At 68.9% G+C, this 230,686-nt stretch carries 114 protein-coding genes and 2 pseudogenes (1 of these 116 cut by a window edge); 63 read left to right on the forward strand and 53 right to left on the reverse strand.

Translation table 11 applies throughout. The features are described 5' to 3' along the window. The 3 genes and pseudogenes from A5780_RS32230 to A5780_RS32240 form a co-directional block, all read left to right on the forward strand. Positions 1–527 (forward strand): annotated as a pseudogene (locus A5780_RS32230) (DNA-directed RNA polymerase subunit beta); the annotation flags it as partial. A 128-nt stretch (positions 528–655) separates the two neighbouring features. Further along, positions 656–4,609, forward strand: coding sequence for a DNA-directed RNA polymerase subunit beta' (locus A5780_RS32235; protein ID WP_063013685.1), 3,954 nt, complete (start codon positions 656–658; stop codon positions 4,607–4,609). Between the two features lie 158 nt (positions 4,610–4,767). Then, complete coding sequence (locus tag A5780_RS32240; protein ID WP_063013683.1) at positions 4,768–5,370, forward strand: Uma2 family endonuclease; 603 nt, start codon at positions 4,768–4,770, stop codon at positions 5,368–5,370. 37 nt (positions 5,371–5,407) lie between these two features. On the opposite strand, the gene A5780_RS32245 is transcribed toward A5780_RS32240, so the two are convergent. Further along, complete coding sequence (locus tag A5780_RS32245; protein WP_063013681.1) at positions 5,408–6,031, reverse strand: TetR/AcrR family transcriptional regulator; 624 nt, start codon at positions 6,029–6,031, stop codon at positions 5,408–5,410. Positions 6,032–6,111: 80 nt separating this feature from the next. Here A5780_RS32245 and A5780_RS32250 point away from each other — a divergent pair, with 80 nt between their 5' ends. Further along, on the forward strand, positions 6,112–6,954 hold the full coding sequence (locus A5780_RS32250; RefSeq protein WP_082976848.1) for an SDR family oxidoreductase: 843 nt from the start codon (positions 6,112–6,114) through the stop codon (positions 6,952–6,954). A 152-nt stretch (positions 6,955–7,106) separates the two neighbouring features. Here A5780_RS32250 and A5780_RS32255 read toward each other — a convergent pair whose 3' ends face one another. The 4 genes and pseudogenes from A5780_RS32255 to A5780_RS32270 form a co-directional block, all read right to left on the reverse strand. Further along, positions 7,107–9,482 carry an excinuclease ABC subunit UvrA gene (locus A5780_RS32255; RefSeq protein ID WP_064910941.1) on the reverse strand — a complete coding sequence of 792 codons (2,376 nt, stop codon included), beginning with the start codon at positions 9,480–9,482 and terminating at the stop codon, positions 7,107–7,109. A 62-nt stretch (positions 9,483–9,544) separates the two neighbouring features. Next, positions 9,545–9,955, reverse strand: a complete 411-nt coding sequence (locus A5780_RS32260; protein WP_030517086.1) for a VOC family protein — start codon at positions 9,953–9,955, stop codon at positions 9,545–9,547. Positions 9,956–9,972: 17 nt separating this feature from the next. Next, positions 9,973–10,409: pseudogene (locus A5780_RS32265) on the reverse strand (helix-turn-helix transcriptional regulator). Positions 10,410–10,488: 79 nt separating this feature from the next. Next, positions 10,489–11,166, reverse strand: a complete 678-nt coding sequence (locus tag A5780_RS32270) for a hypothetical protein (RefSeq protein ID WP_063013675.1) — start codon at positions 11,164–11,166, stop codon at positions 10,489–10,491. 136 nt (positions 11,167–11,302) lie between these two features. On the opposite strand from A5780_RS32270, the gene A5780_RS41485 reads away from it, so the two are divergent. The 3 genes from A5780_RS41485 to A5780_RS32285 all read left to right on the forward strand — a co-directional run bounded on the left by A5780_RS41485 (position 11,303) and on the right by A5780_RS32285 (position 15,780). Further along, positions 11,303–13,288 (forward strand): serine/threonine-protein kinase, encoded by a 1,986-nt coding sequence (locus A5780_RS41485; protein ID WP_064910943.1) that lies wholly within the window; start codon positions 11,303–11,305, stop codon positions 13,286–13,288. Between the two features lie 113 nt (positions 13,289–13,401). Next, positions 13,402–14,571, forward strand: coding sequence for a diguanylate cyclase (locus A5780_RS32280; protein ID WP_082976849.1), 1,170 nt, complete (start codon positions 13,402–13,404; stop codon positions 14,569–14,571). Positions 14,572–14,649: 78 nt separating this feature from the next. After that, positions 14,650–15,780, forward strand: a complete 1,131-nt coding sequence (locus A5780_RS32285) for an alkaline phosphatase family protein (RefSeq protein ID WP_064911028.1) — start codon at positions 14,650–14,652, stop codon at positions 15,778–15,780. A 24-nt stretch (positions 15,781–15,804) separates the two neighbouring features. On the opposite strand, the gene A5780_RS32290 is transcribed toward A5780_RS32285, so the two are convergent. From A5780_RS32290 to A5780_RS32305, 4 genes are all read right to left on the reverse strand, one after another. Beyond that, positions 15,805–16,308, reverse strand: coding sequence for a hypothetical protein (locus tag A5780_RS32290; protein WP_064910946.1), 504 nt, complete (start codon positions 16,306–16,308; stop codon positions 15,805–15,807). Continuing rightward, entirely contained in the window at positions 16,305–17,378 is a 1,074-nt protein-coding gene (locus A5780_RS32295) for a MerR family transcriptional regulator (RefSeq protein WP_104364588.1), read from the reverse strand. Before A5780_RS32295 ends, A5780_RS32290 begins: the two co-directional genes overlap by 4 nt. 69 nt (positions 17,379–17,447) lie before the next feature. Continuing rightward, a complete protein-coding gene (locus A5780_RS32300) occupies positions 17,448–18,002 on the reverse strand; it encodes a hypothetical protein (protein ID WP_146098790.1) in 555 nt (184 codons plus the stop codon). Positions 18,003–18,015: 13 nt separating this feature from the next. After that, positions 18,016–18,570: a cupin domain-containing protein gene (locus A5780_RS32305; RefSeq protein ID WP_169812407.1), complete on the reverse strand. Its 555-nt coding sequence runs from the start codon at positions 18,568–18,570 to the stop codon at positions 18,016–18,018. 182 nt (positions 18,571–18,752) lie between these two features. Here A5780_RS32305 and A5780_RS32310 point away from each other — a divergent pair, with 182 nt between their 5' ends. Beyond that, entirely contained in the window at positions 18,753–19,685 is a 933-nt protein-coding gene (locus A5780_RS32310; protein WP_063013664.1) for an AraC family transcriptional regulator, read from the forward strand. An 81-nt stretch (positions 19,686–19,766) separates the two neighbouring features. On the opposite strand, the gene A5780_RS40445 is transcribed toward A5780_RS32310, so the two are convergent. Further along, positions 19,767–19,904 (reverse strand): hypothetical protein, encoded by a 138-nt coding sequence (locus A5780_RS40445; protein ID WP_156055745.1) that lies wholly within the window; start codon positions 19,902–19,904, stop codon positions 19,767–19,769. Positions 19,905–20,131: 227 nt separating this feature from the next. Between A5780_RS40445 and A5780_RS32320 the strand changes: the two genes are divergently transcribed. Next, the gene (locus tag A5780_RS32320) at positions 20,132–20,602 is read left to right on the forward strand and encodes a PaaI family thioesterase (protein WP_063013662.1); all 471 of its coding nucleotides are present in this window, start codon (positions 20,132–20,134) and stop codon (positions 20,600–20,602) included. A 33-nt stretch (positions 20,603–20,635) separates the two neighbouring features. Here A5780_RS32320 and A5780_RS32325 read toward each other — a convergent pair whose 3' ends face one another. Then, positions 20,636–21,637 carry an aldo/keto reductase gene (locus tag A5780_RS32325; RefSeq protein ID WP_064910948.1) on the reverse strand — a complete coding sequence of 334 codons (1,002 nt, stop codon included), beginning with the start codon at positions 21,635–21,637 and terminating at the stop codon, positions 20,636–20,638. A 101-nt stretch (positions 21,638–21,738) separates the two neighbouring features. Here A5780_RS32325 and A5780_RS32330 point away from each other — a divergent pair, with 101 nt between their 5' ends. Next, positions 21,739–22,614 carry a helix-turn-helix transcriptional regulator gene (locus A5780_RS32330; protein ID WP_063013660.1) on the forward strand — a complete coding sequence of 292 codons (876 nt, stop codon included), beginning with the start codon at positions 21,739–21,741 and terminating at the stop codon, positions 22,612–22,614. Here A5780_RS32330 and A5780_RS32335 read toward each other — a convergent pair whose 3' ends face one another. The 5 genes from A5780_RS32335 to A5780_RS32355 form a co-directional block, all read right to left on the reverse strand. Next, the gene (locus A5780_RS32335; protein WP_064910950.1) at positions 22,615–23,598 is read right to left on the reverse strand and encodes a pirin family protein; all 984 of its coding nucleotides are present in this window, start codon (positions 23,596–23,598) and stop codon (positions 22,615–22,617) included. Between the two features lie 42 nt (positions 23,599–23,640). Next, positions 23,641–23,952 (reverse strand): GNAT family N-acetyltransferase, encoded by a 312-nt coding sequence (locus A5780_RS32340; protein WP_063013658.1) that lies wholly within the window; start codon positions 23,950–23,952, stop codon positions 23,641–23,643. 4 nt (positions 23,953–23,956) lie between these two features. Then, positions 23,957–24,433: a carboxymuconolactone decarboxylase family protein gene (locus tag A5780_RS32345; RefSeq protein ID WP_063029230.1), complete on the reverse strand. Its 477-nt coding sequence runs from the start codon at positions 24,431–24,433 to the stop codon at positions 23,957–23,959. Positions 24,434–24,497: 64 nt separating this feature from the next. After that, entirely contained in the window at positions 24,498–24,923 is a 426-nt protein-coding gene (locus tag A5780_RS32350) for a MerR family transcriptional regulator (RefSeq protein WP_030517103.1), read from the reverse strand. A 139-nt stretch (positions 24,924–25,062) separates the two neighbouring features. After that, positions 25,063–25,431, reverse strand: coding sequence for a VOC family protein (locus A5780_RS32355; protein WP_063013654.1), 369 nt, complete (start codon positions 25,429–25,431; stop codon positions 25,063–25,065). Between the two features lie 84 nt (positions 25,432–25,515). On the opposite strand from A5780_RS32355, the gene A5780_RS32360 reads away from it, so the two are divergent. Then, on the forward strand, positions 25,516–25,716 hold the full coding sequence (locus A5780_RS32360; RefSeq protein ID WP_030517105.1) for a hypothetical protein: 201 nt from the start codon (positions 25,516–25,518) through the stop codon (positions 25,714–25,716). Positions 25,717–25,739: 23 nt separating this feature from the next. On the opposite strand, the gene A5780_RS32365 is transcribed toward A5780_RS32360, so the two are convergent. Beyond that, positions 25,740–26,231, reverse strand: coding sequence for a histidine phosphatase family protein (locus tag A5780_RS32365; protein WP_064906694.1), 492 nt, complete (start codon positions 26,229–26,231; stop codon positions 25,740–25,742). A gap of 187 nt (positions 26,232–26,418) precedes the next feature. On the opposite strand from A5780_RS32365, the gene A5780_RS32370 reads away from it, so the two are divergent. Further along, positions 26,419–28,086: an FAD-dependent oxidoreductase gene (locus A5780_RS32370; RefSeq protein WP_064910951.1), complete on the forward strand. Its 1,668-nt coding sequence runs from the start codon at positions 26,419–26,421 to the stop codon at positions 28,084–28,086. An 80-nt stretch (positions 28,087–28,166) separates the two neighbouring features. On the opposite strand, the gene A5780_RS32375 is transcribed toward A5780_RS32370, so the two are convergent. The 3 genes from A5780_RS32375 to A5780_RS32385 all read right to left on the reverse strand — a co-directional run bounded on the left by A5780_RS32375 (position 28,167) and on the right by A5780_RS32385 (position 30,615). Beyond that, a complete protein-coding gene (locus A5780_RS32375) occupies positions 28,167–28,940 on the reverse strand; it encodes an acyl-[acyl-carrier-protein] thioesterase (protein WP_181064150.1) in 774 nt (257 codons plus the stop codon). Positions 28,941–29,098: 158 nt separating this feature from the next. Next, on the reverse strand, positions 29,099–30,298 hold the full coding sequence (locus A5780_RS32380; RefSeq protein ID WP_064910953.1) for a transglycosylase SLT domain-containing protein: 1,200 nt from the start codon (positions 30,296–30,298) through the stop codon (positions 29,099–29,101). Further along, a complete protein-coding gene (locus A5780_RS32385) occupies positions 30,295–30,615 on the reverse strand; it encodes a hypothetical protein (RefSeq protein WP_051756726.1) in 321 nt (106 codons plus the stop codon). Before A5780_RS32385 ends, A5780_RS32380 begins: the two co-directional genes overlap by 4 nt. Positions 30,616–30,738: 123 nt before the next feature. Between A5780_RS32385 and A5780_RS32390 the strand changes: the two genes are divergently transcribed. Beyond that, positions 30,739–31,713 (forward strand): NADPH:quinone oxidoreductase family protein, encoded by a 975-nt coding sequence (locus A5780_RS32390; protein ID WP_063013642.1) that lies wholly within the window; start codon positions 30,739–30,741, stop codon positions 31,711–31,713. A gap of 58 nt (positions 31,714–31,771) precedes the next feature. Next, on the forward strand, positions 31,772–32,890 hold the full coding sequence (locus A5780_RS32395; RefSeq protein WP_082976860.1) for a winged helix DNA-binding domain-containing protein: 1,119 nt from the start codon (positions 31,772–31,774) through the stop codon (positions 32,888–32,890). Between the two features lie 8 nt (positions 32,891–32,898). On the opposite strand, the gene A5780_RS32400 is transcribed toward A5780_RS32395, so the two are convergent. Next, positions 32,899–33,420, reverse strand: a complete 522-nt coding sequence (locus A5780_RS32400; protein ID WP_030517113.1) for an Lrp/AsnC family transcriptional regulator — start codon at positions 33,418–33,420, stop codon at positions 32,899–32,901. Between the two features lie 165 nt (positions 33,421–33,585). On the opposite strand from A5780_RS32400, the gene hppD reads away from it, so the two are divergent. Then, positions 33,586–34,779, forward strand: a complete 1,194-nt coding sequence (hppD, locus tag A5780_RS32405; RefSeq protein ID WP_064910957.1) for a 4-hydroxyphenylpyruvate dioxygenase — start codon at positions 33,586–33,588, stop codon at positions 34,777–34,779. Positions 34,780–34,793: 14 nt separating this feature from the next. Here the strand turns inward: hppD and A5780_RS32410 are convergent, their stop codons facing one another. Beyond that, positions 34,794–35,471 (reverse strand): VC0807 family protein, encoded by a 678-nt coding sequence (locus A5780_RS32410; RefSeq protein ID WP_063013636.1) that lies wholly within the window; start codon positions 35,469–35,471, stop codon positions 34,794–34,796. Positions 35,472–35,677: 206 nt separating this feature from the next. Between A5780_RS32410 and A5780_RS32415 the strand changes: the two genes are divergently transcribed. The 8 genes from A5780_RS32415 to tuf all read left to right on the forward strand — a co-directional run bounded on the left by A5780_RS32415 (position 35,678) and on the right by tuf (position 43,588). Continuing rightward, entirely contained in the window at positions 35,678–36,838 is a 1,161-nt protein-coding gene (locus A5780_RS32415; protein ID WP_063013634.1) for a sensor histidine kinase, read from the forward strand. Then, positions 36,808–37,527 carry a response regulator transcription factor gene (locus tag A5780_RS32420; protein WP_064910959.1) on the forward strand — a complete coding sequence of 240 codons (720 nt, stop codon included), beginning with the start codon at positions 36,808–36,810 and terminating at the stop codon, positions 37,525–37,527. Before A5780_RS32415 ends, A5780_RS32420 begins: the two co-directional genes overlap by 31 nt. Positions 37,528–37,590: 63 nt before the next feature. Next, the gene (locus A5780_RS32425; protein ID WP_063013630.1) at positions 37,591–38,121 is read left to right on the forward strand and encodes a DUF3558 domain-containing protein; all 531 of its coding nucleotides are present in this window, start codon (positions 37,591–37,593) and stop codon (positions 38,119–38,121) included. An 11-nt stretch (positions 38,122–38,132) separates the two neighbouring features. Next, the gene (locus A5780_RS32430; protein WP_231983173.1) at positions 38,133–38,705 is read left to right on the forward strand and encodes a DUF3558 domain-containing protein; all 573 of its coding nucleotides are present in this window, start codon (positions 38,133–38,135) and stop codon (positions 38,703–38,705) included. A gap of 422 nt (positions 38,706–39,127) precedes the next feature. After that, complete coding sequence (gene rpsL, locus A5780_RS32435; RefSeq protein WP_014353064.1) at positions 39,128–39,502, forward strand: 30S ribosomal protein S12; 375 nt, start codon at positions 39,128–39,130, stop codon at positions 39,500–39,502. Position 39,503: 1 nt separating this feature from the next. Next, positions 39,504–39,974, forward strand: coding sequence for a 30S ribosomal protein S7 (gene rpsG / locus A5780_RS32440; protein ID WP_030517120.1), 471 nt, complete (start codon positions 39,504–39,506; stop codon positions 39,972–39,974). Positions 39,975–40,179: 205 nt separating this feature from the next. Continuing rightward, the gene (gene fusA / locus A5780_RS32445; protein WP_064910961.1) at positions 40,180–42,282 is read left to right on the forward strand and encodes an elongation factor G; all 2,103 of its coding nucleotides are present in this window, start codon (positions 40,180–40,182) and stop codon (positions 42,280–42,282) included. 115 nt (positions 42,283–42,397) lie between these two features. After that, positions 42,398–43,588 carry an elongation factor Tu gene (tuf, locus tag A5780_RS32450; protein WP_063013626.1) on the forward strand — a complete coding sequence of 397 codons (1,191 nt, stop codon included), beginning with the start codon at positions 42,398–42,400 and terminating at the stop codon, positions 43,586–43,588. Positions 43,589–43,669: 81 nt separating this feature from the next. On the opposite strand, the gene A5780_RS32455 is transcribed toward tuf, so the two are convergent. Together A5780_RS32455 and A5780_RS32460 are read right to left on the reverse strand one after the other, a co-directional pair. Further along, positions 43,670–45,868 (reverse strand): hypothetical protein, encoded by a 2,199-nt coding sequence (locus A5780_RS32455; RefSeq protein ID WP_064910964.1) that lies wholly within the window; start codon positions 45,866–45,868, stop codon positions 43,670–43,672. An 81-nt stretch (positions 45,869–45,949) separates the two neighbouring features. Continuing rightward, complete coding sequence (locus tag A5780_RS32460; protein ID WP_231983174.1) at positions 45,950–46,393, reverse strand: cupin domain-containing protein; 444 nt, start codon at positions 46,391–46,393, stop codon at positions 45,950–45,952. Between the two features lie 69 nt (positions 46,394–46,462). Here A5780_RS32460 and A5780_RS32465 point away from each other — a divergent pair, with 69 nt between their 5' ends. After that, positions 46,463–47,107 carry a TetR/AcrR family transcriptional regulator gene (locus A5780_RS32465; RefSeq protein WP_104365766.1) on the forward strand — a complete coding sequence of 215 codons (645 nt, stop codon included), beginning with the start codon at positions 46,463–46,465 and terminating at the stop codon, positions 47,105–47,107. A gap of 15 nt (positions 47,108–47,122) precedes the next feature. On the opposite strand, the gene A5780_RS32470 is transcribed toward A5780_RS32465, so the two are convergent. Together A5780_RS32470 and A5780_RS32475 are read right to left on the reverse strand one after the other, a co-directional pair. Then, positions 47,123–47,752: a TetR/AcrR family transcriptional regulator gene (locus A5780_RS32470; RefSeq protein ID WP_104364590.1), complete on the reverse strand. Its 630-nt coding sequence runs from the start codon at positions 47,750–47,752 to the stop codon at positions 47,123–47,125. After that, the gene (locus A5780_RS32475; protein ID WP_064910966.1) at positions 47,752–48,099 is read right to left on the reverse strand and encodes an SPW repeat protein; all 348 of its coding nucleotides are present in this window, start codon (positions 48,097–48,099) and stop codon (positions 47,752–47,754) included. Before A5780_RS32475 ends, A5780_RS32470 begins: the two co-directional genes overlap by 1 nt. A gap of 199 nt (positions 48,100–48,298) precedes the next feature. Here A5780_RS32475 and A5780_RS32480 point away from each other — a divergent pair, with 199 nt between their 5' ends. The 4 genes from A5780_RS32480 to A5780_RS32495 all read left to right on the forward strand — a co-directional run bounded on the left by A5780_RS32480 (position 48,299) and on the right by A5780_RS32495 (position 52,902). Then, entirely contained in the window at positions 48,299–49,486 is a 1,188-nt protein-coding gene (locus A5780_RS32480) for an NAD(P)/FAD-dependent oxidoreductase (RefSeq protein ID WP_064910968.1), read from the forward strand. 126 nt (positions 49,487–49,612) lie between these two features. After that, complete coding sequence (locus A5780_RS32485; protein WP_064906676.1) at positions 49,613–50,392, forward strand: glutamate racemase; 780 nt, start codon at positions 49,613–49,615, stop codon at positions 50,390–50,392. Positions 50,393–50,840: 448 nt separating this feature from the next. Further along, the gene (locus A5780_RS32490; protein WP_156769733.1) at positions 50,841–52,007 is read left to right on the forward strand and encodes a hypothetical protein; all 1,167 of its coding nucleotides are present in this window, start codon (positions 50,841–50,843) and stop codon (positions 52,005–52,007) included. Between the two features lie 145 nt (positions 52,008–52,152). Beyond that, positions 52,153–52,902, forward strand: coding sequence for a DNA alkylation repair protein (locus A5780_RS32495; protein ID WP_063013614.1), 750 nt, complete (start codon positions 52,153–52,155; stop codon positions 52,900–52,902). A gap of 112 nt (positions 52,903–53,014) precedes the next feature. On the opposite strand, the gene A5780_RS32500 is transcribed toward A5780_RS32495, so the two are convergent. Both A5780_RS32500 and mftR2 read right to left on the reverse strand, forming a co-directional pair. After that, positions 53,015–54,076, reverse strand: coding sequence for a ferredoxin--NADP reductase (locus A5780_RS32500; protein WP_064910971.1), 1,062 nt, complete (start codon positions 54,074–54,076; stop codon positions 53,015–53,017). A 53-nt stretch (positions 54,077–54,129) separates the two neighbouring features. After that, positions 54,130–54,753 (reverse strand): mycofactocin system transcriptional regulator MftR2, encoded by a 624-nt coding sequence (gene mftR2 / locus A5780_RS32505; protein WP_030517131.1) that lies wholly within the window; start codon positions 54,751–54,753, stop codon positions 54,130–54,132. Between the two features lie 373 nt (positions 54,754–55,126). On the opposite strand from mftR2, the gene mftF reads away from it, so the two are divergent. The 7 genes from mftF (at position 55,127) to A5780_RS32540 (ending at position 109,721) form a co-directional block, all read left to right on the forward strand. Next, complete coding sequence (gene mftF, locus A5780_RS32510; protein WP_063013608.1) at positions 55,127–56,524, forward strand: mycofactocin biosynthesis glycosyltransferase MftF; 1,398 nt, start codon at positions 55,127–55,129, stop codon at positions 56,522–56,524. Between the two features lie 147 nt (positions 56,525–56,671). Further along, complete coding sequence (locus A5780_RS32515; RefSeq protein WP_063013607.1) at positions 56,672–58,045, forward strand: GAF domain-containing protein; 1,374 nt, start codon at positions 56,672–56,674, stop codon at positions 58,043–58,045. Positions 58,046–58,496: 451 nt separating this feature from the next. Then, on the forward strand, positions 58,497–76,154 hold the full coding sequence (locus A5780_RS32520; protein WP_064910973.1) for a non-ribosomal peptide synthetase: 17,658 nt from the start codon (positions 58,497–58,499) through the stop codon (positions 76,152–76,154). Then, positions 76,154–107,899, forward strand: a complete 31,746-nt coding sequence (locus A5780_RS32525) for a non-ribosomal peptide synthetase (protein WP_064910975.1) — start codon at positions 76,154–76,156, stop codon at positions 107,897–107,899. The genes A5780_RS32520 and A5780_RS32525 overlap by 1 nt, the downstream gene beginning before the upstream one ends. 416 nt (positions 107,900–108,315) lie before the next feature. Next, positions 108,316–108,534, forward strand: a complete 219-nt coding sequence (locus tag A5780_RS32530; protein WP_030517136.1) for an MbtH family protein — start codon at positions 108,316–108,318, stop codon at positions 108,532–108,534. A 126-nt stretch (positions 108,535–108,660) separates the two neighbouring features. Further along, a complete protein-coding gene (locus A5780_RS32535; protein WP_064910976.1) occupies positions 108,661–109,320 on the forward strand; it encodes an SRPBCC family protein in 660 nt (219 codons plus the stop codon). Then, positions 109,317–109,721 carry a helix-turn-helix transcriptional regulator gene (locus A5780_RS32540; RefSeq protein ID WP_064906737.1) on the forward strand — a complete coding sequence of 135 codons (405 nt, stop codon included), beginning with the start codon at positions 109,317–109,319 and terminating at the stop codon, positions 109,719–109,721. The genes A5780_RS32535 and A5780_RS32540 overlap by 4 nt, the downstream gene beginning before the upstream one ends. 1 nt (position 109,722) lies before the next feature. On the opposite strand, the gene A5780_RS32545 is transcribed toward A5780_RS32540, so the two are convergent. Next, positions 109,723–113,022, reverse strand: coding sequence for a BTAD domain-containing putative transcriptional regulator (locus A5780_RS32545; RefSeq protein WP_197521931.1), 3,300 nt, complete (start codon positions 113,020–113,022; stop codon positions 109,723–109,725). A 525-nt stretch (positions 113,023–113,547) separates the two neighbouring features. Between A5780_RS32545 and A5780_RS32550 the strand changes: the two genes are divergently transcribed. From A5780_RS32550 to A5780_RS32560, 3 genes are read left to right on the forward strand one after another with little or no spacing between them, the layout of a single operon-like run. After that, positions 113,548–113,985, forward strand: coding sequence for a hypothetical protein (locus A5780_RS32550; protein ID WP_063015709.1), 438 nt, complete (start codon positions 113,548–113,550; stop codon positions 113,983–113,985). Between the two features lie 51 nt (positions 113,986–114,036). After that, positions 114,037–114,747: an NUDIX domain-containing protein gene (locus A5780_RS32555; RefSeq protein ID WP_036505725.1), complete on the forward strand. Its 711-nt coding sequence runs from the start codon at positions 114,037–114,039 to the stop codon at positions 114,745–114,747. Positions 114,748–114,794: 47 nt separating this feature from the next. Then, positions 114,795–115,454: a hypothetical protein gene (locus A5780_RS32560; protein WP_030517142.1), complete on the forward strand. Its 660-nt coding sequence runs from the start codon at positions 114,795–114,797 to the stop codon at positions 115,452–115,454. Between the two features lie 4 nt (positions 115,455–115,458). On the opposite strand, the gene A5780_RS32565 is transcribed toward A5780_RS32560, so the two are convergent. Further along, positions 115,459–116,712, reverse strand: a complete 1,254-nt coding sequence (locus A5780_RS32565) for a helix-turn-helix domain-containing protein (RefSeq protein WP_063015718.1) — start codon at positions 116,710–116,712, stop codon at positions 115,459–115,461. Positions 116,713–117,154: 442 nt separating this feature from the next. Here A5780_RS32565 and A5780_RS32570 point away from each other — a divergent pair, with 442 nt between their 5' ends. Beyond that, the gene (locus A5780_RS32570; RefSeq protein WP_063015717.1) at positions 117,155–117,598 is read left to right on the forward strand and encodes an SRPBCC family protein; all 444 of its coding nucleotides are present in this window, start codon (positions 117,155–117,157) and stop codon (positions 117,596–117,598) included. 25 nt (positions 117,599–117,623) lie between these two features. Here A5780_RS32570 and A5780_RS32575 read toward each other — a convergent pair whose 3' ends face one another. Then, on the reverse strand, positions 117,624–118,217 hold the full coding sequence (locus A5780_RS32575) for a TetR/AcrR family transcriptional regulator (protein ID WP_030517145.1): 594 nt from the start codon (positions 118,215–118,217) through the stop codon (positions 117,624–117,626). A gap of 127 nt (positions 118,218–118,344) precedes the next feature. Here A5780_RS32575 and A5780_RS32580 point away from each other — a divergent pair, with 127 nt between their 5' ends. From A5780_RS32580 to A5780_RS32605, 6 genes are read left to right on the forward strand one after another with little or no spacing between them, the layout of a single operon-like run. After that, positions 118,345–119,922: a carboxyl transferase domain-containing protein gene (locus A5780_RS32580; protein WP_064903708.1), complete on the forward strand. Its 1,578-nt coding sequence runs from the start codon at positions 118,345–118,347 to the stop codon at positions 119,920–119,922. A 5-nt stretch (positions 119,923–119,927) separates the two neighbouring features. After that, positions 119,928–121,985 (forward strand): acetyl/propionyl/methylcrotonyl-CoA carboxylase subunit alpha, encoded by a 2,058-nt coding sequence (locus A5780_RS32585; RefSeq protein ID WP_064911030.1) that lies wholly within the window; start codon positions 119,928–119,930, stop codon positions 121,983–121,985. Then, a complete protein-coding gene (locus tag A5780_RS32590; RefSeq protein WP_036505721.1) occupies positions 121,982–123,142 on the forward strand; it encodes an acyl-CoA dehydrogenase family protein in 1,161 nt (386 codons plus the stop codon). Before A5780_RS32585 ends, A5780_RS32590 begins: the two co-directional genes overlap by 4 nt. A gap of 8 nt (positions 123,143–123,150) precedes the next feature. Continuing rightward, on the forward strand, positions 123,151–123,636 hold the full coding sequence (locus tag A5780_RS32595) for a MaoC family dehydratase (RefSeq protein ID WP_063031832.1): 486 nt from the start codon (positions 123,151–123,153) through the stop codon (positions 123,634–123,636). 8 nt (positions 123,637–123,644) lie between these two features. Continuing rightward, entirely contained in the window at positions 123,645–124,457 is an 813-nt protein-coding gene (locus tag A5780_RS32600; RefSeq protein ID WP_030517150.1) for a CoA ester lyase, read from the forward strand. 13 nt (positions 124,458–124,470) lie between these two features. Beyond that, complete coding sequence (locus A5780_RS32605) at positions 124,471–126,417, forward strand: acetoacetate--CoA ligase (RefSeq protein ID WP_064910978.1); 1,947 nt, start codon at positions 124,471–124,473, stop codon at positions 126,415–126,417. A gap of 78 nt (positions 126,418–126,495) precedes the next feature. On the opposite strand, the gene A5780_RS32610 is transcribed toward A5780_RS32605, so the two are convergent. Beyond that, a complete protein-coding gene (locus tag A5780_RS32610) occupies positions 126,496–127,224 on the reverse strand; it encodes an ABC transporter ATP-binding protein (protein ID WP_063015705.1) in 729 nt (242 codons plus the stop codon). Between the two features lie 25 nt (positions 127,225–127,249). Beyond that, positions 127,250–128,299, reverse strand: a complete 1,050-nt coding sequence (locus A5780_RS32615; protein WP_064910979.1) for an ABC transporter permease — start codon at positions 128,297–128,299, stop codon at positions 127,250–127,252. 129 nt (positions 128,300–128,428) lie between these two features. Between A5780_RS32615 and A5780_RS32620 the strand changes: the two genes are divergently transcribed. The 3 genes from A5780_RS32620 to A5780_RS32630 all read left to right on the forward strand — a co-directional run bounded on the left by A5780_RS32620 (position 128,429) and on the right by A5780_RS32630 (position 130,753). Next, complete coding sequence (locus A5780_RS32620) at positions 128,429–129,628, forward strand: sensor histidine kinase (protein ID WP_064910980.1); 1,200 nt, start codon at positions 128,429–128,431, stop codon at positions 129,626–129,628. After that, on the forward strand, positions 129,625–130,242 hold the full coding sequence (locus A5780_RS32625; protein WP_030517155.1) for a response regulator transcription factor: 618 nt from the start codon (positions 129,625–129,627) through the stop codon (positions 130,240–130,242). Before A5780_RS32620 ends, A5780_RS32625 begins: the two co-directional genes overlap by 4 nt. Positions 130,243–130,327: 85 nt before the next feature. Further along, a complete protein-coding gene (locus A5780_RS32630) occupies positions 130,328–130,753 on the forward strand; it encodes a PPOX class F420-dependent oxidoreductase (protein WP_030517156.1) in 426 nt (141 codons plus the stop codon). 21 nt (positions 130,754–130,774) lie between these two features. On the opposite strand, the gene A5780_RS42295 is transcribed toward A5780_RS32630, so the two are convergent. Continuing rightward, positions 130,775–131,446, reverse strand: a complete 672-nt coding sequence (locus A5780_RS42295; RefSeq protein WP_231983175.1) for a cupin domain-containing protein — start codon at positions 131,444–131,446, stop codon at positions 130,775–130,777. A 292-nt stretch (positions 131,447–131,738) separates the two neighbouring features. On the opposite strand from A5780_RS42295, the gene cobM reads away from it, so the two are divergent. The 6 genes from cobM to A5780_RS32665 all read left to right on the forward strand — a co-directional run bounded on the left by cobM (position 131,739) and on the right by A5780_RS32665 (position 181,665). Then, the gene (gene cobM / locus A5780_RS32640) at positions 131,739–132,506 is read left to right on the forward strand and encodes a precorrin-4 C(11)-methyltransferase (RefSeq protein ID WP_064910981.1); all 768 of its coding nucleotides are present in this window, start codon (positions 131,739–131,741) and stop codon (positions 132,504–132,506) included. Between the two features lie 392 nt (positions 132,507–132,898). Further along, on the forward strand, positions 132,899–176,944 hold the full coding sequence (locus A5780_RS32645; RefSeq protein ID WP_064911031.1) for a non-ribosomal peptide synthetase: 44,046 nt from the start codon (positions 132,899–132,901) through the stop codon (positions 176,942–176,944). Positions 176,945–177,171: 227 nt separating this feature from the next. Next, the gene (locus A5780_RS32650; protein ID WP_030517160.1) at positions 177,172–177,939 is read left to right on the forward strand and encodes an ABC transporter ATP-binding protein; all 768 of its coding nucleotides are present in this window, start codon (positions 177,172–177,174) and stop codon (positions 177,937–177,939) included. Continuing rightward, positions 177,924–179,501 carry a hypothetical protein gene (locus A5780_RS32655; protein WP_063014204.1) on the forward strand — a complete coding sequence of 526 codons (1,578 nt, stop codon included), beginning with the start codon at positions 177,924–177,926 and terminating at the stop codon, positions 179,499–179,501. Before A5780_RS32650 ends, A5780_RS32655 begins: the two co-directional genes overlap by 16 nt. Positions 179,502–179,647: 146 nt before the next feature. Then, a complete protein-coding gene (locus A5780_RS32660) occupies positions 179,648–180,730 on the forward strand; it encodes an alpha/beta fold hydrolase (protein WP_082976863.1) in 1,083 nt (360 codons plus the stop codon). Beyond that, positions 180,673–181,665 carry a GlxA family transcriptional regulator gene (locus A5780_RS32665; RefSeq protein WP_082976852.1) on the forward strand — a complete coding sequence of 331 codons (993 nt, stop codon included), beginning with the start codon at positions 180,673–180,675 and terminating at the stop codon, positions 181,663–181,665. Before A5780_RS32660 ends, A5780_RS32665 begins: the two co-directional genes overlap by 58 nt. On the opposite strand, the gene A5780_RS32670 is transcribed toward A5780_RS32665, so the two are convergent. Continuing rightward, entirely contained in the window at positions 181,628–182,743 is a 1,116-nt protein-coding gene (locus A5780_RS32670) for a GDSL-type esterase/lipase family protein (RefSeq protein ID WP_064910983.1), read from the reverse strand. The two genes, A5780_RS32665 and A5780_RS32670, sit on opposite strands and share 38 nt — an antisense overlap. 104 nt (positions 182,744–182,847) lie before the next feature. On the opposite strand from A5780_RS32670, the gene A5780_RS32675 reads away from it, so the two are divergent. Together A5780_RS32675 and A5780_RS32680 are read left to right on the forward strand one after the other, a co-directional pair. Next, the gene (locus A5780_RS32675) at positions 182,848–183,330 is read left to right on the forward strand and encodes a MarR family winged helix-turn-helix transcriptional regulator (RefSeq protein WP_231983177.1); all 483 of its coding nucleotides are present in this window, start codon (positions 182,848–182,850) and stop codon (positions 183,328–183,330) included. A 183-nt stretch (positions 183,331–183,513) separates the two neighbouring features. Beyond that, positions 183,514–185,277 carry an MFS transporter gene (locus A5780_RS32680; RefSeq protein ID WP_082976853.1) on the forward strand — a complete coding sequence of 588 codons (1,764 nt, stop codon included), beginning with the start codon at positions 183,514–183,516 and terminating at the stop codon, positions 185,275–185,277. A gap of 28 nt (positions 185,278–185,305) precedes the next feature. Here the strand turns inward: A5780_RS32680 and A5780_RS32685 are convergent, their stop codons facing one another. From A5780_RS32685 to A5780_RS32715, 7 genes are all read right to left on the reverse strand, one after another. Continuing rightward, on the reverse strand, positions 185,306–185,704 hold the full coding sequence (locus A5780_RS32685) for an NUDIX domain-containing protein (RefSeq protein ID WP_064910985.1): 399 nt from the start codon (positions 185,702–185,704) through the stop codon (positions 185,306–185,308). A 40-nt stretch (positions 185,705–185,744) separates the two neighbouring features. Continuing rightward, the gene (locus A5780_RS32690; protein WP_104363677.1) at positions 185,745–186,335 is read right to left on the reverse strand and encodes a hypothetical protein; all 591 of its coding nucleotides are present in this window, start codon (positions 186,333–186,335) and stop codon (positions 185,745–185,747) included. 31 nt (positions 186,336–186,366) lie between these two features. Then, positions 186,367–187,167 (reverse strand): family 1 encapsulin nanocompartment shell protein, encoded by an 801-nt coding sequence (locus tag A5780_RS32695; protein WP_063014212.1) that lies wholly within the window; start codon positions 187,165–187,167, stop codon positions 186,367–186,369. Beyond that, the gene (locus tag A5780_RS32700; protein WP_063014213.1) at positions 187,164–188,216 is read right to left on the reverse strand and encodes a Dyp-type peroxidase; all 1,053 of its coding nucleotides are present in this window, start codon (positions 188,214–188,216) and stop codon (positions 187,164–187,166) included. Before A5780_RS32700 ends, A5780_RS32695 begins: the two co-directional genes overlap by 4 nt. Positions 188,217–188,280: 64 nt before the next feature. Beyond that, positions 188,281–188,607, reverse strand: coding sequence for a cupin domain-containing protein (locus A5780_RS32705; protein ID WP_030517171.1), 327 nt, complete (start codon positions 188,605–188,607; stop codon positions 188,281–188,283). Between the two features lie 133 nt (positions 188,608–188,740). Beyond that, positions 188,741–189,247: a dihydrofolate reductase gene (locus A5780_RS32710; protein ID WP_064903686.1), complete on the reverse strand. Its 507-nt coding sequence runs from the start codon at positions 189,245–189,247 to the stop codon at positions 188,741–188,743. Beyond that, positions 189,244–190,056 carry a thymidylate synthase gene (locus A5780_RS32715; protein ID WP_063014215.1) on the reverse strand — a complete coding sequence of 271 codons (813 nt, stop codon included), beginning with the start codon at positions 190,054–190,056 and terminating at the stop codon, positions 189,244–189,246. Before A5780_RS32715 ends, A5780_RS32710 begins: the two co-directional genes overlap by 4 nt. Before the next feature lie 71 nt (positions 190,057–190,127). Here A5780_RS32715 and cobF point away from each other — a divergent pair, with 71 nt between their 5' ends. From cobF to A5780_RS32730, 3 genes are all read left to right on the forward strand, one after another. Then, entirely contained in the window at positions 190,128–190,880 is a 753-nt protein-coding gene (gene cobF, locus A5780_RS32720; protein ID WP_064911033.1) for a precorrin-6A synthase (deacetylating), read from the forward strand. 131 nt (positions 190,881–191,011) lie between these two features. Beyond that, complete coding sequence (locus tag A5780_RS32725) at positions 191,012–191,974, forward strand: DUF456 domain-containing protein (protein WP_064910986.1); 963 nt, start codon at positions 191,012–191,014, stop codon at positions 191,972–191,974. Between the two features lie 149 nt (positions 191,975–192,123). Next, positions 192,124–192,990, forward strand: coding sequence for an Fpg/Nei family DNA glycosylase (locus A5780_RS32730; protein ID WP_064910987.1), 867 nt, complete (start codon positions 192,124–192,126; stop codon positions 192,988–192,990). Between the two features lies 1 nt (position 192,991). Here A5780_RS32730 and A5780_RS32735 read toward each other — a convergent pair whose 3' ends face one another. The 6 genes from A5780_RS32735 to A5780_RS32760 all read right to left on the reverse strand — a co-directional run bounded on the left by A5780_RS32735 (position 192,992) and on the right by A5780_RS32760 (position 220,999). Next, positions 192,992–194,497, reverse strand: coding sequence for a carboxylesterase/lipase family protein (locus A5780_RS32735; protein WP_063014219.1), 1,506 nt, complete (start codon positions 194,495–194,497; stop codon positions 192,992–192,994). A 16-nt stretch (positions 194,498–194,513) separates the two neighbouring features. Next, positions 194,514–194,759 carry a DUF2630 family protein gene (locus A5780_RS32740; RefSeq protein WP_030517178.1) on the reverse strand — a complete coding sequence of 82 codons (246 nt, stop codon included), beginning with the start codon at positions 194,757–194,759 and terminating at the stop codon, positions 194,514–194,516. A gap of 126 nt (positions 194,760–194,885) precedes the next feature. Beyond that, positions 194,886–216,407: a LuxR C-terminal-related transcriptional regulator gene (locus tag A5780_RS32745; RefSeq protein WP_156769734.1), complete on the reverse strand. Its 21,522-nt coding sequence runs from the start codon at positions 216,405–216,407 to the stop codon at positions 194,886–194,888. A gap of 9 nt (positions 216,408–216,416) precedes the next feature. Continuing rightward, positions 216,417–218,021 carry a hypothetical protein gene (locus tag A5780_RS32750; protein ID WP_064910989.1) on the reverse strand — a complete coding sequence of 535 codons (1,605 nt, stop codon included), beginning with the start codon at positions 218,019–218,021 and terminating at the stop codon, positions 216,417–216,419. A 16-nt stretch (positions 218,022–218,037) separates the two neighbouring features. Further along, the gene (locus A5780_RS32755; protein ID WP_156769735.1) at positions 218,038–219,423 is read right to left on the reverse strand and encodes a hypothetical protein; all 1,386 of its coding nucleotides are present in this window, start codon (positions 219,421–219,423) and stop codon (positions 218,038–218,040) included. A gap of 169 nt (positions 219,424–219,592) precedes the next feature. Further along, the gene (locus A5780_RS32760) at positions 219,593–220,999 is read right to left on the reverse strand and encodes a PLP-dependent aminotransferase family protein (protein WP_227463084.1); all 1,407 of its coding nucleotides are present in this window, start codon (positions 220,997–220,999) and stop codon (positions 219,593–219,595) included. A gap of 121 nt (positions 221,000–221,120) precedes the next feature. Between A5780_RS32760 and A5780_RS32765 the strand changes: the two genes are divergently transcribed. After that, a complete protein-coding gene (locus tag A5780_RS32765; RefSeq protein WP_063014226.1) occupies positions 221,121–221,795 on the forward strand; it encodes a pyridoxamine 5'-phosphate oxidase family protein in 675 nt (224 codons plus the stop codon). On the opposite strand, the gene A5780_RS32770 is transcribed toward A5780_RS32765, so the two are convergent. Together A5780_RS32770 and A5780_RS32775 are read right to left on the reverse strand one after the other, a co-directional pair. Continuing rightward, complete coding sequence (locus A5780_RS32770) at positions 221,782–223,008, reverse strand: hypothetical protein (protein WP_064910990.1); 1,227 nt, start codon at positions 223,006–223,008, stop codon at positions 221,782–221,784. The genes A5780_RS32765 and A5780_RS32770 overlap by 14 nt on opposite strands. A gap of 6 nt (positions 223,009–223,014) precedes the next feature. Continuing rightward, positions 223,015–223,788: a crotonase/enoyl-CoA hydratase family protein gene (locus A5780_RS32775; protein ID WP_036524266.1), complete on the reverse strand. Its 774-nt coding sequence runs from the start codon at positions 223,786–223,788 to the stop codon at positions 223,015–223,017. A 53-nt stretch (positions 223,789–223,841) separates the two neighbouring features. Here A5780_RS32775 and A5780_RS32780 point away from each other — a divergent pair, with 53 nt between their 5' ends. Together A5780_RS32780 and A5780_RS32785 are read left to right on the forward strand one after the other, a co-directional pair. After that, positions 223,842–224,438: a TetR/AcrR family transcriptional regulator gene (locus A5780_RS32780; protein ID WP_063014230.1), complete on the forward strand. Its 597-nt coding sequence runs from the start codon at positions 223,842–223,844 to the stop codon at positions 224,436–224,438. Positions 224,439–224,448: 10 nt separating this feature from the next. After that, positions 224,449–226,068, forward strand: a complete 1,620-nt coding sequence (locus tag A5780_RS32785) for an acyl-CoA dehydrogenase family protein (protein WP_063014232.1) — start codon at positions 224,449–224,451, stop codon at positions 226,066–226,068. 36 nt (positions 226,069–226,104) lie between these two features. On the opposite strand, the gene A5780_RS32790 is transcribed toward A5780_RS32785, so the two are convergent. From A5780_RS32790 to pgi, 3 genes are all read right to left on the reverse strand, one after another. Next, entirely contained in the window at positions 226,105–226,875 is a 771-nt protein-coding gene (locus tag A5780_RS32790; RefSeq protein ID WP_197521936.1) for a metalloregulator ArsR/SmtB family transcription factor, read from the reverse strand. Between the two features lie 114 nt (positions 226,876–226,989). Continuing rightward, positions 226,990–227,415 (reverse strand): hypothetical protein, encoded by a 426-nt coding sequence (locus A5780_RS32795; protein ID WP_063014237.1) that lies wholly within the window; start codon positions 227,413–227,415, stop codon positions 226,990–226,992. Between the two features lie 105 nt (positions 227,416–227,520). After that, complete coding sequence (gene pgi, locus A5780_RS32800; protein ID WP_030515071.1) at positions 227,521–229,173, reverse strand: glucose-6-phosphate isomerase; 1,653 nt, start codon at positions 229,171–229,173, stop codon at positions 227,521–227,523. A 124-nt stretch (positions 229,174–229,297) separates the two neighbouring features. Here pgi and A5780_RS32805 point away from each other — a divergent pair, with 124 nt between their 5' ends. After that, positions 229,298–230,686, forward strand: the 5' portion of a protein-coding gene (locus tag A5780_RS32805; RefSeq protein ID WP_064910992.1) for an NAD-dependent succinate-semialdehyde dehydrogenase. Its footprint extends 63 nt past the window's final position; the window shows 1,389 of its 1,452 coding nt (coding positions 1–1,389); it begins with the start codon at positions 229,298–229,300; the stop codon falls past the right edge of the window.

Raw genomic sequence — 230,686 nt, forward strand, 5'->3', positions numbered from 1 at the left:
ACGGTAAGTCGGTGTTGTTCGATGGTCGTTCGGGTGAGCCGTTCCCGTATCCGGTGGCGGTGGGTTACATGTACATCCTGAAGCTGCATCACTTGGTGGACGACAAGATTCACGCGCGGTCGACGGGTCCGTACTCGATGATCACTCAGCAGCCGCTCGGTGGTAAGGCGCAGTTCGGTGGTCAGCGTTTCGGTGAGATGGAGTGCTGGGCCATGCAGGCCTACGGCGCTGCCTACACGCTGCAGGAGCTGCTGACGATCAAGTCCGACGACGTGGTCGGTCGTGTGAAGGTGTACGAGGCGATCGTCAAGGGCGAGAACATTCCCGAGCCGGGTATCCCGGAATCGTTCAAGGTTCTGCTCAAGGAACTGCAGTCGCTGTGCCTCAACGTCGAAGTACTGTCCTCCGACGGCGCGGCGATCGAGATGCGCGACGGTGACGACGAGGACCTCGAGCGTGCCGCGGCCAACCTCGGCATCAACCTGTCCCGCAACGAAGCTGCGACGGTCGACGACCTCGCGCAGTAGCCGATCGGTCCCGGCGCCCGCATTGGGCGCCGGGGCATAGTTTCCCGCTCCGCGGAAGTGGTCCGCCACGGCGGACGAACTAGCGAACTTTGCTCGATACTGAACCCGAACAGGGGAAAGGAAGTTACGTGCTAGACGTCAACTTCTTCGATGAACTCCGGATCGGCCTGGCGACCGCCGAAGACATTCGCAACTGGTCCTACGGTGAGGTCAAGAAGCCGGAGACCATCAACTACCGCACGCTCAAGCCGGAGAAGGACGGCTTGTTCTGCGAGAAGATCTTCGGTCCCACCCGGGACTGGGAATGCTACTGCGGCAAGTACAAGCGCGTCCGCTTCAAGGGCATCATCTGTGAGCGCTGTGGCGTCGAGGTGACTCGCGCCAAGGTGCGTCGTGAGCGGATGGGCCACATCGAGCTGGCCGCGCCGGTCACCCACATCTGGTACTTCAAGGGTGTGCCGAGCCGCCTCGGTTACCTGCTGGACCTGGCGCCGAAGGATCTCGAGAAGATCATCTACTTCGCCGCCTACGTCATCACCACCGTCGACGAGGATCTGCGCCACAACGAGCTGTCCACGCTCGAGGCGGAGATGGAGGTCGAGAAGAAGGCGATCGCCGACCAGCGCGATGCCGACCTGGAGGCCCGCGCCCAGAAGCTCGAGGCCGACCTGGCCGAGCTCGAGGCCGAGGGTGCCAAGTCCGACGTCCGCCGCAAGGTCAAGGACGGCGGCGAGCGCGAGATGCGCCAGCTGCGCGACCGCGCCCAGCGCGAGCTGGACCGGCTCGACGAGATCTGGACCACCTTCACCAAGCTGGCTCCCAAGCAGCTGATCGTGGACGAGGTCCTCTACCGCGAGCTGCAGGACCGCTACGGCGAGTACTTCACCGGCGCGATGGGTGCCGAAGCCATCCAGAAGCTGATGGAGAACTTCGACATCGACGCCGAGGCCGAGAACCTGCGCGAAACCATTCGCACCGGTAAGGGCCAGAAGAAGCTGCGCGCGCTCAAGCGCCTGAAGGTCGTCGCGGCCTTCCAGTCCAACGGCAACTCGCCGATGGGCATGGTCCTCGACGCCGTTCCGGTGATCCCGCCGGAGCTGCGCCCGATGGTTCAGCTCGACGGTGGCCGCTTCGCCACCTCCGACCTGAACGACCTGTACCGCCGCGTGATCAACCGCAACAACCGCCTCAAGCGACTGATCGACCTCGGCGCCCCCGAGATCATCGTCAACAACGAGAAGCGGATGCTGCAGGAGTCCGTGGACGCGCTGTTCGACAACGGCCGTCGCGGTCGCCCGGTGACCGGCCCCGGTAACCGCCCGCTGAAGTCCCTGAGCGATCTGCTCAAGGGTAAGCAGGGTCGTTTCCGTCAGAACCTGCTCGGTAAGCGCGTCGACTACTCCGGCCGTTCGGTCATCGTCGTCGGTCCGCAGCTGAAGCTGCACCAGTGTGGTCTGCCCAAGCTGATGGCGCTGGAGCTGTTCAAGCCGTTCGTGATGAAGCGTCTGGTCGACCTGAACCACGCGCAGAACATCAAGTCCGCCAAGCGGATGGTCGAGCGGCAGCGTGCCCAGGTGTGGGACGTCCTCGAAGAGGTCATCGCCGAGCACCCGGTCATGCTGAACCGTGCGCCCACGCTGCACCGCCTGGGTATCCAGGCCTTCGAGCCGCTGCTGGTCGAAGGTAAGGCCATCCAGCTGCACCCGTTGGTCTGTGAGGCCTTCAACGCCGACTTCGACGGTGACCAGATGGCCGTGCACCTGCCGCTGTCGGCGGAGGCGCAGGCCGAGGCCCGCATCCTGATGCTGTCGTCGAACAACATCCTGTCCCCGGCGTCCGGCCGCCCGCTGGCCATGCCGCGTCTGGACATGGTGACCGGTCTGTACTACCTGACCCGCCTGGAAGAGGGCGCCAAGGGCGAGTACCGGCCTGCCACCGCGGATGCTCCCGAGCAGGGCGTCTACGCGTCGCCGGCCGAGGCCCAGATGGCCGTCGACCGCGGCGAGCTGACGGTTCGTTCGCTGATCAAGGTGCGCCTGACCGATCAGCGCCCGCCGAAGGACATCGAGGCTGAGCTGTTCCCCGAGGGCTGGCAGCGCGGCGACGCGTGGCTGTGCGAGACCACCCTGGGCCGGGTCATCTTCAACGAGCTGCTGCCCGCGGACTATGCGTTCATCAACGAGCAGATGCCGAAGAAGCGGCAGGCGACGATCATCAACGATCTCGCCGAGCGCTACCCGATGATCGTGGTCGCGCAGACCGTCGACAAGCTCAAGGACGCCGGCTTCTATTGGGCCACGCGTTCGGGTGTCACCGTCTCCATGTCGGACGTTCTCGTTCCGCCGGAGAAGGCCGAGATCATGGAGCGCTACGAGGCGCAGTCCGACCAGATCGAGAAGAAGTACCAGCGTGGTGCTCTCGACCACCAGGAGCGCAACAACGCCCTGGTCAAGATCTGGCAGGAAGCGACCGAAGAGGTCGGTAAGGCGCTGCGTGCGCACTACCCGGCCGACAACCCGATCATCACGATCGTCGATTCGGGCGCCACGGGTAACTTCACCCAGACTCGTACCCTCGCGGGCATGAAGGGTCTGGTGACCAACCCGAAGGGTGAGTTCATTCCGCGGCCGATCAAGTCCTCGTTCCGTGAGGGCCTGACCGTTCTGGAGTACTTCATCAACACCCACGGTGCGCGAAAGGGTCTGGCCGACACCGCGCTTCGTACCGCCGACTCGGGTTACCTGACCCGTCGTCTGGTGGACGTGTCGCAGGACGTCATCGTGCGCGAGACGGACTGTGGCACCGAGCGCGGCATCCTCGTCGCGATCGCCGAGAAGCAGCCCGACGGCCTGCTCATCCGCGATCCGCACGTGGAGACCAGCACCTACGCCCGGACGCTGGCCGCCGACGCGGTCGACGCAGGCGGCAACGTCATCGTGGAGAAGGGTCACGACCTCGGCGACCCCGCCATCGAGGCGCTGCTCGAGGCCGGCATCACCGACGTCAAGGTCCGCTCGGTGCTCACCTGCACCACCGGCACCGGCGTGTGTGCGACCTGCTACGGCCGCTCGATGGCGACCGGCAAGCTGGTCGACATCGGTGAGGCCGTCGGTATCGTCGCCGCCCAGTCCATCGGTGAGCCCGGTACCCAGCTGACCATGCGTACCTTCCACCAGGGTGGTGTCGCGGGTGACGACATCACCGGCGGTCTGCCCCGCGTGCAGGAGCTCTTCGAGGCTCGTGTGCCCAAGGGCAAGGCGCCGATCGCGGAGGTCTCGGGCCGGGTGCGGCTCGAGGACGACGACCGCTTCTACAAGATCACGATCATTCCGGACGACGGTTCGGACGAGGTGGTCTACGACAAGCTGTCGAAGCGTCAGCGTCTGCGGGTGTTCAAGCACGAGGACGGCTCCGAGCGTCTGCTCGCCGACGGCGACCACGTCGAGGTCGGCCAGCAGCTGCTGGAGGGCTCGGCCGATCCGCACGAGGTGCTGCGTGTGATGGGCCCGCGTCAGGTGCAGATCCACCTGGTCCACGAGGTCCAGGAGGTCTACCGGTCGCAGGGTGTGTCCATCCACGACAAGCACATCGAGGTCATCGTTCGCCAGATGCTGCGCCGCGTGACCATCATCGACTCGGGTGCGACGGAGTTCCTGCCCGGTTCGCTGGTGGAGCGTTCGGAGTTCGAGGCGTCCAACCGCCGCGTCGTCGCCGAGGGTGGCGAGCCCGCGTCGGGTCGCCCGGTGCTGATGGGTATCACCAAGGCGTCGCTGGCCACCGATTCGTGGCTGTCGGCGGCCTCCTTCCAGGAAACGACTCGTGTCTTGACGGACGCGGCGATCAACTGCCGCTCCGACAAGCTGATCGGCCTGAAGGAGAACGTGATCATCGGTAAGTTGATCCCGGCCGGTACCGGTATCAACCGCTACCGCAACATCCAGGTGCAGCCGACCGAAGAGGCCCGTGCCGCGGCGTACGCGGTGCCGTCCTACGACGACACCTACTACAGCCCGGAGGGCTTCGGCACCACCACCGGTGCCGCGGTCCCGCTGGACGACTACGGTTTCAGCGACTACCGGTAATCCGGTAGAGGACAACCACATTCGGCCCCCGTTCCGAACGGAACGGGGGCCGAATCGTATTCACGGTTCGCTCGGTGCGAGCGCCTTCGGGTGGAACCGAGTCGAATGAGCGAGGAAACGGACCCGATCACGATCGATCCAGCGGGTAGCCTTCAGGTATGACCGTCGCCCACCATCACCACGACGAACCGATCCGCGGTCGGATGGTGCTGTTGCCGACGCCGCCACCCGGCGGGTTCACCGCCGAAGATCTACCTCGCTTGATGGAAGTAGTCGATGGCAACTTCGAGCTGCTGGACGGTGAAGTCGTGATGATGGCCCCTGCTGATCCCTGGCACGACGAGGTCCGGGACACGCTGAAGGCCGCGTTACGACCGATCCTGCCGACGGAGATGGTCGTGATCTCCGAGAAGGGCATCGACCTGGGCCATTCCGTGCCGGAGCCGGATGTTCTGATCGTGTCGCGGGCCGCGTTCGGGCCGCATACGTCGGTCTACCAGTCGGGGGACGTGCATCTCGCCGTAGAGATCGTCTCGCCCAGCACGAAGACCAAGGATCGCAAACTTCGTCCCGCGCAGTATGCCGAGGCAGGCATCAAGTGCTTCTGGCGCGTCGAGAACGAGGATGACGCGATGGTCGTTTACACGTTCGAGCTGCTGCCCGAGGGCGGTTGCTACGCGCCCAGTGGCGTCTTCCGCAAACAGTTGCGCATCGAGAAGCCTTTCCCGATCGACGTGGAACTGCCCGAAATAACCTGGTAGGCGGCCTCGGAAACCCGCCGGCGGGTCGGTCCGCCGATCAGGCTTCCGCTTCGAGGGTGTGGCGGGCGGCGATGAACAGGGTGGTGCAGACGTCGGTGAGTGCGGCGGGGGTGTGGGGTGTGCCGCTCATCAGCCAGTCGACCAGTAGGTGGTTGACGCCGCCGACGAGGGCGACCGCGGCCGCATGTTGTTTGGCCGACAGGGGTTCGGAGCGGGCGGCGGCCCAGGTGGTGGTGACGATCTCGGCGAATTCGCGCAGTACCTCGTGGCGGCGTTCCTCCATGGTGGAGGACACGCCGACGGCCTCGATCAGGGCCACTCTGGCAAGTCGCCGATCCTCGGTCAGATATTCGATGAACGTCTGTATTCCGGCACGGGTTCGGTCGTCGATGTCGTCGCCCGCCGATATCATCGCGGCCGTGGTGGCGGCGCGCACCTGGTCCACGACCTCGGAATACAGGGCGGCCAGGCAACTTTCGCGGTCGGCGAAGGATTCGTAGAAATACCGTTCGGTGAGCCGCGCGACCCGGCAGATCTGTTTGACCGAACTGCCCGCATACCCGGTGGTGCCGAAAACCTCCAGCGCGGCGTCCAGGATCGCCGCGCGCCGCTGCACGCGACGCTCGTCCGGCATCAGTCCCTGATACTTCCGTCCCGACATGCCCCTGTCCTTACGTCCCGGCCTATGGCACACTAGAGCATCGTTGCTGACACGCAGGCATGTCAGAATGGAGAACATCCATGACCTCACCGATTGCCGGTCGTGTCGTCGCGGTGACCGGCGGGGCGCGGGGCATAGGCCGGGAGATCGCGCGCGTGCTCGCCGAGGCCGGTGCCCGGGTTGCCATCGGCGACCGGGACGAACCGGCGGCTATCGCCACCGCGGCCGAATTGTCCGGTACCGTGCGCGGTTTCGCGCTCGACGTCACCGACACGGACTCTTTCCGCGGCTTCGTCACCGCCGTGGAATCGCTGTGGGGTCCGATCGACGTGCTGGTCAACAATGCCGGGGTGATGTGGGTGGGCCCGTTCGACGCGGAGCCCGAGGTCGCGACCGCGCGCATGCTGGAGGTCAATCTGCACGGCGTCATCCGCGGCGTGCGGCTGGTCGCACCGGGCATGCGGGCGCGGGGGCAGGGCCATATCGTCACGATCGCCTCGGCCGCCGCGCGATTGTCCCCGCCCGGCGAATCGACCTACGCCGCGACCAAACACGGGGTGCTCGGCTATCTGACCGGCGTGCGCGAGGAACTGCGCGGCAGCGGCGTGCGGATCTCGGTGATCATGCCGGGGGTGGTCGCGACCGAACTGGCCGCGGGAACCGCCACCGGCGCCGCGAAACTGCTCCAGCCCGCCGATGTCGCCCGCGCGGTGCTGCGGACCCTCGAACACCCTCGTTTCGAGGTCACCGTGCCGCGATACATCGGTCCTCTCGTCCGGCTCGCCGAACTGCTCCCGCAGCGCCTGCGCGACCTGACCTTCCGGCGCATGGTTCCCGATCAGGTCGCCGCGACCCGCGGTTCCACCACCCGCGCGGCCTACGAACGCGGCCTGGCCGATCCCACCGGTGGGGACACCGCATGACGCCCTACCCGCCCGCTCGCTGATTCGGGCGACCACAGACCGCGTCGGCGCAGCATTGAGCCGCCCGCGCCGACGCACCCGGCCTGCCGGTTCCGGTCGACCGGAACCGGCAGGCGCTCGGAGAAGCGATCGCTGTCGCGGGGGGTCGCGAATTACCCGCCGACGTAGGCGGCGAGGTGTTCGCCGGTGAGCGTCGAGCGATCGGCGACCAGATCGGCCGGCGTTCCCTCGAAGACGATGCGCCCGCCGTCGTGGCCGGCCCCGGGACCGAGGTCGACGATCCAGTCGGCATGCGCCATGACCGCCTGGTGGTGTTCGATGACGATCACCGATTTGCCCGAGTCCACGAGGCGGTCGAGCAGGCCGAGCAGGTTCTCCACATCGGCGAGATGCAGGCCCGTGGTCGGCTCGTCGAGAACGTAGATCCCGCCCTTCTCGCCCATGTGGGTGGCGAGTTTGATGCGCTGGCGCTCACCACCCGACAGCGTGGTGAGGGGCTGACCCAGTTTCAGATAGCCGAGTCCCACATCGCCGAGGCGTTGCAGAATCTTGTGTGCCGCCGGGAGTTTCGCCTCACCCGCGCCGAAGAACTCCTCGGCTTCCGCCACCGACATCTCCAGCACCTCGCTGATGTTGCGCCCGCCGAGGTGATAGTCCAGAACCGCCGCCTGGAAGCGTTTACCGTCGCATTCCTCGCAGGTGGTCGCGACGCCGGCCATCATCGCCAGATCGGTGTAGATCACGCCGGCGCCGTTGCAGGTGGGGCACGCGCCCTCGGAATTCGCGCTGAACAGCGCCGGCTTGACGCCGTTGGCCTTGGCGAATGTCTTGCGGATCGGCTCGAGCAGTCCGGTGTAGGTGGCCGGATTACTACGCCGGGAGCCGCGAATCGCGCCCTGGTCGACCACCACGACATCGTCGCGGTCGGCGACCGACCCGTGGATGAGCGAACTCTTACCGGATCCGGCCACGCCGGTGATCACACACAGCACCCCGAGCGGGATGTCGACGTCGACATCCTTCAGGTTGTGGGTGGAGGCGCCGCGAATCTCCAACGCGCCGGCCGACTTCCGGGGCGCGTCCTTCAGTTTCGCCCGATCGTCGAGATGGCGGCCGGTGATCGTGTCGCTGGCGCGCAGCCCCTCGATATCGCCCTCGAAACAGACTGTGCCGCCTTGGCTTCCGGCCCCCGGACCCAGATCGACGATATGGTCGGCGATCGCGATCGCTTCCGGCTTGTGCTCCACCACCAGCACCGTGTTGCCCTTGTCGCGCAACTGCAACAGCAGGTTGTTCATTCGCTCGATATCGTGCGGATGCAGGCCGATGGTGGGTTCGTCGAAGACGTAGGTGACATCGGTCAGGGACGAGCCGAGGTGGCGAATCATCTTGGTGCGCTGGGCTTCACCGCCGGAGAGCGTGCCCGCCGGCCGATCCAGTGACAGATAGCCGAGGCCGATCTCGGTGAACGAGTCGAGCAGGTGCTGCAGACCTTTCAGCAGCGGTGCGACCGACGGCTCGTCGAGAGCGCGCACCCATTCGGCGAGATCGCTGATCTGCATCCGGCAGACGTCGGCGATGCTCTTGTCGCCGATCTTCGAGGACCGGGCCTCGGCGCTGAGCCGGGTGCCCTCACATTCCGGGCAGGTCGTGAAGGTCACCGCACGCTCGACGAACGCACGGATATGCGGCTGCAGCGAATCGACATCCTTGGACAGCATCGACTTCTGGATCTTCGGGACCAGCCCCTCGTAGGTGAGGTTGATGCCCTCGACCTTGATCTTGGTCGGCTCCTTGTAGAGCAGGTCGTGCAGTTCCCGCTTGTTGTACTTGCGGATCGGCTTGTCGGGGTCGAACAGCCCGCAACCGCGGTAGATGCGGCCGAACCAGCCGTCCATGCTGTAGCCGGGGATGGTGAGCGCACCCTCGTTGAGCGACAGGCTCTCGTCGTAGAGGGCGGTCAGGTCGAAATCGGTGACCGAGCCCATGCCCTCACAGCGCGGGCACATACCGCCGAGCCGGTGGAAGGTCGCCTTCTCGGCCTTGGTCTTACCGCCGCGCTCGACGGTGATCGCACCGCTGGCGGTCACCGAGGGCACATTGAACGAATAGGCGTTCGGCGAGCCGATCTGCGGCTGGGCGAGGCGGCTGAACAGGATGCGCAACATCGCGTTGGCGTCGGTGGCGGTGCCGACCGTGGAGCGGGGGTTGGCGCCCATTCGCTCCTGGTCGACCGAGATCGCGGTGGTGAGGCCGTCCAGGAAGTCGACCTCCGGCCGCGACAACGTCGGCATGAAGCCCTGGACGAAGGCGCTGTAGGTCTCGTTGATCATCCGCTGCGATTCCGCGGCGATGGTGCCGAAGACCAGCGAACTCTTCCCCGATCCCGAGACGCCGGTGAAGACGGTCAGGCGACGCTTGGGAATTTCGACGCTGATGTCTTTGAGATTGTTGACCCGCGCACCGTGTACGCGGATCAGGTCGTGGGTGTCGGCAACGTGCCGGTCCGGCGTCGAGGCCTTGCTCATGGTTTCTCCAATTCAGGGTGGGCGGCCTGGTCCGCCGGGCCGGCTCGGTTGTCGGGGTCGGCTCAGGAGGCCTGTTGGATCCGCAGCAGATTGCCCGAGGGATCGCGGAACGCGCAGTCGCGCAGTCCGTAGGGCTGGTCGGTCGGCTCCTGCACGACCTCGGCCCCGTTCGCCTGCAGCCGCTCGAACACCTCGTCGACGTTCTTGGTCGCCAGGTTGAGGCTGGCGAAGGTGCCCTTGGCCATCATCTCGGAGATGGTGCGCTGCTCTTCTTCCGTGACACCGGGGGTGGCGTTCGGCGGGTAGAGCACGATCGAGATGTCCGGCTGTCCGGCGGGGCCGACCGTGATCCAGTGCATGCCCTTGAAGCCGACGTCGTTGCGCACCTCGAAGCCGAGGGTGTCGCGGTAGAACGTCAGCGCGGCCTCCGGATCGTCTTGCGGGAGGAAGGTGTCGTGAATGGTGATGTCCATGTCGCTCACGCTAATTCCTACTCGGTAACCTGCGCTTCTCGATTCCTGATCGGTCTGGTCACCTGTTTCGCGACACCGACGGCATGCCCAGAGTGGCGTCGGCGGCCTCGCGCCGGTAGACGCTCGGCGGCACTCCGACCAGTTCGGTGAAGCGGGTACTGAAGGTGCCCAGCGATTGGCAGCCGACCTCGAAGCAGACCTCCGTCACGCTGAGATCACCCCGGCGCAGCAGCGCCATCGCGCGTTCGATTCGCCGCGTCATGAGATATCCGTACGGCGATTCCCCGTAGGCGAGGCGGAACTGCCGGCTCAGATGCCCCGCGGACATGTGCACATCGCGCGCGAGGGCCTCCACATCCAGGGGTTTCGCATATTCCCGGTCGATGCGGTCGCGGACCTTGCGCAGCCGGGCGAGATCGCGCAGGCGCGGGTCGGGGGCAGGTGTGCTGCTCACAACGCGATGGTGCCACGCGGCGCCGACATTGCCCAGCAACCCTCACCACGAGCGGGACGAGGGGTGGCGGCGGACGAGGTCAGCGCTCTCGGACCGGTGGGCATTTCTTCCCCGCGAGATGGCATTTGTCCTCGAAACCCGCGGGTAGCCAATTTCCGGACAGCAGCAGCGGATGATTCGGAAAGTGCAGATGGGCGGCGACGACGAATATCAGTACGGCCCAAGGTGTTCGGACCTGCCACTGGTGGAAGGTCCGATTGCGGTCGACGTAGCGCGCGACCACCTGATCGGCGGCGGTCAGGTCGATCGTCTCCAGCGATGCCCACCGGATCCGGAAGGAGTAGTCGGGGTTGGTGAGGTGGATGCGGCGGTCGGAGATCATCACCGAACCGGGGCGTTCGGCGATCCAGCGCGGTTGCGACGCGGCCTCCGCACGCTGGCGCCGGGCCTGATTCACCAGCGCGTTCCCCAGTTGCGCGGCCGCGACGAAGGAGGCGCTGCCCGCGACGTAGATGTTGTTGCGGGTCCAGCTGCCGTCCCCGGGCGCCCGCCAGAACGACCAGGTCGCCGGGCCTTCCGCGATACAGACCTCGCCCGGGTCGATCCGGATCCGGGTGGACTTGACGGGCATCCGCGCCAACTCCTCGCGACGCAGCAGATCGAGCACCCCGCAGGTGTACAGCAGGTGGTCGTCGAACCACGTCCATCCGGCCCGGTCGGCGAGGGCCCGGTCGATATCGGCCAACGGGTCGAACACTGCGATCTCACCACCTTCATCGACATACGCGACGCTGGATATCCACGGTATCGGAGGAGGCCACCGCCCGGCGAGGGCCGGCGGATCCGCCCGGTAAGCTGCTGACGCCTCGGTGGGTTCGACCAGAAGGGGGACCGTGGCCGCACTCGCGATCGGCGAGACGTTCGCCGGTTACCTCATCGAGGGCGTCCTCGGCCGTGGCGGAATGGGAACGGTCTATCTCGCCCGCCACCCGCGGCTGCCGCGCCGAGTGGCACTGAAGCTGCTCGACCGCGAGGTCTCCGCCGATCACGAGCGCCGCCGCCGGTTCGATCAGGAAGCCGATATCGTTGCCCGCCTGGAACATCCGGGCATCGTGCGGATCTACGACCGCGGCGCCGATGCCGGACACCTGTGGATATCCATGCAGTATGTGCACGGTACCGATGCGGCGCGGCTGGACCGGCGGGCTCTCACCACCGAGCGGGTGTTGCGCATCGTCACCGAAACCGCTGCGGCACTGGACTACGCGCACAGCAAGGCGGTATTGCACCGCGACATCAAACCGGCGAACATCCTGCTCGAGACACCCGACGCCGGTCGCGCCGAACGGGCGGTCCTCACCGATTTCGGCATCGCCCGATTACAGGACGCCGATACCGAACTCACGGTGACCGGCACCCTCACCGCCACTCTCGCCTACGCCTCCCCGGAACAGCTCTCCGGTGAACCGCTCGACCATCGGTGCGACCAGTATTCCCTGGCCTGCACCCTGTTCACCCTGTTGTGCGGCCGGCCGCCCTATGCCGGAACCAATCCCGGGCAGGTGGTCGCCGGGCACGTCACCAAACCGATTCCCCGGCTGACCGCGGTGCGATCGGATCTGCCGCCGGCGCTCGACGCGGTGCTCGTGCGGGGGATGGCGAAACACCCGGGCGAGCGGTACGGCAGCTGTGGGGAATTCGCCGCCGATCTACGAAATGCCTTCCACGGCCGAGGATCTGGTTCGGTACGCGATGTGTATTACGCCCCGGACCGTGCCGAGGAGGAAGGGGCGGTGGCAGTCACGCAGGCGGGATTTCCGGTGCGGCAGGCATTCGACGTGCCGGGGCGGGGGCATCGACCGACGCCGGGCGAGCCGTCGATCGCTTCGCCGGCGGTTCGCGTCGGGGCGCGGCCGAGGAGGTGGATCCGGCGAGGCGCGGCCGTCGCCGCAGTCGTGGTCCTCGTGGCCGGAGCGGGGCTGGCGATCGGGGAACTGTCGGGCCGGGGTTCGGCTCCTGTCGGCTGGGATGCGAAACATCGGCTGATCGTGGACAGTTTCCCGCAGCTGTTGTCCGATCGGCCCGGGGAGACGGGGTGGTCGGGGACGCGGTGCGCGGTCGATGCGACGGCGGGAGAGCGAGCGGCCGTCGCCTGCGAGAATCCGGATCGGGATCTGCGCGTGGAGATCGTCGATCTCGAAAACAGCGATGCCGCAATTGAATTCGCCGCAGACGCCAGTAGACACAGTGGGGACCTGCTGGCGAAGCATCCAGGTTTCGCGGATCCGCTGGATGTGGTGTTGCCGACGCCGGACTCGACCGGGACGCAGGACCTGTACACATTGTTCCCCCGGGACGCGCAGCGTTCCCGATTCGTCCTCGGCCTGCGCTGGACCAAACATGCGGCGCTGGAGATCTACGATCGCTGGTGGCCGCAGCTGCCGATGGGTGTCGCCGCGCCGGATGCGACAGCCACCCCCGATGCGAAAGCCGCGGCGCCCGACAGCGTTCCGTGGTGCTACGCCACCCGGACCGCGACCGACGTCAACGACGACGCGCCCGGCGGCACCGCATCCGGCCCGGACGCCGTGCTGGGCTACGAATACGCGCGGTACGACACCCGAAGCGGTTCGGCGGCCCGGGAATACGTCGCTCCGGAATCGACCGCCGTCCCCTCCGCCGAAACCCTGCAGAGGCAGATCGACCAGGTCCCCGTCGGCACCCAGCACTGCGTGCACGTGACCGGTGGAGATGTCCCGGACCGCTACCGGGTGCAGGTGTTCGAGCGCCGCCCCGACCGCGGTTTCCTCTATCGCGCCTACACCGCCATCACCACCACCCGTGACGGCCGGGTGTTCATCCGGGAAATCAGGAACTGACCCCGGCACCGAGCCGGCTCGTTCGAGGTTTGGGCGGAGGAGGGCATAACGGCCATCGATCGCTGGTCCTGCGGCACTTCACAGGGCGTCCGACGCGGTCCTAACGTTGTCGGATGGCTGCACCCGAGCCGGTCGGCGTCGAGCCTCGCCGCAGCAGGGGCGTGTCCGCGCGGACACGTGTCGCCGACGCGCTGAACTCCGGCGGACTGCGCGCCGTGCGGATGTGGTGGCGAGAACCCATCGACTATCGCTGGCTGCTGAGCACGCTCCGGAACCAGGGGGCGCTCGGCCTGCTGAAATTCTCGATCGGCACATCCGGGCTGGGCCTGTGCTTCGTCGCCCTCATGCTCCTGCTGTCGCCCGAAGGCCCGCAGAGCGCGTTCGGCCGGGCGGTGATCGGCCTGTTCGCCGTTGTGGCGCTGTTGGCGGCCCTGCGCTGGTATCTACTGCCCTGGCCGACTGCTTCGGTTTCCCTGGCGTTGATAGCAGTCGCGGATATCGCCATCACGATCTGCAGCCTGCTGGTCTCCGGCCGCGTGGCGATGATCAACGCGACCACCCTCATCCTGACCGGCGGCTACCTCGCGCTCTTCCACAGCGCCAAGGCTCTCGCCGTGCACGCGGGGTGGTCGCTGTTCTCGGTGCTGCTGGTCACGGGACGAATGATGATCTCTTCCGACTCCGATCGCGACGTCCCCCTTGCGATGGCCACCGCGCTGATCATGGTCCTCGCCGTCGTTTTCGTGCTCCCCACGCTGCAGTTCTTCTATTGGGTGCTGCGCACTAACGCGTTGTCGGATCCGCTGACAACCCTGCTGAACCGGCGCGGCCTCGATTACCACCTACCGAGAGTGTTCGCCCCCGGCGCGCCGCTCTGCGCGATGGTCATCGACCTGGATCGATTCAAGCAGGTCAACGACACCTTCGGGCATCAGGAGGGCGACCGGGTGCTGGCCAGAATCGCGGCACGGTTGCGCGACACCGCCGACCCCACTGCCACCATCGCGCGCACCGGTGGTGAGGAGTTCACGATCGTCGGTCCGCTGGACGCCGGAGCCGCTCGGGCGATGGCCGAGCGGCTGCGGCGGGCGGTCGAGAATTCGAGCGATGGGGCCGCGGTCACCGCCAGCATCGGCGTGGTGGTCGTCGACCTCGGTGCGGCGACCGATGACGGTGTCTCGCCCGAGCGGCTTCTCGGCTTCGCGGACACCGCCATGTATCGGGCGAAACAACGGGGCGGCAATGCCATCGTCGTCCGGGAACTGCGCGAACCTCTCGCTTGAGCGGGAAACCGGAGCCGCCGCGGGTCGGCTCGGAAATCGGCTCGTCGCAGCGGAATCGATGCGGCACCATGGGCGATGATGCGTTACTCACTCCCCGACCTCCTGCCCTCGGTGGCCGCCGCCCTGGGGATGGATGTGCACAATCCGCTGGGCCTGAGGCCGAACCGCGAAGCCGTGGTGCTGCTGGTCGACGGGTTGGGCGCCGAACTGCTCGCCCGCCACCGCGACACCGCGCCGACGCTGGCCGCACATGTGGCAACCACCGTGGCCACCGGATTCCCGGCCACGACCGCGGTCGGCCTGGCGAGCCTTGCGGTCGGCGCACCGTGCGCGACCCACGGCATCATCGGCTACAGCTTCGCCGTGCCCGCCGATGCGGGGCCGCGACTGCTCAACGCGCTGCGCTGGCGTCTGGACAGTGCGACCGGTCCGGATGCCCGCGAGCAGTACCCGCCCGAGCAGATACAGCCGGCTCGCAGCCGGGTTCAGGACCTCGCCGCGCACGGCGTCGAGGTGCACTACGTCGTTCCCGGATATCAGGGCGGATCCGGTCTGACGCGCGCCGTCTTCCGCGCCCCGGGCACGCTGCACCCGGCCGAAGACCTGGACGGCGTCCGGGACGGAATCCTTTCCGTCGCGGCCGGTTCCGGCTCCGGGTCCCGATTCGCCTACGCCTACTATCCGGAGCTGGACGCGAACGGACATCTGTACGGTCCGGGATCGGCGCAATGGCTGGCGGAACTGGCTCGGATCGATGCGCTCGTGGCGGATCTGCTGACCGAACTGCCCGCGACGTGCACGCTGATCGTCACCGGAGATCACGGCATGATTCGCGCGGGCGAGGTCGTCGATCTGGACGCACGCGCCGACCTGCATCGCGAGGTGCGATTGATCGGCGGGGAGGCCCGGGCGCGGCACGTCTACCTGGAACGTCCCGGCGCGCTGCCCGATGTGCTGGCCGCGTGGGCCGAGGAACTGGCCGGGCACGCACGTGTGGTGAGTCGCGACCAGGCGCTGGCCGAGCACTGGTTCGGGCCCACCCCGCCCGGTCCGGCGATCGCCGAACGGATCGGCGACATCATCGCCGTGGCACGCGACCGCAGCGTGCTCGTCTGCCCCGGTCGCGAACCTGTCGAATCGACACTGCTCGGCCACCACGGCGCGTGGACCGACGACGAACAACTGGTACCGGTGGTCGTCGGCGGATAGTGGCTCCGGCCCCGCGGCTTTCGGTCACGACGGCGACGGCGCGGAATCGCGGCGCCGGGTCGATCGTCGATCGATCGCCGCGCCGACCTCGTCGATCGCCGTGCGGATGAGCCGGCCGTAGCCGTCCTCGGCCAGCGCGCCGGCACGGTCGCGCGCCGCGGCGATGTGCTCCGCGGCGGCGTCGAACGAACCCAGCAGCCGGTAGTTGTCGGCGAGGTTCAGATGCAGCGAGGGGTAGAACCCGGCGATGTGCAGACTCGAGTGATGGCTCTGCACCCGCGCCTCGGTGAGGGCGTCGGCCGCGTCGAGGGCCCGTATGTCCCACACGAGTGCCCGGGCCGGATCGGTGTGGAGGTCGGCCAGGTAGTGGGCGAGGGTGCAGCGGTGCAGCGGATCGCCCACCGGTCCGATCGTTTCCCACAGTTCGGCGAGTTGCCCTCGGGCGGAGTCGGTTTCGCCCTGCCGGCCGCGTTCCACGGCCGCGCCGATGGCCGCCATGGTGGGGTCGTGGGCAACGGTGTCGGTCATGATTCCTCGAACTGGGCGGGGGCGACGGGCATCGCCAGGGTGGTGAGGTCGCCGTCGTCCGCGGATCGGATGACGACGGGCTGCTTCGGACCGGCGATGTCGATCATCACGTCCGGGCCGATGGCCGCGCCGATCGCCGGGTAGAGGGTGGTGATGTCGAAGGTGAGCTCGACATCCGGTCCGGTGACCGCGGCCGAAACCTGTTCGGCCGCATCGGAACCGGCCCCGGCGAGTGCGATCGCCCCGGTGCGGACGCACAGCCGGATATGGCGTGCGCGTAGCGATTCCACCGCCCGGACGAGTGCGTCCCTCGGCGTCACGACGCGCGTGCGGGCGGTGTCGATGGAACCCAGCAGCATGCGGTGGTCGGGAAACGGTCCCGGCAGGATGCGGCACGTACCGGCCGGCGACTCACCGGCCCGGAACCGGACCGAATGCGGTCCGGCATCCAGCCGGACCTGGTGGTGGCGGCGGATCCGCGGCACGGCCAGCCGCAGATCGTCACCGTCGACGGTCGCGGCCCACTCGGTCGAACTCGGCCGCTCGGGGACGAGGGTGCGGGTGGCGAGCCGGTAGCGATCGGTGGCCGTGAGCGTCAGCGCCTCCGCCGAGACCTCGACGTGGACACCGCTCAAGACGGGATGCTCCGGCTCGTGCACGGTCGCGGCGAGTATCTGCTCGACCGCCGTCGCGAAGACGGGACCACTGACCGTCGCGACCGCCCACCCGCGCCCGGTGCCGAGCGTCGCCTTGATCTCGGCTGCCCTTCCCCGAGCGCGGCGCACCTGCTGTTCCAGCCCGGCGACGTGCTCGTCGATGAGCTGTCCCGCGCTCTCGTCCCCGGCCGCCAGCACCGCCGCGATGGTGTCCAGCGGCATGCCGATCTCGCGCAAACCGCGGATCGCCACCGCCCGTTCCAGTTGGTCGTCGGCGTAGTACCGATATCCCGACACCGGATCCACGATCGCGGGCGGTAGCAGTCCGGAGTCTGCGTAGAACCGCAGTGCGCTCGCCGTGAGCCCGCTGGCCCGCGCGAACGCCCCGATCGTCACCATTCCGGATTCCGCCACCGCCCCATCATGAAGCTTCAGCCGACCTGAAGGTCAAGAGCGGTGAATTTCACGAGCGGTGGCTCGACCTCACCGCCGGAAGGTGCGCGAATGCGCCGACACGAGGGCGTGCGGGCAATGCGGACGGCCGCGGGGTGCGGGTGCGAATCCGTCGAAGCGCAGCGGCGGGGCCGGTGCGCGCAGCGTCAGCGTCGACGTCCACGGCCGCGCCGGCATCTCCATCCGGCACGCGACGTTCCAGCCGAACGGAATCGCGTGGGCGCGTTCGCCGTGTTCCTCCAGGCGATCGGCGAACTCGGCCAGCACGTCCAGGGTGTCGGCGAGATGGGTCAGTACGTCGGCCTGACCGGAGGCGAAGGTGAAACGACTGCCGCCCGCCACGCAGAACGGACTGCCGGCGAGGACGACGAAGGATGCGTCGCTGTCGGCGCACAGTTGCCGGACCGCGCGCACGGCGTCACCACTGATGGGGCAGTCCCCGGGTTCGACGACGATGCGCACCAGCAGGCAGTCGAAGAATCGCCGCGGTACGCCCACGGCGGCGGAGGGCAGTTCCACCGCGCACGGACCGGCGTCGACGGGCGTGTATTCGAAGCTGCGCCAACGACTTCCGGAAATTCTCATCGTCGCGCTCGCCTCACGGTGCGGCCGGCGTGGTCCGCTCGACGCCGCAGAGGGTGTAGCAGAACACGAACGGCTCGGTGCCGTCGTTGAACCAGGCATGCGGGGCGCCGTGCTGCACAACACAATCGCCCGGTCGCAGTGCCACATCCTCACCGTCGCCGATCCGCAGGCGGCCCTCTCCGCTGAGCACCACCACGAAGTCGACGCTCTCGGTGGCGTGCACGCCGGGACGAGCCGGGTCGAAGGCCGCCATCATGCCCGGCAGCTTCTGCTCCGCCTCGGCCGCCACCGCCGCCATCTCGGCCTCGGACAGCTCGGCGTCGGGCTCGTAACTCAAACCCGGTGGGACGGAGATGAATCCGAAGCGCACTCCGCCGGGGCCGGGAAAGTAGCTGGTGTCGGCATCGGACGGCATCCGGTCGACGGGAAGTGTGGGCAGCTCGTCGACCTCCCACATCCGATGCAGTTGCGCCCCCGGCAACAATGCCAGCGTCAGCGGCTCGACCTTCTCGTCGGAAAGTACTGTGCCCTGTCCGGCGCCGTCGTCCCCGACCACGATCCTGCGCATGAAAACCTCCTGATCCTCATCCATTCCGCGCTGATCCGGACCCGTATTCCGCCGTTGTACAGCCCGTTTCCGGATATCAGCTCTCCGGCACGGTAGCGAGCGCCGGGGCGTGCCCACGTGTCCTGAAACGCACGGCCATTGTTCGCGTGCGCAGAATCGGAAAACCGGCGATGATATCCACGATGACCACTGCCGAATCGGAGACGACGAGTGCGATCGAGCCGCACGAGCGGGTCGATTACTGGGCTCATCTGATCAGCTCGTACCAGTGCGCGCTGGGCTACCGGTTCCCGACTTCCGCGGACTTTCACGGCCGGACCTCGCTGCGCCGTACCGAGTCGTATCAACTCGTCGGCTGGGAATCCGATGCCGTCACCTATTTCCGGAGTGCGCGGCTCATTCGCACCGACCCCGACCACGATTATCGTCTGCTCGTACCGATCACCGGGACCCTGGCCTTCCGCCACGGCGACGACACCGGTTCCCTGCCGCCCGGCAGCGCGTGCCTGGTCTCCACCGACGAACCCTTCGAGATGTCGATGTGTGAGGGCTCGCACGGGCTCATCGTCACGATCGCGCGCGAGGACATCCGGCATCGTCTGAACCGCCGGGAGCCACCGCCGCGGCCGCTCGATCTCAGCACCGGGATCGGCGGCGTCGCCGGGGCGGTGGCCGGCACCCTGTACACCGAGCGCGCAGCGCTCACCGACCACCAATTCGACACGGTCGCGGAACAATTGGTGGATCTGCTGTGTATGCAGATTCTCGGGGAACCGCCGAGTGCGCCCGCCCAGCTGGCGCAGGTGGAGGTGAGTGCCCGGCGCTACATCCGCACGCATGCGGGCGATCCGGAGCTCACCGGCGCGCGCGTCGCGGCGGCCCTCGGCTGGTCGCTGCGCCAGCTGCAACTCGCCTTCAGTCAGGCCGGCACCACGCCGAGCGAGGTCATCCGGGAGCAGCGGCTGCAGATCGCCCGCGACCGCCTGCGGAATCCGGCCTACCGGCAGCGCAGCGTCGCCGATATCGGCGCGGATCTGGGATTCGGTTCGGCCAGTAGTTTCACCAAGGCGTTCCGCCGCCGCTTCCACACCACTCCCGGTCAGCTGCGCGCCTGAACATCCCGGTCGTCCGCCGGAATGCCGACGGCCCGCCTCCGTGCATGGGGTCGGGGGCGGGCCGAGGTTGCGGAGCGCGGCTCAGTTGAAGATGCCGCCGCCCTGGGTGGCGGACCCCGCCGACCCCGTCACGAACAGGTTCATGATGTTGGTGAAGACGCTGTTCGAGTTCACTGTGCCGGCGGAGTTGGAGTCGATCAGGGCGATAAAGGCGTTCATGAACTGCTTCCTCGTGCATCATGGGTCCGCGGACCCGGTTGGTTGTCCTGCCGTGCTCAGCGCAGTGGAATGAAGCTTAACCAAAATCCGCCGAATCTGAACAACCTTCTTTTCGGATTTTTCGGGCACTCCTGTCGGATCGGTGTGGCGGCGTGCTGTGGACAGGTTTCCTCGTACAGAGTAAAAAAGTGGAACACGTTTCAATTTTGGGTGCGACGGGAGACGCAATGGACCACGCTGCCATGGGCGAGCTGGTGATGGCCGGATTTCAGAAGCTGGGATTCATCCAGTTCGCGGGGGTGGAAGGGGTGGAATATCTGCCCGGCCGCAATGTGGTGAGCATGGCGCCGAAGCCGGAACACCTCAATCACAACGGCGACGTGCACGCCGCGATCCTGTTCGGCCTCGCGGAGACGGCCGCGATGGGCGCCTCCATTTCCGGCATCGTCGACCTGATGGGCGAGACGTTCATCGTCGCGCGCGACGGCCGGATCGAATATCTGGCCCGGGCCAAGGGCGAGGCGGGCCCGTTCCGCGCCACCTCGGAGTTGACCGCGGCGGAACTGGAACAGGCCCGCGCCGATATCGCCGCGCAGCAGCCGGTGGAACTGGCGATGCCGGTCGACATCACCGACAGCACCGGCAAGTCGGTCGCCGCGGCCACGTTCACCGCGGTGATCCGGCCGCGCCGCAAGTAGCCGCGCCGCGAATACGCGGGCGGTGAAGGAGATTCAGCGCTCGCTGTCCAGCATGGCCATCTGCGGGGCGGCGTAGCGGTCACCGGCGACCGCCTCGGCGGGCGCCGCCGCCTCGATCGCGGCGAGCTCCGACTCGGAGAGCCGAATATCCAGTGCGGCAACCGCTTCGGTCCAGCGGTCGACCCGGCGCGCGCCGATCAGCGGGACGATATCGGCGCCTCGGGTCAGGACCCAGGCGATCGCCAGCTGTGCCACGCTCACGCCGTGCCGGTCGCCGATCTCCGCCAGCGCGGAGACCAGCCGGAGATTGGTGGTGAGGTTCTCGCCCTGGAATCGCGGGCTGTGGGCGCGGAAATCATCGGGGGCGAAGGTCTGGTTCGCGCGCAGGGAGTCGCTCAGCAAGCCGCGCGAGAGCACACCGTAGGCGGTGATCCCGATGCCGAGTTCCCGTGCCGTGGGCAGGATTTCGCGCTCGATGCCCCGGGTGATGAGGGCGTACTCGATCTGCAGATCGACGATCGGTGCCACTGCCGCCGCACGCCGCAGGGTCTGCGCGCCGACCTCGGACAGTCCGATGTGGCGCACATGGCCGGCCTGCACCATCTCCGCGATCGCGCCCACGGTGTCCTCGATCGGAACCGCCGGATCCAGCCGTGCGGGGCGGTAGATGTCGACGTAGTCCACTCCCAGCCGCTGCAGCGAATAGTGCAGGAAGTTGCGCATCGCCTCGGGGCGCGTGTCGACGCCGCCGAAGCTGCCGTCCGGACCGCGCAGGGCGCCGAATTTCACGCTCAGCTGGTAGTCCTCGCGCGGGCGCTGGGCGAGGGCCCGGTGGATCAGCATTTCGTTGTGTCCGGCGCCGTAGAAATCGCCGGTGTCGACGAGGGTGGCGCCGGAGTCGAGGGCGGCGTGGATGGTGGCGATGGATTCGGTCTCGTCGGATTTCCCGTAGGCGCCCGACATCCCCATCGCGCCGAGACCGATGCGTCCGACCTTCGGGCCCGTCGCGCCCAGTTGTGTCTGCTCGATAGTCATGCTCGAATCCTGCGCCTCGATCCGCCGCCTTCGGCAGAGATCGTTTATCGGGGGATCGGCGATCCCTGGCTGCGGCCGCCGCGCCGGGGCACAGTGGAGTGATGGATCGCGATGAACTGGCCGATTTCCTGCGGCGCCGGCGCGAACAGCTACAGCCCGCCGATGTGGGACTGCTGCCCGGTACCCGCCGCCGGACTCCCGGCCTGCGTCGCGACGAGGTCGCCCTGCTCGCCGGGATGTCCACCGACTACTACACCCGTCTCGAGCAGTCACGGGGCCCGCGGCCCTCGGTGCAGGTTCTCGGCGCACTCGCCCGCGCGCTGCGGCTCACCGACGACGAGCGCGATCATCTCTACCACCTGTGCGGCCATGCGGCGCCCCATCGTGGCGGCGGCGACCGGCACGTCGGACCCGGGCTGCTCTACCTGCTGGACAAGCTGGAGGACACGCCCGCGTGCGTGGTGTCGGATCTCGGCGAGATCCTCGCGCAGAACCGCATGCACATCAACATGATGGGTGACCACACCCGCTTCACCGGCATGGATCGCTACCTGCTGTGGCGCTGGTTCACCGATACGGCCGGCCGGGAGACGTTCCCCGACGCAGACTGGGACCGGCTGACCCGCCGGCACGTCGCCGATCTGCGGGCGACCGCCGCGCGGCGGGCGGGCGACCCCGACGTGACGGAACTGGTGACCAAGCTGCGGGCGGTCAGTCCCGAATTCGAACGGCTGTGGTCGGCGCACGAGGTGGCGGTCCGGATCAGCGATGCCAAGCGGATCCGGCATCCGCAGGTAGGGCTGCTCGACCTGGTCTGCGAAACGCTGGTGACGCCGAATGCCGCCCAGCATCTGCTGGTCTACTATCCGCGCCCCGGTACCGACGCCAAGGAGCGGCTGGAACTGTTGCGCGTCATCGGAACCCAGACCATGACCGACGAGACCGATTCGGGCAGCACGGTTTTCGATCGGGGCTGATCAGCGGGGCGGGAATGTGCGGCGGGTGCGCGGTCGCAACCGCAGGTTGGGCAGCGGCGGCGCCGGAATGCGTTGCTGCGGAGTATGTCCCGCGACGTCGCCGAAGCGTTCGGTGTCGTGCTTCTCCCATGCGGTGCGGGCGGCGTCGATCTCGTCGTGGCTGCGGCCGACGAAATTCCACCACATCACCAGATCCTCGCCGAAGGGCTGGCCGCCGATCAGCACCACCCGCGCACCGGATGCGCTGCGCAGCCGCAGTTCGGCGCGGTCGCTGCCCAGATACAGCAGCGGACCGGGTTCGGCGAGTACGTCGTCGATGCGCACCTCACCCGACATCACCAGTACCGCATGCTCGAATTCGGGTGCCAGCGGCAGATGTGCGTCCGCGCCCGGGCCGACGGTGATGTCCGCGCCGACGATCGGGGAGTAGGTGATCGCCGGGGAGCGCACATCCCCGAGCGAGCCGATCAGCACGGTCGCCCGCAGTCCCGGGCGGGCCAGCACGGGCAGCTCGCGATGCTGCTCGAAGTGCGGGGCGATATCGCGGTGCGCGTCCGGCAGGGCGGTCCAGAACTGCAGCCCCTGCCCGGCGGGCGCACCGGGCACGGTGTACTCCGAATGCGCGATACCGCGTCCGGAGGTCATCAGATTCAGCTGGCCGGGTTCGATCTCCACATCGGATCCGACGCTGTCGCGATGCCGGATCCGGCCGTCGAACGGCCAGGTCACCGTCTGCAATCCGATATGCGGATGGGGATCGATATCCGGCGGCAGCCGATGCGAGGTCTCGGTCGAACCGAAGTGGTCGAGGAAACACCAGGCCCCGACCGTCGGCAGATCGCGCTGGGGCAGCACCCGCATCACCGTGACGCCGCGCACGCCGCCCAGTGGCACCTCCCGCGCCGGATAGAAATCCGCCCGCGGGCCGGGCGCCGGCGACGATTCGCACAGCGCCTCGGCGGGATTCGCCTCGAGATCGCTCATCGGCCACCTCCGGTCCGGGGTCACCGCTGATGCCGGGCGCGGTTACCGCTGAATGCCTTTGCCCACTACGTGAGCATCGTAGTCCGGGTGCTTGTCGAGCCAGCTCTTGATGAACGAGCAGCGGGGCACGATCGCACGGCCGCGGTCGATCGTGTCCACGATCGCGTGCTGCGCCAGCGTGCCGGCCAGGCCCTTCCCGCTGAACTCCGAATCCACCTCGGTGTGGATGAAGGTGGTGTCCTCGCCGTTGTCGCGATATTCGGCGAATCCGGCGAGTTTGTCGCCGTACCACACCTCGTAGCGGTGCTGCGCGTCGTTGCGGACGACTGCTGCGGTCGCGGCCTGATCGATCATCGGGTTACTCCTTCCGTTCCCGCACCGGATGCCTGCTCATGATCGACACGCGATTGAACGCGCCGATGGTCGTCGCGACCCAGACGATCACCGAAACCTGTTCGTCCGAGAGCTGTTGCCGCGCATGGGCGTACACACGTTGCAGGGTGTCCTCATCGGGCAACGTGGTGGTCGTCTCGGCGAGTGCGAGGGCGGCGCATTCGGACGGGGTGAACAACTCGGTACGCCGCCAGGCCGGCAACACGTCGAGTTGCTGTCGGGTCACGCCTGCCTTCAGCGCTGCCTGGGAGTGCAGATCCAGGCAGTACGCGCATCCGTTGATCTGCGAGACGCGCACGTTGACCAGCTCGACCAGGGAGCGGTCGAGACCGGCGGCCGCGGCGGCGTTGCGGACGGCCAGTGCGACGCTGTTGAGCGCGCGGAAGGGCTCGGGACTCTGTTTGTCGATCCAGATGCGGGCATCGGCGGCGGGGGTTTGCATAGCGGAGGCATCCTAACCGTGCGCTGCGTCACCTTGCGCGGGATGTATGCGACGTCACGCGGGTTCAGATGTCTTGCATGGCAGCCACTCTGCCCTCGTAGAGGCCGATCTTGCGGTCCAGCACGGCGAGTGTGCTGTGCAGGTCCTCGATCTGGGCGAGCACGCCCTCTCGGGTCTTGCGGAACATCTCCAGCCGCTCCGGAGTGGTCTCGTCGCCGGCGCGCACCAGCTCGGCGTAGTGGACCATATCGGCGACCGACATCCCGGTGGTGCGCAGACAGCCGATCAGGTGCAGCCAGCTCAGGTCCCGATCGCTGAACCGGCGCTTGCCGCTGGAATCGCGGCCGATGTAGTCCATCAGGCCGATTCGCTCGTACCAGCGCAGCGTGTCGCGGGTGAGGCCGGACCGCTCCGCGACATCGCCGATCGAATACTTCGGGCGCTCGTAATCCTCGGTGTGCTCGAGCGGATTCGCCGTGGTTGCCGTCATCGCCCCTCGCCTTCCTGAGCCGCTTGCCGACCCGCACCGGCTGCGCCGGATCTGCGCTTCGACAGTACCCACCTGGAGTGCACTCCATGCAAGCCCGAGCGCATCGGAACGCACCGCCCGGGCTCGACTCGGCGGCGGCTCAACCCCGCTGCGGCAATTCCTGCACGGCCCACTTGTTGCCGTCGGGATCGGCGAAATAGGTGAACAGGCCCCAGCCCTCGTCCTTGACCGGCGTGGCCTCCACGCCGGCGGCCACCAGTTGTCGATAGGCATCCTCGGCGCTGGACACCACCATCTGCATACCGACCACGCTGCCCGGCGCGGCGTCGGTGATGCCCTTGCCGATGCAGATCGAACACCCCGAACCCGGCGGAGTCAGCTGCACGAACCGGATGTCCTCGGTCGGGCTGGCGTCGTGGTCGGCGTTGAATCCGATGCTCGTGTAGAAGTCCTTCGCCCGGTCGACGTCGGTGACCGGGATGGCGACGAGTTCGATTTTCCAATCCATGTGAGGAGCATCTCATCGACCACCGACAATCCGGGTTGCCGGACAATTCGGGCGCAACCAGCGCCGAGCACCTACTCTGAGTACATGGCCAAGGAAATCGATCGGGTCCGGGCGCGGTCGGCGCTGGAAACGGTCAAGGAAAGCCCGTTCATCGCCCTCGTCGCGGCGGTCCCGGTGATCGTCGTACTGGGCGTCGTCTGGGCGCTGACGAACTGGTTCGTCGCGTTGCTGGTGCTCGTGCTGCTCGGCGCGGTCGTCGTCGTGCGCGGCAAATTCCTACGCTGACAAGCCTTTTCGACACCAGCGCGTCAGCGCGGCACGTGGAACCGGACCAATTCGCCGGTGCCCGGGTCCGCGCGTGACCACGGCCGGTCGAATTCCAGCACGGCCAGTGCGGAGGTCGGGAATTTGCGGCTGAGCTCCTCCGCCGGCAGCGAGGCGCGATTGGCCGCCAGCTCCCACGCCGTCCACGGCATCCCCGGCGAGTGGCCGATCAGCAGCAGCGTCTCCACCTCGTCGCCGGTCAACTGGATCAATTCGATCAGCGTGTGCGGCGTGGCCTCGTAGATCGAATGCTCGTAGACGACCGGCGCGTCGATGCCGGTCGCGTCGAGCGTTTCGCGGGTCCGGACCGCGTCCGAACAGCACACCGCGTCGATCGCCGGCTGGGTCTCGCGCAGCCAGGTGCCGGCCAGCGCGGCCTCGCGCCGCCCCCGGGGCGCCAGCGGCCGATCGTGGTCGTCGACACCCGGCGGATATGCGGATTTGCCGTGTCGCATCAGGATCAGCGTCCGCGCCATGAGCAATACCGTAGCGCCGTAGAAAGTAAACGGTGTTATCTAAATCGCTACCTGATGAGAGATGTAACTCACTCTTGAGGCACACTGAAGGTAGTGTCACAGCGGGGGCCGAAGGCAACCGGTGCGATGCACGCCCTGTCCAAACCCGGGTGGGGACGTCCCATGATGTTTCGAGGATCTGCGAGATATGGCCTACGTGATCACGCAGCGTTGTTGCAACGACGCCAGCTGCGTTCCCGAGTGCCCGGTCGATTGCATTCGTCCCACTCCGGAGCAACCCGAGTTCGCGACGACCGAGCAGCTGTACATCGACCCCGACACCTGTATCGACTGTGGTGCGTGTGTGGATGCCTGCCCGGTGGAGGCCATCTTCTCCGAGGACGATCTGACGGCGTCGCTGGCTCGTTTCCGCGATATCAACGCCGCCTACTTCCAGCGCCACCCGCTGGAGTCGAATTTCGACCCACTGGTGACCCCGGCACGCCCGCCCAAGGAGCTGGGCACGCTGCGGGTGGCGATCGTGGGCGCCGGTCCGGCGGCCTGCTACGCCGCCGACGAGCTGCTGCGCCGCGCCGATGTCGAGGTCGAGATGTTCGACCGGCTGCCCACCCCGTGGGGTCTGGTGCGCGCCGGTGTGGCCCCGGATCATCCGGGGACCAAGTCGGTGTCTGCCATGTTCGAGAGCGCGTTCCGGCGTGACACCCTGCAGTACCGGCTCAATGTCGAGGTGGGCAAACACATCTCGCACGAGGAACTGGCCGCCCATCACCACGCGGTGATCTACGCCGTGGGCGCCTCCACCGACCGCCGCCTGGACGTGCCCGGTGAGGATCTGCCCGGCAGCCATTCGGCGACCGAATTCGTGGCCTGGTACAACGGCCACCCCGACTACGCCGAGCGCAGCTTCGACCTGTCCGGTGAACGCGTGGTGATCGTCGGTAACGGCAACGTCGCCCTCGACGTCGCACGCGTGCTGACGCTGTCGCCCGACGAGCTGGCCAAGACCGATATCGCCGACCACGCCCTGGACGCGCTGCGCTCGAGCAATATCCGTGAGGTCGTGGTGCTGGGCCGGCGCGGTCCGCTGCAGGCCGCCTACACCTCGGCGGAGTTCCTGGCGCTGGGACATCTGAAGGGCGTCGATGTGATCATCGACCCCGCCGAGCTGGAGCTGGATCCCGCCAGCCAGGCGCTGCTCGACGATCCCGATATCGAGCCCTCGCTGCGCCTGAAGTACGAACTGGCGCAGGAGTACGCGGCCAAGGCCCCGAACCCGGACAACAAGCGCATCGTGTTCCGCTACCTGGCGTCACCGACCGAGATCCGCGGCGAGGGTCACGTCGCCGAGCTCGAGTTCGTGCACAACGAACTCGTCAGCGAGGACGGCCGCGTCGTGGCGCGGGCGTCGGATCGCACCGAGACGCTGCCGGCGTCGATGGTGTTGCGCTCGATCGGCTATCGCGGTGTTCCCATCGCCGATCTGCCGTTCGACGAGCGCGCCGGGATCGTGCCCAACGAGCACGGCCGCGTCGTCGCCGACGGCGCTCACGTCACCGGCGTCTACGTCTCGGGCTGGATCAAGCGCGGTCCGCGCGGCGTGATCGGTTCCAACCGCGTGGATGCCACCGAAACCGTGGAACAGCTGCTCGAGGATTTCACCTCCGGCAAACTGGCTGCCCCGCAAGGTGATCGGGCCGCGCTCGAGGCCCTGCTCGCGCAGCGCCAGCCCGACGCCGTCGGCCGAGAGGGCTGGAAGGCCATCGACGCGGCCGAGAAGAGCGCCGGCAAGTCCGGCGGCCGCCCGCGGGTCAAGTTCACCACCATCGAAGATCTGCTCAAAGCCGCGCGCGGCTGAACACCGGTGCGTCCGGACCTCCCCGCGGGGAGGGTCCGGACCTCGGCGGGGCTCCTTCGCGAACTCTCCGCTATCCACACTCAGGTCGGTAACGCGCCGATCCGCACGGTGGTGGTGATGGTGCCACCGACCATGAACCACAGCCGCAGCACCGGCTGGCCGTTGCGGTCACCGGGCTCGTAGCGGCTGCGCACGCTGATGTGCTGACGGGCCAGCACCGGCGCCACATATTCGATCACCGCGCGATGCGGCCCGGCCACCAGCTTCGGATAGTCCACCAGGAAGTGCTCGACCGCCTGCCAGTACATGGCGTTGTTGACGTGGTTGAACTGGTCGATATCGGTCGCGCGCACCGGGAACGTCAGATCGGTATCCGACTCCGGCGGCACCGCATCGGTCAGCCACGGCCGCCAGCGCAGCCGATGTTCGTCGGTGGTGCGGGCCAGATGCGCCAATCCCTGGTCGCTGATCCGGGTCGGCATATTCGTCGACTCGTTGATATTGATCCAGAAGCCCTCGGTCTCGATCAGGCCGCCGCTGTCGCTGGTGATCCGCACCCGCATATTCGTCCAGCGGGTCGACATCGCCGAACACCAGCGTCGCAACTGCACCCGATCCGGCCAGACGATCGGACGCACCACGTCGATGACGGTGCGGCGCACGATCCATGCCGGGTCGGTGCGGTGGAAGAACGTGCTGTGCAACTCTTCCCACGCGATGTCTTGCAAATATCGAGCCACGGCGTCGAGCCGCAGCCGGCTGTAGGGATCTACATCGCCAGCCCGGATGGGCCACGCCGAGGCGAAGCCCATGCCCTCCTGGGGAAGCGGGGCGAGTGGCTGATCGAGTGACACTGGTGCTCCTCGCGCTGCACGGTGTGCCGCGTACTTCATGCGGTGCTTCTTGTGACATGACTTTACGGGGCGCAGGTCACACTGTTACGTCGAGATGGCTCTACTCACACGTAGCAAATGTCCAGTTGTGTCGCGGCCACCGGCGTTCCGGCCGCCGATCAGTAGCCGACGTAGCCGCCACCACCGGAGACCGCGGAAACTCCCGGCACATTGTCGAGCGACCCGTAGCGATCGATCGAGTAGCGTGTGGCGGCCACGATGTTGTCGACCGGATTCCAGATGTCGGTGTGGCCCGGGGCCGCGTGGGCGTTGAAGGTGCTGTCGATGCACTGCATCAGACCCTTCGACGGATGACCGGCCGCCGCATTGCTGTCCCAGTTGTTGATCGCGTTGGGATCGCCGCCGGATTCGTGCTCGATGATGAGCGCGATGGCGTTCTCGTCGATCGATTCCGGGGGATAGCCCATCTCGATCAGGACCTGCTTGGCCTGGGCGATCCACTGCTGCACATCACCGGACGGATGGGCGGTCGGCGGCGGACCGCTGGTCGGGCCGTTGTAGCTGCCGCCGCCGTAGCTGCCGCCGCTGTAGGAGCTGGTGCCGCCGCCGTGGTGGGAGTTGCCCATCAGGCTGGAGGACGCCGGGGTGCCCGAATGGCTCACGACCGGTGTGGCGGCCGGGGCGGCGGGCGGCGCCGCCGCGGCGGGTGCGGTGGGAGCGGGTGGCGCCGGAGGTGCGGCGCCCGCGCCGGTGACCGGGTCGCCGAGCCCCGCGAACGCGGCATCCACCGGAGCCTTGGCGCCGTTGAGGGCGGTAATCGCCGAATCCGCCACTGTCTGCGCATTTTTCAGCGCGTTGACGATCGCCCACTCGTGCGTGGCGGCGTCGGTCTTGATCTCGGTGGTCTTCGCCGTGTACTCGATGTCGTTGAGTTTGTCGCGGTGCTGGTCGAGCCAGTCGAGCCGCTTCTGCGGGTTCACCGTGCCGTCGGGATTGACTTCGAATGCGGGCATGAGGCTGGGGGCGGGCACGAAGGTCGCCTGGTCGCGCATTTGGAGCACGGCGATCTTGGCGTTCTTCAGGTTCTCCACCTGTTGGTTCAGCGCCGTCTGCAAGCCCAGGATCGCCTGGCTCACGGTCGAGGCGCGGCCCTTCTCCACCTGCATCCGGCCGTCCGCGGCCTGCGCGGCGCCGCCGCCCCATTTCTGGTCCTGACCCAGCTTCTGCGTGCTGTTCACGGCGGTGATGACGGCCTGATCGAGGTCACCGGAGAGCTTGCCGACGGCGGTCGCGGCGGTGTTCAGCTTGTCGGGGTCCCATTTTTCGACATCGCCGATGGTCAATGCCGCGCCGCTCATGCGCGAATGCCGATCTTGTTCAGATCGTCGCGCAACTGCTGGTCGGTATCGATGATGACCTTGCCGGCCTGTTCGACGGTGTCGGCGATATGCGTTACGCGCGAACCGATTCGCTTCAACGCGTTCTCGACCGAATCCTTGGCGCCGGTGCAGGCCGCGTCCCAGCCGGTGCCCGGGAGCGCGCCGGCCGCGTCGGCCAGTCCGGAGTCGAGTTTGCCGATGGCATCGGACTCGTCGCGCAGGGTCTTCGCGAAACTTTGCAGGGCCGCGGGATCGATCTTCATCGCGTTCGCGGGTGGATCGTTGGGACCGGCCATGAGAAATCCCCCTCTTCGCTCAGTTCAGCGGGCCCAAGCGTAGCAAATCGGGGACCTGTGGACAGGGGTGCGCGAAGACCGGTTAACTTGTTGGAAAGCAGCCGCGGACAGAGAGGTCGTTTCATGCGCGCAGCCCAGGTGAGCAAGCTCGAGGGGCCCGAATCCATCGAGGTCGTGGACATCCCCGAACCGGCGGAATTCCCCGGTGGCGTGGTAATCGACGTCCATGCCGCGGGGGTGGCGTTCCCGGATGTGCTGATGACCCGGGGGCTCTACCAGATGAAACCCGAACTGCCGTTCGTGGTCGGCGGCGAGGTGGCCGGAATCGTGCGCTCGGCCCCCGAGGACGCGCGCGTGAAGGCGGGCGACCGGGTGGTGGCGCTGACCATGCTGGGGAACGCGGTCGCCGAAACCGCGGTGACCGCGAAGGAAATGGTGTTCCGGCTGCCGGACAACATTTCCCTCGAAGCGGGTGCGGGAATTCTGTTCAACGATCTGACCGTGCACTTCTGCCTGCGCAACCGGGGCCGGCTGGCCGAGGGCGAGACCGTGCTCGTACACGGTGCGGCCGGTGGCATCGGCACCTCCACGCTGCGCATGGCCGAGGCGCTGGGCGCGAGCCGGGTGATCGCCGTGGTGAGTACCGAGGAGAAGGCCGAGGTCGCGCGGGCCAACGGCGCATCCGATGTGGTGCTGACCGACGGCTGGCTGGCTGCGGTGAAGGAATTGACCGGCGGACGCGGCGTCGACATCGTGCTGGACCCGGTCGGCGGCGACCGGTTCACCGACAGCATTCGCTCGCTGGCCCCGGCCGGCCGGTTGCTCGTGGTCGGCTTCACCGCGGGCGAGATCCCCACCGTGAAGGTGAATCGCCTGCTGCTCAAGAACGTCGAGGTGGTCGGCGCCGCCTGGGGCGAATGGGTGATGACCCATCCGGGGTATCTGCAGGAGCAGTGGGACGAGGTGGCGCCGCTGCTGGAATCGGGCAAGATCGCGGCCCCGCAGCCCGTGCTGTATCCGCTGACGGAGACGGCGGCCGCGGTGGCCGCGCTCGACAACCGTTCGGCGAAGGGCAAAGTCGTCGTCACCGTCCGCTGAGCGGGCCTTCGTTCGGCACCCGCCGGATGTCGGTGCCGGGCCGTAGGGTGTGCGCATCATGGAACTGTCCGACCGGATTCTGAATCGCACCCTGCTGGCCCGGCAGCACCTGCTCGAGCGGTCCCCGGTGCCGGTCTCGCAGCTGTGTGAACATCTGGTCGGGCTGCAGGCCCAGGATGTGACGCCGCCCTACGTCGGATTGTGGAGCCGGATCGGCGATTTCGATCCGGCGACGGTCTCGGTCGGCCTCGAGAACCGTTCGCTGGTGCGAATCACCCTGATGCGCGCCACGATTCACCTGGTGACGGCGGCCGATGCGGTGCGCATCGCGCCGCACATCCAGCCGGAGCTGGAGAAGATCCCGTTTCGCAAGGGCTTCTTCTACGGCGCGATGGTCGGGCTGGATCCGGAGGAGGTTCGCGCCCGGGGCGAGAAGGTGCTGGGAGCGGAGCCGATGTCGTCGGCGGATCTGCGGGCCCGTGCCGTCGAGAATTATCCCGACCGCGACCCCACGGCCGTGACCCAGACCTGGCTCTACCAGCTCCCGGTGCTGCAGACCCCGCCGCGCGGCCTGTGGCGGAACAACAGCCGGCCGGTGTGGTCGCGCATCGAACCGTGGCTGGACGTGCCGCTCGATGACGCATATCCGGTGCAGGAGTTGGTCCTTCGCTATCTGCGTGCCTTCGGTCCCGCGACCACGATGGATGTGCAGACCTGGTCGCGGCTGCTCGGAATCGGGGAAATACTGGCCGGGCTGGGCGAGCGCGTGCGCACCTACACCGACGAGCGCGGCCGCGTTCTCTACGACGCCGCCGACGCCGAACTCGCCGATCCCGATCTGCCCGCACCCGTCCGGCTGCTGGGGTGGTACGACAATGTGCTGCTGTCGCATCGGGATCGCAGCCGGATCATTCCCGGGAATGCCCCACTGCCCCTGCAACATATGGCCGCCCAGGTGTGTCCGGTGCTCATCGACGGGTTTCTGGCCGGCATCTACAAAATATTCGCCGACAAGTCGGCGGCGCGGTTGCGCATCGCACCGAGCCGGGAATGGTCGGCGCGGGAAGCGTCCGAGGTCGAAGCGGAGGCCCGGAATCTGCTGGGCTTTCTGGAACCGAACCTGCGGCCGGAGGTCGAAATCCTCGCACCCGGAGCGAATCTCAGAACCGGGAAGTAGGCGCGCGCTCAGGGCGTCGAATTCCGGTATGCCGGAGCCTTGCTCGTCCCCGCCGGAGTGAGCGTGCGCAGCAGCGGCAGCGTCCGATGTGCGACCACCGTGGACAGCACGATCACGCTGTGCGAGCGCACCACCGCGGCGCTGCGGTCGATACTCAGCAGCACCGCCTGCAGGCCCGAATGCGAATCGGCGCCGATGCGGCACAGGACATCGCTGGAACCGGTGGTCGCGTAGGCCTCGAGCACGCCGGGGATGGCGTCCAGATCGGTGGTCACCGCGTCCAGTGCGCCCTGCGCGATCTCCAGACTCACGAAGGCCTGCACATCGAATCCGGCGGCGGTGACGTCGACCCGCGGATCGTAGGAGGCGATGACCCCGGCCTCCTCCATGCGCGCGATGCGCGACTGGACGGTCGCCCGCGCCACCCGGGTGCGTCGCGACAGCTCGAGTACGCCCGCCTTCTGGTACTCGTGCATGGCGGTGAGGATCGCCAGATCCAGTTCGTCCAGTTTGGCGGGGGTGCGCGTCATCGTCGTCTCCTGTATTCGGTCCGGCGCCGCGCCACCGGACGAGGACCGGGTGCAGCTATTCAAATTGTCCAGCACTCGGCGGCATATGGTGACCAATTACGCCAGGGTGTCTACTCGAAATCCTCGATATTGCCCAGCACCACGGCTCGGAGATTATCTGGATGCATGACGATCGAGGACATCTCCCGCGACACCCGGCCCGCGGTGGCGAGCGATGCGGAGCTGCGCCGGCTCGTCGGTCTGGTCGACCACGATCCCGGTGCGGATCCGTTTCCCGTCCTCGGCTGGGACGCGCTGGTGTGGGTGGTCGGCAACGCGACCCAGTTCACGCACTACCTGCAGGCCTTCGGGATGGCGCTGGAGGCCTATTCCGGACCGGAGACCGGCAACCGCGATCACAAGTCCTACGTCTTGCGCAGCGGCAGTGCGCGATTCGTGGTGTGCGGGGCGGTGGATCCGGCCAGTCCGCTGGTCGCCCACCACGACCGGCACGGTGACGGCATCGTCGATATCGCGCTCGAGGTGCCCGATGTGGACCGCTGCATCGCGCACGCCCGGCGGCAGGGCGCGCGGATCCTGGTCGAGCCGCACGACGAGTCCGACGAATTCGGCACGGTCCGTATCGCTGCTCTGGCCACCTACGGCGAAACCCGCCACACCCTCGTCGACCGGTCGCGCTATCACGGTCCGTATCTGCCGGGATATATCGCGCGCCGTTCGAATTATCAGCCGCGGGCGCCGCATCGGCTGTTCCTGGCCGTGGATCACGTCGTGGGCAATGTGGAGCTCGGGCGGATGGACGAATGGGTGGAGTTCTATCGGCGCGTCATGGGCTTCACCGATATGGCCGAATTCGTCGGCGACGATATCGCCACCGAATACTCGGCCTTGATGAGCAAGGTCGTGGCCAACGGCAACCACCGGGTGAAATTCCCGTTGAACGAACCGGCCGCCGGGCGCAAACGCTCACAGATCGACGAATATCTGGAGTTCTACGGCGGCCCGGGCGTCCAGCACATCGCGCTGGCCACCGGCGACATCTCGAGCACCGTCGACGCCCTGCGCCGGGAGGGCATCGAATTCCTCGACACCCCGGACGCCTATTACGACGATCCCGATCTGCGCGCCCGCATCGGCCACGTCCGCGTCCCCGTACGACAACTGCGATCGCGCGGCATCCTGGTCGACCGCGACGAGGACGGATACCTGCTCCAGATCTTCTGCAAGCCCCTCACCGACCGCCCCACCGTGTTCTTCGAATTGATCGAGCGGCACGGCTCGCTGGGCTTCGGAAAGGGCAACTTCAAGGCCCTGTTCCAGGCGATCGAGCGGGAACAGCACGCGCGCGGGAATCTGTGACCGGGCGCGCGTCCTCACCCGGCGCCGGGCAGTGCGCGCAGGCGCGCCTTGATGTCGAGGCGCCGTCGTGACCGCACGGTGTAGACGGCCAGCGCGGCGATGATCGTCCACTGCACCGGGTTCATCAGCGCGACCGCCGCCGGCACCGGCAGGCAATAGATCACCAGGAGGCGCACCACCGCATCGACCGCGAGTCCGGCGCTCCACACCGCCGTGGCGATCGTGAACGCGCGGCGCACGACGGAGTCGTTGTGCCACAACGTCTCCCAGTGCACGGCGGAATCCGGCCCGAGCGCGTGCATGCGCTGCGAGATCGCGAACATCGCCGGTCGGCCCAGCAGGCAGCTGCCCGCCAGCAGCACACTGATCACAGCGGAGGTGATCGGGTCCTTGGCCAGCATCATTCGCTCGTCACCGCCGAGTACGGCCAGGACGAGGCCCAGTGCGTTGAGCAGGAAGACGAACACGGCGATGCCGTCGGCCTTGCGGCGCGCCGCCGCGACACCGAGCGCCCACCCGCCCGCGACGATCGTCGAACCCACCAGCGCTCGATAGCTGGTGAACCCGGCCGCGAGCAGCAGATAGTAGGTCGCGGGCGACAGGCCGATATCGGCCGCGAATCCGAGCACCCGCCACAGCCGGCGTGGTTCGCTCCCGGTGTCGGCGGCGGTGAATGTGGCGGTGTCGGTCATCGGAATCTCCCCTGTGAGTACTGGCGCTATGTCGTTGACACGCTAGGGATTTCGCGCATGTGTGCGCCTCGGCCGGGAGATGGACCACGGGATCTCCACCCACGGGTGGAGCCTGCGCGGCCGAATCTCGGCCCGACGGTCGTTCCGGCAACGATTCGACCGCGCCTACCGTCGTGGTACCGGCACGACATGCCACCAGGAGGGTTATGCGAGAGGGGCTGCGGGAGTTCGGGCGAAGGCTGATCGGCAACGATCCCGACGCCAGCCCGTTGATGCGTTCGATCGGCGCGACGCTGCTCGCGGCCAATCTGGTGTTCAACCACCGGGGAGCGCCGGCGGCGTGGCTGTGGGCGGTGCTGGCGGCCGCCTATGCCGGGTGGCTCGTGTTCGCGGTGGTCGAATCCCGGTATCCCCGGGTGGCCACCCTGGCGTTGACCTGGTGCGCCTTGTCGAGTGCGGCGGTCGTCGGAGCGGCCCCGGACATCTCCGCGTTCATCATGCTGTGCGCGGCGGCCAGTGTGCTCGCCCAGCAGTTCCGGTCCGCTACGCGAATCATCCTGCTCGGCTTCGCGGCACAGGTCGCGGTTCTGATTGTCGGCTGTGCGGCGGCCGGGAAGAGCCTCGGTGACCTGCTGACCTACGTCGGCGTGCTCGTCATACTGCTGCTGCTCGGTTTGTATCGCCGACAGCATCGACTGCGCGTACGCCAGACCCAGCTGCTGCTCGAACAGACGCGGCGCGCACAGGACGAACAGGCTCGGGCGGCCGCGCTGGACGAACGTGCCCGGATCGCGCGGGAATTGCACGATGTACTGGCACATTCGCTGGGAGCGCTGAGTATGCAGTTGGAGGTCGCGGAGCTGCTGCTCGACGAAAGGGGCGATATACCGGGCGCATTGGCGCATGTGCGGCGCTCGCACCGGCTGGCCCGCGACGGATTGATCGAGGCGCGCGGTGCGGTGGCCGCGCTGCGCGGCGACGTGCCACCGCTGCCCGATGCCGTGCGTGAACTGGTCGAGAGTTATCGGCGCGATCACCGGATGACGGTGGAACTGCGCTGCGACGGCCCCGCCCGGCCGATGGATTCCGGTGCCGCGGTATCGCTGCTGCGCACCCTGCGCGAGGCGCTGACGAATGCCGCCAAGCACGCACCGGGCCGGCCGGTGCATGTCGCGCTCGAGTTCGCGGCCGGCGAGGTGCGACTGTCGGTGCGAAACGCGTTCGCGGAGCAGAAGAATCGCGAGCCGCTGCCCGGCGGCGGGTACGGTCTGACGGGGATGCGTGAGCGGATCGCATTGGCCGGGGGCACGCTGTCGTCCGGTGCGGCCGACGGCGAATGGGTTGTGACAGCGGAGGTTCCGATTTGAGTGAGGGACAGGAACCGCTCCGGGTGCTGGTGGTCGACGACCAGCAGGTGATGCGTGAGGGTCTGGTCGCACTGCTGGGCCTGGTCGACGAGGTGCGTGTGGTCGGCGCCGCCGGTGACGGTGAACAGGCGCTGCGGGCGGTGGCCGAGACCGGCCCGGATGTGGTGCTCATGGATCTGCGGATGCCCGTACTCGACGGCGTCGAGGCGACCCGCCGGATCGCGGCCGACCATCCCGGCACCGCGGTACTGGTACTGACCACCTACGCCGACGACGCCTCGATCGTGAGCGCGCTGCGCGCGGGCGCGCGCGGCTACCTCACCAAGGACGCCCGCCGGGCGGAGATCGTCGCCGCCATCCGTGCCGCGGCGGCCGGGCAGTCCACCTTCGACGCCACGGTGTCCCAGCGGCTGGTGGACGCCCTGATCGGAGCACGGGACCGGCCGGCGCCGAGTGCCCCTGCCGCCGGTACGCCGAATCCCGACGGCCTCACCGCTCGCGAGGCGGAGGTGGTCGCGCTGATCACGCGCGGACTGAGCAATGCCGAAATAGCCGCCCACCTGTTCGTCTCGCCGGCGACGGTGAAAACTCACATCAACAACGCCTTCGCCAAGATCGGCGCCCGCAACCGCGCCGACGCCGTCCGCTACGGCTACCGCCACGGCCTGGCCGACCCGACCGCTGACTGAGGTGGTGGCCCTGTGCTACGCGACACCCGGGCCCAGGACGCCGAAACCAGTAGAGTGCCCATCATGCGATTGACGGCGGCGATTGTCACCGGGACGGCTCTCGCGGCACTGCTGGCGGGCTGCGGTTCGGGCGACAAGTCCGACAGTGATTCCCCGTCGGTTCGTCCGCCCGCGAAGGTGGCGGCGCTGGGCCCGTTCGTGGGGGAGTGCGGGCATGTCACCGATGACGAGGTCCGGAATCTCGGTGGGCTCGGTCAGATCTCGCAGGTGTTCAAGAATTCGGTCGGCTGCAATTGGCAGGCCGGCGGAATCGGCGGTCCCAGCGTGACGTTCGCGTCGTATCGGGGCAGTCCGATCGGGCGGGAGAAGGCGTGGGTCACCGCGCAGGGCCGCAATCCGGAGTCGATCGAGGTCGGCGGGCATCAGGGTTTCCAGGATGCGAGCCCGGACGGCACCATCTGTGACTTCGCGGTGCAGCTGGGCGACGACTTCTTCGAATGGTCGACCTCGGCCGGCGCATTCGGGCAGGTGTCGACGACACCGTGCGACAAGAACCGCAAACTGGCCGAACTGACCGTGCAGCGGCTGAAGTGAGGGCGGCTGAAATGAGCGACGCCATGCGTGATCAGGGCCGCGCCCGGCGCGGCGTGCGGGCGGGCGGGATCGCGGTCCTCGCACTCGCGGTCGGGCTGACGGTAGGCGGCTGTGGTCGCACGGTCTCGGGAACCGCATTGCCGGCGGGTAGCGGCGGCGGCGTGAACATGAACTTCGACAAGTTGCTGCGCGAATGCGAGGTCGTCAAACAGGAGGACATCGCCAAGGCGACCGGTGCTCAGGACGCGCAGGGTTCGTTCAACGGCGCGGTGTGCATGTGGGATCTGTCGGGTACGCCCGGCGGCGACGGTATGGCCACGCTGAACTGGTACGAGATGGGTTCGCTGCCGAACGAGAAGGCCAACAACGATCGGCTCGGCTACACCACCACCGATGTGAACGTGCAGGGCCGGCGCTCGCTGCAGGTGCAGCGGCCGGGCGATCCGGATTCGTGCGGTGTGATGGCGCCGGCCGCGGACACCGGGATCATCGGCTGGTGGGTGAACTACCGGCCGGGTGGTCATCCGGATCCGTGTGCCGGGGCGAAGAAGCTGGCGGAGTTGACCTTGAACCTGGCGCGGTAATTTCGGCCTCCGCTTCGCTCCGGCAGGGTAGATGTATTGCCTCGGGTGCCCGCGTGTGGGGCGGGGGAGCGCTCGAGAGATAGTTGTTGTGCATCGTGAGTGGTGAAGCGTGCTTGCCGGACCCCACTTTTGCCCCCCGCCGCGCCGACGGGTATCGTGGATCGCTGTGCCCGGAAGCGTGCGGGCAGGTTTGTGCGTAGAACGTAAGCCAGCGAGAGCGGCCGACCGTTTCAGCGTGCCCGGAAAAGTAGGCATGTACTGCGCGCGACACGCCCGACCTCGGGACGCGTGGAAACGCGATCCGGGCAAGTGGTGACAGCTCTATGACGTCGGTGTGAACTCCGGGGAATCGGGCAGCACCGCCGACAAACAGACATCGAAGAGTTCCAGACACCTGGTTACTGAATAAGGAAAGCCGGTATATGCCAACCATCAACCAGCTGGTCCGCAAGGGTCGTCGCGACAAGGTCGCCAAGACCAAGACTGCGGCCCTGAAGGGGAGCCCGCAGCGTCGTGGCGTGTGCACCCGCGTGTACACCACGACCCCGAAGAAGCCGAACTCCGCGCTGCGTAAGGTCGCGCGTGTTCGCCTGACCAGCGCGGTCGAGGTCACGGCTTACATCCCGGGCGAGGGCCACAACCTGCAGGAGCACTCGATGGTGCTCGTTCGCGGTGGTCGTGTGAAGGACCTCCCCGGTGTGCGCTACAAGATCATCCGCGGCTCGCTCGACACCCAGGGTGTGAAGAACCGCAAGCAGGCCCGCAGCCGCTACGGCGCCAAGAAGGAGAAGAGCTGATATGCCACGCAAGGGCCCCGCACCCAAGCGTCCGCTGATCAACGATCCGGTCTACGGATCGCCGCTGGTCACTCAGCTGGTCAACAAGATCCTGCTGGACGGCAAGAAGTCGACCGCCGAGCGCATCGTCTACGGTGCCCTCGAGCAGGCGCGCGAGAAGACCGGCACCGATCCGGTCGTGACCCTCAAGCGTGCGCTCGACAACGTGAAGCCCGCCCTCGAGGTGAAGCCGCGTCGTGTCGGTGGCGCCACCTACCAGGTCCCGGTCGAGGTTCGTCCGGGTCGCGCCAACACCCTGGCGCTGCGCTGGCTGGTCAACTACTCGCGCGCGCGTCGTGAGAAGACCATGATCGAGCGTCTGGCCAACGAGCTGCTGGATGCGAGCAACGGTCTGGGCGCTTCGGTGAAGCGTCGCGAGGACACCCACAAGATGGCCGAGTCCAACCGGGCGTTCGCGCACTACCGCTGGTGATTGGTCACCCGGTCCGCCGGTGAAGGAACGGCGCCGGGAGGCGAGTCACAGTCGGGTGCGGCACGTGCTCAGCAGGGCACCAATCAGCCGCACCCGACGTTGACATAGTGATGGCCAGGGGCCCGCATCGAAGCGGAACCGCCCGGGCCGTTCCCGAAAATCCCAACTAGCTGATCGCTAACAGAGCAGAGCGGGGAAGATTTCCGTGGCACAGGACGTGCTCACCGACCTCAACAAGGTCCGCAACATCGGCATCATGGCTCACATCGATGCCGGCAAGACGACCACTACCGAACGAATCCTGTTCTACACCGGTGTGAACTACAAGATCGGTGAGACCCACGACGGTGCGTCGACCACCGACTGGATGGAGCAGGAGCAGGAACGCGGCATCACCATCACCTCGGCGGCGGTGACGTGTTTCTGGAACCAGAACCAGATCAACATCATCGACACCCCCGGCCACGTCGACTTCACCGTCGAGGTGGAGCGTTCGCTGCGTGTGCTCGACGGCGCCGTCGCGGTGTTCGACGGTAAAGAGGGCGTCGAGCCGCAGTCGGAGCAGGTGTGGCGTCAGGCCGACAAGTACGACGTGCCGCGAATCTGCTTCGTCAACAAGATGGACAAGCTGGGCGCGGACTTCTACTTCACCGTCCAGACCATCAAGGACCGCCTGGGCGCGAAGCCACTGGTCATCCAGCTGCCGATCGGCGCGGAGGACTCCTTCGAGGGCATCGTCGACCTGGTCGAGATGAACGCCAAGGTGTGGACCGGCGAGACCAAGCTCGGTGAGAAGTACGAGGTCACCGAGATCCCGGCCGATCTGAAGGAGAAGGCCGAGCAGTACCGCCAGGAGCTGCTCGAGACCGTCGCCGAGTCGGACGAGGCGCTGCTGGAGAAGTTCTTCGGCGGCGAGGAGCTCACGATCGACGAGATCAAGGGCGCCATCCGTAAGCTGACCGTCGCCTCGGAGCTCTACCCGGTGCTGTGTGGTTCGGCGTTCAAGAACAAGGGCGTGCAGCCCATGCTCGACGCCGTCGTGGACTACCTGCCCTCGCCGCTGGACGTCGAGAACGTGGAAGGCCACGTCCCCGGCAAGGAGGACGAGGTCATCACCCGTCGGCCGAGCGCTGACGAGCCGTTCGCGGCGCTGGCGTTCAAGATCGCGGTGCACCCGTTCTTCGGCAAGCTGACCTACGTCCGCGTGTACTCGGGCAAGGTCGACTCCGGCGCCCAGGTCATCAACTCGACCAAGGGCAAGAAGGAGCGTCTGGGCAAGCTGTTCCAGATGCACTCCAACAAGGAGAACCCGGTTCCCTCGGCGTCCGCCGGCCACATCTACGCGGTCATCGGCCTGAAGGACACCACCACGGGTGACACCCTGTGCGATCCGCAGAACCAGATCGTGCTGGAGTCCATGACCTTCCCGGACCCGGTCATCGAGGTCTCGATCGAGCCCAAGACCAAGTCCGACCAGGAGAAGCTGGGCACCGCGATCCAGAAGCTCGCCGAAGAGGATCCGACCTTCTCGGTGAAGCTGGATCAGGAGACCGGCCAGACCGTCATCGGCGGTATGGGCGAGCTGCACCTCGACATCCTGGTCGACCGGATGAAGCGCGAATTCAAGGTCGAGGCGAATGTCGGTAAGCCGCAGGTGGCCTACCGCGAGACCATCACCAAGAAGGTAGAGAAGCTCGAGTACACCCACAAGAAGCAGACCGGTGGTTCGGGTCAGTTCGCCCGCGTCATCATCGGCCTGGAGCCCTTCACCGGCGAGGACGGCGCGACCTACGAGTTCGAGAACAAGGTCACCGGTGGCCGCGTTCCGCGCGAGTACATCCCGTCGGTGGACGCCGGCATCCAGGACTCCATGCAGTACGGTGTCCTCGCCGGTTACCCGCTGGTCAACCTGAAGGCCATCCTGCTCGACGGCGCCTACCACGAGGTCGACTCCTCGGAAATGGCGTTCAAGATCGCGGGTTCGATGGCTCTGAAGGAAGCGGCCCGCAAGGCCGGTCCGGTGATCCTCGAGCCGCTCATGGCTGTCGAGGTCATCACGCCCGAGGATTACATGGGCGATGTGATCGGCGACCTGAACTCCCGCCGTGGCCAGATCCAGGCCATGGAGGAACGCAGTGGTGCCCGTGTCGTCAAGGCGCTGGTTCCGCTCTCGGAGATGTTCGGTTACATCGGTGACCTGCGGTCGAAGACCCAGGGCCGGGCGAACTACTCCATGGTGTTCGATTCGTACGCGGAGGTTCCGGCCAACGTGGCGAAGGAGATCATCGCCAAGGCGACCGGCGAGTAATCGCAGTCGGGGCGGATTTGCGAGAATCCGCCCCGTTCGGTCGCGTACGACCCCCTGTAAATACAAACCGCACTGCTGCACAAAAGCACGCACTAACTAGTCCAGGAGGACAACAGTGGCGAAGGCGAAGTTCGAGCGGACGAAGCCCCACGTCAACATCGGCACCATCGGTCACGTCGACCACGGCAAGACCACGTTGACTGCCGCCATCACCAAGGTGCTGGCCGACAAGTACCCGGACCTGAACCAGAGCTTCGCGTTCGACCAGATCGACAAGGCTCCGGAGGAGAAGGCTCGTGGTATCACGATCAACATCTCCCACGTCGAGTACCAGACCGAGAAGCGTCACTACGCGCACGTCGACGCCCCCGGTCACGCCGACTACATCAAGAACATGATCACCGGTGCGGCCCAGATGGACGGCGCCATCCTGGTCGTGGCCGCCACCGACGGCCCGATGCCGCAGACCCGTGAGCACGTGCTGCTCGCCCGTCAGGTCGGCGTGCCCTACATCCTGGTCGCGCTGAACAAGTCGGACATGGTCGACGACGAGGAGATCCTCGAGCTCGTCGAGATGGAGGTCCGCGAGCTGCTGGCCGCCCAGGAGTTCGACGAGGAGGCTCCGGTCGTCCGCGTCTCCGGCCTGAAGGCCCTCGAGGGTGACGAGAAGTGGGTCGAGTCGATCGTCGAGCTGATGAACGCCGTCGACGAGTCCATCCCGGACCCGGTCCGTGAGACCGACAAGCCGTTCCTGATGCCGATCGAGGACGTCTTCACCATCACCGGTCGTGGCACCGTGGTCACCGGTCGTGTCGAGCGTGGCGTGATCAACGTCAACGAAGAGGTCGAGATCGTGGGTATCCGCGAGAAGACCACCAAGACCACCATCACCGGCATCGAGATGTTCCGCAAGCTGCTGGACCAGGGCCAGGCCGGTGACAACGTCGGTCTGCTGGTGCGTGGTATCAAGCGCGAAGATGTCGAGCGTGGTCAGGTCGTCATCAAGCCGGGCACCACCACCCCGCACACCGAGTTCGAGGGCCAGGCGTACATCCTGTCGAAGGACGAGGGCGGCCGCCACACCCCGTTCTTCAACAACTACCGCCCGCAGTTCTACTTCCGCACCACCGACGTGACCGGCGTCGTGACCCTCCCCGAGGGCACCGAGATGGTCATGCCGGGCGACAACACCGAGATGAGCGTCAAGCTGATCCAGCCGGTCGCCATGGAAGAGGGCCTGCGCTTCGCGATCCGCGAGGGTGGCCGCACCGTCGGCGCCGGCCGCGTCACCAAGGTCATCAAGTGACTTTGTGATCGGCCGTCACGACATGTGACAGCATGAAAAGGGCCGTTCCCCTCGGGGAGCGGCCCTTTTCGCGTCGCTGGCTCAGTTCTCGGTCGCCGCCAGGAGAGCTTCGGCGAATTCGCGCATCTGGTCGGCGCCGCCGAACCAGGTGGTGACGAGTTCGACTGCGGCGGTGCGGGTTCGGTGGGCGGCGGTGATGAGGCCGTTGAGGTCGACGTCGCCGGCTTCGGCGTTGCGAGCCACATTTTCCAATGTGTGGCTGGCCAGCAGTAACTGCATCACCAGGCCGACGTCGATGGCCGGGGGTTCGCCGGTGGTCTCGGCCCGGCGGCGGGCCGCGCGGCGGGAGGTGGGGGGCAGGCCGGTGCGCGAAGCGATGTCGTCCGGTGTGTCACCGGAGTGCTGATCCCCGGTGGCGCGACGATTTCGGCGACCGCCGGTACCCGCGGCACTGGTGGACGATTCGATGTGGGCGGCACCGATCGCCGAATCCGGCTGTGTCGCACCGTCTTCCGGGGCCTCGGTCGTCGAGTCGTCGGCTCGGGTTTCCGCTGCGAGCGACCGGTGCCGGCTGGTCGGAACGGACTCCGCCACCCGGGCTTCCGCGGCGCGTCGTCGCAGGACGTCGGTATCGGACTGTTCGGCGAGGGTACTCGTCGGGGCCGAGCGCAGGCCGACCGTCGCCCCGTTGCGGGAGGGAAGCTGGTGGGAAGCGGCGTGGGCGTTGTCCGCGCGGCTGCGGATCGCCGGGAGCATGTCGGTGTTCTGCCACGATTGCGGATCTCCGGAGCCGGCTTCGTCCGTTCGGTCGGCCGGATCGGAGTGGGCCGGGGGCGTCGACTCCGCGCGGTGGGAGTGTGCCGGCTCGTTCGAATGCCGGTGCGGCAGCCGCGCCGCGGGGGTCGCCGGCTCACCCTTGTCGTCCTCCGCTGCGCCCGTATTCGCCTCGGCGACGGTGTGTTCGGCGGCCTGGGCGCTCTCGGCGACGGATTCGGCCCGCGTAATGGGGCGTGGTGTGTGCTCGCTCCCGGCTGCCGATTCGGTGGTCGCGGTGGGTCGGAGGGCTTCGTCGGGCGACCGGTCGGTCAGTGGGGTCGCGGCGAGCCGTGCGGGATCGGCGTCGCCGCCGGCCGATGTCGCGTGACCGATCGCCGTGCGGTTCACACCTTCCGCTGTCGCGGGGCGGGATTCACTCTCGCTCCCGGAGGCGGCTGCGGGCGGCTCGTTGCCGGCGGATGCCGGTTCGGTCACCGCGGTGGTGTGCTGCTCACCGGTTGCCGATTCGGTTGCCGCGATGTCGCCGGGCAGCCGGGCCGCGGCGGTGTTCGCGGCGTGCTGCTCGTCGCCGCGTGCCCGCCGAGCCGCACGGGGAATGGGCCGGCGGGGCGTGTCCGGGCGCGGGTCGGTGCTCGCCGGTGTCGCGTCGGCGGCGAGACCCGTTCCGGCACCGGCCGGTTCGGTCCGGACGATGCCGTGGGCGGGAGTGGGAAGCCGCATCGGGAGTTTCGGCGGAGCCGGGACGGATGCGGTCGACGGGGCACCGGATTCGGCCGGATCGGATCGCCGCGGTTCCGGCGGCTCGGCGGACGCCTCGGCGGGCTCGGTTTCGGCGGTACGGGAGCGACTCTGCCGCCCGGGGTCGATGCCCAGGCTCTCCGCGATGCGGCGGACGGTGTCCTCCGGATCCTGGGCTCCGGCATCGAGTTCGGTTTCCCAGGTTGCCTTCTCCGGCGTCGGGTTCTCGTTGTCGCCGGGAGCCGTGGACGATCCCAGGACACCCGATCTCGGATCCACCGGCGGCGTCTCCGCCGCGCTCACCGCGAAACTGGAGGTGGGAGCGGATTCGTCGTCGGCCGCAGGATTGTTCCGCGACCGCGCCGCACCCTGCTCGTAATCCGCATCGAACGGTGAGGCGAACATGCTGCGCTGCGCGGGTTCTCGGGTGGCCAGCGGCGGGATGTTCGTGCGGGCCGATGTGTCGCGGACCGGCAGCGGCGGTGCGGCGGGAGGTGCCGGAACCGCGGTGCCGGCGAGGTAGTCGGGTGAAAAGGACGGGACATCGGTGGGCGAGGCGACCGGGGGCGGGCCGAAAACGCTCTCACCCGATCCGGACTCACCGAATTCGGCGCTGTCCCAGCGCAGTCCGAACTTCTCGGCACCGCCGTGCGCGGGACCGCCGCCACCCGTCTGCTGGCCCGGCTCCTCCTCGGAGCGGGTCAGTCGGTGCCCCTCTCGTGCAGTATGGGGTTCTCCGAAACGGGCATTGGCGGGATCCGTCATACACTCCATTCTTATCGCTCACGTTTCGGGGTGCGAGTTCGCGGGGGTGTGCGACGGTTCCCGCCGCCCTTGCGCCGCAGCTCAATCCGTCCGTTTTGCGAGTTCGGTACCGTGGCGCAGGGTGAGCGACATCAGTTCACTCGGCTCGTCCACCTCAATCCGATGCCAACACCCCCGCGGCACGATGAACGCCTGTCCGGCGCGCAGCGATACCGGTCCCGCCGCGTCGCCGGGCTCACGCAGATACATCCGGATTCCGCCCGAGAGCACCGCCACCAACTCCTCTCCGCTCGGATGCATTTCCCAGTGGTCGCCGTGGACGTCGGCGTCGGTGGCCACCCGGAAAGTCGCCAGCGTCCACCCCTCCATATCTCCGGACATACGGCGTTGTTCGTCGAAAACCCGGCCGTCGGGCAGCATTCGGATGCCGCGGGCGAACAGGTCGACAGGTGAGAGGTGCATGGTGGTGCCCTTCATCCGGCCGCGAGTGGCGTGATCGCTGCCGGAGCGGAGCCCGGTGCGCATTTTCTATACATGTATAAAAAGTAACCGACCGCGATGCTCGCTGTCGAGACCTCGTGTCAAGATGGCCGGGTGAGCACCCGAACCGGACGTCCGCCGCGGTTGTCCCGCGCGCAGATCGTGGCCGCCGCGCGCGAGCTGATCGAGACCCACGGCGTGCAGGCGCTGACCATGCGGCGCCTGGCCACCGAACTCGGCGCGACGCCGATGGCGCTCTATCACCACGTACCGGACAAGGACGCGCTGCTGCTGCTTCTGCTCGACGACGTGGCGACGGGTGCGGTCCATCCGCCACTGCCGGACGACCCCGGAGAACGCCTGATCGTCGCGGCCCGCGCGATGCACGACATCCTGGCCCCGGTTCCGTGGATCACCGAGGTGCTCACCGCCGACGACCTGCTCTCACCGGCCGCGCTCTGGTATCCAGAGACGATTCTGGACGCGGCGATGGACGCCGGACTGGATGCCGAGCGGGCGGTGCACGCCTATCGGACGATCTGGTACTACACCGCCGGGGAAATTCTGATTCGGGCCGCGGCTCGCCGGCGTCGCGACGACGACCGGCCGGTGTTCCGGGAGCGCGTCTTCGCCGATATCGATGCCGGCGAACTTCCGCGCCTGGCGGCCGTGGCCGACCGGTGGGGCGCGCTCACCGCGGCCGACACCTACGAGGAGGGATTGCGCGCGTTGGTCGATGGTCTGCTGCCGGCTCGCTGAACCGGCGGCGCCGGCTCAGCCCAGGCCGGTCATGCCGGCCGCGACGACCCGGGAGAGGTTCGTGATCTCCTCGGCGCCGGCGAGTGTCAATCCGTCCAGTGCGTGCAACCGGTCGGTGCTCGCGATGGTGAGCATGGCCGACACCCAGGCGGCTGCGCAGGCCCGCAGGGTTCCGGGTTGTACCTGCCCGGGCGCACTCGCCTGCAATACCCGGGCGGTGACGTCGAGCAGCTGATCGCGCATGCGGCGCACCTGTTTTCGCACATCCGGATGCGTATCGGCCTCGCGCCACATGATCACGCGCAGCACCGAGGAATGGTGGTCGCGCAGATTCAGCGCCGCGTCGAGGTTCACCAGGCTGGTCGCCGGATCGCCGGGCCGGACCACCGTGGCGATGTCGTCGATCGGATGCGCGGGAACTCGCTCGGCCATCAGCGCCGAGAGGATCGAGTCCTTGGTGGGGAAGTAATAGAAGACCAGCCCCTTCGGAACGCCGGCCGCGGCGGCTATCGCAGCCGTCGCGGTCGCGTCGAATCCGTGTGCCGCGAACAGGCTTTCGGCGGCATCCAGAATCAGGGCGCGGGCGTCGCCGTCGACCTTGCTGCTGCGGCGACGCCCCGCTCGACGGGGTTTGGGCATCTGCATCAGTGAGCAGTATGCATCCGTGCCGATACCTGCGGAAGGGCGGCCAGGGCGACCACGACGGTCAGTGCGCCGACGATCCACGCGGTCCACGACGCCGCGCTGAAGGAGCTGAAGTTCATCACCCACGGCGAGATGAACAGCAGGACGCCGAACAGGCCCATCGCGTAATCGGTTCCGGCGATGCCCGGACGGGTGAACTGGACCAGGCCGGCCAGGGCGATCAGCACGCCGAGCACGATCAGGGTCCACATGGCGCGGTTGCTGTGGTCGGTCCAGATGGGGGACAGGGCGGTATAGACGCCCAGTGCCACGGCCACGGAACTCAGGGTGCGGTTTTCGGTGAGCATGGGTGCCTCCTCGGGGGCGGAATTATGTTCTGATCTCGGTATAACTCTGATTGACCGCCCGATCAATACTTGTTCCGGAAAATTCCTGCACTCGCGTCGGATATGGCGCCCGTCACCGCATTCTAGAACGTGTTCTAGTTTATGGTGGACTGGTGCAGCAATACGTGCCAGCAGTGGGAACCGAGCCAGGAGCGCAGCGATGACAGCCCCGATCGTGATCGTCGGCGCCGGTCTGGCCGGCCTGCGTACCGCGGAGGAATTGCGCCGCGCCGGATACGAGGGCGGAGTGATCCTCGTCGGTGACGAACAGCGCCTGCCCTACGATCGGCCGCCGTTGTCCAAGCAGTTCGTGCGCGGCGAGACCGCGGATACGACGCTGCGCCCCGCCGAATTCTTCGCCGAGAAGAACATCGAGCTGCGACTGGGCCTGGCCGCGACCGGAGTCGACACCGCGGCGCGCACCGTGACCTTCGACGACGGCTCCGTGCTCGAGTACCGACAGCTGATCATCGCAACAGGCCTGCGCCCCAAGCGGATTCCGGGTCTGCCCGAGGCCGCCGGTGTCCACGTCCTGCGGCGGCACGAGGATGCGGCCGCGCTGCGCGACGGACTGGCCACCGCGCGCCGGGCGCTGGTGGTCGGCGCCGGATTCATCGGCTGCGAGCTGGCGGCGAGCTTCCGTTCCCGCGGCGTCGACGTGGTGCTGGTGGAACCACAGCCCACTCCGCTGGCCGCCGCGCTGGGCGAGGCGGTCGGCCGCCTGGTCGGGCGCATGCACCGCGACGAAGGGGTGGACCTGCGCTGCGGCGTCGGACTGAGCTCGTTGCAGGTCGAAGACGGCGCGGTCACCGGGGCCACCCTCACCGACGGCACTACGGTCACCGCCGATCTGGTGGTCATCGGTGTCGGCTCCGCGCCGATCACCGAATGGCTGGCCGGATCCGGCATCCCGCTGGCGGAACCGCAGGCGGGCGGGGGTGTCCTCGCCGACGAGGTGGGCCGCACCTCGGTCGAGGGGGTGTGGGCGGTCGGCGATGTCGCCGCGTGGCGCCACGACAACGGCCGGCACAAGCGGGTGGAGCACTGGACCAACGCCGGCGAGCAGGCACGGCTGCTGGTGACCGCGCTGCTCGGCGGCGACGTTCCCACGGCCGCCCGGGTGCCGTACGTGTGGAGTGACCAGTACGACCTGAAGATCCAGGTCCTCGGCACCCCGGCGGGCGCCGACGAGATCCGGATCGTCGAGGACGACGGCCGCAAATTCCTGGCGCACTACTTCGACGGCGGAGTCCTGACCGCCGTGGTCGGCGGCGGTCGCACCGCGCAGGTGATGAAGATGCGCGCCGAACTCGCAGCCAACACCAGGTCCGCCGCACCCGCGAGCTGAACGCCCGCAACGGGCCGTGCCGCCCGGATCGGTCGGTGCGACGGCACGCCAGCGCCGCGCGGAACAGGTCCGGTCGATACCCCGGTCGGGCGTAAGGGTTCGTGGCGACGCTAATACAGTGGCTGGGTGATCGTTGCGCTCATCGATTCGGGACTGGGGTTGTTGCCGACGGGGGCGTGGCTGCGCAAGTTGCGTCCCGACCTCGATCTGCTGCTGCAACTGGATCCCGATGGTGCGCCGTGGGGGCCCAAACCCGAGCAGTGGGTGATCGATCGGGTGCTGGATGCGGCCCGCCGATCGTTGCGGCTCGGCGCGGAGGCCATTGTGCTGCCGTGCAATACCGCCAGCGTCACCGCACTCGAACAGGTGCGGGCCGAGGTCGGGCCCGAGGTGCCGGTGATCGGCACCGTCCCCGCGATCAAACCGGCGGCCGCCGCGTGTGCCTCGGTCGCGGTGTGGGCGACCGCGGCCACGACCGCGAGCCGCTACCAGGCCGATCTCATCGCTCGCTTCGGCGGTGACGCCGATGTGACCGGTGTGGCGTGCCACGGCCTCGCCGACGCGATCGACCGCGGAGATCTCCAGGCCGTCGAGCACGCCATCGCCCGCGCCGCCGAGCAGACTCCCGCCGGCACCGAGGCGGTCGTCCTCGGCTGCACCCACTACCCGCTGGTCCTCGATTCCATCGTGGCCGCGCTGCCCTCGGGCGTCCGGCTGTTCGACAGCGCGGAAGCTGTTGCGGGCCAGACACTTCGGCGCATCGACGCCCTGGGCCGGCCGACCGCCGGCGCCGGCACGGTGACGGTCTACAACAGCGGTCGCGCCGGTGAACTGCCCGCGAGTGCGGCGGCCTTCGAATCCGGCCGTGTGCTCGGAGCGGTCGACACCGCGTGCCCGACCGCCTAGCTTCGCGGGGCACTCGGCGTAGCCGGTGTCGACCCGGTCACGTTCGCGCCCGCGCTTCCCGCCGGCCGGGCACTACCGGCGCCGGTGCCGACGATCGAAACATGTTCCGGGACAACTTCTTTCACCATATCTCGCCGGTGCTCCGGAAAAGGGCTGTGACCTGCGCCCCAGTCAGCCGTGGGAGGTCTGGTGGCCCGTACTCGGACGCGGTTCTACCGTGATTTTTCGCAGACGTACAGCGCGGTCGTCGACGCATTTCCGCACCCACCCCTACCGGGCCGGCCGCCACGAGGCCGGCGCATCGGTAACAGACAGACCCGGAGTTATGGCTACCCGAACGCCTTGGAGCGATGTTCATCCCGGAACCGGCGACCTCGAATCGTCCGGCTCACTACCGACGCCACCGGGTGGTCGCCGTCCGAGCTGGGGATACCTGTGCGGGGCCGTGTTGAGCGCCGCGACTCTCGTCCTGTTGTTCCAGCCCTGGTTGTCGGCCTCCGGACCGGGCGGCGCGATCCGGTCGGATGCCTTCGGCAGGCTGACCGGTACCACCGTGTCCCAGCAGGACTGGGCGGGTGCCGGGCTGCGCGACACCGATATCAGCGGCACGTGGGCGGTGCTGACCTGTGTCGCGGTGCTCGCGACGATCTTCGCCGCGGTGGCCTATCTGCGCACCCGCGCGTCGATATTCTCCGCCGCGGCCGCGGTGGCGGGGACCGGTGTGGCGGTGTTCGTCCTCGCGGATGTGCTGTACCTCGACAACAAGGAATCCGAGATGCGCGCGGCGGTCGCGGACGACAGCAGTTTCTCCGGCATCCTCCGCGGTCTCTTCGGTGGGGCACATGCCGCGCATCAACTGGCGGGGGCCCATCTCGATTTCGCCGCGATGCTCGCCGGAATCACGGCTTTCGGCGCCGCGGCCTGTGTGCTGACGAATCATCTGCGCGACAATCCGATTGTGCGCACCGCTGCCCGGCCGACGACGCGATCGGTCGCAGTCGCACACCCCTCGACACCGACCGCACGGCCGCAGACACCGACCACACCTCGTCCGGTACCGGCAGCCCTGCAACTGGTGTCGCCCGCAGCAACCGCACCGCAGCTCGTGCCGCCGGCATCTCCGTCGGCGCCGACCGCACCTCAGGTGGCGCCGGCCGCGCTGTATCCGGCGTCGATCGCATCCCAGCCGGTGCCGACCGCCCCCAATCCGATGGCACCGCACCCGGCTCCGGCCGCATCCCCGCTGGCTCCGGTGGCAACGCAGCTTGTTCCGGCCGCATCCCATTTGACATCGGCCGCATCGCAGGTGGTCCAGGCCGCACCCACTCCGGCGCCGGCGGGACCGCAGCCGGTGCCGACGGCTCCCGATCCGGTGCCGGCGGCAACGCACCCGGCTCCGACAGCACCCAATCCGGCGCCGCCCGCACCGGCGACACCCCCAGCGCCCGTTGTCGAATTCGGGGATATCACCGCGGAGCGGCACGAGCCCGCACCGAGCGCCGCCGAACTTCCGCCGTTTCCGGTTCGGAAACAACCGAGCTGGCGCATCGTCATTCCCGCGGGAGCGGTGTCCGCGCACGCTCCGGCGCGGGGGGAGCGCACCTTCGCCAATTAGATCCGCAACGGCACGTGTCCGGCCGCGGCCGGACACGTTGTCGTCGGGAATCGGGTGAAGAGTGAGTGATACTGCCGTACATGATCGTTGCGCATCATCCGGAGGATCGGCATTCGGCGTCGGGCGGTGTCGGCGGAGTGCGGGCATGAACTCCGCGCCGACCGCCGCCGATGTCGCCCGTGCCATGGACGAGCTGGGAGATCCCGGCCGCGCCCTCGAGTTGCGGCGGTTCTTCAAAACCGGGCCCGGGGACTACGGCGAGGGCGACGCCTTCCTCGGAGTCCCTGTGCCGCAGACCCGCAAGGTCGCGAAACAATTTTCCGCACTGCCCGTTTCGGAGATAGCTGAGCTTTTGCGGAGTCCGGTGCACGAACATCGGCTCGCGGCGTTGGTGATCGCGAACAATGCCATGGCGAAGGCGGGGAAACCGCGCACGTACGACGTTGCCGCGCAACAGGAAATCGTGGAGATGTATCTGGCGGCGGTGCGCGGCGGGCGCGTGAACAATTGGGATCTGGTCGACGTGTCGGCCGAGAACATCCTCGGCCCGTGGTTACTGGAACGGCCGCGCGATCTGCTCGACGAACTGGCGCGGTCGGAATCGCTGTGGGAACGACGGGTCGCATTGCTGACGACCTTCGCATTCATCAAGGCCGGCGACGCCTCGACCACGTTCGCACTGTGCGAACGGCTGCTCGACGATCGGCGCGACCTGATTCAGAAGGCGGTCGGATGGATGCTGCGGGAAGTCGGCAAACGGGTGGACCGCGCCCTGCTCACCGAATTCCTGGACCGCCGTGCCCACGATATGGGCCGCACGGCATTGAGTTACGCCACCGAACATCTGGAACCCGAGACGCGCGCGGCCTATCGGGCGCAACGGCAGGCGCCGTAAGCCGGCCCGCCGACTACGCGGTGTCCGCCGCGGTGCCGATACGGCGCCCATGCACCGCGGCGGATTCCCCTGCCGCGCACGGCCCAGCGGTCGGCTGCGGCAGCGGCGGTCCTCAGAACTGGATCTTCAGATGATCGGTGACCGGATGCGCCTGGCACCCGAGGATGTACCCGGCTTCGATGTCCTCCGGATCGAGAATCTCCGAATTGTCCATCTCCACTTTGCCTTCCAGCACGGTGCAGGCGCAGGAGCCGCATTCGCCTTCCTGACAGGAGTACGGCACGTCCAGGCCCTTGGCGAGCATGATGTCGACCAGGGTCTGACGCCGCGGCCACTGCATGGAATGGGTCTGGCCGTCGAGTTCGACCTCCACGGTGGCCGCGTCGGCGGCGTCCTCCTCGCTGACCTCGACGGGGGCGCCGGCGGCGAACGGATCGCCGGACAGCGAATTGAAGACCTCGGCGTGGGTGCGGTTGCGCGGCACCTCCAGCTGGGCCAGTGCGTCGTGCACCCGGTCCATGAACGCCTTCGGCCCGCACATGAAGGCGCGGAAACCGGTGTACGGGGCGCACAGCGCGGCCAGTCCGTCGGCGGTGGGCAGGCCCTGCAGCGTCTCCAGCCAGTGCACCACCACGAGCCGCTGCGGATTCTTGTCGGCGAGTTCGCGCAGTTCGTCGGCGAAGATGACCGATTCCGGATCGCGGTTGGCGTAGACCAGCACGATCCGGCCGGTGCCGCGGGCGAGCGCCGATTTCAGGATCGACATCACCGGGGTGACACCGCTGCCGGCGGCGAACAGCAGCAGATCCTCGTCCAGATCCTTCGGCGTGAAGACGCCGGAAGGCGGCAGCACCTCGATCTCGTCACCGGCTCGGACGTTGTCGCACACCCAGTTCGACGCGTATCCGTCGACCGTGCGCTTCACGGTGACCTTCGGTTGCACATCGGTGTGCGGTGAGCTGGCCAGCGAATAGCAGCGCGCGACCGAACCGGTGCGCTCGCTCGGGATGCGCAGCGTCAGGAACTGGCCGGGCTGGTAGGCGAAGCGCTCGCGCAGTTCTTCGGGCACGTCGAAGACCAGCGAACAGGCGTCGGCCGTCTCGTTGACGACAGCGGCGACCCGCAGCACGGCCGATCGTGAGCTGTGCGGTACGACGGGATCGGCGGTGGTCATGGTGTCCTCTCGGGGCCGGGCGCTGGAGCAGGTAAACTAGAACGTGTTCTAATTTATGATACGTGGCCGTCCCGCTGCCGGACAAGCTGGGCCTCGAGCCCCGCGATCAGCACATCCATACCGAAGTCGTAGGAGTATTTGCCGCGCAGATCGCCCATGTGCTTGACGGCCCGCTCGACGGCTTCGGGAAGCGGCATGTCGACCAGCGCGGATCGGTCCCGTGGATTGACCCGGGCGCGGCCGAACAGATACGTGTGAATGGTGGCATAGGCGGCGAGCACATTGCGATCGTCGAAGCCCGCATCGGACAGGATTTCCATCACAGCGGCGATCAGATCGAGCTGTTTGCCCAGCGTCTGTTCGATCAGCACATCGCCGAGGCCCGGATGTTTGCGCAGCTTCTCGTCGATCTGATCGATGAGTTCGCGCAGGCGCTGCTGCCAGGTGCCGAATTCCGGCGGTGGGGTCCGCACGCCGGTCAGGGCCGCGCTGGCCACCAGATCGAGCAATTCGCGCTTGTCGGCGACGTAGTAGTAGGGCGCCATCGGCGAGACGCCCAGTTCGCGGGAGAGCCGGCGCATCGACAGCTTCTCCACGCCGTCGGCGCGCACCACACGCAATGCGGCCTCGACTATCTCGGCTTCCGAGAGTGTGTTGCCGCCCCCGCTCGTCTGCATCCGTCCGACTCCCATGCCACCTCTAGACCTGCGCAGCCCGCCCGACGGCCACCCGTCATCTGCTGTTCAACGTGCTTGCCTTCCGCAGTCTAGAGTGCGCGTTCGTGGTCGCGGCCCGGTACGTGGAGGAGATCGGCGCACACGGCGACGCCGCATCTCACGCGGTAGTAGCCGGAGATGAACTATCGCGTCCCACGCGGAATCTCGTTGATCATGAAGCGAATGTTGCCGTGCGATAGCCAGATAGCGTCGATGGTCATTGACACCCACGCAACGCCGGAGCCGGTGGGTTGCCGCCGGATTCGTATCGAATTCGGTCCGTTTTTTTCGACACGGGATGCCCGGAGGGCGGTTAGCGCATAGCATTCTTGGAATGCGCCATGATCGACTGCCCAACGGGTTCGGGGTGCGAATCGATCCTCGGGTGCGCACCTATTCCGGTGGACGGCTCTTGGTCGGTGGCTCGCCGACGAGGTTGCTGAAACTTGCTCCGGAAGCGGCCGCCCTGATCGGTGACGGGTATCTCGAAGTGACGGATCCCCAGTCCGCGGTGGTTGCCAGACGGCTGCTCGACTCCGGGGTGGCCAACCCGCGTCCGCGCCTGCTTCCTTCCCCGGAAGAGGTCACGGTCGTGGTGCCGCATTGCAACGACGCCGCCGGATTGCAGCGGCTGCTCTCTGCCCTGCGCGGGCACAGCGTGGTGGTCGTGGACGACGGTTCGGACCGGCCGGTTCGGATCCCGCGTACCGGTGGCCGTTGCCGCGTCACGGTGCTCCGCCACGATGCACGCCAGGGCGTGGTCGCCGCGCGCAATGCCGGACTGCGGGCGGCGACAACGGAATTCGTCGCATTCCTGGATTCCGATGTGGTCCCCCGCGCGGGCTGGCTGGAGGTCATGCTCGGCCATTTCAGCGATCCCGAGGTCGCGTTGGTCGCGCCCCGCATCGTCGCGCGCGAGCCGGATGCCAGTGTGCTGGGCCGCTACGAGAGCGCGCGGTCGTCGCTGGATTTCGGCCGCCGGGAAACCGCGGTCAGTTCGCGCGGCTCGGTGTCGTACGCGCCGGGCGCGGCCCTGCTGGTGCGGCGGCACGCCCTGCTGGCCGAGGGCGGATTCGACGAGCAGATGCGCTCGGCCGCCGATATCGATCTGTGCTGGCGACTCGAGCGCGCCGGCTGGCGGTTGCGCTACGAGCCCGCCGCGCACGTCGCCTGCGATCAACCGGCCTCGTTCGGTAAGTGGTTCGGGCGCAAGGTTTCTCACGGCGCCGCCGCGGCGCCGCTGGCCCGGCGCCACGCCGGGATGGTCGCCCCGCTGTCGGTGCCGTTCTGGACCGTCGCCGCGACCGCGCTGCTGGCCACCGCCTCGCGGGCCGGAATCCTGGGCGGGCTCGCCACGCTGCTCGCCGCGCTGATCCGGCTGCGGCGGGTGTTCGCCGAACTCGACAATCCGACGCGGGTGGCGGCCATCCATCTGGCCCGCGGATTCTCCGCTGGGGTGTGGCGGATCGTCTCGGCGCTGTGCCGGCACTACTGGCCGGTGACCGTGCTGGCGATGATCGCCTCCCGGCGCATCCGCCGGCTGGCGGTCGCGCTGGCGATCGCCGACGGACTGGCCGACTGGTTCACCCACCGCGATGCCGGCGGCCTGGATCCGGTGCGGTATCTGATGTGCAAGCGGCTCGACGACCTCGCCTACGGGACCGGCCTCTGGTCGGGTGCGCTGCGTGCTCGCAACGTGGCCGCGCTGCGCCCGGCCGTTCCGCGGCATTGATGGCCGGGGTCACAGTTGGCCCCGATATGCCGTCTACCTCACATTTCGCCGCGCTCCGATGCTGGTGTGACCTGTCGGACAAACCGTATGCTTCGCCCATGCCCTTCCTGACCCGCCGGTACAGTGTGGGACGGGAAAGAAAGGCAAATGGTCAGCAATCTCACAGGCGATAACCGTCCCGAGGGCAGGGTCGAGCCCGGGACACAGCTCGGTGCGCTGGAAGCCTATGCCGCTCAGGCCCACGGTTACCTCAGCGTCGGGGGTGATCAGCTCAATCAGCTGCCCGGATTGCTGCGTCCGCTGGTTCTGGAGTCCTGGCTGCGCAGTCTGCGCGGCGGGGTCGACCCCATGGACGTACTCGACGGCCGCGGTCTGCGCGGTGCCGATCTGCAGCGCTACCGCGACAACCATCCGATTGCCGCGGTGATGCCACTGGTCGACAAGCTGCTGCTGCAGGACGCCACCGGCATCGGCCTGATCGTGGTCGTCGCCGACCAGTTCGGCCGGGTGCTGTCGGTGCACGGCAATCCCGACCGGGTCGAGGCCGCCGCCGAGGTCGGCCTGCGCGAGGGCGACGATCTGTCCGAACGCCGCATCGGCACGAACGCGGTCGGACTGGTGGTCCGCACCGGGCGCGCCACCTGGATCCACGGCCCTGAACACTTTCTGCACCGGATGCATCAGCTCACCGGGGCGGCCGCGCCCGTCCACGATCCGGACGGCCGGTTGGTCGGCGTGCTGATGATCGCCGGCGGCGTGCGCGTCGCGCGCCCGGAGATTCTGGCATTGGTGAAGGCGGCCGCGACCGCGGCGGAAATGGATCTGGTCCTCGCGGCCGTGCGCACCGAACAACGAGGCGCGGATCGCCGTGCGTCCGTGGGGCATTCGACGCCGCCGCGGACCGCCGGCCGGCTGGCGCTGGAGGTGCTGGGGCTGGGCCAGCCGCAGTTGTCGGTCGACGGCGAGCGCATCGCGTTGTCGCAGCGGCATGCCGAGATCCTGCTGCTGCTGGCCGAACACGCCGAAGGTCTGTCCGCCGATCATCTGGCGTTGCTGCTCGACGACACCGACCTCGACAACGCCACCATCCGCGCCGCCATGTCGCGGCTGCGCTCGGTGGTCGGCCCGGACGTCTTCGGCTCGCGGCCGTATCGGTTGCGGGTGCCGGTGTCCACGGATGTGGAGGCGCTGCGCGCGGCACTGGACTCCGGTGATGTGCACAGTGCGGTCCGCCATTACACCGGACCGGTGCTGCCCCGTTCGACCGCTCCCGGAGTTATAGACATTCGCGATGAATTGCGGGTGCGGCTGCGAACCGCAGTGTTACGTTCCGGTGACGCGACCGTGCTGAGCCGTTGGACCTCGGGAGCCGAGGGGCGTGACGATGCCGCCGCATGGGTGGCCTATCGAGCCACCGCCGATCGCGATTCCGCCCTGTATGCCCAGATCGAGGCCAAAATTCGGGTGCTCGACCGGCGGATGGGCGCCGATGCAACGCAGATGCAACGTTTCGGCTCGTAGGCTCCGCGTCTGAAAGTGTCCTGACTCACACAAACAGGTCACAGTGTGGTTTCGGGCACATCTCTGCCCCGAGATCGACCGAATTGGACGCTAGTCCGAGTTTTTTTGAAGGAACTGATTCCTTTTTATTAGTCTTCGGCCTAGTGTTCGCTGCATGAACGGTGGCGCGGGTCGCCACCGGCCGATGCAGGAGATGAGGCCGCGGGAGCTCGGGGCCGCGATGTTGGAGGAAGTCGAGTTCGAGGATGAGTTGGTGACCGCACCGGTTCACCGAAATTACTGAGACACAAACCATTTCGCTCTTTCACACCTTCGCGATCGCGTGAGGTGTATTCGCCGAACCATCCGTGGCAAAGCCAGGGTCCGCGCCGTCGCGCGGGGCCCGGGGCTTATTTCGTGCTGCCCGAAAAGCGTTCGGTCGCTGGGTATTTCGTCAAACGAGGAGGCTCTGGTGCAGAGTTCGGAGTTGAGCGGTTTCGGTCCGGGTGAAGGTCACGGCGCCGAGATCACATCGGATCCGTCGCCGTTCCCGTTGACGCCGGCGCAGCTCGGCGTCTGGTACGCCCAGCTGCTCGATCCGCGGACTCCGATCAACATCGCCCAGTACGTCGACGTGCACGGAGACCTCGATGTCGAAGTGCTGCAAAAGGTCTCGGTCGAGGCGGCCCGGGAGTTCGGGTCCACGGTGGTGCGGCTCGGCGAAGTCGACGGCGAGCCGTATCAGTGCGTGGACCCGCGGCTACCCGTCGACATCGTGCCGGTCGATCTGCGCGACGCCCCCGATCCGGTCGCGGCGGCCCACGACTGGATGCGCGCGGACTACACGCGGCCGGTGGATCTGCTGACGGACCGGCTGTTCGCCGGCGCCGTGCTGCGGGTCGGTGAACGGCGCTGGTTCTGGTATCTGCGCGCCCACCACATCGTTCTCGACGGATTCGGCGCCCTGACCAACACCATGCGCGTCGCCGAGCGCTACACCGCCGAGCTGCGCGGCATCGAACCCGAACCCGCCAAGGCCGGCAGCCTCGAATCGCTGGTCGAGGGTGAACGCGGCTACCGCGACAGCACCCGGTTCGGCTCCGATCGCGGGTACTGGGGCGAGCGGGTCCGCGATCTGGACGGCGCGACCACGCTCAACGGCCGCAGCGCACCCCGCGCGGCCGGAAACCTGGTCTACGGCCGCCGGCTGCCGGACAAGATCGCCACCCGAATGAACGACCTTGCGACAGCGCATGATTCGACTGCGGCCGTGGTGTTGCTCGCGGCCTTCGCGGCCTATCTGGCCCGGCTGACCGGACGCGACGAGGCGGTGCTGAGCCTGCCGGTGACCGCCCGCACGACGGCCGTCATGCGGCGCTCGGCCGGCATGCTCTCCAATATCGTCCCGCTGCGGTTGCAGGTCGGGCAGGCCACCTGGGCGCAGCTGTTGCAGCAGACCCGGGTCGAGGTGGCCGGGGCCCTGCGGCATCAGCGCTACCGGCACGAGGACATCCGCCGCGACGCCGGCATGGAAGGCCTGGCCACCCGCCGCGCGCTGTTCGGGCCACTGGCCAACATCATGCTGTTCCGCAGTGACCTGACCCTGGGCGATACCACCGGCCGCTACCACGTGCTCTCGACCGGGCCGGTCGAGGATATGAGCCTCAACGTCTACTACGGCGACAGCGACCGGGTGCACGTCGACTTCGAGGCCAACCCGAATCTGTACCGCGCCGACGACATCGCCCGCCATCACGCCCGCTTCGTGCGGTTCCTGGAGCGGCTGGTCGACCTCGATCCCGAGCGGCCGCTGTCGTCGGTCGCGGTCACGACCGATCTGGAGCGTGAGGTCAGCCTCCGGATCTGGAATGCCACCGAGGTGGATATCGCCGCCCTTGCGGGTGCGGACGCGACCCTGGTGTCGATGTTCGAGCGCCAGGCGGCGCGGACCCCGGAGGCCGTCGCGCTGCGCGGATCGCGGACCCTCGGCTACGCCGGGTTCGCGGCCGAGGTCAACCGGCTCGCGCGCTGTCTGATCGCGCGCGGCGCCGGACCGGAAACCACGGTGGCGCTGCATATTCGGCGTTCCCCGGAGCTCGTGGTCGCGATGTACGCGGTACTGGCGGCGGGTGCGGCGTATGTGCCGCTGGACCCCGACCATCCCGCCGAACGCATCGGCTACGTGCTCGAGACCGCGAAGCCGGTCTGCGTGCTGACCACCGCCGGCGATCACGGCGACGGTGACACCCGGTGGATCGACATCGACGAACTGGACCTGTCGGCGCTGTCCGCGGGGCCGGTGACCGACGCCGAGCGGATCTCGCCGCTGCGGCCGCAGCATCCCGCGTACGTCATCTTCACCTCCGGCTCCACCGGGCGGCCGAAGGGCGTCGCGGTCACCCATGCCGCGATCGTCAACCGGCTGGTCTGGATGCAGAGCGCCTACCGGCTCACCGCCGCGGACGTCGTCCTGCAGAAGACCCCCGCCACGTTCGACGTGTCGGTGTGGGAGTTCTTCTGGCCGTTGCAGGTCGGCGCGAGCCTGGTGCTGGCGACGCCCGACGGGCATCGCGACCCGGCCTACCTGCGCGCGGTGATCGCCGAATTCGGTGTCACCATCGCGCATTTCGTGCCTTCGATGCTGGCGGCCTTCCTCGGCGGCGTGGTCGACGCCTCCGAATTGAGTTCGCTGCGTGCGGTGTTCGCGTCCGGTGAGGCGTTGCCCGGACCGCTGGCGCAGCGACTGCGGGCCGCGGCGCCCCGCGCGCGGCTGCACAATCTGTACGGACCCACCGAGGCAGCGGTCGATGTCACCGCGCATCAGGTGGGCCCGCTCGATACCACCGGTGTGCCGATCGGCGCACCGGTTTTCAACACCCGGCTGTACGTGCTCGACGCACGGTTGCAGCCGGTGCCCGTCGGCGTTCCGGGTGAGCTGTATCTGTCGGGGGTTCAGCTCGCCCGGGGCTACGTCGGGAGGCCGGAGCTGACCGCCGAACGGTTCGTCGCCGATCCGTTCGCGGACAGTGAGACGGAGGCCGGCCCCGGGGCGCGGATGTATCGCACCGGGGATCTGGTCCGCTGGACGGCCGACGGTGAGCTCGAGTATCTGGGCCGCACCGATTTTCAGGTCAAACTGCGCGGGCTGCGGATCGAACTCGGCGAGATCGAAGCGGTGCTCGGCGCGGTGCCCGGGGTCGCGCGCGCGGTGGTCGTGGTGCGCGACGATGCCGGCACCGGTGCGCAACTGGTGGCCTATCTGGTCGAGACCACCGCCGGCGCGGTCGACGTGGCGCGCGTGCGCGGCGCGGCCGCGCGCGAGTTGCCCGGCTATATGGTGCCGGCGGCATATGTGATGCTGGCATCGCTGCCGGTCAACGCCTCCGGCAAACTCGATCGGGCCGCGCTTCCCGCGCCCGAGCGGACGGCCGGACAGTACCGCCGCCCGCAGTCGGTCTCGGAGCGGGCGGTCGCCGAGGTGTTCGGTGAGGTGCTCGGCCGTGAGCGCCTCGGACTCGACGACGACTTCTTCGCCCTGGGCGGTAATTCGCTGGTCGCGACGCAGGTGGCGGCACGATTGAACGCCGACCTCGGCTGCGCGCTGACCGTGCGGGAACTGTTCGAGGCCACCACGGTCGAGGCGCTGGCCGAGCTGATCGACCGCGCCTTCGAAACCGAGGACATGCACGAGAGCGCCGGGCCGGTCGCCGGGCCGCGACCGCAGGTGCTGCCGCTCTCGCCCGCGCAGCAGCGCATCTGGTTCCTCAACCGGTTCGAGGAGGACAGCGCCGGCTACAACATGCCGTTCGTGGTCCGGATGACCGGCGCGGTGGACACCGAGGCCCTGCGAGCGGCCCTGGCCGATGTGGTGGCCCGCCACGAGGTGTTGCGCACCGTCTTTCCGGCGGACGACGAGCTCGTGGCCCGGCAGCATATTCTCCCCGCCGGGCAGGTCGGGCCGGAGTCCTTCGCGGTGGAAACCGTTGCGGCGGAGGGCCTCGATGCGGAGTTGACGCGCCTGGCGGCACGCGGGTTCGATCTGACCGCCGAAATCCCGTTGCGAGCGACGATTTTCGAACTCGCCGCCGATGATGTCGCGCTGGCGATCGTGCTGCACCACATCGCCGCGGACGGACTCTCGCTGCCGGTGCTGGCGCGGGATGTGGCCGCGGCCTATACCCGCCGCCGGTCGGGTATCGACGCCCCCGAGGCGCTGCCGGCGGTGCAGTACGCCGATTACGCGCTGTGGCAACGGGATCGGCTCGGTATCTCCGAAGATCCCGAATCCCTGGCCGCCCAGCAGCTCGGCTACTGGGCGCACACGCTGGCGGGTATTCCCGACCAGCTGGACCTGCCCGCCGATCGGCCGCGGCCCGCGGTGGCCGCCGGCCGGGGCGCCACCTATCGCTTCGACCTACCCGCGGACCTGCACGCGGCGATCTCCGAACTCGCCCGTGCCCAAGGTGTTTCGACCTTCATGGTGCTGCACGGCGCGCTGGCCGCGCTGCTCGCGCGGATCTCGGGCGGCGACGACATCGTGATCGGCACTCCGGTGGCCGGGCGTGGTCACCGCGAACTCGACGATCTGATCGGCATGTTCGTCAACACGCTGGTGCTGCGCACCCGAGTGGCGGCCGACGAACCGTTCACCGCTCTGCTGCAACGGGTCCGGGCGGTGGACCTGGGCGCCTTCGCGCACGCCGATCTGCCGTTCGAACAGTTGGTGGAGGCGCTGAACCCGGTCCGTTCGCAGGCCCGCCACCCGTTGTTCCAGGTGATGCTGGGTGTGGCCGACACTCAGGACATCGCCGTCGAGTTACCCGGATTGTCCGTGCGGACGAGTACCCTGGACACGGCGGTGACCAAGTTCGACCTTCAACTGACGGTCACCGAAAGCTTCGCCGGTGCCGGTCCCGGGGAAGGTCCGGCACCGGCGGGGATCACGGCGGAGTTCACCTACGCCACAGATCTTTTCGAGTCGGACACCATCGCGGCGTATGCGCGGTGGTGGCGGCAACTGCTCGTCCAGGTGGTCGCCGAGCCCACTCGTGTGGTGGGCCGGCTGCCGCTGCTCGACGCCGCCGAGTTGCGGCGCACGATCGACGCCGGCCGCCGCGGCGCGGGGGAAACGGCTCCCGACGTGCTCACCGCGTTCGAGCGGCAGGCCCTCCTGCGGCCCGATGCGGTGGCCGTGGTCGACGGCGAGCGGCAATACACGTACGCCGAACTGTCGGCGCGGATCAACCGCCTGGCCCGCCATCTCGTCGGCGCGGGCGTCGGCCCGGAGTCGCTGGTCGTCCTGGGGATGCGCCGGTCGGCCGAGTTGGTGATCGCCGCCTACGCCGTGCTGGCCGCCGGCGGGGCGTACGTACCGGTCGACCCGGATCAGCCGACGGCCCGGTTGCGGCAGATGGCCGAGACCGCCGCGCCGGTATGCATGCTGACCGCCGGGGATGCGCCCGATCTGGACATTCCGCGAATCGCGATCGATGCGCTCGAGCTCGACGGCCTGTCCGATCGCCCGCTCACCGACGCCGACCGGATCGCCCCGGTGCGGTCGGCCGACACCGCATACGTCATCTTCACCTCCGGCTCCACCGGAACGCCGAAAGGCGTTGCCGTCCAGCGCGGTTCGCTCGACAACCAGATCGCCTGGATCGCCGCTGAATACGGGATCGGTGAGCGGGACGTGGTGCTGTTCAAGACCCCGGCGACCTTCGACGTTTCGGTATGGGAGCTGTTCGCGCCGCTCGGCAGCGGAGCGCGGCTGGTGGTCGCCGCACCCGACGGGCATCGCGACACCGCGTATCTGGCCGCGACCATCGCCCGGCACGCCGTGACCATGATCTCGTTCGTACCGTCGCTGCTGGCGACTTTCGCGAACACCGTGACACCGGCCGATATCCGCACGCTGCGGTGTGTTCTCGTCGCCGGCGAGGCCCTCAACGGAGAGGCCGTGCGGGCGTTCGCCGCGGTGAGCGATGCCGCCGTGCACAATCTGTACGGGCCCACGGAATTCACCGTGCACGCCACCCACGCGCCGGTTGCGCCGGACCGCATCGGTCCCGCGCCGATCGGTAAGCCGGTGCGCGACAGCCACATTCTGGTGCTCGACCGGCAGCTGCGGCCCGTCCCCGATCTGGTGATCGGCGAGCTGTACCTGTCCGGTGCGCAGGTCGCCCGGGGGTACCACCGCCGGACCGGTGCGACCGCCCAGCGATTCGTGGCCGATCCGTTCGGCCCCGCGGGTGCTCGCATGTACCGCACCGGCGACCTGGTGCGCCGCCTCCGCAACGGGGATCTGGAATATCTGGGGCGCAGCGACTTCCAGGTGAAGGTGCGGGGCCAGCGCATCGAATTGGGCGAGATCGAGGCGGCGCTGCTGGCCACGCCCGGCATCGACGCGGCAGCGGTGCGGGTGTACCGGCATCGGGCCGGCGATCTGCTGGTGGCCTATGCGGTGTGCGACGGCGATCCGCGGACCCTCGCCGAAAGCAGGCTGCGGGATCGGCTGCCGTCGTACACGGTGCCCAGCGCCTACGTCGCGCTGGCGGCCATGCCGCTGACGGCCTCCGGCAAACTCGATCGCGCCGCCCTTCCCGATCCGGTACTGGCCACCGAACGGTTCCGTGCGCCGGAGAGCGCCGAGGAGAAGGCCGTGGCGGCGGTCTTCGCCGCTGTGCTGGGCGCCGAACAGGTCGGGCTCGACGACGACTTCTTCGCCCTCGGCGGCAATTCGCTGGTGGCGACCCAGGTGTCGGCCCGGCTGGCCGAGGCGCTGGACCGCGAGGTCGCGGTGCGCCTGCTGTTCGAGCACCCGGTGGTCGCGAATCTTGCCCGGCGACTGCGGGATTCGTCTCCCCGCCGGCATCGCGCGTTGACCGCCGGACCACGGCCGGAGCGGCTGCCGCTGTCCTACGCGCAGCAGCGGATGTGGTTCCTCAACCAGTTCGACACCGAATCGGCGGTCGACAATCTGACCACCGCCATCCGGCTGCGGGGCGAGCTGGATGTCACCGCCCTCGCCGCGGCGGTGCGCGATGTGCTGGCGCGGCACGAGGCCCTGCGTACCCGGTATCCCGCCGTCGACGGCGTGCCCTTCCAGCAGGTACTCGACCCGGCGGACGTGGTGGTCGACCTGGCGCCGCAGCCGGTGTCCGAGGACGAGTTGGCGCAGCGCCTGCGGGCCGAGGCGGCCGTCGCCTTCGCGGTGCGCGACCAGGCGCCGATCCGGACGGCACTGCTGCGTAGCGCCGCCGATGTGCACGTGCTCGTCGTCTCCATTCACCACATCGCTGCGGACGGCTGGTCGATCGCGCCGCTGACGCGGGATCTGATGCAGGCCTATGCCGCGCGCACGGCCGGCCGGGCGCCGCAGTGGCTGCCGCTGCCCGTGCAGTACGCCGACTTCGCGCTCTGGCAGCGGGCCGTGCTCGGCTCCGAGGACGATCCGAATTCACCCATCGCCGAGCAGATCCGGTTCTGGGCAGGCGAACTGGCGGGCCTGCCCGACGTGCTGGCCCTGCCGGGCGATCGGCCGCGGCCGGCGACGGCGACGGGCCGCGGCGCCCGATACCGCTTCGCGGTGCCCGCCGAGACCGTCTCCGCGCTGCGTGAGCGGGCCGAGCGGACCGGCGCCACCTTCTTCATGGCGCTGCACGCCGCCTTCGCGGTGGTGCTGGCGAAACTGTCCGGGCAGCGCGATATCGCGATCGGCACGCCGATCGCCGGCCGGGGTGAGGCCTCGCTCGACGATCTGGTCGGCATGTTCGTCAATACGCTGGTGCTGCGCGCCGACGTCGCGCCCGAGTCCTCGTTCACCGCACTGCTCGACGCCGTGCGCGAGGGCGACCTGCGCGCCTTCGCCCACCGCGACGTTCCGTTCGAGCGTCTGGTCGAGGTGCTGAATCCGATGCGCTCGGCGGCCCGGCACCCGCTGTTCCAGGTGATGCTGGATCTGCGCCAGGCCGCCGCCGGCGAACCGCGACTGCCGGGGCTGCGCGCGACGACGCTCGAACTCGATTCCGGCACCGCCAAATTCGACCTGCACCTGACGGCCGAGGAAGCGGCCGACGGCAGCCTGGCGGCGGTCTTCGAATATGCGACGGACCTGTTCGACGAGCCGACCGTCGCGGGATTCGCGCGCCGGTTCCGCCTGGTACTGGAAGCCCTCCTCGCACAGCCGGAACGGCCCATCGGCGATATCGAACCGATGTCGGCCGCCGAACGCGAAGAAATCCTCGGCGCATGGAACGACACCGCCCACGAGGTGCCGGCGACCACACTGGCCGACCTGTTCGCCGAGCAGGCGCGGCGCAGCCCGAATGCCGTCGCCCTGCGCTTCGAGGGCGCCGAATGGACCTATGCCGGCTTCTCGGCGCGGGTGAATCGACTGGCGCGGCTGCTGGTTTCGATCGGCGTCGGCCCCGGCCGCACGGTGGCCCTGGGCATCCGCCGCAGCGACGATCTGGTGGTCGCCATGTACGCGGTGGTCGCCGCGGGCGCCGCCTACGTACCGCTCGACCCCGACCATCCCGCCCGGCGCATCGGTGACGTACTGCGCACCGCGCGGCCGGTGTGCGTGCTGACCCGCTCCACCGATGGGCTCGATCTCGATACGAGCGGTCTGGTCAGTCACTGCGCGGTCCTCGATATCGACCTGTTCGACACCGGCGACTACTCGTCGGCGCCGCTCACCGACGCCGACCGGCTGCGACCGCTGCGGCCGGGCCATCCCGCCTATGTCATCTTCACCTCGGGCTCGACGGGCAAACCCAAGGGTGTGGCGGTGAGCCACCGGGCGATCGTGAACCGGCTGGTGTGGATGCAGGCCGAGTACGAACTGGCCGCCGCCGACGTCGTACTGCAGAAGACTCCGGCGACCTTCGACGTGTCGGTGTGGGAGTTCTTCTGGCCGTTGCAGGTCGGCGCCCGGCTCGTGGTGGCCCGGCCCGACGGCCATCGCGACCCCGCCTACCTCGCCGAACTGATTCGCGCCGAACACGTTTCGGTGGCGCATTTCGTGCCCTCGATGCTCGCGGTGTTCCTCGCGCACGCGCGGTCGGGTTCGCTGCGGACGGTGTTCGCCTCCGGTGAGGCGCTACCCGCGGAGGTCGCGCAGCGCCTGCGGGCGGTCACCGGTGCGCGACTGCACAACCTCTACGGGCCGACCGAGGCCGCGGTCGACGTCACTGGCCACGAGGTCGTCGACACCGACACCGCGACCGTGCCGATCGGCCGCCCGGTGTTCAACACCCGGCTGTACGTGCTGGACGCGCGGCTGCGGCCGGTGCCGGTGGGCGTCGCCGGTGAGCTGTACCTGGCCGGCACGCAACTGGCCGAAGGGTACGTCGGCCGCCCCGACATCACCGCCGAACGGTTCGTGGCCGATCCGTTCGGTACCGGAGAGCGGCTCTACCGCACCGGCGATCTGGTGGCGTGGAATCCGCGTGGTGAACTGAAGTATCTGGGCCGCACCGACTTTCAGGTCAAGGTGCGCGGCCTGCGCATCGAATTGGGCGAGATCGAAGCGGCGCTCACCGCCGTGCCCGAGATCGCACAGGCCGTGGTGATCGTTCGCCACGATCCGCAGACCGGTGACCGGCTGGTCGCGTATCTGCTGCCCGCCGACGGCGCAGGCATCGATATCGACGCGGTGAAAGCCACACTGGCGCAGCGACTACCGGCCTACATGCTCCCCGCGGCCTACGTCGTACTCGACGCGTTCCCGCTCAACGGCTCGGGCAAGCTGGACCGCGGCGCCCTGCCCGATCCGGTCTGGCAGGCGCGCGAATATCACGCGCCGGCGACGGCGGCCGAAGCCGTGGTCGCCGAGGTCTTCGCGGAGGTGCTGGGCGCCGAGCGCGTAGGGCGCGACGACGATTTCTTCGACCTCGGCGGCAATTCGCTGCTCGCCACCCAGGTGCTGGCCCGCATCGGCGCCGCTCTGGACACGCAGCTGCCGGTTCGCCTGCTGTTCGAGGCCACCACGGTGACCGAGCTGGCGGCGCGGGCCGAGCTGCTGGCCGGCACCGGTGCGCGCGCGCCGCTGACCGCGCGCACGCTGCCGGAGCAGGTGCCGCTCTCGGCGGCACAGCGGCGGATCTGGTTCCTCAACCGCTTCCGCGCCGACGAGCGGGCGGCCGCCGCGGTCGACGTCATCCCGCTGGCGCTGCGATTGCGCGGAGCACTGGATATCGACGCCCTGCGCGCGGCCCTGGCCGATGTGGTGGAGCGGCACGAGACGTTGCGCACCCGCTACCCCGATACCGCGGACGGGCCGGTGCAGGTCGTCGAGCCCGCCGCGGCGCACATCCCGGCGTTGCGCGTGGCCGCGGTGAGCGAGCAGACGCTGGCCGAGCGCATCGCCGGGATCTGCGCCACCGAATTCGACCTCACCGTCGAAACCGGCTTGCGCGCCGAGCTTTTCGCGCTGTCCGCTGATCATCACGTACTGCTGCTGGTCCTGCATCACATCTGCGCGGACGGCCTTTCCCTGGGCCCCTTGGCCGCGGATGTGACGGCCGCGTACGCCGCGCGCCGCGACGGACGCGCGCCCGGCTGGCAGGACCTGCCGGTGCGCTACCGCGACTACACGCTGTGGCAGGCGGAAGTCCTCGGCGATCCGGCCGATCCGGAATCCGAACTGTCCCGCCAGCGCGAATTCTGGCGCACCCGCCTGGCCGGGCTGCCGGAACAGCTGGAACTGCCCACCGATCGGCCGCGTCCCGCGACACCGTCGTACCGCGGTGGCAGCCACCGCTTCCAGATCGACTCCGATCTGCACAGCGAACTGGGCGAACTGGCCCGCAAACACGAGACCACCCTGTTCAGCACGGTGCATGCCGCGCTGGCGGTGCTGCTGTCGCGCATGTCGGGCACCTCCGATATCGCGATCGGCACCCCGGTGGCCGGGCGCGGCGAGGCCGCGCTGGACCCGATGGTCGGCATGTTCGTCAACACCATCGTGTTGCGCAGCGAGATCGACAGTCGTGAGCACTTCCACACCGTGCTCGATACCGTTCGCGCGCAGGATATTTCGGCCCTGTCGCAGGTGGACGTGCCGTTCGAGCAGGTGGTGGAGATGCTGGCGCCGGCCCGCACGGCGAGCCGTCATCCGCTGTTCCAGGTGGCGCTGACCTTCCAGAACTTCACCCTGCCCGAGGTCGAGTTGGCGGGGCTGCACGTCACGCCCGAGGCGGTCGACGCGGCCGCCGTCGCGTTCGACCTCCAGTTCACGCTGGTCGAGTCCATCGACGACGACGGTCGTGCGGGCGGGATGTCGGTCGAGATCACCTATGCCGCCGATCTTTTCGATGCGTCGACGATCGCGGAGCTGGCCCGGCGCTTCGAGCAGGTGCTGGCCGCGGTCAGCCACGACCACACCGTCGTGGTCGGCGACATCCAGTTGCTCAGCGCCGAGGAACAGCATCGCGCGCTGTACGAATGGTCCGTCAGCGGCGACGATCGTTCCGAAACGACCACCATCGCAGCGCGTTTCGCGGCGGCCGCGCGGGCGGACCGAACGGCCGTCGCGGTGCGGGCCGGCGACGCGGCCCTCACCTACGGCGAACTCGAGGACCGTGCCCACGGCCTCGCCCGGCGCCTGATCGCGGCCGGCGCCGGTCCGGAAACACTGGTCGCCGTGGCGCTGCCACGCTCGGCCGACCTGATCGTCGCACTGCTCGCGGTCGTCGAATCCGGCGCCGGTTATCTGCCGATCGATCCGGACTACCCCGGCGACCGGATCGAATACATCCTCGCCGACGCCCGGCCGGTGTGCGCGATCACCGGTACGGACGGCCCGGCCCGCGGCTGGTTCGACGGCCCGGTAATCGACCTGGACACCGTGTCCTGGCAGGAGCTGGACACCGCGCCGATCACCGATGCCGACCGCCGCTCGCCGCTGCGCCCGGACAACACCGCCTACGTCATCTACACCTCCGGTTCCACCGGCCGACCCAAGGGTGTGCAGATTCCGCACGCCAATGTGATTCGGCTGCTGGACAATTCCCGCGAGCGATTCGGTTTCGACCACTCCGATGTGTGGACGCTGTTCCACTCCTACGCCTTCGACTTTTCGGTGTGGGAACTGTGGGGTGCGCTGCTGCACGGCGGCCGGATCGTGGTCGTCGACTACTTCACCTCCCGGTCGCCGCAGCAATTCCGGGAGCTGCTGATCGATGAGGGCGTGACGGTCCTCAACCAGACGCCCTCGGCGTTCTACCAGCTGATGAGCGCGGACCTGGCCGACGCTCCGGCCGACTACCGGCTGCGCTGTGTGATCTTCGGCGGCGAAGCGCTGGAGCCGGCGCGGCTGCGGGACTGGTTGGCGCGGTATCCGCACACACCGCGGCTGATCAATATGTACGGCATCACCGAGACGACGGTGCACGTGTCGTTCCGGCCGATCGACGCGCGCACCGGTGCGGCCGGGGTGATCGGAGGCGCCCTGCCGGGTCTGACCGTGCGGTTGCTCGATTCGCGGCTGCGGCCGGTGCCGGTGGGTGTGCCGGGCGAAATCTACGTCTCCGGCGGACAACTCGCCCGCGGATATCTGGGGCGGCCCGCCTTGACCGCGGGGCGCTTCGTGGCCGACCCCTACGGGACGGCGGGTTCACTCGCCTACCGCTCCGGTGACCTCGCGCGGTGGACCGCGACCGGTGACCTCGAATATCTGGGACGCGCCGACCACCAGGTCAACCTGCGCGGCTTCCGGGTGGAACTCGGCGAGATCGAGGCCGCGCTGATGGCGGTGGACGCGGTGGCACAGGCCGCGGTCGTGGTCCGCGCGGACGACGGAGCCGAGGCCCGGATCGTCGGATATGCGGTGGGCGCCGACCTCGACGTGGCGTCGGTGCGCCGCGCGGTCGCCGAGCGGCTGCCCGAGCACATGGTTCCGGCCGCCGTGGTCGCGGTCGACCGAATTCCGTTGACCGTCAACGGAAAGCTCGACGTGCGCGCCCTTCCGGCGCCGGTGTTCGAGACGGTCGGTTACCGCCGGCCGGCGACCGCCGCCGAGCAGATCGTGGCCGATGTGTTCACCGAGGTGCTCGGCGAACTCGGCACCGACCGGGCGGTGGGCGCCGACGACGACTTCTTCGCCCTCGGCGGCAGCTCGCTCTCGGCGGCCAAGGCCGTCGCCCGCATCGGCGCGGCCCTGGGTGTGAGCGTCCCGGTGCGCACGCTGTTCGAGAATCCGCGGGTCGCCGATCTCGCGGTGGCGGCACTGACGGGCGGTGACCGGCCGGCCCTGGTCGCCGGTGCGCGCCCGGCCCGGCTGCCGCTCTCGCCGGCGCAGCAGCGGATGTGGTTCCTCAACCGGTTCGACCGCGCCTCGGCCGCCTACAACATTCCGCTCGCGCTGCGCCTGTCCGGCGACCTGGACGAGCAGGCCCTCGCCGCGGCACTGCGTGATGTCGTGGCGCGGCACGAATCGCTGCGTACCGTCTACCCCGAGATCGGCGGCGAACCGGCGCAGGTGATCTTGCCGGTCGAGCGGGTCCACATCGACACGACGGCCGTGCCGGTCGCCGAAGACGCACTGCCGCAACGAATCCGGGAGTTGTTCGGCACCGGATTCGACGTCACCACCGACGTGCCCGTGCGGGTGCGGGTGTTCGAACTCGCCCCCGACGAGCATGTGCTCGCGGCGGTGCTGCATCACATCTGCGCCGACGGATCCTCGATCGTGCCGTTCGTCGCCGATCTGATGCGCGCCTACGAGGCACGGGTCCGGTCCGACGGGCCCGGCTGGTCGCCGCTGCCGATCCAGTACGCCGACTACGCGCTGTGGCAGAAGCGTCTGCTGGGCGCCGAGGACGACGCGGAATCGGTGGCCGCCCGGCAGATCGCGTTCTGGCGCGAGACGCTGGCCGGGCTGCCGGATCAGCTCGACCTGCCGACCGACCGGCCTCGCCCGGCCCGGCAGAGCCTGCACGGCCGCCGCGTCGAATTCGCCGTCGACGCCGCGGTGCACCGGCGGCTGGCCGGCGTGGGCCGCGGCGCCGGCGCCACGGTGTTCATGGTCGTGCACGCGGCGTTCGCGGCGGTGCTGGCCCGGCTCTGCGATACCGGCGACATCGCGGTGGGCACGCCCGTCGCGGGGCGTAACGACGCCGCGCTGGACGAGGTCATCGGCATGTTCGTCAACACCGTGGTGTTGCGGACCGCGGTCGATGTGGACGCGCGCTTCGACACGCTGCTCGACGGCGTGCGCGCCACCGATATCGCCGCGCTCTCGCATACCGATGTGCCGTTCGAACGCCTCGTCGAGGTGTTGAATCCGCGCCGCTCGACCGCTCGGCATCCGCTGGTGCAGGTGGGTCTGTCGTTCCAGAACCACGATCGCGCCACCCTGCGACTACCCGGCCTGACCGTCACCGAGGTCGAATCCGACAGCACGACAGCGCAATTCGATCTGCATCTGTTCGCCGTCGACCACCACACCGAGTCCGGAGTCCCGGCCGGCATCGAGCTGGCTCTCGGCTATGCGACCGATCTGTTCACCGCCGAGACCGCCGAGCGGATCGCCGCGCAGGTGAACCGCGTCCTACATGCGGTGGCCGCCGCGCCCGCGACCCGGATTCGCGATCTCGACCTGCTCGGTGAGCAGCAGTACCGGTTCGTGATCGAGGACGGCAATCGGACCGCGCGGGAGGTTCCCGAGGCGACGCTGGTGGATCTGTTCGATGCCCGGGTCGCCGCGAATCCCGCGGCGGTGGCGCTGATCGACGCGGCCGGCGCCGAATTGAGCTATCGCGACTTCGACGTCCGGGTCAACCGCCTGGCCCGTCACCTCATCGGCCTCGGCGTGCGCCCGGAGACGACTGTGGTGCTGGCGCTGCGCCGTTCGGTCGATCTGGTGATCGCCATGTTCGCGGTGGCCAAGGCCGGCGGCGCCTATGTGCCGATCGATCCCGACCATCCGGCCGATCGGATCGCGCAGATCGTCGAGACCGCGCGGCCGGTGTGCGTCCTGGGCGGCGGTGCGGTGCCGGGCGTGGGTGACGACATCGCGACGGTGGATCCCGGTACGGATCTGTCCGCGTATCCGGGCACGCCGATCACCGCCGCCGATCGGCTCGCGCCGCTGCGGCCGTCGAATACCGCCTACGTCGTGTTCACCTCCGGCTCCACCGGACGCCCCAAGGGCGTGGCGATCTCGCACGGCGCGATCGTCAACCAATTGCTGTGGCTGCGTAGCGAATTCGGCATCGACAGTGCCGACCGCGCGCTGCTCAAGACGCCCGCGACCTTCGACCTGTCGGTATGGGAGTTCTGGTCGCTGCTGGTCAGCGGCGGAGCCCTGGTGATCAGCGAGCCGGGCAGCGAACGCGATCCCGACCACCTGCGCGAGCTCATGCGGCGGCACCGGGTGAGCATCCTGTTCACGGTGCCCTCGCTGCTGGGCATGCTGCTGGCCGACGAGATCGGCTTGCCGCAGACGGTGCGGGCCGTCCTCGCGATCGGTGAGGCGCTGCCGCAGTCGACGGCGCGCCAGTTCGGAACCCGCTGCGACGCAACGCTGTTCAACCTCTACGGTCCCACCGAAACCGCCGTCTCGATCACCTCGCACCGGGTCGGCGCCGATCCGGAGCCGGTGGTGCCGATCGGCGCGCCGGTGTGGAACAGCCGGACCTATGTGCTCGATCGGCGGCTGCGGCCGGTGCCGCCGGGCGTGCCCGGCGAGCTGTATCTGGCCGGCGACCAGCTGGCCCGCGGTTATGCGGAACAACCGGCGCTCACGGCGGGCCGTTTCGTCGCCGATCCCTTCCACGGCGGCCGCATGTACCGCACGGGCGATATCGTGCGCCGCCGCGCCGACGGGCTGCTCGAGTATCTGGAGCGGGCCGACTTCCAGGTCAAGATCGGTGGTTTCCGGATCGAACTCGGCGACGTGGAGGCGGCCCTGCTGCGCCGGCCCGGCGTCGAGGCCGCGGTCGCGGTGGCCCGCACCGACGGCAACGCGGGACCGCGCCTGATCGCCTACGCGGCGGTGCCCGGCGCCGATGTCGACGCGGGCACGCTGCGCGCGGCGCTCGGCAGCGAACTGCCGAAATACATGGTGCCCGCGGCCGTGGTGGTGCTGGACGCGCTGCCGCTCAACGCCAACGGCAAGGTCGACCGCGACCGGCTGCCCGCCCCGGTGCTGTCCGAGGCCGAGTTCCGGGCGCCCGATACCGAGACCGAACGCCTGGTGGCGGCGGAATTCGCCGATATCGTCGGGCGGTCCGCCGACGGCGAGTCGCCCATCGGCGCCGACACCGACTTCTTCGAACTCGGCGGCAACTCGCTCGCGGCCGCCCGCCTGGCCGCGCGGCTGGGTGCGGCCTCGGGCGTGCGGGTGCCGGTCGCCGCGGTCTTCACCGCGCCGACCGTCGCGGCGCTGGCCGCCTGGATCGATGCGGCCGAGCGGGATGTCCGTCCACCGCTGCGGCCGCGGACCACCGGCGTGCCGGTACCGCTGTCGCTCGCCCAGCAGCGGATGTGGGTGCTGAACCGGCTCGCCCCGGATTCGGCCGCCTATCACGTGCCGGTCGCGTTGCGCCTGACCGGGACGCTGGAACTCGACGCCCTCCGGGCCGCGCTCGCGGATCTGGTGCAGCGCCACGACATCCTGCGCACCCGGTATCCGGAAGCCCGCACCACCTCCGGCGAACCGGAACCGGTGCAGGAGGTGCTGCCCGCCACGCCGGTCGGCCTCGAGCCGATGCCGGTGCGGCGCGACGAGATCGACGAGCGCATCGCCGAGATCGTCGCCGTCGGCTTCGACGTCACGGCCGCCCCACCGGTGCGGGTGCGTCTGCTGCGGGTGGCCGACGACGAGCACATCCTCGTCGTGGTGGTCCACCACATCAGTGCCGACGGCTATTCGATGGCCCCGCTGACCCGCGATCTGATCGCGGCCTACACCAGCCGGTTGGCCGGAACCGCGCCCCAGTGGAGTCCGCTGCCGATCCAGTACGCCGACTACAGCGAATGGATGCGGACCGTACTCGGCGCCGAGACCGACCCGGACAGCGTGCTGTCCGAACAGCTCGGCTACTGGCGCGACCGCCTGGCCGGCGCGCCCGAGCAGCTGGCGCTGCCCACCGACCGGCCGCGTCCCGCCCGCCGCGAGATGCGCGGTGCGACGGTCGACTTCGCCTTCGATCAGCCGCTGGTCGCGCAGCTGGCCGGTGTCGCGCGAGCACACGGGACGACCCTGTTCTCCACGATGCACGCCGCCTTCGCGGTGCTGCTGGCGAAGCTGTCCGGACAGTCCGACATCGTCGTCGGCGCGCCGGTGGCCGGGCGCGGGGAACGTGAACTCGACGATCTGGTCGGCATGTTCGTCAACACGGTGGCGTTGCGCACCGAGATCGACGCCCGAACGAGTTTCGCCGAGCTGCTGCGGAGTGTGCGGGAAGCCGACCTGGCGGCGCTCGGCCGCACCGAGTTGCCGTTCGAACGGGTGGTGGAGGCGCTGGGCCGCACCCGCACCAGCGCTTACACGCCGATCTTCCAGGTGCTGTTCACCTTCCAGAACCTGCCGGCCACGGCGGTCACACTGCCCGGTCTGCGGGTCGAGACGCTCGAACCGGCGCTGCCGGAGGCGAAATTCGATCTGCAGCTCACCGCGCTGGAGGAATTCGGCGCCGACGGTGAACTGCAGCGGCTGCGGATGCAATTCTGCTATCCCACCGACATCTTCGACGAGCGCACGGTGCGATTGTTCGCCGAACGACTACAGCTGATCGTGCGGGCGGTGGCGGCGGATCCGTCGATCACCGTGCGCGCGATCGACATTCGCACCGCCGAGGAGCGCAACCGCCGCACCGGCCGCGCGGCAACCACCCGGCTGCCCGATGATCTGGTCGATCTCATCGCCGCCGCGGCCGGAACGGCGCCCGATTCGCTGGCCGTCGAATTCGGCGGGCGCGGAATCGGATTCGCGGAACTGCACCACAAACTGGTCACCGTCGGCCGGGCCATGGGCGCGAACGCAACTCCCGACGCGCTGGTCAACGTCGCGCTGGCCGGCCTGCTGCCCGGCGTTCTCGCCGCCGGCGCCGGCGGACTCACCACCATGCTCGAGGCCCTGCATCTGCGCGCACAGGGCGTGATCACCACGGAAGGAACCCACTGATGACGCATGCAGAGTCGGTTACACCCGTCCGGTCCACCGAGCACCCCGCGCTGCGCGGCGCCTACGGCATCGCGGATCTGCCGTACCTGATCGAGGTCGTCGCCGACCTGGAACCGCAGCGCGTCGCGGTGCGGCACGCGGACGTCGCGATCACCTATGCCGAGCTGGGCGCGGAGCTGACCACGCTGGCCGCGGCGATGGGTGATGCGCTGACCCCCGATGCGCTCGTGCAGGTGGTGATCTCGGGCCGGCTGCCGGCACTGCTGGAATCGGGGGAGGGCGCACTGGCCGCCGCCGTCTCCGATCTGCTCGACGACGCGCTCACCGCGGCCGCGGATGTGCTCGATCCCGGCCTGGCTCCCGCCGACACGCTCGCCACGCTGTTCGCCGAGCAGGTGCGTCGCACGCCCGGTCTGGTCGCGGTGGAATTCGACGGCAGCACCCTCACCTACGCCGAACTCGACGCCCGGGCGAACGCGCTGGCCTGGCAGCTGGTCCGGCTGGGAGTGGGCCCGGATGCGCGGGTGGGCGTGTCCATGCACCGGTCGCTGGAACTGGTGATCGGTATGTACGCCATCCACAAGGCCGGTGGCGCCTACGTGCCGATCGACCCGGAACATCCCGCCGATCGAATCGCGTACGTGCTGGAGATCGCCGCGCCCGTCGTGGTCCTCACCCATGCCGGCAGTCCCTCGTTCGACGGTGTGCCCGTGCTGCGGGTGGACGAATTCGACTGGGAGACAGAGGCTTCGATCTCGGTGCTGGAGTCCGGTGAGGTGGTGCCGGCACGCCCGGACAACACCGCCTACGTCATCTTCACCTCGGGTTCGACCGGCCGGCCCAAGGGGGTCGCGGTCTCGCACCGCGCCATCGTGGCGAATCTGCGCTGGCGGCAGCGGTGCTACCGCATGCACGCCGCGGATGTGGTGCTGCAGAAGACCCCGTTCACCTTCGACGTGTCGGTGTGGGAGTTCTTCTGGCCCCTGCAGGTCGGTGCCCGGCTGGTGATCGCCGCGCCGGACGGCCATCGCGATCCGGCGTATCTGATCCGGACCATCGCCGGCAAGCACATCACCATCGCGCATTTCGTGCCGTCCATGCTGGCGGTGTTCGCCGCCGCGGTCGCGGATGCCGAGGCGATGAGCGATATCGACTCCCTGCGTGCGGTTTTCGCCTCCGGTGAGGCGCTGCCCGCCGCGACCGGCGCCGCCTTCCGTGACGTGAGCGGGGCGAGCCTGCACAATCTGTACGGGCCTACCGAGGCCGCGGTCGACGTGACCGCCCACGAGGTGACCGCGGCCGATACGGTCTCGGTCCCGATCGGCGCCGCGGCCGACGACACCGATCTGCACGTCCTCGACGACAATCTGCAACCCGTCCCCGACGGTGTGGTGGGCGAGCTGTACTTGTCCGGTGTGCAGCTGGCCCGCGGCTACCTCGGCCGCGCGGGGCTGACCGCCGAGAGGTTCGTCGCCAACCCGCACGGCGCGCCCGGTGACCGCATGTACCGCACCGGCGACCTGGTGCGCTGGAACAGCGGTATCGACGGCGGCCCGCGCGAATTGGAATACTTGGGCCGCAGCGACTTCCAGGTGAAGCTGCGCGGTCTGCGGATCGAACTGGGTGAGGTCGAGGCGGCGCTGCTGGCGCACGAATCGGTGGCACAGGCCGCGGTGGTGCTGTACCGGCACAGCACGGGCGACCACCTGATCGGCTACGCCGTGGCGGCCGGCGGATGCGAACTCGATTCCGGCGTGATTCTCGGCGACGCCGCGCGGCGACTGCCGGAATACATGGTGCCGTCCTTGCTCGTCGCCATGGACCGCATGCCGGTCAACGCCAACGGCAAACTGGATCGCAAGGCGCTGCCGGAACCCGAATTCGGCGACACCGCAGGCGAATTCCGCGAACCGGCGACCCCGGGCGAGCGGGCGGTGGCGGAGATCTTCGCCGAACTGCTCGGCATCGACGCAGTGGGCGCCGACGACGACTTCTTCGCCCGCGGCGGCAATTCGCTGCTGGCCACCCGCGCGATCGCGCGCATCTCGGCCGCTCTCGACATCGCGGTCGACGTGCGGGACTTCTTCGACCGTCCCACCCCGGCCGGGCTCGCCGCCCTGGCCACCACCGCGCGCATGCGGCCGCCGCTGGTCGCCGGCCCGCGCCCGGATACCGTCCCGCTCTCGGCGGCGCAGCGCCGGATGTGGTTCCTCAACCGCCTGGCCAACAGTGACGCCACCGGCAACGCCGCGGCCGCGGTGGACAACATTCCGGTCGCGCTGCGCCTGCGGGGCCGGCTCGACACCGCGGCATTGCGTGCGGCCGTCGCCGACGTGACCGCGCGTCACGAGGTGCTGCGCACGGTGTATCCCCAGACCGCCGCGGGGGCCGTGCAGGTCGTGCGGCCCGTCGCCGAGCCGCAGCTGGCGCCGGTCGAGGTCGCCGAGGCCGATCTGGTCGCGGCGGTGCGAGAGGTGGCCGCCACCGGCTTCGACGTCGCCGCCGAGATTCCGGTGCGGGTGCGGTTGCTGCGTACGGGCGCCGACGATCACACCCTGGCGCTGGTGGTCCACCACATCGCCGCCGACGGCGTGTCGATGGGACCGCTGCTGCGCGACCTGATCCAGGCCTACACCGCGCGCAGCCGCGGCACCGCCCCGCAATGGTCGCCGCTGCCGCTGCAGTACGCCGACTACACGCTGTGGCAGCAGCGAGTACTCGGCGACGACACCGATCCGGACTCCGAGGCGGCCCGCCAGCTCACGTTCTGGCAGCACGAATTGGCCGAGCTCCCGGCGCAATTGGATCTGCCCGCCGATCGGCCGCGCCCGGCCGCGGCCTCGTATCGGGGCGCGACCGTCGAATTCGCCATCGACGCCGGTCTGCGCGCCGCCATCGACGAACTGGCCGAACAACTGCGGGCCACGCCGTTCATGGTGCTGCACGCGGCCCTGTCGCTGCTGCTCGCCCGGTTGTCCGGGACGAGCGATATCGCGATCGGCACCCCCGTCGCGGGCCGGGGCGAGCGCGCACTCGACGATCTGGTCGGCATGTTCGTCAACACGCTCGTCCTTCGGACCCGGGTGGCGGGCGACGCCGATTTCGCCGAACTGGTCCGCCGCACCCGCGCCGTCGATCTCGATGCCTTCGCTCATGCCGAGATTCCGTTCGAACGCCTGGTGGAGGTGTTGAATCCGGCGCGGTCGCAGGCGCGGCATCCGCTGTTTCAGGTCGGCCTGTTCATGCAGAACATCGGGGTCGGCACGCCGGAACTGCCGGGCCTCGAGACCGAGCTCGTGGATTTCGATCCCGGCTTCGCGAAATTCGACCTCCAGCTCACCGTTTCCACACCGCCCGAGGGCGGATACCGCGCCGAATTCACCTATGCCACCGATCTTTTCGATGCGCCGACGGTCGAGGAATTCGCCGCCAAATTCCTGCGCCTGCTCGGCGGCGCCACGGCCGACCCGCACCTGCCGGTCGGCGATCTGGAACTGCTCGACGCCGGCGAACTCGACTATGTGACCTCCAGCTGGAATGCCAGCGGCCACAAGGTGGCCGACCACTTCCTGCACGAGGGGTTCGACCGGCAGTCGCGCCGCACGCCGAACAATCGCGCGCTCGTCTTCGAGGACGCCGAACTGACCTACGGCGAGATGTCGGACCGGGTGAACCGCCTCGCCCGCAAGCTGATCGAATCCGGCGTCGGTCCGGAGACGCTGGTCGTGCTGGCCATGCCGAGGTCGATCGAACTGGTGCTCGGCATGTACGCGGTGCTGCACGCGGGCGGCGCCTACGTTCCGGTGGACCCGTCCCATCCGATCGAACGCATCGGCCACATCCTCGCCACCGCGCGGCCGCATACGGTGCTGACCACGCGGGCCGCCGGCTTCGAACTGCCGCCGACGGCCTCCGATACGGCGGTGGTTCACCTCGACGAACTGGACCTCTCCGAGTACTCCGCCGCCAAGATCGGCGATCGGGAGCGCCGCGGCACGCTGCATCCGGACCACCCGGCCTATGTGCTGTTCACCTCCGGCTCGACCGGGCGGCCCAAGGGAGTCGCGGTCAGCCATCGCGCCATCGCCAACCAGCTCGAATGGATGCACGCCGAGTACGGGGTGCGGGCCGGCGACATCTACCTGCAGAAGACCGCGACCACCTTCGACGTGTCGCTGTGGGGCTATTTCCTTCCGCTGCGGGCCGGCGCCGCCCTGATCCTGGCCACCCCCGACGGCCACCGCGACGCCCGCTATCTCGCCGAAACCATTGCCGCGCAGCGGGTTACGCTGACCGACTTCGTGCCGTCGATGCTCACCGTCTTCCTCAACCATGCCGAGGCGCGGGAGCTGGCCACCCTGCGGGCCGCCTTCGTCGTCGGTGAGGCGCTGCCCGCCGAAACCGCGGCGCTGTTCGCCGAGAAGTGCGACGGCGCCCTGCACAATCTGTACGGCCCGACCGAGGCGGCGGTGTCGATCACCTGCCACGAGGTCACCCCGGACGACGTGCGCAGCGTGCCGATCGGCGAGCCGGAATGGAATTCGCAGGTCTTCGTGCTGGACGCCCGGCTGCATCCGGTGCCGATCGGTGTGCCGGGCGAGTTGTACCTGGCCGGCACCCAGCTCGCGCGCGGCTACTGCGGACGCGCCGATCTGACCGCGGACCGGTTCGTCGCCAATCCCTTCGCTGTGTCCAAAAGGGGCGCTCCCGGGGGCCCTGCGGGGTCACGCTCCGCTACCGCCTCCGGGCCCGCCGGTCGTGCCCCGGGCGGCGAACGGATGTATCGCACCGGTGATCTGGTGCGCTGGACCCCCGAGGGCGAGCTCGACTATTTGGGCCGCATCGACTTCCAGGTGAAGTTCCGCGGCCAGCGCATCGAACTGCCGGAGATCGAAACCGCCCTGCTGGCCGCACCGGGTGTCGGCCAGGCCGCGGTGCGCCTGATCACCGGCGAGAGCGGCGACTACCTCGCCGGATACGTGATCCGCACGCCGGGTGCCGAACTCGATGTGCAGGCCGTGCGGGACGGTCTCGGCGCGGTGCTGCCCGCCTACATGATTCCCACCGCCGTCGTCGAACTGACCGAATTCCCGCTCAACAGCAGCGGCAAATTGGACCGCGCGGCGTTACCGCTACCGGTGCTGGCGGCCGCCGAATTCCACGCCCCGCGCACCCCCCTCGAGGAGCGGGTGGCCGCGGTGTTCGCCGACGTGCTCGGGCTGGAGCGGGTCGGCCGCGACGACGACTTCTTCGCCCTCGGCGGTAGTTCGCTCGACGCCACCCAGGTCAGTGCCCGCGTCGGCCGGATCGTGGATGCCCGGGTACCGGTGCGCACCCTGTTCGAGGCCTCGACCGTCGCCGCGTTCGCGGCCGCCGTCGGCGGTGACGTGGCCGAGCGGGCCCGGCCCGCGCTGGTGAAACAGCAACGGCCGCAGCGCATTCCGCTTTCGCCGGCGCAGCAGCGGATGTGGTTCCTCAACCGGTTCGATCCCGAGTCCGGTGTCCACAACATTCCGGTCGCGGTCCGGCTGACCGGCGCCCTGGATGTCGCGGCGCTGGCCGCCGCCGTCGCGGATGTGCTGGAACGCCACGAGACCCTGCGCACGCGCTATCCCGAACACGAGGACGGCCCCGCCCAGGAGGTGCTGCCCGCCGCCGATGTGCGCGTGGACCTGACACCGGTCGATGTGCCGGCGGCGGAGATCGCGGGCCGCATCGCCGCGCTCACCGCGCGGGGATTCGACGTCACCGCCGAACCGCCACTGCGCATCGCGTTGCTGCGCAGCCGCGCCGACGACGGCAGCGACATCAGCGCCGCCGGCCCGGACGGCGCGGAGCCCGAGCACATCCTCGTCTTCGTGGCCCACCACATCGCGGCCGACGGCTGGTCGATCGCCCCGCTGACCCGCGACCTCATGACCACCTACGGCCACCGCGTGGCCGGGACCGCACCGCAGTGGGAACCGCTGCCCGTGCAGTACGCGGATTTCAGCATCTGGCAGCACGCGGTGCTGGGTTCGGAATCGGATCCCGACAGTGTCCTGGCCGCCCAGGCGGCCTACTGGCGGGCGACGCTCGCCGGGCTGGCCGACGAGCTGAATCTGCCCACCGACCGGCCGCGCCCGATGCGCCCCTCCTACGCCGGTGGCCGGGTGCGATTCGATATCGGCGGCGACATCCGCGACGGCCTGCGCGAACTCGCCCAGCGGCGGCAGGCCACCACCTTCATGGCCGTGCACACCGCGCTGGCGATCTTCCTGGCCCGCATGGCCGGTACCGACGACGTGGCGATCGGGTCGCCGATCGCCGGGCGCGGCGAGCGCGAACTCGACGATCTGATCGGCATGTTCGTCAACACCGTCGTGTTGCGGACCCCGGTGCCCGGCGGCGCGAGCTTCACCGAACTGCTCGACCGCACCCGCGAGGCCGACCTGCGTGCCTTCGCACACGCCGACCTGCCGTTCGAGCGACTGGTGGAACTGCTCGATCCGGAACGGTCCACCGCGCGGCATCCGTTGTTCCAGGTGGCGCTGGCCTTCGAGAATCTGCCCACCGGTGAGCTGGAGCTGCCGGGGCTGCGGGTCGGCACGGTCGAGCCGGACGCCGGAACCGCGAAATTCGATCTGGCCCTGAACATCCGGGAGACGGCCGACGGGATGGCCGCGGAATTCGCCTATGCCCGCGACCTTTTCGACCACGCCACGATCGAGGGCTTCGCGAGCCGCTTCCTCGGTCTGCTGCGGCAGCTGGTCGCCGATCCGGAGGCCGCGGTCGGTGATACGTCGCTGCTCAGTGCCGACGAATACGTCCGGTTGACCCGGGTGCGGCCCGACGAGGTGATGGCGACCGCGCTGCTGCCGGAACTGCTCACCGCCGGGCTGAGTCTGGGGCGCGACCGGATCGCGGTGCGTTACGAGGGCCGTTCGATCACCTACGGCGACCTCGACGACTACTCCTCCCGGCTGGCCCGCCGGTTGATCGCAGCGGGCGTCGGCCCGGAACAGCTGGTGGCCGTGGCGCTTCCGCGGTCCTTCGAGATGGTCGCCGCGGCCGTGGCGGTGGTCAAGGCCGGCGGCGCACACGTGCCGGTCGACCCCACCTATCCCGCGGAGCGGGTGCGCTACATGGTCACCGACTCGGCGGCGCGGGTCGGCATCACGGTCGCCGCGTACGCCGACGCACTGCCCGAGGGCGTGCGCTGGCTGGTCCTCGACGCACCGGCGACGGAGGCCGAGCTCGCCGCCCTGCCCGCCGGGCCGATCGGCGACGCCGAACGGATCGCCACGCTGCGGATGTCCCATCCGGCGTATGTGATCTACACGTCGGGCTCGACGGGTATGCCCAAGGGCGTCACCGTGACGCACGCCGGCCTGGGCGGGCTGGCCCAGTACGCGATCGAGCGGTACGGGTTGCGGCCCGAACATCGCATGCTGCACATCTGCTCGCCGAGCTTCGACCCCTCGGTCCTGGAATGGATCTGCGCCTTCGCCACCGGCGCGACGCTGGTGATCGTGCCGGCGCGCGTCATCGGCGGCCCCGAGCTGGGCGCGTTGCTGCGCACGGAGGTGGTGACGCACGCGATCATCACGCCCGCCGTGCTGGGCACCCTGGATGCCGCGGAACAGCCGCAGCTGCAGGTACTTTCGGTCGGCGGCGATGTCACCACCGACGAACTGCTGGCGACCTGGGAGCCCGGCCGCCGCTATTTCAACGGCTACGGTCCGACCGAAACCACCATCATCTCCTCCTACGCGCGCCTGACCGCCGGTCGGCCGGTCACCATCGGAACTCCGGTGCACGGCATGTCGGCGCTCGTGCTGGACCGGCGGCTGCGGCCCGTGGCGCCCGGAGTGGCCGGTGAGTTGTACCTGGCGGGTGGTGGCCTGGCGCGGGGATACCGCAACCGATCGGGAGGCACCGCCGAGCGGTTCGTGCCCAACCCCTGGGGTGCGCCGGGCAGCCGGATGTATCGCACCGGCGACGTCGTGCGCTGGCGGGCGCCCGCGCCGACCGTGCGGCAGGCACAGCCGGAATGGGAGCTGGAGTACGTCGGGCGCTCGGATTTCCAGGTGAAGATCCGCGGCTTCCGGGTCGAACTCGGCGAGATCGACGCGGTGCTCGGCGCCCACCCCGACGTCGATTACGCGACCACCCTGGGCCGCGACCACGACACCCGCGGCACCATGCTGGTGTCCTACGTCCTGCCGAAGCCGGGACGCGCGATCGACCCCGCCGGCCTCACCGATTTCGCGGCCCGCCGGTTGCCCTCGCATATGGTGCCGGCCGCACTGGTCGTCCTGGACAAGATTCCGCTGACCCCGGTGGGCAAGGTGGACCGCAAGGCGCTGCCCGAACCGGTGCTGGCGCCGGCGCGGTTCCGGGCGCCGGTCGGCGCCGCCGAGGTGCTGGTCGCGAACACCTTCGCCGCCCTGCTCGGCGTCGAACAGGTGGGTGCGGACGACGACTTCTTCGCCCTGGGCGGCAACTCGCTCGTCGCCACGCAGCTCGCCGCACGCCTGAACAAGGCGACCGGGGACACGGTGCCGGTGCGCGCGGTCTTCGACGCGCCGACCGTACGGGCGCTGGCGGCACGGATCACACTGTCGGACAACGGTTCCCGTGACACCGGGCCGAGTGCCGTGGTCCCGCGCCCGGAGATCGTGCCGCTGTCGATCGCTCAGCAGCGCATGTGGATGCTCAACCGCCTGGACACCGGCGGCGGCAGCTACAACATCGCGTTCGCGCTGCGGCTGACCGGCAATCTGCACATCGCCGCCCTGCGCGCCGCGATCGCCGATGTGATCGAGCGGCACGAAACCCTGCGTACCCGCTACCCCGAGCGGGACGGGGCGGCGACCCAATGCGTTCTACCCGCCGCCGTCCCGGATCTCGCGGTCACCGATATCGATGCCACCGAGGTCGCCGCCATGGCGGAAACCCTGGCGCACAGTCGTTTCGACGTGGCGGACGAGGTGCCCGTGCGGATCCGGCTGTTGCGGGTGCGCCGCGCCCCCGACGCCGATCGCGCCGCGCAGACCCACGTGCTGCTGTTCGTCGTCCACCACATCGCGGCCGACGGCTGGTCCTTCGCCCCGCTGACCAGAGACCTCGCCGTCGCCTACCAGGCCCGCACCGCGGGCGCTGCGCCGCAGTGGTCGCCGCTGCCGATCCAGTACGCCGATTACGCGCTGTGGCAGCAGCGCACGTTCGGGTCGATCGCCGATCCGGACTCGGAATCGGCTCGGCAGCTGGAATTCTGGCGTACGCAACTGTCCGGGGCGCCGGAGCTGTCGGCGCTGCCGACCGACCGTCCGCGCCCCGCGATCGCCTCCCAGCGGGGCGGTGCCCGCACCGCGCGGCTGAGTCCCGCCCTGCACCAGCGCATTCACGATCTCGCGGCCGCGCATCGGGTGACACCGTTCATGGTGCTGCACGCCGCGCTGTCGGTGCTGCTGTCCCGATTCGGAGGCAGCGACGACATCGTGATCGGCGCCCCGGTCGCCGGGCGCGGTGATCAGGCGCTCGACGATCTGGTCGGCATGTTCGTCAACACCCTGGTGCTGCGGACGCCGGTGCACGGCGGGGACAGTCTCGCCGAACATCTCGACCACGTGCGGGCCGTCGACCTCGCGGCGTTCGACCATGCCGCGGTGCCGTTCGAACAGCTCGTCGACGTCCTGAATCCGGCTCGCTCCCGGGCACATTCGCCGCTGTACCAGGTGTCGTTGACGCTGCAGAACCAGACCCGCGCGCAGTTGCGGCTCGACGGGCTGGAGATCGCCGCGGTCGAACCCGCGGCGGCGCCGATCCAGGTCGACCAGCACTGGACCGCGAACGAGACCTACGCGCCGGACGGTACGGCCGCGGGTATCGACCTGCACGTGCACTATGCCGCCGACCTGTTCGATCCGGAGACCGTCGCGGCGCTGCTGGACGGGTTCGAGCGGATCGTGGCGGCGATGGCGGCCGACGGGACCACCCGGGTCGCCGACGTCGAGCTGATGTCGCCGGCCGAACGCGAGCGGCTGATCGGCGGGCACAATGCCACCGCCTACCCGGTCGGCCCCCGTACCCTGCCCGAACTTCTCGCCGCCCGGCCGCAGCGCCCGGCCGCGCAGGCGGTGACCTTCGAGGGCACCAGTCTGTCCTATCGCGAATTCGACCGGCGGGTGCACCGGCTCGCGCGCTATCTGATCGCCCGCGGCGTGGGACCGGATACCGCTGTGGCCGTGCGCATTCCGCGCTCGCTGGAGTTGGTCGTCGCCATCCACGCGATCGTCACCGCCGGGGCGGCCTACGTACCGCTGGACCCCGACCACCCCGCCGATCGGGTGCGCCACGTCCTCGACACCGCGCGACCCGCGTGTGTGCTGACCACCACCGACGCACCCGAATTACCGGCCGGTGTGGACGCGGTGCGGCTGGACCGGCTGGATTTGTCCGGCTGTGCCGACGACGCGGTGACCGATGCCGACCGGGTGTCGCCACTGCGGCCGGAGCATGTGGCGTATGTGATTTTCACGTCGGGGTCGACGGGTCGTCCCAAGGGTGTGGCGGTGAGTCACGGGGCGATCGTGAATCGTCTGGTGTGGATGCAGTCGGAGTATCGCCTCGGTGCGGATGATGCGGTGTTGCAGAAGACTCCGGCGACCTTCGATGTGTCGGTGTGGGAGTTCTTCTGGCCGTTGCAGGTGGGTGCGCGGCTGGTGGTGGCGCGCCCCGACGGGCACCGCGATCCGGCGTATCTCGCGCGGTCGATGGACGAGGAGGCCGTGACCACGGCGCACTTCGTCCCCTCGATGCTGGCCGTATTCGTCAGCTCGGTGGCGGCGGCCCCGGCGTCGTTGCGTCGCGTGTTCACCTCGGGTGAGGCGTTGCCCGCGGATACGGCCGCGCGCTGGCGTGAGCTCGGTGGTGCGCCGCTGCACAATTTGTACGGTCCGACCGAGGCCGCGGTCGATGTCACCTTCCACGAGGTGACCGAGGCGGACGCGGTGACCGTGCCGATCGGCCGTCCGGTGGCCAATACCCGTGTCTACGTGCTGGATTCGACGCTGCGTCCCGTCCCCGTCGGTGTCACCGGCGAGCTGTACCTTGCGGGCGATCAGCTTGCGCGCGGGTACGTCGGCCGGCCCGACCTGACCTCCGATCGCTTCGTCGCCGACCCGTTCGACGCCGGAGCACGGATGTACCGCACCGGCGATCTGGTCCGATGGAACCGCAACGGTGAACTGGAATACTTGGGCCGCAACGACTTCCAGGTGAAGTTGCGCGGACTGCGCATCGAACTCGGCGAGATCGAGGCCGCGCTGACCGGCCGGGTCGGCGTCGCCCAGGCGGCGGTGGTGGTGACGGGAGCGGGCGAGCGGGCCCGGCTGCACGCCTACGTGGTGCCGGCGGCGGGTGCCTCCGTCGATTCCGCTGCCGTCCTGGCCGCCGCGGGCCGCGCCCTGCCGGCGTACATGGTCCCGGCCGGGGTCACGGTGCTGGCGCAACTACCGGTGAACAGCTCCGGAAAGCTCGACCGCGCCGCACTGCCGGCCGTGGACCCGGGGGAGAAGTCCGTCTACCGCGCCCCGGCCGAAGGGGCCGAGGCCGTGGTCGCCGCCGTGATGGCCGAACTGCTGGGCCTCGACCCGGCCGGTGCCGATCGCTTCGGTGCCGACGACGACTTCTTCGCCGCGGGCGGTAACTCCCTGCTCGCCATGCGGGTGGTCGCCCGGGTCAACGAGGCGCTGGGCTGCGATCTCAACGTCGCCGAGATCTTCGGCGCACCCACCGCCGCTCTGCTCGCCCGCCTCGTCGACGACGCACCGGGCGCGACCGTCCCGCCGCTGATCGCCGGGCCGCGTCCCGACCGAATTCCGTTGTCGCTCGCCCAAACTCGCATCTGGCTGCTGAACCGCATCGAGCCGGATTCGGCGATGTACAACATCCCGTTCGCCCTGCGCCTGCGCGGCGATCTGGACGAATTCGCCCTCTCCGAGGCGGTCACCGATGTCCTGGCTCGGCACGAGTCGCTGCGCACGGTCTTCCCCGAGGATGCCGAAGGCCCGCGCCAGGACATTCGCGCCGTCGAGGACTGCGCCGCCACGGCCCTCACGCTACATACCGTGAATGCCGGCGACGTGGATGCCGAACTCGCCGCCGCGGCGGCGCGCGGCTTCGATCTGCGGCACGACATTCCGTTGCGGATCAGCGCTTTCCGGGTAGCGCCCGACGAACACATCCTGCTGGTGGTCGTGCACCACATCGCGGCCGACGGCGTGTCCACCGCGCCGCTGGCTCGCGATCTGGTGACCGCTTACGCCGCCCGCAGGGCCGCGGCGGTACCCGACTGGCAGCCGCTGCCGGTGCAGTACGCCGATTTCGCGCTGTGGCAGCACGCGGTCCTGGGTCGCGCCGACGACCCCGAATCCCGCCTGGCCCGCCACCTAGAATTCTGGCGCGCCGAGCTGGCCGACCTGCCCGCGGTCGTCGACCTGCCGGGCGACCGGCCGCGGCCGGCGGTGGCGTCGGGCGCGGGCGCGGCGATCGAATTCCGCATTCCGGCCGAGCTGACCGCCGCCGTCGAGACCCTGGCCCGGCGCGCGGGCGTGTCCACCTTCATGGTGCTGCACGCCGCCTACGCCACCCTGCTCGCCAAGCTGTCCGGTACCGGGGACCTGGCCGTCGGCACACCGATCGCGGGCCGATCGGCGCAGGCGCTGGACGACCTGGTCGGCATGTTCGTCAACACGCTGGTCCTGCGCACCCGGATCGGCGCGCACGAACGGTTCGGTGAGCTGCTCGCCCAGGTTCGCGACGCCGACGTGCGGGCCTTCGCCCACGCCGACCTGCCGTTCGACCGGCTGGTCGAGGAGGTGAATCCCGAACGCTCCCAGGCCTATGCGCCGATCGTGCAGGTGCTGCTGTCGTTCGAGCAGCGCTCCGGCACCGACCTGCGGCTACCCGGGCTGGAGGTGACCGATTACCCGCTCGCCAATCCCGTGGCGCAATTCGATCTCGCGCTGTCGCTGGCCGAGGTCGACGGCGCGCAGGGCCGCGAACTCCAGGCGGTGCTGCGGTATGCCACCGATCTGTTCGACGCGTCGACGGTGACCGCACTCGGTCGCCGGCTGCTGCGGGTGCTCACCGCGGTGACGGCGGACCCCGACGTCCGCATCCGCGACATCGACCTGCTGGAACTGTCCGAACGGTTGCAGGTCCTCGACATCTGGAATGCGACCGCTGCCGAAATCGACCGCACCGCAACACTTCCCGTGCTGTTCGATGTGCAGGCCGCGCGCACGCCCAAGGCGCCCGCGCTCACCTACGCGGAGACGACGCTGACCTACGCCGAATTCGGCGCCCGCGTGAACCGGCTCGCCCGCCACCTGATCGCGCAGGGCGTGGGCCCCGGATCGCTGGTGGCGCTGCATATGCGCCGATCGCTGGAACTCGTGGTCGGCATGTACGCGACCGTCGCCGCGGGGGCCGGCTATGTGCCGCTGGACCCCGACCATCCCGCCGAACGCATCCGGTACGTCCTCGACACCGCGCGTCCGGCCTGTGTACTCGCGACCACGGATGCGCCGGTACGCGCGGAGTCGGCGCCGCCGGTGCTCGACCTCGATCGGCTGGACGTGTCCGGCTACGCCGACGGTCCGCTGACCGATGTGGATCGGCTGGGCAAGCTGCGGCCGGAGCATGTGGCGTATGTGATTTTCACGTCGGGGTCGACGGGTCGTCCCAAGGGTGTGGCGGTGAGTCACGGGGCGATCGTGAATCGTCTGGTGTGGATGCAGTCGGAGTATCGCCTCGGTGCGGATGATGCGGTGTTGCAGAAGACTCCGGCGACCTTCGATGTGTCGGTGTGGGAGTTCTTCTGGCCGTTGCAGGTGGGTGCGCGGCTGGTGGTGGCGCGCCCCGACGGGCACCGCGATCCGGCGTATCTCGCGCGGTCGATGGACGAGGAGGCCGTGACCACGGCGCACTTCGTCCCCTCGATGCTGGCCGTATTCGTCAGCTCGGTGGCGGCGGCCCCGGCGTCGTTGCGTCGCGTGTTCACCTCGGGTGAGGCGTTGCCCGCGGATACGGCCGCGCGCTGGCGTGAGCTCGGTGGTGCGCCGCTGCACAATTTGTACGGTCCGACCGAGGCCGCGGTCGATGTCACCTTCCACGAGGTGACCGATGCCGACACCGTGACCGTGCCGATCGGCCGTCCGGTGGCCAATACCCGTGTCTACGTGCTGGATTCGGCTCTGCGTCCCGTCCCCGCCGGTGTGGCGGGCGAGTTGTACCTCGCCGGAGCACAATTGGCCGAGGGGTATGTCGCCCGGCCCGACCTGACCGCGGACCGCTTCGTGGCCGATCCGTTCCGCGCCGGTGAACGCATGTATCGCACCGGCGATATCGCACGCTGGCAGGCCACGGGCGAACTGGAATACGTGGGCCGCGCCGATTTCCAGGTGAAGGTGCGCGGCCTGCGCATCGAACTCGGTGAGATCGAGGCCGCCCTGCGCGAATCCGAGGGCGTCGCCCAAGCCGTGGCCGTGGTGCGCGACGACCGCGACACCGGCGATCGGATCGTCGCCTACGTGGTCGCCGCGTCCGGCCGTGACCTGGATGCCGAGCGGGTGCGCGCCGACTGTGCCCGGCGGCTGCCCGAATACATGGTCCCCGCGGTGCTCATGACCATGGACGCCCTGCCCCTCAACGCGTCGGGCAAACTGGACCGGAAAGCCCTGCCGGAGCCGGCTTTCCGGGCACGCGCCTACCGCGCTCCCGGCACGCGGGCCGAACTCGCCGTCGCCGCCGTCTACGCGGAGCTGCTGGGTCTGGACCGGGTCGGACTGGACGACGACTTCTTCGCCCTCGGCGGCAATTCGCTGACCGCCACCCGTGTGGCCGCCCGGCTGGGCGCCGAACTCGACGCCGAACTACCGGTACGCCTGATCTTCGATGCGCCGGCCGCCGGCGCCTTGGCCGCCCGCGCCGCGGAATTCGCGGGCCGCGGCGCCGCCGTGCCGCTGATCGCGCGCCCGCGCCCGGACCTGGTGCCGCTCTCGCCGGCGCAGCAGCGGATGTGGTTCCTCAACCGGTTCGACCCCGGGCAGAGCGTGCACAACATCCCCGTCGCGCTGCGCCTCACCGGTGCGCTGGATACGGCGGCGCTGGAATCCGCACTCGCCGATATCGTCGCGCGCCACGAGACGCTGCGCACGGTGTACCCGGATATCGGCGGCATCGGCTACCAGCAGATTCGGCCCGCCGACCACGTACCGGTGTTGTCGCGGCTGCACGGCGACGACATCGCCGCGGTCGTCGGCGCATTCGTCGCCGAACCCTTCGATGTGACCACCGAGGTTCCGCTGCGCGTGGCCCTGTTGCCGGTTCGATCGGAAAGCGCTGCGCCCGAACATATTCTGGTTCTCGTCGTTCACCACATCGCCGCGGACGGCTTCTCGATGGGACCGCTCGCGCGCGATATCGCCACGGCCTACGCGGCCCGCAGTGCCGGGACCGCGCCGCAGTGGCACGAGCTGGCGATCCAGTACGCCGACTACGCGCTGTGGCAGCGCGAAGTACTCGGCGCGGAATCCGATCCCGAGTCCTCGGCCGCGCGCCAACTGGAGTTCTGGCGCGACCGGTTGCGCGGACTTCCGGCCCGGCTGGACCTGCCCACCGACCGGCCACGCCCGGCGGTGGCCGATCACGCGGCGGCCACGATCACCGTCGACTTCGACGCGCGGCTGCGCGCCGGCCTGGACGACCTGGCCGGACGCTACGAGAGCACGCCCTTCATGGTGGTGCACGCCGCGCTCGCGGTACTGCTCGCCCGGATGTCGGGTACGGCCGACATCGCCATCGGCGCACCGGTCGCCGGACGTGGTGCGGCGGTGCTCGACGATCTGGTCGGCATGTTCGTCAACACCCTCGTGCTGCGCTCCGATATTCAGGCGGCGCAGCCGTTCTCGGCCGTGCTGCGGCAGGTGCGCGAGAGTGATCTCGCCGCCTTCGCCCACGCCGACATCCCCTTCGAGCGGCTGGTGGAGGTGCTCGACCCGCCTCGATCGCAAGCCCACCACCCGCTGTTCCAGGTGGCCTTGTTCTTCCAGAACCTGAATCCGGTGACGGTCGAACTGGGTGAGCTGACCGTCGGCGAGGTGCGCCTCGACACCGCGGTGAATCCGTTCGACCTGCAGGTCACCGTCACCGATCGCGAGATCGGGTTCACCTATGCGACAGCACTTTTCGACGCGGCGACGGTCGAGGGGCTGGCCGCGCGGTTCCTGCGGGTGCTCGAGTCGGTCATCGACGAGCCGCAGCGCGTCGTCGGCGATATCGACCTGTTCGCCGCCGGTGAGCGCGAGCGCGTCCTCACCGAGTGGAACGATTCGGCGCATATCGGTTTCGGCGCGGAACTGCTGCTCGACGAATTCGAAGCCCAGGCCGCGACCGCGCCGCAACTGCCCGCGGTGCGCTACATCCCGGACGACGGGTCGGCGCCGACCGTCCTCACCTACGGCGAGCTGGACAGCCGCAGCAACCGGCTCGCCCGCCACCTCATCGCCGCCGGGGCGGGCCCGGAATCGCTCGTCGCCCTGTCGATTCGGCGTTCGCCGGCGTTGGTGGTGGCGATGTACGCCGTGCTCAAGGCCGGCGGGGCCTACGTTCCCATCGATCCCGACCATCCGGCCCAGCGCATCGCCCACATCCTGGAGACGGCCCGGCCCGCGGTCCTGCTCACCACCGCCGGTGCCGAGGTGGACTTCGACGGCCCGACCGTCGCGGTCGACTCCGTCGCCCTCGACGCCTACCGCGACGACCCGATCGCGGTGAACGAACGCCACAGCCCGATGTACGCGAACCATCCGGCCTACGTGATCTTCACCTCCGGTTCGACCGGAAAGCCCAAGGGCGTCACCGTCACTCACGCGGCGATCGTCAATCAGATGACGTGGATGCAGGCCGAATACCGGCTCACCGCCGCCGATGTGTACCTGCAGAAGACCGCGACCACCTTCGACGTCTCGCTGTGGGGCTACTTCCTGCCGTTGCGGATCGGCGCCACCCTGGTGCTGGCCGCTCCGGACGGCCACCGCGATCCGGGCTACCTCGCCGAGACCATCGCCGAATACGGCGTCACCGTCACCGATTTCGTGCCCTCGATGCTCAGTGTCTTCGCCGCGCAGGTCGGCTCGGCGCAGGTGCGGTCGCTGCGACAGGTGTTCGTGATCGGTGAGGCGCTGCCCGCCGAGACGGTGCGGGCGTTCGGCGCGATCAGCTCGGCGCGGCTGCACAACCTGTACGGGCCCACCGAGGCGGCAGTCTCGATCACCTACCGGGATGTCACCGGGGTGACCGACCGCCCGGCCCTGCCGATCGGCCGGCCCGAATGGAACAGCCGCGTCTACGTGCTGGATTCGCGGCTGCGGCCGACCCCGCCGGGTGTCGCGGGGGAGTTGTATCTGGCCGGCGCCCAACTGGCGCGCGGTTACTACGGCCGCGCCGACCTCACCGCCGACCGGTTCGTCGCCGATCCGTTCGCGGTGTCGAACGGCGCCGGCGAACCCGGCTCCCGGATGTATCGCACCGGTGATCTGGTGCGCTGGGACGTCGGCGGCGGCGCACCGGAACTGATCTACCTCGGCCGCACCGACTTCCAGGTGAAGTTCCGGGGTCAGCGCATCGAACTCGGCGAGATCGAGGCGGTGCTCGCGGCGGTGCCCGGTGTCGCCGCGGCGGCCGTGCGAACCGTGACGGCTCCGGGTGGCGATCACCTCATCGGTTTCGTCACCCCGGCCGGCGACGGCTCTGTCGCACCCGGCCTCGGCGAGCGGGCGCGCGACGCCGCCGTCGCGCAACTGCCCGGGTACATGGTCCCGTCGGCCGTGGTCGTCCTGGACGCGTTCCCGCTCAATGCTTCCGGCAAGCTCGATCGCACTGCGCTGCCCGATGCCGGTGATCCGCGGGTCGCGGCGGTCTTCGGCGGTGGCGAGTACCGGGAGCCGAGCACACCGGCTCAACGCCTGGTCGCCGAAACCTTCGCACAGGTACTCGGCATCGAACGGGTCGGCGCCGACGACGACTTCTTCGCCCTCGGCGGTAATTCGCTGGTCGCCACGCGGGTACTGGCCCGGCTCGGCGAGCGCCACGGCCGTCGCGTTCCGGTGCGCCTGCTGTTCGAACACCCGACCGTCGCCGGTCTGGCCGCCGCCATGAGCGACATCGACGGCAGTGCAACGGATCTGCCCGGGCCCGTCGCCGCCGAACGGCCCGAGGTCGTTCCGCTGGCGCCGGTGCAGCAGGGCATGTGGTTCCTCAACCGCCTGGCTCCGGATTCGGCGGCCGACAATATCGCGGTCGCGGTGCGCATCCTCGGCGATCTGGACGAGGCGACCATGTACGGCGCCTTCACCGATGTGGTCGCCCGCCACGAGGCGCTGCGCACCTACTATCCGCTCGATGCCGAGGGCGAGGGCTGCCAGGCAGTGCTGCCTCCGGAACAGGCGCATATCGAGTTCGAGAGCCGAACGGGCGCCGCGGCGCAGCCGATCGCCGACTTCGCCGGACGCGGTTTCGACGTCACCGCCGCACCGCCGGTACGGGCCCTGCTCATCCGCGAATCCGACACCAGCCACGTCTTCGTCGTGGTCGTCCACCACATCGCCGCGGACGGCTATTCGCTGAATCCGCTGCTGCGGGATCTGATCGCCGCCTATCTGGCCCGTCGGACGCGGACCGCGCCGAACTGGCCCGCGCTGCCCGTGCAGTATGCGGATTACGCACTGTGGCAACGACAGTCGCTGGCTGCCGCCGAGGCCGAACATCTGGACTTCTGGACCCGGACGCTGGCGGATCTGCCCGGCGAACTCGCCCTGCCCGCCGACCGGCCGCGCCCCGCCGTGGCCTCGCGCCGGGGTGCGGTCGTGCGCGGTCGTATCGACGGCGCCGTCGCCGGTGCGGTCCACCGCCTCGCCAAGGCGCACGGCGCGACCCCGTTCATGGTCTGGCATGCCGCCCTGACCGTGCTGCTGGGCCGGCTGTCCGGCGGTGACGACATCGCGATCGGCACCCCTGTCGCCGGACGCGGCGCCAGTGCACTCGACGAGCTGATCGGCATGTTCGTCAACACCCTGACGCTGCGGACGAGACCTCGGATCGGCGACAGTTTCGATGCGGTGCTCGCGCACACCCGCGCCGTCGACCTGGCCGCATTCGCTCATGCGGCACTGCCTTTCGATCGCGTGGTCGACGCCCTGGGCGTGGCACGCACCGCGGATCGCAACCCACTGTTCACGGTATCGCTGAGCTATCTCAACCTCGGCTCGCACACCCACGCCGTGCCGGGGCTGATCCTCGAACCGGTCGAATTCGACAATCCCGTGGCCAAATTCGACCTGCAGTTCACCGTGTCGGACGAACTGGACGCCGACGGGCACTTGCCGCTCGAACTCACCTATGCCACCGACCTGTACGACCCGGCCACCGCGGCGGGACTGCTGCGGCGGCTGGGCCGGGTGATCGGTGCCGCCGTCGCCGAACCGCGGCGCGCCGTCGGCGATATCGACCTGCTGTCCCCGGCCGAACACGCGGCCCTGCTCGACGCTCGGCCCACGCCGTTCGTCGCCGCCCGCACACTCGCGGATTTCCTGGCGGAGGCGGCGCGCCGCAATCCCACCGGTATCGCGCTGTGTGGCGACGGCCGGGATGTGACCTACGCGGAACTGGATGCCGAATCGAGCCGATTGGCGCGGGTCCTGATCGAATCCGGCGTCGGCGCGGAGGATTTCGTCGCGATCGCGATCACCCGCTCGGTGCGGTGGGTGGTGGCCTGGTGGGCGGTGGCGAAGGCGGGTGCCGCCTTCCTGCCCGTCGATCCGGACTATCCGGCGGAGCGGATCGCCCATATGCTCGCCGATTCCGGTGCGGCCGTGGGTATCACCACCGTCGCGGACGCCGTCGCGCTCCCGGCGACGCTGCGCGCGCTCACCGTCGACGCGCCGGAATTCGCTGCGCGCCTGCGGAATATCTCTCCCGAGCCGATCGAGGCGCACGAACTGCTGCGCCCGGTCCGGTTGCAGAATCCGGCATGGATGATCTACACCTCCGGCACGACCGGTAAGCCGAAGGGCGTCGTGGTGACCCACGGCGGTATCGGGGCCATCGTGGCCGCGCATCGCCGGCACTATCGGGTCGATTCGGGCGCGCGGGTGCTGCACGCCTCCTCCCCGAGCTTCGACGCGTCGATGCTGGAACTGCTGATGGCCTTCGCGGGCTCGGCGACCGCCGTCATCGCACCGGTCGGCGTGTACGGCGGCGACGAGCTGACGGAACTGCTGGCAGCGCAGCGTGTTTCGCACGCCTTCATCACACCCGCCGTGCTGCGGACCCTCGACCCCGCCGCGCTGCCTCGGCTGCGACGGCTGACGGTCGGTGGTGAGGCCTACGGTCCGGACCTGATGGCTCACTGGGCCGCGGGCCGCGAATTCCACAACACCTACGGCCCGACCGAGACGACCGTGTTCGCCACCGTGAGCGCGGTGAAGCGTCCGGGCGACCCGCTGGACATGGGCGCCCCGATCGCCGGAATGTCGGCGGTGGTACTCGACGGGCGGCTGCGCCCGGTGCCACTCGGCGTCACCGGTGAGTTGTATCTGCGCGGCCCCGGGCTCGCGCGCGGTTATCACGCGCGGGCGGCGCTGACGGCCGAGCGCTTCGTCGCCGATCCGTACGGTGCGCCGGGCGAGCGGCTCTACCGCACCGGCGATCTGGTGCGCTGGGTGGCGCGCGGCGAGGACTACGTCGTCGAATACGTGGGCCGCTCCGACCATCAGGTGAAGGTGCGCGGCCTGCGCATCGAACTCGGCGAGATCGACGCGGTGCTCGCGGCGCACGAGTCGGTCGGATTCGCCGCCACCCTCGGCCATCTCGATGCGGCGGGGGAGACCTCGCTGGTCGCCTATGTGGTCGCCGCAGCCGGGCACGTGGTCGACGTGGACGAACTGGTGGCCCACGCCTCCCGCAGCCTCACCGCGTACATGGTCCCGGCCGCGATCATGGTCATCGACGAGATTCCGCTGACGCCGACCGGAAAACTGGATCGGAAGGCGTTGCCGGAGCCGGTTTTCCGGGTAGCCGAATTCCGCGCCCCGCGCACGGCCGCCGAATCCACGGTCGCCGACATCGTGGCCGGGGTGCTCGGCCTCGGCGAAGCCCGCCGCATCGGCCTCGACGACGACTTCTTCGCACTCGGTGGCAACTCGCTCACCGCAACCCGGTTGGCCGCGCGGCTCGGATCGGCATTCGACACGACGGTGCCGGTGCGCGCCGTCTTCGAACATCCCACCGTGGCCGCCCTGGCGGCCGTCGCCGCGGCGCCGGAGGGCGCGCCGGCCCGGGTGGCGCTCACCCCGCGCGCCGTCGACGGGCCGGTGCCGCTGTCGCTCGCGCAGCAGCGCATGTGGCTGCTCAACCGGATGGACGAGCACTCCGCCGCCTACACGATCCCGCTCGCCATGCGGTTGAGCGGTGCACTCGACGTGCCCGCGCTGAATGCCGCGTTCGCCGATGTGGTGGCCCGGCACGAGGTGCTGCGCACGGTGTATCCGCAGACCGACGCGGGACCGGTGCAGGTGATCCTCCCGGTCGCCGACGCCCCGGCACCGCATTTGGCGCCCGTGCCGCTGCGCGGCGCCGACATGCTCGATGCCGTATCGCACTTCGTCACCGAGCCGTTCGATGTGACGGCCGCGGTGCCGCTGCGGGCCCGGCTGTTCGTCGTCACCGACGCACCCGGCAGCGAGTACGTCCTGGTCGTGGCCATGCATCACATCGCCGCCGACGGGTCCTCGCTGGTACCGCTGGCCCGGGACGTGATGACCGCCTACGCCGCCCGCCGCGGCGGGACAGCGCCGGACTGGACGCCGCTGCCGGTCCAGTACGCCGACTTCGCGCTCTGGCAGCGCGAGGTGCTCGGCTCCGAGGAGGATCCGGAATCGCCGGCCGCCCGGCAGATCGGGTACTGGACCCGCACGCTGGCGGGGCTGCCGGACCAGCTGGCGCTGCCCACCGACCGGCCGCGTCCGGCGACGGTCTCCACCGCTGGCGGCACCGTCGATTTCACCGTGGACGCCTCGACCCACTCCCGGCTGGCCGAGATCGGGCGCACCCACGGCGCGACGCTGTTCATGGTGATGCACGCCGCCTTCGCGACCCTGCTGTCGCGGCTGTCGGCCTCGACGGATATCGCGATCGGTACTCCCATCGCCGGCCGCGGTGACAGGGCCCTCGACGAACTGGTCGGCATGTTCGTCAACACCCTGGTGCTGCGCACCGAGGTCGATCCGGGCGCCGGCTTCGCCGAACTGCTCACGGGCGTGCGCGACGGCGACCTGGCCGCCTTCTCCCACGCCGACATTCCTTTCGAGCGGCTGGTGGAGGTGCTGAACCCGGTCCGGTCGACCGCCCGGCATCCGCTGTTCCAGGTCGGATTCTCCTTCCACAACCAGGCCGCCGCCGAATTCGCGCTGGACGGCCTGACGGTGAGCGCGGCGGATTTCGATACCGCGGTCTCGCAGTTCGACCTGCATCTGGTGATCACCGACCGCTACGACGCATCCGGTGCGCCGCTCGGCATGGCCGCCTCCCTCACCTACGCCACCGCTCTCTTCGATGCCCCCACCGTGGCCGGCTTCGGCGAGCGGCTGCTGCGGCTGCTCGAAGCGGTGTGTGCCGATCCGGCTCGGGCGCTCGGCTCGGTGGATCTGCTCGCGTCGCAGGAGCGGGCGCGGATTCTGCAGACCTGGAACGATACCGCCGAAACCTATTGCGCGACAACGCTTCCCGTGCTGTGGAACGCGACGGTGGAAACCGCCGGTTCCGCACCCGCGCTGATCGTCGATCGCGACGGCGCCGGTGAACCGGTGAGCTATGCCGAATTGTCGGCGCAGGTCAACCGTCTCGCCCGGCATCTCATCGCACTGGGCGTCGGCCCGGAGACCCGCGTGGCGCTGGCCGTGCGCCGTTCCCGGGAACTGATCGTCGCCATGTACGCGGTCGGCGTCGCCGGTGGCGCGTACGTGCCGGTCGATCCGGACCAGCCGGCCGAACGCGTCGACTACATCCTCTCGACCGCGGCTCCGCTGTGTGTGCTGACCACCTCGGATATCGCACCGACGCTGCCGGACGGGCAGTTCCGCGTGGTGGACATCGACGAGGTGCCGGAGCTGTCCGCCGCCCCGGTGACCGATCGGGACCGCCGTGCCCCGCTGCTGCCGCAGCATCCGGCCTATGTCATCTTCACCTCCGGATCGACGGGCCGGCCCAAGGGCGTCACCGTCGCGCACGAGGCGATCGTCAACCAATTGCGCTGGAAGACGGCGGCATTCGAATTGGGTGCCGACGACGCGGTGTTGTTGAAGACCGCCGCCACCTTCGACCTCTCGGTGTGGGAGTTCTGGTCCGCCGCCGTCTGTGGTGGCCGGCTCGTGGTCGCCGCCCCGGACGGCCATCGCGATCCCGCCTACCTCGACGAGCTGATGCGGCGTGAGCGGGTGACCACGCTGCATGTCGTCCCGTCGATGCTCGACGCGCTGCTCACCGCCTCCGGCGGACGCCTGCCGGCCTCGCTGCGCCGCATCCTCGCCATCGGCGAGGCCCTGCCCGCGACTACCGCGCAGCGCGTGCGCCGCGCCGGTTCCGCCCGCCTGTACAACCTCTACGGCCCGACCGAGGCCGCGGTCTCGATCACCGCCCACGCGGTCGACGACACCGACACGGTGACCGTTCCGATCGGTCGTCCGGAGGCCAACAGCAGGGTGTACGTGCTGGATTCGCGGCTGCTGCCGGTGCCGGTGGGCGTGCCCGGTGAGCTGTATCTGGCCGGTGCACAGCTGGCGCGCGGCTACGACGGACGCGCCGATCTGACCGCGGAACGGTTCGTGGCCGACCCGTTCGAATCCGGAGCCCGCATGTATCGCACCGGCGACGTGGTGGCCTGGAACGCGGCCGGCGAACTCGAATATCGGGGCCGCACCGATTTCCAGGTGAAGGTGCGAGGCTTCCGCATCGAACTCGGGGAAATCGAGGCAGCGCTGCTCGCGCTGCCGGCGCTCGCGCAGGCCGCCGTGCTGGCCGTATCGGATCCGCGCACCGCCGATCGACTGGTCGCGTATCTCGTCCCGTCCGCCGGTGATGTCGATATCGCCGAGGTGAAAGCGGCTCTGGCCCGGACACTTCCGTCCTACATGGTGCCCGAGGCGTTCGTCGTCCTCGAGGCGCTGCCGCTGACGGTGAACGGCAAACTGGACCGGGCCGCGCTGCCCCGCCCCGTCTTCGAGGCGACGGCCTACCGCGCTCCCGCCGGCCCGGTGGAACAGACGATCGCCGATATCTACGCCGACGTGCTGGGGGCGCCCCGGGTCGGCGCCGACGACGACTTCTTCGCCCTCGGCGGCAACTCGCTGCTGGCCACCCAGGTATCCGCCCGCCTCGGCGCGGCCCTGGACGCCCGGATTCCGGTGCGGCTGCTGTTCGAGGCCTCGACGGTGGCCGCGCTCGCGGTGCGCGTGGACGGCCACATCGGCTCCGGTGGTCGCACGGCGCTGACCGCCGGACCGCGGCCCGAGGCGCTGCCGCTGTCGCTGGCACAGCAGCGGATGTGGTTCCTCAACCAGTTCGAACCCGAATCCGCGGCCTACAACGTGCCCGCCGCCGTGCGGCTGCGCGGTGAGCTGCGGGTCGACGCGTTGCAGCAGGCGGTGCTCGACGTCTTGTCCCGGCACGAGGTGTTGCGCACCGTGTATCCGCAGACGGCCCACGGTGTCGTGCAGCACATCCTGCCCGCCGCGCAGGCGGGCGCGGACCTCACCCCGCGGCCGGTCGGCGCCGACGAGGTCGCGGCGTGCATCGCCGAACTGGCCTCGGCCGGCTTCGACGTGAGCACCGAGGTACCGATTCGCATTGCGCTGCTGCGCCTTTCGGCAGACGAACACGTGCTGGTGTTCGTGGTGCATCACATCGCCGCCGACGGCTGGTCCATGCGGCCACTGACCCGCGATGTCATGCTCGCCTACGCCGCGCGCAGCGCCGGCCAGGCTCCGCACTGGACGCCGCTACCGGTGCAGTACGCGGATTACGCGCTGTGGCAGCGGCAGGTGCTGGGCTCGGAAGACGATGCGCGGAGCCTGATCTCGACGCAGGCGCGCTACTGGCGCGAGGCCCTGGCCGGTCTGCCGGACGAGGTGAATCTGCCCGCCGATCGCCCGCGTCCGGCGGTGCAGTCCGCACGCGGCGGACGGGTGGTGTTCCCCATCTCGGAGCAGCTGCGCGCGGATCTGGCCGAGTTGGGGCGCGCCCACAATGCGACGTTGTTCATGGTGGTCCATGCCGCGTGGGCGCTGTTCGTGGCACGCATGGCCGGCACCGACGACGTCGCGGTCGGCACCCCGATCGCGGGCCGCGGCGAGGCCGAACTCGACGATGTGGTCGGCATGTTCGTCAACACCCTCGTGCTGCGCACCCGGGTTCCGGGCGAGGCGACCTTCACCGAATTGCTCCGCAGCGCACGCGATACCGATGTGCAGGCGTTCGGACACGCCGATCTGCCCTTCGAGCGACTGGTCGAGCTGGTGAATCCGGAGCGCTCCACGGCCCGCCATCCACTGTTCCAGGTGATGCTGACCTTCCAGAACCTGCCGCAGCGCGATTTCGAACTGCCCGGCCTGCGGGTCGAGGCCGTCGACTTCGATTTCGACGCCGAACAATTCGATCTGTCGCTGACCGTGCAGGAGACCGGAGAGGGACTGCTCGCCGACCTGTCGTACGCGCGTGATCTGTTCGACCACACCACGGTCGAATCGTTCGCCCGGCGCTTCACCGGACTGCTCACGGCCGTGGCCGCCACCCCGGAGCGGGCCGTCGGCAGCCTGCCGCTGCTGTCGGCGCCCGAATACGAGCAGTTCACCCGGATGGACGGCGGCCCGGTGCTCGCGGACGGCCTGCTGCCGGAGATCTTCACTCGCGGCTTGCGGCACGGCGCCGACCGGATCGCGGTGCGCACCGACGGTCGATCGGTGACCTACGGGGAGCTGGATCGGCAGTCCTCGCAGCTGGCCCGGATGCTGATCGACGCGGGCGTCGGGCCGGAGCGCGCGGTCGCGATCGCGCTGCCGCGCTCCTACGAGATGATCGCCGCGGTCTGGGCGGTCGCGAAGGCGGGCGGCGCGTACGTGCCGGTCGATCCGAGCTACCCGCCGGATCGAGTCCGGCATATGGTGGTCGACTCGGCTGCCGTAATCGGCATCACCACACGGGAATTCGCTGCCGACCTGCCCGCGGCCACCACCTGGCTGGCGCTGGACGACGAGACCACCGCCGCGGCCTGCGCGGCCCGTTCCCACGATCCGATCACCGATGCCGATCGCATCCGTCCGCTGCGCCCGGACAACGCCGCCTACACCATCTACACCTCGGGTTCGACCGGCCTGCCCAAGGGCGTCACGGTCACGCACCGACGGGTCGCCAATCTCGCCGCCCATGCCACCCGCCTGTGCCGGGTGGAGCCGCGGCACCGTTTCCTGCACGTCTGCTCGCCGAGTTTCGATCAGTCGCTGGAGGAGTGGCTGCTGACCTTCGGCAGCGGAGCCACCCTGGTCATCGCGCCGCCGTCGGTGCTGGGCGGACAGGAACTCGCCGAACTGCTGCGCGCCGAGCGGGTCACCCACACCATGATCACCCCGGCCATGCTGGCCACCGTCGATCCGTCCGGACTGCCGGACCTCGAGGTCGTCGGCGCCGGCGGCGACGCGACCACGCCGGAACTGCTGGCCAAATGGCAGCCCGGCCGCCGCTTCGTCAACAGCTACGGGCCGACCGAGGCCACCATCTCCTCGGCCTACGCGGTCCTGGTCGCGGGCGTGCCGATCACCATCGGAACCCCGGTGCCGGGCACGACGACGCTGGTACTCGACGCGCGGATGCAGCCGGTGCCGCCCGGCGTCGCGGGTGAGCTGTACGTGGTGGGCGACGCCCTGGCCCGCGGGTACCACGCCCGGGCGGGGCTGAGCGCCGAACGTTTCGTCGCCTGCCCGTGGGGCACGCCGGGAACCCGGATGTATCGCACCGGCGACCTGGTCCGCTGGATCGTCGGCGGCGAGGGCGAGTGGGAGCTGGAATATCTGGGCCGCACCGATTTCCAGGTCAAGGTGCGCGGCTTCCGCATCGAACTCGGCGAGATCGACGCGGTGCTCACCGGCCACGACGATATCGATTTCGCGGTCACCCTGGGTCGCGAGACTCCGGCCGGCGCCACCGCGCTGGTGTCGTATGTGCGTGCGGTGCAGGGACGTTCGGTCGATCCGCAGCAGCTGACCGCCTATGCCGCGCGCAGTCTGCCGTCGCATATGGTGCCGGCCGCGATCGTCGTCCTCGACCGCGTGCCGCTCACCCCGGTGGGCAAATTGGATCGGAAGGCGTTGCCGGAACCACAGTTCCGGGTGCGGCCCTACCGCGAACCGGCCACACCGCAACAGCGACTGGTCGCCGCGGTCCTGGCCGAGGCGCTCGGGGTGCCACGGGTCGGCGCCGACGACGACTTCTTCGAACTCGGCGGCAACTCGCTCATCGCCACCCAGGTGGTCGCGCGCCTGGGCGCCCGGACCGCGACCCGGATCCCTGTGCGCACGGTGTTCGAGGCGCCGACGGTGCGTGCCCTGGCCGAACGGCTGGCCGCCCATGCCGGGACGACGAGGGTCGAGCTCGCCGCACGGACTCGGCCGCAACGGATCCCGTTGTCACCGGCACAACAGCGGATGTGGTTGCTCAATCGCATGGACCCGACCTCCGCGGCCTACAACGTGCCGTTCGCGGTGCGCCTGACCGGTGCGGTGGACGCCGCCGCACTGGAGCTTGCCTTCGCCGATGTGGTCGAACGGCACGAGGTGTTGCGGACCGTCTATCCGCAGGGTGACGACGGACCGTTCCAGCAGATCCTGGCCGGCGCCGACGCCGAGTTCACGGTCGGTTCGGTGATCGCCGCCGAGGTGGAAGCCGAAGTCGCGCAGATGCTTTCGCGCCCGTTCGATGTCACCTCCGACATTCCGGTGCGAGCCGCGCTGCTGCGGGTGACGGATACGTCCGAGCACATCGTCGTGCTGTCGATGCACCACATCTGTGCCGACGGCGCCTCGGCCGCGCCGCTGGTCCGGGATCTGCTGACCGCCTATACCGCGCGCACGGCCGGTGCGGCGCCGCAGTGGTCCCCGCTACCGGTGCAGTACGCCGACTACGCAGTGTGGCAGCGGGAGCTGCTCGGCGCGGAGGACGATCCGCGATCCCTGGTCGCGGGTCAGCTCGCGCATTGGCGGACCGCCCTCGCGGACCTGCCCGAACAGCTGGCGCTGCCGGCGGATCGACCGCGCCCGAAGGTGCAGTCGCTGCGCGGCCGGGCGCTGACGTTCGAGATCGGCGCCGAGCGGCATGCGGCCCTGCACCGGCTGGCCCGCACCCGCCACGCCTCGCTGTTCATGGTGGTCCGCGCCGCGCTGTCGGTCCTGCTGGCCCGGCTCGCCGCCACCGACGACGTCGCGGTCGGCGCGCCGATCGCGGGCCGGGGTGAGGCGGAACTCGACGACCTGGTCGGCATGTTCGTCAACACGCTGGTGCTGCGCGCCCGGGTCGCGCCGCAGGCGTCGTTCGCCGAGCTGCTCGACCAGGTTCGCGAGACGGATCTGGCGGCCTTCGCCAACAGTGATGTGCCGTTCGAACGGCTGGTGGAACTGCTCGATCCGGTCCGGTCGACGGCGCGGCATCCGCTGTTCCAGGTGGGCCTGTCGTTCCAGAACCTGAATCGGGCCGAGGTGCGGTTGCCCGGCGTGACGGTGAGCGAACTCGATGTCGACACGCGCACATCGCAATTCGATCTGCACTGGTATCTGACGGACACCTACGACGAGCAGGGCGCCCCGGCGGGCATCTCGGCCGCCGTCACCTACGCCACCGACCTGTTCGACGCGGCCACGGTGCAGCGGTTCGTGCAGCGGTTCCTGCGGGTGATCGACCGGGTCGCCGCCGACGCCGAGGTGGCGATCGGCGATATCGACCTGCTGGACGACGCCGAACGCACCCGCATGCTGGTCGACTACAACGACACTTCCCGGGATCTGCCGCCGGTCTTCGGCAGCGACCATCCGCACACGCTGACCGCTCGGTTCGCGGCCGCGGTGGCTGTGCATCCCGAGGCGGTGGCGCTCGCCGAGGATCGCGCGGGAACCGGTGCCGCACAACGGGTTCTGACCTATGCGGAATTCGATGCGCGGAGCAACCGGCTGGCCCGGTATCTGATCGGCCGGGGGATCGGCCCGGAGCAGCGGGTGGCGGTGGCACTGCCGCGCTCGGTCGAACTGCTGGTCGCCGTCTACGCGGTGATCAAGGCCGGCGCCGCCTATGTGCCGATCGACCCGGATCAGCCGGACGAGCGGATTCGTCACATCCTCGACACTGCGGCGCCGGAATGCGTGCTGGGACTGCATGATTCGACGATCGACGGCGCGATCGCGCTGGATCGGCTGGACCTCGCGGACTACAGCGACGCCGCGGTGACCGATGCGGACCGGGTGTGTCCGTTGCGGCCGGACGGCATCGCCTACGTGATCTTCACCTCCGGGTCGACCGGGCGCCCGAAGGGCGTGGCGGTCAGCCACCGGGCGATCGTGAACCGGTTGGTGTGGATGCAGTCGGAATACCGGCTCCAGACCGACGACGTGGTGCTGCAGAAGACGCCCGTCACCTTCGACGTGTCGGTGTGGGAGTTGTTCTGGCCGTTGCAGATCGGTGCCCGGCTGGTGCTGGCCGCACCCCAGGGGCATCGCGATCCGGAATATCTGGCCCGCCTGGTGGCGGCCGAATCGGTCACCACGGCGCACTTCGTGCCGTCGATGCTCGCGGCGTTCGTCGCGGGATCGGGGGCCGGTGCGGGTACCTCGCTGCGGCGGGTCTTCGCCTCCGGCGAGGCGCTGCCGCCGGCGGTCGCGCAGCGGTTGCGGACCCTGACCGGCGCCCGGTTGCACAACCTCTACGGGCCCACCGAGGCCGCGGTGGACGTGACCTACCACGAGGTCACCGATGCCGATACCGCCACGGTGCCGATCGGCCGCCCGGTCTTCAATACCCGTGTCTACGTGCTGGATTCACGATTGCGCCCGGTGCCGGCGGGGGTCACCGGCGAGCTGTACCTGGCCGGGATCCAGCTGGCGCGCGGATATCTCGCACGCCCCGATCTGACCGCGGACCGGTTCGTGGCCGACCCCTTCCTGGGCGGGTCAGGGGGCATGGGCGCAGCGGGCGGGCAACGCATGTACCGCACGGGCGATCTGGTGGTGTGGAATGCCGACGGCGAGTTGGAGTACCGCGGCCGCTCGGACTTCCAGGTGAAGTTGCGCGGGCTGCGGATCGAGCCCGGGGAGATCGAGGCGGCGCTGGTCGCACAGCCCGAGGTCGCCCAGGCCGTCGCACTGGTCCGCGGCGACGACGGCATGGACCAGCAGTTGGTGGCCTATGTGGTCGCCGAGGCCGGGCACACCGTCGACACCGATCGGTTGCGTGCCGGACTCGCGCGGCATCTGCCCGCGTACATGGTTCCGGCGGTCGTGGTCGTGCTCGACGAACTTCCGGTGAGCGCGTCCGGCAAACTCGAACGCCGTGCCCTCCCGGCGCCGCCGCGCGCGGTGCGCGAATTCCGCGCTCCGCGGACCGCGGCCGAGACGCTGGTCTGTGAGACCTTCGCGCAGGTGCTGGGTGTGCAGCGATTCGGCCTGGAGGACAACTTCTTCGAACTCGGCGGCACGTCGCTCTCGGCGACCACACTCGCGGCGCGGTTGACTGCCGCACTCGGGCAACAGGTTCCGGTGCTGATGCTGTTCACCGCGCCGACGCCTGCCGCCGTGCTGGCCGAACTGGACCGGGCCGCAGGCGATATCGATCCCGCTGCCGCCTTCGACGTGCTGCTTCCGTTGCGGCGCAGCGGTATCGGCGAGCCGCTGTTCTGTGTGCATCCCGTCGGTGGTGTCGCCTGGTCGTTCGCCGGCCTGGCCGCCTCGGTGGAGCGGCCGCTCTACGGTCTGCAATCGCCGGCGCTGAGCGGGGAGGACCTGCCCGGCACCGTCGAGCAGTGGGCGCGGCGCTATGTCGAGGCGATCCGCTCGGTGCAGCCGGACGGTCCGTATCACCTGCTGGGCTGGTCGCTCGGCGGCGTGCTCGCCCATGCCGTCGCGGTGCAGTTGCAGGACGAGGGTGAGCGGGTCGAACTGCTGGCCGTGATGGACAGCCGGCTCGGCGAGCCCGATGCCGACGAGTTCGAGCCGGTGGCGCTGCCGGAACTGCTGGGCGGGTTGCTGGGCGAGCGGATCGAGGACTTCGGCGACGCCCTGCCGGAGGATCGAGGCGCGCTCCTCGACATGCTGCCCGAACCGTTCGCGTCGCTGGGCCGGGATCGGATCACCGCCGTCCTCGAGGCGGCGCTGGAATCGGTCGATCTGGCCGCCGCCTATCGGCCTCGGATCTATCGAGGCGATCTGACGTACTTCGTCGCCGCCCGCGACGCCTCGAGCGAGCCGGGCGCCGACGGGTGGATATCGGCGGTCAGCGGCGCGGTGCGGCGCCACCGCCTGCCCACCACCCACTGGCGCATGACGTCCGCGGAACCGTTGCGACGCATCGGCGCGGTGCTGAGCGAACACCTGAACAACGGCGAAACAGACTGATCCGCATCGCTTTTCGCCTCATCAGCCCGGAACCGATCAAGTTCCGTGCGGCCCTCGGGCGCCGGTCCGGCGTTCGCGGTTCGCGACCGTGAAAGGAAGAAGGAAGAAAGTATGACAGGCACCGACTACACCGCGATCCTCACCCAGATCCTGAGCTTCCTCAGCTCCGGTTCCAGCCTCGCCTACACCCCGAAGTAAATCGCCCCGGAAAGGATTATCGACTGATGGATACCGGAAGCTCCGGCCTCGGCAGCATCTTCACCGCCCTCGCGAACCTGCTCTCCACCGGATCGGCGGTGTCGGTGACACCGGGCGCTTGATCGCGGTGCGGGCCCGGACATCGCGGGCCCGCACCATCACCCGGTGCGGTGGTGGAGTCACCGCGCCGGACACAGTTCCGCACGAAAGGTAATCGAATGAGCAACCCATTCGACGATGACGACGCCGAGTTCTACGTCCTGACCAACGATGAAGGCGAGCACTCGTTGTGGCCGGTGTTCGCGGCCGTGCCGAGCGGATGGACGATCGCTCACGGCCCTTGTCTGCGTCAGCTCTGCCTCGACTATGTCGAATCGCATTGGACCGATATGCGCCCGAAGTCGCTGATCGAGGCCATGCGCCTACAAGCCAACTGAATGCGTCGCGCCGCGGCGTGCCATCCGAACCTCCCCTGCACCGGCACGTCGCGGCGTTCACGTTCTCCTCGCATCGGCGCGGCCCGCCTGCTAATATAAGTTGGAACTTATAGAAGGAGGTATGTCATGCCCTTGCTCTCCGATCCCGCCGCCCTCGCGGGTCTGGTCACGCGCGAGGTCCGCACCGGCTCTCGCGACGGCGCCACCACCAGGATCGCGGTCGCCCGCCGCAGCTATCCCACCGATCAGGCCGATCTGTGGGACGCGCTGACCAACGCCGAACGCATTCCGCGCTGGTTCCTGCCGATCAGCGGCTCGCTGGAGGTCGGCGGCCGCTATCAGCTCGAGGGCAACGCCAACGGCGTGGTCGAACGCTGTGACGCGCCGAAGCATTTCGCCGTCACCTGGGAGATGGGCCCGCAGATCTCCTGGCTGGAGGTCACCCTCGGCCCCGCCGACGACGGTACCGAACTGAAGCTCGAGCACGAGGCGCCGATCGATCCGGCCATGTGGACGCAGTTCGGGCCCGGTGCGGTCGGGGTGGGCTGGGACCTCGCCCTGCTGGGCCTGGGGATGCATGTGGACAGCGGTGAGCCGGTGGATCAGACCGTGGCGCTCACGCTGCACACCACCGCGGAAGGCCGTACATTCATCCGCACCGCCGCCACTGCGTGGGGTGAGGCCGCGATCGCCGACGGCGACGACCCTGCCGCGGCCCGGACCGCCGCCGAACAGACCTTCGCCTTCTACACCACCGAACCAGAGGGCACCCCGGAAGCTCGATGACCGTCCCACCCGCCCGCATCTTCGATGCGCTGGGCGACCCTGTGCGCCGTCACATTCTCGAACTGCTGGCCGCCGGCGAGCACTCCGCCGGCGCGCTGGTCGAGGCGGTCCGCGCCACCACGACGATCTCCCAGCCCGCGGTGTCGCAGCACCTGAAGATATTGCGCGACACCGGATTGGTCACCGTCCGCGCCGAGGGCACCCGGCGGTACTACCGCCTCGACGCGGACGGCGTGGAGATCGCCAGAACCTGGCTGACCACCTTGCTCGACCCGCTGCATCGGCTGGCGAATCCCCTCGACGCCCTCGCCACCGAGATCGCCCGCGGAAAACGGGAGCGGCGCGCGGGAGACGCCGTCGCCCCGCCGGACGCGCACGAAAGCGGTTACGCCGCAGGGTGATTCACAACAGACCGCTGTTCTTGGCGAGCTGCCTGCGAATCCGTTCGCGCAGCCGCGTGGCGGCGGCCCGGTGCTTGGCCGCGGTGACCCCGTCGCCGCACGCGGTCGCCAGTTCGGCGAGGATCTCGTCCACCGGATCCAATGGGGTGAAACCGGTTTCGAGGCCGGCGACGGTCCCGGCGGCGGGCAGGAGCCGGCGATAGAGTTCGGCGCAGTCGGCGGTGGAACCGAGGGCGATCGCCGCGCGGGCGCGGTGGGCCCGCATCATGACCGGATAGAAGTGCTCGTCGACCTCGGGGCCGTGGTGGAAGAGCGCGGCGGCTTCGGCACGCTCGCCGGCGTCGAGGAGCGCGACGATGTAGATCTGGGTGAGCATGCCGGGGAGGGCGGCCTCGATTTCGGCGAGGCAGTCCACGGCGGGCGACAGATCGCGGCGCGCCCAGCCGAGGGGCAGCAGCGCGATCAGGGCCGCCTCGTCGCCCTCGGGAAATCCGGAATCCTTTCCCGCCGAGCTGCATTCGTCGAAATAGTGCGCCGCCCGGCCGATATCGCCGCGCAGGATCTCGGTGGCCGCGCGGAAGTATCCGAGGATGGTCGCCAACGGCCGCACCTGTGCCGTGCCCGCGAAGTCCAGGGCGAGGGCCGCTTGGCGTCCCGCCTCGGCCAGGTCGACGTTCTGGCAGGCGGTGCGGAAGCGCAGATAGTGTGCGAGAGCGCGGTATTGGGGCAGATCGGCCGACGTGGCGAGACGCTCCAGCTCGGCGGCCCGGTGTCCCAGGTCGTCGCCCGAATGGCCGTCGAGCACCAGATGAGTCAGCGCGTTCAGTGCCAGGCACTGCAATTCGGCGTCGCCGGTACTGCGGGCCAGTTTGAGCGCCGCGTGGGCACGGGTGTGGGCGAGCCGGTGCGCGGCCGGGCTCGATTCGAAGACGGCGGTGGTGAGCAGACGAACCTGGGTGGCCACCGGCTGGTCGCGGGCGGAGGCGACGGCGAGTGCCCGCCGTAGCCGCGGATTCGACCATCTCCAGTCCCGCATCGCCCACACCACCGGGGCGCGCCAACTGGTCAGCGCGCGCACCACCAACTCCCCGTCGCCCAATTCGGTGGCCAGCCGCAGCGCCTGCTCCCGGGCGTCGCGGGCCGCGGCGATGCGCCCCGCGTACGCGGAGGCGGTGACCAGTTCGCAGTAGGCGTCCACGCAGGCGACCCGATCCGCAGGCGAGGCGTCGGGATCCTCGTGCCCGGCCAGCCGCCGCAATTCGATCACCGTGCGCCACAGCGGTGCCGCGTCCGCGCGCATACCGCGCTCGACACAGTGTCGTGCCGCCGTCGTGATGTAGTCGACCGCCGAATCGGCGGTACTCGCGGTGGCCGCCCGCACCGCGTGATGGGCCAGCACCTCGACCGCACGGACGTCGTCGGGCCGGCAGCCGCCCAGCAGGGTGAGCACCCCCTGATGCATCCGCGTCCGTCGCAGCTGCGGAATCCCGGCGTAGACCGTGTCGCGGATCAGCGCGTGCGCGAACATGATTCGCCCCGCGGGATCGATGATCACCAGCCGCGCCAGTTCGGCGGTGCCGACGAGTCCGATGATCTCGTCCTCGGTCCGTTCGGTCAGCGCCACCAGCGTCGCCGGTTCCACCCGCTCCCCGCAGACGGCGGCGTACTCGAGCACCTCGCGGACCGCATCCGGCATCCGCGCCAGTTGCAGTTCGATCACCCCTCGCACACTCGGCGGCAGATCGTGGACATCGCCACCGACGGCCATCGCGGCGGTGAGCTCACGCAGGAACAGCGGGTTACCGCCGGTGCGTTCGTGCAACAGCGCGAGCAGATCGGTATCCAGACCGGAGAGTCCGGCGGCCCGTGCGATGGCACACGTCCCGTCCAGATCGACACCGGTGAGCTCGATATGCGCGGCGGTCGGATCGGCGAGAGCGGCCACGGCGGCCCGCACCGCCGGCGGCGCCTCCACCTCGCGCAGTGTGGCGATGATCAGCAGCGGCTGGTCGTGCAGCCAGGCCACGGCCTGGCGCAGGATCTGCAGGGTGGCCTCGTCGGCGCGGTGCAGATCCTCGAGCACCAGGGCGACCGGGCCGTCGGCGACGGCCTTGCGGCAGCGGTCGGCGATCACCCGGGAGATCTCGAACGCCCCACCGAGAACCGGCCGCGAGGTCAGATCGGCGCCGAACCTCGCGGCGACCTCGGCCCAGACCCACGCTTGCGGCGCCCCGTCCACTTCCGGGCAGCGTCCGGGCGCGACCACCCAGTCGCGGCGGCGCAGTTCGGTGGCGACCGCCTCGGCCAGCGCCGATTTGCCGAATCCCGCGCCGCCGCAGATCCACACCACCCGGGCGCCGTGTTCGATCGCCTCGCACGCCGCCTCCAGAACGACCTTGCGCTGCACCGGGTATCCGAGTGCGGTCGCGCTGTCGGCCCGCTCATTCGGCTCGGGCGACCGCTCGATGTCGCGCACGAGGTCGGCGCGCACCGCGATGGGCGCGGTCGGCAGGGTGGACTCGAGCACCGGAACCGCCTGGTTGAGGATCGCGGTCTCCAATTCCTGGATGCGACGCCCCGGATCCAGTCCCATTTCCCGGGTGAGGAATTCCGCCGTGCGCCGCAGCGTCGCCAGCGCTTCGGTCTGCTGTCCCAGCCGATATTGCGCGAGGGCGAGCAGCCGCACGCTCTCCTCGCGGTCGGGCCGGTCCTCGACGGTGCGCCGCAGGCCGCTGATCACCTCGGTGGTGCGGCCGAGTTCCAGCGCGGCCTGTGCGCGCAATTCACCGGCGGTCAGATACAGATCGGTCAGCCGCGCCGCCTCGGCCGCCGCCCAGCCGCAATCGGCGAAACTCTCCAGCGCGCGTCCGTTCCAGCAGGCCAGCGCGATATCCAGCGTGCGGGTGCGGGTGGCCGCCTCGGGGGCATGGGCGCCGCTGCTCACCTGCAGATATTCGTGCAGGAGCGATTCGAACTGCCAGGCGTCGACTTCGGTGTCGCGCAACCGCAGCGCGTAGCCGAGTCCCTCCGACACCACCACCGTCGCCGGCGCGCGGGCGGGACGTTCGGGTTCGAACACCCGCCGCAGGTTGTGGATGTGCACCTGCAGCACCGACGTCGCCTTGGGTGGGGGTTCCCCGTCCCACAACTCGTCGACCAGCCGATCGGTCGACACGGCGCGGCCCTGCGCGATCACCAAGCGCGCCAAGAGGGCTCGGGTGAGCCGGCCCGCGAGGCGGATGGGTGTTCCGTCGAGTGCGATGTGCATCGGCCCGAGGACATGGATGCGCCGATCAGCCATGCCATGCCCCCTGCAACCGTGACATCCGGACACCTTCCCCATGGCCCGTCCCGTTCAGCAGCCGACGGACGGCCATTACGCTGGGCATCTGATTTAAATCAGAATCTCTACTCTAAATTTTCGGCGCTGTCTGTCGTTAGCTTCATGGTTGCCAAATCGTTATATCCATTCCGTGTGGTACTTCCGGCGTCCGTGTGTTGTGCATCACGTTCCGGCTGTTCCAGGTTGTGCCACACGTGGTTCGATACTGAGTGGCGAGGTGAGCGGCTTGTAATGCAATTGTGACTTTGTCGGCGAACCGCTGTTTCGCGGTCGGATGACCATCCTCGGCTCGTATATTTCATCGCAACTTCGGAATTGCTCTCGATATCGGTCAATTGCTTGCCGCCCGATTCGACCGGAAGTGAACCAGAAGTGGGATGGACGAGGCTGACGCTCACAAACCTGATGGATGGGGAGGTTTCGAATGGTTCGAACGTCACAGAACGCGGTAACGGAATTCGGTGGCGCAGGGCAGGAGAAATCATGAGTCAGAACAGGATCCGTCCCCGGCCCACCGTGCCGGACATCGTGGCCCTCTTTCACGACGACGATCAGGCGGGAGAACTGTTCATGCGGACCGACGAGGTGATCGCGGTGCCGGCGGGCCAATTCGTGGCCATGGCCCGCGCCGTCGCGCAACTGGCCGATCACGCCCTGGTCGGCGGCGGAATTCATGCGGACCGCCCGGACGAGGGGACGCTGGGCGCCTTCGCGCACACGGGCGAGAATTCCGTCACGGAACCGGAGCCGGTCACCCGTGGGCTCTATGTCGACGCCGACGGTGACGTCTGGGAGCACGACGAACTCGGCTGGCGGTTACTGCTGCAGGCCGGCGTGGTCGTCGACCCGGTTTCACATTGGGACTGGATCCTCGGACATGTCGGGGAATTCGGCCCGTTCACTTTCGTCGCCGCGAGCTGAGGAATTCACCGCCGCGTTTTTATCGTCAGACTGACGATTACAATGCCCGTCATGGGCAGTGGTTTTCGCCTCAATGCAGCGGTCGCGGTCGATTTGGTGGTTCTGACCCTGGGCGCCCGCCACACTGCCAACGACACGCTGTGCGCGCTGCTGGTCCAGCGCCTCTACGCACCCTATCGCGGAAGATGGGCGCTGCCGGGAGGGTTCGTCCGTCCCGAGGAAAGCCTCTCCGCGGCCGCGGTACGGGAGCTACGCGAGGAGACCGGAATTCGCGGCGACCGCATGCATCTGGAGCAGCTGGCGACCTACGGTGAACCCGGCCGTGATCCGCGCGGCCGGGTCATCAGTACCGCGTATCTGGCGCTGGCGCCGAATCTGCCCGCGCCGCAAGCGGGTTCGCAGGCCACGGCGGCCGGCATCTGGTCGGTGGAGCAACTGCTCGCCGAGCGCGGCCGCATCGCCTTCGACCATCGCCGCATTCTCACCGACGGTGTCGAGCGGGCCCGCGCCAAACTGGAATACACACCGCTGGCCACCGCCTTCTGCGCCCGCGAATTCACGGTGGCCGAACTGCGCCGGGTCTACGAGGTGATGTGGGGCACCGATATCGATCCGCGCAATTTCCACCGCAAGGTCACCACCACACCGGGTTTCGTCCTGGCTACCGGCGCCACCACTACCCGCGACGGCGGTCGTCCGGCCAAGCTCTATCGCGCCGGGCCCGCGCAGGTTCTGCACCCGCCGATGTTGCGGCCCAGCTGATTCCCCGTCGTTGCCCCCGCGTGCCCGCGCGGTGGTACACCAGGAGTATGACGGAGGTCACTACCGCAACCCCGAGCGCGCCGACGGTCGCCGGGCGCTCGGCGGAGTTCTGGGGATATTTGATGTGGGGGCTCGCGGGCATCGTCATCGCGGTCCCGGAGTTGGCCGCGGTTTTCGATCTGGCCGACTGGCCAACGATTTCGGCGACGATCGGCCACCTCGAGGACGGGCATTCGTGGGTGCGGCTCGTGGTCGTCTTCGTGATCGTGGTGCTGGCCTACTACTCGCTACCGCAGCTGGCGATGCCGCCCCAGCAACCGGCCACGGTCGCGGGCCGGCAGACCACGGCCAACGGCCGGCTCACGCCCGACCCCGATGCCGTGCGCACCGAGGGGATGGGTGGCTATCTGGTGCTGGCCTGCGCGGCGCTGGCCGCCGCGGTCGCCTTCGCCGGGGGAGCCCGCGCGGTCGATCCGGGGACCTTCACCGGCGCCTATGTGCTCTACGGAACCATCGCGGTGATGTGGGTGATCCTGCCGAGCGTGTTGTCGATGTTCTTCGCGCGGGAAGTGCCGTTTCCCACCCTGTTTCGCACGATCGGCTACCTCGAGCATCGCGCGGGGTTCGTCGCCGCGCTGCTGCTCGGACTGCTGGCGATCCTGCTCATCCACCTCGCGCTCTACCCGTGGCCGCGCGTGACCGGCTGACGGGTCACTCCCGGCGCGGCGACCCGAACAGCACGACCTCCATCAGGGCCATGACGCGCTCGGGCGGGCAGAGGTTCTCGTCGTCGCCGAAGACCCGACCCAGATCCACCACGAGCCCGAATCCGGCCTGCACCAGAATGCGCGCCTGCGCCTCGGACAGCTCCGGCCGCACCGCGACCAGCAGTTTCACCCATTCGGCCACGATCAACCGCTGAATATTGCGCAGCACCGTGCGTTCCTCGGGCGGAACGTGGCTGAACTCGGCGTAATAGACGAAGGTCAATTCGCGTTCTTCGAACGACCCGGTGACATACAGGTCGATCAGCTTCGACAGGGCCTCGGCGGGAGATTTCGACGAGGCGGTGGCCGGGCCGATCGCGCCCGACACCCGATCCGCCGCCCGCCGGAACGCGGCCGCGAGCAGATCGCTCTTGCTGCGGTAATACCGGTAGACGGCCGAGGCCGCGGACAGATCCGCGGCCGTCGCGATGTCCTCCACGCTCACATTGGGATAGCCGCGCTGGTGGAACAGCTCCACCGATTTCTTCAGCAGCAGTTCGTGTTTGAACGACTGCGGTATCTCCACCGACCGCGATGTGGCCACCGCCGGCGCGGCGTCCGGTAGTTCGGCGCCGATGATCGCCCATGCGGCCGAATTGAGCACCGCGGTAAGCGATTTCACCGGAAGCGTGGCGTGGTGGTCGCCGATGCTGCTGACGATGCTGAGCAGCGCCACCGCGCGCACCAGCCGGTCGCGCCGGGGCAGTTCCGGGCGCAATTCACCGAGCAGGTCGGCGAGGGCGCGGATCGAGGTGGTGAACTGCTCGTCCAGCGTCGCGCGATCGGTGTCGTCGAGATAGCGGCCCTCCCACCGCGCCAACGTCACGGTCGGGCGGTTGGCGATGGTCGCGGCGATCATGGCGTCGAGCACGCCGGCCAGCCGCTGCCGCACCGGAAGGTCCGCGGCCTCCGGATCCACCGTGGTCGATTCCACCGTCAGCGCGCCGAGACGCAGCAGTTCCTCCCGGAACAGGGCGTACTTGCTCGGATAGTGCCGGTACAGGGCCGCCGAGGAAATGCCGAGGCGGGAGGCGATGTCCTCCATGCTGACCCCGTGATAGCCCAGTGAGCCGAACGCCGCCGCCGAGGTCGCGGCGATCTGGGCACGCCGATTCTTCGGGCGACGGCGAATCACCCGCTCCTGTGGCTTTGTTGCCGGCTGTTCTGCGGGGCTCGCGGTGCCGCGCTCTACGCTCACGGTTCCGGCCTGTCTGTGGTGCGGCGGCACTCCTCGGCACTCATGAATGCCATGGTAGTCACCGGACGATTTCCGGCTGTCCGGTGTTACCGCCGGTTCCGGGAGACCTGCGGGGGATCGCCGCGGTGGCGAAGGCCGAGCTCGGACCGGGTCTCGACAATTGTGTCCTATCGCCGCCGGCGCCCGGGCCACCGGGGTGTCCCGGCGCGAATGAAAAGCATTCTGTCGCAAGCAAATACCGACCGGATTCATCTTTTCTCGGATACCACTCAGCTTGGGCGAATGACCAGATCGCTTGCTCGTATCGAAATAGCATCGTTTCGACTCTCGTCACTGGCAGCGGGTGCCCGCCCCGCCGTACGCTGCGCTGGCACTCGGCACCGATCCGGCATCCCCGCCGGTCGGGAATTCATACGACACCGCGGTAGCGAAGGGACTCTCGATGCGCACGCTGGACCTGGAACGGATCATCCGGGCACCCCGCGCCGACGTCTTCGACTGGATCACCGACGCCACCAACTACCAGCGCGTTCCGGCGATCCGGCGGGTCACTCCGGTCCGTCCGGGCAATGTCTCCGAACACGGGGTGGGGGCGGTGCGGCTGCTGGTGACGCCGCTGCTGCGCTTGACGGAAGAGGTCGTCGACTACGACCCGCCGCGACTGTTTCGTTATCGCATATTGAAATCGCTTCCGCCGCTGCGACGTCAGGACGGAACCGTGACCTTCGACGACCATCCGTCGGGCACCCGGGTGCGCTGGCACTCCCAATTCGAGGTCGCCACACCACTTTTCGCCGCCGCCTGGACCCTCGCGCTGATCCCCGCCGTCTATCTGGGCGTCAGCGCGGTCCTCTCGACCGCCGAGGCCGAACTCCGTCGCGAGTAGGCCGCGCCGGCTCGGGCCTCGGCTCTCAGCTCAGCGCGGCCCAGGCCATCTCGCGCAGAATGGGCCGGGCCCGTCCGGCCAGCGTGGGGGAGGCGCTGTGCGGTGTGGAGTTGATCAGGCCGAAGGTGGCGTGCGCCTTGACCCGCGCGGCGGTCTCGTCCAGTTCCGGGTGCAGGCCGCGTAGCACCCCGACCCAGATCTCCACGTACTGCCGCTGCAGGCGGCGCACCTGCCGCCGCGCGGATTCGGGCAGGCTTTCCAGGTCCCGATCCTGAATACGGATGAGTTCGGGCTCGCCGAGGGCGAAGTCGAGATGGAACTCGATCAATCCGGCCAGTGCCGTGCGCGGGGATTCGGCCTGTTCGGCGACGGCCTTGCCGCCCTCGAACAGCCGGGTGCTGATTCCGACCAGCAATTCGACCAGGACGGCTTCCTTGTTGGGGAAGTGCCGGTAGACCGCCGGCCCGCTGATACCGGCCGCCGCGCCGAGGTCGTCGAGCCGCACCCCGGGGAAGCCGCGGTCGGCGATGAGCCGCGCCCCGGCCTCCAGTAATTGTTGCCGCCGCTGCGCCTTGAGCTGCTCCCGGCGCGTGGGAGCGATGGCCTCACTGCTGCTCATCGGGCTCCTCTCCGCAGGTCGGCGGCGTTCGGCGGGTCCGGTTTCCGGCACGCCTGGACATTTCAGTTAACGAAGATTATCTTAGTTTCCAGTTATTGGCCACTAACCGAATGGGCAGGATGGCGTGATGACCCTGACGCAGGACGTGCAGGCCGGCAATCGTGCCGCACATCTGGCGCTGCTCGACGAGCTGCGCGCGAAGCTGGCGGCGAGTGCGCTCGGCGGACCCGAGCGGGCCCGCGAGCGGCATCTGGCGCGCGGCAAACTGCTGCCGCGCCAGCGGGTGGACCGGCTGCTGGATCCCGGCAGTCCGTTCCTGGAACTGTCGCCGCTGGCGGCCGACGGCATGTACGGCGACGACTGCCCGGGCGCGGGGGTGATCGGCGGTATCGGACGAGTGTCCGGCCGGGAATGCGTGATCGTCGCCAACGACGCGACGGTCAAGGGCGGCACCTATTACCCGATGACGGTCAAGAAACATCTGCGCGCCCAGGAGGTGGCGCTGCAGAACCATCTGCCGTGCATCTACCTCGTGGACTCCGGCGGCGCGCATCTGCCGCATCAGGACGAGGTCTTCCCCGACCGCGAACATTTCGGCCGGATCTTCTACAACCAGGCGACCATGAGCGCCAAGGGAATCCCGCAGATCGCCGCGGTCCTCGGGTCCTGCACCGCGGGCGGCGCCTATGTCCCCGCGATGAGCGACGAGGCGGTGATCGTGCGCAATCAGGGCACGATCTTCCTCGGTGGGCCGCCGCTGGTGAAGGCGGCCACCGGCGAGGTGGTCACCGCGGAGGAACTCGGCGGCGGCGAATTGCATTCGCGCACCTCGGGTGTCACCGACCATCTGGCCGACAGCGACGAGGACGCGCTGCGCATCGTGCGCCGCATCGTCGGCACCTTCGCGCCGAAGTCGCCGAGTCCGTGGGAGATCACCGCGCCGGTCGGCGCGATCGCCCCGCAGTCGGAGCTCTACGACGTGGTTCCGGTGGACCTGCGCACGCCCTACGACGTGCACGAGGTGATCGAGCGGATCGTCGACGGCGGTGAATTCCAGGAATTCAAGGCCGAGTACGGCCGCACCCTGGTCACCGGCTTCGCGCGCATCCACGGCCATCCGGTCGGCATCGTCGCCAACAACGGTGTGCTGTTCGGTGAATCCGCCCAGAAGGGCGCGCATTTCATCGAATTGTGCGACAAGCGGGTCATTCCGCTGGTGTTCCTGCAGAACATCACCGGCTTCATGGTCGGGCGCGACTACGAGGCGAGCGGTATCGCCAAGCACGGCGCGAAGATGGTGACCGCGGTCGCGTGCGCGCGGGTGCCGAAGCTGACGGTCGTGATCGGCGGTTCGTACGGCGCCGGCAACTATTCGATGTGCGGGCGGGCGTATTCGCCGCGCTTCCTGTGGATGTGGCCGAACGCCCGCATCTCGGTGATGGGCGGTGAGCAGGCCGCCTCGGTGCTGGCCACCGTTCGCGGCGATCAGCTCGGTGATTCCTGGAGCGCCGAACAGGAGGAGCAGTTCAAGGCGCCGATCCGGGAACAGTACGAGCACCAGGGCAATCCGTACTACTCCACCGCCCGGCTGTGGGACGACGGGGTCATCGATCCCGCCGATACCAGAACCGTGCTCGGCCTGGCGCTGTCGGTCTGTGCGCAGGCGCCTCTCGAACCTGTCTCCTACGGCGTATTCCGGATGTGATCACCATGCTGAACAAATCTCACCCGGTGCCCTTCGACACCGTGCTGGTCGCCAACCGCGGCGAGATCGCCGTGCGCGTGATCCGCACGTTGCGCGCCATGGGTATTCGCTCGGTGGCGGTCTACAGCGACGCCGATGTCGCCGCCCGGCACGTGGCCGAGGCCGATGTCGCGGTGCGGCTGGGTCCGGCCCCGGCGCGGCAGAGCTATCTCGATATCGATCGGGTGGTCGACGCGGCCGTGCGCTCCGGTGCGCAGGCCGTCCATCCGGGTTACGGCTTCCTGTCGGAGAATTCGGCGTTCGCCGCCGCACTGGAGAAGGCCGGCATCGTCTTCCTCGGTCCGCCCGTGCGGGCGATCGAGATCATGGGTGACAAGATCGCGGCCAAGACCGCGGTCGCCGACTTCGGGGTGCCGGTCGTGCCCGGTATCGCCCGGCCCGGCCTCACCGACGACGAATTGATCTCGGCCGCAACCGAAATCGGCTATCCGGTGCTGGTCAAGCCGTCGGCGGGCGGTGGCGGCAAGGGGATGCGCCGGGTCGACGATCCCGCCGATCTGCCCGCGGCGCTGGTGAGCGCGCGCCGGGAGGCCGCCGCGGCGTTCGGTGACGACACGTTGTTCCTGGAGCGATTCGTCGCCAGACCGCGGCATATCGAGGTGCAGATCCTCGCCGACCAATTCGGCAACGTGCTGCATCTGGGTGAGCGGGAATGCAGCCTGCAGCGCCGGCATCAGAAGGTCATCGAGGAGGCGCCCTCGCCGTTGCTGGACCCGCAGGCGCGGGCCCGGATCGGCGCCGCCGCCTGCAACACCGCGCGCAGCGTCGACTACGTGGGCGCGGGCACCGTCGAATTCATCGTCTCCGCCGACCGGCCGGACGAGTTCTTCTTCATGGAGATGAACACCCGGCTGCAGGTCGAACATCCGGTGACCGAACTGGTGACCGGGGTCGATCTGGTGGAATGCCAGGTCCGCGTGGCGGCCGGGCAGAAGATCGTCGCCGAACAGGACGATATCCAGCTCACCGGTCATGCCGTCGAGGCCCGCGTCTACGCCGAGGATCCCGGCCGCGACTTCCTGCCCACCGGCGGAACCGTGCTGGCGCTGGCCGAGCCGCAGGGTCCGGGCGTGCGGGTCGATTCCGGGCTGCGCACCGGCAGTGTGATCGGCAGCGACTACGACCCGATGCTGTCGAAGGTGATCGCGCACGGCCCCGATCGCGCGACCGCGATCGCCCGGCTCGATCAGGCACTGGCCGACACCCAGGTGCTCGGCGTGCGGACCAACACCGACTTCCTGCGCTTCCTGCTGGCCGACCCCGATGTGCTGCGCGGTGATCTCGACACCGGACTGCTGGACCGGCGCGCCGGGGACTTCCGCCCCGCACCGGCCACGGACGACCAGTTCGTCGCGGCGGCGGTGGCTCGGTGGCTGCGGGGGTGGCCGGATGCCCCGCGCGGCCCGTGGGACATCCCGAACGGCTGGCGCATCGGCACCGCCGCGCCCACGGTGTTGCGGCTCGAAGGCGGCGACCGTGTCGTGCACGTGGCGATCACGGGCACCCCGGCCGACGCGTGGGTGGCGGTCGACGCCGGGCAGCCGCGCTCGCTGACCGCCGCGCGCGACGACGCGGTGCTGACGATCGACCTCGACGGTATCCGGCTGCGTTACCGGGTCGCCGAACACGGCGGCCCGATCTGGGTGGCCGGCGCCGACGGCGTCGCGGCGGTGCGCGAGGTGGCCGAACCGAGTCTGCGCGGTGGCGACGAACAGCTCACCGATGCCGAAATACTCAGCCCCATGCCGGGTTCGGTGATCGCGGTGCACGTGGCCCCGGGCGCCGAGGTGGCCGCCGGCACCCCGGTGGTGGTGGTCGAGGCGATGAAGATGGAACACACCCTGACCGCGCCGGTCGCCGGAATGGTGGAGCTGCTGGTCGCCGCCGGCGACCAGGTGCAGGTCGAACAGGTCCTGGCGCGGATCGCCGCCGAGCCCGTCGTGGACACCGAGGAATCGGACAGCGAGCAGGCGGACACCGAGCAGAAAGAGGCACAGGCATGAGCGATTTCCTGTCCACCGGCACGCTGCCGGAGGAGTACCGAGATCTGGCGCTGACCGTTCGCGATTTCGCGAATCAGGTCGTCGCGCCGGTGGCGGCGAAACACGATGCGGCCCATACCTTCCCGTACGAGGTCGTATCCGGCATGGCGGATATGGGTCTGTTCGGCCTGCCGTTCCCGGAGGAGTACGGCGGTATGGGCGGCGACTACTTCGCGCTGTGCCTGGCGCTCGAGGAACTCGGCAAGATCGACCAGAGCGTGGCGATCACGCTCGAGGCCGGGGTGTCGCTGGGCGCCATGCCGATCTACCGGTTCGGCAACGAGGCGCAGAAGCAGGAGTGGTTGCCGCAGTTGACCTCCGGGCGCGCCCTCGCGGGTTTCGGTCTCACCGAACCCGGTGCGGGCAGCGATGCCGGCGGCACCCGGACCACCGCCGTCCGCGACGGCGACGACTGGATCATCAACGGCAGCAAGCAGTTCATCACCAATTCGGGCACCGATATCACCCGGCTGGTGACCGTGACCGCGGTGACCGGTGAGTCGGAGGGCAAGAAGGAGATCTCCACCATCCTGGTGCCGACCGACACCCCCGGCTTCGTCGCCGAACCGGCGTACAACAAGGTCGGCTGGCACGCCTCGGACACCCATCCGCTGAGCTTCACCGACGTCCGGGTGCCGCAGTCGAATCTGCTCGGTGAACTCGGCCGCGGCTACGCCAACTTCCTGCGGATTCTGGACGAGGGCCGGATCGCGATCGCGGCGCTGTCGGTCGGCGCGGCACAGGGCTGTGTCGACGAGAGCGTGCGCTACGCCGGTGAGCGGGAGGCGTTCGGCCGCACCATCGGCCGCAACCAGGCGGTGGCGTTCAAGATCGCCCGGATGGAGGCGCGGGCGCACGCCGCGCGCACCGCCTACTACGACGCGGCGGCCTTGATGCTGGCGGGCAAGCCGTTCAAGAAGCAGGCCGCGATCGCGAAGCTGGTCGCCAGCGAGGCCGCGATGGACAACGCTCGCGATGCCACCCAGATTTTCGGCGGCTACGGCTTCATGAACGAATATGCTGTGGCCCGGCACTATCGCGATTCCAAGATTCTGGAAATCGGCGAGGGCACGACCGAGGTGCAGTTGATGCTGATCGGACGGGAGCTGGGACTGTGAGCGAGCCGATGGAGCCGGTGCGCCGGGTGGTGCAGCGTGGGCTGTGGTTCGAGGAGCTGGAAATCGGTGTGCTGTACGAACATCGGCCCGGGCGCACCATCACCGAGGCGGACAACGTCGCGTTCACCACGCAGACGATGAATACCCAGGCGCTGCATCTGGACGCGGCCTTCGCCGACGGTCTGCCCCCGTTCAATCAGCGACTCGTCAATTCGATGCTCACGCTGTCGACGCTGGTCGGCCTGTCGGTGGCGCAGCTGACTCAGGGCACCATCGTGGGCAATCTGGGCTTCTCGGAGGTCGCCTTCCCGAAGCCGATGTTCCACGGCGACACCCTGTACGCCGAAACCCTGGTGACCGCCAAGCGCGAGTCGAAAAGCCGTCCGGGCGAAGGGATCGCGACCTTCGCGCACACCGGGCGCAACCAGCACGGCGACGTGGTGGCCACCGCGGTCCGCAAAACCCTGATGCGGATGCGCCCAGACGGCGAGTAGGAGAGCGGATGAACTGGGAACTCCCGGGCCCGGCCTGGCTGTTCTGCCCCGCCGACCGGGGCGAACGCTACGAGAAGGCCGCCGCCGCGGCCGACGTCGTGATCATCGATCTGGAGGACGGCGTCGCGGCCGGGGACAAGGAGGCCGCGCGCGAGGTGCTGATGGCCACGCCGCTCGATCCGGAGCGAACGGTGGTCCGGGTCAACGCGGCCGGTACGCACGATTTCGACGCGGACCTGACCGCGCTGGCCTCGACCTCCTACCGTCGCATCATGTTGCCGAAATGCGAATCGGCACAACAGCTCTCACTGTTGTCGGACTACGAGGTGCTCGCGCTGTTCGAATCGCCGCTGGGCGCGCTGCGCACCGAAGAGGTCATGGCCGCGCCGAATGCGATCGCCTCGATGGCCGGGGCGGAGGATCTGGTCGCCGGACTCGGCGGCAATTCCAGCCGCCGCGCCGACGGCGGTTATCGCGATGTGGCACGGCAGCTGCGCTCGACCGCGTTGCTGGCGGCGAAGGCGTACGGCAAGATCGCGCTGGACTCGGTGTATCTCGATATCGCCGACCTCGACGGGTTGCGCGCGGAATCCGACGAGGCGGTGGCGGTCGGCTACGACGTCAAGGTCGCCATCCATCCCAAGCAGCTCGCGGTGATCCGGGCCGCCTACGCGCCGGCGGACGAGGAAGTGGACTGGGCCCGCCGGGTGCTGGCGGAGGTGCCCAACAATCGCGGTGTGTTCAGTTTCGAGGGACGCATGGTGGACGGCCCGGTGATCCGGCACGCCGAGCGCATTCTGCAGCGTGCCGGGGCCCGGTAGACCTAGGAGAGTCATGACGCAACCACAGTGGGAGCCCGACGCCGGGGACCTGGAAACGGCGCGGGTCGCCGATTTCGCCCGATTCGTCGAGGCCCGGACCGGACGAGAATTCGACGACTATCACTCGCTGTGGGAATGGTCGATCACCGATCTGCCCGGGTTCTGGGGCGCGCTGTGGGAGTACTTCGAACTCGGCGGCGCGCCGGCCACCGTGCTGGCGAGTACCGAAATGCCCGGCGCGCAATGGTTTCCGGGGCAGCTGCTGAACTACGTCGATCAGATCGCCCGCCATGTCCGCACCGACCGGCCCGCCATCGTCTACGCCGGCGAACAGGGCGGCCTGACCGAGATCTCCTGGGCGGAACTGCTGGGGCGCACCGCCTCCTTCGCGGCGACGCTCCGCGAGCTCGGGGTGGGACTCGGCGATCGAGTCGTCGGCTATCTGCCCAACATCCCCGAGGCCGTGATCGCCTTCCTCGGCGCGGCCAGTATCGGCGCGGTGTGGAGTGCCTGCGGGCAGGACTATTCGGCCAAGGCGGCGCTCGACCGGCTGGGGCAGTTGGAGCCGGCCGTGCTGGTCACCGCCGACGGTTACCACTTCGGCGGGAAAACGCACGACAAACGCGACGATATCGCCGCCCTGCGGGCGGGGCTGCCGACCGTTCGCGCCACCGTCGTGGTGCCGCGCCTCGGCGGTGCGGTGCCCGACGCCCTGGACTGGAATGCGGTCGCCCCTCCGGAGGGCGCCGAATTGTCCACGGAGCCCGTCGGTTTCGCGCATCCACTGTGGATCCTGTTCTCTTCCGGCACCACGGGGCTGCCGAAGGGGATCGTGCACGGGCACGGCGGCGTCCTGCTCGAACATCTGAAAGCCGCTGCGCTGCAATCGGATATCGGCCGCGGCGACGTCTTCTTCTGGTACACCAGCCCCAGCTGGATGATGTGGAATTTCCAGGTCGCCGGCCTGCTGGTGGGTGCGACGATCGTCTGTTACGACGGCAGTCCGACCTATCCGCACGCCGATTCGCTGTTCGACCTGGCCGCGCGCACGGGCACCACCGTGCTCGGCACCAGCCCCGGCTACGTGCTCGCCTGCATCAAGGCCGGTGTGGTGCCGCGGCGCGACCATGATCTCTCGGCGCTGCGCACGATCGGCATCACCGGGTCGTCCCTGCCGCCGTCGTCGGCACTGTGGTTGCGCGACAACGTCGGTGAGCGGGTCCAGGTGAACTCGATCAGCGGCGGCACCGATGTGGTGTCCGCGTTCATCGGCGGCGTGCGCACGGTGCCGGTGTGGCCGGGCGAGCTGTCGGTGCCGTTCCTCGGCGCCGCGGTGGATGCCTGGGACGAATCGGGCCGGCCGGTGCGCGGCGAGGTCGGGGAGTTGGTGATCACCGCCCCGATGCCCTCCATGCCGGTGTCGTTCTGGAACGATCCCGACGGAACACGCTATCGCGCAGCGTATTTCGAGATGTTCCCCGGCGTCTGGCGGCACGGCGACTGGATCACCGTCACCGATCACGGCAGCATCGTCGTGCACGGCCGCTCCGATTCGACGCTGAACCGGCACGGCATCCGGATGGGCTCGGCCGATATCTACCAAGCGGTGGAACAACTTCCGGAGATCGCCGAGGCCCTGGTGATCGGCGCCGAACAGCCCGATGGGGGCTATTGGATGCCGCTGTTCGTCACCCTCGCCCCGGGCGCCGAACTGACCGACGAGCTGAAACAACGCATCAACGCGACGATCCGCACCGAGGTCTCGCCGCGCCACGTCCCCGACGAAATCATCGCCGCCCCGGGCATTCCGCACACCCGCACCGGCAAGAAGCTCGAGGTGCCGATCAAGAAACTGTTCCAGGGTGCGGACCCGGATCGGGTGGTCGAACGCAGCGCGGTCGACAATGCGGATCTGCTCACCTGGTACGCCGAGGTGCCGGCCCGGAAACGGGCGACGTAGATCGAGCCGCGGAAGCGGTGCGCTGCCGCTCGGTGGCCGCCGAGTACGCGCGGCGCACCGCATCCGGGCCGCGGGTGATCAGGCGGCGAGCTCTCCGGCCTCCTCCATCGACAACCGGCCGTCGACCATGCGGTAGACCGCGTTCATGCGGTGCAGGTGGGTGCGGTCGTGGGTCACCAGCAAAGTGGCGGCGGCGTGGGTGTGAACGACCCCGAGAATCAGGTCGATGACGGCGGCCCCGCGTTCCTGGTCGAGGGCGCTGGTGGGCTCGTCGACGACCAGCAGGGCGGGGTCGTGCATGAGCGCGCGGGCGATGTCGACGCGCTGCCGTTGACCGCCGGACAGCTGGGCCGGGCGCTTCTTCTCGTGGCCGCGCAGCCCCACCGCGTCGAGCAGATCCATCGCCTTGTCCCTGGTTCGGCGTCGCAGGCGCGGTGAGACGACGGTGTGGCCACCCAGGTGCTGCATCACCTCGAGTTGTTCGACCGCGGTGAGGGCGGGGATGAGGTTGGGCTGCTGGAAGACGATCCCGATGCGTTCGCGGCGCAGGGTGGTGGCCTCGCGCCGGGACGCTCGGGCGAGGTCGACGCTGCCGTCGTCGGTATCGAGCAGGATCCGGCCCGAATCCGGGCGTACCAATGTCGACACCGTGGCCAGCAGACTTGATTTGCCCGATCCCGACGGGCCGGTGATGGCGGCGATCTCGCCGCCGCGCACGGTCAATGACACCTTGTCGAGGGCGGTGATGCGGCCGGCGCCGTCGGGGAAGGTGAGGGTGAGATCGGAGACGGTCAGGGTGGTGGTCATCGAAAGCTCCTGTGCGGTAATCGAATCAGCGAGATTGGTTGAGCGCGGTGAGCGGGTCGGTGGTGGCCAGGAAGCGCAGGGCGAACACGGCGCCGAGCAGCCCGAGCCCGATCAGGGCGAGTGCGGGCACCACGGTCGTGGCCGCGCTGAGCACGAACGGCACCGCCCCGCCGATGAAGGCCCCGGCCAGTGCGGTCACCCCGACACCGACGCCGACGCCGAGGAGCAGCACGATCAGCGCCTGGCCCAGGGCGTCGCGAACCAGTGCGGTCGTGGTGGCGCCCAGCGCTTTCAGCGTCGCGATATCCGCGGTGCGCTGGATGGTCCAGACGGTGAAGAAGGCACCGATCACCAGGGCGGAGATCACGAACAGCATCACAGTCATCAGCGTGAGTGAACCGTTCTCGGCCCGATACGACCCGATCGCCTGCAATGCGCCGTCGACACTCGTCGTGCGGGTGTGCGCGGCGCTGTTCACCGCACCGGTATCGGGCACCCCGGAGGCGACCAGAATCGTGGCGGCCCCGCCGCGCGGATCGAGTTGCTGCCAGTCGGACAGCGTCGTCCAGACCACCGGGGTGTGCGCGTACCAGTCGTCGTCGCCGACTGCCGCGACCGTGAAGGTACCGCCGCCGATCGACACGCGATCACCGGCGCCGGCCGAGAGGTCTTCGGCGGCGGCTTTACTCAGCACGACGGTGCCGGGTCCGGTAGCCGCCTCGTTGCCGAACGCCTTGCCGTCGACGCCGAATATCGCCACCTGGGCCGGTGCGGATCCCTCCCGGACGGCCTGGCTACGGCTGATGCCGACCGGATCGACGCTTCCTCCGGCTCGCTGCCAGCGCTCGACCTGTTCGCTGGTCAGCGCCGAGGAATCGAACGACGGATCGGCGCCGGTATCGGCGAATACGACGCTGCCGCCGGCCAGCCGCTCGAGTGCGGAAATATTCTGATGCGCCAGGCCGGCCGTGAGTCCGCTCAGAAAGCTCACCAGCAGGGCCACCATGGTGACGACCAGGGTGATGAGCAGGAATCGGCCGCGGGCGGCCCGCAGATCTCTCAGTGCGACGAACATATCTCCACCTTCGCTATGAATCCGCCGGTGGACATCGCCTGCGCGGACACTTCGCGACCGCCCGACGATGGGGTGCCGAATCCACCTTTCGATGGATGCCGCCCCGGTAACCGCGCATAAGCTGGCAGCGTGCACCGCTCTCCACTCACCCCCGTCTTCGCCGCACTGCAGGTCGGACTGCATGTGTTGATGACGGCGCTGGTGGTCGTGGTAATGGTGCGGGCGGCCGTGCCCGGTGACGACGGCCCCCGGCCCACCGTCGCGGTGATCGTGCTCGCGGCGCTGTTCCTGCTCGTCTATTTCGCGGGTGCGCTGCTGCGCGGGCGTCCGGTCGCGGCGCGGGTATGGCTGGGCGGGCTCACGGCGCTGTGGCTGGCGTTGATCGTGCTGGTTCCGGAGGCCGTCTACCTGGTGTTCGGACTGTTCTTCCTCTATCTGCATCTGCTGCCGCGACTGTGGGGACTGGCCGCGGTCGTCGCCGCCACGATCGTCTCGGTGGTCGGCTGGGGATTGCACGAGGGGTGGACGGTTCCCGGAATCGCCGGGCCGGTCCTGGGCGCGATCGTGGCGATCGCGATCGGCCTGGGCTATCGGGCGCTGTTCCGCGAGGCGGCCGATCGCCAGCAGCTGATCGACGAATTGCTCTCCACCCGTGCCACTCTCGCCGAACGCGAACGCACCGCCGGCAAACTCGCCGAACGTGAACGGCTCGCGCAGGAGATCCACGACACCGTCGCACAGGGGCTGTCCAGCATCCAGATGCTGCTGCATGCCGCCGAACGCGACGCACCGGATCATCCCGCGCTGCAACAGATTCGGCTCGCCCGCGAGACCGCCGCGGACAATCTGGTCGAGACCCGGCAGTTGATCGGCGACCTCACCCCGGCGGTGCTCGAGGGGCAATCGCTGAGTGATGCGCTCGAGCGGATCGCCCGGCGCGCGGAGGGCCCCGGGCTGAGCGCCCGCACGATCGTCGAGGGGACGCCGATGCGGCTGCCGATGCCCGTAGAGGCCGCGCTGGTGCGGGTGGCGCAGGGCGCGGTGTCGAATGTGGTCCGGCACGCGCACGCCGACCGGATGCGGATCACGCTCACCTACGGTGACGACGCCGTCCATCTCGATGTGGTCGACGACGGCGTCGGTATCGACCCGGCGGTCTTCGGCGGCGGCACCTTCGGCCTCAACGCCATGCGTAGCCGCGTCGAACAGCAGGGTGGTGTCATGGACGTCGAATCCGAGCCGGGGCATACCGCCGTCACCGTGTCGTTTCCGCTGCACGACTCGGAACCTGCTGCGGCCGATCTCATCTCGCGGGAGGACCTGCGGTGATCCGTCTCCTGCTGGCCGACGACCACGCCATCGTCCGCGCCGGATTGCGGGCCCTGCTGGATTCCGGCGAGGACATCACGGTGGTCGGGGAGGCCGCCACCGCCGAGGAGGCCGTGGCCTTCTGCGCCACCACGCACGTCGATCTGGTGCTGATGGATCTGCGCTTCGGTCCCGGCAAATCCGGGGTGGACGCGACCCTGGCCCTGCGCGCCCTGCCCGATCCGCCGAACGTCCTGGTCGTGACCAACTACGACACCGACGCCGATATCCTCGGCGCCATCGAGGCGGGTGCCTGCGGTTACATCCTCAAGGACACCCCGCCGCCCGAACTCCTCGCCGCCGTGCGCGCCGCGGCGGCGGGGGAGAGCGTGCTCTCGCCCTCGGTCGCCTCCAAACTGATGACCCGCGTCCGCAAACCGGACACCACCCTGAGCGCCCGTGAGATCGAGGTGCTGCGCCTGGTCGCCGACGGTCATTCCAACCGCGACATCGGCAAACACCTGTTCCTCAGCGAGACGACGGTGAAATCCCATCTGGTGCACATCTATTCGAAGCTGGGCGTGAAATCGCGGACGTCGGCGGTGGCGCGAGCGCGCGAGCGCGGGGCCATCTGAACCGTGCAGGGCTCGCCGATCGCGGCCGTGTCGCTCGGCGCGTGTCGGGGCCCGCGCCCACGCCGCCGGTTCCTAGGGTGTGCTCATGCCTTCCATCACCGATCCCGAAGTGCGGGAATTCCTCGCCGCCGGAACCCGTACCGGCAAACTGGCTTTGGTCGCCTCCGACGGCCGCCCGATCGTCAATCCGGTGTGGTTCATCCTCGACGGCGACGACCTGGTCTTCAACACCGGCAAAACCACCGCCAAGGGCAAGGCGCTTGCTCGCGATCCCCGCGTCGCCCTCTGCGTGGACCTGGACGAGCCGCCGTACGCCTATTTCCAGGTGCAGGGCGTCGCCACACTCTCCGAGGATCCTGCCGAACTCCTGCGCACCGCGACCGCCATCGCCGCGCGGTACATGGGCCCGGACCGCGCCGAGGAATTCGGCACACGCAACGCCGTCCCCGGTGAGCTGGTCGTGCGGGTACGCCCGGACAAGATCCTCGGTGGACTGAACATGACCGGATAGCCGGCCGGGGGCGGGAAGAAGTCAGCGACGCCGGGCGTATTCGGCGGCCGCGGCCCAGTCGACCAGTACGCAGGCTTCCTCGCCCACGGTCCAGGCGTCGTGGCCGGGCGGGCACTGCATGAAATCTCCCGGGCCGACCTCGCACTCGGTGCCGTCGTCCATCCGGATGTGCATCCGCCCCGAGATGCAGTAGCCGATGTGGGAGACCTGGCAGCTGTCGGTTCCGGCGATCGGCTTGACGTGCGTGGACCAGCGCCAGCCCGGCTCGAAGACGGCCCGGCCGACCGCGCCGGAGGGTGCCTGCACGACCTCGAGGCGCCCGCTGCCGGATTCGAATTCGCGCGTCTCGTCGGCCGAATCGAAGTTCTTCACCAGCAGGGACGCATCCGGCGTCCCCATATCGTCCTCACGCACCAGATCCAGATTGCGGAAGACCGCCGGCTCGTCGCACAGTGCGGCGAGGGTTTCGGCGAAGCCGGTCGTCTCGGGCAGCGCGGAATTCGCCATGGCCTGCTCGTAGGAGGGGAATTCCACGATCTGCAGGTAGGTGTCCGGATGGTCGCGGTCCCGGGTTTCCATGCTGTGCGTCGCCGAGCGCGTGCCCTCGGTAGCCGTCAGCCACCGATCCAGCGTGCGATTGAACTCGTCGAGCTGCGAGGTCTTGAACTCGATGGTCTGAACGAATTTCGTCATCGTGCTCACCTTCGGAGTTGTGGATGACCCCGGGCATGATCTTACGCCGCGCGGCACCGCGCGGAGCCGGCGAATCGAGCGCGGGAGCTGTCCCCGCGAACGGCACCGAGACCGCCTGCGGGCTACTCGACACCGCCGTCGAGCAGGGTGCCTGCGTGGTTGAAAAAGCTTGCACTGCAACAAGTTCGACATGCGGCGCAGCTGCTCGCTCCGCACCTCCACTGTGGGTGTGTGCCGCGCGGGGCGGCTGGGCTGAGGGCTGCGGGATCGGGCGGGCACCTAGACTCCGGGCATGACCGTGCATTTCATCGGAGCGGGTCCCGGGGCGGCCGATCTACTCACGCTGCGGGCGGTGGCGCTGCTGCGGGAATCTCCGGTGTGCCTGTATGCCGGGACGTATCTGGATCCTGGGGTGCTGGCGCATTGCGCGCCGGAGGCGGAGTTGATCGATACCCAGGGGCTGGATCTGGACCAGATCGTCGCGCACTGTGCGCGGGCCGACGCCGAGGGTAAGGATGTGGCCCGGCTGTGTTCGGGGGATCCGTCGATCTATTCGGCGCTGACCGAGCAGGCGCGTCGGCTCGACGGGCTGGGCATCGCCTGGGATGTGACGCCCGGGGTGCCGGCGTATGCGGCGGCGGCCGCGGCCCTGGGCAGTGAGCTGACGGTGCCGGAGGTGGTGCAGTCGGTGGTGCTGACGCGGACGCAGGCGCGCTCGACCGCGATGCCCGAGTCCGAGGCGCTGGCGAATTTCGCGCGGACCCGGGCCAGTCTGGTGCTGCATCTGGCGATCACGCGGATTGGGGAGCTGGCCGCGGAGCTGGCGCAGGAGTACGGCGCCGATTGCCCGGCCGTGGTGGTCTACCGGGCCAGTCAGCCGCAGCAGCGGATTCTGCGCGGGACGCTCGCCGATATCGCCGGCCAGGTCGAGGCGGCCGGACTGCGGCAGGCCGCGGTGGTCCTGGTCGGGCGAGCCCTGACTCCGGCGCTCGACTGTGCGCAGTCCCATCTGTACGACCCCGGACGGGAGCGGCACCCGGTGTCCGGGCCCGGCGCGTGACCCCCTCGCGCAGCGCGATTTCGGTCACTCGGGACGGGCGATTCCCGGTAGGTTCCCAGGAGCGGATCGAACGTCGAGGTGGCGGGGACAACGGAGTGCAGTGGTGATGTCGGAGCGCTATCGCCCTTCTTGGCTGATTGTCGGTACCTGGCGGTAGATTGGTTCGGTGTTCATCAGCGAATCTCGAAACGAGGCCGATCCGTGGCCGGTGGGTGTGGTCGGGCCCATGTAACAAGATCGGCCCGACGGACGGATAGGTCCTATGAACATTTTTGTCTGATTGCAATCGAAGTGAGCCCCGAATGCCGGACGCCACGCTCGGATGAGGTGAGCGTCGGCATCGGTGTGCCATCGGGGAGCGCTGCGTGGCGTTCCGGAAGCGAGGTTACGGGTTGGACCGGCTGGATTTCGGCGGAAACGGCGAAGCTGGCGGCGAGGTAACGCCCGCGGCAGTATCCGGGGATCAACTGTTCCCGCTGTCGCCGGCGCAGCTCGGAATCTGGTATGCCCAGCACCTGGACCCCCAGGTGCCGATCACGATCGCCCAGTACGTCGACCTGGACGGCGACGTCGACGTCGAGGTGCTCTCGCGCGCCAGCCTGGATGCGTCCCACGAGCTGGGCTCCGGTTTCGTGCGCATCGTCGAACGCGACGGCGAGCCGCTGCAGTACGTCGACCACACCCTCGGCGATACCGACGGCGTCGAGCACATCGATCTGCGCGATGCCGCCGATCCGGAAGCGGCCGCGCACGAGTGGATGCGCGCCGACTACGGCCGCCCGCTGAACATCATCACCGACCGCCTGGTCCGCTCGGCCGCGCTGCAGCTCACCGACGACCGCTGGTTCTGGTACTCGCGTGCCCATCACATCGTGCTCGACGGCTTCGGCGCGGTGAACCAGGTCAACCGGATCGCCGAGCGCTACACCGCCTATCGCAACGGCGTCGAGCCCGCCGCGTTGAAGGCCTCCGACCTGCGCGACCTGGTCGAATCCGAATTCGCCTACCGCGACAGCACCCGTTTCGAGAGCGATAAGCAGTACTGGGCCGAGCGTGTGGCCGGCCTGGAGGAGGGCACCAGCCTCACCGGCCGCAATGCCGCCCCGGCCCCGCTGAACGACGTGGTCGGCGCCGCTCTGTCCGACGATCGCAACGACCTGCTCGCCGAAGCCGTTCGTCGCCACGACTCCTCGCCGGCCGCCCTGCTGATCGCGGGTTTCGCCGCCTATCTGGCGCAGTGGACCGACGCCGGGGACGTCATTCTGAGCCTTCCGGTCACCGCGCGCACCACCGCGGTGATGCGGCGTTCCGGCGGCGCCACCTCGAACATCGTCCCGCTGCGCCTGCGCGTCGGCCACGACACCACCGTCACCGACCTGCTGAAGTCGGTGCAGGTGGAGGTGTCGGGCGCGCTGCGTCACCAGCGGTACCGGCACGAGGACATTCGCCGTGACAGTGCCGCCGCCGGCCGGGAATCGGGCAGCGGCGACGGAGTGGTGACCAAGGAGTTCTTCGGCCCCTGGGTCAACATCATGTTGTTCCAGGACGAGCTGGTACTCGGCAGCACGCCGGGCCGCTTGCATGTGCTCTCCACCGGTTCCATCGAGGATCTCGGCGTCAACTTCTATCAGACCGAGGGCGGCGCGCGGTCCCGGATCGACTTCGAGACCAACCCGAACCTCTACACTGAAGACGAAGCGCGCCACCATCATTCGCGCTTCCTCGAATTCTTCGACCGGTTCCTGCAGGCGGATGCGCAGGAGCGGCTGTGGGGTCTGCCGATCACCACGGCCGTCGAGCGGGCCGAAACCGTCACCGGCTGGAACCGCTCCGTCCACGAGGTGCCGACCACCACGCTGCCGGCCCTGCTGGACGCCGCGATCGCGCGCACGCCCGGCCGGACCGCCATCGACTTCCAGGGGCAGACGCTGACCTACGCCGAATTCGGCGCCCGGGTCAACCGCCTGGCGCGGACCCTGATCGCCGACGGTGTGGGCCCGGAATCGCTGGTGGCACTGGGCATGCGGCGTTCGCTGGATCTGGTCGTCGGCATGCACGCGGTGCTGAAGGCCGGTGGCGCGTACGTGCCGATCGATCCGGATCATCCGGTCGAGCGCACCGCCTACATCCTCGACAGCGCGGGCCCGGTGTGCGTGCTGACCAGTTCCACCGACGAGGTGGACCTGCCGGATTCGGTGCGGCAGGTACAGATCGACACGCTCGACACCACCGGTGTGTCCGATGCGCCGATCACGGACGCCGACCGGCTCGCGCCGCTGCGCGCGGACAACACCGCCTACGTCATCTACACCTCCGGTTCGACCGGCCGGCCCAAGGGCGTCGCGGTCACCCACCACGCCATCGTCAATCAGCAGCTGTGGATGCTGCACGAATACGGCCTGACCGAGGCCGACGTCTATCTGCAGAAGACCGCCACCACCTTCGACGTCTCGCTGTGGGGTTACTTCCTGCCGCTGATGGTCGGCGCGAAACTGGTGGTCGCCGATCCGGACGGGCATCGCGATCCGGTCTACGTCGCGCAGATGATCGAGCGGCACGCGGTGACCGTCACCGACTTCGTGCCGTCGATGCTGACGGTTTTCGCCTCGCACGCCAGCGCGGGTCAATGTGATTCGCTGCGTGCGGTTTTCGTCATCGGTGAGGCGCTGCCGCCGGAGACCGCCGCGATGTTCCGGGCGATCAACCCGGACGCCGGCCTGCACAACCTCTACGGCCCCACCGAGGCCGCGGTCTCGGTGACCTACTGGGAGGCCACCGCAGCCGACACCACCACCGTCCCGATCGGTATCCCGGAATGGAATGTCGATGTCTACGTGCTGGATTCGCGGTTGCGTCCGGCCGCGATCGGCGCACCGGGTGAGCTGTATCTGGGTGGACGGCAGTTGGCCCGCGGATACCGCGGCCGGCCCGATCTGACCTCGGATCGGTTCGTCGCCAATCCCTTCTCGAGCACCGGCGAGCGCATGTACCGCACCGGTGACCTGGTGCGCTGGGGCCGGCAGGCCGACGGGACCGGCGTGCTGGAGTACATCGGCCGTACCGACTTCCAGGTCAAGTTCCGCGGCCAGCGCATCGAGCTCGGCGAGATCGAAACCGATCTGCTCGCCCATCCGGCGGTCAGCCAGGCCGTCGTGCTGGTGGTCGACACCGCGACCGGTCAGCAGCTGGTCGCGTATGTCGTTCCGGCGCCGGGATATTCGATCGATTCGGCGGATCTCACCCGGTTCGTGGCCGAGAAGCTGCCCAGCTACATGGTGCCCGCCGCGATCATGGTGCTGGACGCGTTCCCGCTCAACACCTCCGGCAAGCTGGATCGCAAAGCGCTGCCCGAACCCGTGTTCAGCGCCGATGCGACCGGTTACCGCGCCCCCCGCACGCAGGCCGAGGAGATCGTCGCCGGCGTCTTCGCCGACGTACTGAGCCAGCCCCGGGTCGGCGTGGACGACAACTTCTTCGACCTCGGCGGCAACTCGCTGGTGGCGACGCAGGTCGTCGCGCGCATCTCCGCCGCCTTCGGCGTGCAGCTGGGTGTGCGCGCGCTGTTCGAGACGCCCACCGTGGCGGGTATCGCGGCCCGGGCCGACGCCGCGGCCGAACACGGCGCCGACGGCGAATTCGCGGCGCGTCCGCCGCTGGTCGCGCAGCATCGCCCGGACCGGGTTCCGCTGTCGCTGGCACAGCAGCGGATGTGGTTCATCAACCAGTTCGATCCCGCCGCACCCACCTACAATCTGCCCTTCGTGGTCCGGCTGAGCGGCACCGTCGACATCGACGCGCTGCAGACCGCGCTGCGCGACGTGGTGGAGCGGCAGGAATCGCTGCGCACCATCTTCCCCGAGTCCGGCGCGGGCGGCTATCAGTTCGTTATTCCGGCCGAACAGGTCGACCTGGGTATCGAGGTGGAGCCGATCGACGCGGCGGATCTGCACGATGCGCTGGCGGCCTTCGCGTCCGCCGGATTCGATGTGTCTCGGGAACTGCCGATCCGGGTGCGGATATTCGAGATCTCCGCCGGCCGCGACAATGGCACGCGGGACTTCGCGGTCGCTTTCGTCGTTCACCACATCGCCGCGGACGGATTCTCCTTCGGTCCCCTGGCCCGCGACGTCGCGGCCGCATATCTGGCGCGTGCGGCCGGTTCGGCCCCCGCCTGGTCACCGCTGCCGGTCCAGTACCAGGACTACAGCCTCTGGCAGCGGGAACTGCTCGGCTCGGAGGCCGATCCGGATTCCATCGCCGCCCGCGAAATCGGGTACTGGCGAGAGGCTTTGGCCGGTCTGCCGGATCAGCTGGAATTGCCCGCCGACCGCCCGCGGCCGCCGGTGCAGAGCTTCCGCGGCCGCCGGGTCGATTTCGCCATCGACGCCGAATTGCATGGGCAATTGGTCGAACTGGCGCGTGCCCACGGCGTCAGCTTGTTCATGGTCATGCACGCCTCGTTGGCCGTTCTGCTGGCCCGGTTGTCGGGTACCAGCGATATCGCTGTCGGCACGCCGGTCGCCGGTCGCGGTGAACAGGCGCTCGACGACCTGATCGGCATGTTCGTCAACACGCTGGTGCTGCGTTCCGAGGTCGAGGGCAGCATCGCGTTCAGCGAATTCCTGGCGCAGACCCGGGAAGTCGACCTCGCCGGATTCGCGCACGTCAACGTGCCGTTCGAACGACTGGTCGAGGTGCTGAACCCGACCCGCTCGCAGGCGCGGCATCCGTTGTTCCAGGTGATGCTGTCGTTCCAGGAGATGTCGCACGCCACGTTGGAACTGCCCGGATTGTCGGTGACCGCCGACGAACTGGACGTCGACATCGCCAAATTCGACCTGCAGTGGACCATCACCGAGGAGCGTTCCGGCTCCGGTGCGCCCGCCGGGATGGTTGCGGAGGTCTCCTACGCCACCGATCTGTTCGACGCGCCGACCGTCGCCGAATTCACCGAACGCTATCTGCGGATCCTGAAATCTGTTGCCGCGCACCCGGATACGGCGGTGCGTGAGATCCTTCTGCTCGACGATGCCGAACGGGTCACGGTGCTCTCGGGCTGGAACGAGACCGCGCACGGAGTTTCGGCTCCGACGGTGCTGGATCTGTTCGCCGAGCAGGTTCGGCAGCGGCCCGACGAGCTCGCCGTGTTGTTCGACGGCGGCATGCGCGAGGACGGCGGGGAGCCGATCGAGCTCACCTACGCCGAATTCGACGCGCGCGTCAATCGTTTGGCTCGCAAACTGATCGACCTCGGCGTGGGACCGGAGTCACTGGTCGGCGTCGGTATCCGGCGTTCGGTGGATATGCTCGTCGCGATCTACGCGGTGATGACCGCCGGTGGTGGGTATGTGCCCCTGGACCCCGACCATCCGGCCGAGCGCACCGACTACGTGCTGGCCTCCTCGGGCCCGGTCTGCCTGCTGACGACCACCGACGACGGGGTCGCCGCGAGCGACATCCCGGTGATCGAGGTCGACGCCGTCGACCTCGACGACTATCCGCCGACCCCGGTCGGCGATGCCGATCGACTCGCCCCGCTGCGGCCGAGCAATACCGCATACGTGCTCTACACCTCCGGCTCCACCGGCCGTCCGAAGGGTGTCGCGGTCGCACATGCCGCCGTGGTGAACCAGATCGCCTGGATCACCGCGCAATACCGCATGGGGCCGGCCGATGTGGTGCTGCAGAAGACCCCGGTGACCTTCGACGTGTCGGTCTGGGAGTTGTTCGGCACGCTGGCGGTCGGTGCGAAGATGCTCATCGCGGCACCGGACGGGCATCGCGATCCGGTGTATCTGTCGGAGATCATCGGTCGTCATCGGGTCACCATGACGTCGTTCGTGCCGTCGATGCTGTCGGTCTTCGTCGGTGCCGCGGTTCCGGCCGAATGTGCCTCGCTGCGTGCCGTTCTCGTCGCCGGAGAGGCGCTGCCGCCGGCGACGGTGACCGCGTTCCGGCAGTTCTCCACCGCCGCGCTGCACAACCTGTACGGCCCGACCGAATTCACCGTGCACGCGACCGCATGGCACCTGGACACCGTCGCCCCCGCCACGGTGCCCATCGGCCGCCCGGTGTGGAACACGCGCGCCTACGTACTCGACCAAGGTCTGTCTCCCGTTCCGGTCGGGGTGCCCGGTGAGCTGTACCTCGGCGGGGTGCAGGTCGCGCGCGGCTATCACGGCCGCCCCGACCTGACCGCCGATCGATTCGTAGCCGACCCGTTCGGCCCGCCCGGATCACGGCTGTACCGCACCGGTGACCTGGTCCGCTGGACCGAACCGGACGCACCCGAGGTCGGCCGCGCGGGCGTGCTGGAATACATCGGCCGCACCGACTTCCAGGTGAAGTTCCGCGGTCAGCGCATCGAACTCGGGGAGATCGAGGCCGCGCTCACCGAGCATCCGGCGGTCAACCAGGCCGTGGTTCTCGTTCTGGACACCGTCGCCGGTGATCAGCTCGTCGGTTACGCGGTCACCCCGGCCGGGCCGGTCGACATCGACAACATCAAGGCGTCGCTGCACCGGCGGCTGCCGGCGTACATGGTGCCCTCGGCGATCGTGGTGCTCGACGCGCTGCCGCTGAACCCGTCCGGCAAGCTGGACCGCAAAGCGTTGCCCGCGCCGGTATTCGAGGTGCGCGAATTCCGCACTCCGGCAACGCCGATCGAGGAGATCGTCGCCCAGACCTTCGGCGAGGTTCTGGGCGTGGCCCGGGTGGGCGCGGACGACGACTTCTTCGACCTCGGCGGCAATTCGCTGATCGCCACCCAGGTGGCCTCGCGCTTGGGCAACGCGCTCGACACCCGCGTCCCGTTGCGCATGCTGTTCGAGGCGAGCACCGTGGCCGCGCTGGCCGCGCGAGTGGAATCGCATGCGGGCGACGGTGCGCGCAAGTCGCTGGTGGCACGGGAGCGCCCCGAACAGGTGCCGTTGTCGCTCGCACAGCAGCGGCTGTGGTTCCTCAACCGCTACGACACCTCCTCGGCGGTCAACAACATCCCGGTCGCCATGCGGCTGTCGGGTGAACTGGACGTGGCCGCGCTGCAGGTCGCGGTCATCGACGTGATCGACCGCCACGAATCGCTGCGCACGGTGTTCCCGGAGACCGGCAGTGCGCCGGTGCAGGTGGTGCTCGACGCCGCGCAGATCGTGCCGGACCTGACCCCGGTGCCGGTGACCGAGCACAATCTCATCGACCACCTGGTCGAACTGGCCTCCATGTCGTTCGACGTGACCAACGAAGTGCCGTTGCACGCCCGGCTCTTCGAGATCAGCGAGACCGAGTACGTGCTCGGCATGGTGGTGCACCACATCTCCGCCGACGGCTGGTCGATGCATCCGCTGGCCCGCGACGTGATGGTCGCCTACGCCGCGCGCACCAACTGGGAGCAGCCGGCCTGGACCGAACTGCCGGTGCAGTACGCCGACTACGCGCTGTGGCAGCGCGACGTGCTGGGTTCCGAGGACGATCCGAACTCGTTGATCTCCAACCAGATTCGGTACTGGACCCGCGAACTCGCCGATCTGCCCGACGAACTGGTGCTGCCCGCCGACCGGCCGCGCCCGGCGGTCGCGACGTATCGCGGTGGCACCTATTCGTTCGTCATCTCGCCGGAAACCCAGCGGCGACTGGCCGACCTCGGCCGCAGGTACAACGCCTCGCCGTTCATGGTGGTGCACGGCGCGCTGGCGATCCTGCTGGCGCGGCTGTCGGGTACCTCCGATATCGCGATCGGCACCCCGGTCGCCGGTCGCGGTGAGGCCGCGCTCGACGATCTGATCGGCATGTTCGTCAACACGCTGGTGTTGCGCACGAACGTCGACGGCGCAATGACCTTCGCCGAACTGCTGGCCCAGGCCCGCAATACCGATCTGCAGGCCTTCGCCCATGCCGACGTGCCGTTCGAGCGGCTGGTCGAGGTGCTCAACCCGGCCCGTTCGCAGGCCCGGCATCCGCTGTTCCAGGTGATGCTGGCCTTCCAGAACATCCGCCACGCCAGCCTGGAGCTGCCCGGCCTGTCGGTCAACGGCATCGACTACGACGCCCGGCTGGCGAAATTCGACCTGCAGCTCACCCTGCAGGAGGCGCCGGACGCCGAAGGGGCGGCGGCGGGTATGTCCGCCGAGTTCTCCTATGCGCTCGACCTTTTCGACGAGCCGACGATCGCCGGATTCGCCAAGCGCCTGGACCGGGTGCTGGCCGCGGTGGTGGCCGATCCGGACCGCCCCATCGGTGACATCGCGCTGATCGACGCGCTCGAGGCCGATCGGGAACTGCGCGAGTGGAACTACACCTCGCGCGAGATCGGTTCCGCGACACTGCTTCCCGAGCTGTTCGCCGAGGCCGCCCGCACTCACGCGGAGGCGGTCGCGGTGGTGGACCGCGAGGCCGGCGAGACCCTGACCTACGCCGAATTCGGGGCCCGCGTGCGCCGGTTGGCGCGGCGGTTGGTCGAGGCGGGCGTGGGCCCCGAGGCGCGGGTGGCGCTGGGACTGCGGCGTTCGACGGACCTGGTGGTCGCCATGTACGCGGTGCTCGAGGCCGGTGGCGGCTATGTGCCGCTGGACCTGGATCAGCCCGCCGACCGCATCGGCTACGTCCTCGACACCGCCGAACCGGTCTGCGTACTGACCACCTCGGCGAACGCGGCCGACGTCGAGGCCGGTGACCGTACGGTCCTGTGCCTGGACGAGCTCGACCTCGCGGACTACTCCGACGAGCCGCTGACCGATGCGGACCGTCTCGCCCCGCTGCGTCCGTCGAATCCGGCGTACACGATCTTCACCTCCGGCTCGACCGGCCGCCCGAAGGGCGTGACCGTCCCGCATTCCGCGGTGGTGAACCAGATCCGCTGGATCACCGGCGAATACGGCATCGGCGCCGACGATGTGGTGCTGTTCAAGACGCCCGCCACCTTCGACGTCTCGGTGTGGGAGTTGTTCGCCCCGCTGTCGGTCGGTGGCCGGATGGTCGTGGCCACCCCCGACGGGCATCGCGATCCGCGCTATCTCGCCGATGTGATCGCCGCCGAACAGGTCACCATGACCTCGTTCGTGCCCTCGATGCTCACCGTCTTCTCCGGTGCGGTCGACAGTTCCGCGCTGGCGTCGCTGCGGGCGTTGTTCGTCGCCGGTGAGGCCTTCACCTCCGATGCCGTCGAGGCGTTCCGCCGGGTCGGCACGGCACAGCTGTACAACCTGTACGGCCCCACCGAATTCACCGTGCACGCTACCCACGCCGGGGTGGCCGACGGCGTCCGCGGCGCGGTGCCGATCGGTTTGCCGGTGTGGAACGCGCAGGCCTACGTGCTGGACGCGCGACTGCATCCGGTGCCGCCGGGTGTCGCGGGTGAGCTGTATCTGGCCGGCGATCAGCTGGCCCGCGGTTATCTCGGCCGTGCCGATCTGACCGCCGACCGCTTCGTCGCGAATCCGTTCGCCGACTACGGCTCCCGGATGTACCGCACCGGTGACCTGGTGCGCCGCGGCGCCGACGGCGCGATCGTGTACCTGGGCCGCACCGACTTCCAGGTGAAGGTGCGCGGTCTGCGCATCGAGCTCGGGGAGATCGAATCCGCCCTCGTCGCACACGAATCCGTGGCCCAGGCGGTCGCGGTGGTGCGTTCGGACGCGCGCCTGGGCGATCAGCTCGTCGCCTACGTGGTGCCGGCCGGCGGCGTGGTGGACCTCGAGGTGCTGCGCGCACATCTGGCGCAGTTGCTGCCGTCGTACATGATTCCGTCCGCGATCGTCACGCTCGACGCGATGCCGCTGAACCCGAACGGCAAATTGGACCGGCGCGCGCTGCCGGAGCCGGTGTTCGCGGCCCGCGAATTCCGGGCGCCGTCCACGCCGGTCGAGGAGATCGTCGCGGCGACCTTCGCCGACGTACTCGGCCTGGACACCAGCGAGCGTCCGGTCGGTGTGGACGACGACTTCTTCGATCTGGGCGGCAACTCGCTGATCGCCACCCAGGTGGTGGCGCGGCTGAGCGCCGCGCTGAACGCCGAGGTCGGTGTGCGCACGGTCTTCGAGGCGCCCACGGTGGCCGGCTTGGCCGCGCGCGTCGAATCCCAGGTGGGATCCGGTGTGCGCCAGGCGCTGACGCCTCGCACGCGCCCGGAATTCCCGCCGCTGTCGCTGGCACAGCAGCGGATGTGGTTCCTCAACCGCTTCGACACCGATTCGGCGACCAACAACATCCCGGCCGCGGTGCGGCTGACCGGCGAACTCGATATCGACGCGCTGCGTACCGCGATCGCGGACGTGGTGGCCCGGCACGAATCGCTGCGCACGATCTACCCCTCCCACGAGGGCCTGGCCTACCAGCAGATCCTGCCCTCGACCCGCGCCGTGCCCGACCTCGACGTGGTCGATACGACCGAGGCGGATCTGCTCGACGCGCTGACCGAATTCGTCGGCCGCGGTTTCGACGTGACCGCGGTGCCGCCGACCCGGTTGCGGCTGTACCGCCTCGGCGAGGCCGATCATGTGCTGGTCGTGGTGGTCCACCACATCGCCACCGACGGCTTCTCGATGACGCCGCTGGTGCGCGATCTGATGACCGCCTACCTGGCCCGCACCGCGGGATCGGAGCCCGGCTGGGCGCCGCTGCCCGTGCAGTACGCGGATTACGCGCTGTGGCAACGGGAATCGCTCGGCTCGGAGGACGATCCGCGGTCGGTCATCTCCGAACAACTCGGTTACTGGCACAACGCGCTCAACGGCCTGCCCGACGAATTGCGGCTGTCGACCCGCCCGCGGCCGGCCGTGGCCACCTACGAGGCCGGGACCTACCGCTTCCGGGTGCCGGGTGAGCTCGTCGACGGGCTGAGCCGGGTCGCCCAGGGACAGCAGAGCACGCTGTTCATGGTGGTGCACGGCGCCTTCGCCGCGTTGCTGGCGCGGTTGAGCGGCACCGACGACATCGCTGTCGGTATTCCGGTCGCCGGTCGCGGTGAGCGAGCCCTCGACGACCTGGTCGGCATGTTCGTCAACACCCTGGTCCTGCGCGCTCAGGTCGACCCGGGCGCGCGGTTCACCGAACTGCTGGCCCAGGTCCGCGAGCGCGACCTGTCGGCCTTCGCCCACGCCGACGTGCCGTTCGAGCGCCTGGTCGAGGTGCTCAACCCGGCCCGTTCGCAGGCCCGGCACCCGCTGTTCCAGGTGATGCTGTCCTTCCAGAACCTCGGCCGCACCGCCCTGGAACTGCCCGGGCTGACGGTCGCCGAACTCGGAATCGACGCGCAGACGGCGAAATTCGACCTGCAGCTGACGTTGAGCGAGGGGCCGGTCGGCGCCGGGGCCGCCGGCGGTACCGGTGCGGACGCCGCGATGGACGCCGAGCTGGTCTTCGCGACCGATCTGTTCGACGAGGCGTTCGCCGAATCGCTCGCCCGTCGCTTCCTGCGCGTGCTGCAGGCCGTGGCCGCCGATCCGTCGGTCGCCGTGGGCGCCCTGCCGATTCTCGACGCCACCGAACACGCTCTGGTGCTGCGGCATTGGAACGACACCGAATTCCCCATCGACGCCGCCCTGCCGACGGTGTCCGACGATGCCGCCGCGACGCTGGTCTCGCTGTTCGAGGCCCAGGTCGCGCGCACCCCGGACGCGACCGCGGTGATCTTCGAGGGGACGAGTCTGTCCTACGCCGAGTTCGCCGCCCGCGTGCGCCGGCTCGCCCGCTGGCTCGTCGACCAGGGGGTCGGACCCGAGTCGCTGGTCGCCCTCGGTATGCGACGCTCGATCGATCTGGTGGTCGGCATGTACGCCGTGGCCGCCGCCGGTGGCGCCTACGTGCCGCTGGATCCGGATCATCCGGCCGAGCGCACCGACTACATCCTCGACACCGCCCGCCCGGTCTGCGTCTTGACCTCGGGTGCCGGTCTGCGCGAAAACGTCTCCACCGCAAGCGATATCGCGCCCGAGGTGCGTATCGACCGGCTCGAGCTGTCCGGATATTCGGACGCGCCGCTCACCGATGCCGACCGGACCGCGCCGCTGCGTCCGGGCAATACCGCCTACGTGATCTTCACCTCCGGTTCCACCGGCCGCCCGAAGGGCGTGGCCGTTCCGCACACCGCGATCGTGAACCGCCTGGTGTGGATGCACGCCCAGTACGGCCTGGCCGCCGACGATGTGGTGCTGCAGAAGACCCCGGCCACCTTCGACGTGTCGGTGTGGGAGTTCTTCTGGCCCTTGCAGGTCGGCGCGCGCCTGGTGGTGGCCCGGCCGGACGGCCACCGCGATCCGGCCTATCTCGCCGAGGTCATCGTGCGCGAGGGCGTGACGGTCACCCACTTCGTGCCGTCGATGCTCGCGGTCTTCGTCGCCGAGCCGGCCGCGGCCGGATGCACCGGTCTGCGCAACGTCTTCGCCTCGGGTGAGGCGCTGCCCGGCACCACCGCGCAGCAGTTGCGCCGCCTGACCGGCGCTCGCCTGCACAATCTCTACGGCCCGACCGAAGCCGCGGTCGACGTCACCTATCACGAGGTCGTCGACGCGGACGGGGCGTCGGTGCCGATCGGTGCGCCGGTGTTCAACACCCAGGTCTACGTCCTGGACGCGCGGCTGCAGCCGGTTCCGGTGGGTGTCGCGGGTGAGCTGTATCTCGCGGGCGCCCAGCTGGCGCGCGGATATGTGGCCCGGCCGGATCTGTCCGCGGACCGCTTCGTGGCCAATCCCTTCGGCGGCGGTGCGCGCATGTACCGCACCGGCGACCTGGTGGTCTGGACCGAGGCCGGTGAGCTCGAGTATCTGGGCCGCACCGACTTCCAGGTGAAGGTGCGCGGTCTGCGCATCGAGCTGGGTGAGATCGAATCCGCGCTGACCGCCGTCGCATCGGTGGGTCAGGCCGTGGTGGTGGTTCGCTCCGAGGATCGCACGGGCGACCAGCTGGTCGCCTACCTGATCGCCGCGCCGGGCGCCGAGATCGCGGTGGACGACGTGAAATCCGCACTGGCCGAACAACTTCCGGCGTACATGGTGCCGGCGGCCTTCGTGGTGCTCGACAGCTTCCCGCTCAACGCCTCCGGCAAGTTGGATCGCAAGGCGCTGCCGGCGCCGACGTTCGCGGCCAAGGTGTTCCGCGCGCCCAGCACCTCGGTGGAACAGTCCGTCGCCGATGTGATCGCCGAGATTCTCGGCCTGGACCGGGTGGGCCTGGACGACGACTTCTTCGAACTGGGCGGCAACTCGCTGCTCGCCACCCAGGTCGCGGCCCGGCTGGGCGCGGCGCTCGACACCGAGGTCGGGGTCCGCACCCTGTTCGAGGCCTCCACGGTGGCGGCCCTGGCCGCGCGCCTGGAAACCCAAGCGGGACAGGGCGGGCGGCTCGCGCTGACCGCGCAGCCGCGGCCCGAGCCCGTCGCGCTGCCGGACGGTGAGACCGCGCAGCTGGTGCCGCTCTCCCCGGCCCAGCAGCGGATGTGGTTCCTCAACCGGTTCGACAACCGCACCGCGGTGAACAACATCCCGGTCGCGATCCGGCTGACCGGCGCGCTGGACCGCGAGGCCTTCGCCGCGGCCGTGCGTGACGTGGTCGCGCGGCACGAATCGCTGCGCACCGTGTACCCGGAGGTGGCCGGTGACGGTTACCAGCGGGTGCTGTCCGCGCGCGCCGCCGGTGTCGAACTCGCCGTCGAATCGGTGGACGCCGGCGAATTGCCCTCGCGCGTGGCGGAATTGGTCAACGTCTTCTTCGACGTGACCGCCGAGGTCCCGTTCCGGGCCACCCTGCTCGAGCTCGGCCCGCGCGACCACGTGGTCGTGCTGGTCATGCACCACATCGCCGGGGACGGCTTCTCGCTGCGCCCGCTGCTGCGCGATGTGGTCGCCGCCTACTCCGAGCGCTCGCGCGGCGAGGCCCCGCAGTGGGCGCCGCTGCCGGTGCAGTACGCCGACTACGCGCTGTGGCAGCGCGAGGTGCTCGGCGCCGAGGACGATCCGGAATCGGTCGCCGCCCGCCAGATCGCCTACTGGTCCGAGCAATTGCGCGATCTGCCCGAGCAGATCGAACTGCCGGCCGATCGTCCGCGCCCGGAGATCGCCACCAATGCCGGTGCGACACACGAGTTCTCGATCGACGCCGATCTGCACGCGCGGCTCACCGACTACGCGCGCGCCCACGGCGTGACGCTGTTCATGCTGATGCACGCGGCCCTGGCCACCTGGGCGGCGCGGTTGTCGGGCAGTACCGACATCGCCATCGGCACGCCGATCGCGGGCCGCGGTGAACGCGCGCTCGACGATCTGATCGGCATGTTCGTCAACACGTTGGTGCTGCGCACTCCGGTGCGCCCGGACGCGACGTTCGCCGAACTGCTCACCGAGGTGCGCCGGACCGACCTGGCGGCCTTCGCCAACGCCGACGTGCCGTTCGAGCGGCTGGTCGACGTGCTCAGCCCGGTGCGTTCCCAGGCGCATCACCCGCTGTTCCAGGTGGCGTTGACCTTCGAGGCCACCGGACAGCGCGACGCCACCACGGTCGCCCTGCCCGGCCTGGATCTCGCGGTCGTCGACGCCGATCCGGGAATGGCGAAATTCGATATCCAGCTGACCGTCGGCGACGCCGCCGACGGCGCCGGGCTGGCGCTGTCGTGGAACTACGCCACCGATCTGTTCGATCCCGAGACCGTCGCCGCTTTCTCCGACCGCCTGCTGCGGATCCTGCGCAGCGTCACCGAGGGCAGCTCCACCGCGGACAGTGTCACCGAGACCGCCGCCGCCACGGTGGTGGGCGATATCGATCTACTCGGCGAGGGCGAACGGCTGGACGTCTCGCAGCGCTGGGTCTCGGCGGGTGCGGACGGCGGCACCGGACGGTTCGCGGACCGGGCCGTGACGCTGTCGGATCTGTTCGACGCCGCGGTCGCCGAGCACGGCGACCGGGTGGCGGCGAAGTTCGGCGCCGATCAGCTCACCTACGAGGAGCTGGATCGGCGCGCGAACCAGTTGGCGCGCAGGCTGATCGCCGACGGCGCCGGCCCCGAGACATTGGTCGCGGTGGTGCTGCCGCGTTCGCTGGATCTGGTCGTGGCTCTGCTGGCGGTCGTGAAATCCGGCGCGGGTTATGTGCCGATCGATCCGAGCTATCCGGCCGAACGCATCGCCTACGTGCTCGCGGATTCGCGTCCGGCCGGGGTGATCGTGGACGGCAGCACCGAGGTGGAGCTGCCGGCCGGCCTGCCGACCGTCCTGATGGACGGATTCGGCGCGGAGACACCGGAATTGGTGGACGCGGGTGAGGGCCCGATCACCGATGCCGATCGCAACGCCCCGATGTCGGCGAGCAATATCGCCTACGTCATCTACACCTCCGGCTCGACCGGACGCCCCAAGGGCGTGGCGGTCGCGCACCGCAACGTCGTGCGGCTGTTCGCCAATACCGATCGCGAATTCGGCTTCGGCGCCGAGGACGTGTGGACGATGTTCCACTCCTTCGCCTTCGACTTCTCGGTGTGGGAGATCTGGGGCCCGCTGCTGTTCGGCGGCACGCTGGTCGTGGTCGACTACTACACCTCGCGCTCGCCCGAGCAGTTCCTGGAACTGCTGCGCCGCGAACGTGTGACGGTGCTCAACCAGACCCCGTCGGCGTTCTATCAGCTGGCCGAGGCCGATCGCCTGGCCGGTGGGCAGCCGCTGGCCCTGCGCTACGTGGTCTTCGGCGGTGAGGCGCTGGAGCTGCGCCGGCTCGCGGACTGGGTGGCCCGCCACGGCGACACCGCGCCGCGCCTGGTCAACATGTACGGCATCACCGAGACCACGGTGCATGTCTCGCACCGGGTGCTCGACGCCGAAACCATCGCCGCGGCAACGGGTTCGGTGGTCGGCCGGGCCATCGCCGGACTGCGGGTGTACGTCCTCGACGACCGGCTGCATCCGGTTCCGGTCGGCGTCGCCGGCGAGATGTATGTCGCCGGTCCGCAATTGGCGCGCGGCTACCTGGGCCGCCCGGATCTGACCGCCGCCCGCTTCGTCGCCGATCCGCTGGGCGAGCCCGGCACGCTGCTGTACCGCTCCGGTGACGTGGCGCGCTGGAACCGCTTCGGGGAACTGGAATATCTGGGCCGCGCCGACGACCAGGTCAAGGTGCGCGGCTTCCGCATCGAACTCGGCGAGATCGAGGCCGCGGTGCTGGCACAGCCCGGGATCGCGCAGGCCGCCGTCGTCGTGCGCGAGGATCAGCCGGGCGACCAGCGCATCGTCGCCTATGTGGTGCCCCCGGCCGGTCGGACCGAACCGGCGCTGGACGTCGTGCGCGACGGTGCGGCCGAACGGCTGCCCGCGTACATGGTGCCCTCGGCATTCGTGGTGCTGGACCGCATTCCGCTGACCGTCAACGGCAAACTGGACCGCCGCGCCCTGCCCGCCCCCGCGGTGCAGTCGCGCGCCTTCCGCGCCGCGGAGACCCCGGTGCAGGAGATCGTGGCCGCGGTCTTCGCCGAGGTGCTCGACGTGGAACGGGTCGGGCTCGACGACGACTTCTTCGAGCTCGGCGGCAACTCGCTCATCGCCACCCGCGTCGTCTCCCGCGTCGGGGCGGCGCTGGGGACGACGGTGGGTGTGCGCGCGCTGTTCGAGGCCTCGACCGTGGAGTCGCTGGCCGCACGGCTGGAAACCCACACCGGCGGCGAGGCGCGCCCGCGCCTGATCGCGCGTCCGCGCGCCGCCGCGGAACCGGTGCCGCTGTCGTTCGCGCAGCAGCGCATGTGGTTCCTGAACCAGTACGACACCTCCTCGGCGGCCTACAACCTGCCGCTGGTGGTCCGGCTGTCCGGTGAACTCGACACGGCCGCACTGGAATTGGCCGTCTTCGACGTGGTGCGCCGGCACGAGTCGCTGCGCACCCGCTATCCGGAGCACGGCGGCACGCCGATGCAGCTGGTGGTGCCGGCCGAGCAGATCGTGCTGGATCTGCGCGCCTACCCGGTCTCGGACGCCGATCTGACCACCGCGGTGACGGATTTCGCCTCCGCGGGATTCGATGTCGCCGAACAGGTTCCGCTGCGCGCCCGGCTGTTCCAGGTGCACAGCGACGAACACGTGCTGGTCGTGGTCGTGCACCATATCGCCGCGGACGGGTTCTCGATGACCCCGCTGGCGCGCGACGTGATGACCGCCTACACCGCCCGCACCCAGGGCAGCGCCCCCGGCTGGGCGCCGCTCGAGGTGCAGTACGCCGATTTCGCGATCTGGCAGCGCGAGGTGCTGGGCTCGGAGGACGATCCGCAGTCGCTGCTGGCCCGCCAGGTCGACTACTGGCAGCGCTCGCTGTCCGGAATTCCGGAAGAGCTGGCCCTGCCCGCCGACCGCCCGCGCCCGGCGATCGCCTCGCTGCGCGGCGCCGAACTGCATCGCACTTTGACGCCGGAACTCATCGGCGCGCTGGAAGGCGTTGCGCGCGAACAGGGTTCGTCGCTGTTCATGGTGATGCACGCGGCCCTGGCGGTGCTGCTGGGACATCTGTCGGGCACCGACGACATCGCCGTCGGCACCCCGATCGCCGGCCGCGGTGAGGCCGCGCTCGACGATCTGGTCGGCATGTTCGTCAACACCCTGGTGTTGCGGACCGGCATCGACCCCGACGAGTCGTTCACCGGACTGCTGGAGCGGGTCCGCCACACCGACCTCGAGGCCTTCGGCAATGCCGACGTGCCGTTCGAGCGGCTGGTGGAACTGCTGGCGCCGGAGCGCTCGCAGGCCCGCAACCCGCTGTTCCAGGTGATGCTGGCCTTCCAGAACCTCGACCGCGCGAGCCTCGAGCTGCCGGGCCTGACCGTGTCCACGGTCGAGCGGGAGGAGAACATCGCCCGCTTCGACCTGCAGTTCACGCTGTCGGAACGGGTCGGCGACGCCGACGGCGCGGCCGCCAACGGCATGGCGTTGAACCTCGTCTACGCCACCGATCTGTTCGACGAGCAGACCGCCTCCGAGATCGCCGATCGCTGGATCCGGGTGCTGCGCGCGGTCGCCACCGATCCGCGCATCGCCGTCGGCGCGGTCGACATCCTCGAGGCCTCCGAGCGCGCCGACCTGCTCGCGCGCACGGGCGGTCCGGCGGTCGCGGCGTCGACCCTGCCGCAGATGCTGGCCGAGGCCGCGACCCGCGACCCGCAGGCTCCCGCGGTGATCGCCGACGGGCGCACCCTCACCTACCGCGAACTCGACGAGCGGTCGAATCGCCTGGCGCGCTTGCTGATCGAGCGCGGGATCGGGACCGAGGACCTGGTCGCGGTGGCCGTACCGCGCTCGGCCGAGAGCTATCTGGCCGAATGGGCGGTGACCAAGTCGGGTGCGGCGTTCGTGCCGATCGACCCCGCGTACCCGGCCGACCGCATCGATCACATGGTCACCGATTCGGGTTCGCCCGTCGGCCTGACCGTGGCCGCGGTGCGCGACGATCTGCCGGAGTCGGTGGACTGGCTGGTTCTCGACGAGATCGAACTCGACGGCTACGACGCCGCCGCGATCACCGACGCCGACCGGGTCCGCCCGCTGCGCGTCGACCATCCGGCCTACGTCATCTACACGTCCGGTTCCACCGGTGTGCCCAAGGGCGTGGTGGTCACCCATGCCGGTCTGGCGAACTTCCGCGCCGAGCAGAACGAGCGCTACCGGCTCGACTCCGATTCGCGCGCACTGCATTTCGCCTCGCCGAGCTTCGACGCCTCGATCCTGGAATTCCTGCTCGCCGTCGGTGCGGGCGGTGCGCTGGTCGTGGTGCCGCCGGGTACCTACGGCGGCAGCGAACTCGGTGAGCTGATCGCCCGCGAGGGCGTCACCCACGCCCTGATCACCCCGTCGGTGCTGGCCACCCTCGATCCCGCCGATCTGGCCGGGATGCGGGTCGTCATCGCCGGTGGTGAGGCGGTCACCGCCGAACAGGTCGCCAAGTGGTCGGTGACCCCCGACGGGTCGCCGCGCCGGTTCCACAACGCCTACGGTCCGACCGAGGCGACCATCGCCACCAACATCAGCGATCCGCTGGCCGCGGGCGATCCGGTCACCATCGGCGGTCCGATCCGCGGTATGCAGTCGCTGGTCCTCGACGCCCGGTTGCGCCCGGTTCCGGTGGGTGTCGCGGGTGAGCTGTATCTGTCCGGTGTGCAGCTGGCCCGCGGCTATCACGCGCGGGCGAGCCTGACCGCCGAGCGCTTCGTGGCCAACCCCTACGCGCCCGGGCAGCGGATGTACCGCACGGGTGACGTGGTGCGGTGGAACCACACCGGTGAGGTCGAATACGTCGGCCGCTCCGACTTCCAGGTCAAGGTGCGCGGCTTCCGCATCGAACTCGGCGAGATCGACGCGGCGCTCACCGCCCACGACGCCGTGGATTTCGCGGTGACCGTGGGCCACACCCGCGGCGCGGGCGCCACCTCGCTGGTGTCGTATGTCGTCGCGGTCCCCGGTGAGCCGATCGATGTCGCCGATGTGACGGCCCATCTGGAACAGCGGCTGCCCGGCTACATGGTGCCCTCGTCGATCATGGTCATCGACCGGGTGCCGCTGACCCCGGCCGGCAAGCTGGATCGCAAGGCGCTGCCGGAGCCGGAGTTCGCCACCGACACCGCCTTCCGCGCGCCGCGGACGCCGGTCGAGCAGGCCATCGCCGAGGTGTTCGCCGAGGTGCTGGGCATCGAGCGCGTCGGCATCGACGATTCGTTCTTCGCACTGGGTGGTGACTCGATCGTCTCCATTCAGCTGGTGTCGCGGGCCAAGGCGCGCGGTGTGGTGTTCAGCCCGCGTGACGTGTTCGAACAGCGCACCGTGTCCGGACTGGCGATGGTCGCCGAATCCGCTGCCGGACAGGGTGATTCGGTGCCCGTGCTGGCCGAGCTGCCGGGTGGCGGTGTCGGCACCATGCCGCTGACTCCGGTGGCCCGGTTCATGGTGGAGCGGTCCGGTTCGTTCGGCCGGTTCCATCAGGCGCTGGCCCTGGAACTGCCGATCGGCATCGACCGGGCCGGATTGCTCGCCACCGTCGCCGCCGTCGTGGACCGCCACGACATGCTGCGGGCGCGGCTGCGCCGGCACGCGGGTGCGGAATGGATCGTGGAGACCGCCGCGCCGGGCACCGTCGATATCGCATCACTGCTCGATCGCACCGAGTTCGACCCCGCCGCAACCGATTCGGAGCTGTTCGAGATCGCGACCGCGGCCCTGGACGCGAGCCTGGACCGGCTCGATCCGGAGGCCGGGGTGGTCGTGCGCTTCGCCTGGCTGGAGCCCTCGGCCGCCGACCGGACCGGACGCCTGATCGTGGTCGCCCACCACCTCGTCATCGACGGTGTGTCCTGGCGCATCCTGGTGCCCGACTTCGTCACCGCCTGGGGACAGCTCTCGGCCGGGCAGACGCCGGAGCTGGCCGCACCGCCGACCAGCATGCGCACCTGGTCGCATGCGCTCGAGCGGGCGGCCGCCGAGCGCGACGACGAACTCGACTGGTGGCGTGCGGTCGTCGACGGTCCGGATCCGCTGCTCACCGAGCGGCCGTTCGATCCCGCCGTCGATGTGGCCGGGGTCGCGGGCAAGGTCGAGGTGGAGGTCTCGCCCGAGGTCACCAAGGCCCTGCTGACGGCCGTGCCGGCGCTCTACCACGGTGGAATCAACGACGGCCTGCTGGCCGCGCTGGTGCTGGCCGTCGCGAAATGGCGTGCCGCGCACGCCGGTTCGGACGAGCGGGCCGACAGTGCGCTGGTGCGCCTCGAGGGCCACGGCCGCGAAGAGGACGTCGTCCCGGGCGCGGATCTGTCCCGCACGGTCGGCTGGTTCACCGCGATCTTCCCGGTCCGCTTCGACCTGTCGGGTCTCGACATCGACGCGGCGCTGACCGGTGGCCCGGCGATGGGCCGGGTCGTGAAGGCGGTCAAGGAACAGCTGCTGGCCGTGCCCGACAAGGGCCTCGGCTACGGCATGCTGCGCTACCTGAACCCGCGCACCGCCGACCGGCTGCCCGAGCAGATGCCGGGCCAGGTGAGCTTCAACTATCTGGGCCGGGTCTCCGACAACGCGGTGCCCGAGGCGCTGCGCGGCTTCGGCTGGATTCCCGCCCCGGAACTCGGCGAACTGGCCGGCGACTACGACGCCGATATGCCGGCGATGGCGCCGCTGGACATCAACGCCATCGTGGTCGGCGACCGGCTGACCGCGCGGATCGGCTATCCGACCACGCTGCTCGACGCCGACGCCGTACGTGAATTCGGCGAACTCTGGACGCGGGCGCTGGAAGCCGTTGCGCGGCACGCGGAATCGGCCGGTGCGGGTGGGCACACCCCGTCGGACTTCCCGCTGGTGCGCGTCGGCCAGAGCGATATCGACGGCTGGGAGCGGCGCTTCGGCGAGATCTCGCAGGTGTGGCCGCTGTCCTCGCTGCAGGCCGGTCTGCTGTTCCACGCCGAACTGGCCGCCGCCTCCGTCGACGTCTACACCGGTCAGGCCGTCCTCGACCTCACCGGCCGCGTCGATCCGGCCCGGTTGCGCAGTGCCGCACAGGCTCTGATCGATCGGTACGAGACGCTGCGCACGGCCTTCGTCACCGACGCACAGGGCCATCCGGTGCAGGTCGTGCTGGACGGCGTGCGGGCGACCTGGGCCGAACACGACCGCCGCGAGACCGGCGAGGCCGCCGATCTGATCGAGGCCGACCGGACCCGCCGCTTCGACCTGGCCGCGCCGCCGCTGATCCGGTTCACCCTGATCCGGGTGGCCGAGCAGCGCTGGTCGCTGGTCGTCTCGAACCACCACATCCTGCTCGACGGCTGGTCGATGCCGCTGCTCATGCGGGATCTGCTGGTGCTCTACGCCACGCACGCCGACTCCGGCGCGCTGCCGGCGGTGCGCTCCTACCGGCACTTCCTGGAATGGGTTGCCCAGCAGGATCATTCGGGCTCGCTGGCGGCATGGACCGATGCCCTCGACGGCATCTCCGAACCGACCCTGCTGGCGCGCCCCGACGCCGGTCGCGAGATCACGGCGCTGTCGGACGAGTACGTCTTCGAACTCGACTCCGCGCAGACCGCGCGGCTGACCGAATTCGCCGCGCGCCTCGGCGTCACGGCCAACACGGTGCTACAGACGGCCTGGGGCATCGTGCTGGGTCGCATGACCGGCCGCGACGACGTGGTGTTCGGCACCACCGTCTCGGGCCGCCCGCCGGAGTTGGCCGGGGTCGAATCCATGGTCGGCCTGTTCATCAACACCGTGCCGGTGCGGGTGCGCCTGGACGCCGCCGAATCCGCCGAGCAGCTGCTCACCCGGGTGCAGGGCGAGCAGGCGGATCTGCTCGATCACCACTACCTCGGTCTGGCCGATATCCAGGACGCGATCGGCGTCGGCGGACTGTTCGACACCCTGGTGGTGTTCGAGTCCTATCCGGTGGATGCCGAGGGCATTCAGCGTCAGGCCGCCGATATCGACGGTATGGCGGTGGCCGGACTCGAGGCCACCGACGCCACCCACTATCCGCTGAGCCTGATCGCCTCGCTGGGTTCCACACCGCGGTCGGACGACGGGCCCGAAGGCGGCAGCTCGCGTAACCACGTAGGGCCCCGGGCGACCGCCGATCGAACACTGCGGATCCGGGCCGGTTACCTGCGCGATCTGTTCGACGAGAACGCGGTGCGCCGCATCGCCGACCGGCTGCTGCGGGTGCTCACCACCATCGTGGGCGAGCCCGCGATCGGCGCCGGCGATATCGAACTGCTCGAGCCCGCCGAACGCGAACTCGTAGTGTCGCAATGGAATTCGACCGACCACGAGGTCGACGGCTCGGCCACCCTGGTCTCGCTGTTCGAGGCCCAGGTGGAGCGCACGCCCGACGCCACCGCGGTGAGCTTCGAGGGGACAGGTCTGTCCTACGCCGACTTCGCGGCCCGGGTGCACGCACTGGCCCGCTGGCTGATCGAGCGCGGCGTCGGCCCGGACACCTTCGTGGCACTCGGTATGCGGCGTTCGCTCGACTTGGTGGTCGGCATGTACGCCGTGACCGCCGCCGGTGGCGCCTATGTGCCGCTGGATCCGGACCATCCGGCCGAGCGCACCGAATACATCCTGGCCACCGCGGATCCGGTCTGTGTGCTGACCTCCGGCGACGACCTCGAGATCGACACCGCGCAGGTGCGCATCGATCTGCTGGACCTGTCGGGCTACTCGATCGACCCGATCGCCGACGCCGAGCGCCGCGGCCCGCTGCGCCCGGCCAACACCGCGTACGTGATCTTCACCTCCGGTTCCACCGGCCGCCCCAAGGGCGTCGCGGTGCCGCACGCGGCGATCGTCAACCGGCTGGCGTGGATGCAGGCCGAATACGGTCTCACGCCCGCCGACGTGGTGCTGCAGAAGACGCCCGCGACCTTCGACGTGTCGGTGTGGGAGTTCTTCTGGCCCTTGCAGATCGGCGCGCGGCTGGTGGTGGCCCGGCCCGACGGCCATCGCGATCCGGCCTACCTGGCCGAGGTGATCGTCGGCGAAGGCGTCACCGTCACGCACTTCGTGCCGTCGATGCTGGCGGTCTTCGTCGCCGAGGCGGCGGCCGCGCAATGCACCACCCTGCGCCTGGTGTTCGCCTCCGGCGAGGCGCTGGCGCCCAAGTCGGCGCAGCGTCTGCGCGAGCTCACCGGCGCCGCGCTGCACAACCTGTACGGCCCCACCGAGGCCGCGGTCGACGTCACCTATCACGAGGTGACCGATGCCGATGTCGATTCCGTGCCGATCGGCCGCCCGGTCTTCAACACCCGTGTCTACGTGCTGGATTCACGCCTGCGGCCGGTTCCGGTGGGTGTCGCGGGTGAGCTGTATCTGGCGGGCGCCCAGCTCGCGCACGGCTACGTGACGCGTCCGGATCTGACTTCGGATCGGTTCGTGGCCAACCCGTTCGCTGTGTCGGATGGGGGCACTCCCGAGGGCCCTGCGTGGTCACGCTCCGCTACCGCCTCCGGGCCCGCCGGTCGTGCTCCGGCCGGCGAACGGATGTACCGCACCGGTGACCTGGTGGCCTGGAACGAACAGGGTGAACTGGATTACCTGGGCCGCACCGACTTCCAGGTGAAGTTGCGCGGCCTGCGCATCGAGCTCGGCGAGATCGAGACGGCGCTGACCGGGCTCGACGAGATCGACCGGGCCGTCGTGGTGGTCCGCGGCGACCAGCACACCGGTGACCAGCTGGTGGCGTATGTCGTTGCCACGCCGGGACTTCCGGTCGACGCCGAAGCGGTGCGCGAGGAACTGGGCCGGCAGCTGCCGGGCTACATGGTGCCCGCGCTGGTGATGGTCCTCGACGAATTCCCGCTCAACGCGTCCGGCAAGCTGGACCGCAAGGCGCTGCCCGCACCGGTGTTCGAGGCGGCGGTGTTCCGCGCGCCGGTCACCCCGGTGGAGCAGATCGTCGCGGGCACCTTCGCCGAGGTGCTCGGCGTGGACCGGGTCGGCCTGGACGACGACTTCTTCGCCCTCGGCGGCAACTCGCTGATCGCCACCCAGGTGGCGGCCCGGTTGTCCTCGGCCCTGGACACCCAGCTGGGTGTGCGCGAGATCTTCGAGGCCTCCACCGTCGCCGGCCTGGCGGCGCGGGCCGAAACCCGTTCCGGCGCCGGTGGTCGCGCGGCGCTGGTGCCGCAGCACCGGCCCGAGCTGGTGCCGCTGTCGCTGGCGCAGCAGCGGATGTGGTTCCTCAACCGCTTCGATCCCGAATCCGCGGTGGACAACATCCCGGCCGCGGTCCGGCTGTCGGGCCTGCTGGACCGGCAGGCACTGCAGATCGCGGTCGCCGATGTGCTGGCGCGCCACGAATCGCTGCGCACCCGCTACCCCGAGGTGGACGGGACCGCGTACCAGGAGATCGTGCCGACCTCGAAGGTCATTCCCGATCTCACGCCGATCGACGTCACCGAAGCCGAACTGCCGCAACGGATTTCGGAGCTGGTCGGCACCGGCTTCGATGTCACCGTCGAGGTGCCGTTCCGGGCCCGGCTGTTCGAGGTCAGCCCGACCGAGCACGTGCTGGCCCTGGTGGTGCACCACATCTCCGCCGACGGCTTCTCGATGGGCCCGCTGACCCGCGACGTGATGACCGCCTACGGTGCGCGCGTCGAGGGCGGCGAACCGGCCTGGGCGCCGCTGCCGGTGCAGTACGCCGACTTCGCGCTCTGGCAGCGCGAGGTGCTCGGCCGCGAGGACGATCCGGAATCGGTGATCGCGGACCAGATCGACTACTGGCGCGACGCGCTGCGCGGACTGCCCGAACAGCTCGATCTGCCCGCCGACCGGCCGCGTCCGGCGGTCGCCTCCGGCCGCGGCGCGACGCACACCTTCCACATCGACGCCGACGTGCACGCCCGCCTCGCCGAACTGGCCCGCACCCGCGGGGCGACCATGTTCATGGTCACCCACGCGGCGCTGGCACTGGTGCTGTCGCGGCTGAGCGGGGAGGCCGATATCGCCATCGGTACGCCGGTGGCCGGCCGCGGTGAGCGCGCGCTCGACGATCTGATCGGCATGTTCGTCAACACCCTGGTGTTGCGGACCGAGATCGACGGCGGTGCGAGCTTCACCGATCTGCTGCAGTCGGTGCGCAGCACCGACATCGCCGCCTTCGGACATGCGGATCTGCCGTTCGAGCGGCTGGTAGAGATTCTGAACCCGGCCCGTTCGCAGGCGCGGCATCCGCTGTTCCAGGTGATGCTGTCGTTCCAGAACACCGGCCAGAACGCCCTGGAACTGCCGGGACTGACGGTCAGCGGTGTGGAACTGCCGATCGATACCGCGAAGTTCGATCTGCAGCTGGTGCTCACCGAGGAGACCGCCGAGACGGCCGACGGCACCACCGCGGCCGGCGGTATCACCGCCGAATTCGTCTACGCCACCGATCTTTTCGACGACGAGACGATCGCCGGCTTCGCCGATCGCCTGGTGCGGGTGCTGACCGCCGTGGTCGCCGAACCGGCGGCCCGGGTGGGCGACATCGATCTGCTCGCTCCCGCCGAGGCGGCGCGCGAACTGCGTGGCTGGAACAACACGGCACGTCATCTGCCGGTGCGTCGCGAAGGCGCCACCACCCTGCTGGCCGATTTCCACGCCCAGGTCGAACAGACCCCGGACGCGGTCGCGGTCGTCGACCCCGAGGCCGGCATCACGCTGACCTACGCCGAATTCGCGGCGCGGGCCCAGCGACTCGGCCGATATCTGGTCGAGGCCGGTGTGGGCCCGGATGCCCGGGTGGCACTGGGCATGCGGCGTTCGCTCGACCTGGTGGTGGCCACCTACGCGGTGTTGGAGGCCGGTGGCGCCTACGTGCCGCTGGATCTGGAACAGCCGGGTGAACGCATTCGCTACGTGGTCGACACCGCCGCACCGATCGCCGTGCTCACCACCGCACGCGACGGCGCGGACATCGACCGCGCGCTCGAGGGTGCGGCAACCGCCGTGCGCATCGACGAGCTGGATCTGTCCGGCTACGCGGACGGCGAACTCGACGACACCGAACGGCGTGCCCCGCTGCGGCCGGAGCACCTCGCCTACGTGATCTTCACCTCCGGTTCCACCGGGCGGCCGAAGGGTGTGGCGGTCTCGCAGGCCGCGGTGGTGAACCAGATTCGCTGGATCACCACCGAATACGGCATCGGCGCGGGTGAGGTGGTGCTGTTCAAGACGCCGCCGACCTTCGACGTGTCGGTGTGGGAGCTGTTCGGCGCGACCGCCACCGGCGCGCGCCTGGTGATCGCCGCGCCGGACGGCCATCGCGATCCCGGCTATCTCGCCGAGGTGATCGCGGCCCAGCAGGTCACGATGACCTCGTTCGTGCCGTCGATGCTGTCGGTGTTCTCCGACAGCGTGCACGCCGGGACCGCGGCCGAGGTGTCCTCGCTGCGCACCCTGCTCATCGCGGGTGAGGCGTTCACCGCCGACGCCGCGCAGGCCTACCGCCGCATCGGCACCGCCGAACTGCACAACCTGTACGGCCCCACCGAGTTCACCGTGCACGCCACCGCCATGCCGGTCGCCGCGGATATCGCGGGAGCCGTGCCGATCGGCCTGCCGGTGTGGAACGCGCAGGCCTACATCCTGGACGCGCGGCTGCATCCGGTTCCGGCCGGCGTCGCCGGTGAGCTGTATCTGGCCGGCGCTCAGCTGGCGCGCGGCTACTTCGGCCGCACCGACCTGACCGCGGACCGCTTCGTCGCGAATCCGTTCGGCGGCAGCGGTTCCCGCATGTACCGCACCGGTGACCTGGTGCGCCGCGGCGCCGACGGGGCCATCGAATATCTGGGCCGCACCGACTTCCAGGTGAAGTTGCGCGGTCTGCGCATCGAGCTCGGCGAGATCGAATCCGCGCTCACCGCACAGGATTCGGTCGCGCAGGCGGTGGCCGTGGTGCGCTCCGACGAGCGGATCGGCGAGCAGCTGGTCGGCTATGTCGTGCCCGCCGCCGGCGCCGGAGAACTCGATCTCGACGCGATCCGCGCGCAACTGGCGGCGCGGCTGCCCTCCTATATGGTTCCGGCCGCGATCGTCGTGCTCGACGCCCTGCCGCTGAGCGCGAACGGCAAGCTGGACCGGCGCGCGCTGCCCGCACCGGAATTCGAGGCACGGGAATTCCGCGCCCCGACCACACCCGTCGAGGAGATCGTCGCCGCCACCATCGCCGAGGTGCTGGGCATCGACACCGAGGCCCGGCCGGTCGGTCTCGACTACGACTTCTTCGAACTGGGCGGCAACTCGCTGATCGCCACCCAGGTGGTGGCCCGCCTGGGCCAGGCGCTGAACACCCGCATCCCGGTGCGGACCCTGTTCGAGGCGCCGACCGTGGCGGCGCTCGCCGCCCGGCTGGAGACCCATGCCGGGTCCGGTGGCCGCCGCGCCCTGGTCGCGGGACCGCGACCGGAGGAGATTCCGCTCTCGCTGGCACAGCAGCGGATGTGGTTCCTCAACCGCTTCGACACCGCCAGCGCGGTCAACAACATCCCGATGGCGGTCCGGCTCACCGGTGCGCTCGACGTCGACGCCCTGCGCGAGGCCGTCGCGGATGTGATCGAACGCCACGAGGTGCTGCGCACGGTCTACCCGGAAACCTCCGAGGGCCAGGGCGTGCAGGTGATCCTGCCCGCCGACCGCGACGCGGTGGAACTGGACGCCGAACCGGTGACCGAGGCGCAACTGCCCGAGCGGGTGCGCGAACTGGTCCTCACCGGCTTCGACGTCACCGCCGCGGTTCCGGTGCGCGCCAAGCTGTTCCGCGTCGAACATGCGAGCGGCAACGGCGCGGGTGAGCCGGCGCCGGACTACGTGCTGGTCTTCGTCGTCCACCACATCTCCGGTGACGGCTGGTCGGTGCGGCCGCTGGCCCGCGATGTGATGCTCGCCTACGCGGCGCGCTCGCAGGGCGCCGCGCCGGGCTGGGCGCCGCTGCCGGTGCAGTACGCCGATTACGCCCTGTGGCAGCGCGAAACGCTCGGTTCCGAGGACGATCCGGAATCGCTGATCGCCCAGCAGGTGTCGTACTGGTCGCAGCATCTGGCCGGTCTGCCAGACCAGCTGGATCTGCCCGCCGACCGTCCGCGACCCGCGGTCGCCACGTATCGCGGTGGCGTGCACGAATTCTCGCTCGACGCCGAGTTGGTACACCGGCTCAACGCGCTGGCCCGCACCCACGGCGCCAGCCTGTTCATGGTCACGCACGCGGCCTTCGCGGCACTGCTGGCGCGGTTGTCCGGCAGTGACGATCTGGCCATCGGCACTGCGGTCGCGGGCCGTGGCGAGGCCGCGCTCGACGATGCCATCGGCATGTTCGTCAACACGCTGGTGCTGCGCAGCAGTGTCGATCCGGCGATGTCGTTCACCGAATTGCTCGCGCGCACCAAGGAATCCGATCTCGCCGCGTTCGGACATGCGGATCTGCCGTTCGAGCGGCTGGTGGAGATTCTGAATCCGGCGCGTTCGCAGGCGAGGCATCCGCTGTTCCAGGTGATGCTGTCGTTCCAGAACACCGGCGAGGCCTCGTTCGCGCTGCCGGAGCTGGAGGTCAGCGGCCTGCCACTGGATGTGCTGACCGCGAAATTCGATCTGCACCTGAACCTCACCGAGCGCTTCGCCGCCGACGGTTCCGCCGAAGGCATGTCGGCCGAATTGGCCTACGCCACCGACATGTTCGATGCCCGGACGGTCGCGGCCTTCGCCGATCGCCTGGTCCGGATGCTGGACGCGGTGACCGCGGACCCCGCCGCCGCGCTCGGCGATATCGACCTGCTCGACACCGTCGAGCGGCGCACCATCGTCGACAACTGGAACGCCACCGCCTACGACGTCGACCGCGTCGTTCTCGGCCGGGCGGCCGGTACCGTCGCGCTGACGCTGGCCTCGATGTTCGATCGGCAGGTCGAACTCGATCCCGACGAGCCGGCGCTGACGTTCGAGGGGACAACTCTGTCCTACGGCGAGTTGGCGGCCCGGGTGAACCGGCTCGCCCGCTACCTGATCGAGCAGGGCGTGGGCCCGGATTCGCTGGTGGCGCTGCATATGCGGCGTTCGCTGGAACTGGTGATCGGCATGTACGCGGTGACGGTCGCCGGCGGCGGCTATGTGCCGCTGGACCCCGACCATCCGGCCGAGCGCACCGAATACGTGCTGGCGACCGCGAACCCGGTCTGCGTGCTGACCACCGCGGACAGCCCGCTCGCGGCGCGGCCGGACGTACCGGTCGTCGCGATCGACGGCCTGGAGTTGACCGAGTACGCCGACGATCCGGTGGCCGATGCCGACCGAATTGCCCCGCTGCGTCCCGCGCACACCGCCTACGTGATCTTCACCTCCGGTTCCACCGGGCGGCCGAAGGGCGTGGCCGTCAGCCATGCCGCGATCGTGAACCGCCTGGCCTGGATGCAGGACGAGTACGACCTCTACCTCGACGATGTCGTGCTGCAGAAGACGCCCGCCACCTTCGACGTGTCGGTGTGGGAGTTCTTCTGGCCGCTGCAGGTCGGCGCGCGCCTGGTCGTCGCCAAGCCCGACGGCCACCGCGATCCGGCCTATCTGGCGGAACTGATCGACGCCGAGCGCATCACCACCGTGCACTTCGTGCCGTCGATGCTGTCGGTCTTCGTCGCCGCGCTGGACGCCTCCGGCGCCGACTGCACCACGCTGCGCCGGGTCTTCGCCTCGGGTGAGGCGCTGCCGGCGGTCACCGCCCAGCGCCTGATCGAGCTGACCGGCTCCCGGCTGCACAACCTCTACGGCCCGACCGAGGCCGCCGTCGACGTCACCTATCACGAGGTGACCGAGGCCGACACGGTCGCGGTGCCGATCGGCCGTCCGGTCTGGAACACCCGTGTCTACGTGCTGGATTCGCGGCTGCACCCGGTCGCGACCGGCGTCGCGGGTGAGCTGTACCTGGCCGGTGATCAGCTGGCCCGCGGCTATGTCGCGCGCGCCGATCTGACCTCGGATCGGTTCGTGGCCAACCCGTTCGGCGACGGTGAGCGGATGTACCGCACCGGTGACCTGGTGCGCTGGAGTGCCGGCGGCGAACTGGAGTACCTGGGCCGCACCGACTTCCAGGTGAAGTTGCGCGGTCTGCGCATCGAGCTCGGCGAGATCGAATCGGCACTGGTGGCGGTCGACGCCGTCGCGCAGGCCGTGGTGGTCGTGCGCTCCGACGACCGGCTCGGCGATCAGCTGGTCGCCTACGTGGTGCCCGCGACCGGCGCCGTCGTCGACCCCGACGCGGTGCGCACCGAACTCGGCGAGGCGCTGCCCGGCTACATGGTGCCCTCGGCCTTCGTGGTGCTGGACGCCTTCCCGCTCAACGCCTCCGGCAAGCTGGACCGCAAGGCGCTGCCGGCGCCGGTGTTCGAGGCCCGGCAGTTCCGCGCCCCGGCCACCCCGATCGAGGAGATCGTGGCCGGCACGTTCAGCGATGTGCTGGGTGTGCCCCGGGTCGGTCTCGACGACGACTTCTTCGAACTGGGCGGCAACTCGCTGATCGCCACCCAGGTGACTGCGCGCCTGGGCGCCGCGCTCGACACCCAGCTGGCGGTGCGCGACCTGTTCGAGGCGTCGACCGTCGCCGCCCTGGCCGCGCGCCTGGAGCAGGGCGCCGGATCCGGCCGGACGCGGCCGAAGCTGGTGGCCGGGCAACGGCCGCAACGGATTCCGCTCTCGCCGGCGCAGCAGCGCTACTGGTTCCTCAACCAGTTCGACACCACCACCTCCGCGGTGGACAACATTCCGCTCGCGGTGCGGCTGTCGGGCGCGCTCGATGTCGCGGCCATGGAACGTGCGCTCGGCGACGTCCTGGCCCGGCACGAGGTGCTGCGCACCACCTACCCGCGCTCGGCGGACGGCCCGCACCAGGTGATCCTGCCCGCGACCGAGACCGCGCCCCCGCTGGAGCCGGTGGCGGTGGCCGAGGACGAATTGCTCGACCGCATCATCGAATTCGCGATGACCACCTTCGACGTCACCGCCGAGGTGCCGCTGAAGGTCGCGCTGTTCCGGATCACCGGCGGGGACCAGTCGGCCGAGGAACACGTCCTCGCCTTCACCGTCCATCACGTCGCCGCCGACGGCTCCTCGATGGGACCGCTGGCCCGGGATCTGATGGCGGCCTACGCCGCACGCGTGCAGGGTGAGGCGCCGCAGTGGACGCCGCTGCCGGTGCAGTACGCCGACTACGCGCTGTGGCAGCGCGAGGTGCTCGGATCCGAGGAGGATCCGGAATCGCTGGCCGCCCAGCAGGTCGCCTACTGGACCGCCGCCCTCGGCGGACTGCCGGATCAGCTGGAACTGCCGACCGACCGCCCGCGTCCGCCGGCCCAGTCGTTCCAGGGCAAGGCGATTCGCTTCGAGATCGACCCGCAGCGCCACGCCCGCCTGCACGAGCTGGCGCGCGCCAACAACGCCTCGCTGTTCATGGTCGTGCACGCGGCGCTGGCCGTGCTGCTCTCGCGCCTGTCGGGCACCGACGACATCGCCGTCGGCACCCCGATCGCCGGGCGTGGCGAGCGCGAACTCGACGATCTGATCGGCATGTTCGTCAACACGCTGGTGTTCCGCACCCGCATCGACGGCAACGCGAGCTTCGCCGAATTGCTCGCCGATGTGCGCGAGCGCGACCTCGAGGCCTTCACCAACGCCGACGTGCCGTTCGAGCGGCTGGTCGAGGTGCTCAACCCGGTGCGGTCCACGGCGCGCAACCCGCTGTTCCAGGTGGGCCTGTCGTTCCAGAACCTGGCCGAGACCGCGCTGGAGCTGCCCGGTCTGTCGGTGAGCGCGGTGAATTTCGATTCCCAGCTGGCCAAGACCGATCTGCACGTGACGCTCTACGACCGCTACGCCGAGGACGGTTCGCCGGCCGAGATCATCACCGAATTCGGTTATGCCATCGACCTTTTCGACGAGTCGACGGTGCAGGGCTTCGCGGACCGGTTCGTCCGGGTCCTCGACGCCGTGATCGCGGACGTGTCCGGCCCGGTCGGTGATATCGACCTGCTCGATCCCGCCGAGAACGAGCGCATCCTGCGGCGGTGGAACGAGACCGCCCACCCGATCGACACCGAGGCGACCCTGGTGTCGCTGCTCGATGCGGCGGTCGCCGCCGACCCGACCGCGGTCGCGCTGGTGGTCGACACCGAGGCCACCGGAACGGCGCAGCAGGTGCTGACCTACGGCGACCTCGACGCGCGGGTGAATCGCCTGGCGCGCTATCTCGTCGAATGCGGGATCGGCACCGAGGACCGGGTGGCGCTGGCGCTGGGCCGGTCGGTGGAGCTGATCGTCGCGATGTACGCGGTGGCCAAGACCGGTGCGGCCTACGTGCCGATCGACCCGGGCCAGCCCGCCGAACGCATCGACTACATCCTCGAGACCGCGGCCCCCGCCTGTGTGCTGACCACCTCGGCCACCGTCGCGGCGACCGCCGACGAGGACGGGGAGAGCGCGCTGCGCTGGACTCCGCAGCGCCCGGTGATCGAACTCGACGGACTCGAGCTCTCCGGTTATTCGGCGGCGCCGATCACCGCGGGGGAGCGGTTGCGGGAGCTCACCGCGGCCAACGCCGCGTACGTGATCTTCACCTCCGGCTCCACCGGCCGCCCCAAGGGCGTGGTGGTGTCGCACGGCGCGATCGTCAACCAGTTGCGCTGGGAGATCGCCGAATTCGGCCTCGGCACCGGTGATTCGGTGCTGCTCAAGACCGCGGCGACGTTCGACCTGTCGGTGTGGGAGTTCTGGACCGCCGCCGCCTGCGGTGGCCGCCTCGTGGTGGCCGCGCCCGAGGGGCATCGCGATCCGGCCTACCTCAACGAGCTGATACTCGGCACCGCCGTCACCACGCTGCATGTGGTGCCGTCGATGCTGGACGCCCTGCTCACCGAGAGCGAAGGCATGCTCAGCTCGTCGCTGAAGCGGGTGCTCGCCATCGGTGAGGCGCTGCCGGCCGCGACCGCGCAGCGCTTCCTGGAGACCGCCGAGGCCGCGCTGTTCAACCTGTACGGCCCGACCGAGGCCGCGGTCTCGATCACCAGCCATCGCGTTACCGCCGCCGACCGCCAGTCGGTATCGATCGGCGCGCCGGAGTGGAACAGCCGGGTGTACGTGCTGGATTCGCGGCTGCGGCCCGTTCCGGTGGGTGTGCCGGGTGAGCTGTACCTGGCCGGTGCGCAGCTCGCACGCGGCTACTTCGGGCGCGCGGATCTGACCGCGGACCGGTTCGTCGCCGATCCGTTCGGGGCGCCGGGCACGCGGATGTACCGCACCGGTGACCTGGTGGCATGGACCGACCGGGGTGAACTGGACTACCGGGGTCGCACCGACTTCCAGGTGAAGATCCGCGGTTTCCGTATCGAACTCGGCGAGATCGAGGCGGTGCTGCTGCGGCAGCCGGTCGTGACCGCGACCGCCGTTGTCGCGCACGCGGATCCGAATCTGGGCGATCGGCTGGTCGCCTACGTGGTCGGCGCCGCCGAACTGGACAAACAGGCGCTGCAGGCCGCACTCGCCGAACAGCTACCGTCCTACATGGTGCCGTCGGTGTTCATGCAGCTGGACGCGCTGCCGCTGAACGCCAACGGCAAACTGGACCGCGCCGCACTGCCCGAACCGGTCTTCGAGAAGGCCGTCTTCCGCGCGCCGGTGACCCCGATCGAACAGATCGTGGCCAATACCTTCGCCGATGTGCTGCGCAAGGAATCCGGCACGATGGGCCGCGACGACGACTTCTTCGCGTGGGGCGGCAACTCGCTGCTCGCCACGCAGGTCGCCGCGCGCCTGGGCGAGGCGCTGAACACCCGGGTACCGGTGCGCCTGCTGTTCGAGGCCTCCACGGTCGCCGCGCTCGCCACCCGCGTGGAGCACCACGCCGACGCCGGCGGCCGCCGCGCGCTGACCGCCGCGCCGCGACCGCCGCGGATCCCGCTGTCGCTGGCGCAGCAGCGGATGTGGTTCCTCAACCGCTTCGACACCGCCTCGGCCGCCTACAACGTGCCGATCGCGGTGCGGCTGAGCGGTGCGCTGGACGTCTCGGCGCTGCGGGCCGCGATGGCGGATCTGGTGGCGCGCCACGAGATTCTGCGGACCGTGTACCCGCAGACCGACCAGGGCCCGGTGCAGGTGATCCTGCCCGCGACCCAGGCGATTCCGGAGCTCGAACTGCGCGTGGTCGATGCCGCCGCGGTCGAGTCCGAGGTGGTCGCGCTGATCAACACCAGCTTCGACGTCACCACCGAGGTGCCGGTACGGGTCGCGCTGTTCGAGGTCCGTCCCGACACCGAAACCGCAAGCGGCACCGCTGAATACGTGCTGGCCATGGTCGTGCACCACATCTCCGGCGACGGTTCGTCGGTGGGCCCGCTGACTCGCGATCTGATGACCGCCTACGCCGCCCGCGCGGCCGGGCTGGCGCCGAACTGGGCCCCGCTGGAGGTTCAGTACGCCGACTACAGCATCTGGCAGCGCGAACTGCTGGGCAGTGAGGACGATCCGGATTCGCTGGCCTCCAAGCAGGTCGCGTACTGGAAGCAGGCGCTGGCCGAGCTGCCCGATCAGCTCGATCTGCCGTCGGACCGCCCGCGTCCGGCCGTACAGAGCTTCGCCGGCGGCAAGGTCGAGGTGCGCATCGATGCCGAACTGCATCGGGCGCTGATCGACCTGGCCCGCACCGAGGGCGCGACGCTGTTCATGGTCGTGCACACCGCGCTGGCGGTCCTGCTGTCGCGGCTGTCGGGCTCCGACGACATCGCCATCGGCACCCCGATGGCCGGTCGTGGCGAGGCCGTGCTCGACGATCTGATCGGCATGTTCGTCAACACCCTGGTGTTCCGGACCCAGGTCGACGCCGGTGCCGGCTTCACCGAACTGCTGGGACGGCAGCGCGATATCGACATCCAGGCCTTCGCCAACGCCGACGTGCCGTTCGAGCGGCTGGTCGAGGTGCTCAACCCGGTACGCTCCACCGCGCGGCATCCGCTGTTCCAGGTGGGTCTGTCGTTCCAGAACCTCGCGCAGGCCACGCTGGAGCTGCCGGGCCTGCGGGTCAGCGGACTGGACTTCGATACCCAGCTCTCGCAGTTCGACCTGCACCTGATCGCCACCGACCGCTACAGCGAGACCGGTGCGCCCGAGGGCATCACCGGATTCTTCACCTACGCGACCGACCTGTTCGACCACGACACGGTGGCGGGCTTCGTGGATCGGTTCGTGCGGATGCTGGGCGCGTTCGTGGCCGCACCGCATACCGCGGTCGGCGATATCGATCTGCTCGACGCCGCCGAACGCGGTGCGCTGATCTCCGCCCGCAACGCCACCGAGCACCCGGTGGACCGGTCGGCGACGCTGGCCTCGCTGCTGGACGCGACGGTCGAGACCTACTCCGAGCGCGACGCCCTGGTCGGCGCCGACGGCACCCGGGTGACCTACGCCGAACTCGACCGGCGGGTGAATGTGCTGGCACGGCACCTGATTTCGCTCGGTGTGGGACCGGAGTCGCGGGTCGCGCTGGCGATGCGCCGCTCGGTCGATCTGGTGCTCGCGATGTACGCGGTCACGGTGGCCGGCGGCGCCTATGTGCCGGTGGATCCGGATCAGCCGGCCGAACGCACCGGCTACATCCTCGACACCGCCGACGTGGTGTGTGTCCTCACCGATGCCGACGCCGGATTCGAGACCGATGTCGCACCGGTGGTCCGGGTCGACGACATCGACACCGCGGGTGACGATTCGCCGATCGAGGACGACGAGCGGGTCGCGCCGCTGCTGCCGCAGCACACCGCCTACGTCATCTTCACCTCCGGTTCCACCGGGCGGCCGAAGGGTGTGGCGGTTCCGCACGCCGCGGTGGTCAACCAGTTGCTGTGGAAGATCGCCGAATTCGGCCTGGGCGCCGAGGATTCGGTGCTGCTGAAGACCGCGGCCACCTTCGACCTGTCGGTCTGGGAGTTCTGGTCCGCGGCCGTCTCCGGCGGACGCCTGGTGATCGCGGCGCCGGACGGCCACCGCGACCCGGCCTACCTCAACGAGCTGATGGCCCGCGAAGCGGTCACCACGCTGCACGTGGTGCCCTCGATGCTGGACGCGCTGCTCACCGAATCCGATGGGAAGCTGACGAATTCGCTGCGTCGCGTGCTGGCGATCGGTGAGGCGCTGCCGGGTGCGACCGCCCAGCGGTTCCGCCGCGACAACGCCGCCGAACTGTTCAACCTGTACGGCCCGACCGAGGCCGCGGTCTCGATCACGAGCCATCGCGTCACCGCGGACGAACAGCAGTCGGTGTCGATCGGTGCGCCGGAGTGGAACAGCCAGGTCTACGTGCTGGATTCACGTCTGCACCCGGTGCCGGACGGCGTCTCCGGTGAGCTGTATCTGGCCGGTGCGCAGCTGGCCCGCGGCTACTTCGCGCGGCCGGATCTGACCGCGGACCGGTTCGTGGCCAACCCCTTCCAGCCGGGCGCCCGGATGTACCGCACCGGTGACCTGGTGAGCTGGAATGCCCGGGGCGAACTGGAATATCAGGGCCGCACCGACTTCCAGGTCAAGATCCGCGGCTTCCGCATCGAACTCGGCGAGATCGAGTCGGCGCTGCTCGGCCTGGACGAGGTCGCGCAGGTCGCGGTGCTGGCGAAGTCGGACCCGCGCATCGGCGACCGGCTGGTGGCGTATCTGGTCCCGGCTGGCGACAGCCTGGACATCGACGCGGTGAAGGCGGCACTGAACGCGGCGCTGCCGTCGTACATGGTGCCCTCGGCCTTCGTCGAACTGGACGCGTTGCCGCTGAACATCAACGGCAAACTCGACCGGCGCGCGCTGCCCGAACCGGAATTCGAGACCACTGCCTTCCGGGCGCCCTCGACACCGATCGAAGAGGCGGTCGCCTCGGTGTACGCCGATGTGCTGTCGGTCGAGCGCGTCGGCGCCGACGACGACTTCTTCGCCCTCGGCGGTAACTCGCTGCTGGCCACTCAGGTCGCCGCGCGCCTCGGTGCGCTGCTCGACACCCGGGTGCCGGTGCGGGCGCTGTTCGAATCCTCGACGGTGGCCGGGCTGGCCGCCAAGGTCGAACAGCAGGCCGGTGCCGGCGGTCGCCCGCCGCTGACGGCCGGACCGCGCCCCGAGCACATCCCGCTGTCACTGGCGCAGAACCGCATGTGGTTCCTCAACCAGTTCGACACCACCTCGTCGGTGGACAACATCCCGGTAGCGATCCGGCTCTCCGGCGCGCTGGATGTGTCCGCGCTGCGCGAGGCGGTCGCCGATCTCATCGCACGCCACGAGATCCTGCGGACGGTCTACCCCGAGACCGCCGCCGGTCCGGTGCAGCGGGTGCTGTCGCCGGCCGAGGTGGCGATCGATCTCGAGCCGGTGCGGATCGAGGAGTCCGGCGTGGTCGAGGCCGTCACCGCCGCGGTGACGACCGGCTTCGACGTGACCACGCAGATTCCGTTCCACATCCGTCTGTTCCAGGTCACCGACACCGACTTCGTGCTGGTCTTCGTCGCGCACCACATCGCGGCCGACGGCTGGTCGATGGGCCCGCTGACCCGGGATCTGATGGTGGCCTACGCCTCGCGCGCCGAGGGTGCGGCACCGGCGTGGGCGCCGATGCCGGTGCAGTACGCCGACTTCAGCATCTGGCAGCGCAATCTGCTCGGCTCCGAGGACGATCCGGAGAGCCTGCTCAGCGCCCAGGCCGACTACTGGCGGCAGGCGCTGGCCGGAATTCCGGACGAGCTGAACCTGCCCGCGGACCGGCCGCGGCCGACCGTGCAGTCGTTCCAGGGCGGGCGGGTGCTGTTCCCGATCGGTACCGAGCTCTACGAGGGACTGCAGCGCACCGCGCGCGAGCAGAACGCGACGCTGTTCATGGTCGTGCACACCGCACTCGCACTGTTCCTGGCGCGGATGTCGGGGACCGACGACATCGCGATCGGCACCCCGATCGCGGGCCGCGGCGAGGCCGAACTCGACGATCTGATCGGCATGTTCGTCAACACGCTGGTGCTACGCACCCACGTGCGCGGCGAGCTGACCTTCGGTGAGCTGCTGAGCCACGCCAAGGACGCGGACCTGCAGGCCTTCGCGCACGCGGACATCCCGTTCGAGCGGTTGGTCGAACTGCTCAATCCGGAGCGCTCCACCGCGCGGCATCCGCTGTTCCAGGTGGCGCTGTCGTTCGAGAACCTGCCCGAGAGCACGTTCGAACTGCCCGGATTGCACGTCTCGGCGCTCGATTTCGACGTCGACACCGCGAAATTCGATCTGTCGCTGACGGTTCGCGAATCCGACGACGATCGCAACGGCATGTACGCCGAATTCTCCTACGCGCGTGACCTTTTCGACGACGCCACGGTGGAGGTCTTCGCGCAGCGGTTCACCCGCCTGCTCGAGGCGATCGTCGGGCAGCCGCAGACCCCGGTCGGCGATCTGTCGCTGCTGGCCGCCGAGGAGTACGAGCTGCTCACTCACGTCCACGGCGACGAGGTGATGGCCACCGGACTGCTGCCGGATCTGATGAGCCACGGCGTCCGGCTCGGCCGCGATCGAATCGCGGTGCGCTACAACGGTGAATCGATCACCTACGGCGAACTCGACGACCGGTCCTCGCGCCTGGCGCGGGTGCTGATCGAACGCGGTGTCGGACCCGAGCAACTGGTCGCGGTCTCCTTCCCGCGTTCCTACGAGATGGTGCTGGCCGTCCTGGCCGTCACCAAGGCCGGTGGCGCGCACGTGCCGGTGGATCCGAACTATCCCGAGGATCGGGTGCGGCATATGCTCACCGATTCCGGTGCGCTGCTGGGCATCACCGGTTCGGCGTATGTCGGCGACCTGCCCGGCGACGTGGAATGGCTGGTTCTCGACGATCCCGCGACCGACGAGCTGTGCGCCGCGCAGTCGGCGGCGCCGGTGACCGACGCCGATCGGCGCACTCCGTTGCAGATGGCGCATCCGGCCTATGTCATCTACACCTCCGGCTCGACCGGTAAGCCCAAGGGTGTCACCGTGACCCACGCCGGTCTCGGCGGCCTGGCGGATGTGGCGACGAGCCTGTACGGCCTGGAGCCGCAGCATCGGTTCCTGCACATCTGCTCGCCCAGCTTCGACCCGTCGGTGCTGGAGTGGGTGTGCGCGTTCTACATCGGCGCCACGCTGGTGATCACGCCGCCACAGATCATCGGTGGCCCGGAGCTGGCGGAACTGCTGCGCACCGAGCAGGTCACCCACACCATCATCACGCCCGCGGTGCTGGGCACGATGGATCCGGCCGACCAGGAGCAGTTGCTGGTGACGTCGGTGGGTGGCGATGTGACCACGCCGGAACTGCTGGCGAAGTGGCAGCCGGGGCGCAAGTACTTCAACGCCTACGGTCCGACCGAGACGACGATCATCTCCTCGTACGCGCGGTTGTTCCCGGGCAACCACATCACCATCGGCACCCCGGTGCACGGTATGTCGGCGCTGGTGCTCGACGCCCGCATGAACCCGGTGCCGCCGGGGGTGGCCGGTGAGCTGTTCCTCTCCGGTGGTGCGGTGGCCCGCGGCTACCAGCATCGGCCGGGGCTGACCGCGGAGCGGTTCGTCGCCAACCCGTGGGGCGCGCCCGGAACCCGGATGTACCGCACCGGTGACGTGGTGCGGTGGTACGCCGAACCGGATGTGCGCGCCGGCAATATCGCCCGCCCGGAGGTGCCGTGGGAGCTGGATTACGTCGGCCGCACCGACTTCCAGGTGAAGATCCGCGGTTTCCGCATCGAACTCGGTGAGATCGACGCGGTGCTCGGCCGGCACCCGGATGTCGAATTCGCGATCACCATCGGCCGCGAAACCGCCGCCGGTGCAACGATTCTGGTGTCCTACGTGCTGGCTGTTCCGGGACGTGCGGTCGACCCCGCCGCCGTGACCGACCATGTGGCCGCGGTGCTGCCGCCGCATATGGTGCCCTCGGCGATCGTGGTCCTGGACGAGATTCCGCTGACCCCGGTCGGCAAGCTCGACCGCAAGGCGCTGCCGGAACCCCAGCTCGCGCCGCGCGAGTTCCGGGCACCGACCAGTGCGCTCGAGGCGACCATCGCCGAGGTGTTCGCCGAGGTGCTGGGCGTCGAACAGGTCGGACTCGACGATTCGTTCTTCGCGCTCGGCGGTGACTCGATTCTGTCGATCCAGCTGGTCTCGCGGGCCAAGGCACGCGGTGTGCTCTTCACGCCGCGGCAGGTCTTCGAACGGCGCAGCGTGGCCGCGCTGGCGGAGATCGCCACCCGCGCGGGTGAGGCCGAGCAGCAGGTGCTCGCCGAACTGCCCGGTGGCGGTGTCGGCGAGATCCCGCTGACGCCGATCATGGCCTCGATCCTCGGCACCGGATCGTCGTATCAGCGGTTCTCGCAGGCCATGGCGCTGCGACTGCCCGACGACACCGACCGGGAGACGCTGGTCGCGACCGTCGCCGCGGTCGTCGATCACCACGATGTGCTGCGGACCCGCTTGCGGCGCAACGAGTCCGCCGCCGTGGACAGCCGGGACGGGTGGACCTTCGAGGCCCTGGAACAGGGCGCGATCGACGTCGATGCCCTGGTGCATCGGATCGACCTGCCCGGTGACATCTCCGACGCGGAACTGTCACGCCGGGCGAGCGTCGAATACGACGCCGCGCTGGGCCGCCTCGATCCGGCGAATGCGGTGATGACGCAGTTCCTGTGGTTCGCCTTCACCGGTGCCGGCTCATCCCGACGGGACGTGCTCGTGATCGTCGCCCACCACTTCGTGGTCGACGGTGTGTCGTGGCGCATCCTCATCCCGGATCTCGCGGTGGCCTGGTCGCAGCTGAGGTCGGATCAGGCCGTGGCGCTGCCCGCGAACGGCACGTCCATGCGCCGCTGGGCGCACGCCCTGGTCGACGCCGCGGCCGCGCGAGCCACGGAACTGCCGTTCTGGCAGCAGATCGCGGCGTCCGAGGATCCGGTGCTGGGCGAGCGGGCCTTCGACCCGGCGGTCGACACCTTCGACACCGTCGATCGGGTCGAGGTGCTGCTGCCGGCCGAGGTGACCGATGCGGTGCTGACCGGCGTGCCGGACAAGTACCGGGCCGGTGTCGACGACGGCCTGCTGTCGGCGCTCGCGCTGGCGGTCAGCACCTGGCGCGGTGACGCCGCGGGCGGCGCCGCGCTGGTGAAGCTCGAGGGACACGGCCGCGAGGAGAGTGTGGTCCCGGGCGCCGATCTGTCGCGGACGGTGGGCTGGTTCACCAATGCCTATCCGGTGCGGCTGGATCTGGGCCACGCCGACGTCGCGGCCGCCCTGCGTGGTGGAAAAGCCCTGGGCGACATCGTGAAATCGGTGAAGGAGCAGTTGCTCGCGGTGCCGGACAAGGGCATCGGATACGGCTTGCTGCGCTACCTGAACCCGGAGACCGGTTCGGAGCTGGCGGCCGGTACCGCACCTCAGATCAGCTTCAACTATCTGGGACGCGCGGACACCGGTGCGGGCCCGCAGACCGCAGAGGCCGCCGAGAGCGGCTCGGAGCCGGTCGGATTCGACTGGGCGCCGGTGGTGGATCTGGGACAGCTGGATGCCGACATGGATCCGGATATGCCCGCCAACGCCGCGATCGACATCAACGCGATCGTCACCGACGGGCCGGAGGGCGCGCAGCTGTCCGCATCCTTCGCGTTCCCGACCGGGCTGTTCGGCAAGCAGCGCGTGCAGGAGTTCGCGGATCTGTGGGTGGCGGCGCTGACCGCGCTCGCCGACCATGTCCGGCAGCCGGAGGCGGGCGGTCTGACGCCGTCCGATCTGCCACTGGTCGAGGTCGCGCAGTCCGAGATCGACGAGTGGGAACGGCAGTATCCGGGGCTCTCGGACGTCTGGCCGCTCTCGCCGCTGCAGTCGGGTCTGCTGTTCCACGCGATGATGACCCAGCAGACCGTGGACGTCTACACCATGCAGGCCGTGGTGGATCTCGGCGGCGCGGTCGACGAGGACCGGCTGCGCGCGGCCGGTCAGGGCATCCTGGACCGGTACCCGAACCTGCGTGCCGCCTTCGTCACCGACGCCGGCGGCCGCGCGGTCCAGCTGATCTCGGATCGCGTCGAGGTGCCGTGGCATACCGTCGATCTGACGGATCTGCCGCAGCAGCAGCGGATTCCGGAGTTGAAGCGCCTGCTCGAAGAGGATCGGGCCACGCACTTCGACATGTCGCGGGCGCCGCTGCTTCGGTTCACGCTGTACCGGACCGACGCTGATGCCTTCCATCTGGCGATCACGACCCACCACATCCTGGTGGACGGCTGGTCGATGCCGCTGCTCATGCGCGATCTGCTGGTGCTCTACGCGGTGCGCGGTGATACCGCCGCACTGCCGCGGGTGTCCTCGTACCGGAACTTCCTGAGCTGGCTGGCCGGGCGCGACCGCGAGGAATCGCTGCGCACCTGGTCGCGGGCGCTGGCCGGTGCGGACGAGCCGACCCAGCTCGCACCCGCGGCGCGGGGACCCGAGCACTACGAGATCGAGAAGTTCGTCGCCGAGGTCGACGAGGCTCGCACGCGCCGGATCACCAAGTACGCCGCCGAGGTCGGGGTCACGGTGAATACGCTGGTGCAGGCCGCGTGGGGCATTCTGCTCGGCCGGCTCACCGGCCGCGACGACGTGGTGTTCGGCGCGACGGTCTCGGGCCGCCCGCCGGAGCTGACCGGGGTCGAATCCATGGTCGGCCTGTTCATCAACACGCTGCCCGTGCGCGTCGGCGTGGACGACCGCTCGTCGGTCGGTGAGTTGCTGCAGGGCCTGCAGCGCGATCAGGCCGATCTGCTCGACCACCACTACGTGGGCCTCACCGATATCCAGCGAATCGCCGGCGCCGGAGCACAATTCGACACGCTGCTGGTGTTCGAGTCGTATCCGATGGATACCGATGCGATCGCCGCGGCGAGTTCGATCGACGGCATGTCGGTGACCGGTGTCGGCACCAACGACGCGACCCACTACCCGCTGACCCTGCTGGTGACCGCCGAATCGACGATCGAGGTGACCTGGAAGTACCTGACCAGTCGCTTCACCGCCGAGGAAGTGCACACCCTGGCCGAGCGGCTGGACCGGGTGCTGGACGCGCTGACCGGCGATCCGGCGGCCGCGGTCGGCGATATCGACATCCTCGATGCCGACGAGCGGGCGCGGATCCTGGCCGGCGCGGCGGTGGCCGCCGATCCGGTCGCCGAACCCGGCCGGGTCGGCAGCCGGACGGTCGCCAAGGCGCTCGGCGATGTGGTCGAGGAGGATCCGCAGGCTCCCGCGCTGCTGTCCGGCGACGCCGAAATCGCCTATCACGAGGTGGATTCGCGGTCGTCGAAGCTGGCCCGGGTGTTGATCGGACGCGGCGTCGGCCCGGGCGACATCGTCGCGGTGGCCCTGCCGCATTCGGTGGATGCCGTGGTGGCGCTGTGGGCGATCCAGAAGGCCGGCGCCGCGGCGCTGTTCGCCGACGGCCTGTCCTTCGGGGAGATCGTCGCCGCGGGTGCCGGCTGGGGTATCGCCCTGGAGCCGGCGGCCAAGTCGGTGCGCTGGGTGGTCCCGACCGATCCGAAGGTGCGCGCGGAAATCGATGCGGCACAGGCACACCCGGTGTCCTACGCCGACCGCGTCCGGCCCCTGCAGGACGAGCATCCGGCCTTCGTGGTGCGGGCGGCCGACGGCACCCTGCGCACGCTGACCCAGGAGCAGGCCCTCGACCACGCCGACACCCTGCGCGCCGACCACGAGATCGACTACGAGTCGACCACGTACACCACGGCGACGGCGGGTCCGGCAGCGCTGGCGGAATTCCTGACCTCCGCGACCGCGGGCGCACTCTCGGTCCTGCCCAGCGGTGATATCTCCGGTGACCTGGCCGAGGGCGAGGTCAGCCACTGGTTCACCGCGGCGGGTGAGGCGACCGACGCCGCCGACGGCGAAGTGCGAGTGATCGAGTCGGAGTGAGCCGGAAAGGCCGGTGCACGGGGTGCGGTCGCATCTCGGCACCGGCTTTTCCCATCCGCCACTGCTGAACTCGGGCAGCGCTTGGAAGAAGCGTTCGCTGCGCCTTTCCACCGGAAACGGGTAGGACCGTGAGCGCCGACGTAGAGTCGAGACAGTTCACAGCACAGACCGGGCGGGGCGGCTTCTCCTCGCGTGGGCCGTGGCGAGGCTCTGCAGAGGAGGGGGACATGGAAACAATCACCGCACCCGCGCTGGAGTTGAGCGGGCTGTACAAGCGGTTCGGTGGGCCGTGGGTGGTCGACGGGGTGAGTCTGGCGGTGCCGCCGGGGTCGTTCTTCGGGCTGGTGGGGCCCAACGGCGCCGGGAAGACCACCACGTTGTCCATGGCCGTCGGACTGTTGCGGCCCGATGCCGGGCAGGCGCGGATCTTCGGCGCCGACGTGTGGGCGGATCCGGTGCGCGCCAAGACGATCGTCGGCGTATTGCCGGACGGCCTCGCGCTCCCGGAGCGGCTCACCGGACGTGAATTGCTCACCTACACCGGGCTTCTGCGCGGTCTGCCGCCGGCGACGGTGGCCGAGCGGGCGCAGGAACTGCTCGCGGTCCTCGAGCTGATCGAGGCGGAAAACACTCTGGTCGTGGACTATTCGGCCGGTATGCGCAAGAAGATCGGGCTCGCCACCGCACTGCTGCACGGACCCAAGCTGTTGGTGCTCGACGAACCGTTCGAGGCGGTGGATCCGGTGTCCGCCAGCACTATTCGCACGATTCTGCGGCGGTTCGTCACCGCCGGTGGCTCCGTGGTGCTGTCGAGTCATGTGATGGCGTTGGTGGAAAACCTGTGCGATCACCTCGCCGTCATCGACAAGGGGAGGGTGGTCGCCGCCGGTTCGGTCGCCGAGGTGCGGGGGGAGGGCAGCCTCGAGGAGGCCTTCGTCCGGCTGGTGGGCGGACGCATCGGGGGAGACGAGGGCCTGTCGTGGTTGGCGTCCTGATCCGCATGCGCTGGCGGCTGACCGTCCGCGCGATGAACAACGGACGGGCTGCGGTCGGCTTCTGGCTCGGTCTGGTCTTCGGGATACTCGCCGCCGTCGCCACCGCGGTGGTGATGGCGGCGGCCGGCCACGCCTGGGATACCCGCGCGGCGATCAATGTGGCCGCGACGCTGTACGCGGTGTGGACGCTCGGCTGGCTGGCCGGCCCGATCATCACCGGCAGCAGCGACGAAACACTGCAGCCCGAACACTTCCGGCTGCTGCCGCTGAGCTATCGCCAATTGGCGATCGGTCTCGCGGCGGTCGCCTTCACCGGGCCGGCCGGTGCGGTCAACCTGATCGCCTTCGCCGGACTGGTCGCGCTCGCAGCACAATTGGGGGTGGTACCGACCCTGTTCGCGGTGGCCGGGATGTGCCTGCAACTGATCTTCGTGGTGCTGCTCTCCCGCGCGGTACTCGCGTGGATCGGCGCCGCGATGCGTTCGCGCCGCGGTCGCGATCTCGGTGTCGTCCTGGCGGGCCTGACCGGCCTCGCCTACTACCCCCTGCAACTGCTGGTGTCCTATCTCGGGCCGCGCCTGGAGCACGTATCGCCCGGCCTGGGCGCGACCCTGCGAATCCTGCCCTCGGGATGGGCGCCCTACGCGGTCCAAGCGGCCGAGGAAGGTCACTGGTGGTTCGGCGTCGGGGCCCTGGCGGGACTCGCCGCGCTGTCGGCGCTGCTGTGGCAGGCGTGGGCGGTACTGCTGCGCCGGCGCCTCACCACCACGGCCGCGCCCGCCGGACCCGTTCGCGCACAGGCGGGTTCGGGACGCCTCGACCGGCTGGTCCGCCCGACACCGGTCGGCGCGGTGGTACTCAAGGAATTGCGCACCTGGTCGCGCGACGGCCGGCGGCGGGCGGCGCTGCTACCGCTGATGCTCATCGGCGTGGTCCTGCCGCTCTTCCTCGGACTGCAGAACGGTGGCGCGAGCCTGCCTTTCGCGGGCGTGTTCGTGGTGTGGATGGCCGCGATGGCCAGCGCCGACATGTACGCCTTCGACGGCACCGCCCTCTGGCACACCCTGGTCATTCCGGGTGCCGTGCGCGCCGACGTCCGCGGCCGCATGATCGCCTGGCTCCTGATGGTCGGCCCGCTCGCCGTGGTGCTCACACTCGTGCTCCCGGGTGCGGCCGGGCGCCCGCAGATGTATCCGTGGGCGGTATCGACGCTGCCGGTGGTGGTGGGCGTCGGCGTGGCGGCGTCGATGTTCCTGTCGGTCTACGCCGCGTATCCGCTTCCGCAGCAACGCGGTAACCCCTTTGCCGGCAATTCCGGTAATCCGGGATGTGCGCGGGCGCTGGTCCAGTTGGCGGTCGGCTTCGGTCAGCTCGTGGTGAACCTGCCGGTGCTCGGCCTGCTCGCGCTGGGCGCCTATCTCCACAACGCCCTCGTGCAATGGTCGGCGCTGCCGGTCGGAATCGTCCTGGGTGCCGGCGCCGCACTGCTCGGCGCACAGGTGGCCACCCGCCGCGTCGAAGCCCGCGGGCCGGAACTGCTGGCCGAGGTGAAACCGCGCTGAACCCCTCCGGGAGATTCGCCGGAATCTGACGATTTCGGCCGCGCCCCTGACCCTTCCGGCCGTCGCCATCGACCGGCCCGGATTCCTGGCGTTCCATTTCAGCAGGCCGCATGTGCGACCGGATGCTCCCGCTGGAAGGAACGATGATGACCGAGTACGTGACGCTCGAACACGGACGGCTCGCCTGCGATCTGGTCGGGGACGGACCGCTGGTGGTGCTGTCGCACGGCATGGGCACCCTGCGCCAGGACTTCCGCTTGCTGCTCGGGCCGCTGGCCGCGGCGGGGTACCGGGTGGTCAACGTCGATATGCGCGGGCACGGCGAGTCCGGTACGGAGTGGCCCTCGGTGACCGGGAAGGCCGCCATCAGCCGCGCCGATGTAGCGGCGGACCTGCTGGGCGTGATCCGGCACTTCGGCGGCCCGGCGGTGATCGTCGGGCACTCGCTGTCGGGCGGTTCGGCGACGATCGCCGCGGCACAGGCTCCGGAGCTGGTGAGCGGGATCGTCGAGATCGGACCCTTCACCCGCACACAGCGGCTGCACGTCGGCGCTCTGCTCGGCAGCCGCCGATACCGCCGCGGCATGGTTCGCCTCGCCCTCACCATGACACTGAAGTCGATGCCCTGGTGGCGGCGCTACCTCGACGTCGCGTATCCGACCAAGCCCGCCGACTACGACCGCTACCTCGCCGACGTGGAGAGCATGCTGCGCCGGCCCGGCCGGTTTGCGGAATTCATGAAGACCGGACAGACCACTCCCGCCGACGCGCATGCCCGATTGGCTGAGGTCCGCTGTCCCGCCCTGGTGATCATGGGTTCGGCCGACCCGGATTTCGCCGATCCCGAGGCCGAGGCGAATGCTATCGTCGCCGCGCTGCCGGACGGTGTGGGTCGCGTCGTCATGATCGAGAACGGGGGACATTACCCGCATGCGCAATCGGCGGATGATGTTGCGGCAGCGATCATTCCGTTCCTCGGCCGGTGCGCGGCGCGGGCATTTCGCCATCATCGCAGCCGGGCGGGGCGGCCGCCACGGTCGACGGCCAACCGTGGCGAGACTCCCCCGCGCATCCGGCAGGGACGCACCCGGGCACGCACGTCACACGGCGCGCCGGACCTCGGCGCTCTCGTCCCGCGCCGCGCACCATCGTCTTCGTCGTCTACGAGGGCATGCAGTTGGTCGAATTGGCCGGGCCGATGGACGTTTTCGGCGCCGTCAACACGATGAGCGCCGAAACCGCCTACCGACTCCTCACGGCGTCGCCGCACGGCCGGTCGATCGAGGCCGACGGCGGCCTGACCCTCGGGGTCGGGCATTCGCTGCACGACCTCGCCTCCTCCGCCGCCGAGATCGACACCCTGGTGGTCGTCGGCGGCCGGATCTCCGGGCAGGTTTCGGCGGAGGTGGTTCGCGAATTACCCGCCCTCGCAAGGAAATCCCGTCGGGTCACCTCGGTGTGTTCCGGCGCGCTGCTGCTCGCGGCGGCCGGCCTGCTCGACGGCTACCGAGCCACGACCCACTGGGGTGCGGCCGATCTACTGGCCCGCTCGTATCCTCGCGTCGTCGTCGAACCCGACCGCATCTATGTTCACGATCGCAACCGCTGGACCTCGGCGGGTGTCTCCGCCGGCATCGACCTCGCGCTGGCCCTCGTGGAGGACGACCACGGCCGGGAGATGGCTCAGCAGGTCGCTCGCGCTTTCGTCGTCTTCACCCGGCGCTCCGGCGGTCAGACGCAATTCAGCGCCCAGTTGCGCATGCAGCCGGCGCGCACCCCCGCGATTCGCGCCGTCCAGCAATGGCTGCCCGATCACCTCGCCGGCGATCTGGCGGTGTCCGCGCTGGCTCGGCGCGCGGGCATGAGCGAACGTCATTTCGCCCGCGCGTTCCGTGCCGAAACCGGTAGTACCCCAGCGGCGTTCGTCGCCGAACTGCGCCTGGAAGCGGCCCGGCGCCTGCTGGAGTCCACCGAACTCACCGTCACCGCCATCGCACGCGTGGTCGGCTACCGCCACGGCGAAACGCTGCACCGAGCCTTCGTCCGCCGCCTCGCCACCACGCCCGAGGCCTACCGCCGGCAGTACGCCGACGCCGGCCTCGGCCCGCCGGCGGCAGAGCCGGTGGTCAGCGCAGCCCGGGGATCCGCATCGTCTCCGCCATGATGCGGGCGCCCTCGTCGTTGAGGTGCAGGCCGTCGCCACTGTCGAGATCCGGGTGGATGAAGTCGGGCCGCTCCGGATCCGCGACGGCGGCCGCCACATCGAAGACGGCGTCGAAAACCGTTGTGGTCCGCAGCCATTCGTTGACGACGACGCGCACCGGCAGGGCCGGAGCCACATTGACCTCCGGATAGATCACCCCGGCGAAGGGGCCGATCGTGTTGGCGTAGATCGGCAGTCCGGCGGCGTGTGCCCGCGCGGCGAGTTCGGTGTACCCGGCGATCAGATCATCGGCCGCGGCCACCTCGCCCAGCCCGATGTCGTTGATGCCGAGATTGACCACCACATGGGTGACGCCCGGTACGTCGAGCACGTCGCGGTCGAACCGAGCCAAGGCGCGTTCGCCGACCTCGTCGGTGAGCAACTGGTTGCCGCCGATGCCCTGGTTGACCACCCAGCCGCGGGTCAGCATCGAATTCAGCGCGTCGACGGAGCGGCGATTCGCGCCGAGCGTGGTCCCGGCGCCGTCGAACCAGGAGTCACCGAAAGCCACCACGACAGGGGTGTCCGCGTCGGCGAGCACGTCGACACCGGTGACGTAGAAGCGCGAGGCGACCTCCTCCACCTCGGAGAGGTCGGGATCGGCGGTGTGATCACCGGCGACCACGGCGGCGATCTCCATCGGCTGATGCGAGAAGGTGGCGAGTCCGGTCGCCCCGGGCAGATACAGGCTCAGCAACAGATCGTCGCCGCCGTTCACCGCGAGATCGACGGTGTCGCTGACCATTTCGCCACCCGCCGGGATGCGCACCGTGTCCACCCCGTCGAAACGCAACACGGCATCGGTTTCGGCGATCGTGGCGAATCCGTTCTTGCGCAGGGCGATTCGAGCCGCGCCGATCTCCAGTGTGTCGCGTCCGTACCGATTGCTCAATCGCACCCGAAGCTGTCGGCCGCCACCGGCCATGTGCAGCACCTGACGCACGGTCTGATCGGTGAACTCCCGGGGTTCGGTCAACTGGAACTGCTCGTAGGGGCTGATGATCGCGGAGCGGAATCCGGCGAGCCAGGTGCTGGTCATGACATCTCCATTTAGTTGACGTGAGGAATATCCTCGCAGCAATAATATGAAAGATATTCCTCATGTCAACTATCCGCACGGCAACTGTGCGTTAGGCTGACGGCGTGGAGCACACGCACGACGCCGACGTCTTCGACGACCCGCGCCTGACCGATATCGGGATGCTGTTCGAAGCGACCAACGGGATCCGCCGCAAACTCGAGCCGAGTTGGACTGCGAACGGGCTGTCGCTGCTGGATTTCGCCGCGCTCATGCGGCTGAGCCGCGCGCCCGGCCGCCGGCTGCGGATGACCGATCTGGCCGATCAGGCACAGCTGTCGACCAGCGGCGTCACCCGTCTGGTGGACCGGCTCGAGCGCAACGGATTCGCCCGGCGCCAGCCCGATCCGAACGATCGCCGCAGCTCCTACGCCGCCCTCACCGCCGCCGGCGCGACCCGGCTGGCGAAGGTACTGCCGGAATATCTGAAGATCCTCGACACCTGGTTCTACGGTCAGCTCACCCCGGAGCAGTGCGAGGCACTGATCGGCGGCCTGCGGATCATCCGTGACGCCACCTTTCCGGAGGCGGGCCGGATCTCCGAGTGACACCTCGGCCCCAAGCTGTCGACCGGTCGCCGACCGTTCCGCAGCCGCATAGCCGAATGCTCGCGTTCACCGCACGGTCCGGTATCGCCCGGTCCCTATTGCCGAGATTCGCCCGGTTCGACTCGTAGACTCGACCGATACGAGTTACTTCCCAGCGACACCGGTCGACGACGGGAGCGGCGCATGGCTGATCACGTTCGAACAGACGCTGAACTCGGTTCGCCACCCACCGGTGCCAGACGGTGGTACGCCCTCGCGGTCCTCGCGCTGGGGCTTGCGATGGTGACGCTGGACGGCACAGTCGTCGGTGTGTCGCTGCCGACGATCATCGGTGATCTCGGACTCGATTTCACCCAGGCGCAGTGGGTCTTCTGCGTGTATTCGGTGGTGCTCGCGGTTCTGCTGATCGTCGTCGGCCGGATCGGTGACCGGTACGGCCGGCGCGTGATCTTCGTGCTCGGGGTGCTGATCTTCGTCGGCGGCAGTCTGTTGTCCGCCTCCGCGGATTCGGCGAGTCCGCTCATCTGGGGCCGGATCGTGCAGGGGATCGGCGGTGCGGCGGTCGTGGCGGGATCACTGGGCACGGTTGCGGCGATGTTCCAGGGGCGAGCGCGCGTCATCGCGTTCACCGCGTGGGTGGTCGCTCCGGCCGCCGCGGCGGTCGTCGGCGCGGCGCTGGCCGGGTGGTTCATCGACTCCTTCACCTGGCCGTGGATCTTCCTGATCAACGTGCCGATCGCGGTGGTCGTGCTGCTCGGGACGGTTCTCGTGCCCGAAACCCGCATCGGCGGTTCGGCCACCGGACCGGATGTGGACGGCTGGCTGCTCAGTACGGCCGGGTTCGCGCTGGTGATCTTCGCCCTCATCGAGGGCGAGCGTTACGGCTGGGTGCGGCCGCGGCGGGAGTTCACCGTGTTCGGGGTGACCTGGTCGATGCAATCGGCGAGTTCGCCCATACCGTTCGTGCTCGCTGTCGGCGTGTTGCTGCTGGTGCTGTTCGTCTTCTGGGAAAGACACCGGGTGAGGGTGGAACATGCCGCGCTGGTGGACTTCTCGCATCTGCGCGATCCCCGGCACTGGGGTGACGGCGCGGCCCTGCTGATCGCGGCGGCACAGTTCGGAGTGCTCTTCGTGCTGCCGCTGTACCTGGTGAACTGCCTCGGGTTGTCCACGCTGCGAACGAGTTCGATTCTCGTGGTGCTGACCGGCTGCGCGCTGATCTCGGCGATCCTGACCGCCGGGCCGCTGCGGGCGGTACCTCCGCTGTGGCTGATCCGGATCGGCCTGGCGATCGCGTTGCTCGCGATGGCGGTGACCGCGCTGGCATTGACCTCGACTATTCCGGCGTGGGCCCCGACCGTGCTACTCGCCTGCTACGGAATCGGACTCGGGCTGGCCTCCGCCCCGTTGACGGCGAATATCCGGCGCACCGGCGCGGGCACCGTGGCATCGGATCCGGGATCGATCACCGCGGCCACCGCCCGGCCCGCCGGTGCCGCGCTCGGCGTGGCGGTCCTCGGCAGTATCCTCTCGATCGGTCTCGGCCACTTCCTGCCCGATCGGCTGAGCTACGTCCCCGGCCTGACCGCGCGGGCCGCGGGCGCGGTGGGTGCGGCCACCCGCGATTCGGCGGGCGACGCGATCGTCGGACTGCGTACCCAGCACGCGCCGACCGCGGTCACCGACGCGCTGGCCAACGGCTTCGCCGACGCGACTCGGGTGGCGCTGCTCGGCGTCGCGGTGGTGCTGCTGCTGGCCTTCGTGGTGGCCACGCGCATCCCGCCCGAGGCCCAGCAGATCGACACCGATCAGATCGATGCCGAACCGCCAGGTGCCGAACCGCCCGGTGCGGTGGCCCGCCACCGGGTCACCGAGCGGCCGGAGGCGGCGCGCCGGATCACCGACGAGGAGGGCGCCGCGCCGGTCGAACGCGGCGAAGCGACGTAGCGATCCCGGCGGCCGACATTCCCCCGGATCACCAGTCGATCAGATCGAGTTCGTGCAGGCGCCGGAAGACCAGGATCGAGCCGGGCGCGACATGCGGCATGGCCGCGTACTCGCCGACGGTGAAATAACGCAGTTCGGCGATCTCGCTGGTCGGCGTCGGTTCGCCGGTGAGGTCCGCGATGAAGCAGGTCATGTGCAGCGCGGTACCGGGCGTGTGCCCGTACGCCTCACATTCGAAGACGCCGAGTTCGTCGTGGGCCGCCACGTCGACACCGAGTTCCTCGCGCACCTCGCGGTACAACGCCTGCACCGGTGATTCACCGGGGTCGATCTTCCCACCCGCCATGTAGAACACCTCTTTGCCGGTCGAACGTGCCTGCAGCAGACGGCGATTCCGGATGTGCGCGAGTGCGGCGGTGCGAATCATAAAGGGAGCCTTCACGATACGGTCGGTACGGGCGGGGAGCTCACCGGGCGGCAGGCGCGAGCTTCCAGTGTTCGTGCAGGGCCGCGGCGATCTCGGGCAGCACGGTGACCGGGATACGCTGCTCACGCAGGATCCGGCGAATCTCGGCGACCTGTTCGCGCTTGCGGTGTTCGTAGGCGTTGGAGACCGGATGCCGCACCGGCGGAATGCTGAGCAGTACCAGTTCGTCGTGCGGTTCGTCGCCGCCGGTCAGATCCAGCGCGAGCGACCAGCGGGCGCGCTCGTCGAGGGCGAACCGCCCGGCCACCACCCGATCCCACTCCAGCCGCGATTCGGCCCACGGGGTGCGCCGGTAGATCGCGCGGTCGGTGAGAACGACGACATCGCGACCGAACAGCGCCACCAGCAGCGCGATACCCGCCACCGCGCCGGCCAGCAGTCCCGTGAAGATCCGGTTCACTCCGAACAGGGCCACCACGGCACCGCAGATCACCAGCACCGACAGCACGGCGAGCGCACTGTAGGTGAGGGTGCGGCGGCCGGTGACGACACCGGCCCGCACCGCCCGGACCGGTCCGCGGGACCGCCGGGAGATGTCGGGTCCGGATACGGGCGGGACGTCGTCGCTCATAGTGACACCTCGGAGTTCGCTCGCGTCGGACTCAGCCGCGCAGCGGGACGGCGGCCTCGGCGGTGTAGACCAGGAAGGTCAGGCTTTCCTGGAAGTACAGCTGCACGCTCTCCGCGTCGTGGGACAGGTAGCCGATCGACAGGTCCTGACCCAGTTGCAGATCGAAGTCGCCGCCGCGGGTGGTGAGCACGAAGGCACCGTCGATGGCGGGCGCCCAGATGATCTCGCCCTCGGGGATCAGCCGCTCGATATGTGTGCGGATCGGATGGCCGTGGTCGGAGGTCTCGCTCACCGCGGTGTACAGATCGGCGCTCAGCAGCACCGAATACGGCCCGTCGACACCGGCGAGGCGCAACTTGCTCAGTGCCTGTGCGATGGCCTCCGGGATGAGTCGCGGATCGCTCGGCGCGGTGACAGGGGTGTTCGACACGGCCGCGCGGATGCCGGTGATACCGGCGGCGGGGTAGCCCTCGAAGACGGCGCGGTCCTCGGCGAACGCGATCTTGCGGGCGGCATCCTTGACCGGATCCAGATCCGCGTCCTGTGCGCCGCGCTCGACGTTGTCGAGTTCCTCGCGCGAGAGAGTGAACGGCACGCGCAGCTCGACCAGCGGCGCCACCACGCGCTGGCGAGCCTGGACGCCCTGATCGGGCGCGTCGATGAGGGTGGTGCGTCCCAATCCGACCGCGGAATAGTCGGTGCCGTGCGGGCCGGACAGATCCACCACCCGGCGACCGGCGATATGACGCCGGAAGGTGCGCGTCGCCTCCTCCTCGATGGCCGACCACGCCTCGGAGGTGATCGGCGCGAGTTCACGGTGCAGATTGTTCATTGAGGGATCCTTTTCAACGTGCCGATACCGAGGGAGCCGTCGCCGGAAGACGCGGCCGCGGGCAGCTCGGCGATTCCGGCTGCCTCGAGTTCCAGGTCCTGCTCCGAAGCCGCCTCCTGTGCGGGGGCGTCCGGAAGGTCGTCGAAGAAATCGTTGGCCGGGGTGAAGAACAGGGTGCCGGTGATCGCGGTGGAGAAATCGAGAATGCGGTCGTAGGGCGCCTCGTCGCTGCCGAGGAACATGCGGACCAGCATCCGTTCGGTGACATCCGGGGTAGCGGCGTAAGCGATGTAGTACGTGCCGAATTCGCCCTCGCGGACACTGCCGAAGGGCATGTTGGCACGCAGGATCTGGCGCTCGGTGCCGTCCGGATCGATCAGGGTGTTCACCGCGACATGGGAATCCGCCGGCTTGTCCTCGTCGGACAGCTCCAGATCCTCGAGTTTGGTACGGCCGATGACGAGTTGCTGCTCCTCGACCGTCAGCGAACTCCACGCCTCCAGATCGTGCAGATATTTCTGGACGATGACATAACTACCGCCGGCGAACTCGGGATCCTCGTCGCCGATGAGTGCCGCGGCGACGGCGGCAGGACCCTCGGGATTCTCGGTGCCGTCGACGAAGCCGAGCAGATCACGCTGTTCGAAATAGCGAAACCCGGTCGTCTCGTCGATGATCGTGGCCGCACCCTTCAACCGGGAACCGATCAGCATCGCCAATTCGAAACAGGCGTCCGGCAATTCGCCCTTGATGTGAAACAGCAGATCGCCCGGCGTGGCCGGGGCCTGATGCTTCTCCCCGGCGTAGCCCGGAAATTCGTGCAACTGCGCGGGTTTCGGGCCGGCGAACAGCCGATCCCAGGCGGCGGAACCGATACTCGTCACACAGGACAGCCGCGTTTCCGGCACCCGGAACCCGATCGAGCGCCGCAGTCCCGCCAGATCCGCGAGAAGGTCGCGCACCACCGGCTCACCGCCCTCGTCGATCGTCGCGACGAGGAAGATCGCGGCGCGCGAAAGCGGATCGAGGATCGGCTGCGGCTCACCCATGATCAACAGGGTACGGTGCCGGGCCGACAGCGCGTGCGGACGGCCCGACCTCGCGAGACCGGCCTCACTTCGCGACGGTCAGCAGGAATACCGCGTCGTCGATGGCCTTCACACTGTGCCGAGCCGAGGGAATGACGAGCAGATCGCCGGGCGAGCCCTTCCACTCGTTGGTGCCACAGATCAGAATCAGGGTTCCGGTCAGGACCTGCAGGGTGGCTTCGCCGTGAGTTTCGTGCTCGGCCAGGCTCTGGCCGGCGGTCAGCGCGATGAGGGTCTGGCGCAGGCTGTGGGTGTGGCCGCCGTAGAGGGTTTGCGAACTGCGTCCACTCGTGGCGGACGCGGCCAGCTTCAGCTGCTGGCGAGCCGCCGCCGTCAGCGATTTCTTGTCCATGATCTGCCTCTCGCGGTTCAGCCGGGATCGGGGCTGTGGTCACAGGCTGGATATGGCTGAGTATGCCGGACCCACCTCGCGCGGTCGGCCGTTTCGCCGATGCGATTCGGGTTCGATACCTGCCGGGCGCGATTCAGCCGACGGTGGCGGGGGCGGTGTCGCGGGCGAAGCGCCGGATCCGGTAGCGCAGCCCCGACCGCGACTGCGACCAGGGCGCGTCCTCCACCTGCCAGTCGCCCTCGATCGCGGGTGCGTAGGCGTCGCCGGGGATATCGGCGTCGATTTCGGTGACCATCAGATCGGTCGCGTAATCCATTGCCTGCCGGTAGATTTCGCCGCCACCGATGATCCACACGGTCTCCGCGGCGGCCAGTGCGATGGCGCTCGCCACCGAATCGGCGCGTTCGGCGCCCGCTGCCGACCACTGCGATTGGCGCGTGATCACGATATTGCGCCGTCCGGGCAGCGGCCGGAAACGCGCGGGCAGCGAATCCCAGGTGCGCCGGCCCATCAGTACCGGATGATCGGCGGTGACCATTTTGAAATGCGCCACATCCTCGGGCACTCGCCACGGAATGGCGTTGTCCGCGCCGATCACGCCGGCCCGGGTCTGCGCCCAGATCAGCCCGATGCGGCTCATACCGCCACCGGTGCCTTGATCGCCGGATGATGGCGGTAGTCGAGCACTTCCACGTCGTCGAAGGTGTAGTCGAACAGGCTCGGCGCGGGCCGCAGATGCAACCGCGGGAACGGGTACGGCTCGCGGCTCAGCTGTTCGCGAACCTGCGTCAGATGGTTGTCGTAGATGTGGCAGTCGCCGCCGGTCCAGATGAAATCGCCGGGCTCCAATTCGGTCTGCTGCGCGACCATCTGGGTCAGCAGCGCGTAGCTCGCGATATTGAACGGCACCCCGAGAAAAAGGTCGGCGCTGCGCTGATACAGCTGGCAGGACAGTTTTCCGTCCGCGACGTGGAATTGGAAGAACGCGTGGCACGGGGCCAGCGCCATCTTGTCCAGATCCGCCACGTTCCACGCCGAGACGATGATCCGCCGGGAATCGGGATCGGTGCGCAGCGTCTGCAGAACCTGCGCTATCTGGTCGATGTGGGTGCCGTCCGGAGTGGGCCAGCTGCGCCACTGAACCCCGTAGACCGGCCCGAGTTCACCGTGCGCGTCGGCCCATTCGTCCCAGATCGTGACACCGTGCTCGTGCAGCCAGCGGACATTGGAATCGCCGCGCAGGAACCACAGCAATTCGTAGACGATCGATTTCAGATGCACCTTTTTCGTGGTGATCAGCGGGAAGCCGGCGGAGAGGTCGTAGCGCAGCTGATGTCCGAAAATCGAACGCGTACCCGTCCCGGTGCGGTCGGATTTCGGCGTACCGCGCTCGAGTACCAGCCGCAGCAGATCCTCGTACTGGGTGTCGTTTCCGGGCGCGCCGTCCATATCCGCAAGCCTAGCCTTCGGGCGACCACCGCCCTCATCGCGTGGTGGTCCGCTGGCTAGCCTGGGGCACCGTGCGCATGCTCTATGTGATCGGAATCGGCGCCGGGGATCCCCGGCAGGTGACCGTGCAGGCGGTCGAGGCGATTCGGCAGGTCGACACGTTCTTCGTCATCGGCAAGGGGGAGACCAAGCGGGAACTGACCGAGGTCCGCGCCGCGATCCTCGCCGCACACGCCGATCCGGAACATCGCGTGGTGGCCATCGCCGATCCGCCGCGCGAACGCACGGTCTCCGGCGCCGACGACTATCGCGAGGTGGTCGAGGACTGGCATCGCCGCCGTGCCGAACTGCTGGCCGAGGCGTTCGATGCCATCGAGGGGGTCGGCGGCATTCTGGTCTGGGGCGATCCCTCGCTCTACGACAGCACCCTGCGGATGGTGCAGCGAGTGCTGGACGCGGGAACGCGATTCGAGTACGAGGTGATCCCGGGCGTCACCAGTGCCCAGGCCCTGGCGGCGGCCCACCGCATCGTGCTGCACGAGATCGGCGAACCGGTGCACATCACCACCGGTCGCCGCGTGCGCGCCGAGGGCGTGGCGGCGGACGGGCCGACACTGGTGATGCTCGACGGCGAGTGTTCGTTCACGCAGGTGCCGGGCGACGATCTGCACATCTGGTGGGGCGCCTACCTGGGGATGCCGGACGAGACGTTGATCGAGGGGCCGCTGCGCGCGGTGGAGGATCGAATCGTGCGGCGCCGCAACGAACTTCGGGAGGCGAAGGGGTGGGTCATGGACATATACCTTTTGCGCAGAATCGGTTAGCCGCCCGTCGTTCCGCGGACATGTCCGAAATAGCTCCAAAATTGCTGTGGAATAAATCGATACGAATGTGATCCACACCACCGTCCGGTTCGAATCACTGTCAATCGATCGGAATCCGACTGGAGGTTTTCATGGCAGGGCAGCATTCGGCGGCATCGGGACAGTGGTGCCGGCGCGTTGGTTCCTCACTCGTCCTCGGCGCGTTGCCACTGACCGTGGCACTGTGGCAGACGGGCGTGGCGGGGGCGGCCGCGCCGACCACCGATTCGGGTGTGGCACCGGCCGCGGGGATGCTGCCGGACGCCGGAACCGTCGCCGCCGGCGTGTCGAACGCGGCGGATGCGGTGGCACGCGCGGTCGCGCAGACCAACCCCTGGCAGTTCCAGCCGAGCGCGGCGACCGACCCGGCCGTGCCGCCGTTCGCCGCGCCGATCGCGGATCCGGAACCGAATGCCGCCACCGCCGACGCCACCGCGCCGGCCGGCGCACCCGCCCCCGGCTCCATCTCGTCGAACCGTAACGCCGCGAACAGCACTCGGGCGGTGCCCGATCTCACCGCCCCGGCGATGGTGAATCCGGGCGCACTGCATCTGCCCGATCTCGCCCATCCGGCGCCGCCGGTGGCGCCGATCAAGGCGCCCGAGGGCACCATCCGGATCGGTTCGGTCGTGACGCCGCGGCCCGACTTCATCGATCCGCAGCTGACCGGGCAGATCAACGATTCCGCCGCGCAGGCCGAGGCCGGGCTGGCGCAGACCATGGACTCCGCCGGATTCGAGCCGTCGCGTTCGGATCGCATCGCAGCGGACACCCTCGGCGGCGCGGTGATCGGGTCCAGTGTGGGCAATATCGTCAGCAGCCCCATCGCGAGCACCAGCGCGATGGTCGGCGCGGTCGCCGGTCTGATCGCCGGGATCCCGTTCCTGCCGGCGGGCCTGGTCGTCATGCCGGTCGTCGGCGCCGCCATCGGTTACGCGGTGATCGCGGCGCCGGCCGCTGCCGCGGGTGCCGCGATCGGCGCCGGAGTGGGCGCGATCGAGGGTGCGGTCGCCCCCGGTGTGGCCACGCCGCAGCAGGGGCCCGCCCAGATGTGACGCGAGTCGCGTGCCGCGGTGATCGAATCGCGTGCCGCGAGGCCGACGGCCGCGTTCTCCCGGTGGGAACGCGGCCGTTCGCATCGGCCGGGTCTCCGCTCGCCGTGTGAAAGCGGCCGGTTGTCGGTGGACGCCGGTAGGCTGCGGGAATGCCCGAGTTGCCGGAGATCATGGCGCTCGAACAGTTTCTGGTCGAGCATGCCGTAGGCGCGGTTGTCGGGCGGGTCGACGTCGCGGCGCTGAGTGTGCTGAAAACGTTCGATCCGCCGGTGACCGCGCTGTCGGGACGCGACGTCACCGGTGCCGGGCACTGGGGTAAACATCTGGGCCTCGACTGCGACGGCCTGTGGTTGATCACGCATCTGTCCCGCGGCGGCTGGCTGCGCTGGATCGACGAACCGGGCGCCGCGCCGCCGAAACCGGGTAAAGGCCCGCTCGCGCTCCGGGTCCACTTCTTCACCCGCGAGGGCGCGACACCCGCCTTCGATCTCACCGAGGCGGGCACCAAGAAGCGGCTCGCGGTCTGGATCACCGAGGATCCGCAGTCGGTGCCGGGCATCGCCCGACTGGGCCCCGACGCGCTCGAGAACTCCGAGGACGGCTTCGCCGAACTCCTCGCCGGCACCTCGCAACGGTTGAAGACCGTGCTGGCCGATCAAACCGTGCTGGCCGGCATCGGCAACGCCTACTCCGACGAGATCCTGCACGCCGCCCGGCTCTCGCCCTTCGCCACCGCGTCCACGCTCGGCGCGGACAAGGTCGCCGAGTTGTACCGGGCCATGCGCGAAATCCTCACCGACGCGATCACCCGCTCCGTCGGCCAGGACGCGGCCCGGCTCAAGGGAGAGAAGCGCTCCGGCATGCAGGTGCACGCGCGGACCGGACTGCCGTGCCCGGTCTGCGGTGACACCGTGCGGGAAGTCGCCTACGCCGACAAATCGTTCCAGTACTGCCCGACCTGTCAGACCGGCGGCAAGATCCTCGCCGACCGGCGCATGTCCCGGCTGCTGAAGTAGGTCAGACCGGCGCGGGAACCCGGACTCCTTGCCAGGCAAGGCGTTTCGCACGATCCGGATCGACCTCCACCCGAGCCGGGCTGTCGATGATGCGGGTGCTGCGGCGCTGCTCGGTGTACTGCGGCCAGGACGGCAGCGGCTCGCCCTTGCGGGCGAACGAGAGCCAGTTGTCCTGGAATTCGCGCTGCACCGCGAGGAAGTCCCGATAGCCGCCGGCCGCGGTGAGCCCGCGCCCGATGGGGCTGTCCACCCCGCCGAACACCGGGATCAGATCGAGGGCGTGGGTGGCGCCGAAACCGGCCAGCTGGACCGCGCGCGGTGCGTAGTCGAGCCGATAGGCGTAGGTCGGGGCGTGGCGGCTGTGGCCCTCGAGCACCTCCACGGTGGGCCGCCAGAAGACGAAGTCGCCGCCCATGCGCACGGCGGCCCGACGCGACGGATACCCGGGATAGGCTGCCACGACCCGCTTTTCGAGGTCGGCGTCGCCGCATCGCGACAGCGCCACGTGCAGTTGTTCGGCGGTGGTGGGCAGGGAGCGATCGAAGCGTTTGAACAGGGTCGCCTCGTGGCGGTTGGTGCCGATGATCAGCGGGACGGCGTGAGCGCGCCCGGCGGCGATGGCGTCGATCGGATCCATCGGCAGGAAGTCGCCGTCGACGACCGGGGCGGCGGGGAAACTGCCCGGCTGCCGCCACAGCACATCGCCGATCGCGCGATCGGCGGCCTTGCGGATGTCGTTCGAGCCGGCGGTGCTCAGCGCCTCGGCCGCCTGTTCCGGCGTGGCGCCGAGGTTGTCGACGCAGCGCCGGGCGAAGATCCGCGCCGCCTCGGCCGTCAGCGACCAGTCCGCCGGCGCGCTCTGCGCGATGCCGCGGTGGAACAGCCCGGCCGCGGCCGGGGTGGCGAGCAGGCTGACCACCGCATGCGCGCCGGCCGATTCGCCGAAGATGGTGACATTGTTCGGATCGCCGCCGAAGGCCGCGATATTGCGCTGCACCCACCGCAGCGCCGCCACCTGGTCGCGCAGACCCAGATTCGATTCGAACGGCCTTGTCTCCGTGGAGAATTCACCGAAGTCGACGTAGCCGAATGCGCCCAGCCGATAGTTGAACGATACGACGATCACATCGCCGCGCAACGCCAGCCGGGCGCCGGAGTACAACCGCAGCGCCGAGGTGCCCAGCACGTAACCGCCACCGTGGATGAACACCATGACCGGCCGGGGTGTGGCGGCCGGTTCCGCGGGCGCGGTCACATTCAGGGTCAGGCAGTCTTCACTCGTCGGCTGCGGGCCGCGTGGTCCGATCCGGGCGCCGTCCCGCTGCTGCATCGCGGCGAATCCGTATTCGGTGGCCAAGCGCACCCCGGACCAGCTCTCGACGGGCTGCGGCGCGCGGAAACGAAGATCGCCGACCGGCGGCGCGGCGAAGGGAATCGAACGCCACTGCACGATGCGACGACGCCTGAGACCGCGGACAACGCCGTCGGCGGTCGTGATGTCAACCATTACCCGATGCTAACCGTTACTGCAGGTACCCTTCGACCTGCTTCACGGGGTTGGCCTGGGCCTCGTCCGGGTTGCCACCCTGATCGATGCGGGCCCGCCGCTGCCGCAGCAGATCCCAGCACTGATCCAGCATCACCTCGAGATCGGCCAGCTTCGCCCGCTCGGTCTCGGGATCGAGTTCCCCGCTGGTGGCCTTGGACCGCAGCTGATGCTCCTGCTTCACCAGGTCCTGGATATGGGCAAGGATGTCCTGTTCGGTCATGAGGCCATGGTACGGCGCGGGTGCGGGATGTAGTTCGGCCCTGCCCTCCGGTTGCGGATCCCTGCGGAGGCGCCACATTGATCACGTGTGCCTACTCGATGGGGCCGAGCGTACTGCTCGATTCGGTCACGCCTGGCTTCCGGATTCCGGGCCGAATTCCTCGACCCAGGCGATGTGGGATTCGGCATCATGACCCACGGATTGCGCGGCGGCCTCCACGTCGGCCAAACGGACTGCGAGACCATCCAGGTAGACCTCGGTCAGTGTTTGCCCGACGGTGTCGCTGTCCGGGTCGATGACCCAGCTGTCGTCGAGCGCATCGGGGGTGACCTGCCGCATCTGCGCGTGCAACAGCAACTTGGTCAACTTGTCGAGTGTGTCGAGATCGCGAGCCGTCCGGTCGGCCGGGAAGCCCATTTCACGGAATCGGCGAAGGCTCTCATACTTCGACGCAATCACCGTACGCCAGTCGCTCGGAGTCAATTCGTCGTACGGGTGCGGAAGGTTGCGGGCGCCTGGGAGGTTGAGTCTTTCGGCCAGTACGTCCCGCAGGTTGGTGAGTGTCAACACCGCCTCGGCATTGTCGGCTGGTGTGTTGTACCAGGCGCTCGCTTCGATTCGGGCGAGGTTGTCGATCACGTCCTGGTACCACTCGGCTCGGTTGCGCCGATCGTATGCCGCTTTCGACGTGAGTGTTCGTTCCCGGACCGCCTCGAGCTCAGCACGCGGAGTGTAGTGCTTGCGCCACTCGATCTTTTCGTTCACGACTGTGGCGTAGTGAAGGCTGAATCCCCCTGGCGGTAGTGCGTCCTGGTACGCGTTCCCGTTGTCGATCGGCCGAACGATGAGACCGAGCTGGAGTCGCCAGTTCTTGCTCCCGCGCTCGTGTCTGTCCCAGGGGCGGACGAGCGTATCGCCCCGACCGAGCCGCTGCCCGGTCGGAGTGTGGAAGAAATCTCGCCAAGCGTCTTCGAAATCCCCGAATATATCGCTCGCGTCGAATCCGGGCACATACTCGATCAGCAACACCAGTTCGCTGCCGCCAGGCAAAATTTCATCCGCGCCCAGTACCTCGGCAGCCCGCGAGCCGGCGTCCGCGAGGGTGATGGCCGCCAGCTTCTCGGCGTCACGCTGATCGATATCGCGTACCTTCTTCTCGATGTGACGAAATCCGTTGCGGTAGTGAACAATGCACACCCCCGCGGACATCGTCGCATCTCCGGTATCGCCTTTCAGGTGCTCGCGAGCGATCTCACCCGAGACAAGGGCCTCTGCGTATTTCTCGGCGAACGTCCTTTCGTCGGCCAGGTCCTTACGCCACCAGACGTAGTCGCGGTCGCGGTAGTAGTACGCGGTGCGCTCCGGGTCCGGATGTGCTCCGGATATCGTTTCCACGACGAGGCGTCCCTGGTCGTCGATACGAACGTGCCAGTACTCGATCGACACGCCGTTTTTCGGAGCCTGTCGGCGGAACCCAGGCACCTGCAGGTCCAGCAGCGCACGTTGATCGCGCAGTGGCGATGCGACGATCACTCGGCCGTCCGAGGTGTATCCGATCGCCTCCACGATCTGCCCGTCGTCATCGATGAACGGGCTCACTCCGGCAGCTGCGAACAGCTCCGGTACGGCCATGATCGCGAGCGCTGTGCGAACCTCGTCCAGGTATGTTTTCGCGGCTTCGAGATGCCGCGGCAGCGAGCGGACGCGCTCATCCAGTTCGGAAATCGCGTCTTGATGGTCGAGCAGCTCGGTCAACGCGTCGTCGGCTACGAGCCGGCGTAGAACCGATTCGAATCGCCGGCGCTGTCGAATCCGCAGCGCTCGGACCGTGCGCGCGATTGCCTCGGGGTCGCGCTGCCGCAGCTTCGTCTCATCCAGGCCGAGCGCCTGCGCCGGTTGCAGCGCATAGGTGACCACGTCCTCGGCGTCCGCCTCAGCAGCACGAAGCGCACGACCGAGAGCGGGGGAAAGCTCTGTGGGGTCCGGAGTCGAGTCGTCACTGCCGAAGCGGTGCCACACACTCGGGACGTCACCTCGACGGCCCCGTCTGTTCCCCCGATCGACGCCCGGATCGACGAATTCGATCTCGCTCCGAACATCGAGTACTCCATCGAGCGAAGGCGGCCTGGCGCCACGGCCGCGACGTTGCGCCGGGGGCATCAGTAGCGGATCAGGTTGCGGCACGACCGGATCCCATGGCATGCCGTCCTCCGGTCGGTGGTGATAAGCGTTCGGATCGGGGGCTCGTCTCCGGTTCTTTTTCCGCGGCAGGTCGAGCGCCTCCTGGGGGGCCAGTGGGTTTCCCGAAGAGGCGGGTGCTGCACCGGGTCGATCACGGCGCCACGGTGTTGTTGCGATCGGCTCGGACTTCTCCGTAGCAGGTGCGGAGGTTTGCTGGAGTGTGCGTTCGGCGTCGTCAGGTCTGCCGAGGAGTTTGACGGGGTGTGTCCGGTGCCGGAGGGTCCGAATCGGGTGGAAGGCCGGTACGAGGTTGCCGCCACAGCTGGTCCACATCGGTTGGAGCAGGCGGCCCCGGCCCGTGCCGACAGGTACGGGCCGTCCGTCCGTGCTGGTCCAGAAGGCGGCGAAAGCGTTGCCGAACTCGTCGTAGGACGCCGTCCATGCGTTCTCACCGTTCTCGTCGCCGCTGATATTCCGCACATGCATCTCGTCCGGGTCCTCGACGAGGGTGTCGAATACGAGAATTTCGGTACCGGTATCACCTTCGACTGCGACTACGTAGTGGATGTGACCATCGATGACCACGGCCGCGCTGTCGATGTCGTTGTCCGGATTGCGGATGATTTCGGCGGCCTCGTGGACGGGACTCTTGCCGCCGGTGTCGAACGGGCGGAGTTGGTTGCCCAGGCTCTCCTCGGTGATCCGCCAGTTGTCGCCGGCGTTCCAGCGCCGATCGGTGTCGTCGGGCTCCGATCCGAGGTCGTAGCCGAGTGCGCGGTGGATGCGGGCGACCTGAATGGCGCAGTTCCGGATGACCTCGGGGTCGGGCGCGGCCACCGGCTCGGGGGCGCGGCGTTCGGCAATATTCCGGACGACGAAGCCCGATGCGAGAGCGGTGAGCGCTCCGGCGGATATCCACTGGGCCGGGCCCATACCCAAGTTCAGAAGGCCCGCGCCGACGGCCAATCCGCCCAGTGGAGAGGCGAGTCTGCCGACCATGGCCTGCACGGAATTCGCTCGGGCATAGACCTCGCCGGGAGTGTTTTGCAGTTTGTATTTTCCTACGGATACATTGCCCGCGCCGAGGGTAGCCCAGGCCGCGACCCAGAACGGCGCGACCGTCATCACGTCGTCGGAGAGTGCTTCCGCCAGGCCGACTCCCGCCAGACCGGCGATCTTGGCCGTGAGTATCGTGTCGATGTCGAGCTTTTCACGAAGCTTCGTCGGAATGCGGCCACCGAGCAGTGTTCCCAGCGGGATCGCGGTGAGAATCGAAAATTTCTGCCATTCCGGCATCGGCGCATCCAGGATCCCCATCGAGTAATACGTCCACTCCATGCCCAGGGCGAAATTGGTGAGTCCGTGATTGGTGGCGATACGTTGCAGCATGGGTCTTTTGCGAAGTGCTCGAAAGCCCTCGCCGGCCGATTTCATGACCTGGGTACCGAGGTTCTTGCCGGTCGGCATCGGCGTCGTCGCGGTCTTCGGCATACCCCGCATCGTCCCCAGATTCCAGATTGACGACAGTCCGTTGACCACTGGTGCCAGCAGTGGCGCCGTAGTCGCCACCGCCGGACCGAATCCCGTGATGATCCGCGGTAGATACGCTTGCATGTTGTTGTAACGGGCGAGCTCCTCGGCGTTTTCCACGCCGAACATCTCACGGAAGACCTTTGCGGAGGTCTGGTCGTACAGGATCGCCCCGGCCGACATGGCCGCCGTTGCCAGACTCATCGTCAGCGGCATCGCGGGCGCACCGGTTGCGATGGCGGTGGCTTGGGCTGCCGCAGCTGTGAGTGCCAGGGTCTCGCCCGCCACCATGATCGGCCTCGCCGGTTTGTGCTCGGCGAGAATGCCCGCGAAGATCGGACCGCCCAAATACGGAAGGGTACCGACCAGCCCCACCCAGCTCGCGGCTTCCGGTCCGGCGGTGCTGAGCAGGTAGTACGGCATCATCGACTCGGTCAACAGGCTGCCGAGCGCCGACCCGACCTGACCGGAGCTTCGAAGTGCGATATCCGGCCGATTACGAAGCAACCGCCATAGCGACGATTTCTCCGGTTCCGGCGACTCGTCTGCTTCCTCGCCCCGGCCGCGCCCGTGTCCACCACCGTCGACATTGACGACGGGCAGCGCAGCCACCTGCCGCCGTGTGCGTAGCCAGCTGGGTTGGACAGAGCTGCCGCGGTCACCGAACAGGTCGCTGTCCGGATCGGGGATCAGGTGGAAGTCGGGCAGCTGGCGAGCCGGTGTCTCGGCGCGCAGATGTGTGGCGACGGCGCGGATCGCGCGGATTTCGCGCATCTCGAATGCCGGGAGTCCGGTCTGCGCCGCGGCGGCGGCGCGCCCGCGGGGCAGGCCGTGCACGAACCTCAGGGTCAGTGCCTGCCGATAGGCGGCGTTGGTGAGCTGCGCGATGGCGGGCTCGAGGGTTTGCGTCGATGTTCGCTGGACCAGCTCCCGGTCCGCGTCCACGCCGGGGCGAACCTGGGCATCGCCGAGCAGGAGAGCCGAGAGCCGTTGCACCGCACGGTAATAGGTCGCGTAATGATTAGGTCCGTACGCCTCGACCAGCTCTCGCGTCGGCAACTTCCGCAGCAGCCGCCCTTCGACCGCGGCGCGTTGCTCGGGGCCGAGTTGCGCGAGGCAACGGGTGAACGCATCGAGATCCTGTTCCAGCGCCTCGAGCACTACCTCGAACGGCTGGTTGCCCGCCCGCTGTTCGAGCAGCCGAGCGAGGCGGAGGAACGCGCCTCGCTGCGCTGTTCGTACCGCCCCCTCGGTCCGGCCCATGGCTTCCGCAGTGCGTTGGACCGACATCCCCAGTCCGAAACGCAGATCGAGCAGCCGGCGCGGCCCGGGAGCGAGCTCCTCGATCGCCGCCTGCAACCCCTCCCTGTCCTGGTCGAGCGCATTCCGGACGATCGGCGGTAGGTGCTGCACGGTCCGGCTTCGCCGCAGTGCCGCAGTCAATTCCGCGGTCGGCACTCCGTGCTCAGCTGCTGCGGATCCGGCGGGTTCGGTCGTTGCCGTCCGGATCGGGCTGTGATGCTGGGATATGAGCTCTCCGGCGTTGAGGACGAGCCATTGTTCGATATCCCGGTCTCCGATCCGGCCGATATCGCTGATCGCGCGTCGGCACGCCGCCTCGAATATTTCCTGGGCAGCTTCGGCTGACGGCGTATGGTGGCGCACCCAAGGGAATACTTTGTGCGCGAACTGTTCCCGGAGCAAGGCGACTGCTCCTCGGGTGTCGCCCCGTGCCAGGTAGTCATCGATTCGCGGTCGGACCCGGTCCGCCGGGTTCGGGCGCGCTCCTACGGGTGTGGCGGGCGTGGGGCCGCCCTCGGGTGGGCTGAGGTTCGCGTCGGCGGGGGACGCACCGATGACGTTGGCGATGAACGGAACTCGGGCGACCGCCGTTGGCGAATGACGGCGCAGGACGGTCTCGCGCACGGTCCGGGCATATCCCTCGGTTTCCGGATGGTCGCGACTTTGGAGGTAGTGGCCGAAGTCGTAGTCTCCGCTCAGCAACTCGTGCACTGCCGATACGAACCGCCAGTGCGCATCGTCCGTGGGAACGGACCTACCGGTGCGGCGGCGCAGCTGCGAGTGCAGGGCACGGTGGAGTATCTCAGGAGCGGCATCGGGCGGAGCGGCCAGCACGTCCGCGACGACCGACGTGAACCACTGGGCAATACGATTCTCCGGCGAGGATCTCGTGCCCTGGAATCCGTCGCGCAACTGTTCGGCGTGACGCAACTGATACGGCTCGATCCAGTGGTTCAGGAAGCGGTCGTACACGGGGCGGCAGGCGATCAGCGGAAGCAGGCTGTCGCCCGCGTGCCGCGCTCGGTGGTACGCCGGCGACTGTCGGTCCAGGGCGCGGCAGCCCGGGTAGTTCGCCCCGAATACCCCGTCCCGCGGGATCGGATCGAAATACCAGAACTCGGCCGGTGACTGATACTTCCTGGTCAGGTCGCGATCGGCCTGGAGGACCGGCCGCGCCGCCACAGTCGGAAGGTATGCGTACTGCGGAAGTTCGTCCAGCGACAGCTCGCGCTCGACGCGGCCGATGGCGCTGGCATGTGCCGCGGTGTCCGGGCCACTCGGCCGGTCCGGCTCGTCTGCCCGCATCGTTTCGAGTTTGTAGATCGCCATCATCTCGCCGGGCGTCCGGGGCCGCAGTTGTGCGAGCAGCAACCCTCTGCCGCTCGTATTGGGAAGGCCGAGAACGGTTTCGGCTTCGAGGGCGGCGGCGGAGAAAGCAGCGAGCGTACTGAGCCGGGGCCCGCGCTCGGCCAGCCAATTCAGTTGCCATTCCCAGTAATCAGGGCTGTCGATCCAGGCGGGGCCATGCGGTTCGCCTGCCGCGATCCGCATCAGATCATCGATGTAGGCGAAGCTCGGGTCCAAACCGAGTAGTTCCGCTGCGAGCCGGTGGGGTTCGGGTACATACAGGGTCGGCCTGCTGCCGATGGGATCTGTCGGCCGCGATCCGATCTCATCCGGCGATCGGACGCTCGGGAGGTCGGGTGATTGCTCGGTGTTACGAGGCTGATCATGTGGCGCGTCGAGAGCGTCTCGATCCTTGTCGACCGTGATCGCGACCGGCTCGGACCACGGAGTACGCGCATGCGGGTTTACCTGTGGTTCAGCTTCCTCGGCAGCTTCTGTGGCCCGGCTACGGTCGAGCGCATCGGGTATGTCCGGTCGGTTGTGGAAGAAGACGCCGCCGTGTTGGAGTGAGGTGAGGCGTTGTCGTCGTCTGGGGGTGGGTTTGTTGTCCATGGCGTCGTCGAGTTGTGCCATGGCGGTGCGGTGTTCGGCGAGGATGGTGTCGGCGATGCGGAGTAGGTGTTGTGTGGCGGCTTCGGGGTCGGTGGGTTGTTGTTCTCGCTCGGCGCGGGCGTGAGCTTTGGCGGCGAGGTCGCGCGCTAGACGAGGATCGCCGAGTTGGGCCATGAGGTGGTGGTAGACCCGTCTGTTCTCGGCCGAGTGCGCCGGTTCGTCCGAAATCTCGGTGGGCCGGGCCGGATTCGCTGCGGCGCGCTCCTCGTCGGTTCCTTTCCTCGCAGCCGCGATTGCTTCGTCATCAACGGGTCCGGCTGAACCTGGACCCGCGGTTGCCTGAGCAGGTTCGGCTCGGGGCGTGCCGGACCATCGGCTGTTCCAGGGGGTGTGCGCAGTTCGGCCTGCTGATTCAGTTGTGTCGGACGACGGCCGCGCCCCGATGGTGGGTTCGGTCGATGTCATGCCGCGTCGTTCGGCCTCGGCCGCGGCCAACTCGCTGATGTTGCGGTGGACTATCACTTCGCCCTCGGTCGGTGTCAGGACGTCGACCTCGGCAGCCACCACCGATTCTGCCTCGGCCTCGTCCGGCACGAGAGCGCCGTCCTCCTCGCGGATGCCGTACGAACTGAATTGCTCTGCCCACCATGCCCGCAAAGCTCGGACGTCGTCGGAGCCGTAGCTCTCCTCGAAATGCCGACTGACCACCTCGTGGGCGCTCGGCGCGTCGACGGGCAGGAGCCGGCGCAGTGCATGCGCCAATTCGTGGATGGCCAGGCAGAAGTACACCCGCGCGAGATCGACTCGCAGCCGTCCGGCAGCCACCTGCCGTATCGCCTCGGCATGCATTCGAACCGGTGCCGTCATCCACAATTCGTTGAATTCGATGCCGTCGAAGGAAAATTGGCCGAATACACCGGCATCCTCGGGAATGATCTTGATTTCGGACAAGTCTGCGAGAATCGGGAATCGGGCGATCATGTGCCGGATGCCCGCAATGAGCTCACCGGCGGTGGCCGCAGTGATGCCGGGGTTGTCGAGACCGATGATGTCGATGCCGTGGTCGGCTCGTAGCGTTGCGGCCATAGCCGACTTGGCCCGTTGTTCGGCCGGCGTCACAGGGCGGTACTCGGTCGTGAGTTGCGCTCGGTCCCTGTCCTTCAGGGCTTGGCGCTGCGGCGCGACCTCGGTCAGCAGGTCGTGAAGCACCTGCTCTCCGACGGACGTGTCCCGGGGATCGTGCTCCATGGCCGCGAAGGCTCCCGCCAGCGCGGCCGCTGCATCCAATCTTCCTTTCCCGTTGGGCCCGTATTCGCGGAATTGGCTGTTCGACCAGGCGAATGCCTCACGCGGAGACCACCGTGTCGGCCCTTGATGACTGCTCTCATGGTGGTCGACAAGCGTCAACTTGGCTTCCCGTTGTGCGGACAGCCGAGTCGCGACATTGAGTGCGTAGCCGAACTCACGTCGGACCAGCCCGAGGACCGGCTCCTCGACGGCCCCCACTGCCCGCCCGCTGTCGATCAGCGCGGCCCATCCCGAAGCGAAGAGCTCGCGGTCGGTTGCGACGGCCTCGGATACCGTGATGGACCGCGTGTACGGGTAACTCGTGTCGGTTCCGTCGACGTGGTCGCTCACGGCGAGCGGACGCGTACCCGGGATGGGGCCGAATCCGATCCGCAGCAGTTGGACGTACGGGTATTTCGTCAACAGTTGGTCTATCGCCCGAGCGAGCTCGCGGGCGACTTCCACTGTGATCCCGGGTAAGTCGAATCCGAACATGCGGACCGCGCGTCTGCGCCACAACTCGGCGGCGACCGCGGCGCCGGTCGCGCAGGACTCGAACGGGTCGGCCGCGGTCCGATCGATAGCGCCGGTCGCGACCACCGCATCGCGTGCCGCGCGAGCCAAGCGCCGATGTTGCTCACGCAGTTTTTCCGGGTAGCCGGGATCGTCGAACGGCAGTCGCTGTTCCGCGGTGGCGATGCGCCAATGGCGTTGAAGCCGCCCATTGTGAATTCGGCTACTCAGGTCGTCGACGAAGTCGTCGGTCGAGACATCTGTCCCGGAGTTCACCGCCGCGAGCACGATCGGCACCGCGCTCTCCGCCAGTCGCACATATTCGGACAGCATGTCGTTCGGAAGATCGTGGAAGTCCGTGGTGGCCCGCGAAATTCGGGTGCTGCCGTCGTGTGCTTCGATCCAGGCCGAGTCGGTCGTCGTGTCGAGCACGGCGCCGTATCCAGCGTCTTCAGGTGGTTCAGTGGCCGCAACCGCGTACAGCCGAGCTGCCGATCCGACGACCAGCGCACGCGGAGGGAGTGTGGGAACGTGGCTGCTCGGCTCTTCGGATCGGGACTCGGAAACGTGTTTCCCCTCCTCGTCCACCTGGCCGGGCGCTTCTCCGGCATCGCGCCGCACGGAGTTCGCTGTCGATGTGGTCGCCGCGGCCCGGTCGGCCTCCGGCGGTGCGGGTGGGTCGGATTTCCGGTCGGGGCCTGTGCGCGCGTTGGGTTCGTGGGGGTCGTCCGGGTTTACGGCGGTGACAATTTCGGGAGCGAAGCGGTTGCCCGACAGCTTTCCGATCCAAGATTCACCGGAGGGCGTCGTGCGAGCGCGACCCGGCCGCGATCGCCGAGTCCAAGAGGCAAATCCGTCGCCTTGTGGAGGTGTGGACGAAGGAGTCGCCGGTTTCTCGGAATCGTCGGGTGATCCGGTGATTTCGTGGGAGGCGTGCCGGATGACGACCTCACTGTCGGCAGGCCGGCTGAGCGGCGTGAGCACACCGCCGACGCGGCGGTACTTCGCCGTGTAGGCGAAATCCGCTCTCCGATAGCGGGATCGCCATTCGGTGTAGGGCCTGATGCGGTGGCGTCCGCCGTCGATGAGGGTGTCGTAGACGAAGACCTTGCCCTCGATCTTGTTGAGCAGGTAGGCGTGGGCGCGATTGCGGCTGCCGTCCTCCTCCACCGTGCCGACAACGACGACGACAGTATCGAGCTGAGGGTCGGCGACCAAGTCGTCGTATGCCGAGCGCATCGGGTCGTCGAGTGTGTTGTCGGGGTCGGCCCACAGCAGCCCGGCGGCGATGCCGCGTTCCAGGCCCATGGCATTGATCGCGCCGTTCGGATCGACCACGGCGGTGTCCAGCCCGAGCATGAGCAGCATGCGCGTGATCCAGGGGACGCAATCGAGGACTTGAGATGGAAGATCTCCGGTCGCGCTGTGCGAGTCCGGCGGGTGATGGGTCGACGAGTGTGCGTCGTTGTCCTCGAAGTCGGACGCGGGGCGGGTCAGGTCGAACCAGGTGACCTGGCGCCACGGCCCGGCCGGTTCGTCGAGGATGCGCACACCGGCCCGGAGGAACGTCGAACCGTCCGGTGCCGCAACGGATTCCGGAGGCGTAATGGACTTCTCGTCGTCGACGGCAACCACATCGACGCGCACCCGGTCGGCGGTGTTCTCGGCCACCATCGATACCGGGCCGACGAGTGCGCCCAGCATCAGTCGCAGCGCCGAGAGGATCGAGTCCCGGGCGACGGTTGCGGCGCCCGGCGGCCAGTCGCGGATCTGCGAAAGCAACCACTCGCCGGCCTGCGCGAGATCAGTCGCCGATTCCGATGTGCGAGCGGTCGTTCGAAGAGCAATTGTGTTGCCGGGCGTTGCCGCTATCGGCTCCGGGGCCGGCGGTCGCGCACCGGGGCGATCCTCGGTGGGTACGTCCTCGACCCAAGCGCCACCGGATTCCGCCAGCCACGCTCTCAGCCGCGAGTGCACCGCCGCCAGTGCCGCGGCGGTCCGCACTCGGTCGCTGCCGAGGCGCACCGATTCCCAGCGCGCGGTCACGCCCGAATCGGCCGTGATGAATTCAACCGTGAAGGTAGCCGGTTCGCAGCGCGGCACGAGGAGTTCAGCGGTGACCGCGACGCCGTCGACAGAGCGCGTGATTCCGGTGACCTGCACCGCTACCGAGCGTCGGCGGCCCCAGGGCGCACGAGTGACGAAATAGCCGGAAAGCAGCGGCGCCGAGTTCGTACCCAGTGCTTGCAGCACGGCGGCTGCGGCCGGCGGCGTGCCGCTGTCGTTCCACAGCGATTCCGTGCGATTTCCGGCCGCCGGGGCGCACCGGGACAGATCGGCCCCCGCAGTGTGGAGTGCGTCCAGAACCTGTGCCTGTCCGCGGTAGTCGAGGGCGCGGCTCGGCGACATGGCCGGCGAGAGGTCGATCGCGGTGATCGCGCCATGGATGCGCCAGTTACCCATCCCGGCGATGTCGCCGAGCGAACCGCCCTGCGCGAGATACGCCTCGAGCACGTCTGCCTGCCAGCCTGCAGCGGTGATGAACTCGCCGGACGTGGTGAGCAGAAAGCCCTGCGAGCCGAGGGTGTCGATCGCTGCGCCGTCCGCGCGGACCGGACGGCCGCGCCGGTCGATATGCAGACGTACCAGGTCGAGATCGACGGCACCGGGCCCGGGGACGTAGCCGGGTAGCGACATCGGGGTGTACTCGGCGCGGCTCGGCGGCGACGCCTCCTCGCCCGCATCGATGTCGGCGATGATGTTCTCCGGCGGGTTGAACCCTGCGAAATCGACACCTGAGCGGGCCAGCCAGGGCGCGATTCGATCACGGTGAAAAGATTCGATCGCCGAGCCCACGAATTGGTTGTCGGAACTGTCCTCGCGCACGTAATAGGCGATGGTGGCATCGCGCCCATGAAGCAGGTGCAGGGATATTTGCCCGGGCGTCGCGTTCCCGCGCAGCGAACCGACCGCCAGTTCCACGACCAGACCGGTGTCGGTGGCGTGCCAGTCGGTGATGTCGACCCAGTGATCGGTCGAGGCGCCGGAGAACAGAGTGTCGACCGCCGGATCGCCGTCGAAGACGCCGAGTCCCCGGCGCTCGATCAACTGCTCGACAGTGGGTACCCGAGTCTCGGGTATCCACAGATAGCCCGCTGTCCCGTTCCTGACGGTCAGATTCTCGGCCGGAACTCGATGCGACAGTTCGAACATCGCCTGCGCCGCGAACCGCGCACTCAGTGCCGATCGGGACCCGGCGTTCGCAATGAGGCCGCTGCCGAGCTCGACCTCGATCCGGCGGCCGTCCACGACCTGCCAGGCGCCGAACGCGAACGGTACCTGTCGTGGGTCCGGGAACGAACTCCACAACAGCCAATGCTTGGCCGGAGTGGAGCGGATCGTATTGCCGACGAAGAAGAACTGCTCCCAGCCGCCGGAGTTGTATGGGTTACCGTCCTCGTCGCACAACACCCCCTCGGCGTCGAAATGCAGATCGTGATAGCGGATCCGACGCCCTTCTTCAGGGTGGTAGGAGGACTGGTCTTCCATCTCGACCGTCACGTAGGCGGCCCGCCGAGCGGGGCCTCCCGGATCACCGGGCACCGGAGTCGAAGATTCGGACCGGTCTTCCGGGCGGCGCCCGATCGGGGTGTCGCGCTCGGTGTGGACGCGGGAGTCGCCGACGACGTCGGTTGTGTCGACCTCTTGCACCAGGGTGTGTTCGTCCGCGTCGGGGCCGAAGTACGCCGTGATGGCTCCTGAACCGGAATCATTCTCGGCAACAACGACATGCGACTCCGCCAGCCACGGATCGATCAGTTCCGAACGCAGCTGCGCCCAGGCTGCAGCGACCTCGGTGGCAGCGGGTGACGAGGTGGGCTCGATGAAGGCGGCGGTGATGGTGTCGCCGTGCCGGGTGAGAGTCATCGTGAATTCGACTCTGCCGCCGTTCATCGAAGTGACGGGTAAGGCGATCGACAGCTGTGCCGGCGCCGATTCGACCACGGTGGGGTACACCCAGAATCGGGTTGTGGCACAAGCGAAGACCGACTCAGGATGCGCGTAGGGCTCGGTCATGAGCTCCATGGCCGAATGCATCGGCGCGGGTAAGCGGAAGATGCTGCCATGGAATGTGCCACTGAGGTTCATCGCGGTGAGGTCCACTCCGTGCTCGGCGAGCCAGTGGAGCGTCTGCATGACGAATTTCATGCGCTCCTCGAGCGTGTCCGGGAACGCCCGGCTGGTCAGAAGCGCCTCCTGCGGAACACCGTTGACCATTCGGCCCCAGAGCCCGGCCCCGATCGGAGCGTCGACGGGATCGGCATAGGTGCTGAACAGGATTTCGTGCGGATGGACGAAGTCGTAGGAATCGTCGTCGTCGTCCAATTCCGGGAAGTCGTCTGCCCCGGCGACCCGGAAATCGTCCGGCTCGACGCCGATCAGAAAGAATTCGTAGTCATCGCTGTTGTGCGGCGTCCCGTCCCCGTCGCAAAACAGGCCGTTCCGGATAGTCAGCTTCCGTACTCGCGTATTCTCCGCGAGCCTCGGCTGGTACGCATCGGGTGAAACGGGCGTCGCCACAGCGTATTCCGGCCGTGCCGCTTCGCCACGCGGCCCGTTGATGGAATTGCCCGGCAACGGCCGGTCGGGATCGCCGGAGGGGGCGTGCAGCGCCTCCAGCATCCCCCTTGTCGTGGTGAGATAGGAAACGAAGGTTTCCTTCGGATCCGATTCGATGTATCCGGGTTTCCAGTCCCGATAGGGACGGATGCCGGGAGAGGGCAGCAGTGAGTCGAAGACGAAGAGTTCTCCCTCGATATCGAGCAGAAGATAGGCGTGATCGGTGCCCTCCTTGCCGACGACCACCACCGCACCGTCAGCAGGATGGTCGGGGTCGTAAACGTTGTCGGCGATGCTGCGCAGCGGATCGGCCGGGCCGAATTCATCGGCTGCGGGCTCGGTAACGATGTCGTGGGCCGGAACGAGCGTGAGCTCCGCATGGATGCCACGTTCGAGCGAGTGCGGGTCGTCGGCATTCAGCGGGAGCTCGGGGGCCTCCTCGAGGCCGACCGCCCTGGTGAGCCGTGAGACATAGGGGACGCACGCCCGGAGCAACGCGGTGATTTTCCGGATCTTGCGCCGCGCGCTGCCGAGGTGGTCTTCCACCGTATGCGGACTGACACCCAACTGCTCGGCGATCTCCCGCTTCGACAGACCTTGTTCGGACAATGCGAGAATGTGACTCTCGCGGTTTGTCAGCCGCGCTCGGCGAGATGCGTCCGGCTGCTCCGTGACCGGAGACGGCGCTCGTCCCGGCCGGGGGTGTGCGGAATGCCCGGCCGGTGAGATGTCATCGAGCAGGCCCGAGCGACGGGCGATCTCGACGATCTCGGCGCGACCTTCGCCGTGGAGTTCGCGGGTCACATCGGCTACCAGGGACTTCAACGAGTCTACCGAAACGCCCAGCTCGGCAGCGATCTCCCGATAAGTCAGGTCCTGTGCGAGCAAACGGACGAGTCTCCGTTGGTACGGCGTCAGACGGAAATCCCTGGTCGGTCGGGCGGATGGTTTGCCCGACCAGTTGTCGAGGATCCGCCAAGGCTGGTGACCGGTGGGTGCCACCGGGAGGGAAACGGTGACGCCATGGCGTTCGGCGAGCAGAATGGCGAGATCCCGTGCGGTTGACCACAGTTCGAGCGGTTCGGTCATCGGATCCGTGGGAATGTCGTGCGGCGCCGTCGAATCGCGCCGCGCCGGCCAGAACCTGGCGAGCCGTAACTGTCGATTGAGGGAGAGTGCGGCGCGCAGCTGGCGCACTTCGTGGGTGGAGACATTCGCCAGTGTCAGTGCGAGTGTGTCGTCTCCGGACATTCCGGCGCCGCGCAGCACGAAATCTGTCAAGTGCCGCAAGAATTCGGCGGCCGGCCGGTGTTCGGCGATCACATTGCGCGCGACGAGATCCACCCGTTCCGTCACCGTCCGGCCACCCGTCTCGGCCCCGCGCGCCGCCCGCGCACACACTTCCGCGACAATCTGCGATCCCGACGCGGCGCCGACAGTTCTGGTAGCCAGGTCGAAAATTCTGTCGGCGAAGTGGTTTCGGAGCGTATCGGCGGTGATGGGCCAGCTGTCTCGGCGGGTGACAGTCGGTCGGCCCCTGACGACGACGAGATAGCCTTCGTCGCGTAGCTGCCGGTACGCGTCTCGGACCGTGTACGCCTGTATCTTTTCGGGGTTCAGTTGCCGCATCAACAGCCGGGCCGAGGGCAAGGCCCGCCCCGCAACCACGTCGCCCGACAGTATCGCGTGACGCAGTTGATGCACGAGCAATCGGCGCCACTCCGGCTGCCCGGCTTCACGGCCGTCGGTGGCCTCCTCGACCATCCGCAGAATATCGACAATCGCCCGAATATCCTCGCCGGAATCCGGCAGCGCGTCCACGAGTTCCGGCATCGTGTACGTGGCAACGATCGCCTCCTCACGGGAGTGCACACCGAGTTTGACGAAGATCCGGTTGCGATAGGTGACCGCGGTTTGCCGGGTCGTGTTCAGCTCGGCCGCGATTTGATCGTCAGTGCGACCGGAGATGATCAGGCCCAGGGTCCGGAGCTCCTGCGTGCTGAGGCGCACAGCGGTGCCGCGAGTGCCTGAGTGGGACTTCCAGTCGTCGGCATTGACATCCAGCCATCCCGCGCGAATGGCGGCGCCCACCATTCCGGCGCGGTCTCCGATGCGGATCCTTTGCCCGAGGGCGCGCAGGCGCTTGTTCACCGCGTCCTTCCCGACGGGCACACCACGTATGGCGGTGAGCGCGTCGGCGACCGCACGGTTCGACAATCCGGTGGCTACCAGGAACAGCATGGTGTGCTCGTCGGGCGACAAGGCCGGTGTCTGCTCGGGTACCGCCGAAAGTTCGGTGATGTCCAGCAAGCCGTGGCGGACCGCCTCCGGCACCACGGATGCGCGCTTCGTGACATTGAGGGCCTGCAAGAGCTGTGAGTAGGTCCTGCGCCCCGTGGCCCGCGACCAGCCGGTCTGTTCGATGACTCCGGACCACGACACGCCACGGGCGATCAGCCTGAGAAGCGTCTGCTGTCGTTCTCGCGATGGATCGCTTGCCATAGGGGTCCCGTTCCGGGCCAGTGATCCGGCCAGCCGGCGCAGCGCACCGGCCTCAGCCGTCCGCACTGCCTGGGGCGTCAGCGCCGAGGCCGCCCAACCCCGCGCGTTCAAGGTGTCCGCTACCTCGTTGTGCGCCAGGCCCTGTTGATAGCGCAGTGTCAGGATGCGGCGCTGAATCGGGCTCAGGGCGCGGAAGTGCTCGTCGAACTGCGATGGGATGGCTCGAGAGAACGATTCGGCGAGAGGGTCCGAGTCGTCGGCATCCTCCAGCTCTCGGTACGCGGTGGCGAGGTCGTCGCGCAACCGGCCGCTTTCCGCCACGGTGTACTGCCTGCGGGTGCTCGGCGGCGGCGGATTCGCCGCGTCCTCCGAGGGTCTGCTGCCGACCGGTGAGCGTTCGTCTCGACGTCGGGCGTTCGACCCGTTTCCGGCAGCATCCAATCGCGCCAGCATCTCCGCGTACAGGCCCGGGTCTGCACTCGAGTTGATTTCGTCCTGCGTGGCCTGCGAAACGGGGGGGCGCTGCGGCAGTTTCTCGGCGTCGGGCGCTTCCGCGCTGAGACGGGGGACGAGGTTGCCGTCGCGGTCGAACTCGATGGTCCGGAACAGACGCTGTTTCGGTCCCAGCTTCTTGATGTATTTCTCTTGCTCGCGGCGCCAGTCGTCGAATCCTTCGGCTTTGTTCAGCAAGGTGCGGCGGTTGCGCAGATCCTTGGGTCCGTGGTCGTCGTCGGTGTTGCCGTCCCGGGACGCCGCCAGGTCGACGACGACCAGATTCGGCTTGTCGACCGAGGTGCTGTCGTTGACCAGCAGCACCATGTGGTCGTCGGCTTCGATGCTGGTGCCCTCGGCGTAGGTGTCTTTCCATTTGTAGACCAGGACGGTGATACCGCCGGGCCGGGATCCCAGCGATTCGGCCACCTCGTCCAACGATCCGGCACGCTGGAGCTCGGCGCCGAATGTGTCGCGCACCGTGTTGCTGTCGTGGCCCCGGAGCTTGAAGTCCGGCATCCGGAAGCGATTGGCCTTGTCGGGGCACAACACTCGCATGCCGGTGACGGCGTTGTTGACACAGTTGTTGGGGCTGAGGCGGTGGATCTCGAACACCGCGTCGAACAACGCGGCGACGGCCAGATACCGGGAGGCGGCGGCAACAATGTCGTCGGTTGTGGCCGCATCGGGGTTGTGGGGCGGCGCTGCGGTCTGGTTGGGGCCTGTATCCGGGGCGTTGGCGTTCTGGGTGTCGGCGTCCTGGTCGGGTGTGTCTGCGCGGGTCCGATCTGTGGGCGAATCGGTGGTGTGACCGGTGCCGGTGTCTGTGACGGTGGCCGATGAGATGGCGCCGGTCAGCTGATCGCCGACTGCTTCGCCGAGGATGTCGCGGGCGATGATCGGGGTAATGCCGGCGGCCGGGTAGCCCAGCGCCGCTGCGAGGGCATCGCGTGCCTGAGTGTGCAGCGGGTCGAGGGTGCGCAGGCCTTCGGCGCCCTCGAGGTCTGCTATCGGTATTCCGAGTTCGGCGGCAAGGTCCCGGCGCAACGTCCCCGGTTGGATCAGCGCGTCCGCGGCGCTCTGCACCTCCCGCGTACTGGCTGCAGCGGGGGCGGTGGACATGACGTGGTGCTGTAGCGCCACGGCTGTGGCGGGCGCGATACCGGCCCGGTCGAGTAGTTCACGAATCGGGTCGGCGGCACCGTCGCGTTCGAGTTCGGCGATCCGGTCGGCGACGGCCGCAGCCGGGATTCCCAGCAGTCCGGCCAGGCGCGCCGCCGGGTCGGAGTCGGGTTGGTCGTAGAGCCCGGTATCGGCTTCGGCGAGCGCCAGGTAGGCGTTGCCGGTCGAGACGGCGTGATGGCGGACGAACTCGGCAGTCGAGTGCCGCAGCGCCCGCTGCTGCAGTTCGGGCACCAGCTCACGGACGGCTCGTCGCGCCGCCACCAGCGCGTCATGGTTCTGGGGAGTGGGGTCGGTCGCGTGCGCGGCCACCGCCTTCTCGTAGACGACAACGGTCTCCCGTACGCCGCGCAGGTGCATGGCATTGCGGATCAGCGCGTCCTGTGCCGACATCACCACCTGCGCGCTGCCGCGCTGCCCGTTCCGTGCGGTGCGGTTCTTGGCCTGTTCGTGGATGTAGGACTGCTCCGGGGCCTCCGTCATCCAGACGTGCATGCCGCCCTTGGCCTTCACCGCCTCCGACACCGAGATGTCGACCCCGCGCTGGCCCTGCCGGTTGATCACCAGGATCTTGCCCTGCTCACCGGCCTCGTCGAACACCTTCTGCAACTGGGCTTCCCAGTCCGCGCCCCAGCCGATGATCCGTTTGGCGTCCACCGCTTCGATCGCATCTCTCGGCACACCCGCGCGCACCAGCGCCTCGACCTGACGGGCGACCAAATCGTTGCGGTGACAGAGGATCTCCTGAAACCGGCCCTTGCCGTCGGCTCGCATCTCGTTCGCGTATTCGGCGATCGTGCGCAGTTTGGCGTGTGTGCTCTCGACCACATCGTGCTGGCCCTCCACCAGCTGATGGGTCTGCGACCGTCCGACCTCGTGCGCCGGCTCCAGGTTGTAGATCTTCTGCAGCACCGGGTTCAGGTCGGTGAGAGTGCCGGACGCACCTGTCACTTCATCGAAGAAGGATTCGCTTCCGACACGGTAGATTTCGACCGAATCGATACGCTTGGCGGACTCCGCATCCGCGCGCACGACGATCCGATGCTCCTCGGCGCTCTCCCTGCGGCTCTCCGCCGCGCGGATCTCCTTGGCCTCGATGGCCTGCGCGAGGCTCGCCTTACCCGGCTCCGCGCTCCACCGTGATTCGCTCGAGGTCTTCGGGTTGCGTTGCAGCCCATGTTCGGCCTGATCGATGATGACGATCTTGCCCGTGTCCATTTCGTAGTGGACACCCTTACGGACGAGGAACTCTGCGTGGGCCGCGGTCTCCAGCCGGGAGGCCCCCATTCCATCCAGCCAGTCTTGTCCGCCGGGCAGCGCCTCGACCTTCGCCCGCCCCTCGGGGGTCAGCTCGGGTTGACCGTCGTACCAGTACATGACCTCCGGTGTGCCGTCGGCCTGCATGCCGATTTCCTCGGCTATTCGCCTGAGGCCGAAATCGTCGTGCGTCAGCGACCCGTCCGCCAGTGCCTTGGTGAGAAAGTCGTGTGCGCCGAACACCTGCTGGGCCGTGGCCTCCGGCGCCGCCTGCTCGGCACCTTCCGACCGGAGGAACTGCCGTTCGCCCCGGTCGATGATGCCGTCCATCTCGTCGATCAGCGCATGGCGCGGTGGCTTGATACCGGCGTTGCACAGATGCCCGACTGTCTCGCCGGTCGCGACCACGATCGCAGGCCGCCCCTTCGTGATCGGCCCGAAACCGTTCTGCTGATCGGCGCGGAACACGTCGATCCCGAATGTGCCCAGCACATTCTGCATGTCGGCGAATTCCTCATCGCCGGTCAACAGCTTCCGATACGTGCTGACTTCGCGATTGGCCAGTCCATCGGTGGTGGTCACGAGCAGAACCGAGCCGTGTTGCACCGCACGTTGGATTGCGCCGGCCATGAATACCAGCGATTTGCCCTCGCCGGGTTTCATTTCCACCGGACGCGATTTCATCGCGTAGACGGCTTCCGCCTGTTCGACCCGCAACACCATTCCGCCGGGCACTTTCTCGCTGATGGTGCCGCGCCGGATGATCTCCATCGTCGCCAGCAACGACTGGTGCTCATCGCCGCTGTGCAGGCCGGCCATCAGCACGTCGTCCGGAAGGTTGGACAGGCGTTGACCTTCCGGAACATGCTCGGCGGAGGCCTGGTGGAAGTCGATCAGCAGATCGACCGCCTTGTCGCGGTCGCTGCGCGGCATACCGGCGGCGTCGGCGAGACTGTCGTGATCGGCCGACGGAACGCTCTGCTCGTCGTGCACCGACGACGAATGTTCTTCCACGGCAGGTGTTTCGGTGCCGTCCGCCTCGGTCCGGCCGGAGCCTTCGGGTCTTTCCTGACCGGACTGCTCGGCAGTCTCCTCTCGCTGCGGGGTCGCATGCTCTTCGCCACTCGACGATCCGGGTTCGCCACGAGCACTGGACGATCCGGGTTCGCCGCGAGCACTGGACGATCCCGGTTCGCCGCGAGCGCCGGGAGTTCCCGCCTCGCCCGCAGCAGCTGGATGGGGTCGTGCCGATGTTTGCGTACCGGCACCGTCCGCGACCGCCGTGTGTTCTCCGGCCGGGCTCGGCTCGGCTTTCGCGTGCGCGCTGTTTCCTGTTGACGCGCCGGCCTTTTCGTGAAACTCGCCGACCGGGCGTGGCGGGGCGCTCGTCGGGAGCTTCGGCGGCGGCGAGGTCTCGCCCACCGCCTCGACCGATCGGGGTGCGGTCGCCTTCCCTGCGGCGACCGGCTTCTCGGCCGGTGGCCGCTCGACCGGAGCCGCCGTCTCGGAATGTGTTCCCGACCGCGCCGCGGCGGCGTCGGAAGATGCGGGACGGATGGGTTGCCCGGGCTGTCGACCACCGGCTCCGTCGGCCGCGATCGTTGGGCCCTGCTCGCGTGAGGGTGGTTCCGCGGCCCCGGTCTTTTCCGTGGTTCCGCCACGCTCACCTGCGGTCTTCGTGGTCTCCGCGGTCGAGCCCCAGGCCTTCTGCGCGTCCGCCCACGCCCGTTTCGATTCCGCCGACACCTCGACCGGTCGCCGAGGTGTCGCGGCTTTCCCGTCGTGCCCTGCCGAGATCGCGTCGGGCGGTGTGAATGTCGCGCCGCCGTCGATCGCCGACGGATGGGCTCCGCTGCGGGAATACACGCCCCCGGCGAATGCGCCGTTGAGCAGCGGCGCGAGCACCTGGTCGTAATGCTGCGGCCAACCAGCCACCAGCGACGCCGCACCCAAACCCGATATCGCGCCGGCGGTACCGTGCACCAGGCCCAAGGCCAAGCGACTGCTGCCGATCCGGGGGAACACCATCGGCGCGAACTTGCCGGCGACCATGCCGCCCACCGCTCCACCCGCGCCGGCCAAGGCGGCGACTTCGATCGACTTCAGATCGATTCCGGTCGGATTCGTGCCGTCCGATCCGATGATGTCGGCGGTGCGATCGCCGGTGGCGACCTGCAGCGCCTGCACACCCGCGTCGACGCCTACGGGCAGCGCGGCCGCCTTGCCCAGCATGGTGACGAACTGCAGGGGCCCCATGCTGCTCAGCCGTGCAGCCGCCTCCGCGCCGCCCGTCGCAATTGCCCGCTCCATACTCGTGCGCATCACGGCAGCCTCGGCGCGTCCCTCGGCCAGCACGGTCTCCACGGCCGGTGCTGCCGCAATCTGTCCGGCCGGCCCCGCTGCTGCAGCCCCGGCCATCAATCCGTAGATCTTCCATGCCAAGTGGATTCCGAACGCGAACATCACGCACAGCCACTTCTCCGCGTCATTGGCTGCTTGCTGCGCTTGATCGGCCAGGGTGTTCACGTCATCGCCGAGCCGGGCCGCACCCTTTCGGTACGACCGCAATGCCTCGCGCAATTTGTCGGCCAGCTCTCCGGCTGAATCTTCTTGTGCCAAAAGGTCTTCGATATCGGTCGAATGGTTTTCCAGCTCGCGGGCGCGGGCCCGGAACTCTGCAACCATGCGGCGCATCTCGGAAATGTCGGCGCGCGGGAGCTCTCCGCCGAACACCACCATCTCGATCGGAGTCCGCAGGAATCCGGGCAGACTTTCGAAAGTGTTCCGCAGCTCCACGACCGGGCTGAACAGCGAACCGTCCACCGGCACCACCTACACCGGTCGAGACGCCGCGGCGACCAGCACCGCATGGAGCAATCTCGCCTGTATGCCCGCCTCCTCGCCGTGCTGCACCACCTCGGCGAATGCGATGCCGAGCGCCTCACCCACATCGAATTCGCTCGAGGCTGAGGTATTCCCGGCCAGCCCGGCTCGCCAGTCCCGGTAACCGCTCACCACTTCGGCGAGAGTGCGGTCCGGCTGCAGGCGCAGGTATTCCGCGATCAGAACACGTTGCGCCTGCTTGCGCGCTACGCCGCCGCCTGCGGCGTCGAGGGCCCGGCCGAATTCCCGAAGCGTCGCCGGATAGATGTCCGATCGCGCCGGCTCGCCGTCGGGTTCCACGGTGGGGGCGGCTGCCGCCGGCTCTTGCGCGGTGCGCCGGTCGAGCGTCATCGAGCCGGCGGCGTCCTCGATGCCCGGTTCACGACTCCATCGCACCGTGCCGAGTTCGCCGCCGAGCTCCGCCACCGCGACCGAATCCAGACCGATCATCGGATAGTCGGTGAGCACCCGGTCCACCGCCGCCACGAAGTCTCGTATCGGCGGCAGCTGGAGGCCGGGTGTGTCGAACCCGGTCACCTGTACACCGTGGCGCTCGGCCAATGTGCGCGCCAGCCAACCGATCATCGGGTCGGACGCCTGCTGCTGGCGAGAGCGGCGCCGATCACCCGCACGTGCCTTGTCGCGGGACGAGCGGTCGGATCGTGGCGGGGAACCGTGCCGGGGATTTGCCTCCGGCTTGCCGGGAGATCCGGGCTTTCCAGGGCCTTCGGCTCTTCCTGGTGTGCCGGGATGGCGAGGCGGCTGTTGCCCGCCCCACGGAGTATCGCCCCGTTTCGTAGGTGCCGCTGGGCTTTCGGACGAGGCGTCCGCAGCTCGCGGCGCGCCGCGCCGGTCGGCCGGAGGTAGCCCCGACGAGGAGGAGGGCGGTGCCGAAACGGATGAGGGCCGGCGACCGGAGTCGCCGGAGGGAGGGCGCCCGTCCCGCCCGGAAGGATCGGACTCCGGCCGGTCCCGATTCCACGGCGAGCGGGACTCCGTCCCGTCCTGTGGGTCGGTCGGAGAACCGTTCGGTGACCGCGAACCACCGGCCGGGGGCTGGTCGGCGCGCTGCGCCCCGCCGGTGGGATGCGCCGGACCGCCGGCGACCGGAGAGTTCCGCGCCGGGGAGACCGCGGCGGGGTTGTACGGGACCTGTGGACCGGCATCGGCCGGCGACGGCCGGCCGGTCGGGGTATCCGGCGCAACCGTGGCCGAACTCCCGGTGCCCGGATCCCGATTCCCCGCGGCGTCGGCCAGCCGGGCGGCGCTGCCGGCATCCTGCGCGTCGAATTCGTTTGCGACACCGATTATTCCGGATGCCGTGCTGTGCAGCCCCTTCTCCATCGCGCGCACGTTGGCGAGCATCTGATCGGCATGCGGTGTGAACTGCTCGGCGAACTGACGGCCCATATAGTCGTCGCCCCAGCTGCCCTGGGCCTGGTCCAGGCAATCCCGTAGTCCGGCATAGGTCTGCCCCACCCGGTCGGCGAGTTCGGCCAGCCGGGCACCCCGTTCGCGCAGGCCGGCCAGGTCCAATCGAAGTTCGCCGCTCATATCCCGCCTCGAGCCGTCACATCCGGTCGCCGACCCGCAGGCGGAACCGTCGCTCGAAGTCGGTCACGAAAACCGACAGCGGCACCGACGAACTCGAGCGCTCCACGGCGCCGTCGTCGGCGACATAGAAGACCGCACGGTCCAGGGCGATGTCGTTGTCCGGCACCGGCGATCGCACCATCCAGCCCACGCTGATCCGGTCGGCGCGCAGGGACGACGGAGGATAATCCGCGGTGTCGTACCCTCGCTCGCGGATGTGATCGCGAACCAGTTTCAACGCCTCCGCTTCGCTGATCCCCGCGACCGCGCCGGCCGTCAGATCCGCGAGTGCGAACTGGAACAGCGCACCGGCGACGTCGACCTCGGTCTCGTCACCGACCGCCTGCACGATCGCCTCGCGTGTCACCGCGGCGGCCTGCGCCGCCGACACCAGCAACTCGGCAGCATCCGGCGATGACTGCTCCACCACGTCGGCGACCACTCGCGCCACCGTGTCGGCAGTCCACACCGCGGGCATCGCCGCCGCGCATTCCGACATCGGAGCGGATCCGCCCCGGTACCACCGCCCCTTCTCCCACCAGTAGCAAAACGACAGCATGCCGGTCATCACCCGCGGATCGAGCACCGGGTCGGCCACCCAATCAGGTGCTCCCGCAAACACATTCGGCATTGCGCCACCACCGTTGTAGGCGAGGTCCAACGCGGGGGCCTCCCATACTCCACCCGACAGCACCGCCCGGTCTCCGGGGAGCAGCGTCAACGTCGAACCGCTGTGTCCGGCACTTTCGAAGACGCCCACGGATGGACCGATCCGTGGCCCCCGTTCCGAGCCGGCCGCCACGAAGGCCGAGGCCAGCACCGCCCACCGCGCCCACAGTGTTCGCAGGTCCGGCAACTCGCCGGTCACCGGCACCGCCCGCACGCCCGCACTCCGGTCCGCCCGCATTCCGTCCCAGGCGGCGCGCGGCGGCCTCGACTGGGATTCGCCGCGCCCGATGTAAGCCGCCAACCACACCGGCAGCCGGCCGCGCGGATACCTTTCCAGGTCGGCCAGATACGCCTGTGGTGCGAACAGTTGCTCACCGGGAAACGGCTCGGCCCCGTGATCGACGACGACCTCGACGTCCTCCGCGTCGGCGCGCACCACCATCCGCCACCACGGCTCGCTCTCCAGCTCGGCCGAAACCTGCCGGTGCCGGCGCACCGACGCCCACACCTCATCCGACACCTGACACCTGACCGGCCCGTGCCCGTCATCGACCACGAACAACGCCGATTCGGTGACAACGGTCAACGCGAACGATGCCTCCAGCCGCTGCCATTCCGGCGGCGCGAGCTCGCGCAAGCCGGCGGTGATCCGGTCCACCACGTCCGCGAGATCCTCACCCCCGGAACCGCTCACCACACACTCCCCGATCCACGAACCGTCGATACGCGACCACGCTCGCAGCTGCGCACCTCGACCTCGGGAGGAGCAGAAGCAATTTCCACAACCGCCTCGATCTATCGCTCGTCAGGGTCGCACTCGGTTCGAGAATTTCGTACCCCGAGGCCAGCACGCAACCGAGCTGCTATTGCCACCCGTGAAAAGGGGGCCGCATCGGACCGGCGTATGACGCGGCCGCGAGGCATTCGGCGGCGATGGTGATCGCGGCGCGCAGTTCGGCGGAGGGTAGGGCCGCGTAGCCGATCGGGGCGCCGAAGGTGTGCGGTCGATCGGCGTGATGGCGGGCGAGGCCGTCGAGCCGTACCCCGCGATCACGAGCGTGGGCGATCGCGGCTTCCTCGACCGCGGCGGATTCGAGCGGGACGAGCACATGGGATCCGGCATGGTCGCCGACGACATCGAGCCCGCGGGCGCGAAGTTCGGCAACCACGAGTGCCCGGCGCGGCGGCATCTCACGGCGCAGGCGGCGCAGATGACGGGCCAGGTCGCCGTGCCGGGCGAGCTCGGCGAACACCAGCTGACCGGCGGGAGCCGGACAGGTGCCGGTGCTTTCCCGGTGGGCCGTCACGGCGTCCGTGACAGCCCGGGAGGCGACGAGCCAGCCGACGCCGAGCGTGGTGGACAGGATTTTGGAGGTGGTGCCGAGATGGATGACCCGACTCGGGTCGAGGCTCGCCAGCAATGGCAAAGGGGCACTGTCGTAACGCAATTCGCCGTCGTAGTCGTCCTCGATGATCAGCGCGCCGGTACGCCGGGCGAAGTCGATCAGTTCGACGCGGCGGGCGGCGGGCATCCGGGCGCCGAGCGGGAACTGATGGGCCGGGGTGCAGTAGACGGCGCGCACACCGGCGGGAATTCTGTCCACTCGAATACCCTTGTCGTCCAACGGTATCGGCAGTACCTCGATACCCGCGGCGCGGAAGGCGCCGACCGCGCGGAGGTAGCCGGGATCTTCGACGGCCACGGTGTCGCCGCGGCGCAGCACGGCGTGGGCGAGTTCGCCGACCGCCGAACTGGTGCCGGAGGTGGCGAGGACGACACTGTCGCTGCCGGGAGCGAGGCCGCGATGGCGGAGCAGATGTTCGGTGATCATGGCGAGGTAATCCGGTTCGCCGCCGCGGTCCTTGCGCGCCGACGGCAGCCGGTCACTCGCGGCGCGCCAGGCGCGACGCCAGGCCGCGCGGTCTATCGCCGCCACGCAGGGTGCGCCCGGGGCCAGGTCGAGCAGTTCGCCGACGGCATCCGAAAGAGCGCTCGCCGCAACGGGTTCCGGTACCGATGCCGGTGCGGCGGTGAGGTAGGTGCCCGAGCCGTGCCGTCCCGAGATCCAGCCCTCGGCATGTAATTGGTCGTAGGCGGCGGTGACCACCGTGCGGCTGACGCCCAGGCGTTCGGCCAGAGCGCGGGACGAAGGGAGTCGCTCGCCGCCTCGCAGCCGGCCGGCCGTCGCCGCGGCGCGCAGTTCGTCGGCCACCTGGACCGACAGCGGGCGTGGTGCATCGCGATCGATCGACAGCGGGAGGTCCTCCACGATGCTCCCTTCGGCTCGAATGCCCCACTGCGACGATCGCGCGGCGTCCGCACAAGTGGACTTCCGAAATAGCTCCTGATTGGCCATATGATGATGCCACCCGATCGTAGACCCTGGTCATATGCCAGGAACACCCACGCGCCCGAAGCTCTCGCCGACCCCGCGCAGCACCGTCACCCGCTATCGGGACCGCGCCGCCACCGACCGCTCGGCCCTGGACGAGGTGCTCGACGCCGGACTGATCTGCCATATCGGGGTGACCCTGCACGGCGCGCCCGTCGTGCTGCCGACGGTCTACGGCCGCAGCGCGGACACGCTGTACCTGCACGGATCCACCGGCGCCGGCAACCTGCGCGCCGCCCTCACCGGGGACATCTGTGTCGCGGTGAGTCTGGTCGATGCGATCGTGTACGCCCGTGCGGCCATGCACTTTTCGATGAATTACCGCTCCGCCGTGATCCACGGGCGCCCGGTCGAGGTCACCGACCCCGAGGAGCGGCTACGCGCGTTGCGCGTCATCGTCGACCATTCCGCCCCCGGCGCCTGGGATACCGTGCGCGCGCCCGACAAGAAGGAGCTGGCGGCCACCCTGGTCCTGGCCCTCGACCTCACCGAGGCCTCGGTGAAGATCCGCGCCGGCGATCCCTCCGACGATCCCGCCGACCTGAACAGCGACGCCTGGGCGGGCCTGCTCCCGGTCCGTCAGGTCTTCGGCACTCCGATCCCGGCGCCGGACCTGGTACGCCCGGGCGCCGTCCCGGACCACGTGACGACGCGGATCCTCACCACGCGGTGACCGGTACCTCGAATCGTTCGATCGCCTTCCGTGCGAAATCGACCAGCGCATCGGAGGATTCGATTCGCTCCTGATCCAGGCCCACCAGAGCGAGGGTGTACGTGTGCCCGATCCGGCACAGGTAGGCCGCGAGGCGGGTGCGGGGGAGCGCCGTCGGTTGCAGTCCGGGATGGATGGCCCGGGCGGCTACGCCGGTGCAGCGATGCGGGCCCAGCTGTGCCAGCGAGGCCGGGAGGGTGCCGATGTTCGAGCACAGAATGTCACGTTCGCCCGCACCCCGGGAGAGCCGGTGCGCGACGCGCGCGGGCAGCACCTGCAGCAGTTCCGCGGGCATGCCCGGGGGACCGGACATACGGTATTCGTATGCGGCACGGCACTTCTCACGCAGGGTCGCGGGAGTATCGGTGCGCTCGACCACCACTTCGGTCATGGCCATGTCGTTGTTGACGCGGCGATCGTCGCGGGTATCGACGGGAACGGCGGCGGTTATCGGCGAGTCGGGAAAACCGCTGTCCCACAGCATCTTCGCGACGACGTGGAGGAACAGGCTGTTCGCCGTTCCGCCCCGCCCCGCCGCGGCGAGCTCCCAGTCCGCCGCCGGAAATTGCAGGACCGCATCGGTTGTCGTCGCCGTCTCGGCGCTGCGGCACGCTCCGTCACCGGGTTCCCGTGGCACCCCGTGTCGCAGGGCGCGCGCACTGCCGGACAACACGGTGCTCCACTGCCTGGCCGCATCGGACCAATCCGACTGCGGTGCCGCATAATCCGTGAGCGGCGAGCCGGACAGCGCGTGGTCGACGGCCAGCGCCAGGCCGCGTCCATCGGCGAGGGCATGCGAACACGTCAGTGCCACCACCGAACCGCCCTCGCGCAGCGCCGCCGCGGACAGCCGCCACCCCGGCCCGAATTCCGGATCCAGATCGTAGCCCTGTTCGTCGGCCCAGCTCAGCAGGTCGGCGGCGGCGATACCGCCGCCGGCGATGCGCAACGGATGGGCGCCGTCGTTGCGCCGCCAGTACGGCCGCGCACCCGGAACTCGGGGGCGGACGACGCGGCGGCCGAGGGGGCCGACGCGCAGGGCGGCGTGGATCTGTTCCAGCAGCCGCCTGTCGATCGGGTCGGCGGTGCGCCACAATCCCTGCAGCGCACTGGGAGTGCCGAGACCGCGATGGGCGCGCAGAAAGATCTCGTCGACTACGCTGAGCCGGCCCATCGCCGTTCAGGCCGACGATCCGTGGCGGCCCGCTCCGCCGGCGAACCGCTGCGCGCCCTCGAGCGCACCGTCGGCCAGCGCGGTGAAGCCGTAGCGGAACTCGCGGGCCATCGCCTCCGATTCGTCCAGCCCCCACTGCTCCAGCGCCGACATCCGGTCCGAACGCAGGCAGGTCTGCGGCAGTGCGGCCAGCTCCGCCGCGAGTCGCTCTGCGGCGGAACGGGATTCACCGGGGCCGACGACCCGGTTGACCAGCCCGATCTGCAAAGCCTCGGGTGCGGCGACAGCTCGGCCGGTGAGGATCATGTCCATCGCCCGGCCCGCGCCGACGATGCGCGGTAAGCGCACCGTGCCACCGTCGATCAGCGGGACGCCCCAGCGGCGGCAGAACACACCGAATGTGCTGTCCTGCTCGGCGATCCGCATATCGCACCACAGCGCCAGTTCCAGCCCGCCGGCTACGGCATAGCCGGAGACGGCGGCGATCACCGGCTTGGACAGCGTCATGCGGGTGGGGCCCATGGGGCCGTCGCCGTCCTCGGCCGCCCGGTTGGACTTCTCGGTGCCCAGCGATTTCAGATCCGCCCCGGCGCAGAAGGTACCGCCCGCGCCCCAGAGCACCGCGACCGCCGCGGTGTCGTCGGCATCGAATTCGCGGAACGCGGCGGCCAGCGCCTGTGCGGTCGGTCCGTCGACGGCATTGCGTGCCTCGGGGCGATCCAGGATCACCGTGAAGACCGGCCCGCTGCGCTCGATTCGTACGCTCACGAATTCGACCATACGGCCCGCCCCGGCCCTTGCGTCAAGAAATGAATTTGTGATTCACTTCTTGCGTGGCGTACCGCAGAACCCCCGCCGTGCAGGCGCGACTGGACGCACAGTCGCGCGCGATCGTGCACGCGGCCATGAAGGTGCTCTCGGAGCAGGGCTTCGGCGGGCTGTCGATGGCCACCGTCGCGGCGGAGGCCGGAGTCGCCACGGGAACCGTCTACAAGAGTTTCAGCGGGAAGGCCGAGTTGGTCACCGCGGTGTTCCGGGACGTCGTCACGCGCGAGGTCGCCGCGGTCGCACAGGCCGGGGCGGAGGGCGGCGTCGTCGAGCGCGTCACCGCCGCGGTGGAGACCTTCGCCGGGCGCGCGCTGAAGAATCCCAAACTCGCCTACGTCCTGCTCGCCGAACCCGTGGACGCGAGCGTCGATACCGAACGCCTGCGCTTCCGCAGGGCCTTCGCCGAAACCTTCGAGTCCGCGATCGCCGACGGTGTCGGCGCCGGGCAACTGCCGCCCCAGGACCCGCGCACCACCGCCACCGCCCTGGTCGGCGCCATCGGTGAGGTGCTGGTCGGACCGTTGGCCGAGCAGCTGCAGAGCGAATCCGTGGTGCCCGAACTCGTCGCCTTCGCGCTGCGCGCGCTCGGCGCGCACGAATAGGAGAACTCATATGGCCACCCACGAAGTGTTCAACCAGGTCCCGCCGATCACCCCGTTCGACTTCTCCCGCAACCCGGCCCTGATCGAAGGCCTGCACCGTGAGGGTGCGGGCTGGGCCGAAGCCGAGGTGCGCGAACTGGGCGCGCTGGCAGGAAGTTTCGAGGCGCAGGAGTGGGGCCGGCTGGCCAACGAGTACCCGCCGGTGCTGCACACCCACGACCGCTACGGCAATCGGGTGGACGAGGTGGAGTTCCACCCCTACTGGCACAACCTGATGGACGTCGCCGTACGGCACGGCCTGCACGGCAGCCCCTGGCTCGACGATCGGCCCGGCGCGCACGTCGCCCGCGCCGCGAAGTTCTACACCTGGGGCGTCGCCGATGCCGGACACATGTGTCCCATCTCCATGACCTACGCCGCGGTTCCGGCACTGCGCCACAATCCCGAACTGGCCGCTCGCTTCGAGCCGCTACTCGGTTCGCGCACCTACGATTTCGGCCTGCGTGAGCCCTCGACGAAGGCCGGTCTGATCGCCGGGATGTCGATGACGGAGAAGCAGGGCGGCTCCGACGTGCGGGCCAACACCACCACGGCCACACCGCAATCCGACGGTACCTATCGCATCGTCGGGCACAAGTGGTTCACCTCCGCGCCGATGTCGGATATGTTCCTGACGCTGGCGCAAGCGCCCGGCGGCCTGTCCTGCTTCCTGCTGCCGCGCGTGCTGCCCGACGGCACCCGTAACGCGCTGCGGCTGCAGCGCCTGAAGGACAAGCTGGGCAACAAGTCCAACGCGTCCTCGGAAATCGAGTACGAGAACGCGACAGGCTGGCTGGTCGGCGCCGAGGGCGCGGGTGTGAAGACCATCATCGAGATGGTGAACATGACCCGTCTCGACTGTGTGATCGGCTCCGCGACCGGCATGCGCACCGGCGTGGTCTACGCCGCTCACCACGCCCGGCATCGGGAAGCGTTCGGCGCCAAGCTCGTCGACCAGCCCGCCATGCGCAATGTGCTGGCCGACTTGGTCATCGAATCCGATGCCGCGACGACGGTGATGCTGCGGCTGGCCGGTGCCACCGACCGCGCCGCGACCGATCCCGCCGAGGCGGCGCTGCGTCGAATCGCATTGGCGGTGACCAAGTATTGGGTCTGCAAGCGTGCCCCCGCACACGCGGCCGAGGCGCTGGAATGCTTCGGCGGCAACGGCTATGTCGAGGAATCCGGTATGCCGCGGCTCTATCGGGAGGCGCCGCTGATGTCGATCTGGGAGGGCTCGGGCAATGTGGCGGCGTTGGACGCCCTGCGCGCCATGGGCCGGCAGCCAGAGACGGTCGAGGCCTACTTCAACGAGGTCTCGCTGGCCCGCGGCGCCAACCACCACCTCGACGACGCGATCGACCGGATCGGCAAGGAGCTCACCGACCTCAGTGATATCGAGTTCCGCGCCCGGCGGGTGATCGAACTGATGGCGTTGGTGTTGCAGGGCGCGCAGCTGGTGCGCCACGGCCATGCCGCCGTGGCGGATGCCTTCTGCGCCAGCCGATTCGGTGGCGACTGGGGAATCGCCTTCGGCACCCTCCCGGTGGGAGTGGATACCGAGGCGATCCTGCAGCGCGCCTTCGTCTGATCCGAATTCGGCTGATCCGGATTCGCCCGATCCGGCTCAGCCCACCGGTTCGCTCGACATCTCCCACGGGGCCTGCGGCAGTACGTCGCCGGTCTCGAGCAGAGACTTGAGGTTGGCCAGCACGGCTGGCCAGCCGCTCGAAATGCCTTGCAGCATCTCCTGATTCGGCAGATTCTCGTGCGTGACGGTGAGCCGGACGATATCGCGGTGCGGTTCGACGAGGAAGGTGACCAGCGACGGCGAGCGGTCGGCGTCGGGCATATCCTCGAAGGTCACCACGAGGCGGTGCGGCGGATCCGATTCGATCACCTCGCCGACGACGTCGACGGCCCCCGAGCCGTCGACGCGACGGTGTTCCCAGCTCGAACCCGGTTGCCAGTCCGACACATTCGCGTGTCCCCAGTATCGAGCGGTGAGATCGGCGTCGGTCAGTGCCTTCCACACCTGGTCGGCGCTGGCACGGATATAGGTGACGTAGACGTAGTTGGGCACGGTGGTGCTCATGGCGTACTCCTCAGCCTGGTTTTTGATGGCCCGGATCGCATCCAGTCGCGGCCTGTCGAAGACGGAGATCCATCGTTGTTCGATGTCGTGGATAGGTGCCGGATTGATGTAGTGCACCCGTTCCCGCCCGCGTCGCAGCACTGTGACCAGTCCCGCTCGCACCAGGATGTCGAGATGCTGCGTCAGTGACTGGCGCGCCATCTCCACCCGCTCGCACAGTTCGCGCAGAGTCTGCCCGTTCTGCGCGCGAAGCCGATCCAGCACCAGCCGCCGCGTCGGGTCGGCCAATGCCTTGAAGACCACGTCCAAATCCGGTTCGGGTTGCACGGGGAAAATTATGCAGGCATTTACCTGCATAAGTCAACGGGTCGGGTGAGCAAGCAGGCGAAGATACGGCGCCGTTGGGCGTTACCGATGTCAGGGCGCGGCGGCGATGGCCAGGCCGATCAGCGCGACCACCTTCAGCAGCTCGAGCCCGATGTACCAGTAGTGCGCCGTCGAGCGCGGTCCGTCCTCACCGGCCAGGACCCGATTCGAACGCCGGGTCAGCGGCGGCCGGACCGCCACCACCTGTATCGCCAGCACGACCGCCGCGCCGATCAGCCATCCCCAGGTCGCCCCGCTCGGGCCTACTACGGCTGCCGAAATCAGCAACAGCACCGCCAAGACGGCCTCGGTGATGTTGAGCGCCTTGAACACCAGCCGACCTATACCCAGCCCGAGGGCGAGCGTCACTCCCGGCGCGCGGAACTTCAGCGGCGCCTCCAGGAAGGAGATGGCCAGCACCATGCCGAGCCACAGCATCGGCAGGAACCACAGCAGATGTTGTGCAACCGAGGTCATATTCCGGACGTTACAACGGGGCATCGGGCCATGGCAGTGCCCTGCTCACATTCCCGGCATGAGATCAATTACGCATCCGGGCGGGGTATTTTCCGTGGTGGTGGGTCAGCGGTGGCCGCGATACCACCGAATCAGCGCATCGGTCGACGAATCCGATTGCGGTGCCGGATCTTCCGCGGAGGTGAGCAGCGGCTCCAGGGCGAGCGCCTGCTGTTTGCCCAGCTCCACGCCCCACTGGTCGAAACTGTCGATTCCCCAGATGGTGCCCTCGACGAAGACCTGATGTTCGTAGAGCGCGATCAACTGCCCGACGACCGACGGGGTGAGTTGCGGGGCCAGGATCGTGGTGGAGGGGCGGTTACCGGGCATCACGCGATGCGGCACCAGGGCCGGATCGAACCCCGGAGTTCCGCCGTCCTCGGCCTCGATCTCCGCCGCCGTGCGCCCGAAGGCCAGCACCTTCGTCTGCGCGAACAGATTGCTCATCAGAATGTCGTGCATGCTGCCGGAGCCGTCGCGCGTCGCGAGATCGTCGGTGGGACGGGCGAATCCGATGAAATCGGCCGGCACCAGCCGGGTGCCCTGATGCAGCAGCTGGTAGAAGGCGTGCTGCCCGTTCGTTCCGGGCTCACCCCAGAAGATCTCGCCGGTCGAGGTCGTCACCGGACTGCCGTCCAGCCGTACCGATTTGCCGTTCGACTCCATGGTCAGCTGCTGCAGATAGGCCGGGAAGCGCGCCAGATCGTTGGAGTACGGCAGCACCGCGCGCGACTGGGCACCGAAGAAATTCGAGTACCAGACCCCGAGCAGGCCGAGCAGGATCGGCGCATTGCGCTCCGGCGGCGCGGAGACGAAATGTTCGTCGACACTGTGCATTCCGGCCAGGAATTCGGCGAACCGCTCCTTCCCGATTACCGCCATCATCGACAGCCCGATCGCGGAATCCACCGAATAACGGCCGCCGACCCAATCCCAGAACTCGAACATATTCGCGGTATCGATACCGAAATCGGCCACCCGCTGCGCGTGGGTGGACACCGCCACGAAATGTTTGGCGACCGCGTCCTCGCCGAGCGCCGCGACCAGCCAGCGCCGCGCCGCGGTGGCGTTGGTGAGCGTCTCCAGCGTCGAAAACGTCTTGGAGGCAACGACGAAGAGAGTGCGCGCCGGATCGAGGCCGTCGAGTTTCGCGGTCAGATCCGCCGGATCGATATTGGAGACGAATCGTGCCGAGATCCCGGCATCCGCGTAGTGCCGCAACGCTTGATACAGCATGGCGGGACCCAGATCCGAGCCGCCGATGCCGATGTTCACCACCGTGGAAATGCGTTCACCGCCGGCGCCGCGCCACTGTCCCGACCGCACCGCATCGGTGAAATCGCCCATCCGGCGCAGGACTTCGTGCACCTGCGCACCCGCGTCGGCGCCGTCGATCATCATCGACGCGCCGGCCGGCAGGCGCAGTGCCACATGTCCCACCGCGCGGTCCTCGGAGGTGTTGATGTGCTCGCCCGCGAACATCGCGTCGCGGCGCCGCGCCACACCCGCCGTCTCCGCCAGATCGAGCAGCAGATCCAGGGTTTCGCGCGTGATGCGGTGCTTGCTGTAGTCGATGTGGAGATCGCCGACCTCGACGGTCAGCTCGCGTCCCCGGTCCGGATCCTCGGCGAAGAATTCGCGCAGATGCCGGTCGGCCACGGCCGAATAGTGATCGTGCAGTTTCCGCCAGGCCGCCGTCGCGGTGATGTCGCTGCTCACTCCCGCGAGATTACAGACCTGTTCCCGTATGCGCAGGGAGTGATGTCGCCGGCTCTCTCGCAGATGGTCACCGCCCACCCGGCAGTTGCCCGCGCCCGCGTCCATCGCGGCCTACCCTGAGCACATGGTGTCGCAAACCGAGTTACTCGAATCCGTCCCCACTCAACTCTGGATCGGCGGGCCGGTGGATGCCACCGGTGGCGCCACCTTCGCGGTCGAGAATCCGGCGACCGGAGAGCCCCTCGCACACGTCGCCGACGCCACGCCCGAGGACGCCGTGCGGGCCCTCGACGCGGCCGTGGCCGCTCAGGACAGCTGGGCGGCGACCCCGGCCCGCGAACGCGGTGAGATCCTGCGCGCGGTCTACGAGCGGATCGTCGAGCGTACCGAGGACTTCGCACTGCTGATGACCCTGGAAATGGGTAAGGCGCTGCCGGAGAGCCGCAACGAGGTGCGCTACGGCGCCGAATTCTTCCGCTGGTTCAGCGAGGAGGCGGTCCGGGTGCACGGCCGCTACCAGACCGCGCCCACCGGCACCGGTCGCATCGTGGTCCACAAGCAGCCGGTCGGACCGTGCCTGGCCATCACCCCCTGGAATTTCCCGCTCGCGATGGGTACCCGCAAGATCGGCCCGGCCCTGGCCGCCGGCTGCACGATGATCGTCAAGCCGGCCTCGGCCACGCCGCTGACCATGCTGCTGCTGGCGAAGCTGTGCAGTGAGGCTGGGCTGCCGGACGGTGTGTTGTCGGTGATCACCTCCAGCCACTCGGGCGCGGTGACCGAGCCGCTGATCAACGATCCGCGGCTGCGCAAACTCACCTTCACCGGCTCGACCGGGGTCGGCAAGAAACTGGTCGAGAAGTCCGCCAACGGCCTGCTGCGCACCTCGATGGAGCTGGGCGGCAACGCCCCGTTCGTGGTCTTCGACGACGCCGACATCGATGCCGCGGTGCAGGGCGCGATGCTGGCGAAGCTGCGCAACGGCGGCGAGGCCTGTACCGCCGCCAACCGGTTCCACGTGCACAACTCGGTCCGCGCGGAGTTCACCGACAAACTCGTCGCCGCCATGCAGGAGGTCAAGCTCGGCCCGGGTGACGACCCGTCGACCACCCTCGGCCCGCTGATCAACCAGGACCAGCTCGACACCGTCAGCGAACTGGTCGAGGACGCGGTCGAACGCGGCGCCGAGGTGCGCATCGGTGGTAAGGCGCCCGGCGGGGCCGGGTACTACTACCCGGCGACCGTGCTGTGCGAGGTACCCGAGCAGGCCCGCATTCTCAGCGAGGAGGTGTTCGGCCCGGTCGCGCCGATCGTCGGATTCGATACCGAGGAGGAGGGCCTCGCCGCCGCCAACGACACCGAATTCGGTCTGGTCGCTTACGTGTACACCCGCGATCTGGATCGTGCGCTGCGCATCGCGGAGGGGCTGGAGAGCGGAATGGTCGGCATCAACCGCGGCGTCATCTCCGATCCGGCGGCGCCGTTCGGCGGGGTCAAGGCCTCCGGATTCGGC

It is taken from the genome of Nocardia sp. 852002-20019_SCH5090214, from assembly GCF_001665865.1.
GTDB classification, from domain to species: Bacteria; Actinomycetota; Actinomycetes; order Mycobacteriales; family Mycobacteriaceae; genus Nocardia; species Nocardia nova.

Excerpts from the sequence above, each read along its gene's own strand:
- A5780_RS32240 (WP_063013683.1), top strand. The coding sequence starts at position 4,768 with ATGACCGTCGCCCACCATCACCACGACGAACCGATCCGCGGTCGGATG.
- A5780_RS32245 (WP_063013681.1), bottom strand. The coding sequence starts at position 6,031 with ATGTCGGGACGGAAGTATCAGGGACTGATGCCGGACGAGCGTCGCGTG.
- A5780_RS32250 (WP_082976848.1), top strand. The coding sequence starts at position 6,112 with ATGACCTCACCGATTGCCGGTCGTGTCGTCGCGGTGACCGGCGGGGCG.
- A5780_RS32255 (WP_064910941.1), bottom strand. The coding sequence starts at position 9,482 with ATGAGCAAGGCCTCGACGCCGGACCGGCACGTTGCCGACACCCACGAC.
- A5780_RS32260 (WP_030517086.1), bottom strand. The coding sequence starts at position 9,955 with ATGGACATCACCATTCACGACACCTTCCTCCCGCAAGACGATCCGGAG.
- A5780_RS32280 (WP_082976849.1), top strand. The coding sequence starts at position 13,402 with ATGGCTGCACCCGAGCCGGTCGGCGTCGAGCCTCGCCGCAGCAGGGGC.
- A5780_RS32285 (WP_064911028.1), top strand. The coding sequence starts at position 14,650 with ATGCGTTACTCACTCCCCGACCTCCTGCCCTCGGTGGCCGCCGCCCTG.
- A5780_RS32290 (WP_064910946.1), bottom strand. The coding sequence starts at position 16,308 with ATGACCGACACCGTTGCCCACGACCCCACCATGGCGGCCATCGGCGCG.
- A5780_RS32300 (WP_146098790.1), bottom strand. The coding sequence starts at position 18,002 with ATGAGAATTTCCGGAAGTCGTTGGCGCAGCTTCGAATACACGCCCGTC.
- A5780_RS32305 (WP_169812407.1), bottom strand. The coding sequence starts at position 18,570 with ATGCGCAGGATCGTGGTCGGGGACGACGGCGCCGGACAGGGCACAGTA.
- A5780_RS32310 (WP_063013664.1), top strand. The coding sequence starts at position 18,753 with ATGACCACTGCCGAATCGGAGACGACGAGTGCGATCGAGCCGCACGAG.
- A5780_RS40445 (WP_156055745.1), bottom strand. The coding sequence starts at position 19,904 with ATGAACGCCTTTATCGCCCTGATCGACTCCAACTCCGCCGGCACAGTG.
- A5780_RS32320 (WP_063013662.1), top strand. The coding sequence starts at position 20,132 with ATGGACCACGCTGCCATGGGCGAGCTGGTGATGGCCGGATTTCAGAAG.
- A5780_RS32325 (WP_064910948.1), bottom strand. The coding sequence starts at position 21,637 with ATGACTATCGAGCAGACACAACTGGGCGCGACGGGCCCGAAGGTCGGA.
- A5780_RS32330 (WP_063013660.1), top strand. The coding sequence starts at position 21,739 with ATGGATCGCGATGAACTGGCCGATTTCCTGCGGCGCCGGCGCGAACAG.
- A5780_RS32335 (WP_064910950.1), bottom strand. The coding sequence starts at position 23,598 with ATGAGCGATCTCGAGGCGAATCCCGCCGAGGCGCTGTGCGAATCGTCG.
- A5780_RS32340 (WP_063013658.1), bottom strand. The coding sequence starts at position 23,952 with ATGATCGATCAGGCCGCGACCGCAGCAGTCGTCCGCAACGACGCGCAG.
- A5780_RS32345 (WP_063029230.1), bottom strand. The coding sequence starts at position 24,433 with ATGCAAACCCCCGCCGCCGATGCCCGCATCTGGATCGACAAACAGAGT.
- A5780_RS32350 (WP_030517103.1), bottom strand. The coding sequence starts at position 24,923 with ATGACGGCAACCACGGCGAATCCGCTCGAGCACACCGAGGATTACGAG.
- A5780_RS32355 (WP_063013654.1), bottom strand. The coding sequence starts at position 25,431 with ATGGATTGGAAAATCGAACTCGTCGCCATCCCGGTCACCGACGTCGAC.
- A5780_RS32360 (WP_030517105.1), top strand. The coding sequence starts at position 25,516 with ATGGCCAAGGAAATCGATCGGGTCCGGGCGCGGTCGGCGCTGGAAACG.
- A5780_RS32365 (WP_064906694.1), bottom strand. The coding sequence starts at position 26,231 with ATGGCGCGGACGCTGATCCTGATGCGACACGGCAAATCCGCATATCCG.
- A5780_RS32370 (WP_064910951.1), top strand. The coding sequence starts at position 26,419 with ATGGCCTACGTGATCACGCAGCGTTGTTGCAACGACGCCAGCTGCGTT.
- A5780_RS32380 (WP_064910953.1), bottom strand. The coding sequence starts at position 30,298 with ATGAGCGGCGCGGCATTGACCATCGGCGATGTCGAAAAATGGGACCCC.
- A5780_RS32385 (WP_051756726.1), bottom strand. The coding sequence starts at position 30,615 with ATGGCCGGTCCCAACGATCCACCCGCGAACGCGATGAAGATCGATCCC.
- A5780_RS32390 (WP_063013642.1), top strand. The coding sequence starts at position 30,739 with ATGCGCGCAGCCCAGGTGAGCAAGCTCGAGGGGCCCGAATCCATCGAG.
- A5780_RS32395 (WP_082976860.1), top strand. The coding sequence starts at position 31,772 with ATGGAACTGTCCGACCGGATTCTGAATCGCACCCTGCTGGCCCGGCAG.
- A5780_RS32400 (WP_030517113.1), bottom strand. The coding sequence starts at position 33,420 with ATGACGCGCACCCCCGCCAAACTGGACGAACTGGATCTGGCGATCCTC.
- hppD (WP_064910957.1), top strand. The coding sequence starts at position 33,586 with ATGACGATCGAGGACATCTCCCGCGACACCCGGCCCGCGGTGGCGAGC.
- A5780_RS32410 (WP_063013636.1), bottom strand. The coding sequence starts at position 35,471 with ATGACCGACACCGCCACATTCACCGCCGCCGACACCGGGAGCGAACCA.
- A5780_RS32415 (WP_063013634.1), top strand. The coding sequence starts at position 35,678 with ATGCGAGAGGGGCTGCGGGAGTTCGGGCGAAGGCTGATCGGCAACGAT.
- A5780_RS32420 (WP_064910959.1), top strand. The coding sequence starts at position 36,808 with ATGGGTTGTGACAGCGGAGGTTCCGATTTGAGTGAGGGACAGGAACCG.
- A5780_RS32425 (WP_063013630.1), top strand. The coding sequence starts at position 37,591 with ATGCGATTGACGGCGGCGATTGTCACCGGGACGGCTCTCGCGGCACTG.
- A5780_RS32430 (WP_231983173.1), top strand. The coding sequence starts at position 38,133 with ATGAGCGACGCCATGCGTGATCAGGGCCGCGCCCGGCGCGGCGTGCGG.
- rpsL (WP_014353064.1), top strand. The coding sequence starts at position 39,128 with ATGCCAACCATCAACCAGCTGGTCCGCAAGGGTCGTCGCGACAAGGTC.
- rpsG (WP_030517120.1), top strand. The coding sequence starts at position 39,504 with ATGCCACGCAAGGGCCCCGCACCCAAGCGTCCGCTGATCAACGATCCG.
- A5780_RS32455 (WP_064910964.1), bottom strand. The coding sequence starts at position 45,868 with ATGACGGATCCCGCCAATGCCCGTTTCGGAGAACCCCATACTGCACGA.
- A5780_RS32460 (WP_231983174.1), bottom strand. The coding sequence starts at position 46,393 with ATGCGCACCGGGCTCCGCTCCGGCAGCGATCACGCCACTCGCGGCCGG.
- A5780_RS32470 (WP_104364590.1), bottom strand. The coding sequence starts at position 47,752 with ATGCAGATGCCCAAACCCCGTCGAGCGGGGCGTCGCCGCAGCAGCAAG.
- A5780_RS32475 (WP_064910966.1), bottom strand. The coding sequence starts at position 48,099 with ATGCTCACCGAAAACCGCACCCTGAGTTCCGTGGCCGTGGCACTGGGC.
- A5780_RS32480 (WP_064910968.1), top strand. The coding sequence starts at position 48,299 with ATGACAGCCCCGATCGTGATCGTCGGCGCCGGTCTGGCCGGCCTGCGT.
- A5780_RS32495 (WP_063013614.1), top strand. The coding sequence starts at position 52,153 with ATGAACTCCGCGCCGACCGCCGCCGATGTCGCCCGTGCCATGGACGAG.
- A5780_RS32500 (WP_064910971.1), bottom strand. The coding sequence starts at position 54,076 with ATGACCACCGCCGATCCCGTCGTACCGCACAGCTCACGATCGGCCGTG.
- mftR2 (WP_030517131.1), bottom strand. The coding sequence starts at position 54,753 with ATGCAGACGAGCGGGGGCGGCAACACACTCTCGGAAGCCGAGATAGTC.
- mftF (WP_063013608.1), top strand. The coding sequence starts at position 55,127 with ATGCGCCATGATCGACTGCCCAACGGGTTCGGGGTGCGAATCGATCCT.
- A5780_RS32515 (WP_063013607.1), top strand. The coding sequence starts at position 56,672 with ATGGTCAGCAATCTCACAGGCGATAACCGTCCCGAGGGCAGGGTCGAG.
- A5780_RS32525 (WP_064910975.1), top strand. The coding sequence starts at position 76,154 with ATGACGCATGCAGAGTCGGTTACACCCGTCCGGTCCACCGAGCACCCC.
- A5780_RS32530 (WP_030517136.1), top strand. The coding sequence starts at position 108,316 with ATGAGCAACCCATTCGACGATGACGACGCCGAGTTCTACGTCCTGACC.
- A5780_RS32535 (WP_064910976.1), top strand. The coding sequence starts at position 108,661 with ATGCCCTTGCTCTCCGATCCCGCCGCCCTCGCGGGTCTGGTCACGCGC.
- A5780_RS32540 (WP_064906737.1), top strand. The coding sequence starts at position 109,317 with ATGACCGTCCCACCCGCCCGCATCTTCGATGCGCTGGGCGACCCTGTG.
- A5780_RS32545 (WP_197521931.1), bottom strand. The coding sequence starts at position 113,022 with ATGGCTGATCGGCGCATCCATGTCCTCGGGCCGATGCACATCGCACTC.
- A5780_RS32550 (WP_063015709.1), top strand. The coding sequence starts at position 113,548 with ATGAGTCAGAACAGGATCCGTCCCCGGCCCACCGTGCCGGACATCGTG.
- A5780_RS32555 (WP_036505725.1), top strand. The coding sequence starts at position 114,037 with ATGGGCAGTGGTTTTCGCCTCAATGCAGCGGTCGCGGTCGATTTGGTG.
- A5780_RS32560 (WP_030517142.1), top strand. The coding sequence starts at position 114,795 with ATGACGGAGGTCACTACCGCAACCCCGAGCGCGCCGACGGTCGCCGGG.
- A5780_RS32570 (WP_063015717.1), top strand. The coding sequence starts at position 117,155 with ATGCGCACGCTGGACCTGGAACGGATCATCCGGGCACCCCGCGCCGAC.
- A5780_RS32575 (WP_030517145.1), bottom strand. The coding sequence starts at position 118,217 with ATGAGCAGCAGTGAGGCCATCGCTCCCACGCGCCGGGAGCAGCTCAAG.
- A5780_RS32580 (WP_064903708.1), top strand. The coding sequence starts at position 118,345 with ATGACCCTGACGCAGGACGTGCAGGCCGGCAATCGTGCCGCACATCTG.
- A5780_RS32585 (WP_064911030.1), top strand. The coding sequence starts at position 119,928 with ATGCTGAACAAATCTCACCCGGTGCCCTTCGACACCGTGCTGGTCGCC.
- A5780_RS32590 (WP_036505721.1), top strand. The coding sequence starts at position 121,982 with ATGAGCGATTTCCTGTCCACCGGCACGCTGCCGGAGGAGTACCGAGAT.
- A5780_RS32595 (WP_063031832.1), top strand. The coding sequence starts at position 123,151 with ATGGAGCCGGTGCGCCGGGTGGTGCAGCGTGGGCTGTGGTTCGAGGAG.
- A5780_RS32600 (WP_030517150.1), top strand. The coding sequence starts at position 123,645 with ATGAACTGGGAACTCCCGGGCCCGGCCTGGCTGTTCTGCCCCGCCGAC.
- A5780_RS32605 (WP_064910978.1), top strand. The coding sequence starts at position 124,471 with ATGACGCAACCACAGTGGGAGCCCGACGCCGGGGACCTGGAAACGGCG.
- A5780_RS32610 (WP_063015705.1), bottom strand. The coding sequence starts at position 127,224 with ATGACCACCACCCTGACCGTCTCCGATCTCACCCTCACCTTCCCCGAC.
- A5780_RS32615 (WP_064910979.1), bottom strand. The coding sequence starts at position 128,299 with ATGTTCGTCGCACTGAGAGATCTGCGGGCCGCCCGCGGCCGATTCCTG.
- A5780_RS32630 (WP_030517156.1), top strand. The coding sequence starts at position 130,328 with ATGCCTTCCATCACCGATCCCGAAGTGCGGGAATTCCTCGCCGCCGGA.
- A5780_RS42295 (WP_231983175.1), bottom strand. The coding sequence starts at position 131,446 with ATGACGAAATTCGTTCAGACCATCGAGTTCAAGACCTCGCAGCTCGAC.
- cobM (WP_064910981.1), top strand. The coding sequence starts at position 131,739 with ATGACCGTGCATTTCATCGGAGCGGGTCCCGGGGCGGCCGATCTACTC.
- A5780_RS32650 (WP_030517160.1), top strand. The coding sequence starts at position 177,172 with ATGGAAACAATCACCGCACCCGCGCTGGAGTTGAGCGGGCTGTACAAG.
- A5780_RS32660 (WP_082976863.1), top strand. The coding sequence starts at position 179,648 with ATGACCGAGTACGTGACGCTCGAACACGGACGGCTCGCCTGCGATCTG.
- A5780_RS32665 (WP_082976852.1), top strand. The coding sequence starts at position 180,673 with ATGCAGTTGGTCGAATTGGCCGGGCCGATGGACGTTTTCGGCGCCGTC.
- A5780_RS32670 (WP_064910983.1), bottom strand. The coding sequence starts at position 182,743 with ATGACCAGCACCTGGCTCGCCGGATTCCGCTCCGCGATCATCAGCCCC.
- A5780_RS32680 (WP_082976853.1), top strand. The coding sequence starts at position 183,514 with ATGGCTGATCACGTTCGAACAGACGCTGAACTCGGTTCGCCACCCACC.
- A5780_RS32685 (WP_064910985.1), bottom strand. The coding sequence starts at position 185,704 with ATGATTCGCACCGCCGCACTCGCGCACATCCGGAATCGCCGTCTGCTG.
- A5780_RS32690 (WP_104363677.1), bottom strand. The coding sequence starts at position 186,335 with ATGAGCGACGACGTCCCGCCCGTATCCGGACCCGACATCTCCCGGCGG.
- A5780_RS32695 (WP_063014212.1), bottom strand. The coding sequence starts at position 187,167 with ATGAACAATCTGCACCGTGAACTCGCGCCGATCACCTCCGAGGCGTGG.
- A5780_RS32700 (WP_063014213.1), bottom strand. The coding sequence starts at position 188,216 with ATGGGTGAGCCGCAGCCGATCCTCGATCCGCTTTCGCGCGCCGCGATC.
- A5780_RS32705 (WP_030517171.1), bottom strand. The coding sequence starts at position 188,607 with ATGGACAAGAAATCGCTGACGGCGGCGGCTCGCCAGCAGCTGAAGCTG.
- A5780_RS32710 (WP_064903686.1), bottom strand. The coding sequence starts at position 189,247 with ATGAGCCGCATCGGGCTGATCTGGGCGCAGACCCGGGCCGGCGTGATC.
- A5780_RS32715 (WP_063014215.1), bottom strand. The coding sequence starts at position 190,056 with ATGGACGGCGCGCCCGGAAACGACACCCAGTACGAGGATCTGCTGCGG.
- A5780_RS32725 (WP_064910986.1), top strand. The coding sequence starts at position 191,012 with ATGGCAGGGCAGCATTCGGCGGCATCGGGACAGTGGTGCCGGCGCGTT.
- A5780_RS32730 (WP_064910987.1), top strand. The coding sequence starts at position 192,124 with ATGCCCGAGTTGCCGGAGATCATGGCGCTCGAACAGTTTCTGGTCGAG.
- A5780_RS32735 (WP_063014219.1), bottom strand. The coding sequence starts at position 194,497 with ATGGTTGACATCACGACCGCCGACGGCGTTGTCCGCGGTCTCAGGCGT.
- A5780_RS32740 (WP_030517178.1), bottom strand. The coding sequence starts at position 194,759 with ATGACCGAACAGGACATCCTTGCCCATATCCAGGACCTGGTGAAGCAG.
- A5780_RS32750 (WP_064910989.1), bottom strand. The coding sequence starts at position 218,021 with ATGAGCGGCGAACTTCGATTGGACCTGGCCGGCCTGCGCGAACGGGGT.
- A5780_RS32765 (WP_063014226.1), top strand. The coding sequence starts at position 221,121 with ATGCCAGGAACACCCACGCGCCCGAAGCTCTCGCCGACCCCGCGCAGC.
- A5780_RS32770 (WP_064910990.1), bottom strand. The coding sequence starts at position 223,008 with ATGGGCCGGCTCAGCGTAGTCGACGAGATCTTTCTGCGCGCCCATCGC.
- A5780_RS32775 (WP_036524266.1), bottom strand. The coding sequence starts at position 223,788 with ATGGTCGAATTCGTGAGCGTACGAATCGAGCGCAGCGGGCCGGTCTTC.
- A5780_RS32785 (WP_063014232.1), top strand. The coding sequence starts at position 224,449 with ATGGCCACCCACGAAGTGTTCAACCAGGTCCCGCCGATCACCCCGTTC.
- A5780_RS32795 (WP_063014237.1), bottom strand. The coding sequence starts at position 227,415 with ATGACCTCGGTTGCACAACATCTGCTGTGGTTCCTGCCGATGCTGTGG.